Below are 230,686 nucleotides of genomic sequence, written 5' to 3' on the forward strand. Positions count from 1 at the left end.
CGACCGGGAACGCCCCCGGGGTTCCCCGATCTACCGATCTCCGGCCGATGTTCTCCCGCCCCGCTCCAGCACCCGCACCGGATCGCCGACCCGGATGGTCCCGCGCGTGAGCGGAACGAGGTTCTGCCCGAAGACGAGACTCCCGCCGAATCTGCGATGCCGGGCCAGTGTGTACAGCGGCTCCCGGCCGCGCGCGGCGGTGCCCTGGTCGGTGGTGGTCACCACACAGCGCCCGCAGGTGCGCGCAACCCGGAAGACGACCTCGCCGACGGAGAGGCGCGCCCATTCGTCCTCCGCCCACGCCTCGGTGCCACCGACCACGACACTGGGCCGGAAACGGTTCATGGGCAGCGGCCCCTCGGCGGCGTGCCGGCCCTCGGCTATCAGGGAGTTGAGGGCGTCGAGCGAGGCCGACGTGGTGACGAGCAGGGGATAGCCGTCCGCGAAGCTGACCGTCTCGCCCGGCAGCGCGTAGTCCGGGTCGACGGGCCGGCGGGTGGCCGGGTCGTCCAGATGCACCAGGCGCACGTCCCGGTCGAGATAGGCGCTGCACCAGGCGTGCGCCGCCGCCGCGGCCGGCACCGCCTCTATTTTCTGCCCGAAGATGTTCACCGGCACGGTGCCCGAGGGCTCCGGCACCTCGATGGTGATCGCCGATCGCCCGGCCGCCGACAGACGCAGACCGCCGCCGGCCAGAGGCTCGGCGGCGGCCAGGGCGAGACGTGGCTGCTCCCGCTGGGTGACGACCTTCCCCCCGGCGTCGATCAGTGCCCAGCGCCGGTCTCCGGCCAGCCCCCAGGGCTCCACCACGGCCGCGTCGGCCGCGAGGCCCTGGAACGCCTTGACCGGGTAGAGATGGATCGACTGCACTGCGGCGAATTCCATGTCGCCATCGTGCCAGGTGCCACCGACAGCGGGGGCGCTTCGATCAGTAACCCCGCTGCTGAGGGTTGTTGTACGGGTCCTGGTACGGCGCCTGCACGGGCCGGGGCGCGGCCGGGCGCATCGCCTCGTAGCCGGTGCCGGGCTGCATCGGGCGCTGCTGCGGGGCACCCGGGCCGGGGTAGCCGCGCGGGGCGCTCGCCTGCTGCGGGATGTACGCCGTGGGCGCCTGCTGGAACGGGGCGGGCTGTGGCTGCTGGGGATAGCCGTAGCCGGGAGCCTGGGGCTGCGGGGAGGGCGCGGCCGGCAGGGCGGGGAGGGCCGACGGCAGGGCGGGCAGGTGGCTGCCCATGTCGTAGGCGGCGGGGACCCGGATCGGGGCGATCTGCGGGGTTCCCCGCTCGGCCACGAGGGAGTCGTAGATCGGAGTGTCCCGGAAGGAGGCGGAGTAATAGCCGCCGCCATAGGTGGAGCGGGGGGAGGTCATGGCACATAAGTTAAGCCCACGATGTGCTGGTTGGGGAGACCGATAAGAGGGTTGTTTTCCGTGTCGGCGGTGACCGGGGATGCTCAATCAGAGCGAACTTGTCGAAAAAGGGCAGCGGTTCACGTATAGATCATGTAAGGAACGGGCTTCTGGGCCGGGTTACCGGCGGTCGACCGGCGATCTTCCTGCGTCTTTGCCCGCGCGGCCCAGGGGAGTTCGGCGGGGCCGGGCATAGCTTGGGCATGCGGGGATGATCCGGACGTCCGTGGACACCGTGGACGGGAGCGAGGGGGTCGACATGACGATGGCGAAGGGTTCGAACACACCGGTTCCGGCCACCGCGCTGCGGGTCGAGCTGGGGCGGCGCCAGGGGCCCGGAGTGCCCGACGCGGACGCCTCCGCGCTGCTGCTCGCCGCGGGGAAGGTCCGCACCGACGCGGACTTCGTCTTCTACAACCAGCCCGCCCATCCCTCGGGCGCGGTGCGGCATGAGGGCAAGCGGACCGAGGGCGCGCTCGTCGTGGACACCCTGACCGTGGACCTGGCGCGGGTGGAGGGCGCGATCGAGCGGATCGTCCTCGCCGCCTCGGCGGACGGCGGCACGTTCGGACAGGTCCCGGACCTGTACATCGAGGTGACCGACCCCGCATCCGGCCAGGTCGTCGCCCGCTTCGACAGCCCGGGCGCGACCGTGGAGACCGCCTTCCTGCTCGGCGAGTTCTACCGCCGCCAGGGCGGCTGGCGGTTCCGCGCCGTCGGCCAGGGCTACGACAGCGGACTCGAGGGCCTCGCCACGGAGTTCGGCATCACCGTGGACGAGCCGCAGCACGCGGCACCCTCACCCGCACCGGCCCCGCCGACGGTCGTACCACCCTCACCCGCGCCGGCCCCACTGCCGGACGTACCACCCCCACCCGCCCCGGCCTCCCTCGCCGACGCGCCGCCCCCGCCCGCCTGGGCCCGTGTGACCGACGTGCCGCCGCCCCCGGCGCCCGCCGCACCCCCGGTCCGCCTCGCGAAAGTCACCCTCACCAAGGCCGCCCCCTCCGTCTCGCTGGCGAAGCAGGGCGGTACCTCGGGCGTCCTGCGGGTGAACCTCAACTGGCAGATGCGCAAACAGCTTTCGGGCTGGGGCGCGCGCTGGGGCGGCGGCGGGTCCGCGGACCTCGACCTCGACCTGTGCGCCCTGTACGAACTCGCCGACGGCCGCAAGGGCGTCGTCCAGGCGCTCGGCAACTCCTTCGGATCGCTGCACCGGCCGCCGTACATCCATCTCGACGGCGACGACCGCACCGGCGCCGCGGCGAGCGGCGAGAACCTCACCGTCAACCTCGACCACCTGGCGGACCTGCGCCGCGTCCTCGTCTTCGTCACCGTCTACGAGGGCGCGTCCTCCTTCGCCGGACTGCACGCCACCGTCACCCTCCAGCCGCAGTACGGCGCCCCCGTCGACTTCGCGCTGGACGAGTGCACGGCCCCCTCCACGGTGTGCGCGCTCGCCCTGATCACCAACACGGGCGGCGATCTCGTCGTCCGGCGCGAGGCCCGCTACCTCGTACCGGAGCGCGGGGTGAGCCCGCAGCGGACCGTGGACCGCGCCTACGGCTGGGGCATGAACTGGACGCCCGGCCGCAAATGACTCAGCCCTCGTCGGGAACCGCGTCGGGACGGGCGTACGTACGGCCCTTCCAGGCGGCCCCGCGCCCCCGGTAGTGCTGCACCGCCGAGTCGACCGTCATCAGCAGATACAGGAACGCGGTGTACGGCAGCAGCGGGGCGAGCCACAGCGGCTGCCGGTAGTAGCGCAGCATCGGCAGGTAGGTGCCCGCCATCACCGCCCACGCCAGCGCGCCGACGCCGGCCACCGGCCCGCTGCCCGCCGCCGCGCCCGCGAGCACGGCCACCGGCGGCACCAGGTACACCAGCGCGAGCCCGGCCACCGTGCCGAGCAGCAGCGGCGGGCTGTGCCGCAGCTGGGCGTAGGCGCTGCGCGAGACCATCCGCCACAGGTCGCCCAGCCGCGGGTAGGGCCGCACGCTGTCCACCCGGTCGGCGAGGCCCAGCCAGACCCGCCCGCCCGCGCCCTTGACCGCGCGGGCGAGGGCGACGTCGTCGATGACCGCGTGCCGGATGGCGTCCGGGATCCGCGCCTTCTCCGCCATGCCGGCGCGCAGCAGGACACAGCCGCCCGCCGCGGCCGCCGTGCGCGACCCCGGCCGGCCGATCCACCGGAAGGGATACAGCTGCGCGAAGAAGTACACGAACGCCGGGACCACCAGCCGCTCCCAGCGGCTCTCCACCCGCAGCCGCGCCATCTGCGAGACCACGTCGAAGCCGCCGCCATGGGCCGCCGCCACCAGTTCCCGCAGGCTGTCCGGGGCGTGCGCGATGTCCGCGTCCGTCAGCAGCAGGTACTCCGGCTCGCGCGCGCGGGCCAGCGCGATGCCGTGCCGCACCGCCCACAGCTTGCCCGTCCAGCCCGGGGGCGGCTCGCCGGGCGAGCCCACGGTGAGCGGCAGCCCACCGTGCCGCTCCGACAGCGCGCGGGCCAGCTCCCCGGTGCCGTCCGTGCTGCCGTCGTCCACCAGGAAGACCTCGGCCCGCCCCGGATAGTCCTGCGCGAGCAGCGAGGGCAGGCTCGCGGGCAGTACGGCGGCCTCGTCGCGGGCCGGTACGACCACGCAGACCGACGGCCACACCTCCGGGTCCCGGCGCAGCGGCAACCGGACGTCCGTGCGCCAGAAGAAGCCCTGGCACAGCAGCAGCCAGCACCAGGCGGCCAGCGAGACGACGGTGATCCACAGGAAGGCGCTCACGGGCGCAGTCTGCCCCACCCGGGCCGTTCACATGAGCGGATCGTCTATCGTGGCCGGGTGAAGATCGCGCTCATGGACTCCGGAATCGGTTTGCTCGCGGCCACGGCCGCGGTACGACGCCTACGGCCCGACGCGGATCTCGTTCTCTCCCTGGACCCCGACGGCATGCCCTGGGGACCCCGCACCCCCGAGGACCTCACCCGGCGCGCGCTGGACGTCGCCGAGGCCGCCGCGGCCCGCCGTCCCGACGCGCTGATCGTCGGCTGCAACACGGCCAGCGTGCACGCCCTGCCCCCGCTGCGCGCCCGCCTGGAGCCCGGCATCCCGGTGATCGGCACCGTCCCGGCGATCAAGCCGGCCGCGGCCGGCGGCGGCCCCTTCGCGATCTGGGCGACCCCCGCCACCACCGGCAGTGCCTACCAGCGCGGCCTCATCGCGGACTTCGCCGACGGCGTGCCGGTGACCGAGGTGCCCTGCTGGGGTCTCGCCGAGGCCATCGAACACGCGGACGAGGCGGCGATCGAGACGGCCGTCGCCGCGGCCGCCGCGCTGACACCGGCGGAGGTGACGACCGTCGTCCTCGGCTGCACCCACTACGAGCTGGTCGCCGAGCGCATCCGGGCCGCCGTGCAGCGCCCCGGCGCGGCCCCGCTGGTCCTGCACGGCTCGGCCGGTGCGGTGGCCGCGCAGGCACTGCGCCGACTGGGCGAACTTCCCGCCTCCGGGGCGCCCGCCGAGGGCGGCCTCACGGTGCTGCTCAGCGGCCGCGAGGGCGAGCTGCCCGCGGCGGCGCTGCACTACGCCGAGGGACGGCTGCTGCCCGCGGTGGAACCCTTCGCCGACCGCCGCTGACCCTGCCCGCTCACCCGTTCCGCCTCCGTCGTCCAGGGCCGCACGGGGCGGGCACGGGCCGGGAGGCGGTACCCGCGCGGGGAATCCTGAGTAACCTCGTAGTCATGAGGGACCAGCCCCATACCGAGGACGACGCCACCCCCGAGATCTGGACCGGACGCGCCACCAACCGGGTGCAGTGGCTGCTGGCGCTGGCCGGGGCGGCCTGCCTGGCCCTGGGGATCAAGCTGGCCGTGGACTCCGCGTGGACGTCCGGGATCACCGCGCTGACGATGTCCGTGGTCGGCTGCATCGCGGCCGGGCTGCTGGTCATCTTCGGCACCCTCGCCTTCGTCCATGTCGACCTCAGACTCGACCGGGAGTGCGTCGAGGTGCGCTGCGGCCACATCGGAGTGCCGCGCCGCCGCATCCCGCTCTCCCATGTGGCGGGCGCCGACTTCACCGCCCTGGTGACCCCGCGGCAATGGGGCGGCTGGGGCTACCGCTGGCGCCCCGAGAAGGGCACCGCGGTCGTCGTACGCCGGGGCGAGGGCATCGTGCTCAGCCTGTGGGACGGACACACCTTCACCATCACCGTGGACAACGCGGAATCAGCGGTACGAGTGATCAGGGCACGGCTGCGCTCGATCACCCCGGGGTCGGCCGCGTAGCGGATCCCGGGCGGGTCCCGATAGCTTGCCCGCCATGACCGAACCCGCACCCGTCGCCTGGCCGCCCGCCCCGATCAGGACCGAGCGGCTCGTGCTGCGCGAGCCCAAGGCCCGGGACCGGGCGGCGTTCATCGACCTGTCCGCCTCGCCGGAGGTGGGCACCTACGTCGGTGGCGCCCGGCCCCGCGCGGAACTCGAACGCGTGGTGCCCGAGGTGCCCGGGCGGCGGCCCGGCCTCTTCGTGGTCGAGCTCGACGGGACGATGATCGGCTTCGTCCAGCTGCTCGACCGGCGCGCCCCGGAGCGCCCCGGCCATGTCCGCCCCGAGGGCGGGGAGGCGGAGCTGGGCTATATGTTCCTGCCGCACGCGTGGGGACACGGCTACGCGGCCGAGGCGTGCGCGGCGGCGCTCGACTGGTTCGCGGACGCGCTGCCCGGCGAGCCCGTGGTGCTCACCACCCAGACCGCCAACGCCCGCTCCATGCGACTCGCGGCGAAGCTCGGATTCACCGAGGTGGAGCGGTTCGAGGACTACGGCGCCGAGCAGTGGTTCGGGGTCTGGTCCCCGCTCGCCGCACAGCCGGGTTGAGGCGGTGAGCGCCCGCCGACCGTGGCTGTCGACGCCGAGGTCAGCGGCCGTACACTCACCCGGGTGACCGTCACCGCAACTTCCGTGGACCAGCCGGACCGGCTCCGGACGTCCCCCGCGCCCGGCGCATGGCGTCGCCGGCTGCTGCGCCTGGTCCCGGCCCTCGCCTCCGCCCTGTGCGGAGTGCTGCTCTACGTCAGCTTCCCTCCACGCCCCCTGTGGTGGCTGGCGCTCCCCGCGTTCGCCGGGTTCGGCTGGGTGCTGCGGGGGCGCGGCTGGAAGGCGGCCCTCGGGCTCGGCTATCTCTTCGGCCTCGGCTTCCTGCTGCCCCTGCTGGTGTGGACCGGCGTGGAGGTCGGCTACCTGCCGTGGCTGGCCCTGGTCGCGGTGGAGGCCGTGTTCGTCGCCCTGGTCGGTGTGGGTGTCGCCGCCGTGTCCCGGCTGCCCGGCTGGCCGGTGTGGGCCGCGGCGATCTGGATCACCGGCGAGGCCGTACGGGCGCGGACGCCCTTCGGGGGCTTCCCCTGGGGGAAGATCGCGTTCGGACAGGCGGACGGCGTCTTCCTGCCGCTCGCCGCGGTCGGCGGCACCCCCGTCCTGGGCTTCGCGGTCGTGCTGTGCGGCTTCGGCCTGTACGAGGCGGCCCGCCTTCTGGCCGAACGGCGCCGCTCGCGCACCGTGCGCCGGGCCGCGGCCGCCGCCGCGCTGCTCAGCGTGGCGGTGCCGGTGGCCGGTGCGTTCGCCGCGCGCGGCCTGGTCAGCGACAAGGCCGAGGACGGCACCAGGACGGTCGCCCTGATCCAGGGCAATGTGCCGCGCGAGGGCCTGGAATTCAGCGCCCAGCGCCGCGCGGTGCTGGACCGCCATGTGAAGGAGACCCTCAAGCTCGCCGCCGACGTCAAGGCGGGCAAGGTCCCGAGGCCCGACTTCGTGCTCTGGCCGGAGAACTCCTCCGACCTCGACCCCTACAACGACCCGGACGCCGCCGCCGTCATCGACGAGGCGTCGGCGGCCATCGGGGTGCCCATCTCGGTCGGCGCCGTCGTGGACAAGGACGGCAAGCAGCTCAACGAGCAGATCCTGTGGGACCCGGCCAAGGGCCCGACGCAGACGTACGACAAACGGCAGATCCAGCCGTTCGGCGAGTACATGCCGCTGCGCGGGTTCGTCGGGGCCATCAACAAGGACTGGACCACGATGCTCCGCCAGGACTTCAGCCGGGGCACCAAGCCGGGCGTGTTCGACATGGACGGCGCCAAGGTCGGGCTCGCCACCTGCTACGAGGCCGCCTTCGACTGGGACGTGCGGGACACCGTGACGCACGGCGCCGAGATGATCTCCGTACCGAGCAACAACGCGACCTTCGACCGCAGCGAGATGACCTACCAGCAGCTCGCCATGTCCCGGATCCGCGCCGTCGAGCACAGCCGCACCGTGACCGTCCCGGTGACCAGCGGCGTCAGCGCGATCATCATGCCGGACGGGAAGATCACCCAGCGGACCGGCATGTTCGTGCCCGCCTACCTGGAGCAGAAGGTGCCGCTGCGCACCTCCACCACGCCCGCGACCGACCTCGGCATCCTGCCCGAGATGGCGCTCGTGCTCGTCGCCGTGGGCGGCATCGGCTGGGCGATCGGGAGCGGGCTGCGGGCGCGCCGCGCGGGCGAGGCGTAGCACCCGGGCGACGCGGGGCTCAGGGGCGCGCGACGCCCGGTTAGGGTCGGTCCCATGGCTACTCCTGACTTCATCCGCACCCTGCGGGCCTCGGCCGGCCACCAGCTGCTCTGGCTGCCCGGGGTCACGGCGATCGTCTTCGACGACGCGGGCAGGGTGCTCCTCGGCCGGCGCACCGACACCCGTAAATGGTCGGTGATCGGCGGCATCCCGGAGCCGGGCGAGCAGCCCGCGGACTGCGCGGTGCGGGAGGTCTTCGAGGAGACGGGCGTACGGTGCCTGCCCGAGCGGGTCGTCCTGGTCCAGGCGCTCCAGCCGGTCACGTACGGCAACGGGGACGTCTGCCAGTACATGGACATCACCTTCCGCTGCCGGGCCGTGGGCGGCGAGGCCCGGGTCAACGACGACGAGTCGCTGGACGTCGGCTGGTTCGCGGTGGACGCGCTGCCCGCTCTGAACGAGTTCGCGCTCTCCCGGATCAAGCAGGCCATGGCCGAGGAGCCCACCTGGTTCGAACCGGCCACGCTCGGCTGACCCCGGCACGCTCGGCCACCCGGCCACGCTCGGCTGACCCCGGCACGCAGGGCACAGCACCCGTGGCCGGCACGCTCCCCGCCGGGGCCGGTGACCTTGGTTAGGGTCGGCCCATGACCTCCCGCATCCAGCCCCTCGCCCTCGATCTCGCCGGCCGCACCGCCCTCGTCACCGGTGCCGCGAGCGGAATCGGCCGTGCCTGCGCGCTGCGCCTGGCGGCGGCCGGGGCCCGGGTGAGAGCCGTCGACCGGGACGCGCCGGGGCTCGCCGGACTCGCCGAGGAGGCGCGGGACCTCGCGGGCGCCGTCGTCCCGCACGTCCTCGACCTCACCGACCTGGACGCGGCCGAGGCGGCGGCAGCCGGCACCGATGTGCTGGTCAACAACGCGGGGCTGCAACTGGTGCGCCCCATCGAGGAGTTCCCGCCGGACGTCTTCCACACGGTGCTGACCGTGATGCTGGAGGCGCCCTTCCGCCTGGTGCGTGGCGCCCTGCCGCACATGTACGGGCAGGGCTGGGGCCGGATCGTCAATGTGTCCTCCGTGCACGGGCTGCGCGCCTCCGCGTTCAAGTCCGCGTACGTCGCCGCCAAGCACGGTCTGGAGGGCCTGTCCAAGACGGCCGCGCTGGAGGGCGCCGCGCACGGCGTCACCTCCAACTGCGTGAACCCTGCCTACGTCCGCACCCCCTTGGTGGAGAAGCAGATCGCCGACCAGGCGGCGGCCCACGGCATCCCCGAGGAGCGGGTGCTTGCCGAGGTGCTGCTGAAGGACAGCGCGCTGCGGCGCCTGCTCGAACCGGAGGAGGTCGCCGAGGCCGTGGCCTATCTGTGCAGTCCTTAGGCGTCCTTCGTCACCGGTACGTCCCTGGTCCTGGACGGCGGCTGGACCGCCCACTGAGCCTGCTCACGCGCCGGTCAGCTCACGCCCCGTGACCACCTCGGAGTCGATCCGCACGAGCACGTCATCGCCCACCGGCATCCAGGAGTCCGGGCCGTCGAGGAGTTCCTGGCCGTCGGGGACCGGCAGCAGCATGGCGCGGCCGGTGACGACCACGCTCCAGCCGGAGCGGGTGGCCGCGTCGAACTCGTCCGCCTCGAAGGCGACGACGGCACCGTCGATGGCGCGCACGAGGTCCGCGCCCGCCGAGGTGCGCAGCAGCACGGAGGAGTCCGCGGCGAGGCAGAAATTGACGGGGAGGACGGCGGGGAGCGCCTGCTTGGTGTACACGACCCGGCCGACCGGCACCCCGGCCAGCAGGCGCAGACAGGTCCCCCGGTCGAGCGCGCGAAAGCCGTCGTTCTGGAGCACCGGTCCATCGTGCCCGCGCGGACCCGGCCGGGATAGGGCCGGTCGGCCCTCGTCCGTGCCTGGGGGGCCTCCCTCGGCATCTGGATGGCCTCCCTCGCCGCCGAGGCTCCGTGCACCGGATGCCTCGGCACCACCCGGCCGGGCCCGCGCGGCCATGGCTGACACCAGCGCGGCCCGCTGCACACGGAACGAGCCGCGCGGGTCGGCCAGGGCGGCGAGTGCATTCGGGTGGGGCGCGTTGGGTTTGCGGGAAGCGCCGGTGCTGGGGGCGGAAGTGACGTACGGCCCTGAGACTTTGCGGAGGCGGCGAGCGCGTGACTCACCTTGCTCTATCGGCCGTTCACAAGGTCTCGCCGCCCCGCCAGGGCGGCGGGGTCGCCGTCCTGCGGGTGCCGTGTGTGCGGTGGGCGACGCGGTCGGTGCGGCTGCGCAGACGGTCCTGGAGGCGGTCGGCGAGTTCGCGGGCGCTGTGCTCACGGGCGTGGACGACGACGAGGTAGTGACCCACCCGGATCTCGGCACCGGCGGTCCAGGGCTGTCCGACATGGTGGGCGGCCGCCCTGCTGACCCGGATCTCGCCGCTCACGGGCGGCAGACCCGGCCGGCCGAGCACGGCGTCCATCTTCTCCCGGAGATAGGCGAGGTCCTCCTCGGGCATCTCGCCCTCCACCCGTACGCGGACGGCGACGGCAGTCTCGGGGGCGCGGACGCCGGTGTCCCTTGCAGTCATGTGCTCCACTCCTTCTGATCGTTGCGTGCTGATCGTTCGGTGCAGCGCACCCAGCGTCTCCCGCGCACCGCCCCCGCCCCAGGGCCGCCCGACCCGGGGACCCGGGCCGGTGGTCCCGGCCGCCGGACCCACATTCCGGAACCGGCCGACTTCCCTCGAATCCGCATGACGTGGCGCCCGTGCCTGTGTGAGCCCTGGACGCGCCCCCGCGTACGCGAGCAGACTGCGGTCTCCCCGAGGAAGGCAGGTCGGTCGCCATGCTGTTGCGTCTGCCCACGTCCGTGTCCGAAGCGCAGGAGTGCCTGGCGGAGGGGGCGGTCCCGGTCGGCGGGGCGACACTGGTGTGGGCCACGTGGCAGCGCGAGGGATTTCCCGAACTGGCCATGTCGCTAAGGCAGTTGCCGCAGGCCAATGCCATCGGCGCCGAGCGGCTGGGCGCCGCCGTGCTGCTCGGGCAGATAGACGGCCGGGTGCCGGACGTGCTGCGCCGCGCGGCCGGCACGGTGGGCACCGGGGCGGTACGCCGCGCGGCGACGGTGGGCGGCAACCTGGTGGGCAGCGCGCTGCGTTGTCTGCTCCCGGCCGCCCTGGTCCTCGACGCACGGGCCACGGTGCTGGAGTCCGACGGCGTCCGTGAGACGGACCTGGCCGAAGTCGTCGCGAAACGGCCCCTGTTGCTCAGCCTGCGCTGGTCCGCCCCGCTCGCCTGCGCCTACCGCAAGCTCCCCGCCGACGCGGGCGCCCCGCCGCCCCTCGTGGTGGCCTCGGCCCTGCACGCGGGGGACGGCGCGGCTGACGATGCGGGCGCCGCCGCGGGGTACGGCGTCCGGGTCGCCGTACGGGACGGTTACGAGGTGTTCGAGGGCGCCGCCGTGACCGGCGCCGACCCCGAGGAGACCCTGGAGTCCCTGCGCGCCACCGTCCTCGGCGATCTGCCCGCCGCCGCGTGGACGGTCGTACGGTCTCAGGTGCTCGACCTGCTGGCGCGCGAGCGCTGACCCGCGGGGCCGTCCGGTCCGTCGACCAGGGCGGCCACCAGACGGGTCATCGCGGGCCGGGGGTCGGGTGTGCCGGGCCAACTGGTCATCAGGAGGTGGTGCGCGGTACCGACGATCGCGAGCGCCGCGGTGCCCGGATCGACGGACCCCGCCACCCTGCCGAGCTCCTGTTCGGCCTCCAGATAGCCGGTGACGGCCTCCTGGATCGCGGCGAACCCCGGCGCCCCGCCCTCCAGCGCCTCACGGATGAGGACCGCGGCGCCGGGGCGCGTCATGGCCAGGCCCGACAGGGCCGGACCACCCGAGTCGAACAGCGCGCGCACGACCGCGTCCAGGTTCCGCACCACCGTGCCCTGCCCGGCGAGCCCCGTCAGCGCCCCCGCCTTCGTCGCCGTCCGCGCGAACCGGTCCAGGCACAGCTCGGCCACGAACTCGTCGAGCCCCGCGAAGTGAGTGTGCAGCAGCCCCTTGGCACAGCCCGCCTCGGTGGTGACGGCACGGCTGGTGAGCGCGCCGGGACCGTCCCGTTCGACGACGCGCTCGGCCGCCGCGAACAGCCGCTCGCGCACATCCGGCGTCGCCACTCCACGCGGTGACATGGGCCTCTCTTCCGTTCCGCCGTCCTCGCCCGCAAGGGGCGCAGCACCCCGGATGGTAACGGGGATTGCGGGTATGGGCAGACGCCCATACAGTTTGGGCACACGCCCATTCTTCGCTGCCCACCGCAGGAGGCCCCCGTGCCGGACATCGTCAACACCGAGCAGGCGCAGGCATGGAACGGCCCGGAAGGCACCCACTGGGCGCGCCACCAGGACCGCTGGAACGCTGTCAACGAGGGTTTCAACGAGCCGCTGCTCGAAGCCGCCGCGATCGCCGGGGCGCACCGCGTCCTCGACCTCGGCTGCGGCTCCGGGCAGACCACCCGGCTCGCCGCGCTGCGCGCACCCCGGGGCGGCGCGCTGGGCCTCGACCTGTCCGGGCCGATGCTGGCCGAGGCGCGGGCCCGCGCGGAGCGGGAGGGCATCGCCAACGTGACCTTCGCACAGGGCGACGCACAGGTGCACCCGTTCGAGCCGGGCGCTTTCGATGTGGCCGTCAGCCGTTTCGGGGTGATGTTCTTCGCCGACCCCGTGGCGGCGTTCGGCAACATCGGCCGGGCGCTGCGGCCCGGCGGACGCCTGGCGTTCGTCTGCCCGGCCGACGCCGCGCTCAACGGCGGGGTGGCGGCGCTGGCCTCCCTGCGCGACATCCTGCCGTTCGGCGACCTCGGCAGGCCGGGGCTCCCCGGCATGTTCTCCCTGGCCGCCCCGGACCGCGTCCGCGACGTGCTCACCGCGGCCGGCTTCACCGGCGTCACGATCGACGAGGTGCGGGCGGACGGGATCTGGGGTGACGGAGCCGAGGACGCCGCGGACTTCCTGCTCGGCACCGGCCCCGGGGGCCATCTGATGCGGCAGGCCGACACGGCGACCCGCGCCGAGGCCCGCCGCACCCTGACGGACCGGCTGCGCCCCCATGAGACGGAGGACGGCACGGTCCGGCTCCCCAGCACGTCCTGGCTGGTCACGGCGGTGCGCCCGGCCGTGCCGGCGGAGCGGCCCTGACATCCGCCGTCGGAGGGCGTCCCGGTCAGTCCCCGTGGACGGTGAGCCGGTAGCCCTCGGGGCCGGTGAAGGAGAACGACGGACCGAACGGGGTCGCCTGGAGCGGGGTGACGCCTTCCGTGCCCGCCGCGACGAGCTGCTCGCGCAGGGCCGGGGCGTCGGTGGTGCGCAGCCACAGGGCGACACCGAGGCCGGGCTGTCCTGCGCCGTCCAGATCGACGCCGGGCAGCGGCTCGCGGACGGCGAACGGGATCGGGCCGGTGGCGAAGACGGCCGCGTTCGCCGGTCCGCCCGGCGCCCGCCGCAGTCCGAGCCGCTCCTCGAAGAACGCGGCCGCGGCCGGTACGTCCCTCACCTGGAGGGCGATGAAATCAGGGCCTTCGACGGTGGCGGTCATGGTGACTCCAAGGGTGGTCTGTCGATGCGCATATGTCAGAACTTTGACATAGCGACAGTAGACCCCGGCCTCCGGCATGTCAAAATACTGACATGAAAGATCGAGCCCCCGTCCCCTCGCCCCATCCCGCGCAGGACGTCACCGAGCACGTGGGATACCGCCTGAAGAAGGCCTCGGCCGCGCTGCGCGGCGCCATGGACAAGGCGCTGCGCGAGCACGGCCTCACCGTCCCGCAGTACTCCTGCCTGGAACTCCTCGACGAACGGCCCGGCCTGTCCAACGCCGACCTCGCGCGCGGCACCTTCGTCACCCGGCAGTCGGCCAATGTCGTCCTGCGCGGCCTGAAGGAGGCCGGTCTGATCACCCAGGCGACCAGCACCGACCACGGCCGGGCGCTGCCCGTCCACCTCACCCCCGCCGGGCTGGAGCGGCTGCACGCCGCGCGCGGCGCCGTGTACGCCATCGAGGAACGCATGATCGAGAACATCCCCGCGCGTCGGCTGACGGCACTGCTGGCCGACCTCGACACGATGACCGGAAACCTGGAGGCGTGACCGGCCTGCCGTGACGGCGATTCAGGTGCTGGAGGCGTCGGCCGTCCCATAAGCGGCGCGCCAGGCGGCCGGGGGTGTGCCGGTCTGGCGGCGGAAGAACGTGCTGAAGTTGCCCGCGTCGCAAAAGCCGAGGCGCCGGGCGCAGCCGGTGACCGGCAGGTCGGTGTGTGCGAGGAGTCGCTTGGCCTCCAGCAGGACGCGCTGGTCGAGGAAGGCCTTGGCACCCGTGCCGGCGCCGGCCCGGGTCGCCCGGGTGAGGGTGCGTACGTCGTAGCCCAGGGCCCCGGCGTAGTCGGCCACGTGGTGCCACTCGGTGAAATGCTCCTCCACGGCGGCCCGGTAGGCGCGGAAGACGTCCGCGGACCGGTCGCCGGGCGGGAGCGCGTCGGGGCGGGCGGGCGCGTCGGGAAGTGTCCGCAGGAGCAGTGCCGCCAGCAGGTGGGAGAGCAGCGCGGGAGATCCCAGGCGCGGGTCGCGCGCGCTCGCCTCGTGCTCGCGGCGGAGGTGTTCGGCTGCGAACAGGGCCAGCGGAAGCCGCCGTTCGTCCAGCTGCCAGCACGCCGGGGCGGTGGCCTCCGCCGCGGTGAATCCGGCGAGGAACCCGGGCCGGAAGAGGATCAGCGGGCCGTCGCAGGAATCGATGTCGCTCCAGCGGTGCACCATGCCGGGCCGGATCCACACGACGCCGCCCTCCGTCAGCCGGTAGCCGCGGAAGTCGGCCTCGTGGCCGCCGGTGCCGGAGGCGATCAGGGCGAGGACATGGAAGTCGGGGCGCTGGGGGAGCACGCGCAGCCGCCGGGTGTCCATGCGGCGCAGGGCGGCGAAGTCGAGGACCTCCACACCGTGGGCCGAGCCGACGGCGGGGAGATAGCGCAGCTGTCGTACGGCATCGTGTCCGTTTTCCACAAGCACCGTGCTCCTTTCCACCGGGAAGCGAATCCCACCGGCCGTACGGTCGAGGTACGCCTGACAGGCAGTTCAGATTACTTGTTCGGGCCTCGGCCGCAGCGCTGCGGCCGGCTCAAGCAGGCGGGTGAGAGGGAGGACGACGATGGAAAGCACAAGGCCGGTGGCGGTGCCGGGCGGATCTGTTGAGGTACGGATCGGGGGCGGGGGCCGTACCGGGCCGACGCTGGTGTTCGTGCACTACTGGGGCGGCTCCGCGGGGACCTGGGACGAGGTGATCGGCCGCCTTCCACCCGGGCAGCCGACCGTCCGTTTCGACCAGCGTGGCTGGGGCGCGGCGCGGGAACTGCCCGGGCCGTACCACCTGGACCGGCTCGCCGACGATCTCGCGTGCGTGCTGGACGCGTGCGTGCCGGGGCCGTTCGTCCTGGTCGGGCATTCGATGGGCGGCAAGGTGAGCCAGCTCCTCGCCGCCCGCGGGCCCGCCGGTCTGCGGGGCGTGGTCCTCGTCGCGCCCGCACCGCCCGAGCCACCGGCCACGGTGACCGAGGAGTACCGGCGGGTGCTCTCGCATGCGTACGACTCACCCGAGTCCGTACGGCACGCCCTCGACCGTGTCCTGACCGCCACGCCGCTGCCCGAGACGGTGCTGGCCACCGCGGTGCGCGACAGCCTCGCCGCCGGAGGCGAGGCGCGGCGGGAGTGGCCGTCGCACGGCATCGCGCGGGACATCACCGGCGCCGTGCGCGACATCGCGGTCCCGGTGACCGTGCTGGCCGGTGCGCGCGACGTGGTGGAACCGCCGGACGTCCTGCGCGCGCACCTTTTGCCGTACATCCCGCACGCGGTCCTCACCACCGTGCCCGCCGCCGGCCATCTGCTCCCCCTGGAGGCCCCCGGCGCCGTCGCGGCCGCCCTCGGCGAGTTTCTGGCGCGCCTGCGGTGAAGCACCCGGGGTGGCTATGAACCCAGCGGCAGCACCCGGGCGATGAGGAGGGCGACGTCGTCGTGGCCGGCCGGGTGGCGCAGTTCGCGCAGCAGGCGGTCGCAGGTGTCCTCCGGGGAGGGGGAGGGCGCGGAGAGCAGGCGGAGCAGTTCGTCCAGGCGGGCGTCGATCGGGTCGTCCCGGGTCTCCACCAGCCCGTCGGTGTAGAGCACCAGTTGATCGCCGGGCCGCAGTGCGAGCGTGGTGGACTCGAAGGGCACACCGCCGACGCCCAGCGGGGTGCCGGTCGGCAGGTCGAGGAGCCGGGGCGGGCCGTCGGAGGGGATCAGGACCGGCGGCAGATGCCCGGCCGACGCCGCCTCCAGGCGGGCCAGCCGGGGATCGTGCACGGCGTAGACGCAGGTGGCGATGTACGGGTCGAGGCCGAGGGTGATCCGGTCGAGGTGGGTGAGGACGCGCGCCGGGTCGAGATCGAGGTCGGCCAGCGTGGAGGTGGCGGTGCGCAGCCGGCCCATGGTGGCCGCAGCCGCGATCCCGCTGCCCATGACGTCGCCCACCGCGAGGGCGGTACGGTCGCCGTCCAGCGGGATGACGTCGTACCAGTCGCCGCCGACCTCGCCGATCGCCTGCGCGGGCCGGTAGCGGGCGGCGATCTCCAGGCCCGGGTGGTGCGGCGAGAGCCGGGGCAGCAGGCTGCGCTGAAGGGCTTCCGCGGTGCTGCGGGTGTGCTGGTGCAGCACGGCGTTGTCGATGCTCAGGGCGGCGCGCGAGGCGAGTTCGCAGGCCAGCTCCAGATCGTCGGCGTCGAAGGGCGCGGGATTGCGGGCCCGGGCCAGGCCCATCACCCCGATGCACTGGCCGCGGGCGATCAGTGGGATGGCCATGTCGGTGTGCACCCCGGCCCGGGCCAGCAGCCGGGCGGCCTCGGCGTCGGCGGCCACGCGGCCGACCTCGCCGCTGTCCAGATGGGTGATCAGCACGGGACGCCCGGTGCGCACGCTCTGGGCCGCGGGATGGCCGGCGTGGTAGACGGTGAGCCGTCCGGGCGGCACCAGCGCTCCGGCCGCGTCGGTCGGGTAGGCGGTCTTCACCGCCAGCGCGCGGAACAGCGGGGGGCCCTCACCCGGATCCGTACGGCCCATGCGCAGCATGCTGTCCAGCAGATCCACCGCGGCCATGTCGGCGAGGTCCGGCACCAGGACGTCGGCCAGTTCCTGAGCCGTGCGCTCCACCTCCAGGGTGGTGCCGATGCGCGCCGAGCCGCGGGCGATCAGCCGCACCCGCCGCTGGGCCCGCTCGGCCTCCTGGGCGGCGCGATAGCGGTCGGTGACCTCCACCGCCACCTTGGCGACGCCCAGCGTGTGCCCCTGGTGGTCCTCCAGCCGGTACAGCGATGTCATCCAGGCGTGATCGCTGCCCGGGTCGGCGGCGGTACGGCCCACCACCTCCTGGTTCACCAGGGGGACACCGGTGTCCAGCACCCGGCGCATGGAATCTTCGAGCGCCTGGAACGCCGTGTCGGGGAACAGCTCCCCGAGGCGCCGGCCCACATGGTCGGTCTCGGACAGTCCGTGCATGGCCGCGAGGGCGGGGTTGACGGCCACGTACCGCAGCTCGGTGTCCAGGACGGCCAGCCCGATCGGGGCCTGCGTGACCAGCCGGGCGGACAGGGCGGCGTCGCGCTCCACCCGGCGCAGGGTGGAACGGTCGGTGGCCAGCCCCAGCGCGTAGTGATCGCCGAGATGGTCGGTCAGCCGCATGTTGCGGAACTCGACGGTCCTGGTGCCGCCGTCCTTGCGCCGCACCGGGAACGCCCCGGCCCAGCCCCGGCCGGTCTCCATCACCTCGGCGAACAGCTCGATCGCCGCGTCCCGGTTCTCGGGGCTCAGCAGCAGAGGCGCCGCGTACTGCCCGACCGCCTCCGCACGGTCGTATCCGAACAGCTCCTCGGCCTGCGGGCTCCACATGTCGATCCGGCCGTCGGCCTCCAGGAGTACGGCGGCCACGCCCAGGAGGTCGAAGAGGCCGGTCGGCTGCTCGGTCCCGGGTTCCGTGGCGCGGTCCGCCCGGGGCGGGACGGCCTGGTCCGGTGCCGCGGTGTGCTCAGGCCGGGGCCGCACGGGCCGGTCCTGGTCGTCCTCGGGGGCCGTGGCGTGGCCGGCGCGGGGGTCCGTGACCGGGTCGACCGGGTCGACCCGGTCCGTCCGAGGGCGTGCGGACCGCTCGGCCCGGGGCTCCGCGGCCGGGTCCGGCCGGGGCTCTGCGGCACGGTCCGGCCCCGGCTCCGCCCGCGCCGTCTCGGGCTGGTCCGGGTCCGGGTGCCGCGTCCCTCCGCTCATCCCACTCGCTCCTTCCGCCGCCCCGCCGGGCCGACGCCGTTGTGTCCGGCCCTCGGCGGCCGCGGGGCACGCACCGTGGTGAGCGCCGTACGCGGGGGAGAGCCGGGCCTCACCTCACGCCTACCCCTGGACGGGCGATCCGCAGCGACCCGTAGGGGTCAGTCCGGGGGAACCGGTCCGGGACCGGCCCGTCCCCTTCGGGGTTCGCCGGCCGTGTCCCCGGTGCCGTCGGGCCTGTTTCCGGTGGTCGCGGCGCCGTCCTCGGTGTCCTCGGGTCCGCTCTCGGCACCACCCGGTCGGCCCACACCCTCCCCGTCCCCGTCCGTCCCGAGTTCCTCGGCCCCGCGCGCGATCCTGGACAGATCGGCCATGAGGGAGTCCAGCCAGGACACGGTGGCGTAGTAGAGCCGGGGCGCGCCCGGCGGCTCCGCGTCGGCGTCCGCCAGGGACCGGGCGAGCCGGGGCACCGGGCCCGTCGGGGTGTCGCCGCCGGGGTCCAGGGCCGCGGAGACCAGCAGCATGCGCCCGGCCACCCGGTCCCCGAGGCCGCTGACCTTGGTGGCGGTGGAGCCGAGGCCGGTGCACGGCGGCTCCAGCAGCCGTTCCGAACCCCACAGGGTGTGATGCCCGGCCATCAGGGCCGCCTGCCAGTCCACCGTGGGCAGCACCGGCCCGCGCCCCCGGCCGCCGAACGGCGTCGGCTCGCTCTGGAACTGCCCGTACGCGGACTCCGCCAGGATCACGGCGTGCTGGAGCGAGCGGTGCCCCGGCATCCCCGCCGGTACGGCCGCCCGCCGCAGCGGCCCCGCCAGGGCCACTGAGGCACTGGTCGCCACCACGATCTCGGCCGCCCTGCGCAGCAGCTCCGCCGTCGCGTACCGCAGCTCGTCATGGGCGCCGCGCGGCCAGGCCAGCAGCCCGAACACCGCGCCGATCGCGCTGCCGACCAGCACATCGAGCAGCCGCACCTCCGCCAGCCGCCAGGTCGGCGGCGCCAGCTGGGCGAAGACCAGGGCCACCAGCACGGTGAACAGACCCTGCGCCCAGCCGACCCCCTTGACCGGCCCGACCGTGAAGGCGAACAGCATCCACAGGGGGAGGAGCACGGCGTAGACATTGGTGTGGGTGCTGACCAGGGCCAGCGTGCCGCCGGTCACCAGGGCGCCGGCCAGGGTGCCGGCGAGCGCGGACCTGATGGTGCTCCAGGTCTCGTCCATGGTGGTGCGGGTCAGGGTCAGGGTCGCCAGCGTCGCCCAGAAGCCGTGCGGGAGCGTGTCCACGCCCGCCACCAGCCGCGCCGCCGTCAGCGCCAGGGCGATGCGCACCGCGTTCTGGAAGAACACCGAGCGCCGTTCGGCATGTCCGCGCACCCGGTGCCACCACAGCGCGGGGCCCCGGGTGGCGGCGTACCAGAAGCGCTCTGGCGGCCCGCTCACCGAGGCCCGCCGGCCGTGCACCGCGAGATCGGCCGCCGCCCCCATCGCCAGCGCGGCGTCGGCGACCTCCAGTACGGCCGCGTGCCGCCGCAGCACGTCCGGCGCCGGTGTCCCCCCTTCCCCCGGATGGGCCGCGGACCGGGCGGACAGCACGGCACGGACCGCGGCCAGCTCCTGGTAGGCGGCCAGGGGCGAGGCGCCCTCGCGCAGACAGCTCGCGGTGGCGGTGGCCAGCCGCGCGGCCGCGTCGAGTACGGCGGTGACGAGGGCGTCGGGCGGGCTACAGGGCGCGGCCGGCGGCCGGACATCGCCGTCGGGCGTGGTCAGCGGCCGGACGCCGCCCCCCGACATGGCCGACAGCCGGGGCAGCCTGCTCAGCAGCGCTCGGGTCGCCAGGCCCGTGTGGGACAGGGCGCGGTCCCGTACGCCCGGGCCCGCCGGACGGTCCGCCTCGGGCACCGTCAGGGAGCGCAGCCGGTGTCCCGCCTCCCGGGCGGTACGGATCTCGGCCCGGGAGAGGGTGTAGGGCGGGGCGGCGAGCAGGGTGGTGCAGCGGGCCGCGACGGCGGCCGCGTGGGCGGCGCGCGCCCGGTACGGCGGCGGGGTCCGTTCGGGGAAGAGCAGGGCCTCGGCGAGGACGAGCAGGGCCATGCCGGTGGTCGTACCGAGCAGCCGGTCGCCGAGCTGGCCGGGGTCGTAGGGCGGGAACGACGGCAGGATGTACAGGAGTTGCAGCCCCGGCGCGGCCCCGGCCGGGCGCGGGCCGCCCACGGCGGAGAAGGCCAGCGCGAAGCCGACGACCAGCATGCCGACGACGGCGCTCCAGGTCCGCACCGACAGATACGTCCCGACGACCACCAGCAGCCAGCCCACCGGGATCAGCCGCAGTACCACCACGGCGCGCTGCCGCCCGGTGCCCGGGATCCTGGAGAGGCCGCCCAGCGCCACCGCGGCGAACAGGGCGTACGTGGCGGCGACGGGGCGGTCCAGGCCGTAGCGGAAGAGAGAGAAACCGCCCGCGGCGACCAGCGTCACCTGGACCGCCCGGCGCCCCGGGGCGGCGTACGGCGCGGGGATCCGGCCGGCGGGAACACCAGACACCCCTCCAGGCTCACGCATCACCGCGCGCCCGGCACCTGCGGACAGGCACCGGGCGCGCGTTCGGGGGACCCGTGCGGGCCGTTGCCCGGGTACGGGACGACCCCTGCGGGGCGTGCTGCTCAGCCGAGGGCGAGATCGTCGGCGTACACACTGCCCTGGCCGTACCACCCATGGACGTACACCGTGACGGTGCCGCTGCTGCCGGTGGTGAAGGAGACCTTCAGCTGGTTCCAGATCGAACTGTTCGACCAGGTGCTGGCGGTGGCGCCGCCGCTGACGCCGAGGTAGGCGTAGGGGCCCTGGACCCAGCCGGTGAGCGTGTAGCTGTGGTTGGGGGACAGGGTGACGGTCTGGTCGCACTCGCCGGTGCCCCCGGAGTCGGGGGTGACCTGGAGGGCGTGGCCGCCCGAGTGGACGGGGGTGGAGACCAGGGTGCTGCCGCCGGTGCAGGTCCAGGGGCCGAGGCTCCCGCTCTCGAACCCGGCGTTGGTCAGCGAGCCCCCGCCGCCACCGCCCCCGCTGCCGGTGACGGTGAGCGTGTAGGTGGCGCTGTGGGTGCCGCCGGTGCCCTTGCCGGTGACCGTGATCGGGTAGCTGCCCGCGGCCACGGACGACCCGACGGCCGCCGTCAGGGTCGAGGAGCCGCCGGAGGTCACCGACGCCGGGCTGAAGGAGACGGTGACGCCGGAGGGCGCGCCGGAGGCGGTGAGGGCCACGGACTCGGCGCTGCCCGAGGTGGTGGCGGTGGCGACGCTCGCGGTCGCGGAGCCGCCCTGGGCGACCGAGGCGGAACCGGGGGAGAGGGACAGTGAGAAGTCACTGCTCGTACCGCCGCCACCGCCCCCGCCGCCCGAACTGCCCTCGTACGGCACGAAGGCGTCCGTGAACGCCAGGCTGCTCTGGCTGATCTCGCTGCACGTGGGCAGGGAGTTGGCGCTGCCGCCGCACGGCTGGTCCCGGTTGACCGACCAGAAGGCGAGCCGCCCCACGCCGTTCTGCGCGGCGAAGCTCTCGACCGTCTGGGCGTCGGCCAGGGTGAACGTGGAGCCGTCGTCGTTCTTGCCGATCATCGGGGTGATGCCGAGATTGGCGTAGCCGTACCCCGGGTCGACGGACTGCATCTGCGCCAGTGTGGCCTTGGCCGCGTCGATCGCGCCCTGGCCCATCTCGGCGCCCGTACCGGCGTAGTAGTCCATGGTCATGATGTTGACCACGTCTATCTTGACGCCCGCGTTCTTGGCGGCCTTGAGGATGTTGACGCCGTCATTGGTCAGCCCGCTCGTCAACACCGGCAGGGTGATGGAGAACTGGAGGTTCGGGTTGGCCGCCTTGAGGTCCTTCATCGCCTGCATCTGGCGGGCCGCGGCGGCGGTGTCCGCGACGGCGGCGCCCTCGACGTCGAAGTCCAGCTGGGTGACGCCGTAGTCGTCGATGAGGGCCTGGTACCCGGCGTCGATGCTGCTCTGGGTGGTGCAGGTCCAGGCGAGCGGCAGGCCGCTGGCGCCGCCCGAGGAGATGATCACCGAGGCGCCCTCGGACCTGGCCCTGGCGATCTCGGGGTCGGTGTAGGAGTCGTTGCCGATGGGGAGCGTGTCGCCCCAGACCTGGTTGCAGCCCTCGCCGAGGACGAAGGCGGCCGTGTAGGCCTTGAGGTGGTGCCCGGTGATGGCGGTGTCGAGCAGGCCCTCCTGGCCGTTCGACATGTCGACGTAGGGAGCGACGGAGTAGACGCTGTTTCCCGCGGCGCCGCTCGTCGCCGCGTTGCTCGCGGGGGCGAGGGCGACGGAAGCGCCGGTGGCCGCGAGCGCGAACGCGCAGGCGGAGGCGGCGAGTCCGCCCAGTCTTGCCAGGTGCATGACAGTGTGCCCCTCTCGGGGATGCCCCTAGGTCATGGGGTGGTGGGGTGGTGGTGCCGTGCACGGCGGGGATGTTGGTACATACCAAACCGCCGCCGCATCCCTCCGTCAAGAGGACTAGACCAACTTTGAACCTGTGAACCTGGCGGCCTCCGGCCGGGGTTGAGCCGTGCCGCACCCCCGCGCCCCCTGTCGGGAACCCGTTGCCGGAAGCGACCGGAATTCGCTGCCCGACAACTGTTATCCGGGCCGCTTCGAACGGTCTCCCAGTCATCGGGAACAATCGTTCGGCGTCGAGGACGGGAAACATCTGATGAGCACACGGCACACGGATGCGGTGGAGACGGCGGCCCTGGTGATCGCGGCCCGCGAGGGCGACGCGGCGGCCCAGGACGCCCTGATCAGCGCCTATCTGCCGCTGGTCTACAACATCGTGGGGCGGGCGCTGAACGGCTCGGTGGACGTCGATGACGTGGTGCAGGAGACCATGCTGCGCGCCCTCGACGGCCTGGACGGGCTGCGTGCCCCCGAGCGTTTCCGCTCCTGGCTCGTCGCGATCGCGATGAACCAGGTCCGTAGCCACTGGCAGGACCGGCAGTCCGCGCCCGCCACCGTGGAGGAGGCGTACGACCTGGCCGACCCGGGCGCCGACTTCGTGGACCTGACGGTGGTGCAGCTCCAGCTGTCGGGCCAGCGCCAGGAGACCGCGCACGCCACACGCTGGCTGGAGCCCGACGACCGGGGGCTGCTGTCGCTGTGGTGGCTGGAGTGCGCGGGCGAGCTGACCCGCGCCGAGGTCGCCGCCGCCCTGGAGCTGACGCCGGAGCACACCGCGGTCCGCGTGCAGCGGATGAAGGCCCAGCTGGAGGCGGCCCGGGTGGTGGTAAGGGCGCTCGACGCGCGGCCCCGCTGCGAGGAGCTGCGCGGCGTGCTGGCCGCCTGGGACGGCAAGCCCTCGGCGCTGTGGCGCAAGCGCATCGCCCGGCACGCCCGCGGCTGCTCGCGCTGCTCCGGGCTGTGGAGCGGACTGATGCCCGCGGAGGGGCTGCTGGCCGGACTCGCGCTGGTCGCCGCGGCGCCCGGGCTGTTCGCCGCGCTGCGCTCCGCGTCCGCCTTCGCCGGGATGGCGCCGGTCGCGGCGGACTTCCCGTTCGACGCCTCGACCGGGACCGGCGGTCCGGGCTCGGGCGGAGGCTCGGCTTCGGGCTCAGGCTCGGTTTCCGGTTCCGGAGGCGGGCGGCGGGTCGCGCGGGGCCGTTCGGGCGGGCACGGCGGCGGACGCGGCGGCACGCGCGGCGCGACCCGGCGCCGCAGGCGCATGCGGCGCCGGGTCGTCGGTGGCGTCGTCGTGGCCTGTGTCGCGGGCGGCGGCCTCTGGTACTTCGGCATGGACAGCGGGTCCGGCGGCGGTGACACCGCCGCCGAGCGGAGCGCGAACGCCTCCGTGGCGGACCTCTCCGCGCCCAGCGCCGTACCCACCTCGGCATCGCCCTCGCCGTCCGCCTCGAAGTCCGAGAAGCCGAAGAAGCCGAAGAAGAAGCCCACCAGGAGCCCGAGTCCGAGCCCGACGAGAAAGAGCACGCCGACGCCGCGCCCGACCACTCCGCAGGCCCCGGTGCGCACCACCGCGCCCGCGCCGGCCGGTGACACGGTCAGCCAGGTGATCGCACTGGTCAACAAGGAGCGTGCGAGCGCCGGTTGCTCCGCGCTGACGGCGGATCCGCAGCTCCAGCAGGCGGCGCAGGCGCACTCCGACGACATGGCCGCGCGGAACTTCTTCGACCACGTCAACCCGGACGGCGTGGACCCCGGGCAGCGCATCACCGCCGCGGGTTACCGGTGGTCGACGTACGGCGAGAACATAGCCATGGGCCAGCAGACCCCGGCCTCCGTGATGGACTCCTGGATGCACAGTTCCGGGCACCGCGCCAACATCCTCAACTGCGCCTTCAAGAACATCGGCGTCGGTGTGCACAAGGGCCCGGGCGGCCCCTGGTGGACGCAGGACTTCGGCGCGAAGATGTGACCCGGCCCGGCTGACACCCCCTGGGCGGGGGGGGGGCCGCCCAGGGTGTCAACTCGAAACCGCGGCAAGGCCGTTGGGGGGAGCTGGTCACGGCTCGCGGTCGCGGGTCGGTTCGGCGGCCGGTCAACTCGCTTCGCCGTACGGCCCGTTCACCGGCACCCCGCCCGCCCTCACGCCCCCTCCCGGCCGCCGATCTCCCGCAGCATCCCGAACGCCCGCCGCAGCGGCGCCGGTTCCGGGTCTTCGACGCCCGCCGCGCGGTTCGCCCGCCGGGTGCGCAGCACCGCACGCACCGCGGAGAGGGCGGCGCCCGCGATCACGGCCGCCCGCAGATCGGCGTCGGGTGTGTCCCGCGGCAGCCTCTCCCGCACCAGCACCGCGAGCCGCTCCTCGAAGTCGGCGAAGGCCTGCACGAGCCGGGCCGTGACCACGTTCTCCACGTCCCCGAGCGGCCGGGTCAGGGCGGTCAGCGTGGACGCCGAGAACGGCTTGGCCGCCTCCAGCAGCGCGGCGCACACCGCGTCCAGCGGCTCCTCGTCCGCCGGCCGCGCGGCCAGCGCCCGCTCCACGTACGCGAAGATCTGCACGCCGTCCGGCAGCAGCACCTCTTCCTTGCTCTCGAAGTAGCGGAAGAACGTGCGCACGGAGACGTTCGCGTACGCGGCGATGTCCGCGACCGTGGTGCTCTCGAACCCCCGCTCCCTGAACAGTCGCGCGGCCCCTTCCAGCAGCAGGCGGCGCGTCTCCTCCTTCTTGCGTTCGCGCAGTCCGGCGGGGGTGGTCTCACTGGCCATGGCCGAAGCCTCCCGTCCTGGTGTCGCGACTGTCAATCGGCACGCGTGCCACCTTCGTGCCACCTCCGTGTCCCCTCACGGCGCCATCGCGTCCGCAAACCTTCCATAAATTGTCACGGATGCCAATTGTCATGCGTGACATTTTCTCCCTAGAGTTCGTGTCAGTCGTGACACTTTTCCCGGACAGCTTTGGAGACCCCCGGTGCCCCGAACCACCTCACACCCCTCGGCGCCCCCCGAACCGGACCCGGCCGCCCCTGAGCGCGCCCCGGGCCCCGCCGACCGCGGTCCCCTCGGCCGCCTGGGCGGCCGCTGCGCCCGGCACCCCCTGACCGTCATCGCCGTCTGGCTGCTGATCCTCGTCGCCGCCCTCACTGGCCGGCACCTCGTCGGACCCGTCTTCAGCGACCAGGTCAGCCTGCCCGGCACCGCCTCCCACACCGGCGCCGACCTGCTCGCCCGCTCCCTGCCGCAGGCGGGCCGGCCCAGCGGCAAGATCGTCTTCCACACCGAGGCTGGCACCGTGGCCGACCGGCGCTCCGGGCTCGACCGCACCCTGGCCGCGCTGCGCGGACTGCCTCATGTCACGGCCGTCGGGGCGCCCGTGACCAGCACGGACGGGCGCACCGCCCAGACCACCGTCACCTTCGACGAGCAGCTGAAGAACCTCGGCCACGGCTACACCGCCCGGCTCGACACGGCGACCGCACCCGCCCGCGCGGCGGGCCTCGGCGTCGCCTACGGCGGCGATCTCGACCAGGTCGTACGGCAGCCCGCGAACGACAAGCTCAGCGAGGGCGTCGGCGTCGTCACCGCCCTCGTCATCCTGCTGCTCGCCTTCGGCAGCGTCCTGGCCGCGCTGCTGCCCCTGGCCACGGCGCTGATCGGCGTCGGCGTCGGGCTCGGTGTGGTCGGCGTCGTCGCCGGTGTCGTCTCCTTCGCGACCTCCGCGATGACCCTCGCGGGCATGATCGGCCTCGGCGTGGGCATCGACTACGCCCTGTTCCTGACCACCCGCTTCCGGCAGGACCTGATCGACGGCCACGACCCCGTGACCGCCGCCGCCCGCACGGCCCGCACCAGCGGCCGCGCGGTGCTGATCGCCGCCCTCACCGTCGCCGTCGCCATGCTCAGCCTCTACGCGTGCGGGCTGAGCTTCATCGGCCGGATCGGGCTCGCGGCCACCCTCGCCGTCGTCGTCACCGCGGCCGCGGCCCTCACCCTGGTCCCGGCCGCCCTGGGCCTGATCGGCACCCGGATCGACCGGGTCCGGCTGCGCCGCCGCCCCGTCGCCGAGGGCACCGGCGCACGCCCCGGCGGCAACCGCTACGCCGCGCTCGTCGCCCGCCGCCCCTGGCTCTTCCTCGCCGCGGGCACCGCCATCCTCGCCGTCTGCGCCGCGCCGGCGCTCTCGCTGCGCCTCGGCCATGTGGACGCGGGCGCGGACCGGCCCGGCAGCAGCACCCGTACGGCCTACGACTGGATCGCGGCCGCCGACGGACCGGGCTTCGGCAAGGGTGCGAACGGCCCGGTCGTCACCGTGATCGACCTGAGCCGGGCGCACACCCCCGCCGACCGGATCACCACCGAGGTGACCGACGCCCTCAGGGCCACCCCCGGGGTCGCCGCCTTCACCCCCGTACGGGCCAGCCCCGACGGCAGCATCCTCGTCACCACGCTCACCCCGGCCACCGGCCCCCAGGACGCCGCCACCGGCACCCTGCTCGACACCCTCTCCGACCGGACCCTGCCCGTGGCCCTGCACGGCACCGGCGCCCGCGCCTATCTCACCGGCACCGTGGCCGGACAGGCCGACTTCCGCGCCACCATCGGCGAGCGGCTGCCGCTCGTCATCGGGATCGTGCTGCTCCTCGCCTTCCTGCTGCTCCTGGTCGTCTTCCGCAGTCTGGTGATCCCGCTGAAGGCCGTCGTCCTGAACCTGCTCACCACGGCCGCGTCCTACGGCGTCCTCGTCGCCGTCTTCCAGTGGGGCTGGGGCGACGCGCTGCTCGGTCTTTCGGAACCGGTGCCCATCGAGTCGTACGTCCCCATGATGATGTTCGCGATCGTGTTCGGGCTGTCCATGGACTACGAGATCTTCCTGCTGTCGCGGATCGCCGAGGCCTGGCACCGCACCGGAGACAACCGGCTCGCCGTGGGCGAGGGGCTGTCCGCCACCGCCCGGGTGATCTCCGCCGCGGCCCTGATCATGACCGCGGTGTTCCTGTCCTTCACCGCCTCGCCGACCGTGGTCGTCAAGATGCTGGCGCTGGGCCTCGCGATCAGCGTGATCGTGGACGCCACGGTGGTCCGGCTGGTCCTGGTGCCGTCCGCGATGTTCCTCATGGGCCGCGCCAACTGGTGGATACCGCGCCGCCTCGACGGACTGCTGCCCCGGGTGTGCGCCTGACCGCGCCGCCCGCGCGCGAAGCCGGTGGCCCTTCGCCCCTTACGCGCGGGCGGTATTACGCTGGATGACCGTGCCCCCGGCACGTCAACAGGGGTGCGGGGCCGGACGAAACAGGGAGCGACCGATGACAGCGGGAACCGAGCGAGCCGTACTGGCGGGCGGTTGTTTCTGGGGCATGCAGGATCTGGTCCGCAAGCAGCCCGGCGTGGTCGCCACCCGCGTCGGCTACAGCGGCGGCGACACCCCGAACGCCACCTACCGCGACCACGGCGACCACGCCGAGGCCATCGAGATCCTGTACGACCCCGCGGTCACCAGTTACCGGGACGTCCTGGAGTTCTTCTTCCAGATCCACGACCCGACCACCCGGGACCGCCAGGGCAACGACATCGGGCGCAGCTACCGCTCCGCGATCTTCTACGACGGCGAGGAGCAGCACCGCGTCGCCGTCGACACCATCGCGGACGTCGAGGCCAGCGGCCTGTGGCCCGGCAAGGTGGTCACCGAGCTGGCGCCGGTCGGCGACTTCTGGGAGGCCGAGCCCGAGCACCAGGACTACCTGGAGCGCTACCCGAACGGCTACACCTGCCACTTCCCGCGCCCGAACTGGAAGCTGCCGCGCCGCGCCTCGTCCACCACGGACTGAGCCGCCCCGCACCGGACACCACCCTCTCGTGTGGCGCTCCTCCCCCCAGGGGTGATCCTGGGGGGAGGAGCGGAGCGCGCTGTCCGCGACCCGACGACGATGGTGGTGACCACCATGGGCGTGCCGGACGAGACCGGAGCGGACCCCCTCGGGACCGCCGATCCCTGTGGGGACCCGTTCCTGCGGACACGGTTCGCGATCCCCACCCTCCCGGTGACCTATCTGCGCCGCGACCGGCTGCTCGGGCATCTGGACCTGGCTCCGCGCACCCCGCTGACCGTGGTCGGCGGTGCGGCCGGGGCGGGCAAGACCCTGCTGGTCGCCGACTGGGCCGCGACCCGGCGGACCCCGGTCGCCTGGCTCACCGCGCAGATGGCCGACAAGGGCCGCGGCACGTTCTGGGCCTACCTCCTCCAGGCCCTGCGGCTGGCCGGGGTGACCCTCTCCGCCGAGGTGGGCCTGCCCGCCGAGGCGGGCCGCGTGGACGACGCGCTGCTCACCCGGCTCGCGGCGGAACTCAGCGCCCGCGAGGCACCGGTGACCGCGGTCATCGACGAGTACGACCGGGTCACCGACCCGGAGATCGCCGACCAGCTGGAGTTCGTGCTCCGGCACGCGGACACCGGCGTACGACTGGTCCTCGTCACCCGCACCGAGCCGCTGCTGCCGCTGCACCGCTACCGGGCGGCCGGGGCCGTCACCGAGATCCGCAACGACGAACTGGCCTTCACCCCCGAGGAGGCCGGCGACCTGCTGGCCCTGCACGGCATACGGCTGCCGCCCGACGAGATCGGCGCGCTGCTGGCCCGCACCCGGGGCTGGGCGGCGGGACTGCGGCTCAGCGCCCTGGCCGCGCAGGGAGAGCGCGACCCGCGGTCGTATCTGAAGGAGTTCGAGGCCGACCGCACCACCATCGGCGACTATCTGATCGCCGAGGTGCTGAGGCGGCAGCGCGCCGAGACCCAGGACCTGCTGCTGCGGATCAGCGTCCTCGACCGGTTCTGCCCCGCCCTCGCCGACGCGCTCACCGGGCGCGCCGACGCCGAGCTGATCCTCACCGCGCTGCACCGCGAGAACGCCTTCGTGGAGGACCTCGGGCACTCCTGGTTCCGGCTGCACCCGCTGTTCCGGGAGATCCTGCGCGCCCATCTGCGGGCCCGCCACCCCGGCCTGGAGACCGAGCTGCACCGCCGGGCGGCGGCCTGGCTGCGGCGCCACGGACCGCTCGTCGAGACCCTGGAGCACGCCGCCGCAGCCGGCGACTGGGCGGCCGCCGCCGGAGCCCTCGTCGGCGACCTCGCCCTCGGCGAACTGCTCACAGGACCGCGCGCCGAGCCCCTGGCCGCGCTCTTCGCCGCCATGGGCCCCGAGCCGCGGACCCCGGCCACCGACCTCGTCCGCGCCGCCCGCGCACTCTCCCTCGGCGACCTCGACCGGGGCCTGCCGCATCTGGAACGTGCCACGCGGGAGCTGGAAGACGCCACGAACCGGCCGGTCCAGGAGCCGAACGGGCTCACCCGCGCGCCGCACCAGGAGCAGTCCGAACCGGCCGAGACCGCCGCCGCCCGGCTCGGCTGCGCCCTCCTGCATGTCCTCGCCGCCCGGCTGACCGGCTCTCCCGCGCGCGCCGAGGCCGCCGCCCACCGTGCCGAGGAGCTGAAGCAGGAGGTCCCCGGCCGACTCCTGGACCGGCACCCCGAGCTGACCGCCCTGCTGCGCGCCCACCTCGGCGCGGCCCGGCTGTGGGCCGGACGGTTCACGCAGGCGCGCGCGGCCCTGACCGCGGTGACGGACCACGGCCGTACGACGCCGGCGGCAGCGGCGCAGGTACGGGCCCCGGAGCCGGCGTCCCCGGTCAAGACGCGCAGCCCGGTGGCACCGGAGCGCCCCTCGACGGCTCAGGTCCGCGAGGAGTGCCTCGCCCATCTCGCCCTGCTCGACCACCTCGACGGCCACCCCGGCCGCGCCGAACGCAAGGCCCTCGCCGCGCTCGCCGCCGCCGACCACACGGACCCCTCCGTGCTCCCCGGGATCGGCCCGGCCACCCTCGTCCTGGCCGCCGTCGCCACGGACCGCGACGAACTGGACCGGGCCGAGGCACTTGTGGACGCGCCGCTCGACGCGGCCGACGTCCGGCCCCCGGCGCGCGACCCGGTGGCCCAGGCGCTGCACGCCCTGGTCACCGCACGCCTCCTGCTCGCCCGGGGCGACACCGAGGGCGCTCTGGAGGCGGCCGACCGGACCGTCGTCGCAGATGAGCCGTCCCCCTGGGCCGAGGCGCACGCGGCGCTGGTGGCCGCGGGGGCCCATCTCGCCGACGGGCGGCCCGAGCTGGCCGTCAAGCTGCTGACAGAGCTGCCGGGCGAGGACCCGCTGTGCCTGGTGGGCGCGGCCCAGGCGGAGCTGGCGGCGGGCCGCCCCGGGCACGCCCTCGACCTGCTCGACCGGATACGCCCGGGGCACACTCCCGGCCCCCTGATCGCCGTACGGTCGGCCCTGGTCGAGGCGGAGCTCGCCGGGGTCGAGGGCGACCGGGAGGCCCGGCGCCGGCTGGTGGCGCAGGCGCTGCGCGAGGCCCGGCGGGACCGGCTGCGGCGCCCCTTCAAGGAGGCGGGACCCTGGCTGCGGCCGCTGCTGGCCACCCCGGCGCTGCGCCCGCTCGCCGAGGGCTGGCTGCTGCCCGGCGCCGGCTCCCCGGACGGCACCCCGGCCGTGCCCGAACCGCCGCCGATGATCGAGGAGTTGAGCGGCCGGGAACGCGATGTGCTGGTCCGGCTCGCCGAGATGATGTCCACCGAGGAGATCGCCGCCGACCTCTTCGTCTCCGTCAACACGGTCAAGACCCATCTCAAGAGCGCCTACCGCAAGCTGGGCGTGAACCGGAGGCACGACGCCGTGCACCGCGCCCGCGAACTGGGCCTGCTGTGACCGCGCGGGCCCACATCACCTGCGACGGGTGAGGCCCGGCGCCGTACCGGGGCGCAGGATCGCAGGAAGAGGGCCGGGTACGCCCGTCCGCGGCACGCGGGGAAGGCACCTCATGCGCTACGAGATTCGCGTCGACGGCGAGCTGACGGAGACGCTGGCCAAGGCGTTCCCCGAGCTGGACCACGTGGTGGTGTCCGGCCACACCATCCTGTTCGGCCGCGTCCTGGACGAGACGCAGCTGTACGGCCTGCTCGCCCGCTGCCAGTCCCTCGGCCTGCGCGTCCTGGAGATGCGCCAGGCCCCGCAGTGAGCCCCCGGACCTCCTCAGCCCTCAGACCCCTGGCCCCCTAGGGCTCCCGCCCCTTCCTGCGCAGCCCCGCGTTCACCGCCGCCGCGAGCAGCCGTACGGCCACCCCCACCAGCAGCAGTCCGCAGGCCATCTGGCACATCACCGCCACCCGGCCCGCCTCCGAGCGCGCGGTGATGTCGCCGTACCCCACGGTGGTGAACGTGGTCAGCGTGAAGTACAGGGCGTCGGTCCGGGTCAGCGGCTCGGAGAAGGAACCGGGGGTGTCGTGCTCGATGATGTGGTAAACGCTGGCGAAGACGACCAGATAGAGGCCCACCGTGGCGACCAGCGCCTCCACCGCCTTCAGCCGGGGGTACCGCGCGTTCATGATCATCCAGGCCTCCCAGCCGAAGACCACCGCGACCGCGAGCAGCCCGCACAGCAGCAGAAGGGCCGTCGCCAGGGTGGTGCGGGCGTCCAGCGGCACCAGGTAGTAGGCGGCGATCAGGGCGGTCAGGATGGCCACCGTCCGCGCGAACGACGCGGCCGCGGCCCGGCGTTCCGACCCGCTGTACAGGGAGCGCCGGGCGTCCTTCGACGGGACGCGCCTCGCTGGATCGGTCATCGCGTGTCTCTTCCGCCGCTGCTCCGCAGACGGGCCCGCCTGCGCCCGCTACCCACCTCAGCGCCCCTGCCCCCGTACGGGATCACCCGCCAGGGGTGATCCCGTACGGGCCGTCAGGGGCCACGCTGTCCTGGTGAGGTCCCCGCACAAGGCCCCGTCGGCCGGCCGGGAGCGGCCTCGGGCACGGGACGGAGGAGCCATGACCTCCCTCGCGCGACCCGGGTCCGTACGGCCCGCACGGCCCGTCCCCCGGCCGGAGCACGATCCCGACGGGGCCGCACCTCGGCGACGACCGCGCACCGGAGCCCCCCGGGCCCCGGAGCCGGCCGCCGTTCACCCGCGCAGGGTGAGGCGTCCTTCTCCCGCCGAAGCGCAGCCTGAGGACGATGGACGACCGACCACCGGGCGCGGACCCGGGACGGAGGGAACGACATGAGCGTCCAGACCTACCTCGCTTATGACTATCCGGCGCTGAGCGTCTTCTGGTCCATGCTGGTGTTCTTCCTGTGGATCATGTGGTTCGTGCTGCTCTTCCGGGTGGTCATGGACATCTTCCGCGACGACTCCATGGGCGGCGTGGCCAAGGCCGCCTGGCTGGTGTGCGTCGTCGTCCTGCCGTTCCTCGGCGTCTTCGTCTATCTGATCGCCCGCGGCAAGGGCATGGGCCGCCGCGAGGTCGAGCAGGCCCGCGCCCAGCAGCGCGCGTTCGACAGCTATATCCGCGAGACCGCCCGGGGCGGCACCTCCAGCGCCGACGAACTCACCCGGCTGTCCGAGATGAAGGCCCGCGGAGACATCACCGAGGACGAGTTCCGCAAGGCGAAGGACATGGTGTTCGCCGCCCACGGACCGGCCACGGGCACATCGGCGGGCGCGTCCGGAGGCACGGGGCCGGAATCCACCGGATCCGGCCGCTCGGGAACCGTCTCCTCCACCTCCCCGCACTGAACCGCCCCGCACCGACCTACCGCACACCGGAGAGAATCGAGGTGGCACGATGACCGCACCCCACGCACACCACAACACCGGCCCCGGCAGCGGCCCTGGCGCCGGCACCACGCGCGAGCCCACCACCAAGGAACTGTGGGCCACCGGGCTGACCGCGTTCGCCGCGGTGATGCTGCTGCTCACCGGCGTCCTGGACATCTTCCGCGGCATCATGGGGATCGCCCGGGACGACGTCTTCCTCGCCACCCGCAGCTACGTCTTCCAGTTCAGCCTCACCGGTTGGGGCTGGGTGCACCTCGTCCTGGGTGCCGTCGCCGTCATCGTCGGCCTGGGACTCATGAAGGTGTCGACCTGGGCGCGGGCGGCCGGCGTGGTGATCGCCGCGCTGATCATCATCGCCAACTTCCTGTCCCTGCCGTACTACCCGGTCTGGTCGATCGTGATGATCGCCCTCGCCGCGTTCACCATCTGGGCGCTGTGCGTGGTGCGCAAGGAAGGCAACCAGGGCCTGTTCGACTGAACCGCGCGCCGTACAGTCGGCGCCGCGGTGGAACAACCCGGCCTGCGGTGGGACGGCGTGACCCTCCGGGCGACGCTCGCGCCCCGGTTCGCGAAGGAACGCGACCGGCTCGCGGACGCCGCCCGCGAGCGTGTCAGGCGGACCGTGTCCGAGGCTCCGAGCGCACCGCTCGGGTCACGCCGTAGGGGGTGTACCTCCGGGAGCGGGATCCGGTGCGCCCGGCAGCGCCAGATGGGCGAGGTCGGCCGGGCGCGGCGAGGTCATCGGCCACAGCGGGGCGGCCCGGCCGTCGGCGAGCGCGGCCGGCGCGTCGGTGAGGTTCATCCGCTCACGCAACCGGCCGTAGAAGTCCGTCGGACCCAGCCGCACCGCCTTCAGCCGCCGGGGTGCCGCGTACACGCCGATCCAGTCGCCGGGGCTCAGTACCCCGCGCAACTGGCCGTCGATGCTGACCGCGGCCTGGCCCGAGCGTTCCAGCACCCGCAGCGCGACGGGCTCGTCCGGGGCGGCCACGACCGAGCGGTTGAACACCATGTGCGGGGCCACCGGCGTGAACACCAGCGCCTCCGCGCGCGGCGAGACCACCGGCCCCCCGGCGGCGAAGCTGTAGGCCGTGGAGCCGGTGGGCGTGGCGACCAGCAGCGCGTCCGCCGAGTAGCAGGCCAGCAGCCGGCCGGCCAGATACACCGCGACCGACACCTGCCGGTCCCGGGCCAGCTTCTCCAGGACGACGTCGTTGAGCGCGGTGACGTTCAGCGCGACTCCCCAGTCGCCGCCCGCCGCGCAGTCCACGCGCACCCGGGGCGGCGGCAGCATCGGCCCGCGCCCGTACTGCATCAGCGCCTCCATCTGCGCGGGCACCTCAAGGCGGCACGACGCCCGCATGGTGAGCAGCATCCGGCTCTCCACGGTGATCCGCTCCTCGCGCACGGCGTCCAGCGCCGCCCGTACGGCCGGGGCCGGCACCTCGGTCAGAAAGCCCACCCGTCCGAGGTCCACGCCGAGCACCAGGGCGTCGTTCTCCGCCGCGAGCCGGGCGCCGCGCAGGAAGGTGCCGTCACCGCCGAGCGTGACGATCAGGTCCGGGTCGCCCGCCGCGTCGACCTCCGCGCGGGCGCTGTGCCGCGCGCCCTCCTGCCATACGTCGATGTCGGTGCACTCCACCGCGTGCTCCGCGCACCAGTCGCGCACCGCCCCCGCGGCCGCCTGCGCCTCGGCGCGCCCGCCGTGCACGACCAGGCCGACACGGTTCACCGTCATACCCGCACCACCCGCCTCCGAGCCGGCCTCTGCCGTGCGCCATCCTCGCCGGGGACGGCACCGGGCCCGTGCACGCCACGCCGCCGGTCGGCATCGGAGTGCGTACCCCCCGTCGACCGGGGCCGCGTCGATCCGGGGCCGTCCCGATCCGGGTCCGCGTCGGTCCAGGGGCCGCACCGCGGCGGTTTCACCCGTCCGCCCCCTCATGACACCCCCGCCGGGCGGGTACTCGGGGCGTGCCCACAGACGTACGCACGGCGGGGGAGGCCCCCGATGAGCGAATACACCACCCCTTCCCAGGCCGAGGGCGAGCGGGAGCCGGAGGACATGGGGGCGGCGCAGCCGACCCGCACCACTCCGTCCCAGGCGGAAGGGCCCGCCGAGGAGAACCCCGAGCAGGACGTCGAGGAGGGCCGCGACTGACGAGGATCCCGAGTGCCTTGCGTTGCGGCCCCCGCGGTGCCGACCTAGCGTGATCTCGACACGTCAGACAGGTAGGCCGTGATGACGCATCCGCGCGACCCCCTCGGCATCACCGACAACAGGGCCGCCGCCCGCCCGATCCAGCTGGAGACGCACGGGCTCGACGTGATCGGGGACGCGGACCGCAGGGGTACCCCGCGCATGCTGTTCTGGCCCTGGTTCGGGGCGAACGTCTCCGTGCTCGGGCTCAGTTACGGCGCCTTCGCGTTCGGCTTCGGCATCTCCTTCTGGCAGGCCCTCGTCGCGGGCACCATCGGCATCGTCGTCTCGTTCCTGCTGTGCGGCTTCGTCTCGGTCGCCGGCAAGCGCGGCTCGGCGCCCACGATGGTGCTCAGCCGCGCCGCCTACGGGGTGCGCGGCAACCGGCTGCCGTCGGTGGTCTCCTGGATGCTCACCGTCGGCTGGGAGACCGCCCTCATCTCGCTCGCCACGCTGGCCACCGCGACCGTCTTCACCAGCCTCGGCTGGGGCGGCGGCACCGAGACCAAGGTGGTCGCCCTGATGGTGGTGGCCGCGCTGACCGTCGTCGCCGGGGTCATCGGCTTCGACCTGATCATGCGGCTCCAGACGGTCATCACCGTGGTCACCGGCGTACTGACCCTCGTCTACGTCGGCCTCGTCGCCCACCAGGTCGACTGGGACGCCGTCAAGGCGGTGCCGGGCGGATCCGCGCAGCAGATGATCGGCGCGCTGGTGTTCATGATGGCGGGCTTCGGCCTCGGCTGGATCAACGCCGCCGCCGACTACTCCCGCTATCTGCCGCGCGACTCCTCGGGCCGGGGCGTGATCGGCTGGACCACCTTCGGGGGCTCGCTCGCGCCCGTGCTGCTGCTGGTCTTCGGCGTACTGCTGGCCGGGTCCTCGCCGCAGCTGAGCCGGTCCATCGCCGACGACCCGATCGGCGCCCTGACCACCATCCTGCCCACCTGGTTCCTGGTGCCGTTCGCCGTGGTCGCCGTGCTCAGCCTGGTCGGCGGCGCCGTCCTCGACATCTACTCCTCCGGCCTCGCCCTGCTCTCCGCCGGACTGCGCGTGCCCCGCTATCTGGCCGCGCTCTGGGACGGCTGTCTGATGATCGCCGGCTCGATCTACATCGTCTTCTTCGCCGGCGGCTTCCTCGGCCAGTTCATGGGCTTCCTCACCACGCTCGGGGTGCCCGTCGCCGCCTGGTCCGGCGTCATGCTGGCCGACCTCGCGCTGCGCCGCCGCAACTACGACGACGGCGACCTGTTCCGCCCGTACGGCCGCTACGGCGACGTCCCGCTGGTGCCCCCGCTGCTCACCCTCGCGGCCACGGCCGTGGGCTGGGGCCTGGTCACCAACACCGCCGCGCACTGGCTGGGCTGGCAGGGCTACCTCCTCGGACCGCTGGGCCTCGGCGGCCGTACCGGCGCGTGGGCGTACGCCAACCTGGGCGTCGTGGTCGCCCTCGTCATCTCCTTCCTCGGCACCCTGCTGCTCAGCAGGCGCCGGGTGCGCGCCCAGGAGGCCCTGGCCCCGAGCCCGGCGCCGGGCGAGGAGGTCCTCAGGGCCTGAGCACCGCCTCGCGTCCCGTGCGCCGGACCGCCACCATTTCGCACACTTGCCCGAGTCCGGGCCCCGCCCCGCGCCTCTTGCGGTTCGCACGCATGCCTCGGGCCCGCACCGGGTACGCGAGGCGGGAGCCCGCCCGGGCAGCCGTCCGGGTGGCCCGTACGACCACCGCTACCTGGGGATCTGCCATGGAGACACCCGCACACGACGCCCTTCCGACGCCCGCCCAGCAGGCGCTGGACGACCTGGTCGCCAATGCCGAGGACCAGAGGGCCCTGGACACCCTCGCCCACAGCGACGTGCTCGTCCCCGTGCCGGACGACGCGATCGACGGCGAGGGCGCCGACGCCACGACGGTGGCTCTGCCCATCCTGGAACAGCCCGGGGGAGACCCGGTCGTCCCCGTCTTCACCACGGAGAACGAGATGGCCGAACTCCTGCCCTTCGTCTCCCGCTACCGCCTCATCCCGCTGGGCGCGCTCGCCTCGCAGTGGCCGGACGAGGAGATCTCCCTGGCGATAGACGGCAGCTCGGAGCACGCGCTCACGCTGACGTCCCAGGGGGTGCGGACGCTGCTGGCCCGCTGAGGGCGCCTCCCCGGAGGGCGGGGGAGCGCGGCAGGCCGCCGCGGACCGGCGGGCGGCCGCGCCCGAAGTCGATCACCATCCCCCGCGCGCGCCAAAATACGGTCATGGAATACATCGCCGGCACCGCGGGCGCCCTGCTGCTCCTCGCCGTGCTGAGCAGCATCCTGCGCACCCTCGTCGTCCCGAGGGGCCTCTACTCCACGCTGGTCTTCCGCCTGTGGTGGCTGCTGCGCAGGCTCCTGCGGCTGACCACTTTGCGCGGTGACTACGAGGCCATCGACCGCGCCCAGACCTGGCTGGCGCCCCTCATGCTGATCGGCATGCTCGCCAGCTGGCTCATCGGCGCCCTGCTCGGCTTCGGGCTGCTGCTGTTCGCGCTGTCCTCACTGACCTGGACGACCGCGTTCCGCGAGGCCGGCTCCAGCCTGTTCACGCTCGGCTTCGCCAGCGGCGCCCGGTGGAAGCTGTCGGTCCTCGACTTCTTCGCGGCGGCCACCGGGCCGGTCCTGATCGCGCTCCAGATCGCCTACCTGCCCACGCTCTACGCCGCCTACAACCGCCGCGAGGTCGAGGTGACCCTCCTCCAGGCGAGGGCGGGCGAGCCCTCCTGGGGCCCGGAGATCCTGGCCAGGCAGTGGCTGGTCGACACCGAGACCGCGCTGCCTGAGCTGTACCGGGCGTGGGAACGGCTGGCCTCGGACATGGGCGAGAGCCACTCCACCTACCCGGTGCTGCTGACGTTCCGCTCCCCGCGCCCGTACCGCAGCTGGCTGGTGGGACTGGTCGCCGTGATGGACGCGGCGGCGCTCCAGCTCGCCCTGGATCCGAAGTCAGCGCCGCCGGAGGCCCGCCTGGTACTGCGGGCCGGGTTCAGCGCGCTGCGCGACATCGCCCGCGCGGTGCGGGCCCCCTTCGAGGAGGACCCCGCGCCGAACGCGCCCATCCGGCTCACCTACGCCGAGTTCGACGCGGCCGTGGCGATGCTGGACTCGACCGGCTTCCGCGCCGAGCGCACCCCCGAGGAGGCATGGCCCCACTTCCGGGGCTGGCGGGTCAACTACGAGGCCGTCGCCTATGAACTGTGCCGCCGCTGCGACGCCGTACCGTCCCTGTGGACCGGCCCCCGCGACTTCCCGACGACCCCGATCCCGCCGCGCCGCCCGATGGACCGCCGCCCGGACGACCCACCGGAGGGCGTCTGACCTCCACGAGCGGCACCAGACCCCGCGAGCCCGGCATGATCCAAACGAGCGCGGCCCTAGGCCTGTCTGACAATTCCCGTCTGCCGCGCGACGCCATGCACGCACTCTCGCGGCACCGGGCGCAGACCCGAGTACGTCCAGTACGAGGGCCTACGCCCGGCACCCCGAGAGCACGCACCTGACGCCGCGCGGCCGCCCTCCGGGCGACGACGGGAATGGTCAGACAGGCCCTAGCCCTCCGGCTCGGCCAGCATCCGCCCGAGGACGGCCCGTTGCACCGGCAGTACCTCGGTGTGCAGGGCGCGGCCCTTGGCGGTGAGGGCGACCCAGACGCCCCGGCGGTCCTCGGCGCACACCGAGCGTTCCACCAGGCCGTCCTTCTCCAGCCGGCCGATCAGCCGGGACAGAGCGCTCTGGCTGAGATGCACCCGGCCGACCAGGTTCTGCACCCGGCAGTGGTCGCCCTCGCGGGGCGATTCGGCGGCCAGGATGTCCAGCACCTCGAAGTCGCTGGCGCCCAGCCCGTAGGGGTGCAGCGCACGGTCGATCTCGCACATCGTGCGCGCGTGCACGGCGAGGATGTCCCGCCAGCGTTCCTCGAGCCGGGCATCGGCCGATTTCACTGCCATACCGGCACCGTAGCACCGATCCAGCCACTCGTTGAGTGTGCAACTACTTTTCGGTGGCGGGATCCTGGAGCAGCCCCACCATGTTGCCGTCCGCGTCCTTCACGGAGGCCACGAGACGTCCGTTGCCGACGTCCCGGGCGTCCTGGACGAGCTCCGCGCCCGCCGCCACCAGCGCCGCCAGCCGCTCCCGCAGATCGGTGACATGCCAGAACGGCACCGGCCCGGTCAGGCCCTGCGCGTGCCCGTTCGGGTCGAGACCGACGTCCTGACCCCCGGCCTTGAACCCGATGTAGTAGGGCTCGTCGGCGTACGGCTCGACGCCCAGCAGCGCGGCGAACAGGGCCTTGGCCCGCTCCGGGTCCTTGACGGGGTAGATGATCGTCTGCACACCGGCGGTCATATGGCTCACTCCTTGCGAGTCAAAGGGTCAGGGGTACGAGGCCCGACGGGCCCCCCTTCGGTGCTCCCACGCTAGGCCGGGCAGGCCCACCACGGCTTCTCGAATCCTGACCGGTTCCGCCCCCGGCCCCGTTCGGCCACGGCTGCCGTGCGTCGTCCTCTCCGTCAGAAGAAGAGTGGGTGAACGCTTCGGCGGACGGACCACCGCATGGCCGGGCCGTCGCGGATCCGGCGGTAATGTGGTGCCCGGCCGTGATCACCCACCGGGGGTCGGCCGAGCAGGAGACGTAAGAACGATGACAACCCCCGAAGCCGACACCCTTCGCGCCCGCCTCGCACCGCACCGGCGGATGCGGTGGCGTGCCCAGGGCCCCGTCGTCGCGGTGGTCGCGGTCGGCGGCGCCCTCGGTGCCTGCGCCCGCTACGGACTCAGCCTCGCCTGGCCCACCGCACCCGACGGCTTCCCCTGGGCGACCTTCTGGACCAACCTCATCGGCTGCGCCGTGATGGGCGTGTTCATGGTGTTCATCACCGAGGTGTGGGCCGCCCACCGCCTCGTCCGCCCCTTCTTCGGCACCGGTGTCCTCGGCGGCTTCACCACCTTCTCCACCTACACCGTCGACATCCGCCGCCTGGTCGAGGCCGGCCGCCCCGGGATCGGCCTCGTCTATCTGGTGGCGACGCCCTGCGCGGCCCTCGCGGCGGTGTGGCTCGCCGCGGCCACCGTCCGCCGGGTGCTGACCAGGAGGGAACAGGCATGACCTCGCTCACCGGCCGCGCGCTGCGGCTGACCGTGTACATCGGCGAGGACGACACCTGGCACCACAAGCCCCTCTACAGCGAGATCGTGCACCGCGCGCACGCCGCGGGGCTCGCGGGCGCCAGCGTCTTCCGGGGCATCGAGGGCTACGGCGCCTCCTCCCGTATCCACACCTCCCGACTGCTCTCGCTCAGCGAGGACCTGCCGGTCGCGGTGGTCGTCGTGGACACCGAGGAGCGCGTCCGGGCCTTCCTGCCCCAGCTGGAGGAACTGGTCCGCGAGGGCCTGGTCACGCTGGACGAGTGCGAGGTCGTACGGTACGTCGGCCGGGCGCCAGGGCCGGACCCCGCCACGGCCGGCCCGGAAGCTGAGGAACCGTTGTGAACTGGCTGCTCGTCGTGGCCGGAGCCGTGGTCGGCGCGCCCGCGCGCTACCTCACCGACCGCGCCGTGCAGTCCCGGCACGACTCGGTCTTCCCCTGGGGCACCTTCGTGGTGAACGTCGTCGGCAGCCTGATCCTCGGGCTCGTCACCGGCGCCGTCGCCACCGGGGCCGCGGGACCCCGGCTGCAACTCCTGCTCGGTACCGGTCTGTGCGGGGCGCTGACCACGTACTCGACCTTCTCCTACGAGACCCTGCGGCTGACCGAGGCCGGCTCCGGCCTCTACGCTTCGGTGAACGTCGTCGCCGGCGTGGCGGCCGGGCTGGCCGCGGCCTTCGCCGGGTACTGGCTCGCCGGCGCTGTGTAGCCCGGCGCTCGGCACCCCGCGCAGCAAGTACCGTCTACAACACTGTCGACCTACTCTCCTCAGAACTGGATCCCATGAGCGCCATCTCTGTCGGTCAGGCCGTCGTCCTCGGAGTCGTCGAGGGGGTGACCGAGTTCCTCCCCGTGTCCTCCACCGGCCACCTCAAGATCGCCGAGGGGCTCATGAGCATCCCCGTCGACGACAAGTCCGTCGTCGGGTTCTCCGCCGTCATCCAGGTCGGCGCCATCGCCGCCGTGCTCGTGTACTTCTTCAAGGACATCAAGCGGATCGTTTCCGCCTGGTTCCGCGGTCTGACCAACCGCGAGGAGCGCTACCACCACGACTACAAGTTCGCCTGGTGGGTGATCGCCGCGACGATCCCGATCGTCCTGGTGGGCCTTGCCGCGAAGCCGCTGATCGACGGGCCGCTGGCCTCGCTGTGGGTGGTGGCCGGTTCGCTGATCGTCGGCTCCGCTGTGATGTGGTGCGCGGACCAGATGGGCCGCCACAAGCGCGGTGAGGACGACACGTCCTTCAAGGACGCGATGTGGGTCGGCTGCTCCCAGATCCTCGCCCTGCTCTTCCCCGGCTTCTCCCGCTCCGGCGCCACCATGTCCACCGCGCTCATCCTGGACCTGGACCGCGTCGCCGCGACCCGTCTCTCCTTCTTCCTCGGCATCCCCGCGCTGACCGGCGCCGGCATCTATGAGCTGAAGGACGCGCTGGGCGCGGGCGTGGGCGCCGCCCCGCTGGCCGTCGGCACCCTCGTCTCCTTCGTCGTGGCCTACGCCTCGATCGCCTGGCTGCTGAAGTTCGTCGCCAAGCACTCCTTCAACGCCTTCGTGATCTACCGCATCATCATCGGGCTGGGCCTCATCGGCCTGCTCACCACCGGTGCGCTCAACGCCTGAGCCTCGATCTCCCGACCACCCCACGGGGTGCGGCGGCCCGAAGACGGGCGCCGCACCCCGTGCGCGTTTCGCGGCCCTTTCGGCGGCCCGGGCGCGGGTGTGAACCGGCCGCCTTGACAGAGCGGGCGGGCAGCGCGCAGGATCGGCTCGTGAACCTGTCAGACAGCCAGACAGGTGGTCTCGGTCCGCGGCGTGTGAGCGCGATGGAAGCGGTCCTCGGTCACCTCCGCGGCGCCATCGAGCGCGGCGACTACGCCATCGGCGACAAGCTGCCCTCCGAGGCCGAGCTGGGCCGCACCCTGGAGGTGTCCCGGCCCGTGCTGCGCGAGGCGCTGCGCGCGCTCCAGGCGATGGGCCTCACGGTCTCCCGGACCGGCAAGGGCACCTTCGTCGTCGCCAACGCCGTGGAAGACCCCACCTTCGGCGACTACGCGGCCAGCGATCTGCTGGAGGTCCGCCGGCACATCGAGATCCCGGTCGCCGGCTACGCGGCCCTGCGCCGCACCCCCGACCACCTGGACCGGCTGGCCCATCTGCTGGACCGCATGGAACGGGAGACGGACACCACCGCCTGGGTCGCGATGGACACCCTCTTCCACCTCACCGTCGCCGAGGCCGCCCAGAACCCGGTCTTCCGCCGCGTCATCGAGGAGATCCGCGACGCCCTGGCGCGCCAGTCGGCCTTCCTCAACGAGCTGGGCGGCCGCCGTGAGCAGTCCAACCGCGAGCACCGCGCCATCGTCGAGGCGCTCGTCGACGGCGCCGAGCAGGACGCCCTCGCGGCCATGAGCCACCACCTGGACCGCGTCGAACGCAGCCTCACCGACATCGTGCGCCCCAGACGGCCCGACCCGGCCGCGAGCGGCGCGCCCGAGGCATGAGCGCCGCCCACCCCTGACCCCTCCGACCCCCGAACACCCCGACGCCGGCACCGGACGCACCACCGTGCCCCCGCCGCCGGTCGCCACAGCACCGGGCGCGGTCCGTACGACGGCCGTGCCCAACCCCCGTGCGATCCGCACCCCGCGCCCCCCGACCGGCGTGCCGCCGCGAGACCCGTGAACCGGCCGCCCCGACTCCTTGATGCAGGCAGAAATGGACATGAGCTTCCCCGCCGACGCGCCCGTCGTCCGCGCACCCGGCCACGCCCCCGTCGCCCACCTCGTCCGCGGCGGTGTGGTCGAGGGCATCCACTACGGCTCCGTCGTCGTCCTCGGCGCCGACGGCACCGTCGACCACCAGGTCGGCGACATCGAGGCCGCCTTCTACCCGCGTTCGGCCGTCAAACCCCTCCAGGCCGTCGCCATGGTGCGGGCCGGGCTGCCGCTGGACGGCGAACTGCTGTCCCTGGCCGCCGCCAGCCACTCCGGCGAGGAGCGCCACCTCGCCGGTACCCGGCGCATCCTCGAACTGGGCGGACTCGCCGAGGACGATCTGCGCAACGTCCCCGACCTGCCCTTCGACCCCGCCGTCCGGGACACCTGGGTGCGGGCCGGACGGACGCCCTCCCGGCTCGCCCAGAACTGCTCAGGCAAGCACGCGGCGATGCTGTGGACCGCGCGCCTCAACGACTGGTCCCTGCCGGACTACCTGGACCCCGCGCACCCCTTGCAGCAGACCGTCCGGGAGACCGTCGAGGACCTCACCGGACAGCGGGTCGCGCACACCAGTGTGGACGGCTGCGGCGCGCCCCTGTTCGCCATCTCCCTGCACGGGCTCGCCCGCGCGCTGTCCCGGATCACCTCGGCGGCGCCCGGCACGGCGGAGGCCAAGGTCGCCGACGCGATGCGCGGCCACGCGGAGATGGCGTCCGGCGCGAGCCGCGACGTGGCCGCGCTGATGCGGGCCGTGCCAGGACTGCTCGCCAAGGACGGCTTCGAGGGCGTCCAGGTCGCCGCGCTGCCGGACGGGCGGGCGGTGGCCGTGAAGATAGCGGACGGGGCGGACCGCGCGCGGATACCGGTCGCGGCGCGGGCACTGGAGCGGGCCGGGGTGGACCCGGCCCTGCTGACCGCTTTCGCGGGGCAGGCGCTGCTCGGCGGTGGGGTCCCGGTGGGGGCCGTACAGGTGGTGGGCGAGCTCGATTCCGCCTGAGATCACCCCTCGCCGACGTTTCCCCTCCCGAAACCCAGAAAGCGGATCACCCCTCATGACCACCACCCGGCGCGAACACGACCTCCTCGGCGATCGGGACGTGCCCGCCGACGCCTACTGGGGCATCCACACCCTGCGGGCTACCGAGAACTTCCCCATCACCGGCATGCCGATCTCGGCGTACCCGCATCTGATCGACGCCCTGGCCGCGGTGAAGGAGGCCGCCGCGCTCGCCAACGAGGAACTCGGCCTGCTGGCACCCGAGAAGGCCCGCGCGATCGTCACCGCCTGCCAGGAGATCCGGCGCGGCGAGCTGCACGAGCAGTTCGTCGTGGACGTCATCCAGGGCGGGGCCGGCACCTCGACCAACATGAACGCCAACGAGGTCGTCGCGAACCGGGCGTTGGAGCTGCTCGGCCGCGCCAGGGGCGAGTACACGTATGTACACCCCAACGAGGACGTCAACCTGAGTCAGTCGACCAATGACGTCTACCCGACCGCCGTCAAGATAGCGACGGTCTTCGCGGTCCGTGGACTGCTCAAGGCGATGGCGGTGCTCCAGGACTCCTTCGCGGGCAAGTCCGTCCAGTTCCGTGACGTGCTCAAGATGGGCCGCACCCAGTTGCAGGACGCGGTACCGATGACGCTCGGTCAGGAGTTCTCCGCGTTCGCCGTGATGATCGAGGAGGACCGCAGCCGGCTCGCCGAGGCCGTCGAGCTGATCCATGAGATCAACCTGGGCGCCACGGCGATCGGTACCGGGATCAACGCTCCGTCCGGGTACGCCGAGGCCGCCCGCCGGCATCTGTCCGCGATCACCGGGCTGCCGCTGGTCACCGCCGCCAACCTGGTCGAGGCCACCCAGGACTGCGGGGCCTTCGTGCAGATGTCCGGGGTGCTCAAGCGGATCGCGGTCAAGCTCTCCAAGAGCTGCAACGACCTGCGGCTGCTGTCCTCCGGTCCGCGCGCCGGGCTCGGGGAGATCAACCTGCCGCCGGTGCAGGCCGGTTCGTCGATCATGCCGGGCAAGGTCAACCCGGTCATCCCCGAGGTGGTCAACCAGGTCGCCTTCGAGGTCATCGGCAACGACGTCGCCATCACCATGGCCGCCGAGGCCGGACAGCTCCAGCTCAACGCCTTCGAGCCGATCATCCTGCACTCCCTGTCGGAGTCCGTCACCCATCTGGAGCGGGCCTGCCTGACGCTGGCCGAGCGCTGCGTCGACGGCATCACCGCCAACACCGAGCGGCTGCGCGCGAGCGTGGAGAACTCCATCGGACTGGTCACCGCGCTCAACCCGCACATCGGCTACACGGCGGCCACCGAGATCGCCAAGGAAGCCCTCGCCACCGGGCGCGGGGTCGCCGAACTGGTCCTGGAGAAGGGCCTGCTGCCCGCCGGGACGCTGGCCGCGCTGCTGCGCCCCGAGATCATCGCGGGCAGTGGGGCGCCGGCCGCCTGACCTGCGGTTACGAGAGCCAGCGGGGCGGGGGTGAGTGGGCTGCGGGAACGGTACGGAGGCACAATGGTGATCATGACAACGACGTCGTCCCCCACCTTCCTGCCGGTCCTGGAGCGCATAGCCGAGGAGCTGGAGCACACACCGGGCCGCGGCCGCGCCGCCGACTACATCCCGGCGCTGGCCGCGTGCGACCCCCGCACCTTCGGTATGGCCGTCGCCGAGCTGGAGGGCACGGTGTACGGGGTGGGGGAGTGGCGGCAGCCGTTCTCCGCGCAGTCCATCACCAAGGTGTTCACCCTCGCCCTGGACCTGGCGCGTGAGGGCGACGAGCTGTGGGAGCACGTGGGCCGCGAGCCCTCCGGCAACCCGTTCAACTCCCTGGTCCAGCTGGAGTACGAGAACGGCATCCCGCGCAACCCGTTCATCAACGCGGGCGCGCTCGTCGTCACCGACCGCCTCCAGACCCGTACCGGGGACGCGGCCGGAGAACTGCTCGGCTTCCTGCGCGCCGAGAGCGGAAACCCCGCGCTGGACTTCGACCAGGAGGTCGCCGCCTCCGAGACCGCGCACGGTGACCGCAATGCCGCGCTGGCCCATTTCATGGCGTCCTACGGCAACATCGACAACGAGGTGCCGGTCCTGCTCGACCAGTACTTCCGGCAGTGCTCCATCGCCGCCTCCTGCGCCGACCTCGCCCTCGCCACCGGCTTCCTCGCCCGGCACGGCATCCGCGCCGACGGCAGCCGACTGCTCAGCCGCAGCCAGGCCAAGCAGGTCAACGCGGTGATGCTGACCTGCGGCACGTACGACGCCGCGGGCGACTTCGCCTACCGGGTCGGCCTGCCCGGCAAGAGCGGTGTCGGCGGTGGCATCATCGCCGTCGTCCCGGGCCGCTGCACGCTGTGCGTCTGGAGCCCCGGCCTGGACGAACGCGGCAACTCCGTGGCCGGCGTGGCCGCCTTGGACCGCTTCACCACCCTGACCGGCCTGTCCGTCTTCTGACCACACGGGCAACGGAATCCGCCGGGGTGTCGGCGGCGGCGCCATCGGGAACCGGCCCCGGGAGCCACCAAACACCCGTTGCGCAATCCGCCGGGGCCTCGACGGCGGAGGCCAAGGGGCATTGGCCCCGGAGTTCCCCTGGGCACCGGCCGCGGAAGCCATCGGGCGCCAGCCTCGCAACCCTTCGGGCGCCGGCCCTGGATTTCCCTCGGCACCGACGGTGGAAGGCACCGGGTGCGGGCTTCGGAACCTGATGGGGCATCGGCCTTGGCACCGCGGAAGCCGTCGGGTGTCGGCGTCGGAGACTCCCGAGGACCGGCCCTGAAATTCGCCGGGCGCCGGTCCTGGAACCTCTCGGTCACCTGCCGCAGATTTTGCCGGGCACTGGCCTGGAAGCCCCTGGGTACCGGGTGCGGTGGCCATGAGGTGCTGGCCCGGGGACCTGATGGGCATCGGCCTTGGAATCCGGCCCTGGTACCGGTTGCGGGTGCCGTCGGGTGCCGGCGTCGGAATCCCGCCCCCGGTACCGACCGCGGAAGCCGTCGGGCGTCAGACTCGGAGACTTCCGGCCACCGGCCCTGGAATCTCCCGACACCCGCCGCGGATTCGGCCGGACACCGCCTCGGCCCCCGAACACCGGCCCGCGCCTCCCACCACTCCTGCGCCACCCCGATCCGCCCCCGTCCACCACGCCCCGGCCACACCTCTGTCCCCGTTCGGACGGGCTGTCGTCGTTTCGTGGACATTCGGCGTTGCCACGCTGAGCCAGTGTTGGCCATGGCATTTCCCTTCGATCTGCGGCGGTGTCGGCTGCTCGGGCTGGTCGGTACCGCCTTTCTCGCGCTCGGCGGGGAGAGCGCCGGTGCGCTGCCCGTGGCGGATCCGCCGGCGCCCGCCTCGGCCCAGGAGGCGACAGGGCTGGTCGCGGTGTACTTCGGCGTCGTGCTGCTGATCGCCGCCTGGGCGCTGCTCGGCCGTCTGGTGCGGGGGCCGCGGCCGCCCGCGCCGCGCGCCCTGCTGCTCGTACTGGCCGTCTGGGCCGCCCCACTGGTGCTCGCACCGCCGCTGTTCAGCCGGGACGTCTACAGCTATCTCGCGCAGGGTGCCATGGCCGACGCGCACATGGACGTCTACACCCAGGGCCCCGCGGCCCTCGGCGGTCCGCTCGCCGACCAGGTGGCCCCCATGTGGCAGCACACCGGAGCGCCGTACGGCCCCGCCTTCCTGGGTCTCGCCTCCGCGCTGTCCGGCCTCACCCGGGGCGAGCTGCCCGCGGGCCTGATCGGCATGCGCCTGCTCGCCCTCCTCGGGGTGGCCCTGATGGCGTTCGCGCTGCCCCGGCTCGCCCGGCACAGCGGCGCCGACCCGGCCGCCGCGCTCTGGCTCGGCGCCCTCAATCCACTGGTGCTGCTGCACCTGGTCGCGGGCGCCCACAACGACGCGCTGATGCTCGGACTGCTCGGGCTCGGCCTGGTCGCCGCCCGGGGCCGCAGACCCGTTCTGGGCGCCGTACTCGTCACCCTCGCCGCCCTGGTCAAGGCGCCCGCCGCGCTCGGTCTGCTCGCCGTGGTGGCGTTCCAGGCCCGCGCCGGGCGCCGCCCGCTGCCCGCCGCCCTGACCACCGCCGCCGTCTCCGCCGCGACCACGGTCGCCGCCACCGTGACGGCCGGCACCGGCTACGGCTGGATCGGCGCCCTCGGCACCCCCGTCTCCCCGCAGAACTGGGCTCTGACCAGCCTGCTCGGCCGGGCCACCGGTGATCTGCTCGTCCGGCTCGGCAGCGGCCTGGCCCCGCTGGCGATCCCCGGCTGGCATCTGCTCGGCCTCCTCACCACCGCCGTCGCCATCCTCCTCATATGGCTGCGACTGCGCCTCAAACCGGTGTACGCGCTCGGCCTGAGCCTGCTCGTCGTCGCCGTGTTCGGCCCGGCGATCCGCCCCTGGTACGTGCTGTGGGGCCTGTTCCTGATCGCCGCCGCAGCGCCCAGCACGTCGGTACGGCACCGGGTCGCCGCCCTCGCCGGAGTGCTCGCCCTCGCCGTGCTGCCCAGCGGCGGCCCCGCCGACGCGGGCCAGCTGGTGCTCGCCGTCTGCGGCGGGCTGCTCGGCGTCGTCGTCCTGTGGCAGGCCCACCAGGCGGCCCAGGCGCCCGCCGTGTCCCCGGCCCCGGGGCGCGCCGCATGACGGGCCCGCGCACCGAGCGGGGCAGGCTGCTGCTGGTCCTCGCCCTCGCCGCCGCCGTGACCGCGTTCACCGCGACCGTGCCGCTGCTGCGCGGCTTCTTCGACCTGCGCGTCTACTACGGCACCGTGCACAGCTGGGTCGACCACGGCGGCCTGATCTACGACTACCGGGTGCCGGGCACGCAGTACGGCTTCACCTATCCGCCGTTCGCCGCGGTCCTGATGCTGCCCCTGGCCCTGCTGGGCCGCACCACCGCGATCGTCGCCTCCCTGGTGGTGAACGCGGCCGCCCTCGGTGTGGTCCTGCGCGTCCTGGCAGGCGACGACTGGCGGCGCCACGGCTGGTACCGCTGGTCGCTGGCCCTGTGCGCGCTCGCGTTGTTCGAACCCCTGCGGGACACCTTCAGCTTCGGCCAGGTCAACGTCGTCCTCCTGGCCCTCGTCCTCACCGACGCCCGGCTGCTGTCGAGCGGCCGGGGCCGCTGGGCGGGCGCCGGGATCGGGCTCGCGGCGGCCGTCAAGCTGACGCCGGCCCTGTTCATCGGGCTGCTGCTGCTCGCCGGGCGCCGCCGGGCCGCCGCGCAGGCGACCGCCGTGGCCGTGGCCGTGACCGGACTCGCCGCCCTGGTGGACCCGGCCGCCTCCCGGTTCTACTGGACCCGGGCGCTGTGGGACACCAGCCGGGTGGGCAGGCTGGACTACGTCTCCAACCAGTCGCTCCAGGGCGTGCTGGCCCGGCTCGGCGAGACCGGCCGCCCGCTGTGGGCGCTCGCGGTGCTGGGCACCCTGTGCGTCTGGGCGTGGCGCGGCCGCCGGGCGGCGCTGGCCGGTGACTGGACCGCGGCCTTCGCCCTCACCGGGGCGGCCGCCTGCCTGGTCAGCCCGATCACCTGGGTGCATCACCTGGTGTGGCTGCTGCCCTCCTTCGCGGTCCTGCTGCGCGCCGGGCACCGGCGCCTGGCGGGCGCGCTGTACGCGGTGCTGTGCACCAGCGTGGTCTGGCTGTGGTTCGACGACGCCTCCGGCCTCGACGGCTTCCTCGGCAGCAACCTCTACACCTGGATCACCCTGGGCCTGCTGCTCGGTCTGCCGATCGGTCAGCCGCGCGCCGCCCTGCCCCTGCCCTTGGCCCTGACCTTGGCCCGCAGCGCCAGTGCCATCGCGGCCGCGCCCAGCCCGGCGAGTCCCGCCCCGACGGCGGTGCCGGACCAGTCGTCGTCGTCCGGCGCCCCGGACGTGGCCGCCGCCACCGGCGCGGCCGAAGCGGTCGGCCGGGGCTTGGGACGCAGCCCGTCCAGCGAGCCCACCGGATCCACCTGACCGTCCGCCGCGAAGCCCCAGTCGAGCAACCGGCGCGCCTCCTCGTACACCTCGAAGCCGTCGCCGGCCTGAGGGTTCATCACGGTCACCTCCAGGGTGCGCCCGCCCCGCCGGGCGGCGGCCACCAGGGTGTTGCCCGCGTTGGTGGTGTAGCCGTTCTTGACACCGATCAGGCCCGGGTAGGGCGCCACGCCGTCGGCGCCGGTGAGCAGCCGGTTGGTGTTCTCGATGGCGAACGGCGCACCGTCGCCGGGGAACTCGGCCTGCGCGGTGGAGCAGTACGTGGCGAAGTCGGGGTTGCGCAGGCCCTCGCGGCCGAACACGGCCAGATCGTAGGCGGAGGACACCTGACCGGGGGTGTCGTAACCGTCCGGGGACAGCACATGCGTGTCCAGGGCGCCCAGGGCGCGGGCGTTGGTCTGCATCCGCTTGGCGGTGGTCTCCCAGCCGCCGTTGAGGGAGGCGAGCACATGCACCGCGTCGTTGCCCGAGCTGAGGAAGACCCCCCGCCACAGGTCCGCCACCCGGTAGCTGTGGCCCTCCTCGACCCCGACCAGGCTGCTGCCCTCGGCGACGTCGGCCAACTCCTGGTAGCGCACGGTGTGCTGCATCCCGCTGGGCAGCTTCGGCAGCACGGTGAGGGCGAACAGCGTCTTCAGGGTGCTGGCCGGCGGCAGCGGCCGGTGCGCCTCGCTCGCGGCCAGCACCTGCCCGCTGCCCGCGTCGGCCACCAGCCAGGACAGCGCGGAGACGTCCGGCAGCTCGGGGGCGCTCCCGCGCGGGCGTACCTGTGTGCCCGAGCGGTAGAGCAGGGCCGGGGCCGGGATGGCCGCCCGGGGCGCGGGCGGCGCGGGCTCGCCGTTGCGGGGCAGCGCGGCGCTCCGGTGCCGCGCGGCGGCCGGGGCGGCGCCGGCCAGGGCCGGGGTGAACGCCAGCAGGCCCGCCACACACAGGGAACAGGCGGGCACGACCGCCCGATATCTGAATCTGGTGATCATATGCTCAACGTACGAATGGGAGTGATGTGCGCGCGTCGGCCGCGCCGTCCGGCCCAACGGAGCAACCCGGATGCCAGCGGAGCAACCCGGTTGCCGTACCCGGTCAGCTCGCGGGCAGGGTCGGCAGGACCTGCCGCAGGAAGGCCGCGTTGCCGGGGGTGCGCCGCATCCGCTCCAGCAGCGCCTCCAGGCCCGCCGGGGCGCCCTCGCGTGAGCGCAGGGCGCGGCGCAGCCCGTGGACGGCGCCCAACTCGGCCGGGGTGAGCAGCAGTTCCTCGCGCCGGGTGCCGGAGCCTTCGAGGTCCACGGCGGGGAAGACGCGCCGTCCGGCCAGTTCCCGGTCGAGCCGCAGCTCCATGTTGCCCGTGCTCTTCAGCTCCTCGAAGAAGTAGCCGTCGGCACGGGAGCCCGTGTCCACCAGGGCGGTGGCCAGGATGGTGAGCGAGCCGCCCTCCTCGGCCTCGCGGGCGGCGCCGAAGAACCGCTTGGGGCCGATCAGCGCGCCCGCGTCGACACCGCCGCTGAGGGTTCGGCCGCTCGCGCCGGAGGCGTTGTTGTGCGCCCGGCACAGCCGGGTCAGCGAGTCCAGCAGCACGACGACGTCCTCGCCCGCCTCGACCAGCCGCTTGGCCCGCTCGACGACGAGGTCGGCGAGGGCGATGTGCTCCTTGGCGGTGCGGTCGAAGGTGGAGGCGTACACCTCGCCATGCACCGTTCGGCGCATCTCGGTGACCTCCTCGGGGCGCTCGTCCAGCAGCAGCACCATCAGCCGGCACTCGGGGTGGTTCCCGGCGACGGCCGCGGCCAGCTGCCGCAGCAGGACCGTCTTGCCGCTCTTCGGCGGCGCCACGAGGAGGCCGCGCTGGCCCTTGCCGACCGGCGTGAACAGATCGGCGACCCGGCCGGCGAGCCCCGCGTCCGGGTGTTCCAGGCGCAGTCGGCGGCGCGGGTGCAGCGGGGTGAGGTCGCGGAAGTTCCGGCGGGCGGCGAGGTCGCCGGGTGCGCGACCCCCGACCCGGGCGACCTCGGTCAGCGCGCGCTGCGGGCCCCGGGCGCCCTCGACCAGGTCGCCCTTGCGCAGCCCGTACCTGCGGATCAGTGCGGCCGGAACCTGCGGGTCGGCGGGGGTGGGAAGGAGATCGGCGGCCCGCAGATGCCCCTTCCCGTGCGTGTCGATGTCGAGTACGCCGGTGACGAGCCGAGCGGCAGGGACCCGGAGCTCGACCGGAGGGTGTTCGAGTGTGGTGGTCATGGCGGGGTGTCCTTTCGCGGACGAGGAAAGTGGGGAGAAGCGCGTGGGAAGGGGGAAAGGCCGCGAACGGGAGGCGGATACGACCTGCCTCGGGCGGCGGGAACACACCCCGGACATGACGGCGAAAGCCCTGGTCACGAGGTGGTGCGAAGAAGAAGCCCGGGGCCGTGGAAACGGCTCGGCCGAGGGGCTGGAGAGAAGACGGCGACATCGGTGCCGGTACGAGGGGCACGCACATGCGCTGTTCGCACTATACCGGTGTGCTCGGTGGCGTCAACAGATCGGTGCGCGGGGGTATTCCCGGGGACGGATCCGCAGGCCGGGTAACAGGGCGGGGGCGGCCCCGTGCGGACCGCCCCCGCCCGGCGTCAGGAACGTGCCTGCCGTCAGGAACCCGCCTGCGCCTCCTCGGCGATCTGTTCGAACCGTGCTCCCATCGCCTCGGCGAGGGCGTGCGCGCCCGACAGCGGGCGGACCATGACCATGAGGTCGTCGATCAGCCCCTCCTCGTTGACGTGCAGGAAGTCGCAGCCGGACAGCTCGCGGCCGCCCACCCGGGCGGTGAAGACCAGCGCGTGGTCGGGGGAGTCGGGGGCGCCGAACTCGCGGACGTACCGGAAGTCCTCGAAGACCTGGGAGACCGCGCGCAGGATCGCGGCGGTGATGGCCTTGCCCGTATACGGTTTGAAGACGACGGGACTGGTGAAGACGACGTCCTCGGCCAGCAGCGCCGCCACGGCGTCCAGGTCCCCGGCCTCGACTGCCGAACGGAACGCGTGCATGGGATCACCCCTGTAGGTTGGGTCGGTGCGGATGAAACTGATCAATGGGTACGAGAGTTGACGGGTTGACGGACATGTTCGGACCCGAAGGCCCCTCGCTGCGCGAACTCGCCGTCCAGGCGCTGTCCTCCGTCGAGCACGGATACGACCTGCTCGCGCCGAAGTTCGACCACACGCCCTTTCGCACCCCCGGCCGGGTGCTCGACGCCGTGGCGCGGGCGCTCGACCCACTGGGACCGTTCGACGACGGCCTCGACCTGTGCTGCGGGACCGGCGCCGGTGTCCGGGTGCTGGCCGGGCTGTGCCGCCGTAGCGCCGTGGGCGTCGACTTCAGCGCCGGGATGCTGGAGGTCGCCCGGCGCCGGGTCCGCCCCGAGGACAGGCCCGCGATCGGCTGGGTGCGCGGCGACGCACGGGCGCTGCCGTTCACCGCCGCCTTCGATCTCGTCGTCAGCTTCGGGGCGTTCGGCCACTTCCTGCCCCGCGAGCTGCCCGGCCTGTTCGCCCAGGTCCACTCGGCGCTGCGGCCCGGCGGCAGCTTCGCCTTCCCGCTGGGCGCCCCCACCCCGGCGCACCACCGCGCGTTCTGGGCACTGCTCGGCTTCGACGCGGTGATGCGGGTGCGCAACGCCCTGTGGCGGCCGCCGTTCGTCATGTACTACCGGACGTTCCGACTGGGCACGGTGCTGGCGGAGTTGGCGCGCGCCGGGTTCACGACCGAGCTGCGCGCCCTGCCCGAGTTCGGGCGGCGCGACGACGGGAGCCCCCGTGCCCGGCTGGTGGTGGCCACCAAGTCCGCTGTGGAGCAGGGTGGTTGAGAGCGGTCCGCCGATCACAGGGCGCCGTACAGGGCGTCGATCAGGGCCATCTTCCGGGGGTCGTCCATGATGCGCGGGCCCATCCGGTTCATGACATAGCCCAGCGACACCCCCGCCTCCGGATCGGCGAGCCCGCACGAACCGCCGAACCCGTCATGCCCGAACGCCCGCGGATTGGGCCCGTACGCGCCCCGCGGTCCGCTGAGCCACAGCCCGAGCCCCGCCTCGCTCTCGCCGCCCAGGCCCGCCCCGAGGACCAGGTCGACACAGCTGCCCTGCCCCTCGCGCACCCGCTCCGCCGCCTCGGGCGACAGGATCTGCCGCCCGCCGAAGGAGCCGCGCCCGGCGAAGACGCCGTACAGCGCCGCGACCGCCCGCGCGGTACCGTGCCCGTTGCCCGCCGGGACCTCCGCCGCCCGCCACGCGGGTGTGTTCGCGTGGGCCGCGCCGATCGCCGGGTTGGCCATCGCCGCGAGCGTCAGCCGGGTCAAGTGACGGAAGGCGGGGGAGCGTTCGTCGTCCGAGCCGGCCGGGCTGTGCGTCAGCTCGGCGGCCCGACCGTACTCCTCGACCGGCAGGCCCACACTGAAGTCGATGCCGAGCGGCCCGGTCACCTCCCGCTCCAGGAAGGCCCCCGGCTTCAGCCCGGTGATCCGCCGTACGACCTCGCCGACCAGGAAGCCGTACGTCACCGCGTGGTACCCGGAGCGGGTGCCCGGCTCCCACCAGGGCTCCGTGGCCGCGAGCCGCGCGGTGGTCAACTCCCAGTCGTACAGGTCCTGGAGGCTTTGCGGCTCGCGCAGTCCGCACAGCCCGGCGCGGTGCGACAGCAGATGCCGTACCAGCACCTTCTCCTTGCCGGCCGCCGCGAACTTTGGCCAGTACCGGGCCACCGGCGCGTCCAGGTCGAGCAGCCCCCGGTCGGCCAGCAGATGCGCGCACAGCGCCACCGGGCCCTTGGTGGTCGACCACACGTTCACCAGGGTGTCCCGCTCCCAGGCCCGGGTGCGGGCCGCGTCCGCCCAGCCGCCCCACAGGTCCACCACGGTCTCCCCGTCGAGGGTGACCGCCACGGCCGCGCCGAGTTCGCGCCGGGTGCGGAAGTTCTCCTCGAACGCCTCGCGCACGGCCGTGAACCGGGGATCGCAGAAGCCGTGGACCCCGGCGGCCCGCGGAGCCGACGGGGTCTGCTGGGCGTCGTGCGTGGCTGACATGGGCCCTCCGTGGTCGCGGGAACGCCCGGCCCGTGTCGGCCCCGGACCGGGCACCCCGAACATACCGACCGGTCGGGCATCGAGGAAGAGGTGATCTGGAGAGGCCCTAGGCGTACGACCGCAGCCAGCGCAGCTTCACCGCGTCATGGAAGGGGCCGCCGCCCTCGTGGTCGTTGAACTCGTACACCTCGATCGTCTTGTCCGGGTGCGCCCAGGAGTTGAACGCCGCGAACACGGTCGACGGCGGGCAGGTCTCGTCCTCCAGGGCCGTCGAGAACAGGGCCGGTGCCCGGCCGCGGGCGGCGAAGTGCACGCCGTCGAAGTAGGAGAGGGTGCGCAGCGCCTGCGCCGTCCGGCCCCGGTGGGTCTTCAGGAACAGGCCGACCTCGCGGTAGGGGTGGCGGTCCGTCAGGGTGATCGCGCGCGGGAAGTCGCACAGGAACGGCACGTCCGGCGCCACCGCGGCCAGATCGGGGACCAGCGCGCCGACCGCGAGGGTGATGCCGCCGCCCTGGCTGTGGCCGAGCGCCACCGTGCGCGCCGCGTCGGTCAGCGGATGGGCGCGGGCCGCCTCGATCGCACGTACCGCGTCCGTGAACACCCGCCGGTAGTAGTGGTTCTCGGGCGCGTCGATGCCCCGGGTGAGAAAGCCGGGGTGGGCGGGGCCGGAGCCCACCGGGTCCGGGGTGCCGCCCCCGCCGCCCCAGACGCTGCCCTGCCCCCGGGTGTCCATCACGAAGTGCGCCCGCCCGGTCGACGCCCACAGCAGATCCTCGTGCGCCAGCCCGCGCCCGCCGCCGTACCCGATGAACTGCACGACCAGCGGCAGGGGTTCGCGCGCCCCGGCCGGCAGCCGCAGCCAGCCCTTGACCGGGTGCCCGCCGAACCCGGCGAACGTCACGTCGTACACCTCGACCGTGGCCAGTCCGGATTCCACCGGCTCGAAGCGGACGGCGAGTTCATGCGCGCGTGCCTCGCGCAGGGTGGCGTCCCAGAAGGCGTCGAAGTCCTCGGGTTCGGTGGACTCGCTCCGGTGGGCACGGAGTTCGGACAGGGGCAGGTCGAACAGGGCCATCGGCCACCGCCTTCGCCGGGGGAGAGGGGAGCCCACCGTACGAGGAGGGCGCCCCGGCCGACCATGGCTCGGCACGCGGTCGTTCAGGCCCTGGGCTGGGTCCACCTCGGTCCCGTGCGGGCCCACGCCCGCTCCCACTCGGCGAGCCGGTGGCGCAGCGCGATCCGGCGGGCGAGGGTGTGCCCGAGGAACACCACGCCCCCGGCACAGGCCGCCGCGCACACCCCGATGGTCACCGCGTGCTGGAGGACGTCCGCACCGGACGACGGCGCGGTGACGACCTGCCCCCGGGTGTCGACCCAGACCGGGACCGTGTCCCCGGTCCGTGCCCCGGCCGGCACCCGCGCCCAGGCCGTCCGGGTTCCGTGGCCGGGCTCGGTCCAGTGGACCTCGGCGCGGTGCAGATGCCCGCGCTCGACCTGGACGCCCGGCGGACCGCCGGACACCGTGGCCGGCACCCGGTGGCGCGCGGCCCGCTGCGCCGCCGCGGTCGCCGCGTCCCGGTTCTGGGTGTGCAGCCCCGCGGCCACCCCGACCAGGGGCGCCACCACGAACAGCAGCACGGCGACGACCAGCACCGTCCACGCCTCGACGACATCACAGCGGCGCCGCAGCGGATTGCGCCGCCAGCGCCAGCCACGCACACGCACCCGGGTCCGCATGTCCGCCTCCTCGCCGAAGCCGACCGGCCGCCCGCCCGCGCCGCCACCCGCTCCGGTGTGCGCGCACGAGCGTCCTCACCCGTCTCGTACCCCGTGCGGCGCACCCGGCCCACCCGGTGAACCGCGAGTTCAGGCCCACTTGAGGCACGTTCGAGCCACGTGCCCCGCGAACGCGCCGGTGCCGCGCCTCAGCCGAAGCGTTCGATGCGGATCCGGTCCGCCGGCTGACCGGCGCGGACCAGCAGCCGCGAGACGTGCTCGGCGAACCCGTTGGACCCGCACACATACGCCTCCCACCCGCCGGGCGGCCGCTCGGCCAGCAGCGGCGCCAGATGCGCGGCCGTCACCCGGCCCACCGGCACCCCGGCGGGGGCGCTGCGGGTGAACACCGGGGTCGTCTCCGCGCCCAGCTCGGCCGCGTAGATCAGTTCCTCGGGGCTGCGCGCGGACACCAGCATCCGCAGCGGCACTTCGAGGCCGCGCGCCCGGTGGTGCCGGATCATCGACATCAGCGGTACCACCCCGGAGCCGGCGCCGAGCAGCAGCGCGGGCCGGTCGCCGGGCCAGGCGAAGAAGCCGCTGAGCGGGCCGCGTACGTCGATCGTGTCACCGGGCCTGGCCACGGTGTGGAACCAGCCGGACACCTCGCCGTCCGGCACCCGGTCCAGGGTCAGCTCGATATGCCCGCTGTCGTCGGGCGCGGAGGCGATCGAGTAGTGGCGCTGCGCCGTGTAGCCGTCCCCGGCGGTCAGCCGCAGCATCAGGTGCTGGCCGGGCAGATGTCCCGCCCACCGGGGCACCGCGAGCCGGAAGGTGGCCGCGTGCGGGGTCTCGCGGCGGATCTCCGTCAGGGTGGCCGTCTGCCACGTCGACTCGGCCTGCTCGCTCACGGCGATCCGGCCGGGCACCGCGAACCGGGGCGTGCCACCGGGCATGGTCGTCGTCTCAGTCACCGGCGTACCGCTGCTCTTCCCAGGGGTTGCCGCGCGCGTGGTAGCCGTTGCCCTCCCAGAAGCCCGGCTCGTCATGGTCGAGGAGCGTGATGCCCGCGATCCACTTGGCGCTCTTCCAGAAGTACAGATGGGGCACCACCAGGCGTGCCGGGCCGCCGTGCTCGGCCGGCAGCGGCTCGCCGCCGTACTCCCAGACGATCCAGGCGCGACCGCCGGTGAGGTCGGCCAGCGGCAGGTTCGCGGTGTAGCCGGTGTGGGAGCGGGCGACCGCGTGGGTGGCGGCCGCCGCGGGCCGCACCACGTCGAGGAAGGCGTCCAGCGAGACCCCGCCGAACCGCACCCCGAACTTCGACCACCCGGTGACACAGTGGATGTCGCCCTCGTACGCCGAGGCGGGCAGCGCGTGCGCCGTGTCCCAGTCCCAGGTGTACGGCCGCTCGACCAGCCCGTCGACGCGGAAGGACCAGTCGGCGGGTGCGAGGTCGGGGGTGACCTCGGCGGACAGGACGGGCCAGTCCTCGCGCGCGTCGTACTGACCGGGCGGCAGCCCCGGGTTGTGCTCGCGCGCGCGGCCCGTGAAGCCTCGCGTGACGTTCATCCTTCAACCGTACGCTGTCCCGGCGGATGCTCCGTGCCTGGTCACCGCTCCGGAGCCCGGTCGCGGCTCGGATCGTTGCGGTCGTATGAACAGCGCGGGGGAGCGGGAATACCGGGTGCGGGTCGCTCCTTGGCGATCGGTACCGGCCGTGGTGCGCCGGGGACAGTGCGAGAGAAGCGAGGGATGAGAATGCGCAAGGCGTACGGCTTCGGCACGGTGATCGAGGTGGCCGCGTGAGCGTCATCGGTCCCCGGTCCCCCGCGCACGTCCTCGACAACCCCGCCCTCGCCTCCCTCACCGGCCCGCACGCCCACTTCGCCGAGCGGCGCGGCCGGGTGCTGCGCTACCCGGTCGACGTCTCCCCGTGGCTGGCGCTGCCCGACGAGCCGGAGGCCCGGGACTGGGCGGACCTCGCCGCGCTGGCCGGAGCCGGTGCGGAGGTCCCCCTGAACGACTACTGCGGGGACGTCCCGGAGGACTGGGAGATCACCTTCCACGTGGGCGGCGTCCAGCTCGTGGATGACGGTCTGGCCGCGGCGCCGGACGCGGAGGCGGTCCGCCTCGGCCCGGCCGATGTGCCCGAGATGCTGGACCTGGTGGGGCGCACCCAGCCGGGGCCGTTCCTGCCGCGCACCGTGGAGATGGGCACCTATCTCGGCATCCGCCGCGAGGGCGCGCTGGTCGCCATGGCGGGGGAGCGGCTGCGACCGCCGGGCTGGACCGAGATCAGCGCGGTCTGCACCGACCCCGCGGCACGCGGCCAGGGCCTGGCCGGCAGGCTGATCCTCGCCGTCGCGCACGGCATCCGGGAGCGCGGCGACACCCCGTTCCTGCACACCAGCGCCAGGAACACCAACGCCATCCGGCTGTACGAGTCCCTGGGCTTCCGGCTGCGCAGGACCACGTCCTTCCTGGCGGCGAAGGCCCCGGAGCGGCTGACGGACGGGCGGGCCGCGGTGCCGGTGGGGTGATCGTCGGATCGCTCAGTCGGCGCCGATGCCCTCGGCCCCCGCGTTGTAGCGCTCCAGATAGGCAGCGAACCGCACCAGGTCGTCCTCGGGCCACTCGGCGAGCCGCTCCCGGAAGGCGGCGCGGCGGCGCCGGGTGACCTGGGCGAGGATCTCCTGTCCCGCCTCGGTCAGCTGGAGCACCTGGACCCGCTGGTCCTCCGGGTCCGGGCGGCGCTCGATCAGGCCCGCCCGCTCCAGCGCGGCGACCTGGCGGCTCACCGTGGACTTGTCCAGGGCGTAGTGCGCCGCGAGATCGGTGGCCCGGCAGCCCCCGCTCTCCTCCAGATGGCCGAGCAGGGTGTACGACACCAGGGACAGCTCGGGGTGCATACGGCCCGCCGAGGCGCGGGCCCGGCGGGCGAAGACCGTCATCTCGCGCTGGATCGTCTCGACGGCCGACTCGGCTGTGCGCACGGGACCTCCCTCCTCCGGCGTTCCGCGGTGGTCCGCATTCCGGTTGCAGAGTACAACTCGCGACGTCAGGGGCTGAACCCGGCCAGGTCCGGTGGGGTATGGTGACCGTCCGGTCGCGGAGGTCCGCGGCCCCGAGTGCGAGGAGGTGAGACCCATATCCGCTGTGTCAGCCGGGGTGCTCTCTCCTTGTGACGGCGCGGTGCACCGGCAGCGGTGACCGCGGGAGCGCCCTGTGGTCTCGCGCTCCCGAAAGGCATCCGTCCTCACATGCCCACTCCCTCTTCCCTTTCCCCCGCGGCCGTCGTCTCCGCGTTGCGTGCCGCCGGGTGCGTGTTCGCCGAGGACGAGGCGGAGTTGATACTCGCCACCGCCCGTGACGCCGCCGAACTCGCCTCGATGGTGGACCGCCGCACGGCCGGTCTCCCGCTCGAACACGTCCTCGGCTGGGCCGAGTTCTACGGGCTGCGGATCGACGTCGAGCCCGGGGTGTTCGTCCCCCGCCGCCGTACCGAGTTCCTGGTGGACCGGGCGCTGGCCGAAGTCCCGGACGCCTCCGTCGTGGTGGACCTGTGCTGCGGCTCCGGCGCGCTCGGCGCGGCCCTCGCCGCCGCGCTGGACGGCGCGCGGGTGCACGCCGCCGACATCGACCCGGCCGCCGTCCACTGCGCCCGCCGCAATCTCGCCCCCTACGGCGGCCACGCCCACCAGGGCGATCTGTACACCGCCCTGCCCACCGCCCTGCGCGGCCGTATCGGTCTCCTGACGGCCAACGTGCCCTACGTCCCCACCCCGGACCTCCCGCTGCTCCCCGCCGAGGCCCGCGACCACGAGCCGACCACCGCCCTCGACGGCGGTCCCGACGGCCTCGCCGTCCTGCGCCGCGTCGCCGCCGAGGCCACCGACTGGCTGGCCCCCGGCGGCCGGCTGCTGTCCGAGACCAGCGAACGCCAGGCCCCGGCCGCGGTCGCCGCCTTCACCGAGGCGGGCCTGAAGGCACGTGTGGCGGTCTCGCAGGAATGGTCGGCGCATGTGGTGATCGGCGTGCGGGACGAAGCCCCGTGATCATCATCCCTATGATCAGCGCATGATCGAGGGAACGCTTGTACGACTTCGGGCGCCGCGCGCCGAGGATCTGGACGTCCAGCTGCGCTGGCGCAACGACCCCGAGGTGGTGCACTGGGCCACCGGGGGCGACCCGCACTTCGGGCCCATCACCCGGGAGACCCTGGAGCGCTTCCATGACGCCCAGCTCCGTCAGGACCCGCGCGTCGACGGCACGTTCATCGTGGAGGACCTGGCCGACGGCCGGCCGATCGGGATGGTCGACTACCGCGACGTCCACCCGTTCGCCGGCCGGGTCACGGTCGGCATCACCATCGGGGAGCGCGACCACTGGGGCGGCGGTTACGGCTCCGAGGCGCTGCGGCTGCTGCTGGGGCACCTCTTCGGCGCCTGCGGGTTCCGGCGCGTCGAGCTGGACACCTGGAGCGGCAACGAACGCGCGATCCGCGCCTTCCGCAAGGCCGGGTTCGTCGAGGAGGGGCGCCGCCGCTCCGGTGTGCGGGTGGGGCAACGCTGGTACGACAGCGTGCTGTTCGGGATGCTGAGCGAGGAGTGGGAGCGGCTCAGCGACGCGACGGCGGGGTGACAGAGGGGGATTGACGCGCCGTCAGCATTCCTTCGCCCGTGCGATGAGCAGGGCCACGTCGTCGTGGTTGTCCGGGTGGTGGAGCGTGCGCAGGAGGAGGTCGCAGGTCTCCTCCAGGGGGCGGGTGGGGTCGGTCAGCAGGGACAGCATGAGGTCCAGGCGTTCGTCCAGGGTGTGGCGGCGGGTCTCGACCAGGCCGTCGGTGTAGAGGACCAGTTCGTCGCCGGGGGCGAAGTCGACGGTGACCGTGGAGAAGGAGACACCGCCGACGCCGAGCGGGACACCGGTGGGCAGGTCGAGGAGTTCCGGGGGGTGGCCGGGGCGGACGCGGGCCGGGGGCAGATGGCCGGCGTTGGCGATACGGCACTGCCGCAGCCGCGGGTCGTGGACGGCGTACACACAGGTCGCGATGGAGTGGTCCAGGGCCGAGGTGGTCTTGTCCAGGTGGGCCAGGAGCACCGCGGGGTCCAGACCGAGCGCGGTCAGGGTGGTGGTCGCGGTGCGCAGCCGCCCCATCGTCGCGGCCGCCCCGATCCCGCTGCCCATGACATCGCCGACCACCAGCGCGGTCCGCCCGCCCTCCAGCGGGATGACGTCGAACCAGTCCCCGCCGACCTCGCTGGTGGCCCCCGCCGGCTGATAGCGCGAGGCCACTTCGAGCCCGGTGGTCACCGGCGGACTGCTCGGCAGCAGGCTGCGCTGGAGGGTCAGTGCCGTGTTGCGGGCGTTCTGGTACCAGCGGGCGTTGTCGATCTGCACCGCCGCGCGCGCCGCGAGCTCCCGGGCGAGCAGCACGTCGTCCGCGTCGAACGGCCGCGCGTTGACGGTCCGTTTGAGGTCGAGCGCGCCCAGCACCTCGCCGCGCGCGATGAGCGGCACCGCGAGATACGAGTGCAGCCCCGCCCGCCCCAGCAGTACGGCCGCCTCCGGGGAGCGGGCGATGCGCGGCAGGTCCTCGTCCTTCACCCGTGGCACCAGCACCGCCTCACCGGTGCGCACGCACTCGGTGACCAGGCGGTCGGGGGCGTACCGGGCGATCCTGCCGGGCGTGTCCGCGGCCCGTACGGCGTCCGAGCCGTCCTCGGGGCGCAGCGCGAGGGCCCGGAGCACCGCCGTATCCGCGGGGCCGAGGGTGCTGGGCAGGCCCTCCACCACTGCTTCCAGCAGGTCCACGGCGGCCACATCGGCCAGCTCCGGCACCGCGACCTCGGCCAACTCCCAGGCCGTACGGTCCAGTTCGAGCGTCGTACCGATCCGGGCCCCGGCGTCGGCGATCACCGCGAGCCGGCGCCGGGCCGCCTCCGCCTCCAGGGCGGCCCGGTGCTGCTCGGTGATGTCGGCCACCGAGCAGGCCACGCCCAGCACATGGCCCGCCGCGTCGTCCAGCCGGTACAGCGAGACCGCCCAGGTGTGGTCGGCGTCCGGGTCCGCGGGGGTACGGCCGACGAGGATGTGGTCGATCAGGGGCGTGCCCGTCTCCAGCACCCGGCGGGCGCCGGCCTCCATGCCGGTGACGTCCAGCTCGGGCACCACCTCGGCCATGCGGCGCCCCAGGTGCTCGGCGGCCGGCCGCCCGTTGATCCGCTCCAGGGCGGGGTTGAGCGACACGTACCGCAGCTCCGTGTCGAAGACGGCGAGTCCCTCTGGGGACTGCATCACCATCCGCTCGGACAGCGCCACGTCCTGTTCGAGGCGCCGTACGGTCGAGCGGTCGGCGGCCAGCCCGAGGGCGTACACCTTGCCGCGGGCGTCCAGCAGCCGCATGTTGCGGAACTCCACCAGACGGGTGCTGCCGTCCTTGTGCCGGATCGGGAAGCCGCCGGCCCAGCTCTGCCCGGTGGTCATGACATCGGCGAAGAGCTTGCCGACCAGTTGCATGTGCCGCTCGTCCACCATCAGCCGGGCGGCGTACTGGCCGAGCGCCTCCGCCGCCGTGTAGCCGAACAACTCCTCGGCCTGGGGGCTCCACAGCGCGATCCGGCCGTCGGTGTCCAGGACCACCGAGGCCACCGCGAGCACATCGAGGAGGCCGCCCGGCGGCACGGGCCCGCGGGCCCGCTCGCCGCCCTGTGGCGCCGGAGCCCCGGCTGCACTCATGCCACGCACCGCCTTCGCCCGTCCGGACGGCACGCCGTCCCCCGTGCCGGTTCCCCACGTCCTGTCGCGCTCACATCCGACTCTCCGACGCCGTCGCCGTCAACCTCCACCATCCCTCAACCCGGCGCCGGGCGTCCGCCCGAACCGGCGGCAGGCGGGGCGCCGCGACCGCCCGCGCGGACCGTACCGCGCGGTCGGGGGCGCCGGGAGAGTTCATGTCCATGTTGCTGCATTGGCCTGTACATGACGATCACGCCACGCCAGACTGTGCGCCGTTCGAGTGTCCCCACCGCCCGTTCGAGGAGTTGGTCATGCCCGCGTCCGCCCGGTTACGCCGCAACGGAGCCCTCGCCGCACTCGTCACCTTCGCCGCCGCCCTGTCCCTCGCCGTGCCGACGCCCGCCTCCGCCGCCGGTACCTGGACGGAGACCGGCTCGGACCGCGCCGATCCGCTGACCGAGAGCCAGGGGCTGGCCTCGATCGAGGTCCCGGCGGGCAGTCCCAACCGCTACACCGGCATCGGCACCATCCCGCTGAGTGACTCCGTCCGGGGCTGGAACCATGTCGGCGACCCCGACGCGTCGTACGAGGGCTACTACATCGAGCCCTACCAGGAGGACTCGGGCAACGCGAAGATGTACCGCGTGCAGGCGCCCGACGGTTCATGGTCGGAGTACGTGCACCAGCTGAGCCCCGGTGAGGCCCTGAACAACTCCTGGGACGCGATCACCCCGGACGGGCAGTGGATGCTGTCCGGCGAGTGGGGCACGATGAACCGGCTGCTGGTCTTCCCGACGCCGGGCGAGAACCGCAGCACCTCGCCCTCGGCGAACCTCCCGCAGGCCGCCACGGTCCACCTGGACCACGCCGTCAGCGACGTACAGGGCTGCGACTTCTCCGGCCCCACCACCCTGCTCTGCTCCTCCGACGACTCCGACGGGAGCCTGTTCGGCATCACCAAGCCGCTGCTCCAGATCGATCTGTCGGCCCCGCCGAACGGCTCCGCCGATGTCACCGGGCATGTCACGGCCCTGCGCCAGCTGCCGCTGCGCAGCGCGTGCTCCGGCACCTTCGAGGCGGAGGGTATCGACTACGACCGCCGCAGCGGCACCCTCCGCGTGATCGTGGTGTCGCCGGGCTTCTGTGTGCTCACCGACAGCAAGACGTACAAGTTCTCCCTGGGCTGATCCCGCGCAGCGCGTGCGGGCGGAAGGGAGCGGTGTTTTCCTGGGCGGGGGATGGACGCGGCGCGGCGGGGTACCCCGGGCGGCGCAGAGAGGCCGCGAAAGGAGCGATCAATGGCGAACGAGGACCGGTCGCATCCGGAAACCGTGATGGTGGAGATCAGCGGATGCTCCAAGGACGACGCGCGTCTCGTCTTCGAGGCGCTGAGCGCGTGCTTCGCATCCGACCGGGGCGCGGACGAGGTGCCCCAGCAGCTCCACGAAACCCGCCCGATGGTGTGGCTCGGCAGCTACGAGGTCGGGGAGACCCGGCGTCAGGAGTGCCCGCCGGTCCACCTCGGCTCGTCCGTCCAGGCGGACGTCCAGGGCGGCTACTGGGCTGTGGACCGCTTCCGCCGCACCCTGGACACCATGTTCACCGTCCAGGAGACCAGCACGGCCTCCGGCGACCAGGAACGCGATCTGCATCTGCGCCTGGAGAGCCTCTGATCCGACGCAGGCAGGCCCCCACGACGCCCCGGCCGGTCCCGTACCGGCCGGGGCGTACTGCTTCGGGCCGGCGGACGCGGAGGGAGGGCGGCGCCGGACACATTGTTCTGCAACTAGTTGCATAAACGAGGGTGGGTGCTCTACAACAAGATGCGACCGCATCTGTGCACGGAGGGCCTGACATGAGCCGCTACCCCCACCTGCTGACCCCGCTCGACCTGGGATTCACCACGCTGCCCAACCGGGTGCTCATGGGATCCATGCATGTGGGCCTGGAGGAGGCCGAGCGCGGCTTCGAACGGATGGCGGCCTTCTACGCCGCCCGGGCGCGCGGCGGCGTCGGACTCATCGTGACCGGGGGCATCGCGCCGAACGAGGAGGGCCGGCCGTACGAGGGCGGGGCCATGCTCACCACCGAGGCGGAGGCCGAGCGGCACCGGGTCGTCACCGAGGCCGTGCACGGCGCGGGCGGCCGCATCGCGATGCAGATCCTGCACTTCGGCCGGTACGCCTACCACCAGGAGCTGGTCGCCCCGAGCCCCCTCCAGGCGCCGATCAGCCCCTTCGTGCCCCGCGAACTCTCCGACGCCGATGTCGAGCGGACCGTCGAGGACTATGTGCGCGCCGCCCGTCTCGCCCGCCACGCCGGATACGACGGCGTCGAGATCATGGGTTCCGAGGGCTATCTGATCAACGAGTTCATCGCCGCCCGTACCAACCACCGCACCGACCGCTGGGGCGGCTCCTACGAGAACCGGATGCGCTTCCCGGTCGAGATCGTGCGCCGGGTCCGCGAGGCCGTGGGCGAGGACTTCATCATCGTCTACCGGCTGTCCATGCTGGACCTCGTCCCCGGCGGCTCCTCGCACGCCGAGGTCGTCACCCTCGCCAAGGCCGTCGAGGCGGCGGGCGCCACGATCATCAACACCGGCATCGGCTGGCACGAGGCCCGCATCCCCACCATCGCCACGTCGGTGCCGCGCGGCGCCTACACCTGGGTCACCAAGAAGCTGATGGGCCAGGTGACGATCCCCCTGGTGACCACCAACCGCATCAACACCCCCGATCTCGCCGAGGAGTTGCTGGCCGGCGGCTGTGCCGACATGGTCTCCATGGCCCGGCCGATGCTCGCCGACCCCGACTTCGTCGCCAAGGCCGCCGCCGGCACCCCCGAGGCCATCAACACCTGCATCGGCTGCAACCAGGCCTGCCTGGACCACACCTTCGGCGGCAAGCTCACCTCCTGCCTGGTCAACCCGCGCGCCTGCCACGAGACCGAGCTGGTGCTCGCCCCGACCCGCACGAAGAAGCGCGTCGCCGTGGTCGGCGCCGGACCCGCCGGACTCGCCTGCGCCGTCAGCGCCGCCGAACGCGGCCACGAGGTCACCCTGTTCGACGCCGCGAGCGAGATCGGCGGGCAGCTCAACGTCGCCCGCAAGGTCCCCGGCAAGCAGGAGTTCGACGAGACGCTGCGCTACTTCCGCCATCAGCTCGACACCCACGGGGTCGCCGTACGACTCGGCACCTGGGTCGGCGCCGAGGATCTGGCCGGCTACGACGAGGTGGTCGTCGCCACCGGTGTCACCCCGCGCACCCCCGACATCCCGGGCGTCGACCACCCCCGGGTGCTCGGCTACCTCGATGTGCTGCGCGACGGCGCCCCCGTGGGCGAGCGGGTGGCCGTCCTCGGCGCCGGAGGTATCGGCTTCGATGTCGCCGAGTTCCTCACCGACGGCGGCGACAAGGCGAGCGAGAACCCGGAGACGTACTTCCGCAACTGGGGCGTCGACATGGAGTACACCGCGCCCGGCGGGCTCACCGAGCCGCGCCGCCCGGCCCCGCCGCGCCAGGTCCATCTGCTCCAGCGCAAGACCACCAAGGTCGGCGCCGGGCTCGGCAAGACCACCGGCTGGATCCACCGCACCGAGCTGAAGCACCGCGGCGTCACCATGGTCCCGGGCGTGCGCTACGACCGGATCGACGACGCGGGGCTGCACATCACCGTCGGCGAGCAGAGCACGGTCCTGGAGGTCGACACGGTCGTCCTGTGCACCGGTCAGGAGCCGCGCCGCGAGCTGTACGAGGCGCTGGTCGCCGCAGGGCGCAGCGTCCATCTGATCGGCGGCGCGGACGTGGCGGCCGAGCTGGACGCCAAGCGCGCCATCAAGCAGGGCACCGAGGTGGCGGCGGCGCTGTAGGCCCCCGCGGGGGATCCCTAGGATGAGCCCATGTCACTCCCGCACGCGATCCTCACCGCCCTGCTGGAAAAGCCGTCGTCGGGGCTGGAGCTGACCCGCCGGTTCGACAAGTCGATCGGCTACTTCTGGTCCGCGACGCATCAGCAGATCTATCGCGAGCTGGGGAAGCTGGAGGGCGAGGGGCTGATCCGGGCGCTGCCGAACGCGCAGCCGTCCCGCGGGCAGAAGAAGAGTTACGAGGTCCTGCCCGCGGGCCGAGCCGAACTGGCCCGCTGGGCGGCCGCCGGGCAGGACCCCAAGCCGCTGCGGGACACGCTTCTGCTGCGGCTGCGCGCCTCGGCGGTGGTCGGCACGGCCGGTCTCGAAGCGGAGCTGCGCCGCCATCTGGAGCTGCATCAGCGGCAGTTGGCCGAGTACGAGGGGATCGAGAAGCGCGACTTCCCGCCCGGCCGGGACGCCCCCGAGGACCGGCTGCGCCACCTGGTGCTGCGGGCCGGCATCGATCTGGAGACCTTCTGGACCCAGTGGCTCACCCACGCCCTCACCGAGTTCGCAGACCTACCGGCCCCCCAGGCCGACTCCGGACAGTCCGAAGCGACGCCGCCCGGGGCCGGGCAGTCCTAGACGGCGCCGCCCGAGGAGACACCGGTCACAGCCGTGGGGCCCGGAGGCGGGCGGGCCGGAGCCGAGCCGCCGAAAGCAGTGCCGCCCCGGGCTGCGGGGCCCGGAGTCGTGCGGCCCGGAAGCGCCTGGCCTGAAGCCGGGCCGTTCGGCGTCGGGCGGTGGCAAGTGGCGCGGCGTGACGCCGCATCGGCCGGAGCCGAGCCGCCTGAAGCCGCACCGGTCGGAGTCGTGCGGACCGGAGACGGATCGCCGGAACCCGAGCCGACCGGAGCGGTGCCGCCCGAACGCGAGCGGGTCTGGGGGCGGGGCCGCGCGGAGTCGGGTTCGGCGAGATTCCGCCGGTCGGGGCCCGGCGCCCCCGGAGGGGTTCAGTGGCGGGACGGCTTCGTGCGGCGGCGCAGGCACCAGGCGGCTGTGACGGCACCCGCGCCCACCAGCGCCGCGCCGGCGCCGAGTGTCAGTGGGCCGTAGTCGCGGACGGCGCCGCCGAGCCCGCCGTTCACGCCCCGGTTCGGCGCCGGTCTGGTCGTCGACGTGGTCGTACCCGGCCTGGAGGTCGCCGCGAGGGTCGGCGAGGAACCGGCGGACACGATCACCGACTGGCTGCCCGCCGTGCTGCCGCTGGAGCAGACCACCACCACGGTGTACGTCCCCGGGCTCACCTTGGACCAGGCCGCGGACTGGCTGATCGTGGTGCCCGACAGGGCCACCTGGCGGCCCTGCGCGAAGTTCGCCTGGCTGCTGGTGAGCAGGGCCGCGGTGCCCCAGCTGCCGTTGATCTGGGTGCATGCGCTGGTGACCACGGAGACGCTGGATCCCGTGGTGCTGACGGAGATGCCGGAGACCGCGGCCGAGGGCGCCGCGAGCACGGCCGGGAGCACGGCGGCGGCCGCCAGGGTCGGAGCGAAGCGGAGCATGGATATGGAGTTGCGCATCGGGGCCTCCGGCGGCACGGCCGGCGGTACGTCCCATGCGCCGCCCAGGGTCGGGGAACATCCGTGCTGCCTGGTCAGCAGCCAACGCGGCCCCGGCGCCCCCCGCACCCCGGCGGCACCCGGCCGGGTGACGGCACCCCACGCCCGGCGCAGGCCGCGCCCCGCCGGGATGCGCCGGACGGTGACCTGTGGTCAGGGGCGCGCGGGTCAGCGCCCCGTCGTCACCGTGCGCTCCGCCGACCAGCCGCCCCAGGTGCCGTCCGGCAGCCGGGCCCGCAGCCGCACCCGGTGCTCCTCCTGGGCCGTACGGCCCAGGTAGAAGCTGTAGCGGGCCCGGCCGCGCGGCGGGGTGCCGCCCCACTCCAGCGAGGTCGTGGTGGCGTCGTCCAGCCGGATCGAGTACTCGGTGATCACCCCGTCGGTGTCCGGCGGGTCCCAGGCCAGGTCGAGATAGTAGGCGCCGTCCGTGCGATGGGTCGCGGCGGTGAAGCCGGTCGGCGCGGTGGCCCGGCCGTCGTCGGTGCCCGGCGTGGTCAGGCGCACCGGAGCGCCGGCGGGGGAGAGGTTGTCGGCCGCGTCCCGGGCCCGCACCGTGAACACATACCGGGTGCCGGGGCGCAGCCCGGTGACCACGGTCGAGGTCTGCGCCCCGCCGACGCTGTGGATCCGCACGCCGCCCTGCTCGATGTCGTACGACACCACGCCCCGGTCGTCCCGTGCGGCGCCCCACGCCAGTTGGACCTCGCGGCTGCCGACGGGGTGTCCGGTGAGGATGCCGGGGCGGGTCGGCGGCGAGCGGTCGGCCGCGACCCGGGCGGGGGTGCGGGCCCGTACCGTCCGGCTCGGCGGTCCCAGGCGCCCGGCCTGGTCCCGGGCGCGCACGGTGAAGGAGTAGGTGGTGGAGGGGCTGAGCCCGATGACGTCCACCATGCGCTCGGCGCCGGGCACTTCGGCCGCCTTGGCGCCGCCCCGGTAGACCTCGTAGGAGCGGATGCCCTGGCCCTCGTCGGGCACCGCGTTCCACATCACATGCACGGTGGTGGCGCTGCCGGCCTGGGCGGTGACCCCGGTGGGGGCGCCCGGCATCCGGCCCTCGTCGCCGTCGTCGGCACGGCTCGGACCGCAGGACGCGAGGAGCAGCAGGGCCCCGGCGACCAGCACGAGCGGAAGGGGAACGCGTCGCACGGTTCTGCCTCCACGGCTGTTCGGCATTCGATGACGAGTTCGACATCGACGGGTCCCGGCAATGGTCCGGACCAATATGGCCCGGCCGGTGCGCCCACGGCAAGGGGCCGTTGCGGAGCGCGCCCGGAAGTTACGTATGCTGAACCTCCCTACGGCTGAACTACCCTCGAGAGCAGGGGAGTTCATGCCCTGGCGCGGAAACGCTGTCGTCGCCGGATCCGCGCCGGCGCGGGCGGCCGGGGGGTCTGGACCGAGGCCGGTCCGGGTCCCCGGCCCCTGTTGCCCACGCACACCCTCTTCCGTTTATGCGCTTTGTGCACCAAATGCCGAAAATATTCCCTCATGGGTTGTCAGAAGCGTGCTCCATCCGGTCGCTTCGGGGTGGCCCCGGCGGACGGCTGTCCGGGCCGCGGATCACAGTGGCCTGGACATGTCCCCGAGGAGAGGGTTCCTCATCGTGCGTGTGCGTGTCCCGACGTTGACGCTGGCCGCGGCCGGCGTCGCCCTGATCGCCCCCGCCACGCTGCCCGGCGCCGCCGCGGCCCTTCCGCCCGAGGCGCGGACCGCGGCCCATGGCGAGGGCGCCGGTGCCGATCCGGGCTCCGGACGCGGCGCCGGCCCGGCGCCCGCCGCCGGCAGAGACGTTCCTGCGGTGGCGCGCCCCGAACGGGGCGCCACCACCCCGAGCCGGGGCAGGACCACCACCGCCCCGCCCCGCACGGCGGCCGGGACCGCCCAGGACCGTGCCGAGGGCGCCGTGACCGCCGCCGATCTGCTGGCCAAGGTGGGCACCTGTGCCGAGATCTCCAGCGGCCGCTACCGCACCGACGCGAACAGCCCCGCGACCGTGCCCGTCTGCGGCGCCCGGGGTGCCGTCTTCTGGAAGGCCGACCTCGACATCGACTGCGACGGCCAGGCGACGGTCCACTGCAACGGCCAGGCCGACCCGCTGTACTCGCCCAGCACCGCCTATGTGCAGTCCGACGGGCAGCCGCTGAACGCGGAGACCCTGCCCTATATCGTCGTACCGGCCGCGAGCAGCCGCTGGAGCCCCGGCGCGAGCGGGGTACGGGGCGGCTCCGTCGCCGCCGTCGTCTACCAGGACCGGGTGCAGTACGCGGTCGTCGGCGACACCGGCCCGAGCGACCTCATCGGCGAGGCCTCCTACGCCACCGCGCGGGGCCTCGGCATCAGCTCCGGCCCCAGCGACGGCGGGGTGCCCTCCGGGGTCACCTACATCGTCTTCAAGGACTCCGTGGCGGACCCCATCGAGGACCACCAGGCGGCTGTGTCGACGGGGGAGCGGCTGGCCCGGCAGTTCGTGGCCGACAACTGACCAGCCGCATCGGCGTCCTGACGAACCATCACACCTTGCGGTAGTCGTACGCCTCCGTGGCGGCGGCCTCCACCGCGGCCAGGTCGGCGCCCGTGGAGGCCGTCACCACCGCGGCCACCGCCCCTTCCAGGAAGGGCGCGTCCACCAGCCGGGTGTCCTCGGGCAGTTCGTCCTCGGCGAGCAGCGCCTTCACCGTCAGTACGGCGCTGCCGAGATCGGTGAGGACCGCCACCCCGGCACCCCGGTCGACGGAGGCCGCCGCGGCGGAGATCAGCTCGGCGCTGGTGCCGAGCCCGCCGCCCTCCGTACCGCCGGCGGGGGCCACCGGCACCGCGGCGGCGCCGCCCGCGAGCCCCTTGGCCAGGGCCACGACCGAGGCGGCCACCTCCGCGCTGTGCGACACCAGTACGATCCCGACCAGCTTCGCCTCGCTCACGTCAGCCCTCCGCCGTCTCGGCCAGCGCGGCCATCAGCAGCGCCGACGACGTGGCCCCCGGGTCCTGGTGCCCGATGCTGCGCTCGCCCAGGTAGCTCGCCCGGCCCTTGTGGGCCAGCAGCGGGACGGTCGCCTCCGCGCCCTGCTCGGCGGCGGCCCGGGCGGCGGCGAAACCGTCGCCGAGCGCGTCGACGGCCGGCAGCAGGGCATCGACCATCGTCTTGTCGCCCGCGGCCGCCCCGCCGAGCTTCATCACCCCCTGCACCCCCGTCCGCAGCGCCTCGGCCAACTGATCCTCGGTGACCTCCGGGTCCTCCCCGAGCGCCTTGCCGGTGCGGCGCAGCAACGTGCCGTACAGCGGCCCCGAGGCGCCGCCGACCGTCGAGATCAGCAGGCGCCCGGCGAGCATCAGCACGGCGCCCGGGGTGCCCGGCGTCTCCTTGTCCAGCTCCGCCTGCACGGCCGTGAACCCGCGCCGCATGTTGCTGCCGTGATCGGCGTCCCCGATGGCCGCGTCGAGGGCGGTGAGCCGTTCCGCCTCGCGGTCGACGGACGCGGCGGTCGCCGTCATCCAACGGCGGAAGAAGTCGGCGTCGAGCACTGGACCTCCAAGCATAGTAAGGGCGTTGAGACGTGTACCGCCGTATCACATCCCCCAGCGCAATGCCGGGGTGCGCACCGGCGCGTCCCACAACCCGAGCATCTCCTCGTCGACCTGGCACAGCGTCACCGAGGCGCCGGCCATGTCCAGGGACGTGACGTAGTTGCCGACCAGGGTGCGGACCACGGCGACCCCGCGCTCGGCCAGCACCCGCTGCACCTCGGCGTTGAAGCCGTACAGCTCCAGCAGCGGAGTGGCGCCCATGCCGTTGACCAGCAGGAGCACCGGATTGTGCGGGGGCATGTCCTCCAGGATCGCGTGCACCGCGAAGTCCGCTATCTCCCCGGAGGTCATCATCGGCCGCCGCTCCCGGCCCGGCTCGCCGTGGATGCCGATGCCCAACTCCAGCTCCCCGTCGGGGAGATCGAAGGTGGGGCTGCCCTTCGCCGGGGTGGTGACGGCGCTCAGCGCCACGCCGAAGCTGCGGGAGTTCTCGTTGACCCGGCGGGCCATCGCCTCCACCTGCTCCAGCGGCCGGCCCTCGGCCGCGGCGGCGCCCGCGATCTTCTCCACGAACAGCGTCGCGCCGGTGCCGCGCCGGCCGGCCGTGAAGAGGCTGTCGGTGACCGCCACGTCATCGTTCACCAGCACCTTGGCGACCTGTATGCCCTCGTCCTCGGCCAGCTCCGCCGCCATGTCGAAGTTGAGCACGTCACCCGTGTAGTTCTTCACCACGAACAGCACCCCGGCGCCGCTGTCCACGGCGGCCGCCGCGCGCACCATCTGGTCCGGCACCGGTGAGGTGAACACCTCACCCGGACAGGCGGCGGAGAGCATGCCGGGACCGACGAACCCGCCGTGCAGCGGCTCATGCCCCGACCCGCCACCGGAGACCAGGGCGACCTGTCCGTGCACCGGGGCGTCCCGGCGGACGATCACCCGGTTCTCCACGTCCACCGTCAGATCCGGATGCGCGGCGGCCATCCCGCGCAGCGCGTCCGCCACGACGGTCTCCGGCACGTTGATCAACATCTTCATGCCCGTCTCCCAGAAAGCTCAGCAGGTGGTCCCTGACCGGCGTTCTCCCTGCTCAGGCCGGGTGGGACCAGATAGGTGGTCGGAGCCTTGCACCTCAGTATCGACCTTGTGGCCGTGAAGGTCATGTGCGCTGCGGCATTCTGCCCGGCCGCGCACCGCCCGAACCGGCCCCGGCGGGGCGTGTCGTGGCGCGGAACGGGCGCGCTCACCGCGCGTCACCGCCCCCCGGCCGGGGCAGCTCGACCACGACGAACGCCTGCCGGCGCGCGGCCCCCGAGTCCGGGCCCGAGGGCGCCCCGGGGGGCGGTGCGTTGCCCTCGGAACGGGTGGTGACCTCGATGTCCGCCAGGAGCGTGACGGTCTCCCCGTCGACCTGGAGCCGCGCCAGATGGACCGCGAGCGCCGAGCGGAACACCTCCGCCACCCCGTCCGCGCGCGCCTGCCCCCGCCGCAGCGCCTCACCGAAGTGGGGAAGGCCGCCGCGCATCCCGTTGGCGTGGCCGACGACCACCACCCGGGGCGGCGGGAAACCCGCACGCGTGTTCGCCACCGACGCCCACGCCACCTCGGCGGCCAGCCGGTGCACCGTCTCCCGCTGCCCTCCCGTCAGCTCCGCCGAGCCGCCCGCGAACTCGACCCCGCCGATGGTGAGGCGTTCGCTGCGGTACGACGACGGGGGCGCCGAGGCCGGCTGGGGGGCCGGGGCGGGCGCCGGGGCCGTGGCCGGGTGGTGCGGTCGTGCCGACGGAGAGTCCGTCGGCTGAGGCGGTTGCTCCGCGGTCCGGTGCTGCGTCTGGGGCGCCCGGGGTGCTCGGGGTGCCGCCTCGGACGAGGGCGGGGTCGTGGTGGTGCCGGCGGTGGTGTCCTCCGGCCGGGGATCGCGCACCGCGACCGTGGTCCGGCGGCCCTGTTCCCGGTCGCCGCCCGGCGTGGGGTGCTCGGTGGAGACCGCGACCGGGAAGTCGGCCGCGGTCAGCCGCCGCTGCGCGATGCCGTGCTGGTAGTTGATGAGATACCGGTCGAGCCGGTCCCGCAGCTCCCCGTGCACGGCCTCGGCCCGCTGCCGCGCGGCCTCGGGCAGGACTCCGCCGAGCGTGGGACGGCGGGCGTTGCCGCGCCCGGTCACGGTGATCCGGGGCAGCGGCAGACCGTTGTGGTGGTTCCACAGCCCGGTCCGGGTCGCCAGCTCGGCCACGTAGTTGAGCTTGCGGCCCTCCTCCCTGCTGATCTGCCGCGAGCCCTCACGGAACCCGATGTCCACCTGCGGAAGCCGGTGGCCGTGCACGATGACGGAGGTCAGCGGGTTGGCCTCGGCCGACGGCTCGTTCGTCAGCAGGTCCGCGCTGACCTCGTGCATGGACTCGCCGGGCCGCTGGGAGAACATCCGGAAGTGCCACAGGTCGCTGCCCTTGGCCAGCTCCGACGCCTGCTTCATGCGCGCCTCGGCCACCTTGACCGCCTTCTCGTACGCGGCGTCGGCGGCCACAGCCTCGGGGCTGCCCTCGGTGGTCGCGTTCCGGGCCTCCCGCGCGTCCACCGCCCTGGCGAGCGCGTCCGCGAGGGCCAGATGCCGCTCCAGCCGCTTGACCTGTGCCTCGTCGGCGGCGCTCCGGCGCGCGCTCTCCAGCTCCCCGCCGATGGCCTCGTGCAGCTTGTGGAAGCCGTCCGGGGTGGCGTGCCGCAGGTTGCGGGCCACGGCCGACTTCACGATCGAGGCGACATGGGCGCGGCGGGCGAAGTTCTCCAGCGTGATCTGGTGCCTGCCGTCCTCGCTGCCGAGCACCACGGCGGCGAAGTGGTAGCCGAAGTGGCTGTGGTCCTGCTCGCCGGGCTTGGCGTAGTTGTGCGCCAGGCTCGGCAGGCCGTCCGCGTCGAGGGCGTTGATCGAGTGCACCAGATACGCCTCGCCGACCTTCGCCCAGGCGTGCTCGTTGATGCCGATCTCGCGCGCCGCGTCCGACAGGTTGTCGCGGCGCGGATTGTCCAGCGGGTCGTAACTCAGCGCGCTGCCGTAGGACTTGCCCGGCGTGGGGCCGTCGCTCTCGGCGATGAACCGGTCGTCCCGGCGCACCTGCTGGGCCGCCCATGCCGGATCCAGCGCCTCGGGCCGCTGACCGTCGGCCACCAGGGTGAGGGACTCGGCGAGGTGGTGGATGCCGGTGACCTCGGTACGGCCCAGGGCGTTGATCGGTGCCTTGGCGAGCCCGGTGCCGTCGGGGCCCCGGAAGATCACGTGCGAGGCGGCGACATTGCCGGAGACCATCTGGGCGAAGTCCCGGCAGATCTCCTCCTCCGACTTCCCGGACCGGGTGAGGAACTGCGGGACGACCCGCACCAGTTCGCGATGGCCGCCGTGGCCGTCGCCGACCCGCAGCTTCATCCCGTCGGGCTTCAGCCGCACCAGGCTGCCCGCGAGGGCGAGTTGGTGGTTGGCCGACTCGATCGCCTTCGGGGAGGCGAACACCTGCTGCCCGTAACCGCCTTGGCGGTGCGCCAGCGAGAGGTCACCCGACACATGGAGCGGCGGATGCTCGCTCACCGGGGTCTGCCGGTGGCCCTGCGTCGGCACGATCAGCCGCGGCACGTCACCGGAGCCCCGGTCGTAGTCGAAGCCGGTCTGCTGCATGCCGGTCGGCTCTTCGAACAGCGTCGTGCCGGGTTCGGCGCCGGTCACCTCGTAGTCGCTGGTCGTCAGCGGGCGGGCGCGCAGCCGGTCCAGCAGGTTCGCCGGGGTCAGGGGCGAGGTGTGCTCGCCCGGGTGCGGAAGCAGCTTGGCCGCGTAGTCGGGGCCGCCCGGGTCGGGCTCCGGGGTGGCGGAGTCGAACAGGTCAAGCGGTCCGCGCGCGCTGCCCAGATGCAGCGACCAGCCGCCGTCGCCGCCGCGCAGATCGAGGCGTTCGGCGCCGGTGCGCCAGTCGAGCGTGGGACGCACCTCGGCGCCGGTCGACCACACCGCCGTACCGGCCCGGTCCGCCACGAGCTGCGCGAGCCCCTGGTCCTGCGCGTGCGAGACCAGCAGCAGGATGTCCTGGTCGGGACCGCGCAGCGGGTCGCGGGCGACGAGCTCGGCGAACTCCGCAGGGCCGGACACCTGGATCGTCCGGCCGTCCACCCGCACGGACAGGCCGTCCCGCGGCGAGCCCAGGGCGGTGACCACGTACGGCTCCCGCCAGGGCGCCGCGTGCTCGGCGGCCGTCCCGTCCGGGCCGGACACCGTGTAGCTCGTCAGGTCCGGGGGCACCGCCCGCGCCCCCGTCCAGTCCCGGCCGGTGACCTGTCCCGAGGCGTCGACCAGCGCGGTGTGGTGGTCGAGTGCGCCGTGCTCGGTGGCCAGGTAGTGCGCGCCGAGCGCGGCGGCGTCCCGCGTCGCCTCGGGTCCGGCGTGCGCGGTGAGGGCCAGCAGATACCGGTAGTCGCCCGCGCTCGGCGGCCCGTCCAGATGGAGGACCTGTTCGGTCAGCAGCTCCAGATGCGGCCGGTGCTCCGCGTCCGGCGCGGGGTGTGCCAGTTCCATCGACTGGAGGGTGAGCAGGGCGTCATGGGCGCGGTCGTACGACTCCTGGTCGAGCGTCTCGCCGTACAGCCCGTCCAGCCACTCGTACTCGCGCCGGCGCTCCAGCGTGTACTCCTGGAGGATGTCCGACCAGTCGAGATCCTCCTCGTCGCGGTGCTCCCCGGAGTCCTCGGACCGCGGCATGCGCGGGTCCTGGGCGGTGTGCTCCTCCCCGGAGCCCCGGTCGGGGTCGGTCACCGGATCGACCCAGACATGCCGCCGGGTCACGGGCTCGGCGTCCGTACGGGCCTGCTGCCAGCGCGGGTCCCGCTCCGGCGCGGCGCTGTGCGGCTGTTCGCCGCCGGTGTGCACGACGGACTCGGGTACGTCGCCGACGAGCGCCCCGAGCAGCTGGAGGTGGCGGCCGCGCAGCCCGCCCTGAGCGAGGCCGTGCGGCGCGGGCTGGTGGAAGTCGCCGAGCAGACTGCCTGCCACCTGTGCCCGGCCCGGGCCCTCGCCGTCCTCGCGGTACTCGTCGCGCAGCCCGAGCTGGTGGCCCAGCTCATGGGCGTAGGCGACCGGTTCGGCGTCCGGCCACCAGGTGCGCTGGTCCATCGGACGGTCGTGGTCCGCGAGGTCGACCACCAGGTGGGGGTCGGAGTCCGCCGGCACCCGCTCCACCGTCACATGCAGCAGGCTTCCGTCGGGGAGGCGGTGGCCGGGGCGGTTGTAGAACTCCTCGGCGCCTTGCTGGAGCCGGTGCCAGGCGGTGTCCGGGTCATGGCCCGAGCCGTCCCGGAAGGCGACGCGCACGGTCAGATCGGTGACCAAGGTGTCGCCGACGCGGAACGCGCGGGCGTCGAAGGCGGAGCGGACCACGAAGCGGGGCGCCCGGTCGAGGGGGCGGCGCGGGGCGGTGGTCGTGGACGCGGTTGCCGTGGGCGCTTTCGGGGCCTTCGGCGCGGCCTCGTCGGTCAGCGGCGGCTTGGCCTTCGGCGGCACGGTCGTGGTGTTCCGGTCGGCGGTGCGCGTCGGGACGCGGCTGGCGTCGTAGTGGTTGTGGCCGTTGTAGTACACGTCGACCGTACGGCCGCCGCCCTGCGGCCCGACCGCGCTCAGCTGGGCCGTGCCGCCGCCCTCGGTCGGCTGGAAGGTGCGCAGCCGGATGCCGAGGGTGTGGGCGACGAGTCCGGGGAACATCTCGCCCGCGTCGGTGTTCCACGCGTCGTTGCCCGGCACCCAGTTCTGCACGGCCCGGATGAGCACCTGGTGTTCGGCCGAGGTGAGCGGCTGGCGCAGCGCGGTGTCCACGACGGCGCCGACCAGGCGGTCATGGCTGTCGAGGTAGTCCAGGCTCAACGGGCCGGAACGGGCGGTGATGTACGCGAACTGGGCATGCGGGGCGAGGGCGGTGTCACCCAGCTCCCAGCGGCCCTGCTCGCCCGTCGTCTCGGGCACCTCGGCGGCGGCGCGGTCGGCGGCGTCCTGCGGGGAGAGTTGATGGGGTGGAACCGTCAACTCCTGGGCGCGCGCATCGACATAGAGGGTGCGCAGCGCCTGCGGGCTGAGCCAGTCGTGCGAGACGACGTGGTGCACGCCGGCGTCGTGCAGCCGCTGCTGCAACTGCTCGAAGGACTCGCCCTGGAGCGTCTGCCGCAGTTGGCTCTCCTGGCTGCGGCGGTACAACTGCGTGACGTCGAACGGCAGATCCTGTGGACGGGAGGACCGCACCCGGTCCAGCACCATCTGGTGCAGATTGCGGGCGGCCCGGCCCAGCGGGCTGTCGGCGCCGACGCGGCCACGCTGGGTGCGGATCTGGTGGACGAGGGCCTCGTGCTGGGTGCGCGCGTGATCGGTCGTACCGCCGTGCAAAGCGCTCGGCCAGTGCTCGGGCGGGGTGCTCGAGAGGACGGAGTACAGCAGGCAGCGACCGTCACCGGGGACGGGGACACGGGGCTGGGGCGGCGCTTCGGAGGTGTGGTCCTCGGCGGTGTGGTCCAGCTGGGTGTGCTCCTGCCGGCTGTGTTCCTGCTCGGTGTGGTCCTTCGGCGTGGGGGGCTTGAGGGGCTGGGCCGTCTCGTCGGTGGACTTGGGGCCCTCGGACTTCTCCGTGGCGAGCGTGGCGGACTCGTGCGTATCGGCCGGCTTGTGCGTCGTGTCCTGCTGCCCGGTCGCCTCGGGCGCCTTCACCGGCTCGGTCTTGGTGGTCGTGGTCGCGTCGGTGGCCTTCGTGTCGTCCTTGGACGTGGCGGTGTCCTTCGACGCGTTGGCGTCCGTGGACGTCGTGGTGTCCGTGGACGTGTCCGTGGCCGTCGTCGTGGTCGCGTCCTCGGTCTTCTTCGCCGTCCAGTAGTAGACGTGTCCGTCCGTGTGCGCCGTGTTCCCGTACGTGCCGCTCTCGTCGTACTTCTGTGTGCTCAGCCGGACCGGCTGGCGCATCAGCACCTGGGCACCCTTGACCGTGGCCTTGCCCGGTTCGGTGGCGGTCTTGCCGTGCGGCAGGACCGGGGGCGCGAGGGTGCGGTTCGGGACGCCCGGGGCGCGGGTCACCGGGGAAGCGCTCTCGAAGGTCTGGTCGCGGTCCAGCTTCAGGGCGTTGGTGGGGATCGGGACGATCACGCTCGGGTTCTTGGTGGTCACGGGCACGGCCAGCGGCGTCAGGCTCGCGTTGAGGCCGTTGCTCGCGGTCGCGGCCGACTCGTGCTCGGTGGACACGGTGATCTCGTCGCTGCCGTCGTCCCGGGTGGAGATCTCCACCGCGTCCCCGGTCGGCTCGAGCCGCACTTCGACACCGGTCCTGCCGTCGCTGCCGAGCGGCACCGTGCGATAGCCGCTCCCGGGGTCCTTCAGCTGGTGGAAGACCGTGGGCAGGGTGCCCGAGCCCAGGGCCCGGCGCAGTGAGAACTGCTGCTCCAGCGGCAGGCGTTGCTCGCTGACCAGAGGGTGGGAGGCGTCGAGACGGGGATCGGACACGAAGGAGCCGAGCAGCTTGGTCGCCGCCTCGGGCGTCATCGCCCCGGCCCAGTGGCCGATCGTGGTCGCGGCGGAGCCCAGGCCCCAGGAGAGGGCCGCACCCGTCTTGCCCAGCACCCCGTCGCCCCACGGCCGGGGCGTGCTGAGCACCGTCTGCGCCTGGTCGTACAGCCCGCTGTGGTTGTCGAAGCCCACCAGGTCGTGGGCGGACTCCAGTGATGCCTGCCAGCGCTCCCGGTCCGCCTTGGGGACGACGGGCCGCAGCTCGACGGTGGCGCCGCCGTCGAGGACCTGCTGCTCCTTCGGCGGCTGCTGTTGCTGCTGTTCCTCCGGGTGGGCGGCCGCCTGTTCGGCGGTCTCCGTCAGGGACTTGGGTACATCGACGTGCACCCGCCAGGTCGGCTCCACGGGGCGCGGCTTGACGAGGTTCACGAAGCGCCCGTACTCGGTACGCCGGGTCACGGTGACCTCGAAGCGCATACGGTTGCCGAACCGCACCGTGTCGCCGAACTTCGACGTCTTGTGCTCGACCTTGGTGGTGACCCCGGTCTCGGCGCTCTTGCTCCGGCTGCCCTCTGCGCCCCCGGACGGCGCCCAAGCCGCGCTGCCCAGGCCGGACTTGTTCTCCTCGGCCTTGACGGCGGCGGCGTCCTCGCCGGGCTTGGGCTTGACCACCGGGGCGTAGGAGATACGGAAGTTGCCGTCGGCGCCCAGCGACCAGTTGTGGCCCGCGCTGCCCTTGACGGTCTCGGTGAGGCCGACCTTGCGGGTGGTGTCCCCGGTGGAGTGGTCGCCCTCGTCGGTCCACTCGTCCCGCGGGACGCCCCGCACCAGGACCTCGGTGATCACCCGCTGGGTGCGGGACTCCTGTACGTGGTAGTCGAGGATGCCCCGGCCCACCAGGTCCTCGTAGTTGGCCGACAGGTTCTCCGGCGAGAAGGTGTCGGCGAACGGCAGCGCGCTCTCGGGCACGTCGGACACCTGGTCGAGGCCGCGGATCTGCCGGTCGATCTCGCCGAGGATCTCGTCGGAGCGGGGGATCTCGGCGGTGGCGCCGCCCAGCAACCCCTTGGTCAGCAGCGGGGCTTGGCGGGTCCCGGTGGTGTCCGGTGCCTTCGAGGCGTCCGCGCCGAGCCGCCGTACGTCGTCGTCGGAGAGCAGCACCAGCACCCGGTGCTTGCTCTGCTGCGGATCCCCGAGGGTGATCTTCCCCTTGGCGTCGGTGACCCGGCCCTGGACGGTGACGTCGGCGTCGGCCTCGTACAGGTGCCAGGTGCCCTTGTAGGCGGCCTTGCGCGAGGTCGTCATCTTCTGCTTGATGTTCTCGCCGCTGTTCTGCCCGGCGCCGCCCTTGCCCTTGAAGCCACCGCGCACCTGGAGGGAGGCGTCGGGGCTGTCCTTGAACGGGAAGCGGCCGGCGTCGAAGCCCAGGCCCGCCTTGAACGCCCGGGTGTTCTTGTCGGCGACCGCCGTGGACACGCTGGACTTGGTCTCGATCTCCAGCTTGCCCTCGCCGGGCAGCGTCTCGCGGAAGTGGAGATTGCTCAGCCTGGTGCGCGTCGACAGCCCGACGGTGTCGCGGTTGCGGCCCGAACCGACCTGCTCGTCACCGCTGTTGGCCCAGCCGCTGTGCGAGGCGGAGACCAGGGACCGCAGATGGTCCACGTCGGTGAGCCCGTCCAGAGCGTCCTTCAGCTCGGGCACCCGGGTGTGCTCCTGCGACGTCCCGGCCTTCTTCTGGAAGGCGCTGTTCAGGGACTGCTCGGCCGTGGTCCGGAAGCCGTCGGACGCGGTGACATGGCGGATCGCGTGCCGCTGAGGCAGCACCTCCACCTTGGGGATGGAGGCGGGGGGCGGGTTGTCGCTCGCCTTCGCCTCACGCGCGACCTCGACGGTGAGATGACCGCCGGGCCGTACCTGCTTGATGTGCTGCATGTGCGGGGACGGCGCGATCGTGGACAGATGCGTGGTCGGCCGCTTCGGGTCCTCCACACCGACCATGACGTGGTACGTCACCGAGTGGGCGTAGGTGTCGGTGTCCGCCTCCAGGGAGAACTGCCGTTTCACCTCCGTCTCGGCGCCCATGGTGAGCCCGTGCGAGGGGTTGTGGGCGGTGATGTCGAGGCTGCCGATGGTGAAGCCCCGGGTGACATCCGGGTGGTCGAGCGAACTGCGCACGTTTCCGGCGAGGTTGACGACGTGCTTGGTGCTGCGGGTGACGGACTTGTCGGCCCCGGTGGTCCGGGTGGTCACCGCCTTCGTGGTCGACTTCCCGGAGCCCAGATGGTCGCCCTTGCCGGGCTCGGCCTTGATGAGGATCTCATGCGTGGTGCCCGAACGCCCTGGCAGATGAGGGCTCTTGAGGGTGATCCGGTAGCTGCCGTCCAGCAGCTTGGAGCCGTCGCCGCGCAACCGGGAGGGCGCGAGCTGCTGCCGCAGCGCGCGCAGGTTCTCCCACGCCTCGGGGGTGACGCGGGGGTGGCCCGCGGCGTCGCTGGGGGGACGGATCGCCTCCGGGGGCGGCAGTACACCGGGATGGTCCTGGTGCATCTCCCGCACGATGTGGTCCTCCAGCTCCGTGGAGCCGGGGACGTCGAGGATCGTGGTGCGCGGGGCGGCGACCGGGTCGGTGAGCCGGGCGGGCTCCAGCTGCGGATGGTCACCGGTGACCTTGGGCAGCTCGTGCGGGACGGCGCGCAGCACCTCGCCGTTCTGCGGATCGATGGTGAGGACGACATCGCCGGGCGCGGGCGTCGGCTGCTTCACGGACGGCGGCGGGCTGTGGTCGCCGATCTTCGTGGTGGTGGTTGAGCGCAGCCCGTCGGGCCCCGGCCCGAAGTGGTGCCGGATGAGCTGGACCCGCAGCCGCACCTTCGTGGCGACCAGGTCGGCCTTGCCGGTGTGTTCACGGCTGGCCTCGGTGCCGATGGTGTTCTTGCCCTTGACGCCGTGGGCGAGGTTGCCGGAGCCGGTGTAGCCGGCCGTGCCGGTCAGCCAGGTGGACTCCTTGCTGCCGTCCGTCGCCTTCCACACCTCCCCCGCGGCACCGCCGCTGAGCCCCAGTGACCAGGAGCTGTTCTCGGTACGGCTCTGACCGTGCTCGCCCGAGGACTTCGCACCCAGCGTCGCCTTGTCGTCCACGGTGTGCAGGGCCCGGGAGTCGTCCGGCTCGACCGTCAGCAGCAGATGGGCCTTGCCGCCGTCGCTCAGGGTCAGCGGCTTCGACAGCAGGCCGGCGCCCGAGGCGTGCTCGAACTCGTTGATGACATTGGACGGTTGGAAGAAGTCCTCGATGTCCTGGTGCGCGGTGCCGTCGGGGCGCGCCTCGCGCGGCAGTGCCTCGTAGACGGCGTCCCGGGCCGTGTCGAGGCCGGTGACGGACACCGGATGCCCGGAGGCGGGCCGGGCGGCGTGGTTCTTGGTCTGGTCGGACTCCCAGCCCTGCCAGGCTTGCGGCCGGTCCTTGTCCAGTTCCTGCGGCCGGGGCACATCGGCGCGGACCTGCCCCTTGATCTCGCCGTCGGCGCCGGGGGCGCCGAGCCGGGTGCCCTCGTGGTCCGTGACCTTCACCTGGTAGGTGAAGTCGGAGGTGTAGCTGTCGGTCTTGCCGGTGAAGGCGAACTGGTTCGCCGTCTGCGCGGAGGACTTGACCGTGGTCTCGCGCCCGTGCGTGGCGCCGCCCAGCTTGCCGGACGGCGTGACCAGGGCGGACAGCTGGGGGTTGACGGGCCGTACGACGGTCGGCCCGAATTCGAGGCCGGCCTCGGAGGAGGTCATCTCCGTCTTGCGCGGGGCGGTCTCGTGCGTCGACTCCACGGGCACGTCGAAGCCGTCCCCGTCGTTGTCCTTCGCCGCGTCCTTCGTCGGGTCCAGCTGCCAGGCGGAGGCGGTCGCCTTCACCTCGACCTCGTACGGCTTCCCGTCCACCCGCACGGTGAAGCGCCAGCCGCCGTTGACCATCTGCCCGTGCTGCTTGCGGAAGTTGGCGGGATCCAGGGCCGCGTCCAGGCGCTGGGTGACCGAGGTGTCCTTGGAGTGGCCGCCGAGCAGGGTCTCTACCCGGGTGCGCACGGCGTTCGGACCCGGGTCCTCGGTGATCTTCTTCCCCGCGAGGCCCTGGATGTGCCGCCCGTCCAGGACGGCGTCCGGCTGCTTCTCCTCGGGTTTCGGCTCCTCGGTCTTGGGCTGCTCCTGCGCCTTCTCCGTCCAGGTGAGCTCGGCGTTCTCCTGACCGGGGCGGAAACGGAGCAACGGCTCGCCGTCCGGGCCGTGATGGGCGCCGACGATCTTGTCGAAGACGGTCTTGCTGAAGGGGGAGGGCGGGTCCCAGAACATATGGGCGCCGTGCATCACGGCGATGTCCTTGGCCTGCATCTCCTTGATCAGCGCCTCATGCTCCTTGGGCGGGATGCGGGTGCCGCCCGGGGTGGAGATGTCGAACAGGTCGTGGTCCCCGGTGATGGGCCGCCGGGCACCGTCCTCGCCGACCCCGTGCACCACGCCGTCGACCACCACGAACTTGTTCTTCTTCGCCAACAGCTCCATCTTGGCGTTGAGTTCGCGGTATTCGGTGGAGCGCTGGTTGTAGCGGGAGAGGACCTTGTCCCAGTCGCCGTCGGGCACGGTGGCCCGGTCCGGGGTCTTGGGCTTGAAGTAGCCGACGAGTCCGATGTTCTTGGGGTCGGCGCCGAGGTGGACGTCCGCCTCGCTGATCGTCTTCGCCTTGATGTCCTGCGGTTTGGCCATGGCTCCGGCGTCGAGCCACTTCGGCGCGGTGGAGTTGGTGGGGCGGACGTCGATGACGAGGTTCTTCTCGCGGGCGATCTGCCGGAAGCCCTTGAAGTTCTTCTCCGGGATGCCGTAAGTGTGCCGTGCCGTATAGGAGTTGACCTCGCCCTTCTTGAGCGGCTCGGTCCAGGTGAGTTCGGCGTGCTTGTTCTCGGGCCGGAAACGCAGCAGCGGTTCGCCGTCGGGACCCTGGTGCGAGCCCACGATCTTGTCGAAGACGGTCTTGCTGAAGGGGGAGGGCGGGTCCCAGAACATATGGGCGCCGTGCATCACGGCGATGTCCTTGGCCTGCATCTCCTTGATCAGTTCGTCGTGCTGGGGATGCGGGATGCGGGTGCCGCCCGGGGTGGAGATGTCGAACAGGTCGTGGTCGCCGGTGATGGGCCGCTGCCTGCCCTCGCCGTCGATGCCGTAGACCACGCCGTCCTTGACGGCGAACTTGTGCTCCGCCTCGTACACCGCCATCTTGGCGTTGAGTTCGCGGTATTCGGTGGAGCGCTGGTTGTAGCGGGAGAGGACCTTGTCCCAGTCGCCGTCGGGCACGGTGGCCCGGTCCGGGGTCTTGGGCTTGAAGTAGCCGACGAGTCCGATGTTCTTGGGATCGGCGCCGAGGTGGACGTCGGCCTCGTTGATGGTCTTCGCCTTGATGGCCTGGGGCTTGGCCATGGCTCCGGCGTCGAGCCACTTCGGTGCGGTCGGGTTGGTGGGGCGGACGTCGATGACGAGGTTCTTCTCGCGGGCGATCTGCCGGAAGCCCTTGAAGTTCTTCTCCGGCATGCCGTACGTCTCCCGCGCGGTGTGCGCGTCGACCTCGCCCGGCTTGGGCTCGGGCTGCCGGGTCGGGTCAGACACCGGGTCCACCCAGGCGTGCTGCCGGGGAACAGCCGGCGCCTCGGCCCGCGCCTGCTGCCAGGCCGTACCGTCCCCGGTGTCCTCGTGCCGGGGGTGCTGCCCCCCGCCCTGCTGGGCGAGCAGGTCGTCATGGCCCGTCGTCAGGGCCCCCAGGAGCTGGATATGGCGGTCGCGCAGCCCGCCGTGCGCAAGCCCGTCGTGCTCCGGGGCCCGGTGGACGTCGCCCGGCAGGCTGCCGAGGATGTGCGGGCGCTGCGGCGCGGTCTCGTCGGCGTACTCGTCGCGCAGCCCCAGCTGGTGGGAGATCTCGTGCGCGTACTCGACGGGCCGGGCGCCCGGCGCCCAGGAGCGCTGGTCCATGTCATGGCCCGCGCCCACCAGGTCGACGGTCAGATGAGGCTTGTCGTCGGGGCCGACGCGCTCCAGGGTGACATGCAGACGGTCGCCGTTGGGCAGCGTGTACCGCGGGTCGTTGAAGTAGCGCCGCACGCCCTCCTGCGCCCGGCTCCAGGTGTCGTCGGCGTCATGCGTGCCCGAACCGTCCTCCCGCAGCGCCACCCGCACGGTGAGATCGGTGTACGACGTCTCGCCCACGGTGAAGCGCCGCTGGTCGAAGCCGGAGCGCACCACATAGCGCGGGGTGCGGTCGAGCCGCATCCGGGGCGGCGGCCCCGAGGGACCGTTGACGGCGGCCTGCCGGCGCAGGTCGTCCAAGCCCTCGGCGCTGGGGGCGGGCTGCCGGGAGGGGTGGTTCAAGTCCTCCTGCGGCGGCTCCTTGTGCGCCTGGAGCCGCTGGTCCTCCTGCGACTGGTGGCGGTGCTGCTCGTGCGGCTGCTGATGGGGCTGATGTGCGGGCGACCGCTGCGGCTCGGGGGCGGGCATCGCCTGACGAGCCGTCCGGTGAACGGCGGAACTGGTGGTGTCGGTGGTGTCGGTGCTCGGGGTGTGATCCGTGGGGACCCTGAGGGCGTCGCCGTCGTCCGACGCGGGAGTGGTGTCCTCGGTGGTCCTCGTGTGCTCGTCGGTCCCGGTGGTGATCCGGTCGAGGTGGCCGGGGGACTCGGGGGTGACGGTCGGCCGGGTCAGCTCCTGCCGCAGCGCGCTCGTGCGTTCGTCGTACGTCAGATGGGTGGACAACTCCGTGCGGATGTCCTCGATCCGGCGTGACGTGTCCTCCGGGGCGCCCTCGCGGACACCGAGCAGCTGCTCGGTGTGCTGCTCCCGCAACTGCTCCAGCCGGTCGCCGAGTTCGCGCACCTCGTCCTGGCGGTCCAGCTCGCGCTGACGCAGATGCTGGTCGAGCTTGTCGAGGGCCGCCCTGGCCTCGGCCTCGGTCGCCGCCTCCTGGGCGCGGTGGCGCAGCTCGGCGGCGCGGGGATCGTCCTCGCCGTTGTGCAGGGCTTCGAGGCGCTCGCGCAGCTCGCGCTCGGAGGGGCGGTGGGGGGTGTCCGACTTCAGCCGGTCCAGGCGCTGTTGGAGCCGCTGGTCCGCCCGGTACTCGTGGAGGGCGCGCAGCGCCTGGTCGGCCTCCTGCGGGGTGGCCGCGCGGTCCACCTGCTCGCGCAGCTCGCGCTCGTGCTCGTCCGCGCCGTCGTTGAGGGCGTCCAGGCGCCGGCGGAGATCGGCGTCGCTGCCCGGCGTCGGGGGCCGGTCGGGCGTCGGCTCGTCCGACTTGAGGTGATCGAGGCGCTGTTGCAGCCGCTGGTCCTCGCGGTGCTGCTCCAGCTCGTGCAGGGCCTGGTTCGCCTCGTCCGGGGTGCGGGCGTTGTCGAGGCGTTCGTGGAGGGCGGTGGTCTCGGGGTCGGGGGTGGACCGCAACTGGACCAGCCGGTCGTGCAGTTCGGCGTCCCGACGCGTCGAGTCCAGCTGTTCGCGCAGCCGGTCGGCGGTGGGCCGGTCGGTGGTCAGGGCGAGCCGCTGCCGCAGGTCCTCGACGTCCCGGTGGAAGGGGCGCGGGGCGTCGTCGCCGGTCAGCGCCGCGGCGGGGACATGGCTCTCGACGTACGACGAGTACTCGTTGAGCCTGCTGTCCAGCAGCTCGGAGTCCCCGGAGCGATGGGCCTGTTCGACCGCGTCGACCTTGCTCTGCCATTCCTCCCTGGACCCGGTGAAGTCGGTCAGCCGGTCGAAGCCGCCCTGCGCGTGCGCGTGGAAGGCGTCGTAGCGCTGATGGGCGGCCCGCGTCTCGACATGGGCGCGGAAGTCCGACAGATGCTCCCCGGCGCGCTGCCAGTCGCCGGACGCGGCGGCCTTGTGCACGGCACCGGTGTACGCCGAGCGGTCGGCCTCGGACATCCCGGCGGCCCGCGCGGCACGGTCCAGGTCCGACACCCGCTGCCGGATGCCGGCGTCGGGCGCGACGGGCCGGGCCGTCGGGGGCGCCGGCGCCTGGTGGAGCGGGTTCGGGTCATGGGTGGGCACGACGACGGAGTCGAGCTGGTGCAGCTGCTCGGTGACATGCGCGTCGGGGGCCGTGGACTCGGTGTCCACGTGCGGGGTCGTACCGGGCTCGTGCCGGGGGACGTCAGGGAAGGAGGGCGTGTGCTCGGTCGTCGGGGACGGGTGCGGTCCGGTGGTCGTGGGGGACTGGTGCTGCTCGGTGGTGGTCGGCGAAGCGGTCGGGGAGTGGTTCTGCCCGCCGGTGGTCGGTGTCTGGTGCTCTCCGCCGGTCGTGGGAGACCCGTTCTGCCCGCCGGTCGTCGGGGCCTGGTTCTGGCCGGTGGGCGACTGGGCGCGGGGTGCCCGGGGGGCGACCTCGTCCTGGCCGAAGTCCGTCGTGGGGGAGCGGTGGGAGGTGGTGGAGCTGGTCGAGCGGGTGGGGCCGGTCGAGTTGGTGGAGCCGGTGGTCCGGGTGGCGCCGGTCGACGTGGTGGAGCCCGTTGAATGAGTGGATTCGGCGGACTCGGTGGACTCGGTGGATTCCGTGGAGACGTGCGGGGTCGTGGCCGTCTTCTGGGTGGCGCCGGTGCCCTGGCCCTCGGACTCGGTGACCGTGGCATGCGGGGAGGTGTGCGCCGTACTGTCGCCGCTCTCCTCTCCGCTACGACTGCCACCCGTGGCCGGCGACTTGACGGAACCGGTGCCGCCCCCCGTGCCCGCGCCCTTGTCGCCGAGGCCCTTGGTGTCGAAGTCCTCCATGCCGGGCGCATGCGGCCCTTCGCCGTCGAAGGGGAGCTTCGGCAGGTGCAGGTCGGGCTCGGACGGGAGATGGATGTCGGGCGTGTGGACCTCGGTGTGCTCGCCCCCGCCGAACCTGCGCTTGCCCCCGCCGCCGCCCATCGCGCCGATGATGCCCGAGGTCAGCGCGGAGCCCATGTCGTTCTCGCCGCCGAAGATCTCGGACATCACCTCGGTGGTGACGATGCTGGACGCTCCGCCGATGAGGCCCTTGCCGATCAGCGAGGACGCGAACTTCGGCGCGAAGGCCGAGCCCGCCCCGGAGAAGATCCCGCCGATCGCGCCGCCGATCGCGCCGCCCTCCAGGGCCTGGAGCGTGGCGGCGGTGTCCCACTTGGTGCGGTCGCCCTTGAGGAACTGGATCCCCTGGATCACCGCGTCCATGCCCACCATGAACCCGACACCGGTGGCGATCGAGATCAGCAGCCGCTTCAGCAGCATCTTGACGATCGCCCGCACACCGGTGACCAGGACCGGGATCGCCTCCGGCGCCCAGAAGGCGAGTTCGGCGATCTCCACCGCCAGCCACACCAGCTGGGCGATGATCATGTACTTGGCGTACTCGACCTGCAACCCCGTGTTCCGGCCCAGCTCGCCCAACTGCCCGGCCGCTTCGGCCATGTCGGGGATGTTGGACTTCAACTGCTGGGTGAAGGCGGTGAACTCGTCGGCGACCTGGCCGCCGACACTGTGCAGCACACCGCTGGTCGCCGGGTCGATCTCCCGGCTGATGGCGGTCAGTTGGCGCGCGGCGTCGTCCCACGCCGCGCCCAGGCTGCGCAGTTTGTCCTCGTCACCCTTGGGCCAGTCCTGTCCGACGGCCAGCTTGGCGACCCAGTCCAGTTCCGGGGGCAGTTCGATGCTCATGACTTGGTGTTCTTCACCCGTGTCTCGGTGGGCTGGACCTCGGTGGTGTGCAACCGCCGGGTCGCCTCGACGTTCTGGTCCTCCATGCGTTCGAGATTGACGGCCATCGTGCGGATGCCGTCGTGCATGCTGTCGACCAGCTGGCCCATCTGCCCGGTGCTGTCGATGATCTGCTTGTGGGGCGTGGCGTACTGCTCGTAGAACTGCCGCCCGGTCGCGTCCTCGCCCCAGCACTCGCCCAGCTCGGAAAGCCGTCCCTCCAGGCTCTTGCCGATGTCCCGGAACCGCGCCGCGAGCTGCTGCACATACGGCAGCTGGTTGCGCAGCCCGGCGGTGTCGACGTAGAACTCGCCGTCAGCCATGCGTTCCTCCCTTGATCCCGTGGTCGTGATGGGGTGCGGTGTCCGGCGTCATCGGCCGCCACCGCGTCGTACGTCCGGCCGTCCCCCGGCGATGTACTCGCGCACCTCGTCGGGCATGGCCGGTTCCTCCGCGAGCAGTTCGGTGGCGTCGACCTTGCCCTCGATCAGGTCGGTGAGCCGCACCCCGGCCGGGAGCCCGTGCGAGCCGACCTCCGCGACGGCCTCCAGCGCGTTGGCGCGGGCCTGGCGGATGGTGGACAGCAGGGCCTCGGAGAGTTCCTTCGGCGCCATCCGGTGATAGGCGCCGGTGGGGAACTCGATCGCGGTGACCTCGCCCTGCGCGTTCACGGTCGCCTTGACGGTCTGCCGGGGCGCGGTCGCCGTACCGGTCACCTCGTTGATCCGGCGCCGCGTCTCGATGGCCTCCGTGCGCTGCTTGCGGTACAGCGCCAGCAGGTCTTCTATCTCCTGGTCGTAGGGGCTGCTCATCCGAGTCTCCTTGCGTCGTGCGACGGTGCGGCGTGCGATGGCGCGGCGGCGGGGCGGCACCGGGTGGCGGGGGCGGTCACAGCACCGCGCCCGAGCCGTCGGAGGCCGCCGTGCCCCAGGTGTCGCCCTCCTGGACCAGCAGGTCCGCGATGCCCCGGGACGGCTGCGCCGGCTCCTCCTCGGCCTCCGTCTCGCCCAACGCCGGGTCCTGCGGGGGCAGTTCCGCGGTGAGTTCCGAGGGGTCGCCGGCGAACGAGCGCAGCCGTACGGCCGGGACGACCATCTCGCCGGGACCGGTGGGCCCGGACCGGTTGGGGCGCCAGGTGGAGAGCCGGGGGCCGTCCGCCTCCTCCGCCGTGGCACCGGCCCCGCCTGACCAGGTGCTCGTGTCCTCCGTCGCGTAGCCGGGCGCGAGGACCTCCTCCTCGTCCTCGGTCGGCACGGACCACAGCAGCGGCACGAACGAGGCGCCCGCGCTGTCCCACGCCGCCGTGTCCTCCGCATCGGTCTCGGCGGCGGGCGCCAACGCCATGTGGCCGTCGGGGAGTTCGGGCTGGTCCGGTTCGCCGGGGCGGCCCTCGCCGGGCTGTTGCGCGGTGTCGTCGCCGCCCACCGGCAGTACGACCAGCGCCGCCGCGTCGCCCTCGTGCCGACGCCGGTGCCGTCGTTCGGCGGACTCCTCCGCCGCTCCCGCCGTACCTGCGCCGAGGCCGGACCCGGCCACCGCCGCTGCGGTCGCTCCCGCCGCCGCCCCGAGCAGCGCGGCGGGCAACGTGCCCTCGCCCACGCCCTCGTGGGCCGCCACCTCAGGACGCTCGCCGTCGGCCTCCGCCTGCGGCGTCCACGCCTCCGCATCGGGAGTCAGCAGGCCGGAGGCATCCGACCGCTCGTCCCGCGCCCCGGTGGCGGGGGCGCCCGCGCCGGGCATCATGCCGGGCATCGCGGGCGCAGCCTCGCCCGCCAGGGCGGCACCCGCCTCGGCGGCCTCGGCCTCGCTCGCGACAGCGGCACCGGTCTCCTCGTCGTCCGCGAGGGGCGCCATGGGAGCCGCCGTGGGCCGCGGCGCGATGGGCAGCCCGTCCGAGCCGATCATCACCCCCTCGGTGGGCTTGGGCAGGGCGAGCCCCTCGCCACCCGCTCCGGCGCCCCCGGTGATCTCCTCGGGCACCCCGGGCTCACCGGTCCACGGCTCGCCCTCGGGATCCAGCAGCCCCGAGGCGTCGCTCGGGTCGGTCGTGCCCTGCGCGGCCGGGCCGCCCCCGCCCATGCCGGGCATCATGGGCATGCCGTTCATACCGCCCATGCCCAGGGCCGAGCCCTCGGCCTCCTCGGCGGCGAGCGCGCCCGGCAGGGCCTCCGCCTCCTCGTCCAGCGGCAGCCCCAGCCCCTCGCCGCCCGCGCCGGCGCCCCTGCCGCCGATCTCTACGCCCACCTCGGGGTCGCCGACCCAGGGCTTGGCCTCGCTGTCGAGCAGGCCGCTGGAGTCGCTGCGATCGGGGGCGCCGGTCTGTGGCATGCCGCCCGCGCCCATGCCGGGCATCATGGGCATGCCGCCCGCGCCCATGCCGGTGAGACCCTCCTCGGTGGAAGGCCCGCCGGGGTAGCCCGCGGCCTCCGCCTCGTCCAGCGGCAGCCCGAGGCCGTCGCCGCCCGCGTCGGCGCCCCTGCCGCCGATCTCGTCGGCCACGCTCGGGTCGCCGCTCCAGGGCTTGGCCTCGCTGTCGAGCAGGCCGCTGGAGTCGCTGCGATCGGGGGCGCCGGTCTGTGGCATACCGCCCGCGCCCATGCCCGGCATCATCGGCATGCCGCCCGCGCCCATGCCGGTGAGACCCTCCTCGGTGGAGAGCCCGCCGGGGTAGCCCGCGGCCTCCGCCTCGTCCAGCGGCAGCCCGAGGCCGTCGCCGCCCGCGTCGGCGCCCCTGCCGCCGATCTCGTCGGCCACGCTCGGGTCACCGCTCCAGGGCTTGGCCTCGCTGTCGAGCAGGCCGCTGGAGTCGCTGCGATCGGGGGCGCCGGTCTGTGGCATACCGCCCGCGCCCATGCCCGGCATCATCGGCATCCCGCCCGTGCCGAGGCCCTGTTCGCCCTCCGACAGGCCGTCGAGGGCCGGCGACTCCAGCGCGTTGTCCAGGAGCGACGGCGACGCGAGCCCCTCCGGCAGCCCGGACTCCGTGTCGAGGCCGCCCGGGAACTGCTCGGGGGCGACATCGCCGAGCCCTTCCCCCGCGTTCAGGCCACCGGTGCCACCGACCCCCGTGTCGCCGGGGAAGTCCTCAGGAAGCCCACCGGTGTCCGACCAACTGGCCGGATCCTCGGCGAGGTTGTCGGCCAGGGTGGGGAACTTTCCGTCGCCGGTACCGGTGTTCAGGCCGCCCGGGAAGGAGGTGGGCGAGAACGTCGGAAGACCGTCGTCCAGATTGGAACCGCCGGGGAACGCCGCCGGGTTGAGCGCCTTGTCCAGGGCGTTCGGGTCCAGGGTGTCGTTGCCGAGCGCGTCCTTCGGAAGCCCGTCCAGACCGGGCGCGTCGCCGCCCACACCGGTGCCGCCGGAGTACGGCGAGGGCGTGGCGAGCGCGCTCATCGGGTCCACGCCGGGCATTTCCGGGTCCGGGAGGCCCGAGGTGTCGGGCGCCGAGAACGCCTGCGGATCCGGCGCGTTGACATCGGGCAGGTTCGGGCCGGTCAGATCGGGTTCGGGGACGTCCGGGACGTTGTCCGGCACATCCGGGCTGTCCGTGGGGCTGGTCACGGGCGGCGGGGTGTGCACCGAGTCGATGGTGACCTGGTACTCGCCCGCCAGGCTCTTGAGGACCGCCCGCATGTCGCTGGTCATCATCTCGACCAGCTGCGGCTTCTCGTGGATCGGGATCAGGCCGTTGCTCATCGGCTTGACGCCCATCTTCACGGCCTGGTCGGCGTACCAGGCGTCGATGTCGGCGATCTTGACCTGGGCGTTGTACAGATTGACCGAGTTGTTGGCGAGCTGCTGCGGCACCGAGTTGCCCGCCTCACCGCCGGAGAGCACGTCCGCGGTCGCCTTCACCTGGCGCGAGAAGGTGTTGATCATGTCGCAGAAGGCGTCCGCCGCGGCCCCCTTCCACGGGCCGTTCTCTCCGGCCAGCGCGTTCGCCTGGTCGGCGAGGCTCTTGGCGATGCCGGCGAGCACCACCTCGGCGTTCAGGAAGTGGCCCGCCGCGTCCATCAGGGACTGGGGGTCGGAGATGCCCTTGGCGCGCTCCTGGTTGGCGTCGGAGCCGGTGCCGGCGGACATGCCATTGATGGCCGCCATGATCTGCTTCCAGTCCCACGAGTTGTAGTCGTCGATCGACCCCGGATCGTTCCCGGGATCGGCGAAGATGCCGTCACCGCTGTCGCTGAACCCGCCGGTGTTGTAGTCCGGGCTGCCCATCTTTGCCCCAGTCTCCCGCTCGCGCCCCTGTCAGGGTCCCCGCCGCCCCCGGTCACCGTCGTACGGCACCGGGGGCGGCGGGGACCACCCGTCAACTTGCTCCGCCGCCGGACCCGCCGGCGTCGGTCACCAGGCTGGTGAAGTCGCTGCTCGTGCTCTGCATGGCGTTCTGCAGATCCGTCGCCTTCATCCGCCCGGCGTCTTCCAGAGTGGTGTAGTGCTGCGCCAACTGCTTGACGCCGTCGCGCAGATCACCCAGGCCCTGGGCCAGGTCCTGGAACACCTTGATGTACGACTCCTTGAGTCCGGAGTCGGCGTTCGGACCGTTGACCTTCGTCCGGATCTGGTTCGCGTGATAGAACGCGCCCGGCTCGGCCTGCACCTTCCCCAGCTCGGTCGCGGCGTCCCGCGTGGGCTGGATCAGCTTGTCGATGTTGTCGGCGAACAACAGCATCGACGGGGTGTCCACACTGGTACCGCTGCCCGGATTACCCGAACCGCCCGGTACGTTGGGCGGGTTGAAGGTGGTGGACGCGGTCACGGTGCCGTGCCCGGATTCGAGCGTCGTCCCGCCGTCGTAGTGCTGCGGGTCCGGAGTCGGCGTCGACGACTGCGGGTCCGGGATCGGCAAGGGTTGGTCAGCCATCGGTCACCCCCAGAGACGAACGCCCTGGCGCTCGCCACTGGAGTAGTACTCGTTGATCTCACCGAGCATCTGCGTGGCGGAGGCGGCCTTCTGGGTCATGTCCGCGGCGGCCGCGTCCCACTGCGCCTTGACCTGCTGGTAGGTCTGCTGGGCGTCGCTGGTCCACTCGCTGAGGTGCATCTTCGCCGCGTTGTCCAGCTCGGTGAGAGTCTGGTTGATGCGCTGCGTGATGGAGTTCATCTCGCCGACGATGTAGTCGACCTGCTCCATCTGGACGGTGTACGTGGTCATCTGCTGTCCGGCTCCTTGGGAACGGATGCGAGTACGAAGGTGTGGGTCGGTCGGGGACCGGTCAGGACGGGAAGCCGGGCAGACCTACGCTGCCCGAGCCGATCTGCTGCGCGACCTGCTGCGCCTGCTGCTGGGTGTTCTCGTGGGTGTTGGCGTAGATGTGGGTGTTCTGCGCCAGCTTCTCCAGCATGGTGCGCAGCGCCTGGTTGACCTTGTCGAAGTCGGTCAGCCAGTCCTGCATGGCCGTGTGGTAGATGTTCGCGGCCTCGCCGCTCCAGCTCGCCCGCAGGCCCTCGATCTGGCCGTCCATCTGGGCGTAGGAGCCGGTCGTCTCGTCCAGGGCGGTCTGGAAGCTGCCCTGGGCGGCGGTCATTCCCTGTAGTTCGACTGACGTCAGTGCCATCGTTTGGTCCTCTCTCGAACTGCGGCGTCGGCCTTGGCCGTTGACAGCGATGTCACACCCACGGGGGGTGCGTGCCGGCGCCGGATGGTGGGGGGTTGACCCGCCGTCCGCCGTCGCGCACGAGGTCGTGCGCGACGCCGGGGGCGGACGTCTCTCATGTCTGCACCAGGGGCCTCGCCTGCGGCGGCGGCTCCGTGGTGCCCGGCAGACCGCCCCCCGCGTGCGGGGCGCTCGCCGGCTGCGGCGCCGGTGCGGAGTGGGGCGGGTGCGCGCCGTGCGCCCGTGGCGGCGGATCGGCGGGTACGGCTGCCCGCGTGGCCCCGGGCGGTACGGCTGCCCGTGCGGCCTCGGGCGCCTGCGTGCCGTTCGCCGAAGGCGCCGGCCCTGCCGCCTCGGAGCCCGCCGTGCCCCCCGATCCCGCCGCGCCCGCGGAGCCGGGCGCCGGTGTCGCGTCGGGTGCCGCAGGGCCGGGCAGATCTGTCGCGCAGACGGTACGGGTGCGGGCGGACGCGGCGAGCCGTTCCGCCAGCCGGTGCGCCTCCCAGGCGCCGCCGGGCGGCGGCGCGGCACGGAAGGCGGCGGCCAGCATCTCGGCGGCGTCGTCGACCAGTTGGAAGCCGAAGGCCCACAGCCGGCGTCGTACCAGCTCGATGGCCTGCTCCACGGTATACGGGTCGAGGCGCAGATACTCGGCGAACTCCCCGGCGATATCGGCCCGTTCACCCACCAGCGCACGCAGTTCGGCGGGCGAGCCGCACAGCGCGAGCACCGTGTCGCAGGGCGTACCGGCCAGCCGGGCCAGTCCGTCAAGGACCGCCGCGCGCTCGGCGGGCGAACGGCGGCCGAGGGCCTCGTCGAGGCGCAGCACCAGCATCCCGCCCTCCGCCTCCTCCAGGGCCGCCGCCAGCCGGTGGGCGGGCTGCTTCGGGAAGCGTGCCGGGAGCGCGGAGAGCCGTACCTCGTGCACGGTGCCCGAGCTGAGCAGGCGTGCCTCCGTCAGACAGCGTGCGTACGCCCGGGCCAGCGCCCGCCGGCCACTGCCCTGCGGCCCCTCCAGCACGATGTTGGCCTGCGCGGACACCGCCCGCCCGGGCTCCCGCGGGGCACCGGCGAGCGCCGCGACGCGGGTGGCCAGGGCGGCGCGCGCCGTGTCGAGGCCGGTCATCGCGGCCAACTTCCGCAGGCCCGCCGGTTGTTGGGCTGCGGCGGCGGGGGTCGCGGACGGGGCGGGCGCCGGACTCGCGGGCTGGCTGCGGGCGCCTCGGTCGGCCTGCCGCTCGGCCCGGCCGCTCGCCGGGGCCGCCGGGCCGCTCTGCGCCTCCGCCGCGCTGCCCGGCACCGTGATGACGTCCGCGCCGTCCAGGCGGGACAACTCCGTGTCGTCGCCCGGGGATTGGGCGGCGAGCCGGGACGCCTGCCGACTGATCATCTCTTCGAAGACCTGGCGGGCGACGCGTCCGTTGCCGAAGGTGGCGCCCTTCGGCACGTCCTGGAAGTAGCGGTCCAGGGCCTCCAGCGCCGAGCCCGACAGCTCGTAGTAGTGCTTGGCGCACAGGCCCCGCACGATGGTGACCAGTTCCTCGGCGCTGTAGTTGGGGAACTCCACGGTGCGGGCGAAGCGGGAGGCCATGCCCGGGTTGGAGGCGAGGAACTGCTCCATCTGCGCGGAGTACCCGGCGACGATCACCACGACCTCGTCGCGATGGTCCTCCATCAGCTTCATCAGCGTGTCGACGGCCTCCTGCCCGAAGTCGGGACCGTTGCCGCGGGACTGATTGGTGAGCGTGTACGCCTCGTCGATGAACAGCACACCGCCGAGGGCCTTGTTGAAGACCTCCGTGGTCTTGATGGCCGTACCGCCGATGATCTGCGCCACCAGGTCGGCGCGGGCCACCTCGACGATATGGCCCTGGCTGAGGATGCCCAGTTCCGCGAGGACCGCGCCGTAGAGCCGGGCCACCGTGGTCTTGCCGGTGCCGGGCGGCCCCGCGAAGACCAGGTGCCGGCTCATGGGCGGCATCGGCAGGCCCATCTCCTGGCGGCGCTGCGCCATCTTGTTGAGGTTGATCAGCCCGGTGACCTCCAGCTTCACGCTCTCCAGGCCGACCAGTCCCTCCAGCTCCGCGAGGGGTCCGGTGCCGGTGTGCGCGGCCGCCCGGGTCGCCGCCTCGCCGTCCGGCGCGCCGGAGTCGCCGGTGCCGGAGGCGCCGGTCGTACGGCCGCCCGGGTCGCCGCCGGTGTCGACCCGCTCCACCGAGACCTGGCCCGTCTTGAGCCGGCGCACCGGGACGCCGCCGTTGTCGCGGACCTCGCAGTCGTGCACCCGCACCGGTTCATCGGTGTTGCAGCGCACGCCGTCGCCGCCGTTGTCGAAGACGGTGCAGTTGGTCAGCTCGGCCCGCGAGGACGCCTGCACATTCACCCCGTGACCGCGCGCGCCGTTGACCCGGCAGCCGACCGCGGTCAGGGCGCCGCCCGCGCTGATCCGGATGCCGTCGCCGTCCGCCCCGGTGAACTCGCTGTCCTGGGCGTTCAGTTCGGCCTCGGCCCCGACGAGCGTCGAGCAGCCGGTGAACGCCGAGCCGGTCACCTCGGCGCGGGCGCCCGAGGCGAGGGCGAGGCCCGTACCGCCGCCGGAGCGCAGCCGCAGCGCGGACAGCGTCGCCGAGGCGCCCTCGGACAGCTCGACGCCCGTCACCAACTCGGCGTCGCGCACGGTCAGTTGCGTCTTGGCCCCGACACCGCGCAACGCGGTACCGCCCGCGTCGGCCGTCAACCGGTCCAGCACCAGTGCACCGTCCGCCACATGCACGGCCGCCGTGCCCGCGCCCTCGACGGTCAGCCCCGCGCCCTCGGCATGCCCGCCCGCCTCCACCAGCAGACCGGTCGGGGTGCCGGTGATCCGGCAGTCCTCAAGGCGGGGCCGCGCACCGGCCGAGACATGGATGCCCTCCCGCCGGGCCCCGGCGACCAGGCACTCGCGCAGCACCGGCGCGCTGCCCTCGCCGACCCGGATCGCCTGACCGCCGGAACCGGTGAACGAGCAGCGGTTCAGGACGACTTCTGCCGCGCTGGTCAGATACGCGTCAAGCGCCGCGCTGCCGCTCACCTCGACACCGGTCAGTGTGGCGCGCGCGTTCTGCTCCACGGCGAGCGCGGGCTTGCCGCTGCCGCTGATCCGGGTGGCCTCCACCACCGCCGTGGCCTGTCCGTTGACGCAGACACCGTTGCCCCGGGCCCGGTCGAGCCGGCAGTCGCGCAGGGTCAGCCGGCCGTGCTCGGCCACCACGACCGCCGACGAGCCGACCTCCTGGATATGCGTGCCCTCCACGGCGTTGGCGCCGCCGGAGGTGACCACGATGCCGGCGCCCTGCGCGTTGGTGACCTGGCAGTCCCGCAGCGCGACCACACCGTCCTGCCAGGCCAGCACGGCCGCCCACGCCTCACCGGAGATCCGGCAGCCGTCCAGCGCGGCCTGCCCCCGGCGTACGTCGAGCACCGGGGCCTCGCGGTCGGTGCCGGACAGCTGGAGGCCGGTGAGCCGGACCGCCTCCGCGTCCAGGACGAGGGTGCTGCCCGAGGTGGCCGCGATCTCCACCGTGCCACCGGCGCCCTCGGCGGCCAGCGTCACCGCGCGGTTGACGTACAGGCTCTCTTCGTAACGCCCCGGCGCGACGGTGATCAGCGCGCCGTCGGTGGCGTCCGCCAGGGCGTCGGCGATGGCGCGGTAGGCCCCGGGGCGGTCCGGGGACACCAGTAGCACGGGCCGGGTCACAGTTTCGCTCCCTCGTCAGGCGCGCTCAAGGCGCCGCTGTTGCCGTCACCGGTGCCGCGCGGGCGCTGCCGCGGAGGCGCCCCGCCGATCAGACCCGGGGGCGTCCCGAGGCCGTCCGGGTCGCCCCGCTCGTCCCGGCCCGCCGCGTCGTCGGCGCGCAACGCGGCGGCCGCGCGGTCGAGTCCGTCCAGGGCGATCTCGTCCAACGGCACCCGCTGGACGTCCACCTTGCCGTCGGAGGCGATCTCCGACGGCGACAACTCCCTTAGCAGCACCGGGCCTTCGCCCTCCGCTGGGCGCAGCACCTTGAACGTGGTGCCTGGCAGGAACACGACGCGGTCCGGCTCGGCGGGGTCGATCAGATTGGTACGGCGGGCGGTGATCGACCAGATGAGGAAGTCGGTGGCGTCGTGCGGGCCTGGGCGCGGGGCGCCGTACGCCGTGCAGAACGCCCACTCCGTCACCAGCCGGCCCTCCCGGAACCACGCCCGTTCCGCGGCGCTCGCCCGGGTCCGCAGCAGCGCGGCGCCCCGGTACGAGGGCAGCCTGCGCAGCCCGGCCGCCACACAGCGGGCCAACGGCACATGCGGACCGACCGCCGCGGCGCGCACGGCCGCGTTGACCTGTGCGCCGTCCCCGGACAGGAACAGCCGTACGGCCACCAGGTCGGTGAGCGCGTCCGCCGCCTCGCCGCGGGCGCCGCCGCGCAGTCCCGGCGACTCCGACATCACCCGGGACACCGTGCCCGCGACCGCGTTGTACTGCGTGCTCAGCGTCCGCCGCACCCAGTCCCGCTCCTTCTCGGTACCGCGCTCGGGCGGTACGGCACAGGCGGACGCCTTGGGAGTGGGCTGCACACGGACACCGGGTACGGCCGCGGGGGCGGCCGCCGGGGGCTCGGGACCCTCGGGGGCACCGGGAGCGGGAGCAGACGGCGTCGGCCCGTCGGCCCGGCCGGTGTCGGCGGCCGCCACCGGAGCGGCGGCCGGGGAGTCGGACTCCAGCCGGATCAACGGCGCGGGCCGCGCGGCGGGCGCGGGTGCCGTCGGCACGGGGGGCGCCGGGGGAGCGGCGGGCGCCGTCGGCGACACCGTGGGCTGCGGCTGCGGCTGCGGCTTCTCGGTGGCAGGGGCGGGCGGCACCGACGGACCGGCGCCGGAGGAAACGGGCGTGTGCGGAACCGACTTCGCCCCCTCCGGCTCCGGACCGGCACCTCGCTCCGGCGCGGCCTCCTGCTCCGCCTCCGGCGCGGACGGTCGCGCGGGTACGTCGGTCCGCGCCGGGCGGTCCGTCTCCGGGCCGTCGGGATCGCCCACCGGGCGCGGGTTCGCCCTCGGCGGCTCGCCGGGGTTACCCGACGCACCCGGATTCCCCGGCTCGGACACGGCCGGAAGGTCGGGCAGCGGAAGACGCGCGGGCGTTGCGGGACGAGAGGGCGCGGGCGCCGGAGGCACGGGCCCCTGGGCCGCGGGCGCCGCAGGAACCGGACCCGGGGCCGGAACCGGCCCCTGGCCCGCGGGCGTCGGCGCCGGACCGTCGGTGCGCGGCGCGTCGGGTATCGGCTCCGGCCCGGGGCGCGGGTCCTCCCGCACCGGCTCGGGCACGGGGCCCCCGGCCGCCGTGGCCGACGACGCGGTGGTGACGGTCTCCGGGCGCCCGGCCGTGGCCGCGTCCGCGGGCTCGCCGGTCACCTGGACGTCGTCGCCCGATTCGACCCGCGGCAGACCGGACGCCGGCACCTCGGACTCGATCCTGGCCGTGGGGGGTGCCACCACGGGCAGTTCCGCCGGTGCCGCGTTACCGCGTACCCGGACGGTCGTCTCGTCGAGGTCCAGATGCGCGAGCGCCGAAGCCCCGCCCGGCGCACCACCTCGTACAACTCCAGCTTCCGCCAACGGAGTTGCCGCCGCGGTCTCCGTACCCCAGGGCGTCGCCTCCGCGGCCCGGGGCTGCCCCCGGAAGGCGGTGGGGGCGATCGCCCGGGGGCCCGTCGCCGTGGCGTCCGGTGCCGACCACAGGTCGGTGTCGTCCGAGGTCACCCTCACCTGGCCCGGCTCGTCGGCCGGGGCGATCGTGAAGCCCTCGCGGCGCTCGGGGTCCAGCCGCCACAGCATGTCCTCGGCGAGCGAGCGCATACGGTCGGCCGCGCCGGGCGTGCTGCGGTCGTAGAGGATGGCGGCGTAGCCGGGCGCGGCCGGTATCCGGCGTACCGCGTCACCGTCCGCCGGCTCGGCCAGCGGGCGCATCCACAGCCCGCTCTGCACCACTTCGAGCACCGCGTCGGCGGCGTACTCGTACACGCCGGCGGTGATCTCCGGCACGCCGAACAGGGGCCGGCGCAGCCCGAAGAGGGCGGGCGGGGCAGGGACGGTCCCGGTGCGCGGGAAGTACATCAGCTCGCTGACGAAGGGGTGGTGGCCGAGCGTGCCGTCCGCCCGTACCGCCGCCACCTCGGGCGAGGCGAGTCCGGCGCGCGACTCGACGGGCACGCCCGCGTACAGCACCACCTGCTGGCCGAGCGCGTCGGCGAGTTCCTGGCCCAGCGCCTCGGCGCCCTCGGGCAGCGCGACGGGACCGAGGTGCAGGAAGCGCACCCAGGAGCGGGCGGACGGCAGCACCGTCTCCCACAGCCGGGTCACGTCCCCCAGGGTCACCGGCGGACCGCCGGGGCTGCCGAGGACCACGGTGAGGATGTCGGGATGGCTCGGCAGCCGGTCCACCAGGCGCCGGCCGCTCTCGGCGGCGGGATGGTCGTGCGGGCTGCGCACCCACACCCCGCAGGGCGCCGGCTCGGCGACGCCGTGGCCGCTGGTCGTCCAGGGGCGGTCGAAGGTGGAGAACTCCCAGCGCGGCTTGGGGAATCGGCGCGAGTCGCGCTCCGCCGACCGGCCGGGCCGGAACCGCAGCCAGCCCGCGCCGTGGTCGCTCGGGATGAACAGGCCGCCGCCGTCGGTCGGCAGCACCGCGCCGTCCGGGGCGAGCACCAGCCGGTCGAGCCGGTCCGCGATCCGCTGTGCGGCGCGCCGCGCCTCCTGGGGCGTGCCACGGCCGAAGACCAGGCGCAGGCTCTCGCCCCGGCCCGCCAGCAGCCGTGCCACCGCGTCCGCCGAGCCCTCCAGCGAGCCGTAGGGGAGATCCACCACGGCCAGGGTGTGCTGCGGGTCGGCGGCGAGCCCCGCGGCGAACGCGGCGGCCTGCGGGTCGGGTTCGCCCTTGGGGTGCACCAGCAGTGCCCGGCCCTCGGCCCGGCACTGCAACGCCGTCCCGCCCGCCCGTGCGGTGCCCAGTCCTCTGCGCATCCGCTCACCCCACCCGTGCGGCGGAGCCGGTCGGGGACGGATCGGCGGACACCGCGGGGACCGGGGCCTTGCCCGAGGTCCGGCCGACGCCCGAAGTGCCCTGCGGCTGACCGGAGTCGGCCGGGGAAGAAGCCGTCGCCCCGTCCTGTCCCGCCTTCACCGTCAGCGCCGCCACCGAGCGGTCGAGGACCGGTCCGTGCGGCAGCGCCACCAGCAGGCTCTCCGGCAGCGCGGTCGCGGTGCCGCCGCCGATGCCGAGGGACTGCGCGGCGGAGGAGCCCAGCGGATAGACGATGCCCTGGTCGGTGATCAGGAAGGTGTGCGGGTTCGCCACCTGCGCGGCCACCTCCCGCTGGTCCAGGGCGTACACACCGTGCGACGGCGGCACCAGCACCCGCTGGTTCCCCGTCGCGGCGGCGCCGCTCTCCACGACCACGGCCGCGCTGAGCCGGGCGCCCTGCGTGCTCTCGCGCAGGCACACCGCCTGCCCGGAGGTGTCGACCGCCGGAGCGCCGAGCACATCCGGCACCCCGCTGTCCAGGGAGTGGTGGGCGGAGACCCGGGCGGAGGCGATGTCGGTCACCGAGACCTGGCGGGTGGCCGGCGCGCCGGGCCGGGCCGCCAGCAACGCGGCCTCGGTGGCGCTGACTTGGGCCACCCCGCCGGCAGTCATGACGTACGTGTGCTCTGCGCCCGCCGCGCTCATGGTGAACAACTGGCCCACGGCGGTGGGCCGTCCGGCGATCTGCCCGGCCGCCTCGCCCATCCGGTCGAGCTTCGCGGGGGCGAGCGCGGCCCCGGTCGGTACGGCGGCCAGCCATGCGGCGGACGCGGCCACCGGCCGGTCGCCGTCGAGGCCGAGCGCGATCAGCGCGGACTGCGCGGGCACCGGGTACTTGGTGCCCCGCCACAGCACGAACCGCTGACCGCTCGGGGACTTCAGCAGCAGCTGCCGCCCGGCGGGGAAGGCGCCCGCGTGCGTGCCCGGCGCGAAGTCGACCACATGGCCGGACGGCAGATCCGGGCGCAGGCAGTCGGTCCAGGACCCGGCCAGCAAAGTGGCCGGGGTGGGCAGCGAGTCGGGCGCGCCGTCGATACCGATCGGCGCGCCGTGCGGTACGTCGCTCAGCGCCTTGGCCGCCACGGTGCGTACGGCGGCGCCCTTGCCGGTCAGCAGCAGCGCGGAGGCGTAGTTGCGCACCGGGCGCAGCCTGCCGTCGAGGAAGAGATAGCGGGTGCCGGTCTCCTTCTCCACGACGATCGAGCCGGGCTCGCGCCAGGCCGCCGTGGTCACAGGTGACAGCTTGCCGTAGACCAGGAAGCCCAGGGAGAGCAGGACGACGAGTCCCGCGCCGAAGAAACTGCCCAGCGCGGCCCGCTTGGTGGGGCTGTCACCGCGGCCGGGGTCGCCAGTGACGAGGGCGGTCGCGAGGCGGCCCATGGCGAACTGGTACGCCTGCATGTGATCGCGTCGGGTCTGCACGCTGCGGCTCCTCTCAGCTCGTCAGGGCGCGGAAGTAGGCGTACGCGTGCAGGACTTGGAGCAGCAGTGGCAGCAGCGCGATGGCGGTGACCGTCTCCAGCAGGTCGCCGCTGTGCCCCCACACCGGCAGCAGCCGGCCGGTCGGCAGCCGCCACGCGGCCACCAGCAGGGCGAGGACCGCGGCGAGCAGCAGGGCCACCACGATCACCCGGGCGCCGTCGCCCGCCGCGGCGAACCGGGTGAGTGCCACCGTGACCAGACCGGCGGCACCGGCGAGCACGGTCGGCACCCGCTGCGCGGACCGGTTCAGGCCGCGGGCCCGCAGCAGTACCGCGCCCGCGAAGACCAGCGGCAGCAGCCAGCCGATCCAGCCGCCCTCGCGGGTCATGTACCAGAACCCGGCCGCGTAGACGAGCGCGGAGGACACGCTGAGGGTGTCCAGGAAGGAGCTGGCCGCCTTGACCCTGCGCTCCACCCGCTCCTGCGGCTCGGGGTCGATGTCCTCCTGCAACTCGGCCGCGTTGTGCGGGAGTCGGGGCACCCGCAGCCGGGCGGTGCGCAGCGCGAGCCGGGGCCCGAAGTGGCCGAGCACGAACATGGCGACCGCGACCACGGCGACCGCCTGACCGCCGTGCCAGTGGGTGGCGCGCATCAGTCCGGTCCCCATGGCGGCGGCGAGCGCGGTGCCCAGCGCGGTGCCGGGGACCACCAGCGGCAGCGGGCGCAGTGCCAGCAGCGCGACGGCCACCACCACGACACCGCCCGCCGCGGCCAGCATCCCGGGCAGCCCCGGCGCGAACCCGCCGTGCGGGCCCTCGCGGAAGGTCAGCCCGGCCAGCGCGCCGAACGCGAGCGCGCCGAGGCCGGCGACCAGCACACTGCCCTTGTCGGCGGAGAGCCGGTCGGCGGTCACACAGCCGGCGGCCAGCAGTACGGCGATCACCCCGGCGCCCACCGAGGCCGCGAGCCCCGGACCGAACCCCAGCAGCGCCCACGCCACGGCGGGCAGCGCCAGCACCGCCAGGGTGAGCGCCAGGCCCCGGGTCAGCGCCGGGCGCCAGCCGCCTGGCAACGCTGTCACGACATGTGCGACCCCGTCGGAGACATCGTCGAAGTGCAGGGCGGGCAACGGCTCGTCGGCGGGCCGCAGATGGAGCACCTCGCCATGGCGCAGCTGCACGGTGGCGGGGGTGGCGTCGGCGTCGAACGGGTCCTCGCCGAGCCGCTGGAGCACCCAGGGCGTGCCCCGGTCGGCCGTCTCCTTCGTCACATGGCGCACCAGTACGGGCAGCAGCGCGGAGACCGGTGTGGTGAGCGGGATCGCCAGGTCGGCCTGGCCGGTGGGGCCCACCACCGTGACCCGGCAGACCTCCGAGGCGGGTGCGGTGACCGCGGGGGCTGTGGTCATCGGACTGCTCCTGGGGAGGGGGAGGGAGAAGTGGGGAGGATGCTCATGCCGCTCATGCCGCTCGTGCCGCTCATGACGACACCAGCCCGGTCTGCACGAGGCGTACCGAACGCCGGGTGACCAGCTGGGCCCGGCCCGCGGGCAGCGTGCGCGGCTTGGCCTCGCCGAGGAACTTGCCCTCCTCCTTGGGGTAGGAGAAGAGCAGGCCGGGGTTGCCCAGCTCCCACAGCCGGCGCAGCACCGGGTCCATCATGGCGCGGATCGATCCCGAGGTGCTGCGGGCGACGACCAGGTGCATGCCGATGTGCAGGCCCTGCGCGAGCAGCGGCACCAGGGGCGCCATCGGGGAGGGCGCGCCCGGTGCCCCGGAGAACAGGTCGTAGTCGTCGATGAGGACGAACAGCAGCGGCCCCTCCCACCAGTCGCGGCGGGCGAGCTGCTCGGGGCTGATGTCCGGGCCCGGCACCCGCTTGCCCACCGACACCGAGGCGCTGGTGGCCAGTTGGGCGAGGGCGTCGCTGTCCACGACGTACCCGACCCGGTACGCCTCGGGCACCGAGTTGAGGAGGCCGCGCCCCGGGTCGGCGACCATGATGCGCGCCTCCTCGGGGGTGTAACGGGCGGTGATGGCGCGGATCATCAGGCGCAGCGCGTTGGTCTTGCCGGTCTCGCCGTCGCCGAACACCATCAGGTGCGGGTTGGTGGTGAAGTCGTGCCAGACCGGTTCGAGGCGCTGCTCGTCCCAGCCGAGACAGACCTTGAAGTCACCCTCGGAAACCGGCAGTTCGGTCACCGGAAGGCGGGTCGGCAGCAGCCGGACACCGGGGGCGGGGCGGCCCGTCCAGAAGGTGTCGATCTCCGCCACGGCCGACTTGGTGGCGGTCGTGAGATCGCCGGTCTCGCCCGAGCCGTCCAGCCGGGGCAGCGCGGACAGGAAGTGGTGGGTGCCCGCGGTCAGACCGCGGCCGGGCTGGTGCGGTACGGCCGCCGCGATCCGGGAGCCGACCTCGGACTCCATCGAATCGCCCAGCCGCAGCTCGAACTTGGTGCCCAGCAGGTCGCGCAGCCGGGGCCGGAACTCCGACCAGCGCACGGCGGAACCGATCACATGCAGGCCGAACGACAGTCCGCGCGCGGCCATCTCGATGACCCGGGGCTCCAGCTCCTCGTAGTCCTGGCGCAGCGTGCCCCAGCCGTCGACCACCAGGAACACATCGCCGTAGGGGTCGTCGATCTCGCCCGTGGCCCGCAGCCCGCGGTAGGCCGCCATCGACTCCAGGCCCCGCGAGGTGAACTCCTCCTCGCGCTTCTCCAGCAGCTGGCTCAGCTCGGCGACCGTGCGCAGGACGCGGTCGCGTTCGAGGCGGGTGGCGACCGAGCCGACATGCGGCAGTCCGGCCGTGGAGACCAGACCGCCACCGCCGAAGTCCAGGCAGTAGAACTGGACTTCCTCGGGGGTGTGGGTCAGCGCCAGGGACAGCATCAGGGTGCGCAGCAGGGTCGACTTGCCGGTCTGCGGGGCGCCCGCCACCCCGATGTGGCCGTCGGCGCCGGAGAGATCGGCGACCAGCAGCTCCCGCAGCTGCTCGAAGGGCCGGTCCACGATGCCGAGCGGCACCCGCAGCGAACTGAGCGAGGGATGGTCCGCCGCGCTCATGCCGCGCACCGGGTCCGGCACGATGCCCGGCAGCAGCTGGTCCAGGCTGGGGGACTCGGTCAGTGGCGGCAGCCACACCTGTCGGGCCGGCGGCCCGCTCTCCGCCAGGCGCCCGATCAGCACCTCCAAGAGACTCTCCTCGTTCTGCTCACCGCCCGACGCCTGTGCGGCGGCCTTGCGTTCGGCGGCTGCCGACGCCTCCCGGGCGGCCTCCAGCGCCTGCTGCTCGGCGATCCGCTCGGACATCAGCGTGCCCTGCCGTTCCAGCCCGAACAGGGTGATCTCCTGTCCGGCGGCGGCCAGTTGCGCGGAGTGCTCGGCGTCGCCCACCGGCTCCGGCGCGGCACCGGAGACGTAAGCGGCCTTGAAGCGGACCAGGTTGGTGGTGTCCACCTTCAGATAGCCGTTGCCCGGCGCCGACGGCAGCTCATAGGCGTGCGAGACGCCGATGACGCTGCGCGACTCCATCGCGGAGAACGTCCGCAGGGCGATCCGGTACGACAGATGCCCCTCGACCTTGTGGATACGGCTCTCGTCCAGCCGCTGGGAGGCCAGCAGCAGATGCACCCCGAGGCTGCGCCCGAGACGGCCGATGGAGACGAACAGGTCCACGAACTCCGGCTTGCTGGCAAGCAGTTCGGAGAACTCGTCCACGATGATCAGCAGCGAGGGCAGCGGCGTCAGGTTCACCCCGGCGCCCCGCGCCTTCTCGTAGTCGAACAGCGAGGAGTACCCGGACTCGCGCAGCAGCTCCTGGCGGCGGATCATCTCGCCGTTGATGGAGTCCCGCATCCGGTCCACGAGATGGATCTCGTCGGCCAGGTTGGTGATGACCGCCGAGGTGTGCGGCAGCCGGTCCATGCCGAGGAAGGTCGCGCCGCCCTTGAAGTCGACCAGCACCAGGTTGAGGATCTCCGAGGAGTGCGTGGCGACCAGGCCCATCACCAGGGTGCGCAGCAGCTCGCTCTTGCCCGAGCCGGTGGCACCGATGAGCAGGCCGTGCGGGCCCATGCCGCCCTGCGCCGACTCCTTGATGTCCAGCTCGACGACCTCGCTCTCCTCCGTGACGCCCAACGGCACCAGGAGACGGGCGGACTGGGCGGCCCGGGGGCGCCACTTGGCGGCCACGTCGAAGCCGCGCGGGTCCCGGATGCCCAGCAGCGCGGTGAGGTCGAAGTCCGACTCCAGCGGCCGGTCCACCAGGTCCACGCTGCCGCTGGTGCGCATCGGCGCCAGCAGCCGGGCCAGGGTGTCCGCCTCGGTGCGGCTCAGCGCGTCGGCCTCGGCGCTCACCGTGTCGTCACCGGCCGGGAATTCGACGCAGGTGCCCCGGGTGGTCAGCCGCAGCACCTTCGGGCCGCCGGTCATCGCGCCCGTCGCGTCCAGCAGTACGACATTGCGCAGCCCGCCGTGCGTCAGCCGCGATGTCTCGGGCAGCCGCACGCCCTGCGCCACGACCACCACGAACGGCTCGGCCACGCTCGGCGAGGCGTCCGGGTCGTGGTCCGGCCGGTCCCGCACCTCGGTGCCGAGCAGGTCCATCAGCGCCTCGTGGTCCTCGGCGGCGAGCCGCACCTGACCGGCGTCGTCCTCCTCGTGCGGATGCGCGTTGTGCGGCAGCCACTTGAGCCAGTCCCACTCGGCCCGCGCCGACGCCCCGCCCAGCAGCGCGATCCGCAGCTCGTCGGGGGAGTGGAACGCGGCGAGCTGCGCGACCATCGCCCGCAGCAGCCCGAGCGCGGGCTCCGGCTCACCGGCCAACTCCACGCTGGTGAACCGCCGTAGCGCGACCGGGATCGGCAGCCGGGGCACCGTCTGATGCGCCTTGGTGAACCGGCGCAGCGAGATCGCGGTCAGCGGCTCCAGGTCCTCCACCGGCTTGGTCTGCGGCGGCAGGAACTCCAACGCGGCGCGGCGTACGCCCTGTCCGATGCGGACCCGGCCGAAGTCCTCGTGCGCCGGGCGGCGTTCCCACAGCCGGTTGCCCATCACCAGCGCCCACAGCTGCCCCGGCTCGGGGTTGTCCCAGAGCAGGGCGGCCCGCTGCTGCTCGGCGGCCTGCCGGGCCTGTCGGCGCTTCTGCGCGAGATAGCGCAGATAGTCACGCCGCTCGGCCCGCATCCTGCGCCGACGCTCGGCACCGGCCCGGCCGATCTGGGTCAGCGTCATGCTGACCATGGCGACGCCCATCATCCCGGACATCATGTACGTCGTCGGTCCGGCGCTGCGCATGGAGAACATCAGCACCATGGCGCCGCTGCCCAGCGCCATGGGCAGATACATCAGCGCCGATCCGAAATCGGCGCTCGCCGGCTCCCCCAGAACCGGCGGCTCCGCCAGCTCGACCTGTCCCTCGGGGAGCTGCGGACCCTCGGCGCGCGGTGAACGTTTGGCCACCACGGTGCTCAATGACAGGGACCTTTCTCAAACGCTCACGCGGGCATGGCTGGTCAACCACTTGCGCGTGGGTGCGGGTTGATGCTTGGTGATGTGGAGGGAAGTGATCCACTACTGGGCAGATGATAAGCACGGGAAGGCTGAGACGGGTGAACACATCTCGACCCTCGGCCGCCAACTCGGAAATTTTGCTTGGCGTTTGAAATAGATGATTGGCTCGTTTCGCGACACCTAACGCTCACTTCCTTGAGATCCAGGGGTTGTTGATGATCGCTTGAGGTTCATTCGCGCGCGGCCGCAGGAAAGTGAATCTCTGGTTACGGAGGCATGGACACACGGTGCGATCGCCGCATCCGTCGCTGTACGCGACGTATCGGACACGCGTCGTGGTACCGCTTCGGCGCCTGCGCGCGGGGAACTCGGGGAGACGGATGCGGCCGACCGCGGAGGAGGTGCCGTCGCCGTGGACGACTGGGACATGTGGGACAGGCGCGAGAGGACCCGGCTGTCACCGCGCGAGCGGCTGGCGCTGCTGGAGATCGAGGCGCATCTTCGGGAGGACCGGGGCTTCGCCCGTCGGATGGGCGGCGGCGCCCACCGGGAACGGCGGGATGGGGCACACCGGCGGATCTGGCTGCCGACGGGCGTACTGCTGCTGGCCCTCGCCTCCGCGTTCTGCGCGGTCATGGGCATCCGGACCGGGGACCCCGGGCTGCTGTGGTGCTTCGCGGTGCTGTGGCCGCTCACCCTCTTCCAGGCGTTCCGGCTGCTGTGCCGGCTGGCCCGCCGACGGGGGCGGGCGGGGGTGCGGGCGGGCTCCTGGCGCTGAGCCTCGCGACGGTGGCCTCATGGCCGGGGCCGCACGAGACCGCGCTGGGACGCGCGGTGCCCGCCACCCTGGCGGACGAGGGTCGCCGCACCCCTGACGGCCGTATCCGCCGTCCCTCCGCCGCGTCCGGTTTGAGAGCGGGGCGTCCGCCGTGCATGGTGGGTGGTCCAAGGTCAGGTTCATGGTCAGGAAATGGCCGCACCGGCCCCTACCCGACCTGCCCGGGTGATGTCATGAATGCCTTCTCGCCGCGGCCGGCCGCACCGGCCCCCCTGCTGATCGAGTCCTCCGTCGTGGAGGGCCTGCCCGCCGAGGGCGCGCTGCTGCTGCGCATGTCCGGCACCCTGGACGCGCACGGCGCCCACGCCTGGTCGCAGGAGCTGCGCGGTCATCTGGAGCAGGCGGACCGCGCCGGGCTGCGGCCCGTCCTCGACATGGCCCACGTACAGCTCGGCGGCGCCGCGGTGCTGCGCACCCTCAGCGAGACCACGCGGGTCCGCGCCGGACGCCCCGATCTGATCATCGTGCGCGCCCGGCCGGGCGTCCGCGAGGCCGTGCACCTGGCCCGCCTGAACGGCGTCCAGCTGTACGCCACCCTGGACGAGGCCGTACGCGAACTGGCCCGCGCCGCCGCCGAGGTGGAGGAGCTGCCCGCCTGGCGCTCACCGATGGCCGATCCGCTGCGGCCGTCGTACCAGGACCTGCACCAGGAGGTCCGCGCCCTGCGCGCCCGGGTCCGCACCGCCCCGGTGATCGGCATGGCCCAGGGCGTGCTCATGGCCCGCTACGCCCTGCCCGAGACCGGTGGCGCCTTCCGGGTGCTGCGGGAGACCTCCCAGCGGTTCAATGTGCCGCTGCGGGTGCTCGCCTCCGCCGTCGTGGTGGCCCGGCCGCCCGACGGCGCGATCTGGTTCCCGGGCCGCCGCCCGCTGCCCGTGCCCCCGCTGCGCATCCTGGCCCGCACCGACCGCGACCCCCGCTACCGCGGGCAGATGATCGACGCCGTACTCCGCGAGGCGCTCGCCATCGCCCACGCCCCGGCCGGGCACGTCCTGTCCGTCGACCCCGCCGTGAACGCGCTCGCCCTGGAGGCCCGGCACGGCGGCACGGACTCCTACCTCGACCACCTGGGCCGCGGCCGCGACGACGGTACGGCCGAGGCGGTCGCCCGTACCCGCGGGCGGCGCGTGAGCATGCCCGACGTGGCCACGGACGCGCTGCTCTCCGAGGACAGCAGGCGCGCCCTGCTCGCCAGCGGCGCGCGGGCCCTGCAATGCGTCCCGGTGCTGTCCTCCGCCGGCTGCTGCGCCGGTCTGATCACCGTGCACTGGCCGCAGGCCGGACACCGGCCGACCTCCACCCGGGCCGAGGCCCTCGGTCTGCTCGCCGCCGACACGGCCGCCTGGCTGGCCTGGTACCACCGCACGGTCCTCCTCGACGCCCTCGAACATCTGCATCGCCGGCTGACCCGCAGGCCCTGAGGCTTGCAGCGAACCCGGACATGCGAAACGCGGCCCGCGCCGGGTCGCTTTAAGGCGCCCCGCCTGGGGCGGGGACGCGTACGGCGGCCCGGCGCGGGCCGCGGTCACCGATCGTCAGTGAGCGCCGAGCCCCCCGCCTCCGAAGGACCCGCTGGACCCGCTGCTCCAGCGTGGACGCTTCTGGTCCTCGCTGGTCTTGGAGTCCATGTTGCTCAGCTCGTAGGGGGTCAGCGGACGGCCGCCCTTGGGTGTCTTGGGAACCTCCTGGTAGTCCCGGTTCTCCCGGATCTCGTGCACCGCGCCCTCCGGCGGCAGCTTGGGCTGCTCCTCGGGACGTGGGCGAGCGGGCTCGCGGGACTTGACGCGGGAGGTCAGCCAGAAGCCGCCGGCGAGCAGTGCCAGCAGCCCGACGGCCACGACGAAGAGTACGAGGCTCATCAGGCCGCTCGTCGCGGCCAGCTGCATCGATGCGGTGTTCATAGGACAGGGATACCCCTCCTATAACCGTATGAATCGAACAAATGAAATAAAGGAGACCTTGGTGGCGTACGGGCGGGGTTTGTCGCGGATCCTCGGGGCAACCCGCACCCTGTGACCCAGCAGGCTTCCCCGCAGCAGCTCTACCGGTTCCTGGAGGACCGCTTCAGCTGCGCCCAGGCGTGCACGGAGTGTGCCCGCGCCTGCTCGGTACGGGTCAGCCTGCTCGATCCGGGCGGCCCGGACTGCCAGGAGCGGGTGCGCCGGCTGGGGATCATGTGCGCGGAGGTGTGCGACGCCACCTGCCGACTGCTCTGCGAGGAGAGCCGGCGGGACGAGGAGGGGCTGTGCGGCCGGGTGGACTGGTGCCGCCGTACCTGCCTCGAATGCGCCCGCGCCTTCGGGGAGTACCCCGGCGCCGAGTCCGCCGCGACGGCCTGCCGGGCCTGTGCCGACGCCTGCGTCGACTTCCTGGAGACGCTCGCCTGACGCTTCCCAATTTCTGGAACACGTTCTACGGTGTGCGCCGTCAGGACCGCCCTTGGGGAGCCTGGAGGCGCCGTGCACCTCGACCACACGCCCGAGCAGCAGCGACTGCGCGCCGAACTGCGCGCCTACTTCGCCCGCCTGGTCCCGGACAACGCCTACGCCCGGTACGCCGACCCGGCCGCCCGCAAACGCTTCTACCGCGACACGATCCGCACCCTCGGCGCCGACGGCTGGCTCGGCGTCGGCTGGCCCGAGGAGTACGGCGGGCGGGGCCTGTCGGCCATGGAGCAGTTCATCTTCTTCGACGAGGCCGCGCAGGCCGGCGTACCGCTGCCGCTGATGGCGCTGAACACGGTCGGGCCGACCCTCATGAAGTTCGGCACCGAGGAGCAGAAGGCGTACTTCCTCCCACGCGTCCTGTCCGGCGAGATCGACTTCGCGATCGGCTACAGCGAGCCCGAGGCGGGCACCGATCTCGCCGCGCTGCGGACCAGGGCCGTACGCGACGGGGACACATACCTCGTCAACGGGCAGAAGATCTGGACGACGAACGGCGACACCGCGGACTGGGTGTGGCTCGCCGTGCGCACCGACCCGGACGCCCCGCCGCACCGGGGCATCACCATGCTGCTGGTGCCGACCTCCGACCCCGGCTACTCCTGCACCGTCATCAACACTTTGGCCTCCCACGACACCACGGCCGGCTACTACGAGAACGTCCGCGTCCCCGTCTCCCGCCGTGTCGGCGCCGAGAACCAGGGCTGGCGGCTGATCACCAACCAGCTCAACCATGAACGCGTCACCCTCGCGGCACACGGCACGATGGCCGTCCGCGCCCTGCACGACGTCCAGCACTGGGCCGCCCGCACCGAACTCGCCGACGGCCGGCGGGTGCTCGACCTCGGCTGGGTGCGCCGGCTGCTCGCCCGCACCCACACCCGTCTCGAGGCCCTCAAGCTCCTCAACTGGCAGATGGTCACCGCCGTCGAGGACGGCACCCTCACCCCGCAGGACGCCTCCGCCGTCAAGGTCTACGGCTCCGAGGCCCGCCGCGACGCCTACGCCGCCCTCATGGAGATCACCGCCGCCGCCGGCCCCCTCAAAGAGGGCTCGGCGGGCGCCGTCCTCCACGGCGAACTCGAACGCGGCTACCGCTCAGCCGTCATCTTCACCTTCGGCGGCGGCAACAACGAGATCCAGCGCGAGATCATCTCCTGGATCGGGTTGGGGATGCCGAGGGTGCGGCGCTGAACGCGTGTGAGTGAGCTTTTTGATCGGCACAAACCACTCGGACTTCCGGAGGCGAGGCGCTCCCCGCGACCGGCTTTGTCACCCGCTCCGATGCACGGGTCCTCATCCGTCACCTTCCGTCGCCACGGCGGCCCGCACCCGCTGGTCCTCGCGAGCGGAGCCGACGTCCCGCTCCAGGGGGGTGCGGCTCACGGCCGTCGCGAGGTCCTCCAAGGCCCGCTTCTCCAGTTCCGCCTCGCGCCGCACGACCGGGCCCCCGTTGCCTGCGGCGTCCCCCCATGCGTGGAGCGCCTCCTCCACGCGTCCCCAGTCCGGGTTCCTGTGCTCGCGCACGGCGGCTGCCGCCTTCGCGGTGTCCGTCTCCACGGCGTCGGCGAACCGCTCCGCCTCGGGGACGACACGGCCGCCGGGCCGCGGGACGTGGCTCTCCATGAGCATCGCCGCGCGGCCGAACCCCTTGAGCGCCTCCTGCGCCTCCCGCGCCTCGCGCGACGTCAGACCGCGGGGGCGGACCGGTTCCTGCCTTGCCCGGTCGTATGCCTCCTGCCAGGCGGCACGTGCCTCCCTGCTCTCCAGCAGTGCCCTGCGCATGTCGGCGTGATGCTCCCGGGTCGGTTCGGCGTAGTCGCGGAGCACCGCGGCCGCATAGCGGCCGTTGGCGGCGAGCCAGTCCGCGAGCCGCCCCCGCAGCCGGGGTGTCTCCCAGGCGGGGAACACCACGTACGCCAGCATGGCCAGGGCCCCGCCGAGCAGGGTGAGCACCACCCGCTCCGGGACCGTCTGCTCCCACGCCTGGCCGCCCATGCCGAGCAGGAAGACGACGTACGCGGCGGTGAAGCACTGGGAGTATGCGTAGCCGGTACGGCTCAACGTGTACGACAGGCCCGCCGCGACCACCGCCAGCGCGCCGGACACATGGGCGTCCGGGCCCAGGGCCCGCACCGTGCCGGTGGCGAGCGCGACCCCCGCCAGGGTCCCGGCGAGACGGGCCACCGCACGCGCGTACGTCCGGTGGAAGTCCGGCCGCATCACCATCAACGAGGCGAGGGGCGCCCAGTAGCCGTGGCCCAGGGGGAGCCGGGCGGCGACCAGATAGCCGAGCGTGGCCACCGCCGCCAGGCGGACGGCGTGCCGGAACACGGGCGAGTCCCGGCGGAACTCACGGCGGACCGCCCGAACGACGACCGGGACCAGCCGGTGCATGGTCGGGCGCACCAGGAACTGGGCGCCGGCGAGGCCGGGCGGCGTGGGCGTCCGCCCGCGGGCACAGCCGCTCCCGGCGATCTCCAACGCCTCGCCGAGCAGTTCCACGAGCCGCTCGGCGGCTTGCCGCGCGGGGCCCTTCAGCACCTCGTGCTCCTCGTCGACACGCAGGACGTCCGTGCTCTCGGGCCGCACCTCGGCGGGAGTGCCGCGTCGGATCGAACGGGCGGCCGCGTCCAGGACGTCTGCGGCCGCGTCGAGCAACTCCCGCGCTCGGTCCCGCCCGGGTCCCTCCGCCGGGGCGCCCACGTCCGGGTCGGCAAGCGCCGCGATCACCGGCCGAATGCGCTCGGCGAGTCCCCGGGGACCGTGCAGGACGGCGGGCCGGGTGCGGGCCTGTGACGGCGTCACGGCAGCCGCGTCCCGGGCCGTCATCAACGGCTCCGGGTCGAACGGAGCGGTCGGGTCGTGCCGCAGCCGGCGGGCGTAGTCCGCCACGGCGGCCAGACCGTCGGCGAGCGCGTCACGATGCGCTCCCCAGCGCCGGATCGGGAACAGCAAGATCAACACGGCCTGCGTCACGCCTCCGAGTGCGATGACCCCGGCGTGCTCCAGGGCTCGCCCGATGCTCGTGGGCAAGGTGATGGTCACCAGCATGCTGCCCACGGTCGTCGCCGCGATGATCCCAGCGGTCGATCCGACGGCCCACGCCATGCCCGCGGCGAAGGCCCATACGGCCAGCAGCGGCAGGAACGTCACGAGCCGCCCCGCCGCCAGGTAGCCCACGAAGGTGCTGAGCGCCAGACCCGCGCCCGCGCCGAGCGCGACCACCTTGCGCGGACGCCAGCTGCGCTGGAAGGTTGCTCCACCCGCGGAGTAGGCACCGAGGGCGGCCGACGCGGCGTACGCGGGGGAGACCAGCCACAGCGCCGGCCCGACGACGATCGCCACCCCGGCGGCCGCGCGCAGCGCGAGCAGGGGCTCCAGCCGCGTCTCCTCGATCGTGAGGCCGGCTCGCACGACTTCCCGGAAAGCCCGCGCCCAGGTCACGGGTGTCCGCCCGGCCGGAACGCCCTGCCGGGTCGCGTAGGCCTGATCGAGGTGCGGCGACCGTCGAGCAAGGAAGCCTCCCATACGGCCTGCCGGCCGGCTGGTGGCCGCAGCCGCTGGAGGGGGTGCGGCCACCGCGGACACCGCTGAGCGTCCGCCGTCCGTGTTCCGGGCCGGAGCGCGGCCCTGGGTCTCTTACCGCTTATGGCCGTTGCCGTGTCCGTCAGGATGCAGGACCACCTTGGTCCAGCCGTCGTCACGGGCGTCGAAGTGCTCGTAGGCGGTGGGGGCCTCGTCCAGGCCGAGTTCGTGGGAGACGACGAAACCCGGCTCGGCCTTCCCGCCGGCGATCAGATCCCGCAGCGCGCGGTTGTACCTCTTCACCGGCGCCTGCCCGGTCCCCATGTGCTGGCCCTTGAACCACATCATGCCGAAGTCGATCGGGACCTTGCCCTGCGCTTCCAGCTCGCCCTGGGCCTCGGCGCCGCCGGGGTCCTGGGGCAGGAACACGCCCACCACGCCGATGTCGCCCGTGAACCTGACCGAGTCGATCAGTTCGTTGAGCGTGAGGCTGGCGTCCTCGTGTCCCTGGGGGTCGTGCGCCTGGTAGCCGACGCATTCGCAGCCGTTGTCGGCACCCAGACCGAGGGTGGCCTCCTTGACGACCTCCGCCGGGTTCTGCTCGGCGGTGTTGATCGGGATGGCCCCGATCTCCTCCGCCTTGCGCAGCCGGTCGGGATGGTGGTCGGCCGTCCAGACGCGCCCGGCGCCCTTGAGAAGGGCGGAGTAGGTCGCCATCAGTCCGACGGGACCGGCCCCGAAGACGATCGTCTGGTCACCCGGCTTGACGTGGGCCATCTCGGTGGCGTGGTACCCGGTCGGGAAGATGTCGGCGAGCATCACGTAGTCGGTCTGCCGCTCGGCGGCATCCTCGCCCAGACGCAGCGCGTTGAAGTCGCCGTAGGGCACGCGCAGCAGCTCCGCCTGGCCGCCCTGGTAGGGGCCCATGTCGGCGAATCCGTAGGCGGCCCCCGCAAGGGCCGGTTCCGGCTGCATGGTCAGGCAGTAGTTGGTCAGACCCCGCTCGCACTGCTTGCAGAAGCCACAGGCGATGTTGAAGGGCAGGACCACGTACTCGCCCACCTGGACCTTGCGGACGGCCGAGCCGACCTCCACGACCTGGCCCATGTTCTCGTGTCCCAGGGTGCGGCCGGACTCGAACGAGGTGCGGCCCTCGTACATGTGCAGGTCCGAACCGCAGATGTTGGTGGCGGTGATCTTGACGATGATGTCGCAGGGGTGTTCGATCTTCGCGTCCGGTACGTCCTTCACTGTGACCGTTCGCGGACCTTCGTATACCGCTGCTTTCATGATGGCTTCCCTCGATGTCGCGGTACGGCGGTGATGGGAAGGCGCAGAGAGCCTGACTCTCGGAAGTGCTGCGGCGGGGCCCTGGGCTCCGGCACGCCTGTGGGGCCGTTCACCTGGATCAGATGGAACGGTCGTTTCGCCGCCGGCCCCGCCAGGCGGAGCTTCGCCGCTCCGGCGGCATGCCGTGCACGGGTCCCCGTCGGTCCCCGGGGCGAAACAACCACGCACCGACCGATCAGCGCAATCTCCGGACCCGGACGACCACGAACCGACGGCACATCTTGGACCCGGGTCATCAACTAGTCACCGCGGTCGTCCTGCAACAGGCTGCGACGCTCCTGCTCGCGCTTGGAGTAGGCCGCTGCCCGGATCGCCTCGTCGCTCTCCAGGCCCGATCCCAGCGCGCCGCCCACCGTGGCGACCGAAGCGACGAACCAGGACAGCGTCCAGTACTCCGTGCCGTGCAGCGGAGTCCGTGTCGTGGAAGCGAACAGCCGGTCGTTGAGGATGAACAGCGCCCACACCAGGTTGATGGCCACCAAACCCGCGTAGCAGACGAGCACCCCGATGCCCAGGGTCACGACCGTCGAGGCGTTGTAGAGTGCCGCCCTCTTCCGCGCCTCCGGCGAAACCTCATCCGTTCGATGCCACAGGTTCGCGTCCACGATCAGCCAGCCGATCATCAGCGCGACAGATCCGACCGTGGCGATCACCAGGCGTGGCGTGCTCAGGGAGGTGGCCAGGCTCCAGATGGTGGAGTTCACGGTGGCGACCGCTCCCGTGGCGAGTGCGGCCGCCAGGGCTTTCGACAAGCCCGGCACCAAACGCCACGGCCGGTTGGCGCGGACCATACCGAGGAGCACCCTCAAGTAACCGCGCGGCCCAGTGACGACGTACCGCAGGTCGGCGATCTCCTCCTCACCGACCTGGCCCGGATGGATGGGCGCGAGACGACTGACAAAGGGCCCCCGCAGCGGGTGACTTCCCGGCGGCCCCTCAGGCCCGGTGGCCCGCGGACCCGCCAAGCTGAGCACGGCTTCTTCCACGGCCTGCCGGGCCCTTGTCTGGAGCCGGAAGCCCCCCAGGCTGGGAAGAGACAGCAGCGCCAGGCCGTGTTCGTGACTCAGATCCACCGCGAGCTTGCGCCCATGCGAGTGCAGCGGAAGGTCGGTGAGAGCCACGACGATGTCCCACCTCTCCGAACTTCCGCGGTCCATGATCCGGCGCATCAAGGTGGACGGGTCCTCGGCCTCCGCGGTGAATGGCTCACTGACCACCTCGACATCGAACCGGCGTCCCTGGCCCGACCTGTCGGCCAGCCGACCAGGAAGCATCTGGGTCATGCGCCGCGCGATCTCCGTCGGCGCATCCGGATCGGCAAGGAGAGCCACGACCGTAACGTCCTGAGAGGACACCCGCATGACTCCCTCTCGTCGGCTGCCCCGCGATCGCGAGTGCCCACAGGATGCCCCCGCCGTGGCGTCGACGCCGCGTGACACGCTGGCCCCCGCCGGCAGGCGCGGGCGGTACGGTCAGATCTCCTCGCGCTCCCCGTGCCGAACGATCGTGACGGCGTCTGTCGCGCGGTTCGCGGCGCGATCAGGTAATCAGGAACGGTGAACGAGGACGCGACCGACCCCTTCGTGCATGTCCGGGGCGCCGGTGAGAACAACCTGCGGAACATCGATGTCGACGTTCCGCGGGACGCGATGGTCGCCTTCACCGGCGTGTCCGGTTCGGGCAAGTCCTCGCTCGCGTTCGGCACGCTCTACGCGGAGGCCCAACGACGTTACTTCGAGTCCGTGGCACCGTACGCCCGAAGGCTGTTGCAACAGGTCGGCGCACCGCACGTGCAGGAAATCACGGGGCTGCCACCGGCCGTGGCCCTGCAACAGCGACGCGGGTCGCCCAGCTCGCGCTCGACGGTCGGCACCCTCACCACGCTGTCCAATCTGCTGCGCATCCTGTACTCCCGCGCAGGCACCTATCCGCCCCGGGCCGCACGGCTGGAAGCCGAGTCGTTCTCACCCAACACCGCGGCCGGCGCCTGCCCGGAGTGTCACGGACTGGGGGTCGTGCACGACGTCGCCGAGGACCTGCTCGTCCCGGACCCCGCGCTGAGCATCCGCGAGGGGGCGATCGCCGCATGGCCGGGCGCCTGGCAGGGCGCCAACCTGCGCAGTGTCGTGAGCGGCCTGGGGATCGACATCGACCGACCGTGGCGCAGGCTCAGGAAAAAGGACCGGGACTGGCTGCTGTACACGGACGAGCAGCCCTCCGTGTACATCGAACCGGAGGAGGACCGCGTCGACTACGGCTACCAGGGCAAGTTCTGGAGCGCCCGCAAGCACGTCATGCACGTCCTCGCCGACTCCAAGAGCGAGAAGATGCGCGAGCGGGCGCTCCGGTTCGTCAGGAGTGTGCCCTGCCCCGCCTGCCACGGCAGCGGGCTGCGGCCCGAGGCGCTCGCCGTGACCTTCGCCGGACGTTCCATCGCCGAGATCAACACGATGCCGCTCACCGAGGTCGTGGCGCTGCTGCGGCCCGTCGCGGGGCGGTCCGAGGCCGACGCCACCACGTCGACCGCACGATCCGGCGAGACGACCGAGGTCGCGGTCCGGATCTGCGGCGATCTGGTCGCGCGGATCGACGTACTGCTCGACCTGGGCCTCGGATATCTCAGCCTGGGGCGCCGCTCGACGACCCTGTCGCCCGGCGAGGCGCAGCGCCTGCGGATCGCCACCCAGCTGCGCTCGGGGCTGTTCGGCGTCGTCTACGTACTCGACGAACCCTCCGCGGGCCTGCACCCGGCTGACGCGGAACCACTGCTGGAGGTGCTGGACCGCCTCAAGGCGGCGGGCAACTCGCTGTTCGTCGTGGAGCACGACATGGACGTCGTACGGCGGGCGGACTGGGTGGTCGACATCGGCCCCGGTGCGGGCGAGGGCGGCGGACGCGTGCTGTACAGCGGCCCGGTCGCCGGTCTCGAGCGGGTCGGGGAGTCGGCCACGAGCCAGTACCTGTTCGGGCGGGCCCAGCCGCTCGATCACCGCCCGCGCACCCCGCACGGCTGGCTGCACCTGCGCGGAGTCTCCCGCCACAACCTGCACGACGTGTCCGTCGACGTACCGCTGTGCGTACTGACGGCGGTGACGGGCGTGTCCGGTTCCGGGAAGTCGACGCTGGTGACGCAGGTGCTCGCCGAGGTCGTCCGCGGCCACCTCGGACTCGTACCCGAGGAGCCCGACGAGGCGCGGTTGGAGGTCGACGTCCGGGACGCGTCGGGGGTCGAGTCGTTCGACCGGCTGGTGCGGGTCGACCAACGGCCCATCGGCCGAACGCCCCGGTCCAACCTGGCCACGTACACCGGGATGTTCGACGCGGTGCGCAAGCTGTATGCCGCGACGGACGAAGCCAGAGCGCGGGGCTACTCGGCTGGACGGTTCTCCTTCAACGTGCCCGAAGGGCGGTGCGAGACCTGCCAGGGCGAAGGATTCGTCGCGGTGGAACTGCTGTTCCTGCCCGGCACCTATGCGCCGTGCCCGACCTGCGAAGGCGCCCGGTACAACGCCGAAACGCTGGAAGTCACCTACCGCGGCAAGAACATCGCGGACGTACTGGCGCTGTCCGTCGACGCCGCCGCGAAGTTCCTGTCCGCCGTCCCCGCCGCCTCCCGCAGTCTGGAGACGTTGCGCGAGGTGGGACTGGGGTACCTGCGGCTGGGTCAGCCCGCCACGGAGCTCAGCGGGGGTGAGGCGCAACGCATCAAACTGGCCACCGAACTCCAGCGAGCCCGGCGCGGGCACGCGCTCTACCTGCTTGACGAGCCGACGGCGGGGCTGCACCCCTCGGACATCGCGCTGCTGCTGCGGCAGCTGCACCGGCTCGTCGACGCCGGTAACACGGTGGTCCTCGTCGAGCACGACCTGGACACGATCGCCACCGCCGACTGGGTCATCGACCTCGGTCCTGGCGGCGGCGACGCGGGCGGGCGGGTGGTCGCGAAGGGCCCGCCGGCCAAGGTGGCGAGGGCCCGCCGAAGCGCCACCGCGCCCTATCTCGCGGCCCGGCTCGCCCGCTCCTGACGACAGCGCGAGAGGCTGGGTAACCGGTCAGCCGGCTTCGGGGCGCGGGGATGCGCGCCACCCTGCCGGACTCCTTCAGAGCATCTCCAGGGGCGTGGGCCCGTCGGGCGGTGAGAACGCCTCGCCGAGAGCGTCGAGCGCCTCGGTCGGAAGGTGGAGGTCCAGCGCGCCGCGGTTCTCCCGAACGTGGCCGGGTGATCCGGAACGCGGGATCGCGGCCACCCCCTGTTCCAGCACCCAGGCGAGTGCCACCTGGGCCGGCGTGGCTCCGAGGGCCCGCGCCACGGCACCCAGAGCACCGCCCTTCAACAGCCGCCCCTGCTCGATCGGGGAGTAGGCCATGACCGTCACTCCGGCCTCGCGGCACCAGGGGAGAAGATCCCACTCGATGCCGCGCCGGGAGAGGTTGTACAGCACCTGGTCGACGGCCGCGGCGTCGCCACCGGGGAGGGCGGTCAGTTCGGCCATGTCGGTGACGTCCAGATTGCTCACGCCCCAGTAACGGATCTTGTCCGCCTCCATCAGGTCGGCGAATCCCGCGAGGGTCTCCTCAAGAGGCCACCGTCCCCGCCAGTGCAGCAGGTAGAGGTCCAGCCGTTCCGTGCGGAGCCGCCGCAGGCTGCCCTCGCAGGCGGCGACGGTGCCTTCCCGGTCGGCGTGGCCGGGCAGCACCTTGCTGACGAGGAAGACCTCTTCCCGGCGTCCCCGGAGGGCCTCCCCGATGAGTTCCTCGGCCGCGCCGTCGCCGTACATCTCCGCCGTGTCGACGACGGTCATGCCCAGGTCCACACCCAGCCGCAGCGCGGCGATCTCCCGTTCACGCCGCGCCGGGTCCTCGCCCAGGTACCAGGTGCCCTGCCCGAGCGCCGCGATCTCCTCACCGGAGCGGAGCGCGATCGTTCTGGCCGATTCAGCGGACATTTCGGGCCTCCCGTCCGACGCGGATCCGCGTCACGCGTGCCCGCACCGGGTGCCCAGGCCCGTGCCTCCCAGACAACCGGTGCCGCATGCGCCGCGGGGAGGTCAGGAGGGGCGAGCGGACCGCGCCGAGGACTTGCCGGGACCGGCCGCGCGGTCGCGCAACGCGACGGCGACCGACACAACGGCGCCGCAGGAGAGGACCGCCGCGAAGCCGATCATCGCGGTCTGCACGGCGAAGTGCCGCAGGGCGATGCTGAACAGCACCGAGGGCAGACCCATTCCCAGGTACGCGACGACGAAGAACACGGCGAGGACCCCCGCGCGTGAGGCGGGTTCGGCCACGGAAACGGCACGTTCGACGCCTCCCTTGAACAGCAGCCCGGAGCCGGCTCCCGACAGGGACACGGCGACCAGGTAGAGCCAGAGCGCCGGGTGGTAGAGGGCGACGGCGCACAGGACCAGGCCGACCGGGAAGGCCACTGCTCCCACGGTCAGGAGCCGGGGCAGCCGGAGGCGGCCCAGCACCAGCTGGGCGGCCGCCGCAGAACCGAACATGAGGAAGGCCGCCAGACCGACCACGAGGTGCGAGTCGGTGTGCAGGGTGCCGTGGAGCACCCTCGCCCCGAGGGAGGAGATCAAGCCGAGGATCGCGAAGGCGAAGGCGCCCAGTGCGCCGGCCGCGCCGAACGCCCGCCGGCCGCCGGGGCGCAGGACGAACCTGCTGGGCGGTTGAGCCGCGGGCAATTCCAGGTCCACGGTCTCCGGGGTGCACAGCACCAGCGTCAGGCACACCGCCATGGCGAGCGTGAAGATCGCCTGAGTGGTGATCAGGGGCGTGGGAAGCCACTCGGCGGCGACTGCGGCGACCAGGGGCCCTGAGGCCAGGCCGCCGAGGTTGGCGGCGGTGGCCACGATGCCGGGCAGTGCCGAACCCGTCCGTTCCGGACGGGCCTCCTGGTACAGGTCGTGCAGGTACGTCGTCGCGGTCGAGGCCATCAGCCCCAGTCCCACACCGTTCAGGATCCTGCCCGCGATCAGCCCCGGCAGGTCCTGCCACACGATCAGTACGACCGACGCGACGATGCCGACCAGCAGCGCCGGGACGATGATGCGTCGCCGGCCGAACCGGTCCGACAGGTGGCCCAGTCCGAGGAAGGCGGCCGCCGCGCCCACGACCATCGAGGCGTACGCCACCGTGACCGTGGTCGCGCCGAAGTGGTCCCGGGCCTCGTACAGCGGCCACAGCGGGGTCGGCGCGGTGCCGAAGGCCATGAGCACGGCGAAGGCCACCGCCACGAACCAGAAGCCGGTCGCGTGCGAGGCACGGCGCCCGGCGGGGGCGCGGGGTGGCAGGTCGGCGGGAGCGGGTGCTGGGATCCGGTGGGTCGGGTCGCCGGGAGCGTCGGTTGTGGGACGGCTCAGCGGCATCGGTACGGCAGGCAGGGGTACCCCTCCTCGGGCGGAAATGGATGACGTTCTCCATCCTCCTCACCAGGCATGATCAATGCCAACGAATGTTTTTGCTGGGTTCGAGCAATGCGAGTGATACTTCCCCTGTGGAGCTACGTCAGCTGGAGCACTTCATCGCGGTCGCCGAGGAGCTGAGTTTCACGCGTGCCGCCCGTCGGCTGCACGTGGTGCAGTCAGGGGTGTCCGCCGCGATCCGCTCGCTGGAGCGCGAGCTCGGCTGCGCGCTGTTCGAGCGCACCTCCCAGCAGGTCCGGCTCACCGGGGCGGGCGCCGCGCTGCTGCCGGAGGCTCGGGCCACCTTGAACGCCGCCCAGGCCGCCCAGGACGTCGTGCGTGCCGCACAGGACACGCTGCGCGGCACGGTGAACGTGGGCGCCATGGCCTCGGTCGAGGTGGTGGACCTGCCCGCGCTCCTCGGACAACTGCACGCGCGGCACCCTGCGATCGACGTCCGGCTGCGGCTGGCGACGACCGGCTCCGCGGGACTGGCGCACGCGCTGCTCAGCGGGGACCTTGACGTGGCTTTCCTGTCGCTGCCCGACCGCAAGCCCGCCGGGATCGAGGCACGGGAGCTGACCACCGTGCCGCTCGTTCTGGTGGTGAGCGCCACCCATCCGCTCGCCCGACAGGGAAAGGTGGCACTTGCGGACCTCGCGGGGGAGCCCTTCGTGGACTTCCCGCCGGGCTACGGCAACCGCGAGGTGGTCGACCGGGCGTTCGCGGCGGCGGGCGTCGTACGCCGGGTGGCACTGGAAGTGCCCGACATCGACATGGGGGCGGCACTGGTCCGGCACGGTCTCGGCATCGCCTTCCTGCCCGCGTTCGCCGTTGCCCGCACCCCCGGCCTGCACGTCCTGGACGTCGACGACGCCGCGCTCCGTTGGAGCATGCATCTCGGCACCTCGTCGACCCGGCGGCCCAGCTCGGCTCTGCGGGCGCTGCTCGACCTGGTCGACCTCCACGTCCTCGCCCTGTGACGTCCGGCCCCCCCCCGCGTTCGCCCCGTTCCGGCCACGCGGGCGGCGTCGGATGCGCCAAGGCCCCGTCTGCGTCTCAGTGAGGCATCAGCCGGGTCCGCCCAGCACGATCTTCCACACTCGGGTCGCCACCTGGAGGTTCAGCCGGTCCTCGACGTTCGCGAGGTCGTGGCCGCTGATGTCGCGGATGCGCTGGAGCCGATAGCGCACCGTGCTGCGGTGGATCGCGAGGGATTCCGCGGTCTCGTCGTAGTTGCCGCCGCAGTCGAAGTACCGGGTCAGGGTCTCCACCATGGTCGCGTGGTGCCGGGAGTCGTAGTCGATGAGCTCCCCGAGCCACTCCTGGACGAACGTCTCCAGTTCCCGGTGACCGCTGCCGGGCCCCAGGACGCGGTAGAGACCGAGCTCGTCGAAGAACGACGTGCCGTAGTGCTCGGGGGAGTGGCGGCGCACGTCCAGAGCGCGCCGCGCCTCCTGGTAGTGGTGGGGGATGTCGTCCACGGAGTCGCAGGGGGCGCTCACCCCGATCGTCCCGGACCGTGTCCCGTTCTCCCGGGCGAGCGCCTCGTACAACGCGCGGGCGTGCGGCCTGTCGCCGGTGATGAGGACGACCTGGTCGGAGCGGCGGGTCAGCAGCGAGCGCATGCCCACCGCGGCGGCCGCCCGACCCACGGTCCGTGCGAAGGAATCGTCCGCGGTGCGGTTCGTCCACTGCACCACGACGATGTAGTGGCTGCCGTGCAGGTCGTGTCCGACTACCGCTGACCGGGCGTACGCGCTCGGGTCGTCCGTTCCTGCCAGGAGGTCGTCGGCCAGCTCGCGGTGCAGCCTCAGCTCCACTTCGGCCAGATCGCGCAGATGCGTCAGCTCCCGGGCGAGCGACGTGGCGGCGAGACCGAGCGCGAGGACGGTGTGCTCGTCGGCCTCGCCCCGGGTATCGACCAGCGCCAGCACGCCCAGGATCTCGCCGTGCGGGCGGACGAGGGTGAGCAGCCGGTCCCTTATCCGCACCGGCCCGGCCTCTTTGGCGACGGTGTGCAGCATGTCTTCCTGCCGCACGGGATCCGGCTCGGGATAGGGAACGGGGCGGCCGGGGCCGGTCCAGGACCGCAGCCGACCGAAGCGGTCCTCGACCAGCGCGGGAAGTCCGGTGAGCCCGTGCAGCGCGCGGGTGACGGCTTCCTCGCCGCCCTCCGAGGCCGCGACGTCCGCCATGAGAGCGTGGACGGCTCGCTCGTAGCCCAGCTCAGCCACCACAGAGATCAGCTGCCGCTGGAGGGCTGTGCGTTCCTCCCTCAGCCGGTGCAGTTCCAGCGCGTCCTCGCATTGGCGGCGGTGTGCGGAGGCGGCTGACAGCGCGGCGGCGGTGTGCCGGACGAGCATGGCGAGCAGGGATCGCTCGACCCTGGTGGGCCGGGAGGGGGACGTGACCACGAGGTAGCCGTGGAACACCCCAGGTCCGCGCAGCCCCAGGGCCCGGCCCCAGGGCCTGCCGGCCAGAGTCACGTCGCCGTCCTGGCCGGCCAGCTCCCGCACCCTCCGGCCCATGGCCAAGGCATGCGTCCGCCCGTTCCGCGGGCTGGGGACCAGGTCCCCGCCCACCTTGAGGTATCCGGCCTCGGCGCTGTAGCGCCCCGCGGCGACTATGTGATCCATGGCCAGGCGCAGGATCTCGCCGTCGTCCGGAGCGTCGAACTGGGCGCGGGAGAGCGCGACCAGTTCGTGGAGGGCATGGGCGGCCGGGGTGCGAGCGGGCGGACGGGGCCGCCCGGGCGCGGCCGTGGGATGCCGCAGGGCGCTGCTCCGCGGAAGGCTGCCCTTCCGGTCGGAGCAGCGGTGGTACCGCCTGTACGCCCGACTGCCGACCATGGGATCACTCCGTCCTTCGGAGGTGAGCGGCCTTCGCGTACCCGCTTCCGGGCCGGCTACCCGAGACGTGAGGTTCTTTCTCTCGTACTCGTGGGGTGACCGGACCCGTGCATTCCTGACTCGCCAGGTGCAGGCGCGGAGCCGCCCGGTTCGCCACCCTGGGGATTGCCCGAGACCCTCCGTGCGCACCGGTGGGATACCGACGGGGTCCCACCTCCATCTGAACGAACGTGATCCGGAGAGTCGACGCGGGCGCTGCACCGGGAGGAGTTCCTCATGGCCAAGGCAGTGGGCATCGACCTGGGCACCACCAACTCGGTGATCGCCGTGTGGGAGGGCGGCGAGCCGTCCGTCGTGCCCAACAGCGAGGGCAACCGCACGACACCGTCCGTGGTGGCCTTCACCGACACCGGGGAACGTCTGGTGGGCCAGCTGGCCAGGCGCCAGGCGATCCTCAACCCCAAGGGCACCATCTACTCGGCCAAGCGGTTCATCGGCCGGCACTTCGACGAGATCTCCGACGAGGCCAGGGCGGTGGCGTACGACGTCGTCGAGGGCGACGGCGGGGCGGCTCGCTTCAAGGTCCGCGACAAGCTGTACGCGCCTGAGGAGATCAGCGCACAGGTGCTGCGCAAACTCGCTGACGACGCGTCCAAGCAGCTGGGGGAGCGGGTCACGGAGGCGGTCATCACGGTGCCCGCCTACTTCAACGACGCTCAGCGCACCGCCACCAAGGACGCCGGGCGGATCGCCGGCCTGGAGGTGCTGCGGATCATCAACGAGCCGACGGCGGCCGCCCTCGCGTACGGCATGGACAAGAAGGAGCACGAGACCGTCCTCGTCTTCGACCTGGGCGGCGGCACCTTCGACGTGAGCATCCTCGACGTCGGCGACGGCGTGGTGGAGGTGCGCTCCACCGCCGGGGACAGCCACCTGGGCGGCGACGACTTCGACCGGCGTCTGGTGGACTACCTCGCGGACGACTTCCAGAAGGAGAACGGCATCGACCTGCGCAAGGACCCGCAGGCGCTGCAACGGCTGTTCGAGGCGGCGGAGAAGGCCAAGACCGAACTCAGTTCTGTGACGCAGACGCAGGTCAGCCTGCCGTTCATCACCGCCGACGCCTCGGGCCCCAAGCACCTCACGGACTCGATCATGCGGTCCACTTTCGAGCAGATCACCGGCGACCTGGTGGAGCGTTGCCTCGGACCGGTGCAGCAAGCGATGGCCGACGCGAAGGTCGGCGAGAGCGACATCGACGAGGTCATTCTCGTCGGCGGTTCCACCCGCATCCCCGCCGTCCAGAGTCTGGTCCGCCGGCTGACCGGCGGCAAGGATCCCAACATGAGCGTCAACCCCGACGAGGTCGTGGCCCTGGGCGCCGCGATCCAGGCCGGGGTGCTCAAGGGCGAGGTCAAGGACGTCCTGCTGCTCGATGTCACACCCCTGTCGCTTGGCGTGGAGACGCGCGGCGGAGTGATGACGAAGATCATCGAGCGAAACACCACCATTCCCGTGCGCCGCAGCGAGACCTTCTCCACCGCCGAGGACAACCAGCCGGCCGTCGATGTGGTGGTCCTCCAGGGTGAGCGCGAGCGGGCCGCCGACAACCGCGTGCTGGGCCGCTTCCAGCTCACCGACATCCGACCGGCGCCGCGGGGCGAACCACAGGTCGAGGTCACCTTCGACATCGACGCCAACGGCATCCTCAACGTCAAGGCCCGCGACCGGGACACCGGCAAGGAACAGGGCATCACCATCAGCGAGAGCTCCAACCTGGACCGCGGCGAGGTCGAACGCATGGTTCAGGAGGCCGAGCGCAACCAGGGCCAGGACCAGGCACTCCGCGAGGCCGTGGACGCCCGCAACGAACTCGACGCCGTCGCGTACCAGGTCGAGAAGCGCCTCGCCGAACTGGGCGACGCGGCGCCCGCGCACGAGAAGGCACGCGCCGAGATGCTCGTGTCCGACGCCCGGGCGGCGGTCAAGGAGGAGGCGGGCGTGGAGCGCGTGCGGCCGCTGACCTCCGAACTCCAGCAGGTGCTCGCCGGGCTGGCGGCCCATCAGGGCGGCGCCACGGGCGACGGCCCCGGCGAGGACGCCGCCACCGGCGGCCCCACGAGTGACGGTGGCGGTGACGATGATGTCATCGACGCCGAGTTCGACAAGGGCTGAGGCGCGACATGCCCACCCACCCCCAGGAACCCGACCGGGCCGCGTCGGATTCGGGCGCACGGGTCCCGGAAGGCGCCGGACCTGCTCCTCGCGGGGACTTGCCCCCATCGGGCCCGCCCCGGCCCGAAGCGGCGAACGGCGAACCGGGGCCCGATGCCGCCGGCCCCGCGCCTGCCGAGGACGAGTACACGACGGCGATCCAGGAACTGGAGGACCGCTGGCGGCGCGCGCTCGCCGACCTCGACAACCTTCGCAAGCGTCACGCCAGGGAGCTGGAGCGCGAACGGGCGGTCGAGCGGTCCCGGACGGCCGCCGCCTTCCTGCCCGTCCTCGACAACCTCGAACTCGCCCTGACCCATGCCGGCGCCGATCCGGGTGCGATCGTGGAGGGCGTCCGGGCCGTACGCGACCAGGCGGTGAACGTCCTCGAACTGCTCGGCTACCCGCGGCACGCGGAGAGCGGAGTGGCCTTCGACCCGGCCCGGCACGAGGTGGTCGGTGTCGTCCAGGACCCCGACGCCCCACCGGGCACGGTCGTCGAGGTGCTGCGCCCCGGCTACGGGGACGGCGAGCGGCAGCTCAGGCCGGCCGCCGTGACCGTCGCCAAGCGGGAGTGACCGGCGATGGCACGGGACTTCTACGAGGTGCTGGGCGTGTCGCGGACCGCGAGCCAGGACGAGATCCAGCAGGCATATCGCAAACTCGCCCGTAAGTACCACCCCGACGTCAACAAGGATCCCGGGGCGGAGGAACGCTTCAAGGACCTCAACGAGGCGCACAGCGTCCTGTCCGATCCCAGGACCCGCGCCCGCTACGACCGCTTCGGCGAGGACTTCCGCAAGATCCCCGAGGACTTCGACGAACGGGTCGCGGCCGGAGCGGGCGGCGGCTTCCGCGGTCGCAGGACCGCAGGCGCGGGCGGCCCTCGCGTCCGGTACACCACCGGCTTCGGCGACGGCTTCGGAGCGGAGGGCATCGACATCGAGGACCTGCTCGGTTCCATGTTCGGAGCCGGCGCCGCCCGAGCCGGCGTCCCCGGAGCGGACCAGGAGGCCGAACTGCCGCTCACTGTCGAGGAGGCGTACCGAGGCGGCCGTCGCACCGTCACACTCGCCGGCCCCACCGGGCAGCCGCGCCGATACGAGGTCGACGTGCCGCCGGGCGTCACCGACGGGCAGCGCATCCGGCTGGCGGGTGAGGGTGGCAAGGGCAGTGGTGACGCGGCCGCGGGCGACCTGTACCTGCGGGTGCGTGTCCAGCCCCACCCCCGGTTCCGGCTGGACGGCCGTGACGTGCACGTACAGGTCCCGGTCGCCCCGTGGGAGGCGGCCCTGGGCGCGACCGTGCCGGTGCCCACGCCCGGCGGCGGCACGGCGAAGGTCACGGTGCCCGCGGGTTCGTCCAGCGGCCGGCGGCTGCGGCTGCGCGGTGAGGGCATGCCGAACCCACGGGGCGCGAACGGCGACCTGTACGCCGAACTCCGCGTCGTGGTGCCGCCCGCCCTCGGCGACCGCGAGCGCGAACTGTTCGAGGAGCTCGCCGCCACTTCCTCGTTCGACCCCAGGAGGACGCGATGAACGACCGACCCGCGGGAGCTGGAGGCATCGGCCGGGCCGGCGTGAGCGCCCGTCCGGTACGAACGGGCGCCGGCATCACCGCCTCGACGGCCGTCCGGTACGCGCTCGTGCCCGTCCCCAAGCTCTCCCTGGCCGCCGTGGCCCTTCGCTCGGGCCTCCACCCCGATCTGATCCGCCGGTTCGTCGCCCTCGGCCTGGTCGACGCCGAACGCGACTCCGCCGGGCGGCTGGTGTTCGACCCCACGGCCCCGGCGGTTCTGGCCCGTGTCCAGCGGCTGCGCACCGGACTCTGCCTCAACTACGCATCCATCGGCCTGGTGCTCGACCTGCTCGACCGCATCAGCATGCTCGAAGCCGCGCTGCGCCGCGCCGGTACGAGGAGTGAAACACCCCCATGGACATGAACCGTCTCACCCAGAAGTCCCAGGAAGCCCTCCAGGAGGCCCAGAGCGCGGCCGTCGGCATGGGGCAGACCGAGGTCGACGGGGAACATCTGCTGCTCGCGCTTCTCGATCAGGAAAACGGTCTGATCCCGCGGTTGCTGCAACAGGCCGGCACCGAGCCGAAGGAGCTGCGCGCGGCCGTGCGCGAGGAACTTTCCCGCCGCCCGAAGGTCACCGGTCCCGGCGCGGCACCCGGCCAGGTCTTCGTCACTCAGCGCCTGTCCCGCCTGCTCGACGCCGCCGAGCGGGAGGCCAAACGCCTCAAGGACGAGTACGTGTCCGTGGAGCACCTCCTGCTCGCCCTGGCCGAGGAGGGGTCGGCGACCGCCGCCGGACGCCTGCTCAAGGAGCACGGTGTGACCCGGGATTCGTTCCTGAGCGCCCTCACCCGGGTCCGCGGCAACCAGCGCGTCACCTCCGCCAACCCCGAAGTGGCCTATGAGGCTCTGGAGAAGTACGGCCGCGACCTGGTCCTCGAGGCTCGATCCGGGCGGCTGGACCCGGTCATCGGCCGTGATGCGGAGATCCGCCGCGTCACCCAGATCCTCAGCCGCAAGACCAAGAACAACCCCGTCCTCATCGGCGATCCCGGCGTCGGCAAGACCGCCATCGTCGAGGGCCTGGCCCAGCGCATCGTTCGCGGCGACGTCCCCGAGGGCCTGCGCGACAAGACGGTGTTCGCTCTCGACATGGGCTCTCTGGTCGCCGGCGCCAAGTACCGCGGCGAGTTCGAGGAACGCCTCAAGGCCGTGCTGTCCGAGGTGAAGGCCGCCCAGGGGCGCATCCTGCTCTTCGTCGACGAACTCCACACCGTCGTCGGCGCGGGCGCCGCCGAAGGTGCCATGGACGCGGGCAACATGCTCAAGCCGATGCTCGCCCGCGGTGAACTGCACATGATCGGCGCCACCACCCTCGACGAGTACCGCAAGCACATCGAGAAGGACGCCGCCCTCGAACGCCGCTTCCAGCAGGTGCTGGTCGACGAGCCGAGCGTGGAGGACACCATCTCCATCCTGCGCGGACTGCGCGAACGTCTGGAGGTTTTCCACGGCGTGAAGATCCAGGACACCGCACTGGTCTCCGCGGCCACCCTCAGCCACCGCTACATCACCGACCGGTTCCTCCCCGACAAGGCCATCGACCTCGTCGACGAGGCGTGCGCCCGGCTGCGTACCGAGATCGACTCGATGCCCGCCGAACTCGACGAGATCACCCGCCGTGTCACCCGCCTGGAGATCGAGGAGGCGGCCCTGTCCAAGGAGACCGACACCGCCAGCAAAGCCCGTCTGGAGGAACTGCGCAGGGAACTGGCCGACCTGCGCGGCGAGGCCGACGCCAAACACGCCCAGTGGGAGGCGGAACGGCAGGCCATCCGCCGGGTGCAGGAACTACGCCAGGAACTGGAACAGGTCCGTCACGAGGCGGAGGAGGCCGAACGCGCCTACGACCTCAACCGCGCCGCCGAACTCCGCTACGGCCGCCTCCAGGACCTGGAGCGCCGACTGAAGGCCGAGGAGGAGCAACTGGCCGCAAAGCAGGGGCAGAACCGGCTGCTGCGCGAGGTCGTCACCGAGGAGGAGATCGCCGAGATCGTCGCCGCCTGGACCGGCATCCCCGTCGCCCGTCTCCACGAGGGCGAACGCGAGAAGCTGCTGCGCCTCGACGAGATCCTGCGCGAGCGCGTCATCGGCCAGGACGAGGCCGTCAAACTCGTCGCCGACGCCATCATCCGCGCCCGCTCCGGCATCCGCGACCCGCGCCGCCCCATCGGCTCGTTCATCTTCCTCGGCCCCACCGGCGTCGGGAAGACCGAGCTGGCCAAGACCCTCGCGGCGGCCCTGTTCGACTCCGAGGAGAACATGGTCCGCCTCGATATGAGTGAGTACCAGGAGCGGCACACCGTCAGCCGGCTCATGGGCGCACCACCCGGATACGTCGGCTATGAGGAAGGCGGTCAGCTCACCGAGGCGGTACGCCGCAAGCCGTACTCGGTGGTGCTGTTCGACGAGATCGAGAAGGCGCACACCGATGTCTTCAACACCCTGCTCCAAGTCCTCGACGACGGCCGCATCACCGACTCCCAGGGCCGTACCGTCGACTTCCGCAACACCGTGATCATCATGACCTCAAACATCGGCTCCGAGTACCTCCTCGACGGCGCCACCGCAGAGGGCGAGATCAAGCCCGACGCCCGCGCCTTGGTGATGGGCGAGCTGCGCGGGCACTTCCGCCCGGAGTTCCTCAACCGCGTCGACGACATCGTGCTGTTCAAGCCGCTCGGTGAGCGGCAGATCGAGCGGATCGTGGAGCTGCAGTTCGACGAGCTGCGCCGCCGACTCGCCGAACGCCGCATCAGCGTGGAACTCACCGAAACAGCCCGGGAGTTGATCGCCCACCAGGGCTACGACCCGGTGTACGGTGCCCGGCCGCTGCGCCGCTACATCTCCCACGAGGTCGAGACGATGGTCGGGCGCGCCCTGCTGCGCGGTGACGTCCAGGACGGCGCGACGGTCCGTGTCGACGCCGAACACGGAGAGCTGGTGGTCACCTACGACCAGCCCGAGGACCTCAAGGGAGCGCGGGCGGCATGAGCACGATGCAGACGACGACCGTCAGATGTCCCCACTGCGGGCGCACCAACCGGGTGCCCGCGGCCGCGGAAGGCCGGCCTAGGTGCGGCCACTGCAAGCAGCCCCTACCGTGGATGGTGGACGCGGGCGACGACGACTTCACCGAGGTCGCCGAGCGGGCCGACGTTCCCGTCGTGGTCGACCTGTGGGCCACCTGGTGCGGCCCCTGCCGCATGGTCAGCCCCGCACTGGAGAAGGTCGCCACCGATCTCGCCGGCCGAATCAAACTCGTCAAGGTCGACGTCGACAAGAACCCGCGGCTGTCGCGGCGTTTCGAGGTCCAGGCCGTACCGACACTACTGATCCTCGACCGGGGCGAGACAGTCGCCCGGCAGGCGGGGGCGGCGCCCGCTCCCGCTCTGCGCCAGTGGGTGGAACAGTCGATCACTGCCCGGAAAGGGTGATCCGGATGACCCTGCACGCAGACCCCCACCTCGCGCTTGTCCGGCCGGTCCAGCCGCTGACCCCGGAAGGGTGTCAGGAGTGTCTGATACTCGGCTCCCCGTGGGTCCACCTGAGGCTCTGCCTGACCTGCGGACACGTAGGCTGCTGCGACTCCTCGCCGAACAAGCACGCGCGCAAGCACGCGGCTGCCGTCGCCCATCCGATCGTGCAGTCCTTCCAGCCCGGCGAGGAATGGCGCTGGTGCTACGTTCACGAGGCGTTCGTCTGATGTCCGGCCACCAGTCGCCGCCGGGTGGAGAACCGGTGCAGGTGAAAGCGGACGAGGCCGCTTTCGGGGAGACGCCGGACATCTACGGCGCGTATCCGCGCCTCACGGAGGACCAGATGGCACGTCTGGCGGAGCACGGGCAACGCCGGACCGTGGCTCCGAACGACGTGCTGATCCGGGAGGGGGAGCGCTGCGAGACGGTCTTCGTCGTCCTCAGCGGCACCGTCGCCGTCGTCGAGGATTACGGCACTCCCGAGGAGCACGTACTGCGCGTGCACGGCCCCGGTCGCTTCATCGGCGAACTCGGCCTGCTGTACGGACAAGTGGCCTTCTACACCGCTGTCGTCAGAGAGCCCGGCGAGGTCCTCGTCGTCTCCTTGGACCAGTTGCGCCACCTGGTGTCCCAGGATTCCACCATCGGGGACGTCGTGTTGCGCGCCTGTCTGTGCCGTCGCGCGCTGCTCGTCGGACACGGCGCCGGCTTCCGCGTCATCGGCTCGCGCTACTCGCCCGACACCAGACGGCTGCGCGAGTTCGCCGTCCGCAACCGCCTGCCGCACCGCTGGATCGACCTGGAGACCGACGAGGAGGCCGAGGAACTGCTGCGCCGCTTCGGCGTAGGCCCGGAGGAGACACCACTGGTCATCTGGCGGGACACCACCCTGTTGCGCAACCCCAGCAACGCGGAACTGGCCCGGCTCATCGGCCTGCCGTCACTGCTCGCCGGAAACGGTCACGGCGACGTCCTCATCGTTGGCTCCGGGCCCGCCGGCCTCGCCGCCGCGGTGTACGCCGCCTCCGAGGGCCTGAGCACCACCGTGGTGGAGGCGATGGCCACCGGCGGCCAGGCCGGCACGTCGTCCCGCATCGAGAATCTGCTGGGCTTCCCATCCGGCATCTCCGGCGCCGAACTCACCGAACGCGCCGTGCTCCAGGCCGAGAAGTTCGGCGCCCGGATCAGCCTTCCGCTGGAGGCGACCGCTCTCCATCCCAAGGACGAGGACCACTACGTGGTGGCGTTCGCCGACGGCAGCGAGATCGCCGCCCGCGCCGTCGTCCTGGCCATGGGCGCCCGCTACCGCCGACTCCAGGTACCCGGCATCGAACGCCTGGAGGGAACGAGCGTGCACTACTCGGCGACCGTCTACGAGGCCCAGCAGTGCCGCACCGACCCGGTGGCCGTCGTCGGTGGAGGCAACTCGGCCGGCCAGGCGGTGCTGTTCCTCGCCGGGTACGCGCCGAAGGTGCACCTGCTGATCCGAGGAGCCAGCCTTGAGGCCCATATGTCCCGCTACCTGGTCGACCAGGTCGAGCGCCATCCGCGGGTGGAGGTCATGCTGCACACCGAGGTCACCGAGGTCATCGGCCAGGAAGTGCTGGAAGAGCTCGACGTGCTCGACAACCGCACGGGCGGGCACCGCCGGCTCGGGGTACGGAGCCTGTTCGTCTTCACCGGAGCCGACCCTCACACCGAGTGGCTCGCCGGCATGATCGCCCTCGACTCGCGGGGTTTCGTCCTCACCGGGCCGGAGGCCCAGGAAGCCTGCGGCCACCCCGAGGTGTGGCAGGGTCGCGGGCGCTCGAGCATGACCCTGGAGGCGAGCCTGCCCGGTGTCTTCGCGGTAGGGGACGTCCGCAGCGGCTCGGTGAAGCGGGTGGCCTCCGCGGCCGGTGAGGGCGCGATGGCCATCCACTTCGTGCACCGCCACCTGGGCCACGCGGCCGCACCCGGCACCACGGGCACGTCCGCTGTCGCGGGTCACTCGGACGTCTCCCCACGCATACGCCACAAGGAGTCCGCATGGCTCGCATGACGAACGGCGCCCCCCTCGTGACCAGCGCTGCACCAAAGCGCCCGGTCACACGCGAGACCCGGCCGTAAGCCCGTCCGCTCTCCCAGTAGCGCTCCAGCGGAGGTGGATCCTTCACACCGACACCTCGTTCGTCCTGATGGACAGACTCGCCGTTCAGCCGGCGCGGCCGGCCCACGTCCTCGGCGGTGTCGGCGCGGACGGCGGCGCGCCAGTACTCGACGGCGCTCTCCATCTGGTCGAGGCTCGCGCCGTCGAACAGGTGACGCAGCCGTGGGTCCGGACGGCCGAGGGTGGCGAGACTGCTCGCCACGACGAGCAGCCTCCTGCCCGGGCGCAGCACCGGGCCGAAGCGGCGCAGGGCCGTGTGCGTGGCGGTGTTGGAGACGTCGAGGACGGCGCCGACACCTTGGTCGGCGCGGCGTGGCCGAGGGTGTGCCCGTGACAAGGGCGACTCGGGAAACGTCCACACCTGTCACGGTGGGAATCGGAACACCATGCGCCCAACCAAGGCGCGGCATGGGCAGTATGTGCGATTTTCTTGGCACATATGTGCGCTGTCCGGGTCAGTCGGCCGCGAGGTGTGCGCGTTTTGTCCCACCCGCGCTTCTACGCTTCGCCACGGTCCACCGTCCGCAGCGGCCCGGAGAGGCCGAGAGAGGACTCACCCCATGTCAGCTCCCGTGGTCGTCATCACCGGCGCGCTCAGCGGAATCGGGCGCGCCACCGCGCTGGCCTACGCCCGGCAGGGCGCCGACGTCGTGGTCTCGGGCCGGCACCCGGACCCCGGCAAGGAACTCACCGGGGAACTCGAAGGGCTGGGCGGCCGGGCCTTGTTCGTCCAGGCGGATGTGCGTCTGGAGGAGGACGTCAGCGACCTCGTCGACCAGGCCGTCGACCGCTTCGGCCGGATCGACGTCGCCCTCAACAACGCCGGCACCGAGGGACGGTCCGCCCCGATCGCCGCCGTCACGGACGACGACTACGCGGCCACCTTCGACACCAACGTCAAGGGCACCCTGCTGAGCCTGAAGCACGAGTTCCGCGCCATGCGGGAGCACGGCGGCGGCAGCATCGTCAATGTCAGCAGCGTGTACGGCCGGATGGGCTACCCGGAGGCCGCCGTGTACGCCGGCAGCAAGCACGCCGTCATCGGCATCACCAAGGCGGCCGCCCTCGAAGGCGCCGCGCACGGCATCCGGGTGAACGCCGTCGCCCCCGGATTCACCCGGACCGGGATGTACGAGCGGGTCACCGGGGACGACCGGACGCGCGAGGCGGTCAACTCCGTGCTGCCCCTGCACCGGCCGGGCGCCCCGGAGGAGGTGGCCGACGCCGTGATCTTCCTCGGTTCCGCCCGGGCGTCGTACATCACCGGCCAGACCCTCACCCTGGACGGGGGCCTGATGGCGGGCGGGCCGCTCTTCCCCGGCCCCGGCGCCTGACCCGCCCTTCGGCCCGCCAGTCGCCCCCTGTCGATCCCAGTCGATTCACCGACTCACCGGTTCAGTCGGTGGCCGTCCCGCGCGACCTCAGTTCCGCGCCCCGGCGGCGTACCGCGCCCGGGGTGCGCAGTTCGTGGGTGAGGAGGCGGGCGGCGAGGCCCTCGCGGTCCTCGGGGGCGAGGGCGGTCACCGCGGCGATCAGCTTCTCCGCCGTCGCCTCGTCCACGGTGGCCGGGAGAGGGTTGTCCTGGCCCAGCAGGCGGGCCGTCTCCGGGTCCAGCGGGGGCACGTCCCCGGTGGGCGGGGCGAGCGGCGCCCGGCGCAGGGGCTCGGCGGCCTCCTCCGGCAACAGCTCGGCGTAGCGCGGGAGTTCGGCGTCCGAGGCGATCAGCAGCAGATGCTTGGCGATGAGGGCGGCTTCGGGGAAGGGGGTGCGTACGGCGAGCGGTGCCAGGGTCTCGGGGGACAGACCGAGGACGCAGCCCGCGTGCAGCAGCACCTCACGGACCCGGGTCGCGGCGGGTGCCTCGGGCAGCAGGGCGCCGGTGCGGGTGAGGAACCCGGCGACGGTCTTCTCCGCGGCTGTGCCGTCGAGCTGCTCGGTGCCCTGGTAGTAGCGCGTCAAGTAGGCGTACCACCAGGCGAGTTGAACCTCGTACAGCTCGGCGACCACCGACTCGTACGCCTCCTGCGGCAGCAGCTCGCGCAGGGCCGGGACCAACTCGCGATAGACGAGTCGGATCCAGGTGTGCGGGGAGCGCTGGATGCCCCAGCACTCGCCGTGCGCGTAGTCCCCGATCAGCTCGGCGACGCTCAGCTCGCCGGCGGCGAACTCGGAGCGCACCCCGGTGCCGGTGGTCTCGAAGCGGTAGAAGTGGTCGGCGGACTCCGGGGGCCGGGGCGTGGGCAGCGCCTGGTCGATCAGATGCTCCAACTCCGAGTAGCGGGAGTGGAGTTGTTCGAGGTCGAGGGGCAGGCGCGGGAAGAGCGGGTCGGTGAACTGCCGCTTGAACTTGGCGATCTCCTCCGACAGCGCCTGGTAGAGGAAGACCTTGTCGAAGCGGTGGCTGAACGACAGCCCGATGTACGGGAAGACGGTGCAGCTGCGGCACTCCGAGCGGTGGCCGACCTCCTCGTCGCGCACCCGCAGGAACTCGGGGTCCTCGACCAGTTCGCGCAACGGGCGGTCCCAGGCGACCGAGTTGTCGAAGGCGTGGTAGCAGGGCAGGACCAGGCGCCCGTCGGGGCCGACGGTCAGGATCCGCTTGTTGGCGTAGCAGTCGGTGGGCGCGGTCGGGTCCAGGGTCTCCATGTACTTGCGGAAGTGCAGGTTGACCAGTGCGTACGGCTGATGCAGCAGCCGTATCAGCTGCTCGGCGATCGGACCGCCGGTCGGTTCCGACTCGTCCATCCGTCCGGCGCGGCCCGCCGTGGCGTCCGCGAGCGGCTTGCCGTTCTGCTCGATCAGCTTCAGCTTGCGGGCGGTCCGGTTGGTGTCGCGGACGGTGTCCTGCTCGTCGAAGTACTCGAACATCCCGGAGAAGTAGACGGTGGTCCGGTTCTCGTGCGCGAAGCGCAGCAGGTCCGGTATCTCGTCGACGTTCTCCCGGGTCACCACGCAGATCAGCTTGAGGTTGCCGCTGCCGGTGGCGACGACCTTCTGGATGACGTCGAGGGCCCGGTCCAGGGTGGGTACGCCCCGGATCTGCCGGTAGCGGTCGGGCCGCAGGGTGTCCAGGGAGACGTTCATGGTGTCGACGTAGGGCACGATCGCCTCGATGTGCTGGGCGAAGCGGATGCCGTTGCTGGTGATCTCCACGGCCATGCCGAGCGACTTGGCATGCTGCACGATGCCGTCGATGTGCGGGTGCAGCACCGGCTCGCCGCCGGTGAAGTCGACGTAGCGCACCCCGAGTTCGTACAGCTCGTCCAGGATCTGGCGGCCCCGCTCCAGGGTGAGTTCCTCGTAGCCCTTGAACTTGTCGTCCTGCCAGACGTTGCAGTAGCCGCAGAGCGAGTTGCAGCGGAAGGTGATGTAGAAGCGGGCCGAGGTCAGTCGGCCCCGGTCGGTGGTGGTGCTCGCGGTCACGGTCGGTACTCCGTCGGTCGGCAGGGCGGGGGAGAGTGGATGAGAGGTCCCCGGTGGGGGAGGCGGCGGCTGGGGGCCGGTTCGTCAGGGCAGGGGGGTGCCCCGCGCCGTGATCCACAGCTCGTACCACTCCTCGTGCGTGAGGTCCGGTGCGCGCAGGGCCGCGTCCCGGCAGGCGCGGATCCGGTCGGGGCGGCTGGTGCCGATCACCGGGACGATGCCGGCGGGGTGGCGGGCCAGCCACCACAGCAGGACCGTCTCGGGCGTGGTGTCCTTGCCCCGGGCCAGCCGGCGCAGCAGCTCGGCGGTGGGGGAGTCGGCGTCCCCGGTGTAGCGGCCACGGGCCAGGGCGCCCCACGCCTGGAGCTGGATCCCCCGGTCGACGCACGCTTCGAGGGTCCCCTCGGGGAAACCGTTGGACGTGGCCGCCGAGGTGTTGAGCAGCACCCCCGCCTCGACCCAGTCGCGCCGGGCCAGGCTCATCTCCAGCTGGTTCGCCACCAGCGGAAGTTCCAGCCGTGACTGGAGCTGCCCGATCTGCGCGGCGCTCATGTTGGAGACGCCGAAGCGGCGCACCAGCCCCTGCCGGTGCAGCTCGCGCAGGGCGGCGGCGATCTCGTCGGGGCCGGTCAGCGGGTCGGGGCGGTGCAGCAGCAGGGTGTCGATCACCTCGGTGCGCAGCCGGGCGAGGCTCTCCTCGACCCGGTGGAGGATCGAGTCCCCGCGCAGGTCGTAGCGGCCCGGCCGGTCGCCCTCGGCGAGCCGGATCCCGCACTTGGTCTGCACGGTGATCCGCTCCCGCAGTCCCGGCGTCCGGGCCAGGACCTCGCCGAACACGGACTCCGACGTGCCGAACCGGTAGATGTCCGCGAGGTCGAAGACGGTGATCCCGCACTCCAGCGCGGTCTCCACGGCGGCCTGCGCCCGGTCGACGTCCTCGGCGGTGTACGGCGTGCGGTCCCAGCCGCCGCCGAGCCCCATGCAGCCGTAGATCAGCCGCGCCTCGGGAGCGCGGGCGGCGGGATCGGTGGATACGGTCGTCAACGGGCCGCCTCCTTCAGGGCGTCGGCGAGCAGTTCGGCGGCGGCGAGCACCGGGAGCTGGGTGTTGGCCGCGGGGGCGGAGGGGAGCACGGAGGCGTCGGCGACGCACAGATTGGGCACGCCGTGCACCCGGCCCGTGCCGTCGGTGACCGCCAGCGGATCGGCCGCGGGGCCCATGGCGCAGGTGCCGACGGGGTGCCAGTAGGTGCCGAGCCGGCCCCGCAGTTCGGCGTCGGTCAGCTCGGACGCAGGGGCACCGGAGGCGGCGCCGGCCAGCGGGGCGAGCACCGAGGTGGCGGCGAGCCGTTCGACGATCTCCAGGCCCTCCCGCAGCACCGCCGCGTCCCGGCCGTCCGGGTCGGTGAGGAACCCGGGGTCGATGTCGAGGGGTTCGGCGGGGTCGGCCGAGCGCAGCCGGACCCGGCCCCGGGAGGCGGGCTTCATCAGGAACGCGGAGATCCCGGCCTCGTACTCGCCCGGCGGCAGGCTGCCGAAGAGCGGGTCACCGGCGGAGGGCAGGATGTGCAGGTCCCAGCCGTCCGTCGGGCAGTGCGTGCTGGCCGCCCGGATCAGCATCCGGCTGACGTACAGCTCGCCCTCCTTCTCCCGCGCGGCCAGTGCCGCGTTGAGGTCCGGGGTCGGGGCCAGGGGGACGAACACACCGGGCTGGTCGGACAGGTTGGCGCCGACGCCCGGCAGGTCCACCTCGGCCCGCAGGCCCCGCGCGCGCAGCTCGTCCGCGGGGCCGATGCCGCTGCGCAGCAGCAGCCCGGGCGAGCCGAAGGTGCCGCAGGCGAGGACGTAGGTGTCGGCGGTCAGCGTCTCGCGCCGTCCGTCCCTGATGACCTCTGCGCCGACGACCCGGCCGCCGTCGAGCACCAGCCGGTCCGCCGTCGCCTCGCCGAGGACGCTGAGGTTGGCGCGGGTGCGGGCCGGCCCGAGATAGCCGAAGGCCGCGTTCCAGCGCAGCCCGTCGAGCGCGTTGAGCAGCGGGGTACCGCAGCCGGGGGAGCCCGGGGCGCCCATGTCCACGTCCGGGTAACCGAGTTCACGGGCGCCGGCGAGCGCAGCGCGTGCCCAGACGCTGAACTCCCGCTCGGGCACGGGCCGTAGCCGCATGGCGGTGACGGCCCGCTCCCGGTACGGCGCCATGGCGGCGGCCGACCAGCGGGGGCCGCCGGCCCGGGTCCACTCGGTGTGGTCGGCGGCCGAACCCCAGGTGTGCCAGCAGCCGTTGACGCAGGAGGAGCCGCCGAGGACCCGGGCGCGCAGCCGGTGCACGGCGACCCCGCGCTCCCACATGTGGTCGCGGGGCAGGGCGTGCGCGTCACGCAGCGAGCGCGGCCAGGTGTCCGGGTCGGCGCCGTGGTCGGGTCCGGCCTCCACCAGGCACACCGTGCGGGCGGGGTCCTCGCTGAGCCGCGCGGCGAGCACACAGCCCGCCACCCCGCCGCCGAGCACCAGCACGTCGTGGTGGCCCATGACAGGGCTCATCCGCTCACCTTGGCGGCCTGCTCGTCGGCGTCCGACTCGGTGACCCGGGCGAGGAGTTGGTCCCGCGAGATGGCGTCGGCGCGCGTCGAGGGCACGGTGCAGGCGTGGGCGCCCGCGATCGCGCCGTAGCGGGCGCAGCGCAGCGGGTCCAGGCCGTCCAGCCAGCCCAGCAGGAAGGCGGCGGCGAAGGCGTCGCCCGCGCCGTTGGAGTCCACGACGGGCGACGGCGGGGCAATGGCGGGCACATGGGTCAGCTCGCCGTCGACCAGCAGGTAGGCGCCCTCGGCACCCGCGGTGGCCACGACGATCCGGGCCCGGCCGCGCGCCGCGATGTCCCGCATGGTGTGTTCCGGGTCGGCCAGCGCCGTGGTGGACAGGAAGACCAGGTCGGCGGCGAGCGCGAAGGGCTCGTGGTACGGGTTGACGCCGTCCCAGTTGTGGAGGTCCGTCGAGACGGTCAGCCCGGCTTCGCGCAGCACCGGCAGGGCGTACGAGCAGGGGTGGGTGATGACCACATGCGCGTGCCGGCTGCTCGCGGCGAGGGCGCGCAGGGTGTCCTCGGGCAGCCGGTCGGACTCCTGGCTGCGGGTGTCGTCGTACAGGGACAGCCGGCGCCCGTCCGGGCCGACCAGGTTGACCGCGCGCTTGGTGCCGGCGGCCGAGGGCACATCGGTGAGCGGGATGCCCCGGTCCCGGTGCAGCGCGCGCACCAGATCGCCCTCCGGGTCGGCGCCGACCAGGTCGATGTGGTGGGCGCGCAGACCCAGGGCGCTGACCCCGAGCGCGACGAAGTCGCCGCTCTGCCCGGCGCGGGTCACGATGCCCGGCCGGATCATGTAGCTGTCGGCGTAGGGGACCGGCAGTTCCGGCACATGGACGACGGTGTCCACGCCCGCGCCGCCCAGGACGAGGACGTCGGTCTCGGTGGTCATGGCAGTCGGCTCGATTCTCTCGCGTCGCTCGGGTTGGTGAGTCAAGCAGTCACCCACCCGGCTGGCAAGAACTTGCAGCAATTTTCAGCAAGTTGCACCAGTGGATGGGTCCCCGCGCAGGCATGCGTTCAGGGGAACAGGCGTTCAAGGACGGCCGCGACGCCGTCCTCCTCGTTGCCGGGCGCGATCTCGTCGGCGTGGCGCTTGAGTTCGGGGTGGGCGTTGCCCATCGCGACGCCGTGCCCGGCCCAGGCGAGCATCGGGATGTCGTTGGGCATGTCCCCGAACGCGACCGTGCCCGCGGCGTCGAAACCCAGCCGGTGCCCGGCCGCAGCGAGACCGCTCGCCTTGTCCACCCCGTCGGGCAGCAGCTCCACCATGCCCTCACCGGAATGGGTGACCCCGATCAGCCCGGCGCACGCGGAGAGCGCCAGCGCGGCGAGGGAGTCGTCGTCCAGCGTCCGGCTGCGGATGAGGACCTTCTCCACGGGCCGCGCCCACAGCCCCGCCGCGTCCTCGACCAGCCGCCAGCCGTGCCGCACCCGCTCGCCGAAACCCGGCGTGACCAGGAACTCCCCGGCGAGCCCCGCGGTCACCACGCCGAGCGCGAGGGGGCCCGCCGCCTCGGTGATCCGCGCCACCAGCGCCCGTACGACGTCCCGGTCGAGGGTCGCCGAGGACAGCAGCCGGTCGGCGCCGACGTCGTACAGCTGCGCCCCCTGCCCGCAGATCGCGAGCCCCCGGTAGCCGAGCGGGGCCAGCAGGCTCCGGCAGCCCGCGGCCGGCCGGCCGGTCACCACCAGGTGCCGGGCGCCGCGGGTGGCGGCCAGGGCGAGCGCGGCCCTGGTGCGCGGGGAGACGGTGAGGTCGCCGCGCAGCAGGGTGCCGTCGAGGTCGGTGGCGACGACCGTGTACCGGGGCGTCATCCCGCCCCGCCCCGGTGCAGATCCAGCAGGGTGTACGCGGCCAGGGTCGCCGCGTCCGTGATCCGCCCGGAGCGGACGAGGTCGCGCCACTCGGTCGGAGCCGCCCGGCACTGGCGCATGTCCGCCTCGGTGGCCTCGCGTTCGGGCGGGCCCTGCGTCAACTCCTCGGCGAGGAACACGTTGCAGCCCTGGCTGGCATAGCCGTAGGCGACATGCACCATGCCCAGGTACGTCATCCGGGCGGCCCGCAGCCCGGTCTCCTCGCGCAGCTCGGCGCGGGCCAGTTCGAGCGGTGGCGCGCCCGCGTGTCCGGCGGGCCAGGAGCCCTGCGGGAACTCCCAGTAGCGGCCCGCGACGGGGTAGCGGTACTGCTCGACCAGATGCAGGGCGCCGTCCTCGTCCCGGGGGATCACCAGGGCGTAGTCCGGCTTGTCCACGACGCCGTACACGCCCTCGCTGCCGTCGGGGCGCCGGATGTCGTCCTCCCGGACGCTCATCCACGCGTTGCGGTAGACCTCGCGGGAACTGACGGTACGGATCACGGCGCGGCCTCCAGCAGGGCGCGGACGCCCTCGGCGACACCGCGCACCCGCAGCCCGTGCCGGCGCAGCACCTCGTCCAGGAGGGTGCTGGTCAGACAGGTGTGGGCGGGCCGGCTCGCGTACCGCCCCGCGGCCCGGGGCACCGGGGCCACCCGTGTCCTGGGCACGCCCAGACCGTCGGCGATCGCCGCCGCCCACTCGGCCCGCGAGACCCGGTCTGGGCCGCCGAGATGCAGCAACCCGGGTGCTCCGGGCTCCAGTACGGCGGCGGTCACCGCGGCCACGTCCTCCACCAGCACCGGCGTGGTCCACTGGTCGTGGGGCGCCTCCACCTGCTCGCCCGCGCGCAGCCGGTGGGCGCAGGCGGCGAAGAAGTTCAGCCACTTGGCACAGTCCGCGGGCTCCCAGCCGTAGACCAGGCTGACCCGCAGCACGGTGGCGTCGGGAGCCGCGCCCACGATCCGCTCGGCGGCCAGTTTGGCCCGCCCGTAGGCGTTCGCGGGAGCCGTCGAGGTGGCCTCGTCGTTGTCGGGGCCGCTGCCGTCGAAGACGTTGTCCGTGGAGATCAGCACGGTACGACGGCCCCGCGCGGCCGCGGTCAGATGGCGGGCCGCGGCACTGTGCAGCGCGATCGCGCGCTCGGGGTCGGCCTCGCACCAGGTCACATCGGAGGGGCCGTGCACCAGCACCAGCCGGTCCGGCCGCACCGACTCGACCACCTGTGCGCAGGCGTCCGCGTCGGTGGCGTCGAGCCGCACCCAGGGCGCGGTGTCCTCGGCGGGCGGGGTGCGGGAGGCGAGCACGGGGGTGCCGCCCTGTGCGGCCAGCCGCGCGGCCACGGCGCGGCCGACGAAGCCGCTGCCGACGATCAGTGTGGTCGTGCTCATACGGCCGGCACCGCCCCGAGTCCCGCGCCCCGTGCCGCCAGCAGCCGCCCGGCGCCGATCAGGCCGTGGTCGTCGTCCGGGGCGCCGAGCGTCACCATGCGCCGGACGCCGTCGGCGTCCAGGCCGAAGCAGCCGAGCCGCTCCAACTCCTCGCTGAGCAGCTGGACATAGCGGGATCCGACGGCGAGCGCGAAGCCGCCCATCAGGATGTAGCGGCGGATGCCGATGGAGGTGAACACGGAGATGATCGCGGAGGCGAGATAGGGCAGGACCGAGCGCAGGACACCGGTCGCGAACGGGTCCCCGGACCGGATCGCGGCGACCAGCGCCGGGTTGTCCAGCCGGTCCGGATCGGGCGCGACGGCGCCCAGGGCCGAGCGGGCGTAGCCGAGGGGGTCGGCGTGGGCGGCGCGACGCGCGGCGGCGAGGGTGCCGCGCCCGGAGGCGATGCCGCCGAGGTGGCCCCGGCCGCCGCAGTCGCAGCGGGGCGCGCCGGGGGAGGGATCGCAGGGCCAGTGGCCGAGTTCGCCGCCGTGGCCCTCCGCGTCGAGCAGCACCTCGCCCGCCCGGTACACCTTGCTGCCGATCCCGGAACTCACCGTGATCAGGCAGAACGGCGGCTCGTCGGGGCCGTGCACATAGCGCCAGGCGGCGGCCGTCAGATCGTTGACGACGACCACCGGCAGGCCCAGGCGGTCCTCCAGCGACTGCCGCACGGCCAGCGGCTCGCCGGGCCCGCCCCAGATGGTGGGCGCGGCCAGCGCCCGGCCGTCGGCGGTGACGGGACCGGCGAAGGCCACGGCCAGCGCGCCGCTGCCGTGCCGCCGCACCGCCTCGGCGCACCGCGCGGCGAGCTGTTCGCGCACACGTTCCTGGAGGACCGCGACGGGCGCGCCAGGGTGCCGGTCGAGGCCCTCGGTGGGGGTGCGGCGCACATCGGACAGGGTGCCGGTGGTGAGGTCGTAGCGGGCGGTGCGCAGGGTGGTGCCGCCCAGATCGACCACCGTGCAGACGGGTTCAGACATGGGCTCCTCCTCGGGGGGAGGCGGGCGCGACGGACTGCACCGTGCCGTCCTCCAGGACGATCGCGGAATCGATGTCGGCGCCCTCCGGCACCTCGGCGCCCGGCAGCAGCACACTGCGCCGCACCCGCGCCCCGGCGCCGATCCTGGCACCGGGGAAGGCGACGCTGTGCTCCAGCAGCCCGCCGTTGACGAGATCGGCCGGAACCAGACTGCGGGTCACCCCGGGGGCCGAGCCGACGACCGAGCGCGGCACCTCGGGCCTTATCGTGCACGGAAGTTGACTGAGCGTCAGCGACGGCCGCTCGGCGACCAGCGCCAGATGGGCCCGGTGGTAGCGGTCGACGGTGCCGATGTCCTCCCAGTGCCCCGGCACCTCGTGGCCGAGGATCAGCTCGCCGCCCGCCAGCATCGCCGGGATGACGTCCCGGCTGATGTCGTGCTGCCAGTCGGTGCCGTCCAGCCGCTCCAGATAATGGTGCAGCCGGGCGGCGTCGAAGACGCAGAACGCCGCGAACACCAGATCGCTGGTCGGCTCGGCGGGCTTCTCCACGAACGCCGTCAGCCGCCCGGCCGGATCGAAGTCGACCATCCCGAACAGATGGACGTAGCGGCGTTCGATCCGCTGATAGGCGAGGGTGAGCGCGGCGCCGGAGCGCCGGTGGGCGGCGATCAGCGGCCCGTAGTCGAAGCGGTACACATGGTCCGCGTGCAGCACCAGCACCTCGGAGACGTCCGGTCCGAACAGGTACGGCGCCTTGCGGATCAGCGCGTCGGCGGTGCCCCGCTCGGGGGTGCCGCCGGGCGGCGGGGGCAGATAGCCGGTGCCCTCGCGGTAGGCGCGGTCGTACGGCCCGAAGTGCACCCGGAACCCGGGCCGCCACCACGTGCGGTACAGGTCGTCCATCAACTGCCGCTCCTCGTACTGGGACAGCAGCAGCACCTCGCCGAGCCCGGACGCCTCGGCGTTGGCGAGCGAGAAGTCGATCAGCCGGCCGGCTCCCCCGAACGGCACCAGCGGCTTGAGCCGGCCGTGTCCCAGCGGACCCATCCGGCGGCCCTCGCCCCCCGCGAGCAGCGCGGCGCGCACCCCGTCAGCCACGGCGCACCACGTCCCAGGCGGAGCGCCCGTCGGCCAGGGTCAGCAGCAGGTTCAATTCCCCTCCGGTGTACGGCAGTTCGTGCAGTCCTATGGTGAACTCGCCCGGCCCGGTCGCCACCGCCCGGTGCACCACCGTGCCCCGGCGCCCCGCACCGGCCGGCTCGGCCCACAGGACCGCCTCGACGCGGGCGGCATGCGGCAGCCGGTAGACCAGTCGGCCGTCCGCGAGCGAGTGGCGGGCGTCCAGCCGGGCCCGCAGCTCCGGGTCGTCACCGGCGGCGCGAGCACAGCGGGCGAAGTCGGCGCGCGCCCAGGCCGCGTCGAACAGGGCGCGGCGCGCCTCGGCGTCCAGCGGGCGGCAGCGGGCGAAGGCGTCGGCGTCCCCGAACCGGACGGCGGCCTCGGCGATCGCGTCCGCCTGTGTGCCGTACGCCTCCTCGGGCAGCAGATCGAACCAGCCGTGCTTCAGCAGGAGTCGCACCTCCCGCGCGGGTCGCTTCCCCTCCCACAGCGGTGTGAAGGCGTCCAGATGCTGCCGGGCGGTGTTCGCCCAGGTGAACTGCCGTGCGTCGGCCATGGAGTTGGCCCGCAGCCGCGCGTACTCCTCGGGTCGCTCGCGCAGCAGGGCGGCGGCCTCCTGGATACGGCGGGCCAGCGCGTCGGCGAGCAGCGAATCGTCCTCGGCGAAGGAGCGGTTGACGGCGAAGCCGGTCGCGCCGGGGGTGCCCAGCGGGTCGGCGACATGGCCGAAGTGGGCCATGCCCAGCTGGGCCGTGGCGATCGGGACGGCGCCGACGGCCATCGCCTCGCCCTGCGCGATCAGAAAGGTGTCCATCTCGAACTTGGACGGGAAGAGACAGAAGTCCGAGGAGGCCGCGTACGCCATGATCCGTTCCTCGGCGACCCGTTCGCACTCCAGGTGGATCCGGTCCTTGTGGCGCTCGACCACCTCGCGGATGTACGGATCCCCGATCCCGTCGTCGCTGAGGCAGCGCAGCACGAAGTTGGCCGCCAGACCCTCGGTGAGGACCCGGTCGACCGCGCGGAACAGCTCCAACTGCCCCTTGTGGTTCAGCGCGTAGCGGGCGTTGTGGAAGAACGTGGGCAGCGCCGGGTCCAGACCGAGGGCGCCGAGGACGGCCGCGCGGTCCACGGCGGGCCGCTCCGGCGCGGTCCAGCGGGCGCCGATCGCACAGCCCCCGACGAAGCTCTTGTGCGCGTTGCGGCGCACCGTCTCGTACCCGGGCAGCTCACGGAACGGCTCCTCGAAGGGGGTCCCGGCGAAATCGGTGTAGAACTCCAGATGCCCCGGCGAGAGGAAGTCCACCAGGTCGGCGTGGTCGGCGACCAGGTCGTAGACGCCGATGTGCCCGGGGCCGTACTCGTAGTGCAGATGGGTGCGTTGCTGGTAGGCGCTGCGCACGGAGACGGGGGAGGGCCGCTCGGCGGGCAGCGCGACCGGCGCGTCCAGGAACTCCAGGAGCCGTTCGACCTCCGGCCGGTACACCTTCTTGGTGATCGGCATATTGCTCTGCACGGTCCCGACGACCAGCTTCGAGGGGTCGGCGCGGAAGGCCGCCGGCATCAGATAGTGGTAGTACGGCTCATGGGCGTGCACGAGCGCCTTCTCGTCCCCGAACCGGGCGCGCACGAAGCGGATCGTGTCGACCTGGTAGGCGAGCGACTTGAAGAAGACCAGGTCGTGGCCCTTGCTGTCGTACGGCGGGTAGAAGCGGTCGGGGAGCGCGTCCAGCAACTCGTTGGACAGGAAGTACAGATCGACGCCGTCCAGCCGCAGCCGGTGCGCGGTGGTGGTCAGCGGGATGCCCACCTCGGCCGGGAAGCGCTCGCCCCAGATGTCCGGGTCGAGGACGAGCGGCAGCTCGTAGGTGTCCTCGTGGTCGAGGGTCTCCAGGTCGTAGGAGGCCCGCAGTTCGGCCAGCCGGCCGTGGGCCGGGGTGACGACCGAGACACGGTGGCCCGCTTCGGCCAGCGAGGTGGAGAGGTTCCAGAGGTAGACGGATATCCCGCCCTGGAGGAAGCGGTGGTCGAAGCCCCCGCACTCGAAGTAGGTCTCGATGACGTGCACGGGTGTCCTCATCCGCCGGCCGGGAGACCGGAGGCCTCCACGGCGTGCCGCAGGTTGATCGCCGCGTGGTAGGCGCGGTCGTGGGCGTAGGCGTAGTCCAGCTCATGGATCAGCCGACGCAGCCGCAGCAGCCGCCAGGCCGGGTGCGTGTCCCGGTCCGGGCCCGCGTCGGCCAGCAGGTTCCCGGCCCGCGCGGCCCACAGCCCCGCCGCCCGCCGCAGCCGGGCGAGACCGGCCAGCCGCTCCTCGGTCCAGCCGGGCGTGTCGGGGCGGGCGCCCGCCGCCTGGAGCAGCGCGGTACGGCAGGTGTCCTCCGGGTCCATGCCGAGGACGCCGGCCGCGTGGTCGGAGAACTCGTCGGCCGTGAAGATCTCCAGCCCCCGGGTGAGGGCGGCCAGATCCTGCCACGGTGACTGCGCGGTGGCCGGGTCGGCCGGGTCGGCGCGCGGGGTCGACAGATCGATCACACACAACTCCCAGCCGCCGTCGGCGCGTTCGCCGCGCAGCACATGGGACAGATGCAGATCGCCGTGGCAGGGACCGGCGGGCCAGGGCCGCGCCGGGAGCCCGGCCGTGCGGGTCAGCTCACGCGACAGACCGGTCGCCGCCGCCTCGCGCACGGTGACCGGGTAGCGGGTGTCGGCGAGGATCTGCGGGGTGAGCCGGGCGAGCCGCTCGGCGGTCTCGTCGAGCACCGCCTCGGCCGGGAACTCCGGGTGCGGGCCCAGCCGTTCGGCCAGCTCCCGGTGGAAGTCGCGCAGGAAGTGCCCGGTCTCCCGCAGCGGCGCGACCAGCTCCCGCTGGGAGGCGTCGACGGCCGCGCCCGGCTCCACGCCGTCCGCGAGCAGCGGCCACAGCGCCCGGATCCCCGCCCGCAGGGGCACATTGAGGCCCTCGCCCTCGGCGAACCGGTACAGCACCCCGAGCGGTTCCCGCGCCCCGGTCGCGGCGTCCACGTACGTGTAGTCGCCGACCGGCTGCTGGGTGCGCCCGCCGTCCGCCATCAGGCGTAGCAGCTCGGCCTCCCGGTTGCCGGTGCCGATCCGCCGGTAGCTCTTGTGGGTGTGCGCGATGCCGCCCAGGTCGATCAGGGACAGCGCGTTGGAGCACCAGCCCGGGTCGAAGGGCAGCGGGCCCCGGTAGGCGGCGGGCGCGCCCCGGAACTCGATCACCTGGCCGCGCAGGGTCGGCAGCCGCAGTCCCGTGCGCAACGCGTCCACCACGGCGCGGTCGAACGCCGTTGTACCGGCGGCCGCTTGCCCGGGGTCCGCGTCGAGGACCGGGACGAACCAGCGGGTGGCGCCCGCCCCGACCAGCAGCAGCCGGACCTCGCCGAGCACCGCCTGGTCGTACAGCTCGAAGGGGCCGCGGCGCCCGGCCTCGTCCATCCAGGGGGCCGCGCGCAGCAGGCCGGCGGTCGCGGGCGCGGGGGCGCCGGGCAACAGGGTGTCCAAGGGTCAGCTCCCGGTCATCTCGTAACGGTCCACGCCCCGGTGCCAGACGACCAGGGCGAGCGTCACCGCCCCCGCCGTCACCACGAACAGCCAGGGCAGCGTCCCGGTGCGCCCGAAGAGCAGATAGGTCGCGGGGACGTAGGCGGTGAAGGCGTAGGGCAGCAGCCAGGTCAGCAGCCACCGCAGGGAGGGGTGGTACAGATCGAGGGGGTAGCCGGAGAAGTCGCCCAGCTGGTTGGCCGCGTACAGGGCCGGGAAGCTGTTGGTCGTCCAGAACGCCAGGGACGCGAACAGCGTCTTGATCGAGGCGAGGACCAGCGTCCCGCACAGCACGAGCAGCGGCAGCAGCAGCCACTGCGCGGCACTGAGGCGCAGATCGAGCCGGTCGGCCGCGTACCAGGTCAGGGCGGCGCCGGTGAGCAGCTCCCCGAAGCCGTCCGGGTACAGGAACCGCTCGGACAGCAGCGAGAACAGCGGATGCACCGGACGGATCAGATAGCGGAAGAAGTCGCCGTTCTGCACCAGCTTGCGGGCCATCACCCACAGCTGGTCGGTGAACATCCGGTCCAGGCCGCGCGGCAGCAGCGAGAAGCCGAGCAGGAACAGCACCTCGTGGTAGTCCCAGCCGGCGATCCGGGGGGTCTGCCGGAACACCATGCCGACCACGGCCACCTGGCACACCACCCGCAGCACCAGACCGCCCGCGCCGAGCAGGAAGTCCATCCGGTACTCGGTCAGCCGGTGCACGCTGACGGCACTGAGGTGCCAGGTCAGCCGGGCGTAGCGGGCGGCCGTCGAGAAGGGACCGGGTGCGGTCATCCGCCCAGCACCTCCACCCGTCGTACGGCACCGCGCCAGGCCAGCGCGGCCAGCGCGCACAGCGCCAGCGCCCAGCCGAGCTGCACCGCGAGGATCCCGGCCGCGCCCGCCGCCCCGTCGTAGCGGCCGAGCAGCAGCCGCAGCGGGCCGTCGACCATGCCCTGGAACGGCAGCACCCGGGCCACCGCCGCGAGCGGCCCCGGCATCAGCGCGAGCGGCACCACCTGCCCGGCGAAGAACGCGACCACACTGTCCTTGACCACGCGCACCCCCCAGATGTTGGTGGTCACGAACCCGGCGAGCCCGACCAGCAGATTCACCCCGAAGCCGATGACCAGGGACAGCGCGGCGGAGAACGCGAAGAGCAGGATGCCGCCCCAGGTCGGGGTGGTCAGCGGCAGCAGCAGCGCGTACAGCGCGACCACGGGTACGGCGACCAGCGTGGCGTTGGTGAGCGAGACCGGCAGCCCGGTGGCGAACCGGGACAGCGGATAGCTGACCGGGCGCAGCAGCGAGACGGCGATGTCCCCGCGCTGGACCTCCCCTGACACCTCCTCGTCCACCCGGCTGGCCTGCATCAGGCCGAGCACCTGGGCGAGCAGCACGTACGTCGTCAGGCGCGGCAGGTCGTAGCCGCCGGGCAGCCCGCCCGGCCGGCCCCCGTACACCGCGCGCCACAGGAAGACCTGGACGCCGACGGCGGTGGTGGCGGTCAGGGCGTTGATCAGGAAGGTGGAGCGGTACTGGAGCAGCGACTGGAGGCTGGAGGCCGCGAACGGGGTGTAGCGGCGCAGGGCGGCGGCGTTCACGCGGCCGCCCGGCCGGCGTAGATGCGCCGCAGCACCATCTCCACGTCGGGTTCGGGGGCGACGCAGTCGGTGACGTCGAAGTGGTCGAGCAGGAAGCCCATCACCTGGCGGGCGGTCCAACGGGCCACCGGATACTCGACCTTGACCCGCCCGTCCTCGGTCAGCGTCGCCGACGCGCCGTCAAGTCCCTTCTCGATCAGACCGATCGCCTCGTCGGCGGCGCCGAGGTGCTCGAAGACCACCGCCCTGGTGTCGGCGGTGCGCAGCAGTTCGTGCATGGTCCCGCGGTGCACGACCTCGCCGTGGTTGACGACCAGCACCCGGTCGCAGATGGCGGTGATGTCGCCCATGTCGTGGCTGGTGAGCAGCACGGTGGTGCCGAGTTCGGCGTTGACATGGTTGACCAGCCTGCGCACGGCCTCCTTGAGCACCAGGTCGAGGCCGACCGTCGGCTCGTCCAGGAACACCACCTTGGGGTCGTGCACCAGGCTCGCCGCGACCTCGGCCCGCATCCGCTGGCCCAGACTGAGCTGCCGCACCGGGGTGTTGCCGAGTGCGTCGAGGTCCAGCAGCTCCTGGAAGAGGGCCATGTTGCGGCGGTAGACGGCGTCCGGGATCTCATGGATCCGGCGCAGGATGCGGAACGAGTCCGGCACCGGGAGGTCCCACCACAGCTGGCTGCGCTGCCCGAACACCACCCCGATGTTGGCCGCGTTGCGCCGCCGTTCCCGGTACGGCTCCAGGCCCGCGACCAGGGCCCGGCCCGAGGTCGGGGTCATGATCCCGGTGAGCATCTTCACCGTGGTCGACTTGCCCGCGCCGTTCGCCCCGATGTACGCGGCCTTCGTCCCGGCCGGGATCTCGAAGGACACCCCGGCAACGGCCCGCACCAGCCGGTGCTCCCGGCTGAACAGCGTGCTCAGGCTGCCCATCAGACCGGGCCCCCGCTCGGCGACCTTGAACTCCTTGACCAGGTTCTCCGCGACGATCACCGGGTGTCCCCCGTGGCCCGCTCCAGGGCGCGGTCGAGCAGCGTCACGCCCTCTTCGAGGAGCGCGCGGTCGATGGTGAACGGCGGTGCCAGGCGCAGCACATGGCCGCCGATCGCGGTACGCAGCCCGAGGTCCAGCGCATGCCGGTACACGGCCTGGGCGATCTCGGGCGCGGGCCGCCGGCTCGTACGGTCGCGCACGAACTCCAGCCCGTGCAGCAGCCCGAGCCCGCGCACCTCACCCAACACCTCGTACTTGGCGTGCAGTTCGGCCAGCCGCTCGTCCAGTACGGCACCCAGCTCGGTCACCCGGGCGAGCAGCGTGTCCCGCCGTACGACCTCCAGGGTGGCCTTCGCCGCGGCGATGCCCAGCGGATTGTTCGCGTACGTCGACGCGGTGGACCCGGCGCGGCCCGCCTCGGGATGCCGCAGCACCGCGGACCGGCCGGCCAGCGCGGCGAACGGGAAGCCCGAGGCCAGGCCCTTGGCGAGGGTCACGAGATCGGGCTCGACGCCGAACCGCTCACTGGCCAGGAAGGCGCCGGTGCGGCCGCCGCCGGTGAGCACCTCGTCGGCGACGAGCAGCACTCCGTTCTCCCGGCAGCTGTCGGCGATCTGCTCCCAGTATCCGGGCGGCGGCACGATCACCCCGGCCGCGCCGAGGACCGGTTCGAAGACCAGCGCGGAGATGTTCGGCTTCTCCGCGATGTGCCGGCGCACCAGCGAGGCGCAGCGCACCCCGCAGGAGGGGTACTCCAGCTCCAGCGGGCAGCGGTAGCAGTAAGGGGAGTAGCCCAGCACGCTGTTGCCCGAGAACGACTGGTGGCCGATGTCCCAGTGGACCAGCATCCTGGCCCCCTGGGTCTTGCCGTGGAAGCCGTAGCGCAACGCCCCGATCCGGTTGCGGCCCGGCTCGGCGACGGCCGCCACGGCCCGCAGCGCGGCCTCCACCACCTCGGCGCCGGTGGAGAAGAAGGCGTAGGTGTCCAGCTCCTTGGGCAGCAGCTCGGCGAGCAGTTCGCACAGGGCGGCGCGGTCGGCGGTGGCGAAGTCGTGCACGTTCCACAACCGCCCGGCCTGCTCGGTGAGCGCGGCGACGACCTCGGGATGGCAGTGGCCCAGCGACTGGGTGAGGGTGCCGGCCGCGAGGTCGATGTACTGGTTGCCGTCCAGATCGGTCAGGACCGCGCCGCGGCCCTCCACGAAGACCCGGCGGCCCAGCGCGGACTCCTCCGAGGCACCCGGCGCCAGATGCGCGGACTCCCGCTCCAGTAGCTCCCGTTGGCGCGGGCCGGTCATCCGGCACCGCCCAGCGGGCCGACCTCGAAGACCAGCAGGGTGATGTCCTCGTCGCCGTCGTTGGCCAACCCGTGCTCGCCGTAGGGGCGGTTGGGGACCAGGTCGCCCGCGCGCACCGTGAACTCCTCGCCGTCCAGCGTCATCCGGCCCCGGCCGGACAGGATCACGTACGTCTCCTCGTCGTCCGCGTGCCGGTGCAGCCCGATGGAGGTGCCCGGCGGCAGCACGACCAGGTCGATGAACGCGATCGGCGCCCTGGCCCCGGCGCCCAGATAGGCCCGGTGGGCGCGGATCGTGCCGGTGCCGCCGTGGTCGCCGGTCACCTCACGCAGCAGGCCCTCGTACAGGTTGGTGACGCGGGTGCGGACGGGTTCGGGCATCGGGGCTCCCGGCTCCGGCAGGGCAGGACTCATCGCGGTACGGCTCCAAGGCGCTTGCGGGGAAGGGTGGTTCGCGGCGGACGCGTCAGCACGCGGCCGTGAGCGGAGCGGCGCCGGAGGCGTCCTGGGCACGGGCGGCCAGGGTGTCCAGCGCCTCCTGGAGCGCGGCGCCGGGGATGTCGTCCAAGTCGTCCACGAAGACCGCCGAGCCGATCCCGTCCGGCACCACGAGGTGCAGCCGGCGGCCCCGGCGCTCCCAGGACGCCTTCAGGGCCCGGTCCATCAGCTCGGGCGTGCAGGTCTCCGGGTCGAACACGGGCAGCCCGAGCGCGTCGATCAGCGCGACGATCCGCTCGCAGTCCCCGGCGTCCAACAGGCCCAGTACACGGGCGAGTTCACTGGAGAGGGCCATGTCGATCGCGACGGACTCGCCGTGCGCGATCCGGTACGCGCTGGCCGTCTCCATCACGGGTCCGAAGGTGTGCCCGAAGTCCACGAGCCGGGCCAGGTCGTGCTCGCGCAGATTCGGGCACAGCTCCTCCATCATGAGCCGCATCGAGGTGCGCAGCACATAGTCCTCGACGCCGCGCCGCCCGAGCCCCTCCTCGGCGAGTGATGCCGGGGTGGCGTACGGCCGCTGGAAGACCTGGGGGCACTCCTCCAGGGCCTGGAACAGCCGGGCGTCCTTGATGATCGCCATCTTGGCCGTCTCGCCGAGCCCGCAGCGGATGTCGCGGGGGGCCAACGACCGCAGGAACGCTGGGTCGTTGAGGGAGGCGTGCGGCGGGTGGTAGGCGCCGAGCATGTTCTTGGTGCCCAGGGCGTTGATGCCGGTCTTGACGCCGACGCCCACGTCGATCTGGCCGACCAGGGTGGTGTTGACCTTCACATAGCGCACGCCCCGGCAGTAGATCGCCGCCGCGAACCCGACCAGGTCGCAGGTGACGCCCCCGCCGACGGCGAGCATCACACCGCCCCGGTCCAGGCCGGTCGACTTGGCAAGCGCGCAGATCTCCTCGACGGTCTCCATGCGCTTGCGGTCCTCGCCGCCGGCCAGGACGTGCACGCTCCAGGTGCCCGGGGTGAACCGCGCGTCCAGGTAGGCGCGCAGCTGCCGTCCGTACAGCCGGTCGACGGTCGGCCCGGTGAAGGCCACCACCCGGCGCCCCTCGCAAGCCTCGGCGAGCAGCGGGTTGGCGGGGGAGAGCACCTCGCGGGTGAGATCGACGCGGTACGAGGTCCCGTCCGGGGCGCGGAGGGTGAACCCGTTGTCATCGCCTCGGACCCCGGATTCGGCGGCGGATGTCTGCGCCGTCACGACACTCCTCGAGTCGGCCGGATTCACCACCGGCTGGCCGTCAACTGCGATCAACAGGGCTTGAGTTAAACAGGTGATCAAGCACGTCTGCAAGAAGTTTATGAAACTTGCTGCTGATTCTTGCAAGCGGAGGCGGTGATACGGGCGGACAGGGGCGGCCCCGGCCTCTCCGAGCGGCGAACGGTACGGCGTCGGCGAACCCGGGCCGAACGCCGCGTCGTCGAACGCTGCGTCAATGCCCGCCTGGTGCGCCTCGACCCGCGGGGGATCCCGGCGAACCGCCAAGATCCCCCGGCGACCCTCTGGCCCGCCGGATCACCCCGTGTTACGAAGGACCATGTCCGTGAACCAGGGAACCCGCGCGTACGACGCCGTCATCGTCGGGGCAGGCCACAACGGTCTGGTCGCCGCCGCCTATCTGGCCCGGGCCGGGCGCTCCGTGCTGGTGCTGGAGCGGCTCGGTCACACCGGTGGGGCCGCCGTGTCCAGTACACCGTTCGCCGGGGTGGAAGCCAGGCTGTCGCGGTACTCCTACCTGGTCAGCCTGCTGCCGCAGAAGATCGTGGCCGACCTCGGCCTCGACTTCCGGCTGCGCTCGCGCACCATCTCCTCGTACACCCCCGTGGAACGCGCGGGCCGCCCCACCGGACTCCTCGTCGGCGGCGGCGAGGCACGCACCCGCGACGCGTTCGCCCGGCTGACCGGCGGTGCGCGCGAGTACGCCTCCTGGCAGCGTTTCTACGGCATGACCGGCCGCGTCGCCGAACGCGTCTTCCCGACCCTCACCGAACCGCTGCCCACCCGGGACGAGCTGCGCCGCCGTATCGACGACGAGAGCGCCTGGCGAACTCTGTTCGAGGAGCCGATCGGGGCCGCGGTCGAGGAGTACTTCGAGGACGACCTGGTCCGGGGTGTGGTCCTCACCGACGCTCTGATCGGCACCTTCGCCGACGCCCATGACCCCTCGCTGGCCCAGAACCGCTGCTTCCTCTACCACGTGATCGGCGGCGGCACCGGCGCCTGGGACGTGCCCGTGGGCGGCATGGGCGCCCTCACCGACGCCCTCGCGGCGGCGGCCCGTGCGGCGGGCGCGGAGATCGTGACCGGACACGAGGCGGTCCGTATCACCGGTGACGAACACGGCGCCGAGGTCACCTATCGCACCGCCGACGGCGAGGGCGTCGCCGCCGCCCGCCACGTCCTGGTCAACGCCGCACCGCAGGAGCTGGCCGCCCTCACCGGGGACACGCCCCCGGAACCCGCCGAGGGCGCCCAGCTCAAGGTGAACATGCTGCTCACCCGGCTGCCGAAGCTCCGCGACCCCGACGTCGACCCGCGCGAGGCGTTCGCCGGCACCTTCCACATCGCCGAGGGATACGCCCAGTTGGCCACCGCCCACGCCGAGGCCGCCGCGGGCCGGCTGCCCGCCGCGCCGCCCTCCGAGATCTACTGCCACTCGCTCACCGACCCCACCATCCTCGGCCCCGAACTCGCCGGACGCGGCTACCAGACCCTCACCCTCTTCGGCCTGCACACCCCCGCCCGGCTCTTCGACGGGGACAACGACGGCGTCCGCGAGGAACTGCTGGACGCCACCCTCTCCGAGCTGGACGCCCATCTCGCCGAGCCCCTCGCCGACTGCCTGGCCACCGACGCCGACGGCCGCCCCTGCATCGAGGCGAAGACCCCGCTCGACCTGGAACGGGACCTGCGGCTGCCCGGCGGCAACATCTTCCATCGCGCCCTGTCCTGGCCCTACTCCGAGACCGACACCGGCCGTTGGGGCGTGGAGACCCCGCACCCGCGCGTCCTGCTGTGCGGGGCGGGAGCGGTACGCGGGGGAGGGGTGAGCGGCGTACCCGGACACAACGCGGCGATGGCGGTGCTGGAACAAGGAGCCTAGAGAACAGAACTGACGGTACGTCAGAAAAGGTCTTCCGTCATACGGGCCGGTGCGGCATCCTGCGCCCATGCAGACGGAGCTGAGCGACCAACTGGGCATCGAGCACGCCGTCTTCGGCTTCACGCCGTTCCCCGCCGTCGCCGCGGCCATCAGCCGCGCCGGCGGCTTCGGCGTGCTCGGCGCCGTCCGCTACACCGCCCCCGACGACCTCCGACGCGACCTCGACTGGCTCGACGCGCACACCGAAGGCCGCCCCTACGGACTGGACGTCGTCATGCCCGCCCGCAAGGTCGAGGGCGTCACCGAGGCCGACGTCGAGGCGATGATCCCCGAGGAGCACCGGCGGTTCGTGCGCGACACCCTCGCCGCGCACGGGGTCCCCGCACTGCCCGACGGCGAGGCGGCCGGCTGGCGGATCACCGGCTGGATGGAACAGGTCGCCCGGAACCAGCTGGACGTCGCCTTCGACTACCCGATCCGGCTGCTCGCGGGCGCCCTCGGCTCCCCACCCGCCGACGTCGTCACCCGCGCCCGTGAGCGGGGCGTGCCCGTGGCCGCGCTCGCGGGCAGCGCCCGGCACGCCCGCAAGCACCGGGACGCGGGCATCGACATCGTGGTGGCCCAGGGCTACGAGGCCGGCGGGCACACCGGGGAGATCGCCACCATGGTGCTCACCCCCGAGGTGGTGGAGGCCGTCGCCCCGCTGCCCGTGCTGGCCGCGGGCGGCATCGGCAGTGGGGCGCAGATCGCCGCCGCCCTCGCCCTCGGCGCCCAGGGCGTCTGGCTCGGCTCCCTCTGGCTGACCACCACCGAGGCCGAGCTGCACTCGCCCGCCCTGACCCGCAAACTGCTCGCCGCCGGCTCCGGGGACACCGTCCGCTCCCGCGCCCTCACCGGAAAACCCGCCCGCCAGCTGCGCACCGCCTGGACCGACGCCTGGGACGACCCAGCGGGCCCCGGCCCGCTGCCCATGCCGCTCCAGGGACTGCTGGTCGCCGAGGCGGTCTCCCGTATCCAGAGGCACGAGGTCGAACCGCTGCTCGGCACGCCCGTCGGGCAGATCGTCGGCCGGATGACCGAAGAACGCCGCGTCCAGGACGTCCTGGACGACCTCACCCGCGGCTTCGAGCGGGCCGTGGACCGGATCAACCGCATCGCGCGAAGGAGCGGCACATCATGAGCGCACCGGTGACGCCCCCCACCGGCTTCTGGGCCCAGGCCGCCCAGGACCCCGCCCGCACCGTCCTGATCGCCCCCGACGGCGAGGAGTGGACCGCGGGCCGCCTCGCCACCGCCGCCAACCGGCTGGTCCACGGACTGCGCGCGGCGGGCCTGGAACGCGGCGACGCCTTCGCCGTCGTCCTCCCCAACGGCGTCGAGTTCCTCACCGCCTATCTCGCCGCCACCCAGGCCGGGTTGTACCTCGTCCCGGTCAACCACCACCTGGTCGGCCCCGAGATCGCCTGGATCGTCGCCGACTCCGGCGCCAAGGTACTCATCGCGCACGAGCGTTACGCCTGCACCGCACGCGCCGCCGCCGACGAGGCCGGGCTCCCGGACGCGGCACGGTACGCGGTCGGCACCGCCCCGGGCTTTCGGCCGTACGCCCGACTCCTCGAAGGGCAACCGGAGTCGGCGCCCACCGGACGCGAACTCGGCTGGGTCATGAACTACACCTCCGGTACGACCGGACGCCCGCGCGGCATCCGCCGCCCGCTGCCCGGCAAGCCCCCCGAGGAGGCGTACCTGGGCGGCTTCCTCGGCATCTTCGGCATCACGCCGTACGACGGCCATGTGCACCTGGTCTGCTCACCGCTCTACCACACGGCCGTCCTCCAGTTCGCGGGCGCCTCCCTGCACATCGGCCACCAGCTGGTGGTGATGGACGGATGGACCCCGGAGGAGATGCTGCGTCTGATCGAAACCCACCGCTGCACCCACACCCATATGGTTCCGACCCAGTTCCACCGGCTGCTGGCCCTCCCCGAGGAGACCAGGGCCCGCTACGACGTCTCCACCATGCGGCACGCCATCCATGGCGCCGCGCCCTGCCCGGAGCACGTCAAGCGGGCCATGATCGACTGGTGGGGGACCTGCGTGGAGGAGTACTACGCGGCCAGCGAGGGCGGCGGTGCCTTCGCCACCGCCGAGGACTGGCTGAAGAAGCCCGGCACGGTCGGCAGGGCCTGGCCGATCAGCGAACTCGCGGTCCTCGACGACGACGGCAACCGGCTGCCGCCCGGTCGACTGGGCACCGTGTACATGAAGATGAACACCGGTGGCTTCGCCTATCACAAGGACGAGGACAAGACCCGCAGCAACCGGGTCGGCGACTTCTTCACCGTCGGCGACCTCGGCCACCTGGACGAGGACGGCTGTCTGTTCCTCCGGGACCGCAAGATCGACATGATCATCTCCGGCGGGGTCAACATCTACCCGGCCGAGATCGAGTCCGTGCTGCTCGCCCATCCCGCCGTCGCCGACGCCGCCGCCTTCGGGATCCCGCACGACGACTGGGGCGAGGAGGTCAAGGCCGTCGTGGAACCGGCCCCCGGGCACGCGGCGGGGCCCGAGCTGGCCGCGTCGATCCTCGACCACTGCGCGGACCGGCTCGCCCGGTTCAAGCGGCCCCGCAGCGTCGACTTCGTCGCCGAACTGCCCCGCGACCCCAACGGCAAGCTCTACAAACGACGGCTGCGCGACCCCTACTGGCAGGGCCGCACCCGCCCGGTCTGATCCGGCGCCCTCCCCACGGCGGCGCGCGCCCGGTCGCAGTCCGGTCCGGCCACAGCCCTTGACCTGCGCGTCCGGCGGCCGCAGGATCTGCGGTCATGAGCAAGGCACAGGGCGGCACGGCCGGCGGACACAGCGGCAGCACGGTCGACGCGATGCTGCGGCGCAGCGCCCGCCGCACCCCCACGCGGATCGCGGTGGAGTACGGCGAGCGCTCCTGGACGTACGGCGAACTGGACGACGCGGTCTCCCGCGCGGCCGCCCTGCTGCTCGCCGAGGGCCTCGCCCCCGGCGACCGGGTCGGCGCCTTCGGCCACAACTCGGACGCCTATCTGATCGCCTTCCTCGGCTGCGCTCGCGCGGGCCTGGTCCATGTCCCGGTCAACCACCACCTCACCGGCGACGACCTGGCCTATCTCGTCGGGCAGTCCGGCAGCACCCTGGTGCTCACCGACCCCGACCTCGCGGACCGGCTCCCGGACGGGGTGCGGTCGCTGCCGCTGCGGGACACCGGGGACGCGCTCCTGGCACGGCTCGCGGACACCGCGCCGTACGACGGCCCGGGACCGGGCTCGGAGGATCTGGCGCAACTGCTCTACACCTCCGGTACGACCGCGCTGCCCAAGGGCGCGATGATGACCCACCGGGCCCTGGTGCACGAGTACCTGAGCGCGATCACCGCCCTGGACCTGCGCGCGGAGGACCGCCCCGCGCACGCGCTGCCGCTGTACCACTCGGCGCAGCTGCATGTCTTCCTGCTGCCCTACCTCGCGGTCGGCGCCACCAGCGTCATCCTGGACGCGCCGGACGGGGACCTGCTGTTCGACCTGATCGAGGCGGGCCGCGTGGACAGCGTGTTCGCCCCGCCCACCGTATGGATCGCCCTGGCGAACCGGTCCGACTTCGCCACCCGCGACCTCGACGGGCTCCGCAAGGCGTACTACGGCGCCTCCATCATGCCGGTGCCGGTCCTGGAGCGGCTGCGCGAGCGCCTGCCGGACCTCGCCCTCTACAACTGCTTCGGGCAGAGCGAGATCGGCCCCCTCGCCGCGGTCCTCGGACCGGCCGAGCACGAGGAGCGCCCCGCCTCCTGCGGGCGGCCCGTGCTGTTCGTGGAGGCCAGGGTCGTGGACCCGGAGGGCCGGGAGGTGCCCGACGGCACGACCGGCGAGATCGTCTACCGCTCGCCCCAGCTGTGCGAGGGCTACTGGGACAAGCCCGAGGAGACCGCGGAGGCGTTCCGCGACGGCTGGTTCCACTCCGGCGACCTCGCGGTGCGGGACGCCGAGGGCTGCTTCACGATCGTGGACCGGGTGAAGGACGTCATCAACTCCGGTGGTGTGCTGGTCGCTTCACGGCAGGTCGAGGACGCCCTCTACACCCATGAGGCGGTCGCCGAGGCCGCCGTGGTCGGCTTGCCCGACACCCGCTGGATCGAGGCCGTCACGGCGATCGTCGTACGGCGCGCCGAGGTGACCGAGGCGCAACTCGTCGCGCACGTACGGGAGAAGCTGCCGTCCTTCAAGGCGCCCAAGCGGGTGCTGTTCGTGGACGCGCTGCCGCGCAACGCCAGCGGGAAGATCCTCAAGCGCGAACTGCGGGACCGCTTCACGCAGGGGTGAGGTCATCGCCCGCGGTGCGTCGGGCGATGATGTGCGGCGCCTTCGCCGCTCATCCCTGCCCGGTGTCGCGCGGGCGCAGATCCACGATCCGGCGGATCTTGCCGACCGAGCGCTCCAGCGACTCCGGCTCCACGATCTCCACGTCCACCGACACCCCGATGCCGTTCTTCACCGCGGTCACGATGGACCGGGCCGCCGCCTCCCGTACCTCCGAAGTGGCACCGGCGCGCGCCTCGGCGCGCACGGTGAGCGAGTCCATCCGGCCCGTACGGGTCAGCCGCAGCTGGAAGTGCGGGGCCACCCCCGGCGTACGCAGCACGATCTCCTCGATCTGGGTGGGGAACAGATTCACCCCGCGCAGGATCACCAGATCGTCGCTGCGACCGGAGATCTTCTCCATCCGCCGGAACACCCGCGCCGTGCCGGGCAGCAGCCGGGAAAGATCCCGGGTCCGGTACCGGATGATCGGCATGGCCTCCTTGGTCAGCGAGGTGAACACCAGCTCGCCCCGCTCGCCCTCCGGCAGCACCTCGCCGGTGACGGGATCGATCACCTCCGGATAGAAGTGGTCCTCCCAGACGGTCAGCCCGTCCTTGGTCTCCACGCACTCCTGCGCCACCCCGGGACCGACCACCTCCGACAGCCCGTAGATGTCCACGGCGTCGATCGCGAACCGCTCCTCGATCTCCCGCCGCATCTGCTCGGTCCACGGCTCGGCCCCGAAGATCCCGACCCGCAGCGAGGTCGTACGGGGGTCCACGCCCTGCCGCTCGAACTCGTCCAGCAGCGTCAGCATGTACGAGGGCGTCACCATGATCACGGCCGGTTCCAGGTCCTGGATCAGCTGGACCTGCCGCGCCGTCATGCCACCGGAGGCGGGGACGACCGTACAGCCGAGCCGTTCCGCCCCGTAGTGGGCGCCGAGCCCGCCGGTGAACAGCCCGTACCCGTAGGCCACATGCACCACGTCACCGGGGCGCCCGCCTGCCGCCCGGATGGAGCGCGCCACCATGTCGGCCCACATGGACAGATCGTTCTCGGTGTAGCCGACCACCGTGGGGCGACCGGTGGTGCCGCTGGAGGCGTGCAGCCGGCGGATCCGCTCCCTGGGCACCGCGAACATCCCGAAGGGGTAGTTCTCCCGCAGGTCCGCCTTGGTGGTGCAGGGAAAACGGGCGAGATCCTCCAGCGAACGGCAGTCCTCCGGGCGTATCCCCGCCTTGTCGAAGGACTCCCGGTAGAACGGCACCTGCTCATAGGCGTGCCGCAGCGAGGCGCGCAGCCGCTCCAGCTGGAGCGTCCGCAGTTCCTCGAGGCCGAGCCGTTCGCCCGCGTCCAGCAGCTCCCGCGCGTCCGCCATCGGCACGTCTCCTCACCAAGTCGGTCTGGATCACGACAATCCGGACGACCGATCATTCGGTCGAACTGTTCGGGGTCAGTAATTCAGGCCGAAGGGGTTTCAGACAAGGGGGCGGCGGAGATTTGTCGTGCCGCCTGCGGAAATACCTTGCGGCCGGGCGCGCCGGGCCGACAGCATCATGGCCATGCCGACCTTCACCACGGCCGACGGCACCCGCCTCGCCCACCATCCGCGGGGCACGGGCGAACCCCTCGCGGTCCTGCCCGGCGGCCCCCTGCGCGCCTCCGCCTACCTGGGGGACCTGGGCGGGCTCACCGCGCACCGCCGCCTGGCCCTGCTGGACCTGCGGGGCACCGGTGACTCGGCGGCTCCGGCCGACCCGGCGACGTACCGCTGCGACCGTATGACCGAGGACGTGGAGGCCTGGCGCGAGCACCTCGGTCTGGACCGTTTCGACCTGCTCGCCCACTCCGCGGGCGCGGCCCTGGCCATGCTCTACGCGGCCTGCCACCCGCACCGGATCAGGCGCCTTCTGCTGATCACCCCGAACCCGTCCGCCCTCGGCCTGCGCGCCACCCCCGAGGACCGGCTCGCCGCGGCCGCGGCCCGGGCGCACGAGCCGTGGTTCCCCGAGGCGTACCCCGCCTTCCGGGCCTGGCTCGCGGGCGAGGCGGACTTCGACGATGTGTTCCTGCCCTTCTTCTACGGCCGCTGGGACGACACCGCACGGGCGCACGCCGACGCGGAGTTGGACCAGACCAACGAGGAGGCAGCCGACCGGTACTTCGCCGAGGGCGCCTTCACCCCGGACGCGACCCGCGCCGCCCTCGCGGCCCTGAAGGCCCCGGTCCTCGTGTACGCGGGTGCACTGGACGGCGGGCCGCGCCCGGACCTCGCCCGCCGGACAGCCGCGTGCTTCCCGAACGCCGAGGTCGTCGTCCAGCCGGGCGCCGGGCACTATCCATGGCTGGACGATCCGGCGGAGTTCAGGGGGCGGATCGCCGGGTTCCTCGACGGGTGAGAGGCGGGCGGTGGGCCGGTTGAGCCGGGCCCCGGCTCCGGCTCGTCCTGCTGTCCGAGCCGAACATCTCAAGATTGATAGGCTCCGGACATGAGCGACTCCTCCGACGGCCAGAACCCGGTCCCCGGGCTGCCACTGCACGACCTGGCGGGCTTCGCCCACCGTTGGGTCGAGGGGGACGGCGTCCGGCTCCACGTCGTGGAAGGTGACCGGTCGGCGGGACCCACCGTCGTCCTGCTCGCCGGATTCCCGCAGACCTGGTGGGCCTGGCGCACGGTGATGCCCGCCCTCGCCGAGCGCTTCCATGTGATCGCGGTCGACCTCCCGGGGCAGGGCCACTCCGAGCGGCCGCACGGCAGTTACGACACGCACACGGTCGCCGCGCATGTCCAGGCGGCACTGCGTGCGCTCGACGTCCCGACGTACTGGCTCGTCGCCCATGACGTCGGGGCCTGGGTCGCCTTCTCGCTGGCCCTGAAGTACGAGGAGCACCTGCACGGCGTCGCGCTGCTCGACGCCGGCATCCCCGGCATCACCCTCCCGGAATCCGTCCCGCTCGATCCCGAACGAGCCTGGAAGACCTGGCACTTCGCGTTCCACCTGGTACCCGGACTGCCCGAGACGCTCCTCACCGGTCGCGAGCGCGACTACGTGGACTGGTTCCTGCGGGCCAAGACGCTGTCCCCGGACACCTTCGACGGCGCCGAGGTCGACCAGTACGCCGCCGCCATCGCGGCCGAGGGCGGGCTTCGCGCCTCGCTCGCCTACTACCGTGACGCCCCGAGGTCGGCGCGTGAGAACCGTGACGCTCTTGAGCGGGGACGTCTGACCGTCCCGGTCCTCGGCATCTCCAGCTCCCACGGCTCGATCCCGGACATGGCCGCCTCCCTCGGCCCCTGGGCGGAGAACACGACCGGTGTCGTCATCCCGGGGGCCGGCCACTTCATTCCCGACGAGCAGCCCGGCGCGGTCGTTCAAGCGCTGACCGCTTTCCTCGATCAGGAGCGCGCCGGACAGTCCGCCGTCGCCACCTCCCGCGCCCACCGGTAGTCCGCCTTGCCGCTCGGCGAGCGGTGGATCGTGTCGGTGAGGACGAGCTGGCGGGGGATCTTGTAGCCGGCCAGCCGGGTACGGCAATGGGTGCGCAGCTCGGACAGGGAGAGGCGGGGCGCGCCCGCGCGGAGCTGCACCACCGCCGCCACATGGTTGCCCCAGACGGCGTCCGGCACCCCGGCGACCAGCGCGTCGTACACGTCCGGATGCGCCTTGAGGGCCTGTTCGACCTCCTCCGGGTAGACCTTCTCGCCACCGGTGTTGATGCACTGGGAGCCCCGGCCGAGCACGGTGAGGACGCCGTCCGCGTCGACGGTGGCCATGTCGCCGAGCAGCACCCAGCGCACCCCGTCCCGTTCGAAGAAGGTCTCGGCGGTCTTGCGGGGGTCGTTGTAGTAGCCGAGCGGGACATGCCCGCACTGCGCGACCCGGCCGGTCTCACCCGGGGCGACCGGCTCATGGGTCACCGGATCGACCACCCGGGTGCGGGAGTTGACCCGCAGCCGGAAGCCGCGCTCGGGCCCCGAGTCCGCCGTCGCCGTGCCGTTGAAGCCGGACTCGGAGGAACCGAAGTTGTTCAGCAGCATGGCATTGGGGACGAGTGCGGCGAACTGCCGGCGCACCGTCTCCGACATGATCGCGCCGGACGAGGAGACGCTGAACAGCGCCGAACAGTCGGTGCCCCTCATGGGCCCGTTCAGCGCGTCGATCAGCGGGCGCAGCATCGCGTCGCCGACCAGGGACATGCTGGTGACCTTCTCCCGCTCGACCGTGCGCAGCACCTCCTCGGGCACGAACCTGCGGTGCAGCACCACGCGTTGGCCGAAGTTGAAGCCGATGAAGGCGGTGAGCGTCGAGGTGCCGTGCATCAGCGGGGGAGTGGGGAAGAAGGTGATGCCGGAGCCGCCCGCGGCGACCCGCTCGGCCAGCTCCTCGGGCGCCTTCACCGGCTCACCTGTCGGCGCGCCCCCGCCGAGCCCCGCGAAGAACAGATCCTCCTGACGCCACATCACACCCTTGGGCATGCCGGTCGTGCCACCGGTGTAGATGATGAACTGGTCGTCCCCGGAACGGGCCGGGAAGCCCCGCTCCGGCGAACCCGACGCCTCGGCGCGCGCGAAGTCCCCCGCCGTACCGATCCCCGCCGGGCCAGGCCCGACCCGCAGCAGCTGCCGCAGCCCCGGCGCGCGCGGCGCCGCCGCCCCCACCCGGTCCTCGAACTCCGCGTCGTAGACCAGCGCCACCAGATCCGCGTCCCGGTAGAGGTACACCAACTCCTCTTCGACATAGCGATAGTTGACGTTCACCGGGACGATCCGCGCCTTCAGGCAGGCCAGTACCGTCTGCACGTACTCGACACCGTTGTACAGATGCAGGCCCAGATGCTCCCCGGGGTGGATCCCGCTGCCTGCGAGATGATGGGCGAGGCGATTGGCCGCCGCGTCCAACTCGGCGTACGTCAGCCGGCGTTCCGCACCGGTGCCGGGATGGTCGAGATACACGAGCGCCTCGCGGTCCGGCACCACGTCGACCACCGACTCGAACAGGTCGGCAAGGTTGTACTCCACCGCTCCTCCTGACCCCGTCGGTCCGTCCGGCCCTCAGCAGAGCAAAGCCCGCCGCAACTGGGAAGGCCCCGGAACAAAAGAATCTGACTGAGCGTCAGGAAACTCTTGAAGTGCCCGCCCGTCTCCTGCAACCTGTTCTCGTTCTCACCGAACCGAGGGGAGAGGCCCATGGGCGGGACGGAACACCTCACCGTGCGACGCGAGGGCGCCACCCTGGTGCTCACGCTCGACCGGCCCGAAGCCAGGAACGCGCTGTCGCTGCCGATGCTCGTCGGCCTCCACGACGGCTGGCTGGAAGCCGACGCGGACGACACGGTCCGCTCGATCGTGCTCACCGGGGCCGGCGGCTCCTTCTGCTCCGGCATGGACCTGAAGGCGCTGGCCGGCGACGGCATGCGCGGCCAGGCGCACCATGACCGGCTCAAGGACGACCCCGACCTGCACTGGAAGGCGATGCTGCGCCATCACCGCCCCCGCAAACCGGTGATCGCCGCCGTCGAGGGCCACTGCGTCGCGGGCGGCACCGAGATCCTCCAGGGCACCGACATCCGGGTCGCGGGCGAGTCCGCCACCTTCGGCCTGTTCGAGGTCCGGCGCGGACTCTTCCCGATCGGCGGCTCCACCGTCCGCCTGCCACGCCAGATCCCGCGCACCCACGCCCTGGAGATGCTGCTCACCGGCCGCCCCTACAGCGCCCGTGAGGCCGCGGACATCGGCCTGATCGGCCATGTCGTGCCCGACGGCACCGCCCTCGGCAAGGCGCTGGAGATCGCCGAACTGATCAACGCGTGCGGCCCGCTCGCCGTCGAGGCCGTGAAGGCGTCCGTGTACGAGTGTGCCGAGATGACCGAGACCGAGGGCCTCGCCGCCGAACTCGCCCGCGGCCGGCCGGTCTTCGCCACCGCCGACGCCAAGGAAGGCGCCCGCGCCTTCGCGGAGAAACGGCCCCCCGACTTCCAGCGCGCCTGATCCGAGGAGCCCCCGATGCCCGACGTCCGCAAAGCGCCCCTCGTCGTCGAATTCCCCTTCACCCGCTCCCTCGGCCCCGTCCAGCGCGCCTTCCTCACCGGACTGCGCGAACGCGTCGTCCTCGGTGTGCGCACCACCGCCGGACGCGTCCTCGTGCCGCCCGCCGAGTACGACCCCGACACCGCCGAGGAACTCCACGACCTGGTGCCCGTCGCCGCCACCGGCACCGTCACCACCTGGGCCTGGAACCACGCCCCCCGCCCCGGCCAGCCCCTCACCGGCCCCTTCGCCTGGGCCCTGGTCCGCCTCGACGGCGCCGACACCGCCCTGCTCGGCGCCCTCGACGCCCCCGGCCCCGACGCCGTACGCACCGGCATGCGGGTACGCGTCCGCTGGGCCACCGAACGCACCGGCGCCATCACCGACATCGCCTGCTTCGAGCCGTACGACGGCCCCCCGGAACAACCCGCCCCGCACACGGGCGAGTTCGAGAACCCGGTCACCGGCATCGTCGCCCACGCCCGGCTCGACTACACCTACACACCCGGCCGCGCCCAGTCCGACCACCTCGACGCGCTGGCCGAGCGGAAAGTCGTCGGCGAACGCTGCCCCCGCTGCCACAAGGTCTACGTCCCACCCCGCGGCGCCTGCCCCACCTGCGGCATCGCCACCACCGAACACGTCGAGGTGGGCCCGCGCGGCACCGTCACCACCTTCTGCGTCGTCAACATCAAGGCACGCAACCTCGACATCGACGTGCCCTACGTCTACGCGCACATCGCCCTCGACGGCGCCGACCTCGCCCTGCACGCCCGGATCGGCGGCATCCCCTACGACCGGGTGCGCATGGGCCTGCGGGTGGAACCGGTGTGGACCGAGGGCGCCCCGCACCCCGACCACTACCGCCCCACCGGCGAACCCGACGCCGACTACGACACCTACAAGGAGCTGCTGTGACCCGGCAGATCGCGGTCGTCGCCTTCGCGCAGAGCGATCACCGGCGCACCACGGACGAACTGTCCGAGGTCGAGATGCTGATGCCGGTCCTGCACGAGGTCCTCGCGCGCACCGGCCTGAGGACCGCCGACATCGGCTTCACCTGCTCCGGCTCCAGCGACTACCTCGCCGGGCGCGCCTTCTCCTTCACCATGACCCTCGACGGCGTGGGCGCCTGGCCGCCGATCTCCGAGTCCCATGTCGAGATGGACGGCGCCTTCGCCCTGTACGAGGCGTGGTCCAAGCTGCTCACCGGGGACGCCGACACCGCCCTCGTCTACGCCTACGGCAAGTCCTCGCCCGGCTCGCTGCGCGATGTGCTCACCCGGCAGCTCGACCCCTACTACCTCGCCCCCCTGTGGCCCGACTCCGTGGCCCTCGCCGCGCTCCAGGCGCAGGCCCTGATCGACGCCGGGGACACCGACGAACCCGCGCTCGCCGCCATCGGCGCCCGCAGCCGCGCAGCCGCCACCGCCAACCCGCACGCCCAGCTGCGCGGCCCGGTACCACAGGGCGATCACCTCGTACGGCCCCTGCGCACCGGCGACTGCCCGCCCATCGGCGACGGCGCCGCCGCCGTGATCCTCGCCGCCGGCGACCGGGCCCGGCAGCTGTGCGCACGGCCCGCCTGGATCCGGGGCCTGGACCACCGCATCGAGCCCCACTCCCTCGGCGCCCGCGACCTCACCGACTCACCCTCCGCACGGCTCGCCGCCGAGCAGGCCGGCGCCTTCGAACGGCCCGTGGACACCGCCGAGTTGCACGCCCCCTTCAGCTCCCAGGAGGTGGTCCTGCGCAAGGCGCTGCGCCTCGGCGAGGAGGTGGTCGTCAACCCCTCCGGCGGGGCCCTCGCCGCCAACCCCGTCATGGCCGCCGGACTCATCCGCATCGGTGAGGCCGCCGCCCGCATCCACCGGGGCGCCTGTGACCGTGCCCTCGCGCACGCCACTTCCGGCCCCTGCCTCCAGCAGAACCTGGTCGCCGTACTCGAAGGGGATCCGCGATGAGCAAGGAGCCCGTGGCCGTCGTCGGCATCGGCCAGAGCAAGCACGCGGCCGCCCGACGCGATGTCTCGCTCGCCGGGCTCGTCCGCGAGGCGGCCCAACGCGCTGTGGACGACGCCGAGTTGAGCTGGGCCGACATCGACGCCGTGGTCATCGGCAAGGCGCCCGACTTCTTCGAGGGCGTGATGATGCCCGAGCTGTACCTCGCCGACGCCCTCGGCGCCGTCGGGAAACCCGTGCTGCGCGTGCACACCGCGGGCTCCGTCGGCGGCTCCACCGCGCTGGTCGCCGCGAACCTCGTGGCCGCCCGGCTGCACGGCACCGTCCTCACCGTCGCCTTCGAGAAGCAGTCCGAGTCCAACGCCATGTGGGGACTGTCCCTGCCCATCCCCTTCCAGCAGCCCCTGCTCGCAGGGGCGGGCGGCTTCTTCGCCCCGCATGTGCGCGCCTATATGCGGCGCAGCGGCGCCCCCGACACCGTCGGCGCGCTGGTCGCCCACAAGGACCGGCGCAACGCCCTCAAGAACCCGTACGCCCACCTGCACGAACACGACATCACCCTGGAGAAGGTGATGGCGGCGCCGATGCTCTGGGACCCCGTCCGCTACTCCGAGACCTGCCCCTCCTCCGACGGCGCCTGCGCCATGGTGCTCACCGACCGCGCCGGAGCCGCCCGCGCGCCCCGGCCGCCCGCCTGGCTGCTCGGCGGCGCCATGCGCAGCGAACCCACCCTGTTCGCGGGCAAGGACTTCGTCTCCCCGCGGGCCGGCCGGGACTGCGCCGCCGACGTCTACCGGCAGGCCGGGATCACCGACCCGCGCCGGGACATCGACGCCGTCGAGATGTACGTACCGTTCTCCTGGTACGAGCCCATGTGGCTGGAGAACCTGGGCTTCGCCGAGGAGGGCGAGGGCTGGAAGCTCACCGAGGCCGGGGTGACCGCGCTCGACGGCGACCTCCCCGTCAACATGTCGGGCGGGGTGCTGTCCACCAACCCCATCGGCGCCTCCGGCATGCTCCGCTTCGCCGAGGCCGCCCTCCAGGTGCGCGGCCAGGCCGGCGAGCACCAGGTGCCGGGGGCCAGGAAGGTGCTCGGGCACGCGTACGGCGGCGGATCGCAGTTCTTCGCCATGTGGCTGGTCGGCGCCGAACCGCCGGAGCGCTGAACGTCCTCCCCACGTGGGCTGTTGGGCACCGGGAGCGGTCGCTAGGCTGACCCGCGGACGACGACACCGGGAGGAGCACGGACGTGGCCGAGAGCACCACCCAGCACATGCCGCTCAAGGGATGGGACAAGCCGGACCTGGACCTCAGCGAGGCCGAGTGGCGGTCCAGCAGCCGAGGCAAGGGCGATGTCCAGATCGCCTTCGTCGAGGGCTTCATCGCGATGCGCAACAGCGAGCGGCCGGAGAGCCCCTCCCTGATCTTCACCCCCGCGGAGTGGGGCGCCTTCGTCTCCGGCGCGCGGGAAGGGGAGTTCGACCTCACCTGAGGACGGGCCGGACCGCGGGCCTGATCTGAACCGGGTGTGTTGCGCGCCGATTTCCGGACACGCGACCTACAGCGCCCTGCCGGGGCCGATGCCTGATGGAGGCTGGCCCCAGCAAGGGAGAAGGTCGTGTTCCGGAGGTGAGGAAGCATGAGCGCTGCGCCGGTCATCGCCGCGGTGGACGGTTCCGAGGACAGTCTGCGCGCGATGGAGTGGGCGGCGGATGCCGCCCGTCGCCGTGCGGCACCGCTGCGGGTGGTCCATGTCCGCCAGTACGCCGCCTGGGGGCAGACCGACGTCCTGGTGGCCGGACCGCCCGAGGAGGAGGGCGACCCCGTCCTCGACGAGGTGCGCGCCCGGCTGGCGGAGCACGCGTCCGAGACCGTGGAGTACATCGCGCTGGAGGGGGCGCCCGGCGCGGTGCTGCCCGAACTGGGCGTCGACGCCCAGCTGATGGTGCTCGGCTCCCGGGGGCGGGGCGGCTTCGCCAGTCTGCTGCTCGGCTCCAACAGCCTCGCCGCCGCGCGGGACGCCGAGTGCCCGGTGGTCGTCGTACCCCCGCCCGACCGGGAGGTGCACGGCGAGGGACCGGCCGAGCCCGGACCCCGGGTGGTGGTCGGCGTGAACGTCGACAGCCCCGACGAGGCCACGCTCTCCTTCGCCTTCACCGAGGCGGCCCTGCGCGGTGCCCGGGTCCAGGCGATCGCCGCCTACCCGTGGCCCCTACAGACCTGGTCGGCGCCGGGCCAGCTGGTGCCCCCGATGCCCGACGAGGCGGCCATCGCGAACGAGACCCGGGCGCTCGCCGAGGGCTTCCTCGCCCCGCACCGCGAACGCCACCCGAGCGTCCGCGCCGACTCGGAGGCCCTGCCGGGCGACGCGGCGGGCAACCTCGTGGCCGCCTCCCGCGACGCCGAACTGGTCGTCGTCGGCCGCCATCGCCGTCGCCTGCTGGCCCCGGCCCGCATGATGGGCTCCGTCACCCAGGCCGTCCTGCTGCACGCGGCCGCCCCGGTCGCGGTCCTTCCGCCGACGCCGGGGGAGGGGTGAGCGGAGGAGGTGAGGGCGCCGGCGCAGACGCGCCGGTCCGCCGTGGCAGCGCGGGTCGCCCGTGCGGCGCTGGTGCGCGCGGATGGTGGGCCGCGCCGCACTGCTCGCCGTCAGGGGCCCGGGTCGCCGTTCGGGTGCGTGGGGGCGGTGGGGCGCGGGGTGGGCCGCCGGACGTGCGGCGTGCGGTCCGCGTCCGGTGCCGGTGGGTGCGGTGCCTGGTGAGCGCGGGTGGCGGGCCGCGCGGCGCCGCGGCAAGAGCCGTTCTGTTTGTCGACAGGGACTCGTGTCGCCGTTCGGGTGCGTGTGTGGGGGCGGTGGGTGGGTCGCGGGGGTGGCTGCCGGACGGGCGGCGCGCGGTTCGCGTCCCGTGCCGGGGCGCGTGCTCCGGAGTGTGCCGGTCGGTGCGATGGTGGTGAGCGCGGGCCACGGGCCGTGCGGGACGCCAGGAAGGCGCCGCGCGGTTCGCCGGTCCGCCCCGTACGGCGTGCGCCGGTTCGACCCCGGCCCCCACGTCCCAGCGAGCTGGCGCACCCCGGCGCACCACGCCACCGCGCCGTCCCCGCCCCATACAAACGGCGCAGGCAAACTGCGCACCCCCGCCCCGCACCCGCCCCGCAACACCGCAAGCCCCGCGCAGCCGCACGCCCCCGCGCGGCCCTCTCCATCGGCCGCTCCGTGCCCCGTCTCCCAACCCTCCCCGCTATGCCTCCGCCCGCTCCACCACCGGGTGCCCGCAGGTCACTCAGTGCTGCCGGGACACGTACCATGGCGGCATGTCGTTCCTCCGCCGCCGCAGCGCCACTCCCGCCGGACCCGACTTCGACGTGCTGGCCATGGACCCGGGCGACTGGCCGGGCAATCTCGGTGCGGGTCTGCTGCCCGCGCCCGACGGCACCTGCCAGGGTGTCTTCCTGCGCTACGACCTCTTCGGCGGCCGCGGCCCCGCGATGATCATCGGCAATCTGCCGCAGGGCTCCCCGGCCCGCGAGGTGGCCGAGGATGAGATCCCCTTCGAGGTGGGCCAGCTGCTGCTGGCGCTGGAGAACGACGAGGAGGTCACCGTCGTCGGCACCGAGGACACCCCGGTGCTCCAGGGCGACAACCTCCTCATCGTGCGCCGGCTGAAGCTCTCCGAAGGCCGGATCTCCTGTGTGCAGTTCGACCGCAGCGACGGCGTCCTCGTGACCATCGCCGCCTGGGACCGGCCCATCACCGACGACCTGTACGCCCTGCTGAAGCCGCTCCCGGCGGAGCTTTTCCAGCAGGGCTGAGGCCCGGCAGCGGTCAGCTCGCCGAGTTCTCCACGGTCACGTCGGCCGCGCGGACGAACTCGACCCGGTGGCCGTACTGGATCTCGTAGTACAGATCGTTGCCCCGCACCACCTGGTGCGAGTCCGGGGTGAAGGTGACCGAGTAGTAGTACTCGCCCGGCATCTCGTCACCGACCACGTACTTCTGCCCGGCCGGGACGGTGTACGGCAGCGCCACCACCGACTGGGCGGGCACCCCCGCCGGATAGGCGGACTTCTCCGGGTAGGCGCGGCCGTACACCGGGATGCTGGCCAGACCCTCCTTCGGGGTGACGACCATCCCCTTGGCGGAGACGGCCGTCGGCTGCTTCGCCGGGTTCTGGAACCACGCCTTCTGGCCGAGGTACCAGATGGCCGTCCAGTCGCCCCAGTGATCGGCGACCGCGTACTGCTGGCCGGTGGAGACCCGCGAGGACACGTCGTTGACATCGATCGTGGGCGTCTTACCGAGCCCGATGTCCTTGATCAGCGGCGCGTTCACATCGTGGTCCGAGTACAGCCGGACCTCGCTGGAAGCGTGCGCCGCGCAGGGCTCGCCCGCCGTGGCGCAGCCCGTGTAGGCCGGCTGGTTGGCGGCGAAGTCCGGCCGGATGGTCACCAGCCCGCCCTGCCTGCCCGCGGTCTTCTTGAACGGGTGGCCGAGCAGCTGGAAGTAGTGCGCCCAGTCCCAGTACGGCCCCGGGTCGGTGTGCATCCCGGAGATGGTGGACGCGGTCGGTCCTGGCACATTGTCGTGGCCCAGGATGTGCTGCCGGTCCAGCGGAATGCCGTACCGCGCGGACAGGTACTTCACCAGCCGCGCCGAGGACCGGTACATCGCCTCGGTGAACCAGGCGTCCGGGTCGCTCAGGAAGCCCTCGTGCTCGATGCCGATCGAGCGCGCGTTGACGTCCCAGTTGCCCGCGTGCCAGGCCACGTCCTTCGCCTTGACGTGCTGGGCGATCAGTCCGTCGGTGGAGCGGATGGTGTAGTTCCAGGACACATAGGTCGGGTCCTGGATCAGGTTCAGGACCCCGTCCCAGGCGCCCTCGGTGTCATGGATGACGATGTACTTGATCGCCTGCGAAGCGGGCCGGTCGCCGAGGTCGTGGTTGCCGTAGTCGTCGTCGCCGAACTGCGCGTACGCCGCCGGGAGCCACTCGCAGGACACCGACTTCGGGCACTCCGCCCCGTCGTCCTTGACGGTGCGCAGTCCGGTCCGCGACAGCTGCGCGGTGTCCGGCGTGAGACCGGGCTCGGCGGCCAGGGCGACCCGCTGACCGGCGTCCGTGGTGCGCCGCTCACCCGTGTGCAGCACGTCGTACACATCATCGGCGTACGACGCCGCGGTCGCCGTGTCGTCGGCGCCGGAGAAGCGGGCCACCGCGCCGTACCAGTCGGCAGGGTCGGCACTCAGCGGCTCGCCCAGCCGCCGCTGCGCGGCGGCCAGCAGGGCGGCGCCGCCGGAGATGTTCGCCGCCGGGTCGGTGCGCAGCTTCGCGGCCGGGATACCGGTCAGCTTCGCCGCCTGGGGCAGGGTCTGCAGCCGGGCCGGCAGCGCCGAGTCGGCCGGCACCTTCGCCTCGGGGTGCAGGGCGGGGCGGGAGCTGTCGCCGCGGGCGTCCTCGGTGCCGTCGGCGAAGTGCTCCGTGGCGGCGATCGCGGTACGGGCGTCCGTGAGATGCATCGGGCCGTAGCCGCCGGAGACGCTGGGCGCGCCGCCGTGGTAGTCCCAGCGGGACTGGAGGTAGGAGACGGCCAGCAGCACACTCTGCGGCACGTGGTACTCGGCGGACGCGGAGGCGAACGCCGACTGGAGCCGGTCGGGGGAGGAGTCCGGGGCGCTCTGGGCGGGGGCCGCGCCGAACAGCGGCAGCAGCAGGGCCGCCGCGGCGAGCGGTACGGCGGCCCGCCTCAGATGTCTGTGGCCGGGCGTGGACGGGGAATCAGGGGCGGAACCTCGCAATGCGGCCTCCTGTGACGGGCGGGCGTGGCGGGGCGTGCGGCGCCGAACTGGGTCAGTGGTATCGGCTGGCCGACGATCCGTCAATGATGCAATCGCCAAGGAGATTTCCCACGTCACGACGGGTTTCGGCGAGTTTCGCGACGGCGGTGGGCGGGCCTGCGGGGCGTCAGTGGCGTAGACCAATGGGTCGCGTCGCTGGTCGCGGCCGTACGGACCTCGCGCGGTGCCGGCCCTGCGGCGCCAGGCGCTCGCCGCCGTACGGCCGAAACGATTCCCCCGCGCGGTGGAGTCCGTGCGCACGAAGGCCCGCGGTGCGCCGCCACTCCTGGCGCACCGCGGGCCCTCGCCCCTTCAGCGCGTGCCGACCGCCGCACGCACCGCCTTGCGGGCCATCTGGCAGTCGTCGTGCAGCCGCCGCAGCAGCAGCCGCTGCTCCTCGCCGGAGGGCACGGCGCCCGGGTGGGGCAGACCGGGTGCCACCGGGGGCGGGTCCTGCATCGAGCGCTGGACGGCCGTCTCGTACCGCCGGATCTCACGGGTCAGCAGCAGCATCAGATTCACCAGGAAGGCGTCCCGGGAGGCCGGGCCCGCCGACTGGGCGATCTGGCTGATCTGCCGCCGCGCCCCCGGAGCCTGACCGAGCACCAGCCACAGCGTGGCCAGGTCATGGCCCGGCAGATACCAGCCGGCGTGCTCCCAGTCCACCAGCACCGGGCCCGCCGGGGACACCAGGATGTTCGACAGCAGGGCGTCGCCGTGGCAGAACTGGAGCATGGCGCCCCGGCCCACCTCCTGCGCGATGCCGTGCAGCAGCTTCTGGAGGTCGCCGAGGTCCCGGTCGGTGAGCAGCCCCAACTCGTGGTAGCGGGACATCTGTTCGACATAGTCCAGGGGCATGTCGAACAGACCGGCGGGCGGCCGCCAGGCGTTCACCCGGCAGATCGCGCCCAGCGCCGCGCGGATGTCGGCGCGGGGCGGCGCCTCCATCGGATGCCGCTGAAGTGCCGCCACCCGGCCGGGCATCCGCTCGATCACCAGGGTGCAGTTGTCCGGATCCGCCGCGATCAGCCGGGGCGCCCTCACCGGGGGCCGATGCCGGACGAACGAGCGGTATACGGCTATTTCGTGGCGGCTCCGCTCCGCCCATGCCGGCGCGTGGTCCAGCAGGCACTTGGCGACGGCCGTGCTGCGCCCGGTGGTGCCCACGAACAGCACGGAGCGCGCGCTGCGCCGCAGCACCTGGACCGGTGCGAACTCCGGGCAGATCCGCTGCACCGCGGCGATCGCGGTGCGCAGCGGGGCGCCCTGGGGGCCGGAGAGGTCCAGTCTCCCGCTGAGCGGCGGGACGGGCTGTCCCGGAACCCGCCGGGGGCGGGGCGCGCCCAGCACGGAGCCGCCCGGACGCACCGCCGGGTCGAGATACGGTCCGCCGCCCGCCGGGCGGGGGCGCAACGGCCGAAGCGGGGCGGACACGGAGGACGATGCCGCGTACATGGGAGATACAGATCCCTTCGTTGCCTGCGGTGCCTGCCTGTGAAGTCCTTGCGTCAACCCGGCCCGGTCCCCGGGTACACCCTGGGGAATGTCCCCGGGGGGACCGGGTCGGGGTGGCGCTTTCCTACCTGACACCCGATGGCCCCTGGCACACCATCTGGCGCACCCTGGCGAACCCTGGCGAATAGTCGCCCGGCAACTCGCACCCGGCTACTGTCAACTCAGCCGAGAACCTGGGGGCTTGACGTGAGCGGACGACCCAACACCCGCCTTTCCGATCTGTTCGGCCTGGCCGGCTGGTCGAAGGGGGAACTCGCGAGACTGGTCAACAGGCAGGCGGCGGCCATGGGCCACCCCCAACTGGCGACCGACACCTCCCGGGTCCGGCGCTGGATCGACATGGGAGAGATCCCGCGCGATCCCGTGCCACGGGTGCTGGCGGCTCTGTTCACCGAGCGTCTCGGCCGTGTCGTGACCATCGAGGACCTCGGTCTGGTGCGCCACGGGCGGGCAGGGAAACGGCAGGGCGACGGGATCGAGGAACATCCCGACGGAGTGCCGTGGGCGCCCGAGCGGACCGCCGCGGTCCTCACCGAATTCACGGGAATGGACCTCATGCTCAACCGACGCGGCTTGGTGGGCGCGGGTGCCGCGCTCGCCGCGGGATCCACACTCAGCAGCGCCATGCACGACTGGCTGCACACCGACCCGGTCCTCAGTGCGGACGGCCCCGCTCTGGACGACCCCCTGCACGCCGACCCCGCCGGTCTCGACCGCTACGAGGCCGCCCCCATCGGCTCGGAGGAGGTCGCGGAGCTGGAGCGCTCCGTCGAGGTCTTCCGGGCCTGGGACGCGGCCCGCGGCGGCGGCCTCCAGCGCAAGGCGGTGGTGGGCCAGCTCAACGAGGTGGGCGGCATGCTCGCCTATCGCCATCCCCCCCACCTCCAGCGGCGCCTGTGGGGCGTCGCCGCCAATCTGGCCGTCCTCGCGGGCTGGATGTCCCATGACGTCGGCCTGGAGCCCACGGCGCAGAAGTACTTCGTGATCGCCGCGCACGCCGCCCGGGAGGGCGGTGACCGGCCGCGCGCCGGGGAGGCGCTGTCCCGGGCGGCCCGCCAGATGGTCCATCTGGGGCGGCCCGGGGAGGCGCTGGACCTGATGAAGCTCGCCCAGTCCGGCGGCGGCGAGCGCCTCCAGCCGCGCACCAAGGCGATGTTCCACACCATCGAGGCCTGGGCGCAGGCGGCGATGGGCAAGGGCCAGGCGATGCGCCGCACCCTCGGACAGGCCGAGGACCTGTTCGTGGCCGACCGGGGGGACGGCGAACCCCTCGACTGGATGCAGACCTTCAAGGCCGAGGACCTGTACGGCATGCAGGCTCTGGCCTATCGCACGCTGGCCGAGTTCGACCCGGACGCGGCCGTGCACGCCCAGCACTTCGCGGACCGGGCTCTGGCACTGCGTGTCGACGGCCGGGAGCGCTCGAAGATCTTCGACCATCTCTCCATGGCGTCGGCCTGCTTCATCGCCGACGACCCCGAACAGGCCGACCGCTACGCACGGCTCGCCCTGATGTCGATGGGCGCGAACTCCTCGCGCCGCACCTGGGACCGGCTGCGCCAGATGTACCGGTTCACCGCGGAGTACGCGGGATACCCGAAGATCCATGAACTGCGGGAGGAGATCAGGCTCGCCCTGCCCAAGCCGAGGAGCAAGGGCGCGAACAGCGCGCAGGCGTAGGGGTCCGCGCGCCGCGTTCCCCATACCGGTCGGTTGATCTGACGTCCGGTCATACCCACGGGCGTCGGCTCAGGCGGTGACCCTGGCGACGAGCACACACGCGTCGTCCAGCCGCCCGGCCCCGCCGAACTCCTCCACGAGCGCCCGCACGCAGTCCTGTGCGCTCCGGGCGTCGTCGAATCGTGGAGCGAGGCCCAGCAACCGGTCCACGGCCGCCGTCCGGCTGTGCCCGGGCACCAGCCCCTCGGTGTGCAGCAGGAGCAGGTCGCCCGGTACGAGGTTCACCTCGGCCTGCCCGTAGCCGGCGCCCGAGGTGGCACCGAGCAGCACACCCGCGGGGGCGTCGAGCGCGCACCCCGTCCCGTCGCGGAACAGCAGCGGGGCGGGGTGTCCCGCCTGCCCCCAGACCAGGGTCCGGGTGGCGGGCCGGTAGCGGGCGCAGACGGCGCTGCCGAGGGCCGGCTGCACCGTGGCGTCGAGTAACTGATTCAGCAGGGAGAGGAGTTGGCCGGGCTGGGTGCCGGCCATGGCCATGCCGCGCACCGCGCCGAGCAGGGTCGCCATGCCGGAGGCGACGGCCACCCCGTGCCCGGTGAGGTCGCCGACGCTGAGCAGCGTCTCGCCGTCGGCCAGCTCCAGGGCGTCGTACCAGTCCCCGCCGATCGGTGCACCGCCGTCCGCGGGCAGCCGGTGCGCGGCGAGGTCCAGGGTCCGCGGACCCTGGTGCGGGGGGCGCAGGGAGCCGCGCCAGGGCGGCAGCACGGCCTCCTGGAGTTCGGTGGCGACCCGGTGCTCGGTCTGCTCCCGCTGGCGGTGCCGGTGCAGCGAGTCATGCGTCTCGCGCACCGTGCGCCGGCTGCGGCGCAGCGTGCTGACATCGCGCAGCACGGCCCACATCGAGACGGTGCCGCCGTCGGCGCCGAGTACCGGCTCGCCCATCATGTGCACGCTGCGCACGGAGCCGTCGGGGCGGCGCACCCGGAACTCGCCGTCGATCGGGCGGCCGTCGATCAGGCAGTCCGTGACCATCGCGGTCAGCTTCGGACGGTCCTCCTCCACGACCAGCGAGGGCAGTTCGTCCAGGGTGAGGGCGGGCAGGGCGGGATCGCGGCCGAGGATCCGGTACAGCTCCCCAGACCAGGACGCCTCGTCGGTGAGCAGGTTCCACTCCGCGCTGCCGACCCGGCTGAGCAGCGCGCCGCGCGGGGCGCCGACCGGAGCGCCGGCCGGGGCCGGGCGGACGGCGGGCGCCCCGGGGGGCTCCGGGGGCTCGGCGGCCGGGGGCAGGGGCGCGGGTCCGTTGCGCAATTGAGCCAGGTGGGCGTCTAAATCGTCCAGTTGGTGCAGCGCCAGGTCGTACAGGGCGCGCTGCCAGCGTTCCTCGGGGTCCATGTCGTCGCAGCGGACGTCCCGCCGTACCGCGTCCACGTCGCCCTTGAGCCGCCGCGCCTGCGTGATCAACGCCTCGACCGGGTCGTGCCCGGGCGGCTGGGCGGCTGGGCGGTCCGCGGAGACCGATGACGGCATTTCGCACTCCGAACGAAAAGGGGACGGCAGGGCCGGGCGGGACGGGGAGCGTAACGACTCTCGCACAGCGCGGGACGCCCCGTAAGGGATTTGGCAAGACACGATACGGTGGTGCTTCTGGCATATGCCAGAGTCTTCCCGTACCGATCCCCGAGTGCCCCCTGAACGCCCGGTGGGCGATCAAGTCGTAGACGACCTACGGGAGTTGACGGATCCGGCGATCCTTCGTCAAGGCCCCCGGACCAGGCAGTCAACCGCCTGTTCGACGGCCCTGTGTTCCCCGTCGTTCGGGAGCGGCCTGTACCCATCGAACTCTGACCGGATTTGGCGGCATGCGAAGGGCCTCTCCCGACTCCATAAAGGCATGGAGACCACCATCGAACTGCCCGCCCTCGCCCGGCTCGTGACCGCCGAGGACCAGGAGATCCCGCTCACGGCCACCCTGCGCTACACCACCGGCGACCCGCTCGCCGTCTTCGTGGACTTCCCGGCCGAGGCGGCGCTGGAGGGCGAGGACGTCAGCTGGACCTTCGCGCGCTCCCTGCTCGACCAGGGACTGCGCACCCCGGCCGGACACGGCGATGTGCAGATCTGGCCCTACGGCCGCACCCGGACCGTCCTCGAGTTCCACTCGCCCTTCGGTCTCGCCCTGCTCCAGTTCCCCACCTCCACCCTGCGCCGCTTTCTGCTGCGCAGTTACGAGGTGGTCGCGGCCGGTCAGGAGGACATGGCGACGGTGGTGGAGCGTGGGCTGAACGCGCTGTTCGGAGGGGTGTGAGGCGTCCGCCGGAGTTGTCCCGATGGGCCCCGGCCGGTTTTGAATATTGTTCACCTTTACCTCACCGCACGGGTATGGACCCCGACGACCGGCGCGGGCACCCTGGCCCGCGGTGTGCCGCAGGGGCACTCCCGTGACCGAGGACGGACGAATGACACCGATCAGCCGAAGGGGCTTCGTGGGGCTGGGCGCATCCGTGGCGGCGGGAGTGGCGCTGGGCGCCACCACGCGCACCACCGCGGCGGCCGCCACCACGGCGACCGGCACGATCAAGGACGTCAAGCATGTGGTGATCCTGATGCAGGAGAACCGCAGCTTCGACCACTACTTCGGCCGTCTCAAGGGCGTGCGCGGCTTCGACGACCGCAGCGGCATCACCCTCAGCGGCAACTACTCCGTCTTCAACCAGCCGAACCTGCTCTCCCGGCAGTACCCGTGGAAGCTCAGCTCCACCCCGTCGGTGCCCGGCAAGGACGGCGAGACCCTCGCGCAGTGCAACGGCGACCTGCCGCACTCCTGGTCCTCGCAGCACTCCGCCTGGAACAAGGGCCGCCTGGACAACTGGGTCCTGGGCGTCGGCAACGTCCGCTCGCTCGGCTACCTGGACCGCTCCGACATCCCCTTCCACTACGCGCTCGCCGACAACTACACCATCTGCGACGCCTACTTCTGCTCCACGCTGAGCGCCACCGGCCCCAACCGCACCTACCTGTGGAGCGGCAAGGTCGACTCCTCCAGCAACGACGGCGGCGACGAGTCCGGTCTCACCTGGCAGACCTACGCCGAGTCGTTGCAGGCCGCCGGGGTGAGCTGGAAGGTCTACCAGAACGCCGCGGACAACTACGGCGACAACGCCTGCGCGTACTTCAGCAATTTCGCGGGCGCCAAGGCGGGCGACCCGCTGTACGACCGGGGTATGTCCTCGGTGCCGAAGGTGACCGGCTCCACCCCCGACGACATCGCCGCTGCCATCAAGGCCGATGTCCAGGCGGGCACCCTCCCGCAGGTCTCCTGGGTGGTGGCCAACCAGGCGTTCTCCGAGCACCCCTACGCCCCGCCCGGCGACGGCGCCCACTTCGTCAACCTCGTCTACCAGGCCCTCGCCGCCGACGAGGACGTCTTCGACTCCACCGTCATGTTCCTCAACTACGACGAGAACGACGGCTACTTCGACCATGTGCCTCCGCCGTCCCCGCCCGCCGGCACGGCCGGCGAGTTCCTCAACGGGGTGCCGTTCGGCTTCGGTTTCCGCGTGCCGATGATCGTCATCTCGCCCTGGACGCGCGGTGGCTGGGTCTCCTCGGAGGTCTTCGAGCACACCTCGGTGCTGCGCTTCCTCGAGACCTGGACGGCCGCCCTCGGCACGCCCGCGAAGTGCCCCAACATCAGCGACTGGCGGCGCAAGGTGAGCGGCGACCTCACCGGGGTGTTCGACTTCGCCCACCCGGTCAAGGGCGCCGTCGCGCTGCCCGCGACCAGCGTCATCGGCATCGACAACTGCACCCTGCTGCCCAACCCGGTGCCGACCGACAACGCGCTGCCCGCCCAGGAGTCCGGCACCCGCCCGGCCCGCGCGCTGCCGTACCAGCCGGGCGGCTATCTGGACCGCCTGGAGTTCGACGCGGGCGGCAAGACGCTCGCCTGGTTCGTCATGACCAACCAGGGCGGCCCCGCCGCCCGTGCGGCCCACTTCTCCATCCACCCCAACGCCTACCGGGACACCACCCCCTGGCAGTACACGGTGGACGCGGGCGGCACCGCCACCGACTACTTCAACATCGGCTCGGGCTACGGCGACGGCAAGTACGACCTGTCGATGGTCGGCCCCAACCGCTTCCTGCGCCGCTTCCAGGGCGATGCCACCAAGGCGGGCAAGTCCGTCGAGGTGAGCACCCGTTACGCGGTCGAGCCGGGCACCGGGAAGCTGGCCCTCTACTTCAAGATGGCCAACTCCGGTTCGTCGTCGGTGAAGTTCACCATCACCTCCAACCACTACCGCTCCGACGGCCCCTGGACGTACACCGTCGCCGCCGGCGCCTCGACGGAGGACTTCTTCAACGCGGTCGCCTACAACAACGGCTGGTACGACTTCACGATCACCGTGGACTCCGACTCGACCTGGTCGCGCCGGTTCACCGGGCATCTGGAGACGGGCGCCGCCAGCGTCAGCGGCTGACCGCCGCGTACAGGTCCGGGCGCGGGGCGAGTCCGACGGCCACCCGGCCGCCGCCCTCCAGCGCCCGGACCCCCGCCTCGGCTACCACCGAGGCGGCATAGCCGTCCCAGGCGCTCGGCCCGGTCACCCGGCCCGCCCGGACGGCGTCCACCCAGTCCTGGACCTCACGGTCGTAGGCGTCGGCGAACCGCACGAGGTGGTCCGGCGCCACCTCCTGCCGGGCGCCGTCCGCGCGGGTGACCACCAGGGCGTGCTCCTCGCCGATGCGCGCGCTGCCCGCCTCGCACACCGCCTCGCAGCGCACCTGGTAGCCGAAGCCGCAGTTGACGAACACCTCGACGTCCACCAGGGCGCCCCGCTCGGTCTCGAAGAGCACGAACTGCGGGTCGATCAGCCCCTCGGGCGCGCCGCCGGAGGACACCGGGCGCCGTACGGTCACCGCCGTCAGCTCCTCGCCCAGCAGCCAGCGGGCCGCGTCGATCTCATGCGAGACCGAGCTGTTGATCAGCTGGGCGCTGGTGAAGCCGGGCGGCGAGGAGACATTGCGGTGGACGCAGTGCAGCATCAGCGGCCGGCCCAGGCTGCCGCCGTCCAGCAGCGCCTTCAGGCGCCGGTACTCGGCGTCGTACCGGCGCATGAAGCCGATCTGCGCCAGCCGCCGCCCGAGCCGTGCCTCGGCCGCCACGATCCGCAGCGCCCCGGCGGAGTCCGGCACCATCGGTTTCTCGCACAGCACCGGCAGATCGCGGGCGAACGCGGCGAGCAGCGCGGCCTCGTGCGCGGGTCCGGGGGAGGCGATCAGCACGGCGGCCACGCCCGGCGCGTCCAGCGCGGCCTCGAGGTCCGTGTGCACGCGTACGCCGGTGATGCCCGCGCCGGCCGCCCGCGCCCGCTCGATGTCGGGATCGGCGACGGCCGCGACCCGGGCGCCGCTGACCACCCGGTCCAGGCGCCGCACATGATCGGCCCCCATGTTCCCGGCCCCCAGCACCGCCACGCCCAGCGGCTCACCCATGCGCGCGCTCCCTCACGTCGACGATTTCCGCGTAGCGTACGTCGGCGGGGGAGCGCGTACTCGGGGCGCGAGGCGCGGATCAGAAGCGCAGCACCCCCGCGATCCCGTCCTCCTCGCCCAGCGTGCCGTCGGGCACGAAGCGGACCTGGGCGCCGGTCTCCAGGCACTGCTCCACGATCTCGTCCACGATGTCGTCGCGGGCGTCCAGGTCGCCGGGCTCGGCCGGTACCAGATGGTCGCCGTCGTCGCGGACCACCGCCCGGAAGCCGTCCTCCACGGCGAGCAGCCGCACCCGGCCCTCCCGGGCGCTGAGCCACAGCTCGTCCAGGCCCGCCGCGAAGGTGCGGTGGCCGCGCGCCGAGGTCAGTTCCTCGACGACGGAATGGGCGTCCTTGGACTCCTCCGCCTCCAGGACCGGCCTGATGGCCTGCCACACCGCCTCGGGACCGGAGTGGGCGAGCCCGCCGTGCCCCACGTGCACCGCGCCCCTGGCGACCGTGCCGGCCTCGTCCAGCAGGGAGAGCGCCGCGGGTTCGCCGGTGACGTACAGCGGGCGGGGCTGCTCGCGCAGGACCGCGGCCATCGCGGTGTCCGCCTCGCGCAGGAACTGGCGGGTGCCCTCGTCACGGAAGGTGCTCGGCAGATCGCCGATGCGCTCCTGCCGCTCGGCGTCGAAGTTCGGCCTGCTGCGGGTCAGCGGGAAGCCCCCGGCATGCTCCTCCACCACCCGGTCCGGGCCGCCGCTCCACAGGGTGACCTGGTCGGCCGAGACCGACAGCACCCAGAAGGGCCGCTCCGCCGCCTGCGCGGCGACCAGATTGCGGGTCAGGAAGGTGTCCGCGAGCACCACGCGCTCGGGGACGCTGCGGGCCAGCGACCAGACCTGGTGCTCACCCGGCGCGGCGAAGATCACCAGACCGTCCTCGGCATGCGCGAGATCCACCTCGGCGAGCGCCCGGTCGAGCTGGGCGTCGACGTCCGCCCGCCGCTCCCGGGTCACGGCCGGATCGGCCTCCAGGCGCTTGCGGGCCTCGGCCAGCACATTGCGCAGCCGGACCGGATCCTGGTCGCTGCCGGATCCCCTGCGGTGCGTCGGGGTCAGCACCGACACCGCCGGATAGGGCCGCGGACGCCGCAGTTCGGCAAGGGTTGCGGGACTCAGTGCGTGCTCCATGACAGCACCATAGGGCCGATTCACATGTACGGCATTCGGGGTATTCAAGACTTATGTCCGCGTGCCGGGACGCGCCCGCGCGCGCCCCGGTGGCCGCGCCGTCCGGGCGGCAGGTCGGTTTTCGAGCCGGGCGCCACGCGGCGCGCCATCGCTTGGGAAATTTTTTGCCCATGGCCGGTTCCGGGCGGCCGTGGCGCTCCGGCGTCGCGATTCCCCGCCTCGCGAAGGCAAAGCGCGTCCGAAAGCATCGGGCGGCCGGCCCCCGTCGTGTTACGTCCGCGTTGACCGGCGCCGGGCACGGGCGGACGCTCGTCATATAGGTGCTCGATACAACTGGTTCGTCGGCCGGCGCCGCGGCTCCCGCGAAAGCACAGGTGAGCGCGGCACCGGCGGCCGGCCGGAGGCAGGAGGCAGCGCATGTGCGGCATCACCGGATGGGTGTCCTTCGACCGTGACCTCAGCGCCGAGGCCGCCACATTGCATGCGATGACCGAGACGATGGCCTGCCGCGGCCCGGACGACCGCGGCACCTGGACCGAGGGGCCCGCCGCCCTGGGTCACCGCAGGCTCGCCATCATCGATCTGCCCGGCGGCCGCCAGCCGATGTCCCTCGTGACCCCCGAGGGCACGGTCGCGCTGGTCTACTCCGGGGAGACCTACAACTTCACCGAACTGCGCCGCGAACTGACCGACCGCGGCCACCGGTTCACCACCGACTCCGACACCGAGGTGGTCCTGCACGCGTACGTCGAATGGGGCGACGCGTTCGCCGAACGCCTCAACGGCATGTACGCGTTCGCCATCTGGGACGGCCGCCGCGACAAGCTCGTGATGATCCGCGACCGGATGGGCATCAAGCCGTTCTACTACTACCGCACGCCCGACGGCGTCCTGTTCGGCTCCGAACCCAAGGCGATCCTCGCCAACCCGCTGGCCCGCCCCCGGGTGACCCTCGACGGACTGCGCGAACTGCTCGTGATGATCAAGACCCCGGGGCACGCCGTCTGGGACGGCATGCGCGAGGTGGAGCCCGGCACCGTCGTCACCGTCGACCGCTCCGGACTGTCCACCCGCGTCTACTGGCGTCTTCGGACCCGCCCGCACGAGGACGACCGCGACACCACCATCGCCACCGTGCGCACCCTGCTGGACGACATCGTGCGCCGCCAGCTCGTCGCCGACGTGCCCCGCTGCACCCTGCTCTCCGGCGGCCTCGACTCCTCCGCCATGACCGCGATCGCCGCCCGGCAACTCGCCGAACAGGGCCAGAAGGTGCGCTCCTTCGCCGTCGACTTCGTCGGCCAGACCGAGAACTTCGTCGCCGACGAACTGCGCGGCACCCCCGACACCCCCTTCGTGCACGACGTCGCCCGCAGCTCCGGCACCGACCACCAGGACATCGTGCTCGACGCCGAGGCCCTCGCCGACCCCGCGGTGCGCGAGCAGGTCATCCGGGCCCGGGACCTCCCGGCCGGCTTCGGCGACATGGACGCCTCACTGCTGCTGCTCTTCCGCGCCATCCGGCAGAAATCCACGGTCGCCCTGTCCGGGGAGTCCGCCGACGAGGTCTTCGGCGGCTACCTCCAGTTCTTCGACGAGGACGCCCGCAGCGCCGACACCTTCCCCTGGCTGGTGCGCTTCGGCCGGCACTTCGGCGACGACTCCGATGTGCTGCGCACCGACCTCGTCAAGCAGCTCGACCTGGAGCGGTACACGGCCGACGGCTACCGTACGGCCGTCGCGGGCATCGAACGGCTCGCCGGGGAGAGCGACTTCGAGTTCCGGATGCGGCAGATCTGCCATCTGCACCTGACCCGGTTCGTGCGCATCCTGCTCGACCGCAAGGACCGGATGAGCATGGCCACCGGACTGGAGGTGCGGGTGCCGTTCTGCGACCACCGCCTGGTCGAGTACGTGTTCAACACCCCCTGGGCCCTGAAGTCCTTCGACGGCCGGGAGAAGAGCCTGCTGCGCGAGGCGGCCAAGGACGTCCTGCCGCAGAGCGTGTACGACAGGGTCAAGAGTCCCTACCCCTCCACCCAGGACCCGCGCTACGCCCGCGCCCTCCAGGCCCAGGCCAAGGATCTGCTCGCCCGGCCCTCGCACCGCGTCTTCGACCTGGTGGACCGGGACCGCGTACGCAAGGCCGCCGAACGCGAGGCCCCGGTGTCCGACCAGGCGGCCCGGCGCGGCCTGGAACGCACCCTGGACCTCGCCCAGTGGCTGGACCTGTACGCGCCGGAACTCGTCCTCGGCTGAGCGGCCCTCTCAGCTGGGGCCGGGGCTGCTCACGGTCGGGCTGACCGGGCTCGTCGGCGTGGCGCCGGTCGGGCTCGGGCTGGTCGGCGCCGGGCTCGCCGGGCTGGGGCTGGCCGGGGGCGTCGGGCTCGGCCGGTGCGGGACCCGCCTGGTCGGGCTCGGGCTCGGGCTCGGTGTCGTGCCGGTCGGGCTCGGCGTCGCCTTGGTCGGGGCCGGCTTCGGGCTCGTCCGGGGTGCCGCGCCGAGCCCCAGCGCCCGGTCCGCGGCGGCCGCCGAGGGCTGCCAGGACGTCGTCACCGGCTCCCAGACCGCCACCTTGGATCCGGTGCCGAGCCGGGCGGGGGCGAAGACCCGGCCCCAGCGGCCCGTCCAGTCGCCGACGGTGAGCGACGCCGCCTTGCGGGCCTGCGGGTCCGCCGTGCGGACGATGGTGCGCACATCGGCGTGGACGGTCGCGCCCGCCGCGAGCCGCAGCCGGCCCGTGCCGTCCCCCGACACCGGCAGCGCGGCTCCGTCCAGGCCGCCGAACGTCACCAGCGGCACCCGGTCGATGGCGCAGGTCCGCCCGCTGTGGTTGGTGACGCTGACGCGCACCACGGTGGGCCGGTGCGGCACGGTGGCCGCCCGCAGCGTCAGTTCCCCCTGGACGCAGGGTGCCACCCGTGGGGCCGCCGGGGCCGCCTGTCCCGGCGGCGCGGTCAGCAGCAGGGCCGCCACGGCGGCAGCGGCGGTGGGTACGGCGATGGCGGCGCGCATGCGCATGATGGTGTCCCTCCGGTCGCGGTCACGGACGCCGGTCGGCGGCCGGTGCCTTCATCGGTCGATGCGGTTCGGGAAGACGCTCCACTCCTTCCCGTCCGCCGGGCAGGAGCTGCCGTACGCGGGCAGGGAGCCGTGGAGCAGGAATTCGTCCACCGTGCGGTGCACACACACGGAGGAGCCGTAGCCGGTGTGCCCGTCGCCCTTGTTGTCGAGGACGACGGCCGCGGGGCCGAGCCGCTGCGCGGTGCTGACGGCCCACGGGTACGGCGTCGCCGGGTCGCCGCGCGTGCCCACGAGCAGCATCCGCGGCGTGTCGACGTCCTTTACCCGGGTGCGGATGAAATCGGTGCCCTTGGGGCGGCCGTAGCACATCAGTACCTGGGTGAGCCGGTAGCGGCCGAACACGGGGGAGGCCTCGTCGTACGCGGCCCGCAGCCGCTTCAGGTCTCCGGCGATCCGGGCGGCGGAGGGCCGGTCGGGGTCGTCCGCGCAGTTGATCGCCATCAGGGCGGCCTGGAGGTTGTCGGCCGGCACGTCCTGGGGGTCGACCAGGCCGTCGTGCCGCGCCGGACGGCCCAGGACCGGCCCGGCGCCGCCGGTGGCGAAGCCCATGATCCCCCGGGGATCGCGGTCCTCGGTCAGCGAGCCCAGCGCCCGCTCCAGCGACGGCCACAGGTCCTTGCTGTAGAGGGCCTGCACGATGGCGGCCACCAGGTCCTGCCCGGAGAACGGGTCGCCGCCGTCCGTCGTGACCGGCCGCCGGTCCAGCGAACGCACCAGCCCGGCCACCGCGTCACCGGCCGCGCGCCGGTCCCGCCCGAACGGGCAGCCGGCGTCCCTCGCGCACCAGTCCAGGAAGTCCTCCAGCGCGGTCTGCTGCCCGCGCGCCCCGTCGATGCCCTGTTCGGCGAGCGACTCGGTCAGGGTGTCCACACCGTCCAGCGCCATCCGCCCCACGTTGTGCGGGAACTGCGCCGCGTACACCGAGCCGAGCCGTGTCCCGTAGGAGAAACCGAGGTAGTTGAGCTTTTGCTCGCCGAGGGCCTGGCGGATGACGTCCAGGTCCCGGGCGGCGTTCACCGTCCCTATGTACGGCAGCACGTCACCGGAGCTGCGCGCGCACGCGGCCGCGCTCTGCCGCAACTGCCGCAGCAGCGCCTGGGGATGGGCGAGGTCGGCGTCGGCGCCGGTGACGGCCGCGGTCTGGTCGCCGCCGTCGCCGCAGCTGACGGGGGAGGAGCGGCCCACCCCGCGCGGATCGAAGGTGACCACGTCATAGCCGTTGGTCAGCCCCATGAACTGCTGTCCGTCGTACGCCAGTTCGTTCACGCCCGCGCCACCGGGGCCGCCGAAGTTCAGCAGCACCGAGTGGTGGGGCGTGCCGGTGCCGCGATAGCGCGCCAGCGCGAGGTCGAGCGTGCCGGTGCCGGGGCGGGCGTAGTCGAGCGGAACCGTCACCTTCCCGCACTGCATGTCCCTCGGCATGCCCGGACCGGCGCAGGCGCCCCAGGCCACCTTCTGCCGGTAGAACCGGGACAGGTCGGGGCGGTCCGCCGGTGCCGGTGCCGAGGCCGCGGCCGCGGCCGCGGGCAGGACGGAGCCGAGCAGCGCCAGGGCGAGGACTCCGGTACCCGCACAGCGCCGCACCGCGGACCGCGTGCACAGCTTGGCCAGCATCGATCGCCTCCCGAGGCGCCCGCAGCGGACCGGGACGGCGCCTTTTCGCTCACCATAAGTGGGCCCCGTCCGGCCCGCCTCCGGACGAGCGGAACACCCCCGGGTGCCGTATGCTCCGTGCCCGATTGATGATCATTCATTGGCCTTACAAGCGGTTCATCGATCGTGCCACTCGATGGGGTGAAAGCCCGATGAGCCATAACTCAGCCGGTTCGCCCGCGTTTTACCGGGTGCGGGCGACTGCCCGCGAACTTGTCTGGAAGGCAGGAACCAATGAGACGGGCTACCCGAAACGGTGTGATCGCCGCCGTCGCCGCCTCCGGTGCGATGGCCCTGGCGTGGCCGGTGTCCGCCGCGTTCGCGGCCGACGGCGCGAGTGCCGACGGCGTCGCGGCCGGCTCACCCGGACTGATCTCCGGCAACGGCATCCAGCTGCCGGTGGACGTCCCGGTGAACGTGTGCGGCAACACGGTCGACGTGGTCGGGCTGCTCAACCCGGCCATGGGCAACCGGTGCGCCAATGAGACCGGTGCCGGCCAGGGCGGCTCGACCACCTCCGGCGGGGCCGCGGCCCACGGCGCCGTCCGGCACTCCCCGGGAGTGATCTCAGGAAACGGGATCCAGCTCCCCATCGACCTGCCGGTGAATGTCAGCGGCAACAGCGTCAATGTGGTGGGGCTGCTCAACCCGGCCATGGGCAACACCTCCGTCAACGGCGGCGGCGAGACCCCGGCCCACCCGGTGGCGCCCACCCCGCAGCCGCCGGCCCCCATCAAGTCCCACCCGGCCGTCCCGCACACCCCGCGGCCCGCGCCGGAACCGGTGACCGCCTCGCTGGCCCACACCGGTACGGACATGACGGGCCCCGCGGCGGTCGGCAGCGCGGCGTTGCTGCTCACCGGCACCATCCTCTACCGCCGCTTCCGCCCGACCCGTATGCGCTGACCCCCACCCTGTCCCAGGCCTCCACCGGCCACCGGGCCCCCACCGTCCAGCAGTCGACCGGACGCCGGCCCGGTGGAGCCTCGCGGCGAACGCGCGCACCGCGGCGACACCTTCGCGGCGCCGACACCTTTCACAGCGACGCCCCACCCCCTCGCCCGACCTCCTCGGGCCCGGGAAGTACAGTGGCCCGGTGACGGACAGCATCCGACGGCGGTGGCGCGCCCTGCCCCCCTGGGCCCGGGCCATCCTGGTCGTCGCCATCGGGGGTTTCCTCGAAGGCACCGGCGCGCACGCCGTCGACCTCGCCCGGCACGGACCGCACGCCTACTCCTCCTTCGCGCCCCCGCTCCAGGTCTTCTTCATCGCGCTGACCGTCCTCGACCCCCTGGTCGCGGTCCTGCTGCTGTGCGCACGCGCGGCGGGCGTCCTGCTCGCGGCCGTCGTGATGACCGCGGACGCCCTCGGCAACTGGTACGTCAACTGGTCCTGGCTGCGCGCCGACTGGGCCCGGCTGCTGCACCCGGTGGGGATGCTCCCCATCACCCTCTTCGCCCTGTTCGTCCTTGTCTCGGCGATCCCGCTGGCACGTGTGCTGACCGCACCGCGGCCGGTGCCGGTCGGCTGATCTCCCCGTGGTGCGACGGCCGTTGATCCGCGAGGATGCTGCGGACACGGGCCGTCCGGTACGGCGGCCGGCCCCCGACGCAATGGAGCGCACCGATGACTTCTCCCGCCCCCCAGGACCTCGTCGTCACCCGGGCCGGTCTCGCCGACTGGCCGGTGATCAGCGGGTGGGCGGCGGCGGAGGGCTGGAACCCCGGACTCGCCGACGGACCCGCGTTCTTCGCCCAGGACCCCGAGGGCTTCTTCCTCGGCCGGATCGACGGGGAGCCGGTCTCGGCCGTCTCCGTCGTCAACTACGGCGCCGACTACGCCTTCCTCGGCTGCTACCTCGTCCGCCCCGACCTGCGCGGCCACGGACACGGCCTCACCACCTGGAAGACCGCCCTGGCCCACGCCGGTACCCGCACCATCGGCCTCGACGGGGTCGTCGCGCAGCAGGACAACTACCGCCAGTCAGGCTTCCGACTCGCCTACCGCACGGTCCGGTTCACCGGCACCGCCCCCGAGCCGGACACCCCCGCAGGAGTCCGCCCGGCCGGACCCGCCGACCTCGCCGCGATCACCGCCTACGACAGTGCCTGCTACCCCGCCGAGCGCCCCCGCTTCCTCGCCGAGTGGCTCACCGCCCCGGGCCACCACACCGTCGTACGGCACCAGGACGGGCGACTCACCGGGTACGGCGTGATCCGCCCCGGCCACGAGGGCCTGCGCGTGGGCCCGCTGTTCGCGGACAGTGCCGAGGACGCCCGCGCCCTGTTCGCCGCGCTGGCCCGGGAGGCCGCCGGACGCGAACTCGCCGTCGACGTGCCCGAACCCAACGCCGCCGGGATCGCCCTCGCCGAGGCCGCCGGACTCGCCCCCTCCTTCGAGACGGCCCGCATGTACACCGGCCCGGTCCGCGCCCACGCCCAGGACCGCGTCTTCGGTGTGACCACCCTCGAACTGGGCTGACCGGGTTAATGCGTTGCCGCGCCCCCTCCGGCGTGATCGGGTGGGCGGCCATGGAGAAGAACGAGATCCTCGCCCGGTACGACCGGGACCTGCGTCAGAACGCCGTCCCCGACGGCCCCGGCGCCCGGGTCGAACGCGTCGGGGAGGTGGTGCGGCAACTCGCGGACGCGCACGGCTGGAACGGCGTGCTCTGGACCGGGCTCGACGAGGCGGGCGCGGACGCGGCGATCCAGGAGCAGATCGCCGCCTTCACCGCCCTCGGCCATGACTTCGAGTGGAAGCTCTACAGCCATGACCGGCCCGCCGACCTCGGCGACCGGCTCACCGCGGCCGGATTCCGGGCCGAGCCGGCCGAGACGCTGATGATCGGCGAGATCGACCGGCTCGACCTGGACGCCCGGCTCCCTGAGGGCGTACGGCTGGTGGAGGTCGTGGACGAGGCGGGCGTCGACCTCTTCATCGAGATGCACGAGACTGCGTTCGGCACCGACGGCACCTTGATGCGCCTGCGGCTGCTCGACCAACTGGCCGCCGATCCCGACGCGATGGTCGCCGTCGTCGCGCTGGCCGGGACGGAGACCGTCAGCGCCGCCCGGATGGAACTGGTGCCCGGCACCCCGTTCGCCGGCCTGTGGGGCGGCGGCACCGCCGAGGCTTGGCGGGGCCGGGGCCTGTACCGCGCCCTCGTCGCCCACCGCGCCCGGATCGCCGCCGCCCGCGGCTACCGCTACCTCCAGGTCGACGCCTCGCCCATGAGCCGCCCCATCCTGGAACGGCTCGGCTTCCTGCCGTTGAGCATCACGACCCCGTACCTCTATGAGATCAAGGGAAATTGACGGTACGTCAACGACGTGACCTCGCCCGATCGAGTGCGCTGATCCCCACCGCCGCCAGGGCGATCTGGATGAGCCACTCGATCCAGTCGGGCCCCTTGGTGTCCGCGACCCCGAGCCCCGCCGCGATCGCGGAGCCGATCAGCGCGGCCACGATGCCGACGACAATCGTCCACAGCACCCCGATGTGCTGCCGCCCCGGCACGACCAGCCGGCCCAGCACACCGATGATCAGGCCGATGACGATCGCGCTGATGATGCCTGAAATCTCCATCTCCACCCCTCCGCACCGCGAAAGCCCGTCTTGGGAGAAGGTGCCCGCTGCGGGCGCGGACAGTCCGGCGCGCTTTATTGCCGGGACTTTCTGTTCATCGGCGCTTCATGCCATGTACCTTTCAAGCCATCAACGCGTGTAGAACCCTCAAGCGGGTTCTACGCGCGCAGATTTGGCGCGCCGTAACTCCTTCTCCCCACACCCCACAACGGAGGTTCGCCGGATGCTCGGATCCAAGAGATCCCGACGCAGAGTCACCACCGCACTCGCCGGTCTCGGCCTGCTCCTGACCGGAGCGGCCGTCCAGGTCGGTGCGAGCGCCCCCGCCCAGGCTGCGACCACGCACCGGGTCCTGTTCGACAACGCCCACGCCGAGACGGCCGGCAACGCCGACTGGGTCATCTCCACCAGCCAGCCCGACCCGCTGGGCCAGAACGCCAACCCGCAGTCCGAGACGGACTGGACCGGAGCGCTCTCCTCCTGGGGCGTGGCGTTGCAGAAGACCGGTGACTACAGCCTGAAGACGCTGCCTTCGGGTCAGAGCCTGACCTACGGCGGCTCGTCCGCGCAGGACCTGTCGAACTTCGACACGCTGGTCCTGCCGGAGCCCAACACGCTGTTCACGAGCGCCGAGAAGACGGCGATCATGAACTTCGTGAAGAACGGCGGCGGTCTGTTCATGATCTCCGACCACACCGGTGCCGACCGCAACAACGACGGCAGCGACGCGGTCAAGATCCTCAACGACCTGATGACGAACAACGGTGTCGACAACACCGACCCGTTCGGCTTCTCCATCGACTCGCTGGACATCAGCTCCGGCTACCCGGCCGCGATCAGCGACAGCTCCGACCCGGTGCTGAACGGCTCGTTCGGCAAGGTCACCAAGAGCCTGTTCGCCGACGGTACGACCGCCACCCTCAAGCCCGCCGACAACTCGGCCGTCAAGGGCCTGGTCTATCGCAGCGGTTACTCGGGCAACACCGGTGCCTTCTTCCTCACCAGCACCTTCGGCTCCGGCCGGGTCGCGTTCTGGGGCGACAGCTCCCCGATCGACGACGGCACCGGCAGCCCCGGCAACACCCTGTACGACGGCTGGAACGACACCGGCGCCACCAACGCGGCGCTCGCCCTGAACGCCACCGCCTGGCTCGCCGGTGACGGCGGCACCAGCGGTGGTGGCGGTGGCGGCACCGGCGGCGGTGGCACGGGTGGCGGCGGCACCGGCACCTGCGCCGCGGGCCAGCTGCTCGGCAACAACGGCTTCGAGTCGGGCAACACGACCTGGAGCGCGTCCGGCAAGGTCATCACCAATGCCGCGGGCGAGTCGGCCCACTCGGGTTCGTACTACGCCTGGCTCGACGGCTACGGCACCGCGACCACCGACACGCTGTCCCAGTCGGTGGCCGTCCCGGCGGGCTGCACCTCGGCCAAGCTGAGCTTCTACCTGCACGTCGACACGGCCGAGACCTCGACCACCACCGCCTACGACACCCTCAAGGTGCAGGTGCTGAACGGCTCCGGCACGGTGCTCGGCACCCTGGCGACGTACTCGAACCTCAACGCCGGCTCCGGCTACACCCAGCGCAGCTTCGACCTCAGCAGCTACGCGGGACAGAACATCACCCTTCAGTTCACCGGCACCGAGGGCTCCAAGTACCAGACCTCGTTCGTCGTGGACGACACCGCGCTCAACGTGAGCTGAGCGCATCCGCACGCGAGGGGGTGGGTCCGGCGGGACCCACCCCCCTCGTCATGCCGCCGGCACGGTCCGCTCCGGGGTGTTCCAGCCGGAGACCCGCACCCGCGGGGCCGCGCCGTGCAGATCGGCTGTCCGGTAGACGGCGGTCAGCGTCACCGACTCGCCCGGCCACAGCCCGACCTCGTTGTCCGACCAGCGCACCGGCAGCACCGGCGCCCCGCGTCCGTCGACCAGATGCACATCCGTCAGCAGCGAGGGCGTCCGCCCGTCCGTGGTGTTGCGCAGGGTCACCGTGGTGGTCGAAGTGCCGCCGTCCGACCGGGTGGTGGCCGTCGCCGCGACCGGGACCTGCGCCATCGAGGCAAGTCCGGTGAGGTCGGCGTAGCCGGTCGTCGGGGTGTACCACCAGGTGGTGCGCGGCCAGTCGAGCGTGTCGTGCTCGCCGGAGAGCCAGTACACGTTCCGGCTCACCTCCCGGCCGTCCGCGTCGGTCAGCACCAGCCGCAGCAGATACGTCCGCGACAGCCCGGGCACCGAGTCCGGCAGGGTCAGTGCGTTCGTGTGGGCCCCGTCCCCGGCCACCGAGAGCCCGGCGGCCGTCCCGTCGTAGCGCAGGGTGCCGTCCGGGTCGAAGAGCGTGGCCCGTGCGGACAGGCCCCGCAGCGTCGTGTGCCGGTTGTTCACCACCGTGACCGTGCGGTCGTCGTAGCCGTACTGGACGTGCAGCGGCTCGTTGGCCTTCTTCGCGCCGAAGTAGGCGCCGTTCTGGTCGAGATAGCGGTCCGTCAACTGCCAGTGCAGGGACGTCCAGCCGCTGTTGAACATCCAGTGGATCACCCCGGTCGCGGGCTCCTCGGGGTCCGTCGCGTTGCGGCCGTACGCCTCGAACTGGGCCCGCACGTTCTCGTACTGGGCCAGCTGCGCCTTGCGGACGTAGTCGGCCAGGCCGGTGGGGGCGCCGTAGCGGGCGGCGAGCGCGGCGTCGTAGAGCGAGAGCGTGCCGAAGGTGGCGGACGGCGAGCGGTGGTACTGCTTGGCCCCGGGGTCCCGCCAGAGGCTGTCCAGCTCGGCCGGGGTGAGCATCCGGCGCAGGGTGTCCAGGGTGGGGATGCTCGGGCCCGCGCTGGTCTCGGAGTTGAAGCCGGTGGCCCCGCCCTCGCGCTTGGCGTACCAGTACTCCGGCGGCACCCAGTCGTAGGGCCCGGTCATCTTCATGCCCGAACTGCCCAGCTGGGGCGAGGACTTGTCGGAAGCGGCGGAGACGACCGGGAGGTTCCAGTCGGCGGCCCGCAGCGCGTCCAGGTAGTTCTTCTCGATCGTGGCGTCGGGCGCGAAGTCGCTGCCGACCAGGAAGGAGATCACGCTCGGGTGGTCCCGCAGCCGGGCGGCCTCGGCGGCCATGGACGCCTTCGCCACCGGATAGTCGGCCGGGGTCCACTTCTCCCCGTTCTCCGTGCCGTTGACCTGCCCCTCCCACTTGGTGCAGCACTCCCAGCCCGGCAGCGTGAGCACCCCGTACCGGTCGGCCAGCTCGAAGAACTCGTCCGGCTCCAAGTGGCCTTCCAGGCGAAGGGTGTTCAGGCCGAGGTCGACGGCGTACCGCAGCCGGTCCTCGGCGTAGCCGCGGTCCCAGCGCAGGAACTCGTCCGGCGACCAGCCGCCGCCCTTGATCAGCAGTGGGCGGCCGTTGATCCGGTACTGGCGGGCCCCCGCCGCGTTCAGCGGTGCCTGGACATCACGGATGCCGAAGGACTCGTGCGCGGTGTCGGAGACCGTGCCCGAGACCCGCGCGGTCAGGTCGAGGTCGTACAGCGGCTGTCCGCCCATCCCGGCCGGCCACCACACCTTGGGCGCGGCCAGGCGCAGTCGGGGCACCTCGGCGGGGGAGAAGGTGACGGTCCGTGTCTCATGCGCGGCGAGCCGGAGCGTCCCGCCGAAGCGCGTCGGGCCGATGGCGCCGGTGACCTCGGCGGTGACCGGCGCGTCGGAGTCGTTGCGGGCCCGGGCCCTGACCGTGAGGTCGGCGGTGGCGAGGGACGGCACGGCCAGCTTCGTGACCACGTGCGCGTCGCGCAGCGCCACCGGGCCGCCCCGGCGCACCAGGACGTCCCGGACGATGCCCATGTTCCGGTCGGGCGGCGGCTGAAGCCAGTCCAGCCAGCCGATGGTCAGGTCCTTGCTCGGCTCGTTGGGCCGGATGCGGAAGGCGACCGTGTTGACACCTGGGCGCACCAGGGCGGTGACGTCCAGCTCATGGTGGGTGTAGGCGCCGGTCACGTCCCGCGCGGCGGCCACCTGACGGCCGTTGACGTAGACGTCGGCGGCGGAGACTACCCCGCTGAAGTCGAGCAGGGTGCGCCGCGCGGTGTCGGCGACGGTGAAGTCGGAGCGGTACCACCAGGGCACCTCGAAGTCGGCCTTCGGGATCTTCGCCAGATTGGTGGAGCGGAACGGGTCGTCGTACACCCCGGCGGCCAGCAGCGCGGCCAGCACCGTGGAGCGCGGACCCGCCGGGTACCAGCCGCGTGCCGGGTAGCCGGGGGAGGAGACGGCCGCGGGGGAGTCGCCCACCTTCGCCGTGGACTGGATGGCGAAGGCGGCGAGCGGGGTGGTGGTGCCGGCGGCCGAGGACACGGGCGTGATCCGGGTGGGTGCCTTCAGCTCCGCGACCGGGCGCAGTGGGGGCGCGGGGACATGGGGGTCGGCCCACGCGCCGGTGGTGAGGTAGCCCAGCAGGGCGAGGAGTCCGGTGGCCGTGGCGAGCCGATGTCCGGGGGCGGGGCGAGGGAACACAGACGGTCTCCAGGCTCGTAAAGTTAGGAAACTTTACTAACCGGGCTTAAGCTAGGTCGCCGTCCCAGGACTGTCAACGACCGTCGCCACAGCGCCCGCTGAATATCCGTCAACCGCCTTCACCCGGCGCGCGGATTCTCGTAGGGTCCCCTCCCCGACGCCTCCAGGAGTCCCCATGTCCGGTAGCCCGCCGCCCCCGGGCGGCTTTGTCCGCCGGGTCGGGCTGTTCCAGGCCACGGCCATCAACATGAGCCAGATGTGCGGCATCGGCCCGTTCGTCACCATCCCGCTGATGGTCGCCGCGTTCGGCGGGCCCCAGGCGGTCATCGGCTTCATCGCGGGCGCCATCCTCGCGCTGTGCGACGGGCTGGTCTGGGCCGAGCTGGGCGCCGCGCTGCCCGGCTCCGGCGGCAGTTACGTCTATCTGCGCCAGGCCTTCCGGTACCGCACCGGGGGACTGATGCCGTTCCTGTTCGTGTGGACGGCGATGCTGTTCGTGCCGCTGATCATGTCCACGGGCGTGGTCGGCTTCGTCCAGTACCTCGGCTATCTCGCCCCCGGCCTCGGCGGCCCGGCCGGCGATCTGATCGGCCTCGGCGTCATCGCCCTGGTCGTGCTGCTGCTGTGGCGCGGCATCGAGCACATCGCGCGGATCACGGCCGTGATGTGGACCGTGATGATCGCCTCGGTGATCCTGGTGATCGCCGCCGCCGCGACCGACTTCAGCCCCCATCTCGCCTTCACCTACCCGGCGGGCGCCTTCGACCTGACCGGCGGCCACTTCTGGGCCGGCTTCGCCGCGGGCCTGACCATCGGCGTCTACGACTACCTCGGCTACAACACCACCGCCTACATGGGCGCCGAGATCAAGGACCCCGGCCGCGTCCTGCCGCGCTCCATCGTCTACTCGATCCTCGGCATCATGGCGATCTACCTGCTGCTCCAGATCGGCACGCTCGGCGTGGTCGACTGGCACCGGATGAGCGACCCGGGCGACATCGCGTCCACCTCGGTGGCCTCCGCGGTCCTGGAGCGCACCTGGGGCAGGGGCGCTGCCGACACGGTCACCGTGCTCATCCTGATCACCGCCTTCGCCTCGGTGTTCACCGGACTGCTCGGCGGTTCCCGGGTGCCGTACGACGCCGCGCGCGACCGGGTCTTCTTCCGGCCGTACGCCAGGCTGCACCCCCGGCACCGCTTCCCGACGCTGGGCCTGGCGACCATGGGCGTGATCACCGCGGTCGGTTTCCTGATCGGCCGGCACACCGATCTCGCGACCCTGATCCAGCTGCTCACCACCGTGATGGTGATCGTGCAGGCGCTGGCCCAGATCGTCGCCCTGACGGTACTGCGCTCCCGGCGGCCGGATCTGCGCCGCCCGTACCGCATGTGGCTCTACCCGCTGCCGTCCCTCGTGGCCTTCGTCGGCTGGTGCGTGATCTACGCCTGTGCCGACCGCAACTCACCGGGCCGCCACCCCGTCGAATGGTCCCTGGCCTGGCTGATCCTCGGCTGCGGAGCCTTCCTGGTCTGGGCGCGCCGGGAGAAGGTGTGGCCGTTCGGGCCGAGGGGGACCGAGGAGGAGCGCCCGGCCGGACGGGACGCCGAGACCGTGTGAGCCTCAAGGGGCTATGATCCGATCAGCGTGATGAGCCTCCCCGGCCGGACGAGAGTCCGCCCGGGGAGGCTCTCGTTCATGACCGACTTGAGCGAAAACATGAACGACACGAGGACCGCGGACCTTCGCGTCCGCCTCGCGACCATCGACGACCGGCCCGCCGTGGAGCGGCTGTGGCTGATGTTCCGTCATGACATGTCCGAGTACCAGGGCGGACTGCCCGCGGCCGACGGCACGTTCCGCAGCGAGCGGCTGGAGTCCGCGTTCACCGGCGACGGCTGGGCGCCGTACCTGCTGACCTGCGGGGACCATCTCGTCGGGTTCGCCTTCGTACGGGGACTCGACGGGCCGGTGCGCGTGCTGAACAGCTTCTTCGTGGTGCGGGGCGCCCGGCGCGGGGGAGTGGGACTCAGGGCCGTACAGGAGGTGCTGCGGCGGCATCCGGGGCGGTGGGAGGTGGCCTTTCAGCGGGACAATGCGGGCGGGGCGGCCTTCTGGCACCGGGTCGCGGAGGAGGTCGCGCCGGGTGCGTGGAGCCGTACCGAACGGGCCGTACCGGGGCGGCCGTCGCTGCCCGCCGACCTGTGGCTGAGCTTCACCGTGCGCCGCTGAGCGGGTCCCCGGACGAGAAGGGCGCGGGGCAGGGAAGAGGGCCGGTCCGCTGGGCGCACCGGCCCTCCGTCCTTCTTCCTTCCGTGTTCTTCTTCCCTTTCGCGTTCTCGACGATCCGCTCCTTCCTCGTGCGTTCTCGTCGTGCTTCCTTCCCCGCTAAGGCCTGGGCGTGCTCTTCGTGGCCTTGGTGGCCTTCGCCGACGTCGCGGCGCAGACGATTCCCAGGAGGAGGGCCAGTGCGCCGATCACGATGTTGTTGATGATCACACCGGTGTCCGGGGCGCTCCCCACGATCCACGGGGCGATGATCATCCAGACGCCCAGCGCGCACATCGCCCAACTGAGGCCGTACATCCGCTCGGGGGCCCTGGTGAATCCCAGCGCCAGCAGCCCGATCGCGATACCCATGATCAGGTTGTGGGTCATGAGCGCCGGCTGGCTGGCGGTGTAGTGCAGGATCCAGGGCGACGCCGCGCAGTACAGGCCGAGCAGGAACACCGGCCCGTCCACGAGCGCCACATCACGACCGCCGAGCATGCGGTCGTAGCGTTCCCGCATTTCGGAGACATCGGGGTGGGTCGACATGTCACCCCTGTGCGAGACGTTGGCCATGACTTTGGTCTCCTTCGGATGCGCAGGCCAGACCAATGGTGGATGCGGTGTTCAGCGAGCACCGCGCTACCCATTTTGCGCCTGTTCGCGACTTATGTGTAGCGGAGGAGCCGGTTGTCATGTATGGGGTTGTTCCGCAGGGTTTGGTACAACCTTCAATCGGCCGGACGGGTCTTCGTGGGGGCGAGCGACGCGCCGGCCCTGGATTTCCATGGTGGCCCCGTCCAGGCCCAGTTGGGCGCCGAGAACGGCATCCCGTTCGCCGGGTCGAGATGCGGTTCCCCGAGGGCGTGACCGTGCTGAGCGTCCCGGAGGGCTGCGGGCCCGCGCCCATCACCCTGGGGGCGATCAGTGCGGGAGTCATCGGCGCGGAGGACGAACCGGGCCCGCCCGCATGGGTCGTCGCGGCGGGCGCCGCCGCCCTGGCCGGGGTCATCGGCGGGGTTCTCGCCCTCGTCCGCCGTCGCGCACGCTGACCTCCGAGGCGGTCACGCTCCCCGTGGACCCGGACCGGCCGTACGGCGCCGGCCCGGCGTGGACGGCCGCCGTGGGCGAGCCACGCCCCGTCCGCCCGGACGCGCCCGCACCGGGCCCAGGGGGGGGCGACACGCCGTACCACGGCCCCCGCGGCCGACCGATGGGGCCGCCCCGTCCGCCCGTATGACTACCATCGTGTAGACGGTCCGCACACGGACGACGAGGAGGGTGAGGACATTTCCATGACCGAGGACGCCAGGGACGAACGCCGGCCGGCCGGTGGACTGGAGGCCAGCGTCATGGCCGCGCTCTGGGCCGCCGACGGGCCCCTGACCCCCGGGCAGGTCCAGGCCGGCCTGGGTGCGGACCTGGCGCGTACGACGGTGACGACGATCCTCAGCCGCCTGCACGACAAGGGCGTCGTCGAACGGCAGCGCAGGGGCCGCGGCTTCGTGTACTTCCCCGTCCAGGAGGTCCAGGACGCCCATGGCCTCACCGCCCGGCGGATGCACACCGAGCTGGACCGGGACAGCGACCGCGAGACCGTACTGGCCCGCTTCGTCGCCCAGCTCAACCCCGACGACGAGCGCATCCTGCGGGACCTCCTCGAATCCGACGGCTGATGAGAGCCCCCGGCCGATGACCGCCCTGCTCCTGCTGCCCCTGCTGCTGCCCTGCGCCCTGCCGGTGCTGGCCCGGCGGGCCCTCGCCCGGCTGGCCCCGGCCGCCGCGCTGTGGGCCGTCACGCTCTGCGCCGTGGCCCTCGCCGGCTGCTCACTGGCGGCGCTCGGCGCCTTCGTGCTGATCGGGCTGCTCAGGCTCCCCCTGTTCGCCGCGTTCGGCGAGTTCATCCACCCGCTGCACACCGCCTCCGCCCTGATCGTGGTGCCGGCCGCCGCCACCTCGGTCGGCGTCCTCGCCGTCTGCTGCTGGACCCTCGTCCGCTCGGTGCTGCGCCAGAGCCGGGCCTTCCGGATCGCCCGCACCGAGGCCGGGCGGCGGCCCGCCGCCGGTGATCTGTGCGTGGTGGACTCGCCCCGCCCCGACGCCTACGCGCTGCCCGGCCGCCCGCACCGCATCGTCGTCACCACGGCGATGCTGCGCAGCCTGGACGGGCCCGAGCGGGAGGCGCTGTTCGCGCACGAGCGGGCGCACAACGAGGGCGGCCACCACTACTTCCTCGCCGCGGCCGAACTCGCCGCGCACTGCCACCCCGCGCTGCGACCGGTCCGTACGACCATCCGGCTGGCCGCCGAGCTGGCCGCCGACGAGGCCGCCGCCGCGCGGGTGGGGGACCGGCGGCTGACCGCGCGGGCCATCGCCCGTGCCGCTCTCGCCGGGCACGCCGCCCGCACCCCGCGGCCGGACTTCGCCGCCGCGGCGACCACGGGGCCGGTTCCGCAGCGGGTGCAGGCCCTGCTGGGCGCGCCCGGCAGGCCCCGCGCGGGCCGGGCCGTCGCCGCGCTGCTCATCGCCTGCACCGCCCTGTCCGGGGCGGCCGCGGCGGCCGGGCTGGTGGACTTCCATCACCGGGTGGAGGTCGCGCAGGGCGAGGAAACGCCCTGACGCGGCGAGGCACGGACCTCACGCGGCGAGCCGTGGACCTGACGCGGCGAGGCGTTGACACGACGCGGCGGGGTGCGGGCGCCTGACGCGGCAGGGCCGGATCGCCGCGGTGCGAAACCGGCGAAGCGCCCTTGCGTGAACTCCCCGGACGGCCTTGTCACGACACCCGTCCGACGTCTTCGCGACGCGCGTAGACAACTCCCCGGCAACGCGCGTAGACAAGGATCTGGTTTTACGTATAACCTCACCGGCTAACCAACCCCGTCGGCACCGTCGGCCGTCTGATCGACCCCGGTACAACCCCTGCTGAGGAACGCCCTGCCATGACCGCCCCCCGCATCGACACCGACACCCTCCGCCGCCTCCCCAAGGCCGTGCTGCACGACCACCTCGACGGCGGTCTGCGCCCCGCCACCCTCGTGGAGCTGGCCGCCGAGGTCGGGCACCGGCTGCCCACCACGGACCCGGACGAGCTGGCCGCCTGGTACGTCGAGGCCGCCAACTCCGGTGACCTGGTGCGCTACATCGCCACCTTCGAGCACACCCTCGCCGTGATGCAGACCCGCGAGGGCCTGCTGCGCACCGCCGAGGAGTACGTCCTTGACCTCGCCGCCGACGGCGTGGTCTACGGCGAGGTGCGCTACGCCCCCGAGCTGAACACCCGGGGCGGGCTGAGCCTCGCCGAGGTCGTGGAGAGCGTGCAGGAGGGCCTGGCCGCCGGTATGGCGAAGGCCGCCGCCGCGGGCACCCCGGTGCGCGTCGGCACCCTGCTGTGCGGCATGCGGATGTTCGACCGCGTCGCCGAGGCCGCCGATCTGGCCGTGGCCTACCGGGACGCCGGCGTCGTCGGCTTCGACATCGCCGGTGCCGAGGACGGCTTCCCGCCCGCCGACCACCTGGCCGCCTTCGAGCACCTGCGCCGCGAGAGCGTGCCCTTCACCATCCACGCCGGCGAGGCGTACGGCCTGCCCAGCATCCACCAGGCGGTCCAGGTGTGCGGCGCCCAGCGCATCGGGCACGGCGTGCGGCTGACCGAGGACATCGTGGACGGCAAGCTCGGCCGGCTCGCGTCCTGGGTGCGCGACCGCCGGATCGCCCTGGAGATGTGCCCCACCTCCAACCTCCAGACCGGCTGCGCCACCTCGATCGCCGGGCACCCGATCACCGCGATGAAGGACCTCGGCTTCCGGGTCACCCTGAACACCGACAACCGGCTGGTGTCGGGCACCACGATGACCCGGGAGATGGCGCTGCTGGTCGAGGAGGCCGGCTGGGGCGTCGAGGACCTGCGGACCGTCACGGTGAACGCGCTCAAGAGCGCGTTCATCCCGTTCGACGAGCGCACGGCCCTCATCGAGGACGTGGTGCTGCCCGGCTACGCCGCCGCGCTCTGAACCAGCCCCTTGAGGTAGGCGGCCTGTCCGATGTGCTGGAGATCGTCGGACAGGACGCTCACCAGGCGGGCGCCGAGCGTGACCGGCGGGTCCCAGCGCTCGTCCACGATGCCTTCGAGATCCTTGGCGGCCAGTGAGCGCAGCGCGCCCAGCGTCCGCTCGTGCACCGCGTCGTAGTACCCGCTCAGCAGGTCGGCGCCGGTCACCCGTACCTTCGCGACCTTGGCCGGGGTGTGCCCGTAGCCGGTGTCGGCGCGCGGCAGATCGAGTCCGAACCGCTTCTCCCAGCCGTCGGTGAGCCACACCTGGTCGAGGCCGAAGGCGTCGGCGATGTGGTCGTCCTGCACCCGGGTGAGATGCCAGACCAGCCAGGCGATGGTGTTGGCGCCCGGGGCCGGGCTGTGGTGCAGCTCGTCCGGTCCGAGGCCGTCGACGGTGTCGTGGACTTCTTCCTGGATACGGCCGTAGCCGTCGATGAGGATGTCCTTGGCATGCATACCGTCCACCATCACAGATGGACGGCGCGGTCGCGTCCGCAGTTCAGGACGACCGGTACGGCGCCAGGCCCTCCGCCTCCAGCAGCGCGAGGAGGGCGCGGGCCGCGGGGCTGGTGGAGTGCTCGTGCGGCAGCAGGGCCACCGTCTCGTACTCGGCCTCGCCCGCCCCCTTGAGCGGCAGTGCGGTCAGCGTGGGCCGCTTGTGCCGGAAATGCCGGGGCACGACCGCGATGCCCAGGTTCTCGTCCACCAGGTCGAGCAGCGTGTGGACGTCGTTGACCTCCAGCGCGACCGTGCGCCGTACCCCCGCCGCGGCGAAGGCGGTGTCGGTGGCGCGGCGCGGGCCCCAGTCCGGGTGGAAGTCGACGAAGACCTCACCGGCGAGGTCGTCCGGGCACAGCAGCGTCCCGGTCGCGGCGAGTCGGTGCCGGGGGTGGCACAGCACGGTCATCGGCTCGCTGGTCAGCGACACCGAGCGCAACTGGTCGCCGTCCGCCCGGGTGCGGTACGCGAAGGCCAGGTCCAGGCGCCCCGCCGCGACCTCCTCCGCCAGCGCGCCCGAGCCCGCCTGGCGCAGCCGGATCTCCACGTCCGGGTGCTCGCGCCGGAACGCGGCCAGCAGCCGGGCCACATGCACCCCGGCGATGCACTGCTCGGTGCCCAGCGCCAGCGTGCCGCGCAGCACGCCCTGCACCGCCGCGACCGCCTCGTGCGCCGCGCGCACCTGCGCGAGGATCCGTTCGGCCTCCACCAGCAGCGCGCGTCCCGCCTCGGTCAGCGTGACCCGCCGTGTGGTGCGCACGAACAGCGGCGCCCGCAGCTCCCGTTCCAGCGCCCGGATGGACGCGGACAGGCCCGACTGGGACACCATCAGCCGCTCGGCGGCCCGGGTGAAGTGCTGGTCCTCGGCGACCGCGACGAAGTGCTGGAGATGGCGCAGTTCCATGATTGAGCAGCCTAGCCGCTCAATTCCATCCGATTCTCCCATTGGACCGCAGGGCGCAGCCCGGGGAATCCTGGACCGGAAGATCCGTGCCCACCCCCTGGAGTCGCGTTGTACACCGCATCCCCCGACCGCTACGCCGAGATGCCCTACCGGCGCACCGGACGCAGCGGCCTCAAGCTCCCCGCGCTGTCGCTCGGCCTGTGGCACAACTTCGGACCCGACCGCCCCGAGGAGACCCAGCGGGCCATCCTGCGCCGCGCCCTCGACCTCGGCGTCACCCACTTCGACCTGGCCAACAACTACGGCCCGCCGCCCGGCGCCGCCGAGTCCGCGCTCGGCGCCGCCCTCGCCGCGGACCTCGCGCCCTACCGCGACGAGCTGGTCATCTCCACCAAGGCCGGCTACCTCATGTGGCCCGGTCCGTACGGCGAATGGGGCTCGCGCAAGTACCTGCTCGCCTCGCTCGACCAGAGCCTCGCGCGGATGGGCCTGGAGTACGTCGACATCTTCTACTCGCACCGCCCCGACCCGGACACTCCGCTGGAGGAGACGATGGGCGCCCTGCACACGGCGGTCCAGCAGGGCAAGGCGCTCTACGTCGGCGTCTCCAACTACTCCGCCGAGCAGACCCGGGAGGCCGCCCGCATCCTCGCCGACCTCGGCACCCCGCTCCTCATCCACCAGCCGCGCTACTCGATGCTCGACCGGCGCCCCGAGGACGAGGGCCTGCTCGACACCCTGGACGAACTGCGGGTCGGCTCCATCGTCTACTCCCCGCTGGAGCAGGGCCTGCTCACCGGCCGCTATCTCAAGGGCGTCCCGGAGGGCTCCCGCGCCGCCGGCGACAGCCCCTTCCTCAAGCCCGAGGCGGTCACCGAGGACCTCGTCGGACGGCTGCGCGCGCTCCAGGAGATCGCCGGGTCCCGCGGCCAGAGCCTCGCCCAGCTGGCCCTCGCCTGGGTGCTGCGCGGCGGCAGGGTCACCTCCGCCCTGGTCGGCGCGAGCAGCGCCCGCCAGCTGGAGGACAGCGTCGGCGCCCTGCGCAACCTGGACTTCGACGCGGCGGAACTGAAGCGGATCGACGCGATCGTACGGCCGTAGCACCGCACCCCTCGCGCCGACCCCCGCACGCGGCCCGGCCTCCGCCCCACCCGGGGCGGGGAGGCCGGGCCGCGTGCCGTCACGCACCCGCGGGGACCCGGTCCAGGAACCCCAGGACCTGGCGGATACGGCCCTCGCCGTCCAGCGTGACCACGTCGAACCCGGCGACCGGTGCCGAGCCGTCGGCCTCGTTCACCAGCTCCCAGCCGAAGCGCGCAGTGTCGTGGTGCCCGTCCACCGTGCCGAGCGGACGGAAGACGAACCCCGGGAACTGCTCGTGGGCCGCGGCGATCACGGCCGCCACGCCCTCGTGCCCGCGGACGTCGGCGAGCGGGTCGGTGTAGGAGCCGTCCGCGGCCCAGGCGGCGGCGACCGCCTTGCGCAGCGCCTCCGGCTCGGTGGCGTTCCAGGCCTCGAAGTAACGCGCGGCGGCGGTCTCGTAGCGTTCGGTGTTCACGGACATGGTGAATCAGCCTCCATCGGAGTCGTCTGTGCTGGTCGGACCCCGGATCGGGGTTTCGCCGACCCGGTGGAACCACCATGCCCGAGGGGTGCCCGAGGGGTCGATTACCTCCGGGGTCATGCCCGTGGCGGCCCGCAGGACCCCATCATTTCGACCAAAAAGGGTGGGGAATATGCCAACAGAGTGGCCGGAAAGTCGTGGTGACAGTGTTTCGGCCGTGGCGATACTCGAACAGCGAGGGGCACTTCACCGCACGGAGCCGCACGGAGAGCGAGGTCCGCCCGGCACACCGGACGAGGCGACGGGGGAGTGATACGTGCACGACGAATTCCTGTGCCATGTCACGGCATACGGGGTGTGCGGCGGCCGGCGTATCGGCGTACCGCTCGGCACCTACCGTGCGCCGACCCTGGCACTGGCTCTGTGGTGGCTGCGCGACCGCGCGTCCTGGATCGCCGAGCGGCTCGACCCCACTCCGGAGGCCGCCCCCTTTCCGGCGGGGGCGCTGGTGCCGGTCGCGGAGACGGTCGCCGACGTACCCGCGCTGCTGCGCGCCTGGTGCGCCGACGACGGCCAGCAGGAGCGTGTGGCCGAGGAGCTGGCGGAGGGGCGGCTGGTGCGGATCGCGGCGAACGACGACACCACCGAGTACGAACTGCTCGCCGAGTCCGTCGACGCCCTACGGATGCAGCGCACCGTTCCCGCGCTCGTGGTGCCCATCGGGTGACCGCCGCCCGTGGCGCACCACCGGGGCGAGCAGCGCGCCGAGGAACCCGGCGACCAGCCCCCACAGCGCGCCCAGACCCACCGCCTGCCAGATCCGCGGCCGCAGCAGCAGCTCCCCGGACAGCCCGCCGCCCAGGTCGCCGATGCCGAGCAGGGACAGCCCGTAGTGCGCGGAGATCCGGCACAGCAGACAGATCGCGAGCAGGGTGAGGCCGAGCGCGACGGCGAGCCGCACGGCGTGCAGCCATGGCGGGGTCCGGGGCGGTGAGCGCAGGGCCGCCCGGACGGCGACCCCGAGCAGCAGCACTGCGGCCGCCACCGGCAGCCAGGCCATCCGGCCGTCGTACTCCGTCAGGGTGCGCAGATTGACCTCCGAGACATCGGGGGTGCGCAGCAGCACGTCCAGGATGTGCGGGACCGGCAGCCCGAACGGGCCGTCCACCCGGCCGTTCCAGGTCGCGCCGAGGCCGACGGTCAGCGCGGGCCAGACCAGGTTGGGCAGGCCGAGCAGGATCAGCGCGAACGTCGCCCGCGCATGCCCCCGGGAGGCCGCCGTGACGAGCGCGACCACGAGGCCCACGACGACCGCGGCCAGCAGCAGCTCCACCATCGCGCGGGCGACGGGACGCGCCCGCTCCCGCCACCGCGGCAGCCGCCCCGGCAGCGGCACCCGGCGCGCCGCCAGCAGCGCCACCACCAGCACCCCGGCCAGCCACAGCAGCGCGAACAGCACGGTCGGCGGCACGTCCGCGGCGAACCCGATCCGTGGCTCCGCCTCGAACAGCGAGGTCAGATCGTTGAGCGTGCCGCTGCCCACGTCCACCGCGAACGTCTCCCGGGCCGCGAGAGCGAGCCCGGTCAGCGCCAGCAGCCACAGGACGACGATCCGCGCGGCCCACCGGGCCAGTTCCCCGGCCGAGGCGACCGTGCGGTGCCGCAGCGGGCGCAGAAAGCCCGCGCCGACCACCAGGGCACCGGCCAGCGCCACCGACAGGGGGAGTACGGTGATACCGGCCTCGGTCCTGGCCAGGGCGCCCGCGTCGCCGGCGAGCCGGATGCTGCCGCCGACCGCCGTCACCACGGTCGCCGCCAGCACCCGGGGGAACGCGCCGTCCGGCAGTCCCGCCGCACCCGCCGCCCACAGCCCGGCCGCGGCCACCAGCACCATCACCGCGAGCCCGGTCAGCACCACGGCCAGCGCCTGGGGCCAGCCGTGCCGGGCGGCGGGCCGCGCGGAGACGGTCACAGGGCTCACGCCTGCCACGCTAAGCAGCGGCCGGGCACCCCGCCCGCCGGGTGGTCCGTCCGCGCCGCGGACAGGCCGGGGCAGTGACGCTCGCCACTGTGCGCGGTCGGCGAACGCCTGGACTGCCGTGCGCGGCTCGGGGTAGGAGGACTGGTGCGAATACGGCCGAACGGACCGGGCCCGTGGCCCGCGAGAGAGACAGCATGACCGAGCATCTGGACGGGGCAGTAATACCGACCGGTTTCGACGTACCCGTCGAGCCGCTGAGACGCGCGACGCATTTCACCGGCGAGCCCGGTTGCATCGCCGAGGCGCGGGCCTTCGCGGCCCAGTTCCTGGAACAACTGCGCACCGAGTGGTGCGCGGACATCGGCCGCGGCGCGGACGGAGAGCTGCTCCTGGTGGTGAGCGAGCTGGTCACCAACGCCGACCGGCACAGCGACGGCCCCTACATCCTGGAGCTGGAGGGCACCGACACCGCCGTCACGGTGTCCGTCTGCGACAGCAGTACGGCGCTCCCCCAGCTCTTCCCGAAGAACCCGCAGCGCATCGGGCGGCACGGCCTGGAGATCGTGCACGCGCTGGCCACCGAGGTCGCCGTCGAGCGGATCCCGGTCGGCAAACGGGTGATCGCCCGCTTCATGCTGCGACGCTGAACGCCCGGACCGTCTCGGTGCCGGGCGTTCAGCGTGCGGTTGAACCCTCTTCTTGCCTCGTCCGCCTCGCGGCTCAGGCGCAGCCCAGCTCGCCCAGCATCCCCTGCCGCAGCCGGGTGATGATCCGCTTGATCAGCCGGGAGACATGCATCTGGGAGCAGCCGAGCTGTTCCCCGATCTCAGCCTGGGTGGCCTCCTCCACGAACCGCAGATGGATGATCTGCCGGTCCCGCTCGCTCAGCTCCGCCATCAGCGGCGCCAGCGCGTGGAAGTCCTCCACCAGGCGCAGCCCCTCCTCCTCCACTCCGATGAAGTCGGCGAGCACCGCCTCGCCGTCCTCCGGGCCGTCACCCGTGAGCGCGGCGTCCAGCGAGGAGGAGTTGTAGCCGTTGGCGGCCAGCTGCCCCTCCAGCACCTGCTCCTCGGAGAGGTTCATCAAGGTGGCCAGCTCGGCGACCGTCGGATCCCGGTCCAGGCGGCTGGACAGCTCCTCGCGCGCCTTGGCCAGCTCCACGCGCAGCTCCTGGAGCCGCCGCGGGACGTGCACCGCCCAGGTGGTGTCGCGGAAGAACCGCTTGATCTCACCGACGATGTACGGCAGCGCGAAGGAGGTGAACTCCACCTCCCGGGACAGCTCGAACCGGTCGATGGCCTTGATCAGCCCGATCATGCCGGTCTGGACGATGTCCTCCATGTCGTCGCCGCGGCCCCGGAAACGGCCGGCCGCGAACCGCACCAGCGACATGTTCATCTCGATGAGGGTGTTGCGCGCGTACTGGTACTCGTGGGTCCCCTCCTCCAGCTCGGTCAGCCGGCGGAAGAACTGGCGGGACAGCTGACGCGCGTCCCGCGGGGCCACGGACGTGGGGTCTGCGATGCCGGGCAGAGTCCCCGTGTCCGTCCCGTCCTGCTCGGTCCTCTCGACGACCACTGTCTGCGACCGCATGCCGGCGGTATCCATTACCTCTCCCACGAAAGTCACGGTTCGACGTCTGCCCTTTTCGGCCTCTGCGTCCGGTCCCTGCGCTGTTGTGTTCTCGGCGCGTACCCCGGATCCGGCAGATCATTCCTACCGGATCGGGTCGCTCACGGCGCGGGTACCCCCGGTGACTCGGCGCATGCCCGCCTCGTACAGCACTGGCTGGAAATCGTCGTTCCGGTTAGGCCCGCACACCTGAGTGGCCTCCCTCCGGCCGTGCGACATTTATCCGTGGCTCCGGGAAGAACGCCCGCACACCCCCGGTCGGCGGGTCAGGCCGCACCGATGAGTTTTCGGCCGTGCGCCGGTCTGTACTCCGACCGTGTTTCCCCCATCCAGGAGGTGCTCATGACCACCGAAGGTTTCACCACATGCCTCTGGTTCGACGGCCAGGCGGAGGAGGCCGCGCACTACTACGTGTCGATCTTCAAGAACTCCCGCGTGGAACGGGTCGGCCGCCACACCGACGCGGGGCCCGGCCCGGCGGGCTCCGTGCTGGCCGTCGAGTTCACGGCCAACGGCCAGCGGTTCATGGCGCTCAACGGCGGCCCCCAGTTCACCTTCAACGAGTCGGTCTCCTTCCAGATCTTCTGCTCCGACCAGCGGGAGATCGACCACTACTGGAACCGGCTCACCGAGGACGGCGGCGAGGGCGGCTCGTGCAGCTGGCTCAAGGACAAGTACGGCGTGTCCTGGCAGGTCGTCTACGACCGGCTGCTCGACCTGCTGAACGACCCCGACCCGGAGAAGTCCGCCCGAGTGGCCCGCGCCATGATGAGCATGGGCAAACTGGACGTCGCCGCCCTGGAGAGGGCCTACGCGGGGGACTGACCCGGGGGACGGCCTCACCCGGCCTCGGTGCCTCACCCGGCCTCGGTGAGGATCTCGGCGATCACATGCCGGGAGTTCTCCGCCAGGGCCGGGTTGGTGTCCCAGTAGTACGGCAGCTGGATCAGCGCGACCGACAGCGCCCAGCCCCGCCCCCGCGCCCACTCGGCGTCGTCCGCGCCCGCCGCCTCCCGGAAGACGCCCCGCGCGGAGGCGGGCAGCAGATTCCACGCCGGCATGAGGTCCACCGCCGGATCGCCCACCCCCGCACAGCCGAAGTCGATGACCGCGCCGAGCCGCCCGCCGTCGACCAGCACATTGCCGGGGGACAGATCGCCGTGGGCCCACCGCGGCGGCCCGCCGTGCTCCGGGGCGGAGGCCGCCCGCTCCCACAGCTCCGTGACCGCCCGCGCGTCCACCCGGCCGCCCAGCTCGGCGACCGCCGCGCGGGTGGGCTCGTCCCGCTCGGGCAGGGGACCGCCCCGGTAGCCGGTCGGCGCACCGTCCGCCTCGACGCGCCGCAGCGCCCGTACGAACAGCCCCAACTCCTCGGCCAGCAGCTCCGGTTGCTCCACCGACCCGGCCACCGGATTCGTCCCCGCGAGCCAGCGGTAGACGGACCAGGGCCAGGGGAAGTCCTCGTCCGGCTCACCCGCGCCCACCGGCTCGGGCACGGCCACCGGGAGCCGCGGTCCCAGCAGGGGCAGCCAGCGCCGCTCGTGCGCCAGGTCCGGGACCGCCCCGGGATGCCGGGGGAGCCGTACCACCAGCTCGCCGCCCAGCCGGAACATGGCGTTCTCGGTGCCGGAGGAGGCGAGCCGTCGTACCGGCAGCGCGGACCAGTGCGGAAAACGGCGCGCGATCAGGCGCCGGACCAGCGGGGCGTCGAGATCCAGTTCGTCGGCGTGCATCCTCGATGTGTTCACAGCGGCCATCCGAGCGCGCCGACGCCCTTGCTGTCGAGGGGATTTCAGCGCCCCGGCACCAGCACCGCGGCGCCGTCGAAGCGGCCCGCCTTCAGATCGCGCAGCGCCTTCGGGGCTTGGTCGAGCGGATAGGGGTGGGTGGTGGCGCGGACGCCGCAGCGGGCCGCCAGAGTGAGGAACTCCCGCCCGTCCGCACGGGTGTTGGCGGTGACGCTGCGCAACTCCTTCTCGTAGAACAGGTCCGTCTCGTAGCGCAGCGGCGGTACGTCGCTGAGGTGGATGCCCGCCACCGCCAGCACCCCGCCCCGGTCCAGGGCGCGCAGCGCGACCGGCACCAGATCGCCGACCGGCGCGAAGAGGATCGCCGCGTCCAGCGGCTCCGGCGGTTTCTCGTCCAGGTCCCGCGCGGAGGCCGCGCCCAGCTCCAGGGCGAGCCGCCGCGAGACCTCGTCCCGGGTGATCACATGCACCGTGGCGCCCTCGGCGAGCGCGACCTGCGCGCACAGATGGGCGCTGCCCCCGAAGCCGTACAGGCCAAGGCGCCCGCCCCGCGGCAGCGCGGACCGGCGCAGCGCGCGGAAGCCGATGATCCCGGCGCACAGCAGCGGCGCCGCCGACACATCGTCCAGCGCCTCGGGCAGCCGGTAGGCGAAAGCGGCAGGCACCGTCGTGTACTCAGCGTAGCCGCCGTCCGCGTCCCACCCGGTGTACTGGGAGCGCGGGCACAGATTCTCGGCGCCCCGCGCGCAGTAGGCGCACACCCCGTCGGTGCGGCGCAGCCAGGCCACGCCCACCCGGTCGCCCGGCGCGAAGCCGAACACCTGCGAGCCGAGCCCCGCCACCTCGCCGACCACCTCGTGTCCGGGCGTCACCCCGGCCCGGCGCACCGGCAGCTCGCCCTCGGTGACATGCAGATCGGTCCGGCACACCCCGCACGCCCGCACCCGCACCAGCAGCTCGTCCGGACCCGGTGCGGGCACCGGCCGCTCCACCAGCTCCAGCGGCTCGCCCTCGACCGGCCCCGGCGCCACCACCGACCACGCCCGCATCGTCATCGCCCAAGCCCTTCCGCAGACGGCCCCCGTCCAGTGTCCGACAGCGCCCCGCTCGGCGCGCGGCCCGGCCGGGGGCTGGCTAGCGTGAGCAGGCGGGGGCCCCGACGAGCCCAGGAGGGCGGCGAGCATGGCCGTACATCCCGAGGGAACGCCCTGCTGGGCCGATGCGATGTTCACCGACCTGGAGAGCGCCAAGAAGTTCTACGGCGAGGTCCTCGGCTGGACCTTCGGCGACTCCACGGCGGAGTACGGCCACTACACGCAGGCATCCGTCGACGGCAGGGCCGTCGCCGCCGTCGTCCCGCCGATGCCCGGCCAGGAGGGCCAGTCGCGGTGGTGCCTGTACCTCGCCTCGCCGGACGCCGCCGCCACGGCGGAGAAGATACGGCGGCACGGCGGTGACGTACTGATGGAGCCCATGCGGGTCGGCGACTTCGGCACCATGTGCCTGGCCCGCGAGCCCAGCGGGGCCGTGTTCGGGGTGTGGCAGGCAGGCACCCACGAGGGCTTCGAGGCGACGGCGGTGCCGGGCGCCTACTGCTGGGCCGAGGTGTTCACCCGCGAACCCGAGAGGACGGACGCGTTCTTCCGCGCGGTCTTCCCGTACCGCACCAAGGACATCGTGGACGGCACGGTGGACTTCCGGATCTTCGAGGTGGGGGAGGAGACCGTGCTCGGACGGATGCGGATGACCGACGACTTCCCGCCCGAGGTGCCCTCGTACCTCAATGTCTACTTCACCGTCGCGGACTGCGACGCGGCCGTCGCCGCGGCGGGTCGGCTCGGCGGCACCCTCCGCTTCGGGCCGATGAGCAGCCCCTTCGGCCGGTTCGCGACGATCAGCGATCCCCAGGGCGCCGACTTCTCGGTGATCGACATCACGACCACCGAGGGCGAGCCGCCCCGGATCAAGGACGCCTGAGCGCGGGCCTCGCCGGCCCGGTCGGGGCACCGGCGCCGTCATGGGATGATCGTGCGCATGCGTGAACGAGTGGTGGCCGCGTGCGACGGGGCTTCGAAGGGAAACCCCGGACCGGCCGGATGGGCGTGGGTGGTCTCGGACGAGGACGAGCGGACGCCCGCTCGCTGGGAGGCGGGCCCGCTGGGCCGGGCCACCAACAACGTCGCCGAACTCACCGCCCTGGAGCGGCTGCTGAGCTCCGTCGACCCCGCCGTCGAGCTGGAGATCCGGATGGACTCCCAGTACGCGATGAAGGCCGTCACCACCTGGCTGCCCGGCTGGAAGCGAAACGGCTGGAAGACGTCAGGGGGCAAGCCGGTCGCCAACCAGGAGCTGGTGGTCAGCATCGACGCGCTCCTGGAGGGCCGCTCGGTGGAGTTCCGCTACGTCCCGGCCCACCAGGTCGACGGCGACCCGCTCAACGACTTCGCCGACCGCGCGGCCAGCCAGGCCGCCGTCGTGCAGGAGGCGGCGGGCAGCGAGCTGGGCTCGCCGGTGCCGCCGCCCTCACCCGACACGCCCAAGTCGGGCGCCCCGCGCAAGAAGACGGCCCGCCGCCCCGGGGGCGCGTCCGCCGCGTCCTCCTCGTCGCGCACCATCAAGGCGAAGTTCCCCGGGCGCTGCCTGTGCGGCCGCTCCTACGCGGCGGGCGAGTCCATCGCCAAGAACGCGCAGGGCTGGGGCCACCCGGAGTGCCGCACCGCCGAGGCGTGAGCGGGCCGCCGCCCGAGCGACCCGGCCTCCCGCGGGAGCGGGCGCCGGGTGACAGACTGTCGCCATGGACGAACGTGTAATCGACAGATCGGGTCAGTGGGCGTCGGCGGTCGGACTCGGCACCTGGCAACTGGGCGCGGACTGGGGCGATGTGGCCGAGAAGGACGCACTGGCCGTCCTGGAGGCCGCCGCCGAGTCCGGGGTCACCTTCTTCGACACCGCCGACGTCTACGGCGACGGGCGCAGCGAGCAGACCATCGCCGCCTTCCTGAGCGGCCGCCCCGATCTGCATGTGCTGGTGGCCACCAAGATGGGCCGCCGCGTCGACCAGCTCCCCGAGAACTACGTCCTCGACAACTTCCGCGCCTGGAACGACCGTTCGCGGCGCAATCTCGGCGTCGACCGGATCGACCTGGTGCAGCTGCACTGCCCGCCCACCCCCGTCTACTCCACCGACGCGGTCTACGACGCGCTGGACACCCTGGTCGAGGAGGAGCGCATCGCCGCGTACGGCGTGAGCGTGGAGACCTGCGCGGAGGCGCTGGCCGCGATCGCCCGGCCGCACGTGGCCAGTGTGCAGATCATCCTCAACCCGTTCCGGATGAAGCCGCTGCGCGAGGTGCTGCCCGCCGCCCGCGCGGCCGGTGTCGGCATCATCGCCCGGGTGCCGCTCGCCTCCGGGCTGCTGTCCGGCAAGTACACCAAGGACACCGTCTTCGCCGCGAACGACCACCGCACCTTCAACCGGCACGGCGAGGCGTTCGACCAGGGCGAGACCTTCTCCGGCGTCGACTACGAGACCGGTGTGGAGGCCGCCGCCGAGTTCGCGGCGCTCGCCCCCGAGGGCTACACCCCGGCCCAGCTGGCGCTGCGCTGGATCATCGAGCAGGAGGGCGTCACCACGGTCATCCCCGGCGCCCGCAACCCCGAGCAGGCCCGCGCCAACGCGACCGCCGCGAAGCTGCCGCCGCTGCCGCCCCAGACGCTCACCGCGATCCGGGACCTGTACGAGCGGCGGATCGCGGAGCAGGTCGAGCACCGCTGGTAGCCGCGCGGGCGCACACCGTTTGAAGGCGCGGCCGGGCGGTTACCCGGATCGCATGACCGAGGACGACCGCCGCCGGGGGCGCCATGAGACCGAGGAGGAGCGGGCCGACCGGATGTGGGGTGAACTCATCCAGGAGGTCCGCGTCGCCCAGACGGGCGTGCAGATCCTGTTCGGCTTCCTGCTGACCGTCGTCTTCTACCCGAAGTACGGCCAACTGCCCAACACCGACCAGCACATCTACATCGTCACCGTGGTGCTCGGCGCCTGCACCACCGGCGCCCTGATCGGACCGGTCTCGCTGCACCGCCTGGTCTCCGGGCGCCGGGTCAAACCCCGGGCGGTGCGGCTCGCCGCCCGGCTGACCTTCCTCGGCCTGGTGCTGCTGCTGGCCACCATGACCTCGGCGCTGCTGCTCATCCTGCGGGTGGCCACCCGCGACAGCTATGTCCCCTGGCTGGTCGCGGCCGTCGTCGCCTGGTACCTGGTGTGCTGGTTCGGCCTCCCGCTGTGGGCCAGGCGCCGGCACACCACCGACCCGGAAAACCGGTAACGGCCCGGCGAGCGGGACGCGTAGGGTCCCGCCATGCCCGAGCTGCAACCGCTGCGCCCCGATCACGCCCCCGCGCTGCTCGCCTTCGAGCGGGAGAACCGGGCGTACTTCGCCCGCGCCGTTCCCGACCGGGGCGACGAGTACTTCGCCCGGTTCGCCGAGCGGCACCGGGCGCTGCTCGCCGAACAGGAGGCGGGCGGCTGCCGCTTCCATGTCGTGACCGGCCCGGAGGGGGAGATCCTCGGCCGGATCAACCTCGTGGACATGGCGGACGGCGGCGCCGACCTCGGCTATCGGATCGCCGAGCGCGCCACCGGCCGGGGCCTGGCGACCTGGGCCGTACGGGAGCTGTGCGCACGGGCCGCCGGCACGTACGGGCTGACCTTTCTGAGGGCCGCGAGCAGGGTGGAGAACCTGGCCTCGCGGGCCGTGCTGGCGCGCACCGGCTTCAGCGTGGTCGGCGAGACCCGGCTGTCCGGCCTGCCGGGCCTCACCTACCGCCGCGCGCTGACGGCCGCCCCGTGACGACAGCCGCTCATCCGGTGGCGAGGATGTCCGCCAACAGCTCGTCCACGGGGGCTTGTTCACGGCCCGGCGGCACGATCTCCCGGGTCTCGCGCAGGAACATGGCCACGGCGGGCGCCCAGGCGTGCACCACCGCGCGCTGCCGGCCGCCGTCCGGGCGCGGCTCCCCGAGGAACTCCAGGCGCAGTTCGTGCCACATCCCGGTGTCGGCGGGCCGCAGCCGTACGTCGCCGACGCCGACCGGCCTGTCCAGTCCCTCGGCGAGCATCTCCCGGTCCAGGCGCCACTGGGCCAGCACATGGCCGTCATGGGCGAAGACGATCGTGACGGCGAAAGGGTCGTCGGCGTCGTAACCGAGATGGGCGAGGACCGGGAAGCGGGCGGTGCCGGGGGCGTGGAGCTGCACCACCAGGGTCTTGTGCACGAAGGTGTTCACGCTGGGAACCTCCCGGGACGATCGGCGTATGGGCCTCAGGTACCCCGTTCGCCCCGGTCAAGGCCCTGTCAGCCGAACGCCTCCCGCAGTGCGGGCAGCAGGGTCTTCGCCGACCAGTGAAGGAACTCGGTCTGGGTGTCGCCACCGATCTGCACCAGGGCGAGCTCCTCGAACCCCGCCTGCGCGTACGGTCGTACGGCCTCCACGAAGGCGTCCGGGTCGTCGCCGCACGGAAGGGAGGCGGCCACGTCGTCGGGGGTGACGAATTGGGTCGCGGACTCGAAGGAGTCGGGGTGGGGCAGCTCGGCGTTCACCTTCCAGCCGAGGCCGAACCAGCGGAACTGGGCGTGGGCGCGCTTGACGGCCGTGTCCCGGTCGGGGTCGTAGCTCACCGGCAGCTGGCCGACGCGGGGCTTGCCGCGACCGCCGTGGCGGTCGAACGCCGTGAGCAGTTCGGGCTTCGGCTCGGTCGCGATCAGCAGGTCGCCGCGCTCTCCGGCGAGCCGGCAGGACTGCTCGCCGGAGACCGCGATGCCGATCGGCGGGGGCTGCTCCGGTATGTCCCACAGCTTGGCCGACTCCACCTGGTAGTGCCGGCCGTGGTGGGTGACGTGCTCGCCCCCGAACAGCGCGCGGATGATCTCCACGGCCTCTTCCAGCATCTCGTGGCGCACGTCCACCGGGGGCCAACCGCCGCCCACCACATGCTCGTTCAGATTCTCACCGGCGCCGAGCCCGAGCCGGAACCGGCCCTCGGACAGCAGCTGCACGGTCGCCGCCTTCTGGGCCACGACGGCCGGGTGATAGCGCCGGATGGGACAGGTCACGTAGGTCATCAGCGGGATGCGCGAGGTGGCCTGCGCGGCGGCGCCCAGCACGCTCCACGCGTAGGAGGAGTGCCCCTGCGCACGCAGCCACGGGAAGTAGTGGTCCGAGATCACCGAGAAGTCGAACCCCGCCTCCTCGGCGCCCACCACATGCTCCACCAGTTCCCGGGGCCCGGCCTGCTCGGTCATCATCGTGTATCCGATTCGCACCATAGGTGCCGAGTCCCCGGCTCGCGTCCATGAAAACGAAAAGGGGGCGGCCGGGCTCCGCGGGCAGGTGGGGAACGGCAGGGACCCGGGGGACTCACCCCAGCCCGAAGCGCTCCGCCCAGGCCGTCACCTCGGCCAGCGTCGTGTTGCCGCCGCACACCACGAGGCCCAGATGGGCGCCGGGACCGACGCGGGAGAGGATCTCGCGGGCGGCCGGGAGCAGACAGCCCGCGGCCGGCTCCGCCCAGAGCTTGGCGTGGATGGAGAGGTCCAGGCAGCCCTGGACGGCCTCGTGGTCGGGGACCACCAGGACGTTCTCGACCAGCTTGGCGGCGTGGTCGTAGGTCAGCCGGGACACCGCGGGCGCGCTGAGGGTGGTGACCAGGGAGGACAGCGGGACCGGCACCGGGCCGCCCGCCGTCAGCGCGGCCGACATCGCCTCGGCGCCCGCCGTCTCCACGCCCCACACCCGCACCCCGGGCCGCCGGGCCCGCAGCGCCGCCGCGACGCCCGAGATCAGCCCGCCCCCGCCGATGCTGACGACGACGTCCGTCAGGTCCTCGGCGGCGTCCTCGGCCAGTTCGAGGCCGGCCGTGCCCTGCCCGGCGATCACGGCCGGGTCGTCGAACGGATGGACCAGCGTCAGCCCCTCGTCCGCGAGCCGCATCCCCAGCTCGAAGGCGCCGTCCATGCCGTCGGTCAGCCGCAGCGACGCCCCGGCCTCCTCGGCGAGCGCACGCGAACGCGCGGGCGCGGTGCGGGGCATCACCACGGTCGCCTTCACATCCAGGGCCGCCGCCATCACCGCGAGCGCGATCCCGTGGTTGCCGCCGCTGACCGCGACCACGCCCGCGGCCCGCTCCGCCTCGCTCAGCGACAGCAGCTTCGCCGCCGCCCCGCGCGCCTTGAACGAGCCGGTGCGCTGGAGCAGTTCGAGCTTGACGGTGACCGGGGCGCCGAGCAGCGCGCCGAGCCCGGGGCTCGGCACGGTCGGCGTACGCACCACATGCGGGGCGATCAGCCCGGCCGCGGCTTCGATCTCAAAGATGCCGATCAAGGTGTGCACCCTTCCCGTTCAGTGCTGCTGCGGCTTGTGCTGGGTCAGCTCGCTCGGACGTACGACGACCACGCCCTCGCCCCGCAGCATCAGCTGTACGGCCTCGCCGGAGCCGCCGCGCAGCATCGACCCTATCGACTGCGAGCGGTGCAGCGAGGTCTCCAGCGACTCGCTCCAGCCGACCACCGCGTCCGTGTCGACGTACACCGGCTGCTCCGCCGAGACCGGGATGACCAGCGGATCGCCCTCGCAGACCAGACCGAGCCGGCCGCTGCCGCTGAACACGCTGTTGAACAGGCCGCCCGCGGTGATGCCCGAGCCCTTGACCGTCCGGATCTCGTACGACAGCGACGGGTCGAAGCACAGCACATGCCGGCCGCCCACGGTGAACCGGTCGCCGGGCTCCATCTCCACGACGAAGCAGTTGTGCGCCTCGTGCGCGAGCCAGACCTCGCCCCTCCCGCGCACCGCCATCAGGGGCAGCCCCTCCCCGGTGACCGCGCGCTTGAGCATGCCCCCGACGCCCTGCCCCTTGCGCTCGAACCGCAGCGCACCGCGGTGGGCGACCATCGCGCCCTGCCGGGCGTACATCTCGCCGTCCACCGCGTACCGCAGGCACTTGGCGTTCTCGACGGACATCCCGGGTTCGCCGGCCGCCCGCACCATGTGCCGACTGGAAAAGAGATCACCCTTCATGCGGGCATCCTGACCCCAGGGCACACCTTCTGCCAAGATCAGGACGCCCCCGCTTCTAGCCTTCTAGCCTTCTAGTCCTTGCCCGCGGCCGGGGGCCAGCGCTTGCCCTGTTTGCCGCAGAACGCCGAATCCAGCGCCCCCGCGAGGGTGTCGAGCACCTTGCCGTTGTTGGACGTGGTGGCGACCGCCGTCATGCTCCGGCCGCCGTCCTTCGTCGCGAACGCGTAGGTGTAGTAGCCCTGCACCGTCCCCGTGTGCCCGTACACCGAGATCCCGCAGGACAGATCGCGGCGCCGCAGCCCGAGCCCGTACGCCGTGGTGGCGTTGACCCGGTTCATCTTCTCCATCTCGGCCAGCCGCGCCGCCGACATCAGCCTGCCGCCGAGCAGCGCGCTGTAGAAGGTGTTCAGGTCCTGCGCGCTGGAGATGATCGCGCCCGCGCTCTGCGCCCATGACACCGTCTGCTCGGTGGCGTCCACCAGCGGATCGCCCGCCTTGTCGGGGGTGAGGTAGCCATGCGCGTGGGCGCCGGGGATCGCGGTGTCGGGATGGACGTAGAACGTGTCCTGGAGCTTCAGCGGCCCGAAGATCCGGTTCTGGTACTCGGTCCGCACCGAGTGCCCGGTGATCTTCTCGATGAGCATGCCGGCGACCACGAAGTTGGTGTTCGAGTACGAGTACGCCGCGCCGGGCGCGTTGGTGCGGGGGTGCTTCAGGGACAGCGCCACCAACTCCCGGTACGTGAACACCTTGTCGCGGACCGCCTCGAACCCGGGGACGCTGTCGGCGAACATGTCGTTCGTGAAGTCGTACAGCCCGCTGCGGTGGCTGAGCACCTGGCGCACCGTGATCGCGTCGTCCGGCAGCAGCCCCGGCAGATAGCGGTTCACCGGCGCGTCCAGCTCCAGCCGGTGCTCGTCGACGAGTTGCAGCAGGACGACCGCCGAGAAGGACTTGGTGACGCTGCCGACGCGGAACCGGTCCCCGGCGTCCATGGCCCGCCGGGTGCCGCGGTCGGCGTACCCGTACGTCGTCCGGTACATCGTGCCGTGGTCGTCGACCCGGGCCAGCGCGCCCGGCGCGCCCTGGGCCACCGCCGACCGAAGCACCGCGGTCAGACCCGCCGTGTCGGGCGCCGGAAGCCCCTCCGCCGCGGCCGACTTCACCGCCGGTACCGCGAGCAGCGACAGCGCGACCGCTCCGAGGACCGCGCCCCTGCTCACCGTGGCTGACACCATCGGGCATCCACTCCCATCCGTACGACTGCCGATGCGACATCGGTCACATTCCGGCCTGGGAACCTAGGGGATCGAGGCCACGTCTCCACAGCCGACACACAGTTGGTCATTCCTCGATCACTCTCTGGCGCCGCTTTGCAAAGGATTGCCCTAGAAGATCGCGAAATGGATCATTCCTGGTTTACGTGCACATGACTGATCCGTAAGGGTGAGCCCTCGGGGGCCCGACCAGCCCCCTGGCGCCGAAGGGCGCCATGTCACAGGGCGGTTGACGATCCGCCGCCCTTCACAGAAGGAACCCTGATCAGATTGCGTAAACCGCACATACGCTCAGTCGCGGTCGCGGTCGCGGTGGCGACCGCCGCAACGGGCCTGGCCGGCACGGCCTTCGCGAGCCCCACGACGGGGGAGGCGCGCTCCGTCGCGTCCGTCACCGACTCCGCCGCCGTGGTGACCGCGGCTCGCACCGCGGCCTTCGCGCACGCGTCCGCGACCGGCGTCTCCACGGGCGACGAACTCCGGGCCCAGGACGTCATGCTGGACCCCGAGGGCGCCCGGCACGTCCGCTTCGAGCGCACCCACAACGGCATGCCGGTGCTCGGCGGCGACCTCGTGGTCCACCTCGACCACAAGCTCGCCTACACGGGCGTGACCCGCGCGGCCGGCCAGACCGTCAAGCCGGCCGCCGCCACCAAGGCCAAGCTGACCGCCGGTCAGGCCGCAGCCAAGGCCGCCCGGGCGGCCAAGGGCGAGGCCGGCACCGCCCAGCTCGTCGTGGACGCCCGCGACGGCGCCTCCGCGCTCGCCTACCAGGTGACCGTGACCGACCAGGACGGCACCAACACCGTCGTGGTCGACGCCGTCACCGGCAAGGTGCGCAGCAACACGCCCGACAGCGACCAGTTCCTGTCGCCGAAGCTCGTCAAGACCCTTCAGAAGAGCGGCGTGACGGCCTCCCCGTCCACGGGCGACGCGCATGCCGCCGCCCTGGGCCGCGCCGACGCCCCCACCGGTGTCAAGACGGCCTTCCCGTCCGCCGCGAACGGCACGGGCAAGACCCTCTACGTCGGCAGCGTCGGTCTCACCACCACGCAGACCTCGCGCGGCCACTACCAGCTCGCCGACCCGAGCCGGTACGGCACCGAGGTGCGCGACGCCAAGGGCAAGAGCACGGAGAGCTTCAACGCCGGTACGAAGTTCACCGGCACCAGCAACGTCTGGGGCAACGGCGCGACCTCCAACCGCGCCAGCGCCGCCGCGGACGCCCAGTACGGCATCACCAAGACGCTGGACTTCTACAAGAAGACGTTCGGCCGCAAGGGGATCGCCGACAACAGCAAGGCCGCCCACGGCCTGGTGCACTGGGGCAACAAGGTCGCCAACGCCTTCTGGGACCCGACCTGCAACTGCATGCTGTACGGCGACGGTGACGGCCAGACCTTCAAGAAGCCGCTGGTCGTCCTCGACGTCACCGGTCACGAGCTGACCCACGGCGTGGTGGACTCGACCGCCAAGCTGGAGCCGACCTACGTCGACGAGGACGGCAACCAGTACGGCGAGCCGGGCGCGCTCAACGAGTCGCTGGCGGACATCTTCGGCTCCAACGTCGAGTTCTACGCCAACAACAAGCAGGACACGCCCGACTACCTGATCGGCGAGAAGCTGGGCCTTGCGCAGAAGTTCCTGCGCCGCCTGGACCACCCCTCGCTGGACAAGCTCGAGGGCACGATCGACTACTGGACGCCGGACACCTACTACACCGAGGTGCACGCCGGTTCCGGTGTCTCGTCGCACGCCTACTACCTCCTCGCGGAGGGCAGCGGCAAGAAGACGATCAACGGCGTGGCGTACAACTCGCCGACGTACAACAAGTCCACGGTGAAGGGCATCAGCCGTACCAAGGCCACCGCCATCTTCTACCGTGCGCTGACCCGCTACATGGTGTCCACGACCGACTTCCACGGCGCGCGCCTCGCGACGCTCCAGGCGGCCAAGGACCTGTACGGCGCGAACAGCACCGAGTACAAGACGGTGAACCAGGCGTGGGCGGCGGTCAATGTGACCGCCGCGAACACGCCGGCCGCCAAGCACTGACGGCTTCGCGTACGACCGGATGCCCCGCCTCGCGCGGGGCATCCGCATGTCCGGGCCGGTGCGGGGCAACCGGACCTCCCGACACCGCCGGAGTCACGGACGGTGGCGAGCCGACGAGGGAGGGGAATCGATGACCGCCCACCGAGGTGCGGATCCGGGCCCGCGGCGGGACCATGTCGTGCGTGGGATACGCGGGTACGGCCGCGGGGGTCCGGCCGGGCTCCGATGGGCCGGGCGCCTCGTGAACGGCCGGTGCGGGCGCGGTTGCCGCCTCGCCGCGGCCCTGCTGACGGTCGCCGCCTGCCAGGCCGGGCCCACCCGCGCGGTGCTCCATCCACCCGGCGCCCCGGGCCGGCCCTCCGGCGTGCTGACCTGGGCGGCGAGCGCCGAACGCATGGGTGCGGGCGTCGCGGGCGCGCAGTACCGGATGATCGTGCACACCAGCGTCGGCGGCAGCGCGCCGCGGATCCGCTTCACCAACGCCTTCGGCGACCGCCCGCTGACCCTCGACCATGTCTACGCGGGCCTGCGCGCCCGGGGCGCCGCCCTGCGTCCCGGCGGCAACCACGCCCTGACCTTCGGCGGCGCCCATCGCATCACGGTCCCCGCCGGCTCCGTGGCCTGGAGCGATCCGCTGCCCGGCCGGGTGCCCGCCGGTGCCGACCTCGCGGTGAGCCTGCGCACCCCGGGGGCCGGGGGCCCGGCCAGCGGTCATGAACTGGCCCTACAGACGTCGTACACGGGGCTGGGCGGCGACCTCACCGCCGAGGACGGCGGCGCCCAGTGGGCGCGGACCACCGGCGCCTGGTGGTACGTGGACGCCGTCGCCGTACGCCCCGACCGCCCGGCCACCGGCGCCGTGGCCGCGCTCGGCGACTCCCTCACCGACGGCTGGCAGTCCACCGCCGACCGCAACCGCCGCTGGCCCGACTACCTGGCCCGGCGCCTGCACACGGCCGGCGGCGCCCTTCAGGGCGTGGCCGACGAGGGCATATCCGGCGACAAACTGCTCGCCGACGGCGCCGGGGACGGCGCCGGGCAGAGCATCCTGCACCGCCTGGACCGGGATGTGCTGTCCCAGCCCGGGGTGCGTACCGTCGTCCTCTTCGCGGGCGTCAACGACCTCAAGGCGCACACCGGCGTCACGGCGGCCGAACTCATCGCCGGATACCGGCGGTTGGCGCACCGGGCGCACGCGGCCCACCTGTGCGTGGTGGCCGCCACCATCAGTCCCTTCAAGGGCTGGCCGGAGTGGGACCACGACGCGGAGGCCGTACGCGGCGAGGTCAACCACTACCTCCGCACCCGCCGGGAGTTCGACGCCGTCGCCGACTTCGACCGCACCCTGCGCGACCCCCGCGACCCCGAGCGACTGTGGCCGCGGTACGACGGCGGCGACCATCTGCACCCCGGTGACCGGGGCATGCGGGCCCTCGCCGACAGCCTCGACCTGAAGCGGCTGGACTGCGCGCGCTGAGGCTCAAGTCCCGAGGCTCACCCCAGGGTTCGCGCCCAGTCCTTCGGCACCCGCTCCGCCGGGCCCGGCACCGGCTGATCGGCGGGATGCCCGGCCGGAGGGGCGAGTTCGGGTCCCTCGGGGAACAGTTCCTCGGTCGCGAAGTTCCAGAACCACGCCTCGTCCGGCTCGAAGCTGCGGATCACCGGATGCCCGGTGGCCCGGTAGTGCGCGGTGGCGTGCTTGGCGGGCGAGTCGTCGCAGCAGCCGATGTGCCCGCACTGGGCGCAGCGCCGCAGATGGAACCACCAGCCGCCCGCCGCCTCGCACTCCAGGCAACCGGTGCCGCTCGGCGGGACGTTCGGTTCGATGCCCTCGACGCCGCTCATACGGCCTCCTCCGTTCGTTGTTCGGCCGAGTCGGCCGACTCGGGCTGTTCGGCGGTCAGCGGCAGCAGCACCTGGAAGCGGGTGTCGCCGGGCTCCGAGTCGACCCGCAGCGTGCCGTGGTGCTTGTTGACGACGATCCGCCAGGAGATGTCCAGACCGAGCCCGGTGCCCTCGCCGACCGGCTTGGTGGTGAAGAACGGGTCGAAGATCCGGCCCCTGATCTCCGCCGGGATCCCGGGCCCGGTGTCCCGGAACTCCACCAGCACCCGGTCGTGGTCCCGTGCCGTGCGCACCGTCAGGGTGCCCTCGCCGCCCGAACTCCGCATCGCCGAGACAGCGTTGTCGATGAGGTTGGTCCACACCTGGTTCAGCTCCGCCGGGTAGGCGGGCACCGGCGGGAGCGCCCGGTCGTACTCCCTGACCACCCGGATGCCGGAGCCGAACTTGGCCGACAGCATCAGCAGTGTGCTCTCCAGGAGTTCGTGCACGTCCACCGCGCGGTACGGCGCCCGGTCCAGCTGCGAGTACTGCTTGGCCGCGTCCACCAGATGCGAGATGCGGGTGGTGGAATCCTCGATCTCGGTCATCAACAGCTCGGTCTCGACGGTGTAGTTGAGCCAGCCGATCGCGCCCGGCAGGATCTCCTCGTCCACCGCCGCCGCGACCTGCTCCAGCCAGTCGGCGTCGAGTCCCGCCTGGACGAAGGTCGGTGCCAGCTGCCAGCCGTCCGCGATGCCATGGTCGTCCAGCCAGTCCCCGAGCAGATCCTCCCGGTCGGCGGCCTCCAGCGGACTGAGCGCCGGGGCCTTCGCCACCCGCTCGGCGGTGCGCTCCTGGATCTCGACCAGGCTCGCCAACGCGTCCCGGGAGAACGGCCCTTCGGCGATCACGGCCAGCTTGCGCCGCATCTTCGCCACCCGCTCCCGCAAGGTGGCGGTGGCCCGTACGGCAGCGGCCGCCGGGTTGTTCAGCTCATGGGTGAGCCCCGCCGACAGCGAGCCGAGCGCCAGCAGCCGCTCCCGCTGCCCGATTGCCGCCTGGGTGTTCTTCGAGCCGAAGAACAGGCCCTCCAGCAGATGCACCGCCATCGGGAACCACTCGTGCATCACCTCCGCGAAGAGGTCGGCCGGCAGCACGAAGAACCGTGTCGGCTCCGTGACCCGCAGCGAGTTGGTGTACACCTGCCGCACCCGGTCGCCCAGGTACGCCTGCATCGCGCCGCCGTACACCCCGCGCTGCGAGGTCCGGGCGACCTCCACGTCGTCCCCGCCGACCCGGCGCGACATTACCGCCGTCCCCTCGACCATCACGAAGAAGCAGGTCGCCGGGTCGCCCTCGGTGTACACCGGGCCCGGCGGGAACAGCTCCACCCGGCCCTCGGCGCACAGCCGCCCCAACTGCTCGGGGTCCAGCTTCTCGAAGAGGAACAGCGACCGGATCTCTTTCGGGTTGCACGGCATGATCTGCCCGCTCATGACTGCTCCAGATACCGGTGGACGAGCATGACGGCCATCGCGCCCTCGCCGACGGCGGACGCGACACGCTTCGCGGACTCGGCGCGCGCGTCGCCCGCCACGAACACCCCGGGCACGCTGGTCTCCAGGTGGTACGGCGGCCGGTCCAGCTCCCAGCCGGCCGGTGGTGTGCCGTCGGGGGTCAGATCGGGTCCGGCCAGGATGAAACCGCGCTCGTCGCGCAGCACGCTGTCGCCGAGCCAGTCGGTCAGCGGGGCCGCGCCGATGAACACGAACAGCCACTGGGCGTCGACCCGTTCGGTCTCCCCGGTCCCGGTGTGACGAAGCGTCAGCTGTTCCAGATGACCCGAGCCATGGGCCGCGTCCACCACCGTGCGGCAGCGCACCTCGATGTTCGGCGCCTCGGTGATCTGCTGGATCAGGTAGTACGACATCGACGCCGACAGATCCGCGCCGCGCACCAGCAGCGTCACCGACTTGGCGCCCCGGGCGAGGTACATCGCCGCCTGGCCCGCCGAGTTGGCGCCGCCGACGATGTACACGTCCTGGCCCTGGCAGCCGGCCGCCTCGGTCAGCGCCGAACCGTAGTACACCCCGCAGCCGGTCAGGTCCGTGCACCCCTCGGCCTCAAGTTGCCGGTACTGCACGCCGGTCGCCAGGATCACGCTGTGCGCGGCGATCGCGGTCCCGTCCGCGAACCGTACGACCCGGGCGGCGCCGCCCGTCTCCAGGGCCGTCACCTCGCGCGCGGTCAGGATCTCGGCGCCGAACCGGCCCGCCTGCCGCCGCGCCCGGTCGGTGAGCTGGGCGCCGGAGACACCGTCCGGGAAGCCCAGGTAGTTCTCGATGCGGGAACTCTGTCCGGCCTGGCCGCCGGTCGCCGAGCGCTCCACGAGCACCGTACGCAGCCCCTCCGAGGCCCCGTACACGGCCGCGCCGAGCCCGGCCGGGCCGCCGCCGATCACCACCAGGTCGTAGAAGTCGGCCGTCGGCGTCGTGGCCAGGCCCACCCGCGCGGCCAGTTCGGGCGCCTCGGGTTCGACCAGCGCCGAACCGTCCGGGGTGACCACCACCGGTAGCCGCTGCCCGTCCTGTCCGGCCGCCGCCAGCAGCCGCTGCCCCTCCGGCTCATCCACCGAGTACCAGCGGTAGGGCACCTGGTTGCGGGCCAGGAACTCCCGCACGTCCGAGGAGGGCGCCGACCAGCGGTGCCCCACCACCTTGGTGCTCGGCACCGGCTTGTGATCGCTGGCCCGCCATGCCGTCAGGAGATCGTCCAGCACCGGATAGAGCTTCTCCTCCGGCGGATCCCAGGGCTTGAGCAGATAGTGGTCGAGGTCCACCACGTTGATCGCGTCGATCGCCGCGTTGGTGTCCGCGTACGCGGTCAGCAGCACCCGC

General features: G+C 72.8%; 188 protein-coding genes and 2 pseudogenes (1 of these 190 only partly in view). 95 read left to right on the forward strand and 95 right to left on the reverse strand.

The annotated features are described in order from the left end of the window. Positions 1 to 30: 30 nt before the first annotated feature. Entirely contained in the window at positions 31 to 885 is an 855-nt protein-coding gene (locus HEP81_RS34135; RefSeq protein WP_037655866.1) for an MOSC domain-containing protein, read from the reverse strand. 43 nt (positions 886 to 928) lie between these two features. Beyond that, positions 929 to 1,369: a DUF6643 family protein gene (locus HEP81_RS34140; protein WP_037655864.1), complete on the reverse strand. Its 441-nt coding sequence runs from the start codon at positions 1,367 to 1,369 to the stop codon at positions 929 to 931. Between the two features lie 304 nt (positions 1,370 to 1,673). Here HEP81_RS34140 and HEP81_RS34145 point away from each other — a divergent pair, with 304 nt between their 5' ends. Further along, a complete protein-coding gene (locus tag HEP81_RS34145; RefSeq protein ID WP_037655934.1) occupies positions 1,674 to 3,008 on the forward strand; it encodes a TerD family protein in 1,335 nt (444 codons plus the stop codon). A 1-nt stretch (position 3,009) separates the two neighbouring features. On the opposite strand, the gene HEP81_RS34150 is transcribed toward HEP81_RS34145, so the two are convergent. Beyond that, positions 3,010 to 4,203 carry a glycosyltransferase gene (locus HEP81_RS34150; protein ID WP_106979918.1) on the reverse strand — a complete coding sequence of 398 codons (1,194 nt, stop codon included), beginning with the start codon at positions 4,201 to 4,203 and terminating at the stop codon, positions 3,010 to 3,012. 39 nt (positions 4,204 to 4,242) lie between these two features. Here HEP81_RS34150 and HEP81_RS34155 point away from each other — a divergent pair, with 39 nt between their 5' ends. The 6 genes from HEP81_RS34155 to HEP81_RS34180 all read left to right on the forward strand — a co-directional run bounded on the left by HEP81_RS34155 (position 4,243) and on the right by HEP81_RS34180 (position 9,326). Then, positions 4,243 to 5,037, forward strand: coding sequence for a glutamate racemase (locus HEP81_RS34155; protein WP_051850163.1), 795 nt, complete (start codon positions 4,243 to 4,245; stop codon positions 5,035 to 5,037). 104 nt (positions 5,038 to 5,141) lie between these two features. Continuing rightward, a complete protein-coding gene (locus HEP81_RS34160) occupies positions 5,142 to 5,687 on the forward strand; it encodes a hypothetical protein (RefSeq protein WP_037655859.1) in 546 nt (181 codons plus the stop codon). Between the two features lie 34 nt (positions 5,688 to 5,721). Beyond that, a complete protein-coding gene (locus tag HEP81_RS34165) occupies positions 5,722 to 6,276 on the forward strand; it encodes a GNAT family N-acetyltransferase (protein ID WP_037655856.1) in 555 nt (184 codons plus the stop codon). A gap of 63 nt (positions 6,277 to 6,339) precedes the next feature. Continuing rightward, the gene (lnt, locus tag HEP81_RS34170; RefSeq protein ID WP_037655931.1) at positions 6,340 to 7,950 is read left to right on the forward strand and encodes an apolipoprotein N-acyltransferase; all 1,611 of its coding nucleotides are present in this window, start codon (positions 6,340 to 6,342) and stop codon (positions 7,948 to 7,950) included. A 54-nt stretch (positions 7,951 to 8,004) separates the two neighbouring features. Continuing rightward, positions 8,005 to 8,484, forward strand: a complete 480-nt coding sequence (locus tag HEP81_RS34175) for an NUDIX hydrolase (RefSeq protein ID WP_037655854.1) — start codon at positions 8,005 to 8,007, stop codon at positions 8,482 to 8,484. Between the two features lie 113 nt (positions 8,485 to 8,597). Continuing rightward, positions 8,598 to 9,326: a 3-hydroxybutyrate dehydrogenase gene (locus tag HEP81_RS34180; RefSeq protein WP_051850162.1), complete on the forward strand. Its 729-nt coding sequence runs from the start codon at positions 8,598 to 8,600 to the stop codon at positions 9,324 to 9,326. 63 nt (positions 9,327 to 9,389) lie between these two features. On the opposite strand, the gene HEP81_RS34185 is transcribed toward HEP81_RS34180, so the two are convergent. Together HEP81_RS34185 and HEP81_RS34190 are read right to left on the reverse strand one after the other, a co-directional pair. Further along, entirely contained in the window at positions 9,390 to 9,794 is a 405-nt protein-coding gene (locus HEP81_RS34185) for a pyridoxamine 5'-phosphate oxidase family protein (RefSeq protein WP_037655852.1), read from the reverse strand. Between the two features lie 340 nt (positions 9,795 to 10,134). Then, positions 10,135 to 10,524, reverse strand: a complete 390-nt coding sequence (locus HEP81_RS34190) for a hypothetical protein (RefSeq protein ID WP_037655850.1) — start codon at positions 10,522 to 10,524, stop codon at positions 10,135 to 10,137. Positions 10,525 to 10,781: 257 nt separating this feature from the next. Here HEP81_RS34190 and HEP81_RS34195 point away from each other — a divergent pair, with 257 nt between their 5' ends. Further along, positions 10,782 to 11,522: an FAD binding domain-containing protein gene (locus HEP81_RS34195; protein WP_037655848.1), complete on the forward strand. Its 741-nt coding sequence runs from the start codon at positions 10,782 to 10,784 to the stop codon at positions 11,520 to 11,522. Here the strand turns inward: HEP81_RS34195 and HEP81_RS34200 are convergent. Next, positions 11,489 to 12,121 (reverse strand): TetR/AcrR family transcriptional regulator, encoded by a 633-nt coding sequence (locus HEP81_RS34200; RefSeq protein ID WP_037655846.1) that lies wholly within the window; start codon positions 12,119 to 12,121, stop codon positions 11,489 to 11,491. The genes HEP81_RS34195 and HEP81_RS34200 overlap by 34 nt on opposite strands. Positions 12,122 to 12,259: 138 nt before the next feature. On the opposite strand from HEP81_RS34200, the gene HEP81_RS34205 reads away from it, so the two are divergent. Then, positions 12,260 to 13,126, forward strand: a complete 867-nt coding sequence (locus tag HEP81_RS34205; protein ID WP_037655844.1) for a class I SAM-dependent methyltransferase — start codon at positions 12,260 to 12,262, stop codon at positions 13,124 to 13,126. 25 nt (positions 13,127 to 13,151) lie between these two features. On the opposite strand, the gene HEP81_RS34210 is transcribed toward HEP81_RS34205, so the two are convergent. Continuing rightward, a complete protein-coding gene (locus HEP81_RS34210; protein ID WP_037655841.1) occupies positions 13,152 to 13,523 on the reverse strand; it encodes a VOC family protein in 372 nt (123 codons plus the stop codon). 92 nt (positions 13,524 to 13,615) lie between these two features. Here HEP81_RS34210 and HEP81_RS34215 point away from each other — a divergent pair, with 92 nt between their 5' ends. Continuing rightward, the gene (locus tag HEP81_RS34215) at positions 13,616 to 14,077 is read left to right on the forward strand and encodes a MarR family winged helix-turn-helix transcriptional regulator (protein WP_037655839.1); all 462 of its coding nucleotides are present in this window, start codon (positions 13,616 to 13,618) and stop codon (positions 14,075 to 14,077) included. Positions 14,078 to 14,098: 21 nt separating this feature from the next. Here the strand turns inward: HEP81_RS34215 and HEP81_RS34220 are convergent, their stop codons facing one another. Next, on the reverse strand, positions 14,099 to 14,983 hold the full coding sequence (locus HEP81_RS34220; protein WP_037655838.1) for a helix-turn-helix domain-containing protein: 885 nt from the start codon (positions 14,981 to 14,983) through the stop codon (positions 14,099 to 14,101). Positions 14,984 to 15,128: 145 nt separating this feature from the next. Between HEP81_RS34220 and HEP81_RS34225 the strand changes: the two genes are divergently transcribed. Beyond that, positions 15,129 to 15,929 carry an alpha/beta fold hydrolase gene (locus HEP81_RS34225; protein WP_037655837.1) on the forward strand — a complete coding sequence of 267 codons (801 nt, stop codon included), beginning with the start codon at positions 15,129 to 15,131 and terminating at the stop codon, positions 15,927 to 15,929. A 14-nt stretch (positions 15,930 to 15,943) separates the two neighbouring features. On the opposite strand, the gene HEP81_RS34230 is transcribed toward HEP81_RS34225, so the two are convergent. The 3 genes from HEP81_RS34230 to HEP81_RS34240 form a co-directional block, all read right to left on the reverse strand. Continuing rightward, positions 15,944 to 18,268: a SpoIIE family protein phosphatase gene (locus HEP81_RS34230; RefSeq protein ID WP_157854435.1), complete on the reverse strand. Its 2,325-nt coding sequence runs from the start codon at positions 18,266 to 18,268 to the stop codon at positions 15,944 to 15,946. A gap of 158 nt (positions 18,269 to 18,426) precedes the next feature. After that, entirely contained in the window at positions 18,427 to 20,805 is a 2,379-nt protein-coding gene (locus HEP81_RS34235; protein WP_243279679.1) for an FUSC family protein, read from the reverse strand. Between the two features lie 119 nt (positions 20,806 to 20,924). After that, positions 20,925 to 22,661, reverse strand: a complete 1,737-nt coding sequence (locus tag HEP81_RS34240; protein WP_037655834.1) for a carbohydrate binding domain-containing protein — start codon at positions 22,659 to 22,661, stop codon at positions 20,925 to 20,927. Between the two features lie 313 nt (positions 22,662 to 22,974). On the opposite strand from HEP81_RS34240, the gene HEP81_RS34245 reads away from it, so the two are divergent. Continuing rightward, positions 22,975 to 24,687: a sigma-70 family RNA polymerase sigma factor gene (locus tag HEP81_RS34245; protein ID WP_037655832.1), complete on the forward strand. Its 1,713-nt coding sequence runs from the start codon at positions 22,975 to 22,977 to the stop codon at positions 24,685 to 24,687. Positions 24,688 to 24,857: 170 nt separating this feature from the next. Here the strand turns inward: HEP81_RS34245 and HEP81_RS34250 are convergent, their stop codons facing one another. Further along, positions 24,858 to 25,481 carry a TetR/AcrR family transcriptional regulator gene (locus tag HEP81_RS34250; protein WP_037655830.1) on the reverse strand — a complete coding sequence of 208 codons (624 nt, stop codon included), beginning with the start codon at positions 25,479 to 25,481 and terminating at the stop codon, positions 24,858 to 24,860. A gap of 202 nt (positions 25,482 to 25,683) precedes the next feature. Here HEP81_RS34250 and HEP81_RS34255 point away from each other — a divergent pair, with 202 nt between their 5' ends. The 4 genes from HEP81_RS34255 to HEP81_RS34270 all read left to right on the forward strand — a co-directional run bounded on the left by HEP81_RS34255 (position 25,684) and on the right by HEP81_RS34270 (position 31,775). Then, positions 25,684 to 27,891 carry an MMPL family transporter gene (locus tag HEP81_RS34255; protein WP_078967373.1) on the forward strand — a complete coding sequence of 736 codons (2,208 nt, stop codon included), beginning with the start codon at positions 25,684 to 25,686 and terminating at the stop codon, positions 27,889 to 27,891. Positions 27,892 to 28,015: 124 nt separating this feature from the next. Next, the gene (msrA, locus tag HEP81_RS34260; RefSeq protein ID WP_037655828.1) at positions 28,016 to 28,537 is read left to right on the forward strand and encodes a peptide-methionine (S)-S-oxide reductase MsrA; all 522 of its coding nucleotides are present in this window, start codon (positions 28,016 to 28,018) and stop codon (positions 28,535 to 28,537) included. Positions 28,538 to 28,636: 99 nt separating this feature from the next. Continuing rightward, on the forward strand, positions 28,637 to 31,465 hold the full coding sequence (locus HEP81_RS34265; RefSeq protein WP_172637031.1) for a winged helix-turn-helix domain-containing protein: 2,829 nt from the start codon (positions 28,637 to 28,639) through the stop codon (positions 31,463 to 31,465). 112 nt (positions 31,466 to 31,577) lie between these two features. Continuing rightward, on the forward strand, positions 31,578 to 31,775 hold the full coding sequence (locus HEP81_RS34270) for a hypothetical protein (RefSeq protein ID WP_037655827.1): 198 nt from the start codon (positions 31,578 to 31,580) through the stop codon (positions 31,773 to 31,775). A gap of 37 nt (positions 31,776 to 31,812) precedes the next feature. On the opposite strand, the gene HEP81_RS34275 is transcribed toward HEP81_RS34270, so the two are convergent. Continuing rightward, positions 31,813 to 32,379, reverse strand: a complete 567-nt coding sequence (locus HEP81_RS34275) for a potassium channel family protein (RefSeq protein ID WP_078967372.1) — start codon at positions 32,377 to 32,379, stop codon at positions 31,813 to 31,815. A gap of 432 nt (positions 32,380 to 32,811) precedes the next feature. Between HEP81_RS34275 and HEP81_RS34280 the strand changes: the two genes are divergently transcribed. Beyond that, complete coding sequence (locus tag HEP81_RS34280) at positions 32,812 to 33,327, forward strand: SHOCT domain-containing protein (protein ID WP_037655825.1); 516 nt, start codon at positions 32,812 to 32,814, stop codon at positions 33,325 to 33,327. 49 nt (positions 33,328 to 33,376) lie between these two features. Continuing rightward, on the forward strand, positions 33,377 to 33,847 hold the full coding sequence (locus HEP81_RS34285; RefSeq protein WP_037655823.1) for a DUF7144 family membrane protein: 471 nt from the start codon (positions 33,377 to 33,379) through the stop codon (positions 33,845 to 33,847). 174 nt (positions 33,848 to 34,021) lie between these two features. On the opposite strand, the gene HEP81_RS34290 is transcribed toward HEP81_RS34285, so the two are convergent. Then, positions 34,022 to 35,107, reverse strand: coding sequence for an NAD(+)/NADH kinase (locus HEP81_RS34290; protein WP_037655821.1), 1,086 nt, complete (start codon positions 35,105 to 35,107; stop codon positions 34,022 to 34,024). Positions 35,108 to 35,380: 273 nt separating this feature from the next. Here HEP81_RS34290 and HEP81_RS34295 point away from each other — a divergent pair, with 273 nt between their 5' ends. The 4 genes from HEP81_RS34295 (at position 35,381) to HEP81_RS34310 (ending at position 38,912) form a co-directional block, all read left to right on the forward strand. Continuing rightward, a complete protein-coding gene (locus tag HEP81_RS34295; RefSeq protein ID WP_161250034.1) occupies positions 35,381 to 35,530 on the forward strand; it encodes a hypothetical protein in 150 nt (49 codons plus the stop codon). 81 nt (positions 35,531 to 35,611) lie between these two features. Further along, positions 35,612 to 37,126, forward strand: coding sequence for a purine-cytosine permease family protein (locus HEP81_RS34300; RefSeq protein WP_037655820.1), 1,515 nt, complete (start codon positions 35,612 to 35,614; stop codon positions 37,124 to 37,126). Between the two features lie 185 nt (positions 37,127 to 37,311). Then, positions 37,312 to 37,710, forward strand: a complete 399-nt coding sequence (locus HEP81_RS34305) for an SseB family protein (protein WP_037655818.1) — start codon at positions 37,312 to 37,314, stop codon at positions 37,708 to 37,710. Positions 37,711 to 37,814: 104 nt separating this feature from the next. Beyond that, on the forward strand, positions 37,815 to 38,912 hold the full coding sequence (locus tag HEP81_RS34310) for a hypothetical protein (RefSeq protein ID WP_093680205.1): 1,098 nt from the start codon (positions 37,815 to 37,817) through the stop codon (positions 38,910 to 38,912). Between the two features lie 230 nt (positions 38,913 to 39,142). Here the strand turns inward: HEP81_RS34310 and HEP81_RS34315 are convergent, their stop codons facing one another. After that, positions 39,143 to 39,541, reverse strand: coding sequence for a MarR family winged helix-turn-helix transcriptional regulator (locus tag HEP81_RS34315; protein ID WP_037655817.1), 399 nt, complete (start codon positions 39,539 to 39,541; stop codon positions 39,143 to 39,145). A gap of 43 nt (positions 39,542 to 39,584) precedes the next feature. Further along, positions 39,585 to 39,941: a VOC family protein gene (locus HEP81_RS34320; protein WP_037655816.1), complete on the reverse strand. Its 357-nt coding sequence runs from the start codon at positions 39,939 to 39,941 to the stop codon at positions 39,585 to 39,587. Between the two features lie 295 nt (positions 39,942 to 40,236). Here HEP81_RS34320 and crcB (HEP81_RS34325) point away from each other — a divergent pair, with 295 nt between their 5' ends. The 10 genes and pseudogenes from crcB (HEP81_RS34325) to HEP81_RS42760 all read left to right on the forward strand — a co-directional run. Next, positions 40,237 to 40,701, forward strand: coding sequence for a fluoride efflux transporter CrcB (crcB, locus tag HEP81_RS34325; protein WP_037655815.1), 465 nt, complete (start codon positions 40,237 to 40,239; stop codon positions 40,699 to 40,701). After that, the gene (locus tag HEP81_RS34330; RefSeq protein WP_037655814.1) at positions 40,698 to 41,084 is read left to right on the forward strand and encodes a DUF190 domain-containing protein; all 387 of its coding nucleotides are present in this window, start codon (positions 40,698 to 40,700) and stop codon (positions 41,082 to 41,084) included. Before crcB (HEP81_RS34325) ends, HEP81_RS34330 begins: the two co-directional genes overlap by 4 nt. After that, positions 41,081 to 41,449 (forward strand): fluoride efflux transporter CrcB, encoded by a 369-nt coding sequence (crcB, locus tag HEP81_RS34335; RefSeq protein WP_037655813.1) that lies wholly within the window; start codon positions 41,081 to 41,083, stop codon positions 41,447 to 41,449. The genes HEP81_RS34330 and crcB (HEP81_RS34335) overlap by 4 nt, the downstream gene beginning before the upstream one ends. Positions 41,450 to 41,523: 74 nt before the next feature. Next, positions 41,524 to 42,360: an undecaprenyl-diphosphate phosphatase gene (locus HEP81_RS34340; protein ID WP_037655810.1), complete on the forward strand. Its 837-nt coding sequence runs from the start codon at positions 41,524 to 41,526 to the stop codon at positions 42,358 to 42,360. Positions 42,361 to 42,563: 203 nt separating this feature from the next. Continuing rightward, complete coding sequence (locus HEP81_RS34345) at positions 42,564 to 43,241, forward strand: FadR/GntR family transcriptional regulator (RefSeq protein WP_037655808.1); 678 nt, start codon at positions 42,564 to 42,566, stop codon at positions 43,239 to 43,241. Positions 43,242 to 43,455: 214 nt separating this feature from the next. Further along, positions 43,456 to 44,454, forward strand: coding sequence for an asparaginase (locus tag HEP81_RS34350; protein WP_037655805.1), 999 nt, complete (start codon positions 43,456 to 43,458; stop codon positions 44,452 to 44,454). Positions 44,455 to 44,509: 55 nt separating this feature from the next. Further along, the gene (aspA, locus tag HEP81_RS34355; protein WP_037655803.1) at positions 44,510 to 45,916 is read left to right on the forward strand and encodes an aspartate ammonia-lyase; all 1,407 of its coding nucleotides are present in this window, start codon (positions 44,510 to 44,512) and stop codon (positions 45,914 to 45,916) included. A 63-nt stretch (positions 45,917 to 45,979) separates the two neighbouring features. Further along, on the forward strand, positions 45,980 to 46,918 hold the full coding sequence (locus HEP81_RS34360) for a glutaminase (RefSeq protein ID WP_037655799.1): 939 nt from the start codon (positions 45,980 to 45,982) through the stop codon (positions 46,916 to 46,918). A gap of 777 nt (positions 46,919 to 47,695) precedes the next feature. Beyond that, a complete protein-coding gene (mptB, locus tag HEP81_RS34365; RefSeq protein WP_037655797.1) occupies positions 47,696 to 49,102 on the forward strand; it encodes a polyprenol phosphomannose-dependent alpha 1,6 mannosyltransferase MptB in 1,407 nt (468 codons plus the stop codon). Positions 49,103 to 49,323: 221 nt separating this feature from the next. Continuing rightward, positions 49,324 to 49,926, forward strand: a pseudogene (locus HEP81_RS42760) (glycosyltransferase family 87 protein); the annotation flags it as partial. Positions 49,927 to 50,198: 272 nt separating this feature from the next. Here HEP81_RS42760 and HEP81_RS41775 read toward each other — a convergent pair. From HEP81_RS41775 to HEP81_RS34380, 3 genes are all read right to left on the reverse strand, one after another. After that, entirely contained in the window at positions 50,199 to 51,419 is a 1,221-nt protein-coding gene (locus tag HEP81_RS41775) for a D-alanyl-D-alanine carboxypeptidase family protein (protein ID WP_078967370.1), read from the reverse strand. 103 nt (positions 51,420 to 51,522) lie between these two features. Then, complete coding sequence (gene rho / locus HEP81_RS34375; RefSeq protein ID WP_037655795.1) at positions 51,523 to 52,671, reverse strand: transcription termination factor Rho; 1,149 nt, start codon at positions 52,669 to 52,671, stop codon at positions 51,523 to 51,525. Positions 52,672 to 53,057: 386 nt separating this feature from the next. After that, on the reverse strand, positions 53,058 to 53,453 hold the full coding sequence (locus tag HEP81_RS34380; protein ID WP_037655793.1) for a nuclear transport factor 2 family protein: 396 nt from the start codon (positions 53,451 to 53,453) through the stop codon (positions 53,058 to 53,060). Between the two features lie 74 nt (positions 53,454 to 53,527). Here HEP81_RS34380 and HEP81_RS34385 point away from each other — a divergent pair, with 74 nt between their 5' ends. Then, a complete protein-coding gene (locus HEP81_RS34385) occupies positions 53,528 to 54,271 on the forward strand; it encodes a class I SAM-dependent methyltransferase (protein ID WP_037655921.1) in 744 nt (247 codons plus the stop codon). A 14-nt stretch (positions 54,272 to 54,285) separates the two neighbouring features. Here HEP81_RS34385 and HEP81_RS34390 read toward each other — a convergent pair whose 3' ends face one another. The 5 genes from HEP81_RS34390 to HEP81_RS34410 form a co-directional block, all read right to left on the reverse strand. Continuing rightward, a complete protein-coding gene (locus tag HEP81_RS34390; RefSeq protein ID WP_037655791.1) occupies positions 54,286 to 55,485 on the reverse strand; it encodes an EstA family serine hydrolase in 1,200 nt (399 codons plus the stop codon). Positions 55,486 to 55,591: 106 nt separating this feature from the next. After that, on the reverse strand, positions 55,592 to 56,560 hold the full coding sequence (locus HEP81_RS34395; protein ID WP_037655789.1) for an acetylxylan esterase: 969 nt from the start codon (positions 56,558 to 56,560) through the stop codon (positions 55,592 to 55,594). An 83-nt stretch (positions 56,561 to 56,643) separates the two neighbouring features. Next, the gene (locus HEP81_RS34400) at positions 56,644 to 57,222 is read right to left on the reverse strand and encodes an Rv1733c family protein (RefSeq protein ID WP_037655788.1); all 579 of its coding nucleotides are present in this window, start codon (positions 57,220 to 57,222) and stop codon (positions 56,644 to 56,646) included. Between the two features lie 188 nt (positions 57,223 to 57,410). Next, positions 57,411 to 58,175: a ferredoxin reductase gene (locus tag HEP81_RS34405; protein ID WP_037655787.1), complete on the reverse strand. Its 765-nt coding sequence runs from the start codon at positions 58,173 to 58,175 to the stop codon at positions 57,411 to 57,413. Continuing rightward, entirely contained in the window at positions 58,168 to 58,773 is a 606-nt protein-coding gene (locus HEP81_RS34410; protein ID WP_037655786.1) for a sulfite oxidase-like oxidoreductase, read from the reverse strand. The genes HEP81_RS34405 and HEP81_RS34410 overlap by 8 nt, the downstream gene beginning before the upstream one ends. Positions 58,774 to 59,006: 233 nt before the next feature. Here HEP81_RS34410 and HEP81_RS34415 point away from each other — a divergent pair, with 233 nt between their 5' ends. Continuing rightward, positions 59,007 to 59,744 carry a GNAT family N-acetyltransferase gene (locus tag HEP81_RS34415; RefSeq protein ID WP_037655785.1) on the forward strand — a complete coding sequence of 246 codons (738 nt, stop codon included), beginning with the start codon at positions 59,007 to 59,009 and terminating at the stop codon, positions 59,742 to 59,744. Positions 59,745 to 59,756: 12 nt separating this feature from the next. Here HEP81_RS34415 and HEP81_RS34420 read toward each other — a convergent pair whose 3' ends face one another. Next, complete coding sequence (locus tag HEP81_RS34420; protein ID WP_051850168.1) at positions 59,757 to 60,155, reverse strand: MarR family winged helix-turn-helix transcriptional regulator; 399 nt, start codon at positions 60,153 to 60,155, stop codon at positions 59,757 to 59,759. 309 nt (positions 60,156 to 60,464) lie between these two features. Between HEP81_RS34420 and HEP81_RS34425 the strand changes: the two genes are divergently transcribed. Together HEP81_RS34425 and HEP81_RS34430 are read left to right on the forward strand one after the other, a co-directional pair. Further along, positions 60,465 to 61,259, forward strand: a complete 795-nt coding sequence (locus HEP81_RS34425) for a putative protein N(5)-glutamine methyltransferase (protein ID WP_037655780.1) — start codon at positions 60,465 to 60,467, stop codon at positions 61,257 to 61,259. Positions 61,260 to 61,281: 22 nt separating this feature from the next. Further along, on the forward strand, positions 61,282 to 61,845 hold the full coding sequence (locus HEP81_RS34430) for a GNAT family N-acetyltransferase (RefSeq protein ID WP_037655778.1): 564 nt from the start codon (positions 61,282 to 61,284) through the stop codon (positions 61,843 to 61,845). Between the two features lie 21 nt (positions 61,846 to 61,866). Here HEP81_RS34430 and HEP81_RS34435 read toward each other — a convergent pair whose 3' ends face one another. Beyond that, the gene (locus HEP81_RS34435) at positions 61,867 to 63,942 is read right to left on the reverse strand and encodes a SpoIIE family protein phosphatase (RefSeq protein WP_106979916.1); all 2,076 of its coding nucleotides are present in this window, start codon (positions 63,940 to 63,942) and stop codon (positions 61,867 to 61,869) included. A 311-nt stretch (positions 63,943 to 64,253) separates the two neighbouring features. On the opposite strand from HEP81_RS34435, the gene HEP81_RS34440 reads away from it, so the two are divergent. The 4 genes from HEP81_RS34440 to HEP81_RS34455 all read left to right on the forward strand — a co-directional run bounded on the left by HEP81_RS34440 (position 64,254) and on the right by HEP81_RS34455 (position 68,437). After that, positions 64,254 to 65,129 (forward strand): hypothetical protein, encoded by an 876-nt coding sequence (locus tag HEP81_RS34440; protein ID WP_037655774.1) that lies wholly within the window; start codon positions 64,254 to 64,256, stop codon positions 65,127 to 65,129. A gap of 111 nt (positions 65,130 to 65,240) precedes the next feature. Then, positions 65,241 to 65,615: a hypothetical protein gene (locus HEP81_RS34445; RefSeq protein WP_037655772.1), complete on the forward strand. Its 375-nt coding sequence runs from the start codon at positions 65,241 to 65,243 to the stop codon at positions 65,613 to 65,615. A 182-nt stretch (positions 65,616 to 65,797) separates the two neighbouring features. Further along, the gene (locus HEP81_RS34450; protein WP_037655771.1) at positions 65,798 to 67,813 is read left to right on the forward strand and encodes an NADPH-dependent 2,4-dienoyl-CoA reductase; all 2,016 of its coding nucleotides are present in this window, start codon (positions 65,798 to 65,800) and stop codon (positions 67,811 to 67,813) included. 30 nt (positions 67,814 to 67,843) lie between these two features. After that, positions 67,844 to 68,437 (forward strand): PadR family transcriptional regulator, encoded by a 594-nt coding sequence (locus HEP81_RS34455; RefSeq protein WP_037655769.1) that lies wholly within the window; start codon positions 67,844 to 67,846, stop codon positions 68,435 to 68,437. Between the two features lie 368 nt (positions 68,438 to 68,805). Here HEP81_RS34455 and HEP81_RS34460 read toward each other — a convergent pair whose 3' ends face one another. Beyond that, complete coding sequence (locus HEP81_RS34460) at positions 68,806 to 69,372, reverse strand: hypothetical protein (protein WP_037655767.1); 567 nt, start codon at positions 69,370 to 69,372, stop codon at positions 68,806 to 68,808. 207 nt (positions 69,373 to 69,579) lie between these two features. Then, the gene (locus HEP81_RS34465) at positions 69,580 to 70,557 is read right to left on the reverse strand and encodes a fibronectin type III domain-containing protein (RefSeq protein ID WP_037655766.1); all 978 of its coding nucleotides are present in this window, start codon (positions 70,555 to 70,557) and stop codon (positions 69,580 to 69,582) included. A 463-nt stretch (positions 70,558 to 71,020) separates the two neighbouring features. On the opposite strand from HEP81_RS34465, the gene HEP81_RS34470 reads away from it, so the two are divergent. After that, positions 71,021 to 71,893 carry a glycoside hydrolase family 75 protein gene (locus HEP81_RS34470; protein ID WP_037655919.1) on the forward strand — a complete coding sequence of 291 codons (873 nt, stop codon included), beginning with the start codon at positions 71,021 to 71,023 and terminating at the stop codon, positions 71,891 to 71,893. A 28-nt stretch (positions 71,894 to 71,921) separates the two neighbouring features. Here the strand turns inward: HEP81_RS34470 and HEP81_RS34475 are convergent, their stop codons facing one another. The 15 genes from HEP81_RS34475 to HEP81_RS34545 all read right to left on the reverse strand — a co-directional run bounded on the left by HEP81_RS34475 (position 71,922) and on the right by HEP81_RS34545 (position 109,749). Further along, on the reverse strand, positions 71,922 to 72,329 hold the full coding sequence (locus HEP81_RS34475) for a PTS-dependent dihydroxyacetone kinase phosphotransferase subunit DhaM (protein ID WP_037655765.1): 408 nt from the start codon (positions 72,327 to 72,329) through the stop codon (positions 71,922 to 71,924). A gap of 1 nt (position 72,330) precedes the next feature. After that, entirely contained in the window at positions 72,331 to 72,930 is a 600-nt protein-coding gene (dhaL, locus tag HEP81_RS34480; protein WP_037655764.1) for a dihydroxyacetone kinase subunit DhaL, read from the reverse strand. A gap of 45 nt (positions 72,931 to 72,975) precedes the next feature. Further along, positions 72,976 to 73,968, reverse strand: coding sequence for a dihydroxyacetone kinase subunit DhaK (dhaK, locus tag HEP81_RS34485; protein ID WP_037655763.1), 993 nt, complete (start codon positions 73,966 to 73,968; stop codon positions 72,976 to 72,978). 205 nt (positions 73,969 to 74,173) lie between these two features. Continuing rightward, a complete protein-coding gene (locus HEP81_RS34490) occupies positions 74,174 to 90,118 on the reverse strand; it encodes a WXG100-like domain-containing protein (RefSeq protein ID WP_190276061.1) in 15,945 nt (5,314 codons plus the stop codon). Further along, positions 90,115 to 90,480, reverse strand: coding sequence for a WXG100 family type VII secretion target (locus tag HEP81_RS34495; protein WP_037655758.1), 366 nt, complete (start codon positions 90,478 to 90,480; stop codon positions 90,115 to 90,117). The genes HEP81_RS34490 and HEP81_RS34495 overlap by 4 nt, the downstream gene beginning before the upstream one ends. A 48-nt stretch (positions 90,481 to 90,528) precedes the next feature. Then, the gene (locus tag HEP81_RS34500) at positions 90,529 to 90,969 is read right to left on the reverse strand and encodes a YbaB/EbfC family nucleoid-associated protein (protein WP_037655757.1); all 441 of its coding nucleotides are present in this window, start codon (positions 90,967 to 90,969) and stop codon (positions 90,529 to 90,531) included. A gap of 76 nt (positions 90,970 to 91,045) precedes the next feature. Then, the gene (locus HEP81_RS34505; RefSeq protein WP_190276062.1) at positions 91,046 to 94,378 is read right to left on the reverse strand and encodes a WXG100 family type VII secretion target; all 3,333 of its coding nucleotides are present in this window, start codon (positions 94,376 to 94,378) and stop codon (positions 91,046 to 91,048) included. 91 nt (positions 94,379 to 94,469) lie between these two features. Next, positions 94,470 to 95,024: a hypothetical protein gene (locus HEP81_RS34510; protein ID WP_125211148.1), complete on the reverse strand. Its 555-nt coding sequence runs from the start codon at positions 95,022 to 95,024 to the stop codon at positions 94,470 to 94,472. Between the two features lie 3 nt (positions 95,025 to 95,027). After that, positions 95,028 to 95,315: a WXG100 family type VII secretion target gene (locus tag HEP81_RS34515; RefSeq protein ID WP_037655754.1), complete on the reverse strand. Its 288-nt coding sequence runs from the start codon at positions 95,313 to 95,315 to the stop codon at positions 95,028 to 95,030. 61 nt (positions 95,316 to 95,376) lie between these two features. Continuing rightward, positions 95,377 to 95,718, reverse strand: a complete 342-nt coding sequence (locus tag HEP81_RS34520) for a WXG100 family type VII secretion target (protein ID WP_078967368.1) — start codon at positions 95,716 to 95,718, stop codon at positions 95,377 to 95,379. Positions 95,719 to 95,872: 154 nt separating this feature from the next. Beyond that, positions 95,873 to 99,493: a right-handed parallel beta-helix repeat-containing protein gene (locus tag HEP81_RS42225; protein ID WP_051850157.1), complete on the reverse strand. Its 3,621-nt coding sequence runs from the start codon at positions 99,491 to 99,493 to the stop codon at positions 95,873 to 95,875. Continuing rightward, the gene (locus HEP81_RS42230) at positions 99,490 to 102,792 is read right to left on the reverse strand and encodes a hypothetical protein (RefSeq protein WP_157854431.1); all 3,303 of its coding nucleotides are present in this window, start codon (positions 102,790 to 102,792) and stop codon (positions 99,490 to 99,492) included. Before HEP81_RS42230 ends, HEP81_RS42225 begins: the two co-directional genes overlap by 4 nt. A gap of 4 nt (positions 102,793 to 102,796) precedes the next feature. Beyond that, positions 102,797 to 104,275, reverse strand: coding sequence for a type VII secretion protein EccB (eccB, locus tag HEP81_RS34535; RefSeq protein ID WP_157854429.1), 1,479 nt, complete (start codon positions 104,273 to 104,275; stop codon positions 102,797 to 102,799). 13 nt (positions 104,276 to 104,288) lie between these two features. Then, positions 104,289 to 105,683 (reverse strand): type VII secretion integral membrane protein EccD, encoded by a 1,395-nt coding sequence (gene eccD / locus HEP81_RS34540; RefSeq protein WP_037655749.1) that lies wholly within the window; start codon positions 105,681 to 105,683, stop codon positions 104,289 to 104,291. 70 nt (positions 105,684 to 105,753) lie between these two features. After that, entirely contained in the window at positions 105,754 to 109,749 is a 3,996-nt protein-coding gene (locus HEP81_RS34545; protein ID WP_037655748.1) for a type VII secretion protein EccC, read from the reverse strand. A 451-nt stretch (positions 109,750 to 110,200) separates the two neighbouring features. Between HEP81_RS34545 and HEP81_RS34550 the strand changes: the two genes are divergently transcribed. Both HEP81_RS34550 and HEP81_RS34555 read left to right on the forward strand, forming a co-directional pair. Next, on the forward strand, positions 110,201 to 110,566 hold the full coding sequence (locus HEP81_RS34550) for a DUF3040 domain-containing protein (RefSeq protein ID WP_037655745.1): 366 nt from the start codon (positions 110,201 to 110,203) through the stop codon (positions 110,564 to 110,566). A 233-nt stretch (positions 110,567 to 110,799) separates the two neighbouring features. Further along, entirely contained in the window at positions 110,800 to 112,047 is a 1,248-nt protein-coding gene (locus tag HEP81_RS34555; RefSeq protein WP_243279682.1) for an ANTAR domain-containing protein, read from the forward strand. Between the two features lie 114 nt (positions 112,048 to 112,161). Here HEP81_RS34555 and HEP81_RS34560 read toward each other — a convergent pair whose 3' ends face one another. Beyond that, the gene (locus tag HEP81_RS34560; RefSeq protein ID WP_172427387.1) at positions 112,162 to 112,527 is read right to left on the reverse strand and encodes a DUF6479 family protein; all 366 of its coding nucleotides are present in this window, start codon (positions 112,525 to 112,527) and stop codon (positions 112,162 to 112,164) included. Between the two features lie 111 nt (positions 112,528 to 112,638). Here HEP81_RS34560 and HEP81_RS34565 point away from each other — a divergent pair, with 111 nt between their 5' ends. Together HEP81_RS34565 and HEP81_RS34570 are read left to right on the forward strand one after the other, a co-directional pair. Beyond that, positions 112,639 to 113,013 carry a four-helix bundle copper-binding protein gene (locus HEP81_RS34565; RefSeq protein WP_037655743.1) on the forward strand — a complete coding sequence of 125 codons (375 nt, stop codon included), beginning with the start codon at positions 112,639 to 112,641 and terminating at the stop codon, positions 113,011 to 113,013. A 72-nt stretch (positions 113,014 to 113,085) separates the two neighbouring features. Next, entirely contained in the window at positions 113,086 to 114,264 is a 1,179-nt protein-coding gene (locus HEP81_RS34570) for an acyl-CoA dehydrogenase family protein (protein ID WP_037655742.1), read from the forward strand. A gap of 102 nt (positions 114,265 to 114,366) precedes the next feature. Here the strand turns inward: HEP81_RS34570 and HEP81_RS34575 are convergent, their stop codons facing one another. The 3 genes from HEP81_RS34575 to HEP81_RS34585 form a co-directional block, all read right to left on the reverse strand. After that, a complete protein-coding gene (locus HEP81_RS34575) occupies positions 114,367 to 116,517 on the reverse strand; it encodes an FUSC family protein (protein WP_037655740.1) in 2,151 nt (716 codons plus the stop codon). Positions 116,518 to 116,712: 195 nt separating this feature from the next. Beyond that, on the reverse strand, positions 116,713 to 117,888 hold the full coding sequence (locus HEP81_RS34580; RefSeq protein ID WP_051850154.1) for a glutathione-independent formaldehyde dehydrogenase: 1,176 nt from the start codon (positions 117,886 to 117,888) through the stop codon (positions 116,713 to 116,715). A gap of 299 nt (positions 117,889 to 118,187) precedes the next feature. Beyond that, positions 118,188 to 119,309: a hypothetical protein gene (locus HEP81_RS34585; protein ID WP_172637033.1), complete on the reverse strand. Its 1,122-nt coding sequence runs from the start codon at positions 119,307 to 119,309 to the stop codon at positions 118,188 to 118,190. 195 nt (positions 119,310 to 119,504) lie between these two features. On the opposite strand from HEP81_RS34585, the gene uvrA reads away from it, so the two are divergent. Continuing rightward, positions 119,505 to 121,973, forward strand: a complete 2,469-nt coding sequence (gene uvrA / locus HEP81_RS34590) for an excinuclease ABC subunit UvrA (RefSeq protein ID WP_037655736.1) — start codon at positions 119,505 to 119,507, stop codon at positions 121,971 to 121,973. Between the two features lie 75 nt (positions 121,974 to 122,048). Here the strand turns inward: uvrA and HEP81_RS34595 are convergent, their stop codons facing one another. Further along, positions 122,049 to 122,894, reverse strand: coding sequence for an aldo/keto reductase (locus tag HEP81_RS34595; protein WP_037655733.1), 846 nt, complete (start codon positions 122,892 to 122,894; stop codon positions 122,049 to 122,051). Positions 122,895 to 122,996: 102 nt separating this feature from the next. Then, positions 122,997 to 124,322 (reverse strand): MFS transporter, encoded by a 1,326-nt coding sequence (locus HEP81_RS34600; RefSeq protein WP_243279684.1) that lies wholly within the window; start codon positions 124,320 to 124,322, stop codon positions 122,997 to 122,999. A 128-nt stretch (positions 124,323 to 124,450) separates the two neighbouring features. On the opposite strand from HEP81_RS34600, the gene HEP81_RS34605 reads away from it, so the two are divergent. Then, the gene (locus HEP81_RS34605) at positions 124,451 to 125,341 is read left to right on the forward strand and encodes a LysR family transcriptional regulator (RefSeq protein ID WP_037655732.1); all 891 of its coding nucleotides are present in this window, start codon (positions 124,451 to 124,453) and stop codon (positions 125,339 to 125,341) included. A gap of 87 nt (positions 125,342 to 125,428) precedes the next feature. Here HEP81_RS34605 and HEP81_RS34610 read toward each other — a convergent pair whose 3' ends face one another. Beyond that, positions 125,429 to 127,210, reverse strand: a complete 1,782-nt coding sequence (locus HEP81_RS34610; protein ID WP_078967367.1) for a PucR family transcriptional regulator — start codon at positions 127,208 to 127,210, stop codon at positions 125,429 to 125,431. A gap of 276 nt (positions 127,211 to 127,486) precedes the next feature. On the opposite strand from HEP81_RS34610, the gene dnaK reads away from it, so the two are divergent. Genes dnaK through HEP81_RS34650 form a run of 8 tightly spaced genes read left to right on the forward strand, consistent with a single transcriptional unit; the run spans position 127,487 to position 136,522 of the window. Continuing rightward, positions 127,487 to 129,385 (forward strand): molecular chaperone DnaK, encoded by a 1,899-nt coding sequence (gene dnaK, locus HEP81_RS34615; RefSeq protein WP_037655730.1) that lies wholly within the window; start codon positions 127,487 to 127,489, stop codon positions 129,383 to 129,385. Between the two features lie 8 nt (positions 129,386 to 129,393). Next, the gene (locus HEP81_RS34620) at positions 129,394 to 130,002 is read left to right on the forward strand and encodes a nucleotide exchange factor GrpE (RefSeq protein WP_037655729.1); all 609 of its coding nucleotides are present in this window, start codon (positions 129,394 to 129,396) and stop codon (positions 130,000 to 130,002) included. 6 nt (positions 130,003 to 130,008) lie between these two features. After that, a complete protein-coding gene (locus HEP81_RS34625) occupies positions 130,009 to 130,962 on the forward strand; it encodes a DnaJ C-terminal domain-containing protein (protein WP_037655728.1) in 954 nt (317 codons plus the stop codon). Next, positions 130,959 to 131,366 carry a chaperone modulator CbpM gene (locus HEP81_RS34630; protein ID WP_037655727.1) on the forward strand — a complete coding sequence of 136 codons (408 nt, stop codon included), beginning with the start codon at positions 130,959 to 130,961 and terminating at the stop codon, positions 131,364 to 131,366. The genes HEP81_RS34625 and HEP81_RS34630 overlap by 4 nt, the downstream gene beginning before the upstream one ends. Then, positions 131,357 to 133,996, forward strand: a complete 2,640-nt coding sequence (clpB, locus tag HEP81_RS34635; protein WP_037655726.1) for an ATP-dependent chaperone ClpB — start codon at positions 131,357 to 131,359, stop codon at positions 133,994 to 133,996. Before HEP81_RS34630 ends, clpB begins: the two co-directional genes overlap by 10 nt. After that, on the forward strand, positions 133,993 to 134,439 hold the full coding sequence (gene trxA, locus HEP81_RS34640) for a thioredoxin (protein WP_037655724.1): 447 nt from the start codon (positions 133,993 to 133,995) through the stop codon (positions 134,437 to 134,439). The genes clpB and trxA overlap by 4 nt, the downstream gene beginning before the upstream one ends. Before the next feature lie 5 nt (positions 134,440 to 134,444). Beyond that, positions 134,445 to 134,708, forward strand: a complete 264-nt coding sequence (locus HEP81_RS34645; RefSeq protein WP_037655896.1) for a UBP-type zinc finger domain-containing protein — start codon at positions 134,445 to 134,447, stop codon at positions 134,706 to 134,708. Further along, a complete protein-coding gene (locus HEP81_RS34650) occupies positions 134,708 to 136,522 on the forward strand; it encodes an FAD-dependent oxidoreductase (protein WP_037655722.1) in 1,815 nt (604 codons plus the stop codon). Before HEP81_RS34645 ends, HEP81_RS34650 begins: the two co-directional genes overlap by 1 nt. A gap of 151 nt (positions 136,523 to 136,673) precedes the next feature. On the opposite strand, the pseudogene HEP81_RS41795 reads toward HEP81_RS34650, so the two are convergent. Beyond that, positions 136,674 to 136,940 (reverse strand): annotated as a pseudogene (locus tag HEP81_RS41795) (carbonyl reductase); the annotation flags it as partial. 250 nt (positions 136,941 to 137,190) lie between these two features. Between HEP81_RS41795 and HEP81_RS34655 the strand changes: the two are divergent. Beyond that, a complete protein-coding gene (locus HEP81_RS34655; RefSeq protein WP_037655718.1) occupies positions 137,191 to 137,964 on the forward strand; it encodes an SDR family NAD(P)-dependent oxidoreductase in 774 nt (257 codons plus the stop codon). A 61-nt stretch (positions 137,965 to 138,025) separates the two neighbouring features. On the opposite strand, the gene HEP81_RS34660 is transcribed toward HEP81_RS34655, so the two are convergent. The 17 genes from HEP81_RS34660 to HEP81_RS34740 all read right to left on the reverse strand — a co-directional run bounded on the left by HEP81_RS34660 (position 138,026) and on the right by HEP81_RS34740 (position 157,160). Further along, complete coding sequence (locus HEP81_RS34660; protein WP_037655716.1) at positions 138,026 to 140,053, reverse strand: radical SAM protein; 2,028 nt, start codon at positions 140,051 to 140,053, stop codon at positions 138,026 to 138,028. Between the two features lie 84 nt (positions 140,054 to 140,137). Continuing rightward, a complete protein-coding gene (locus HEP81_RS34665) occupies positions 140,138 to 141,097 on the reverse strand; it encodes an aldo/keto reductase (RefSeq protein WP_243279685.1) in 960 nt (319 codons plus the stop codon). Continuing rightward, positions 141,094 to 142,590, reverse strand: a complete 1,497-nt coding sequence (locus HEP81_RS34670) for a GMC family oxidoreductase (protein WP_078967366.1) — start codon at positions 142,588 to 142,590, stop codon at positions 141,094 to 141,096. The genes HEP81_RS34665 and HEP81_RS34670 overlap by 4 nt, the downstream gene beginning before the upstream one ends. Continuing rightward, positions 142,587 to 143,522 carry an adenosine kinase gene (locus HEP81_RS34675; protein ID WP_037655714.1) on the reverse strand — a complete coding sequence of 312 codons (936 nt, stop codon included), beginning with the start codon at positions 143,520 to 143,522 and terminating at the stop codon, positions 142,587 to 142,589. The genes HEP81_RS34670 and HEP81_RS34675 overlap by 4 nt, the downstream gene beginning before the upstream one ends. A 128-nt stretch (positions 143,523 to 143,650) precedes the next feature. Beyond that, a complete protein-coding gene (locus HEP81_RS34680; RefSeq protein ID WP_037655711.1) occupies positions 143,651 to 144,448 on the reverse strand; it encodes an HAD family hydrolase in 798 nt (265 codons plus the stop codon). Further along, the gene (locus HEP81_RS34685) at positions 144,445 to 144,990 is read right to left on the reverse strand and encodes an NUDIX domain-containing protein (RefSeq protein WP_243279686.1); all 546 of its coding nucleotides are present in this window, start codon (positions 144,988 to 144,990) and stop codon (positions 144,445 to 144,447) included. The genes HEP81_RS34680 and HEP81_RS34685 overlap by 4 nt, the downstream gene beginning before the upstream one ends. Then, positions 144,987 to 145,877: an SDR family oxidoreductase gene (locus HEP81_RS34690; RefSeq protein ID WP_037655710.1), complete on the reverse strand. Its 891-nt coding sequence runs from the start codon at positions 145,875 to 145,877 to the stop codon at positions 144,987 to 144,989. The genes HEP81_RS34685 and HEP81_RS34690 overlap by 4 nt, the downstream gene beginning before the upstream one ends. Continuing rightward, on the reverse strand, positions 145,874 to 146,902 hold the full coding sequence (locus tag HEP81_RS34695) for an ROK family protein (protein ID WP_037655708.1): 1,029 nt from the start codon (positions 146,900 to 146,902) through the stop codon (positions 145,874 to 145,876). The genes HEP81_RS34690 and HEP81_RS34695 overlap by 4 nt, the downstream gene beginning before the upstream one ends. Beyond that, a complete protein-coding gene (locus HEP81_RS34700; RefSeq protein ID WP_037655706.1) occupies positions 146,895 to 148,001 on the reverse strand; it encodes a sugar phosphate nucleotidyltransferase in 1,107 nt (368 codons plus the stop codon). The genes HEP81_RS34695 and HEP81_RS34700 overlap by 8 nt, the downstream gene beginning before the upstream one ends. Beyond that, on the reverse strand, positions 147,994 to 150,090 hold the full coding sequence (locus tag HEP81_RS34705) for a glycogen/starch synthase (RefSeq protein WP_037655704.1): 2,097 nt from the start codon (positions 150,088 to 150,090) through the stop codon (positions 147,994 to 147,996). The genes HEP81_RS34700 and HEP81_RS34705 overlap by 8 nt, the downstream gene beginning before the upstream one ends. Positions 150,091 to 150,098: 8 nt before the next feature. Then, positions 150,099 to 151,544, reverse strand: coding sequence for a hypothetical protein (locus HEP81_RS34710; protein WP_037655703.1), 1,446 nt, complete (start codon positions 151,542 to 151,544; stop codon positions 150,099 to 150,101). 3 nt (positions 151,545 to 151,547) lie between these two features. Beyond that, on the reverse strand, positions 151,548 to 152,363 hold the full coding sequence (locus HEP81_RS34715; RefSeq protein ID WP_037655702.1) for an ABC transporter permease: 816 nt from the start codon (positions 152,361 to 152,363) through the stop codon (positions 151,548 to 151,550). Next, complete coding sequence (locus HEP81_RS34720; RefSeq protein WP_037655701.1) at positions 152,360 to 153,172, reverse strand: ABC transporter permease; 813 nt, start codon at positions 153,170 to 153,172, stop codon at positions 152,360 to 152,362. The genes HEP81_RS34715 and HEP81_RS34720 overlap by 4 nt, the downstream gene beginning before the upstream one ends. Beyond that, positions 153,169 to 154,164: an ABC transporter ATP-binding protein gene (locus HEP81_RS34725; RefSeq protein WP_037655700.1), complete on the reverse strand. Its 996-nt coding sequence runs from the start codon at positions 154,162 to 154,164 to the stop codon at positions 153,169 to 153,171. Before HEP81_RS34725 ends, HEP81_RS34720 begins: the two co-directional genes overlap by 4 nt. Then, entirely contained in the window at positions 154,161 to 155,462 is a 1,302-nt protein-coding gene (locus tag HEP81_RS34730; protein ID WP_037655699.1) for an aspartate aminotransferase family protein, read from the reverse strand. Before HEP81_RS34730 ends, HEP81_RS34725 begins: the two co-directional genes overlap by 4 nt. Then, positions 155,459 to 155,842 carry a cupin domain-containing protein gene (locus tag HEP81_RS34735; protein ID WP_037655698.1) on the reverse strand — a complete coding sequence of 128 codons (384 nt, stop codon included), beginning with the start codon at positions 155,840 to 155,842 and terminating at the stop codon, positions 155,459 to 155,461. The genes HEP81_RS34730 and HEP81_RS34735 overlap by 4 nt, the downstream gene beginning before the upstream one ends. 85 nt (positions 155,843 to 155,927) lie before the next feature. Then, entirely contained in the window at positions 155,928 to 157,160 is a 1,233-nt protein-coding gene (locus HEP81_RS34740; RefSeq protein WP_037655695.1) for a sedoheptulose 7-phosphate cyclase, read from the reverse strand. A 337-nt stretch (positions 157,161 to 157,497) separates the two neighbouring features. Here HEP81_RS34740 and HEP81_RS34745 point away from each other — a divergent pair, with 337 nt between their 5' ends. The 4 genes from HEP81_RS34745 (at position 157,498) to HEP81_RS34760 (ending at position 163,418) form a co-directional block, all read left to right on the forward strand. Next, positions 157,498 to 159,063 carry a phytoene desaturase family protein gene (locus tag HEP81_RS34745; RefSeq protein ID WP_037655693.1) on the forward strand — a complete coding sequence of 522 codons (1,566 nt, stop codon included), beginning with the start codon at positions 157,498 to 157,500 and terminating at the stop codon, positions 159,061 to 159,063. Positions 159,064 to 159,130: 67 nt separating this feature from the next. After that, on the forward strand, positions 159,131 to 160,243 hold the full coding sequence (locus HEP81_RS34750; protein ID WP_037655691.1) for an NAD(P)H-dependent flavin oxidoreductase: 1,113 nt from the start codon (positions 159,131 to 159,133) through the stop codon (positions 160,241 to 160,243). Further along, positions 160,240 to 161,799: an acyl-CoA synthetase gene (locus HEP81_RS34755; RefSeq protein WP_037655689.1), complete on the forward strand. Its 1,560-nt coding sequence runs from the start codon at positions 160,240 to 160,242 to the stop codon at positions 161,797 to 161,799. Before HEP81_RS34750 ends, HEP81_RS34755 begins: the two co-directional genes overlap by 4 nt. A 95-nt stretch (positions 161,800 to 161,894) precedes the next feature. After that, positions 161,895 to 163,418, forward strand: coding sequence for a fatty acyl-CoA synthetase (locus HEP81_RS34760; protein ID WP_037655686.1), 1,524 nt, complete (start codon positions 161,895 to 161,897; stop codon positions 163,416 to 163,418). A 49-nt stretch (positions 163,419 to 163,467) separates the two neighbouring features. Here the strand turns inward: HEP81_RS34760 and paaK are convergent, their stop codons facing one another. Further along, positions 163,468 to 164,778 (reverse strand): phenylacetate--CoA ligase PaaK, encoded by a 1,311-nt coding sequence (gene paaK, locus HEP81_RS34765; RefSeq protein WP_037655684.1) that lies wholly within the window; start codon positions 164,776 to 164,778, stop codon positions 163,468 to 163,470. A gap of 184 nt (positions 164,779 to 164,962) precedes the next feature. Here paaK and HEP81_RS34770 point away from each other — a divergent pair, with 184 nt between their 5' ends. Further along, positions 164,963 to 165,799: an alpha/beta fold hydrolase gene (locus HEP81_RS34770; RefSeq protein ID WP_037655888.1), complete on the forward strand. Its 837-nt coding sequence runs from the start codon at positions 164,963 to 164,965 to the stop codon at positions 165,797 to 165,799. A gap of 90 nt (positions 165,800 to 165,889) precedes the next feature. After that, on the forward strand, positions 165,890 to 166,849 hold the full coding sequence (locus tag HEP81_RS34775) for an alpha/beta fold hydrolase (RefSeq protein ID WP_037655681.1): 960 nt from the start codon (positions 165,890 to 165,892) through the stop codon (positions 166,847 to 166,849). Here HEP81_RS34775 and HEP81_RS34780 read toward each other — a convergent pair. Further along, positions 166,798 to 168,420 carry an acyl-CoA synthetase gene (locus HEP81_RS34780; RefSeq protein WP_037655679.1) on the reverse strand — a complete coding sequence of 541 codons (1,623 nt, stop codon included), beginning with the start codon at positions 168,418 to 168,420 and terminating at the stop codon, positions 166,798 to 166,800. The genes HEP81_RS34775 and HEP81_RS34780 overlap by 52 nt on opposite strands. Positions 168,421 to 168,588: 168 nt before the next feature. Here HEP81_RS34780 and HEP81_RS34785 point away from each other — a divergent pair, with 168 nt between their 5' ends. The 7 genes from HEP81_RS34785 (at position 168,589) to HEP81_RS34815 (ending at position 175,199) form a co-directional block, all read left to right on the forward strand. Beyond that, positions 168,589 to 169,389 carry a crotonase/enoyl-CoA hydratase family protein gene (locus HEP81_RS34785; RefSeq protein WP_037655677.1) on the forward strand — a complete coding sequence of 267 codons (801 nt, stop codon included), beginning with the start codon at positions 168,589 to 168,591 and terminating at the stop codon, positions 169,387 to 169,389. Positions 169,390 to 169,404: 15 nt separating this feature from the next. Next, complete coding sequence (locus HEP81_RS34790) at positions 169,405 to 170,346, forward strand: Zn-ribbon domain-containing OB-fold protein (protein ID WP_037655675.1); 942 nt, start codon at positions 169,405 to 169,407, stop codon at positions 170,344 to 170,346. Continuing rightward, on the forward strand, positions 170,343 to 171,392 hold the full coding sequence (locus tag HEP81_RS34795; protein ID WP_037655674.1) for a thiolase domain-containing protein: 1,050 nt from the start codon (positions 170,343 to 170,345) through the stop codon (positions 171,390 to 171,392). Before HEP81_RS34790 ends, HEP81_RS34795 begins: the two co-directional genes overlap by 4 nt. Then, the gene (locus HEP81_RS34800) at positions 171,389 to 172,555 is read left to right on the forward strand and encodes a thiolase domain-containing protein (protein WP_037655673.1); all 1,167 of its coding nucleotides are present in this window, start codon (positions 171,389 to 171,391) and stop codon (positions 172,553 to 172,555) included. Before HEP81_RS34795 ends, HEP81_RS34800 begins: the two co-directional genes overlap by 4 nt. 83 nt (positions 172,556 to 172,638) lie before the next feature. Beyond that, on the forward strand, positions 172,639 to 172,881 hold the full coding sequence (locus HEP81_RS34805) for a DUF397 domain-containing protein (protein ID WP_037655671.1): 243 nt from the start codon (positions 172,639 to 172,641) through the stop codon (positions 172,879 to 172,881). A gap of 147 nt (positions 172,882 to 173,028) precedes the next feature. After that, positions 173,029 to 173,928: a universal stress protein gene (locus HEP81_RS34810; RefSeq protein ID WP_037655669.1), complete on the forward strand. Its 900-nt coding sequence runs from the start codon at positions 173,029 to 173,031 to the stop codon at positions 173,926 to 173,928. 773 nt (positions 173,929 to 174,701) lie between these two features. After that, a complete protein-coding gene (locus HEP81_RS34815; RefSeq protein ID WP_037655667.1) occupies positions 174,702 to 175,199 on the forward strand; it encodes a glycosyltransferase family protein in 498 nt (165 codons plus the stop codon). Positions 175,200 to 175,212: 13 nt separating this feature from the next. Here the strand turns inward: HEP81_RS34815 and HEP81_RS34820 are convergent, their stop codons facing one another. Then, positions 175,213 to 177,183, reverse strand: coding sequence for an N-acetylmuramoyl-L-alanine amidase (locus tag HEP81_RS34820; RefSeq protein ID WP_037655666.1), 1,971 nt, complete (start codon positions 177,181 to 177,183; stop codon positions 175,213 to 175,215). Positions 177,184 to 177,534: 351 nt separating this feature from the next. Further along, positions 177,535 to 178,677, reverse strand: a complete 1,143-nt coding sequence (locus tag HEP81_RS34825) for an aminoglycoside phosphotransferase family protein (protein WP_037655664.1) — start codon at positions 178,675 to 178,677, stop codon at positions 177,535 to 177,537. A 246-nt stretch (positions 178,678 to 178,923) separates the two neighbouring features. Between HEP81_RS34825 and HEP81_RS34830 the strand changes: the two genes are divergently transcribed. Next, positions 178,924 to 180,417, forward strand: coding sequence for a DNA-binding protein NsdB (locus HEP81_RS34830; protein ID WP_037655663.1), 1,494 nt, complete (start codon positions 178,924 to 178,926; stop codon positions 180,415 to 180,417). Between the two features lie 69 nt (positions 180,418 to 180,486). Here HEP81_RS34830 and HEP81_RS34835 read toward each other — a convergent pair whose 3' ends face one another. Next, a complete protein-coding gene (locus HEP81_RS34835) occupies positions 180,487 to 181,944 on the reverse strand; it encodes a PP2C family protein-serine/threonine phosphatase (RefSeq protein WP_037655661.1) in 1,458 nt (485 codons plus the stop codon). A 364-nt stretch (positions 181,945 to 182,308) separates the two neighbouring features. On the opposite strand from HEP81_RS34835, the gene HEP81_RS34840 reads away from it, so the two are divergent. Then, the gene (locus tag HEP81_RS34840) at positions 182,309 to 182,722 is read left to right on the forward strand and encodes an SsgA family sporulation/cell division regulator (RefSeq protein WP_037655659.1); all 414 of its coding nucleotides are present in this window, start codon (positions 182,309 to 182,311) and stop codon (positions 182,720 to 182,722) included. A gap of 151 nt (positions 182,723 to 182,873) precedes the next feature. After that, positions 182,874 to 184,898 carry a phosphocholine-specific phospholipase C gene (locus HEP81_RS34845; protein WP_037655656.1) on the forward strand — a complete coding sequence of 675 codons (2,025 nt, stop codon included), beginning with the start codon at positions 182,874 to 182,876 and terminating at the stop codon, positions 184,896 to 184,898. On the opposite strand, the gene HEP81_RS34850 is transcribed toward HEP81_RS34845, so the two are convergent. Beyond that, positions 184,888 to 185,913 carry a Gfo/Idh/MocA family protein gene (locus tag HEP81_RS34850; RefSeq protein ID WP_037655653.1) on the reverse strand — a complete coding sequence of 342 codons (1,026 nt, stop codon included), beginning with the start codon at positions 185,911 to 185,913 and terminating at the stop codon, positions 184,888 to 184,890. The genes HEP81_RS34845 and HEP81_RS34850 overlap by 11 nt on opposite strands. Before the next feature lie 79 nt (positions 185,914 to 185,992). Then, positions 185,993 to 187,087 (reverse strand): baeRF3 domain-containing protein, encoded by a 1,095-nt coding sequence (locus HEP81_RS34855; protein WP_037655651.1) that lies wholly within the window; start codon positions 187,085 to 187,087, stop codon positions 185,993 to 185,995. A 417-nt stretch (positions 187,088 to 187,504) separates the two neighbouring features. Between HEP81_RS34855 and asnB the strand changes: the two genes are divergently transcribed. Beyond that, positions 187,505 to 189,346 carry an asparagine synthase (glutamine-hydrolyzing) gene (gene asnB, locus HEP81_RS34860; protein WP_037655648.1) on the forward strand — a complete coding sequence of 614 codons (1,842 nt, stop codon included), beginning with the start codon at positions 187,505 to 187,507 and terminating at the stop codon, positions 189,344 to 189,346. 9 nt (positions 189,347 to 189,355) lie between these two features. On the opposite strand, the gene HEP81_RS34865 is transcribed toward asnB, so the two are convergent. Continuing rightward, the gene (locus tag HEP81_RS34865) at positions 189,356 to 190,102 is read right to left on the reverse strand and encodes a DUF4232 domain-containing protein (protein ID WP_243279687.1); all 747 of its coding nucleotides are present in this window, start codon (positions 190,100 to 190,102) and stop codon (positions 189,356 to 189,358) included. Between the two features lie 57 nt (positions 190,103 to 190,159). Then, a complete protein-coding gene (locus HEP81_RS34870) occupies positions 190,160 to 191,785 on the reverse strand; it encodes an alpha/beta hydrolase (protein WP_037655647.1) in 1,626 nt (541 codons plus the stop codon). Positions 191,786 to 192,082: 297 nt separating this feature from the next. On the opposite strand from HEP81_RS34870, the gene HEP81_RS34875 reads away from it, so the two are divergent. The 4 genes from HEP81_RS34875 (at position 192,083) to HEP81_RS34890 (ending at position 195,141) form a co-directional block, all read left to right on the forward strand. Next, the gene (locus tag HEP81_RS34875) at positions 192,083 to 192,730 is read left to right on the forward strand and encodes a chaplin (RefSeq protein WP_037655646.1); all 648 of its coding nucleotides are present in this window, start codon (positions 192,083 to 192,085) and stop codon (positions 192,728 to 192,730) included. 190 nt (positions 192,731 to 192,920) lie between these two features. Beyond that, the gene (locus HEP81_RS34880; protein ID WP_037655645.1) at positions 192,921 to 193,355 is read left to right on the forward strand and encodes a hypothetical protein; all 435 of its coding nucleotides are present in this window, start codon (positions 192,921 to 192,923) and stop codon (positions 193,353 to 193,355) included. A gap of 95 nt (positions 193,356 to 193,450) precedes the next feature. Then, the gene (locus tag HEP81_RS34885) at positions 193,451 to 194,305 is read left to right on the forward strand and encodes a GNAT family N-acetyltransferase (protein ID WP_037655644.1); all 855 of its coding nucleotides are present in this window, start codon (positions 193,451 to 193,453) and stop codon (positions 194,303 to 194,305) included. A 50-nt stretch (positions 194,306 to 194,355) separates the two neighbouring features. Continuing rightward, entirely contained in the window at positions 194,356 to 195,141 is a 786-nt protein-coding gene (locus tag HEP81_RS34890; protein ID WP_037655885.1) for a GNAT family N-acetyltransferase, read from the forward strand. Between the two features lie 7 nt (positions 195,142 to 195,148). Here HEP81_RS34890 and HEP81_RS34895 read toward each other — a convergent pair whose 3' ends face one another. Next, positions 195,149 to 195,412 (reverse strand): GlsB/YeaQ/YmgE family stress response membrane protein, encoded by a 264-nt coding sequence (locus HEP81_RS34895; protein ID WP_037655643.1) that lies wholly within the window; start codon positions 195,410 to 195,412, stop codon positions 195,149 to 195,151. A gap of 223 nt (positions 195,413 to 195,635) precedes the next feature. On the opposite strand from HEP81_RS34895, the gene HEP81_RS34900 reads away from it, so the two are divergent. Further along, positions 195,636 to 197,117, forward strand: a complete 1,482-nt coding sequence (locus tag HEP81_RS34900; RefSeq protein ID WP_037655642.1) for a M6 family metallopeptidase — start codon at positions 195,636 to 195,638, stop codon at positions 197,115 to 197,117. Positions 197,118 to 197,165: 48 nt separating this feature from the next. Here the strand turns inward: HEP81_RS34900 and HEP81_RS34905 are convergent, their stop codons facing one another. Beyond that, complete coding sequence (locus HEP81_RS34905; protein WP_037655640.1) at positions 197,166 to 199,907, reverse strand: glycoside hydrolase family 2 protein; 2,742 nt, start codon at positions 199,905 to 199,907, stop codon at positions 197,166 to 197,168. Positions 199,908 to 200,082: 175 nt separating this feature from the next. Here HEP81_RS34905 and HEP81_RS34910 point away from each other — a divergent pair, with 175 nt between their 5' ends. After that, positions 200,083 to 201,525 (forward strand): APC family permease, encoded by a 1,443-nt coding sequence (locus HEP81_RS34910; protein ID WP_078967365.1) that lies wholly within the window; start codon positions 200,083 to 200,085, stop codon positions 201,523 to 201,525. 78 nt (positions 201,526 to 201,603) lie between these two features. Continuing rightward, positions 201,604 to 202,137: a GNAT family N-acetyltransferase gene (locus tag HEP81_RS34915; protein ID WP_243279688.1), complete on the forward strand. Its 534-nt coding sequence runs from the start codon at positions 201,604 to 201,606 to the stop codon at positions 202,135 to 202,137. A gap of 156 nt (positions 202,138 to 202,293) precedes the next feature. On the opposite strand, the gene HEP81_RS34920 is transcribed toward HEP81_RS34915, so the two are convergent. Further along, entirely contained in the window at positions 202,294 to 202,749 is a 456-nt protein-coding gene (locus HEP81_RS34920) for an SPW repeat protein (RefSeq protein WP_037655638.1), read from the reverse strand. 290 nt (positions 202,750 to 203,039) lie between these two features. On the opposite strand from HEP81_RS34920, the gene HEP81_RS34925 reads away from it, so the two are divergent. From HEP81_RS34925 to HEP81_RS34940, 4 genes are all read left to right on the forward strand, one after another. Further along, positions 203,040 to 203,225, forward strand: coding sequence for a hypothetical protein (locus tag HEP81_RS34925; protein WP_154823779.1), 186 nt, complete (start codon positions 203,040 to 203,042; stop codon positions 203,223 to 203,225). A 243-nt stretch (positions 203,226 to 203,468) separates the two neighbouring features. Then, positions 203,469 to 203,849 (forward strand): BlaI/MecI/CopY family transcriptional regulator, encoded by a 381-nt coding sequence (locus tag HEP81_RS34930; RefSeq protein WP_037655634.1) that lies wholly within the window; start codon positions 203,469 to 203,471, stop codon positions 203,847 to 203,849. 16 nt (positions 203,850 to 203,865) lie between these two features. Continuing rightward, positions 203,866 to 204,792, forward strand: a complete 927-nt coding sequence (locus HEP81_RS34935; protein ID WP_037655632.1) for a M48 family metalloprotease — start codon at positions 203,866 to 203,868, stop codon at positions 204,790 to 204,792. A gap of 323 nt (positions 204,793 to 205,115) precedes the next feature. Beyond that, the gene (locus HEP81_RS34940) at positions 205,116 to 206,186 is read left to right on the forward strand and encodes an adenosine deaminase (RefSeq protein ID WP_037655630.1); all 1,071 of its coding nucleotides are present in this window, start codon (positions 205,116 to 205,118) and stop codon (positions 206,184 to 206,186) included. On the opposite strand, the gene HEP81_RS34945 is transcribed toward HEP81_RS34940, so the two are convergent. Beyond that, positions 206,168 to 206,683, reverse strand: a complete 516-nt coding sequence (locus HEP81_RS34945) for a mycothiol transferase (protein ID WP_037655879.1) — start codon at positions 206,681 to 206,683, stop codon at positions 206,168 to 206,170. The genes HEP81_RS34940 and HEP81_RS34945 overlap by 19 nt on opposite strands. Before the next feature lie 43 nt (positions 206,684 to 206,726). Then, the gene (locus HEP81_RS34950) at positions 206,727 to 207,629 is read right to left on the reverse strand and encodes a LysR family transcriptional regulator (protein ID WP_037655628.1); all 903 of its coding nucleotides are present in this window, start codon (positions 207,627 to 207,629) and stop codon (positions 206,727 to 206,729) included. A 108-nt stretch (positions 207,630 to 207,737) separates the two neighbouring features. On the opposite strand from HEP81_RS34950, the gene mgrA reads away from it, so the two are divergent. Further along, positions 207,738 to 208,730, forward strand: a complete 993-nt coding sequence (gene mgrA / locus HEP81_RS34955) for an L-glyceraldehyde 3-phosphate reductase (protein WP_037655625.1) — start codon at positions 207,738 to 207,740, stop codon at positions 208,728 to 208,730. A gap of 79 nt (positions 208,731 to 208,809) precedes the next feature. Here mgrA and HEP81_RS34960 read toward each other — a convergent pair whose 3' ends face one another. Next, entirely contained in the window at positions 208,810 to 209,193 is a 384-nt protein-coding gene (locus HEP81_RS34960) for a nuclear transport factor 2 family protein (RefSeq protein WP_037655623.1), read from the reverse strand. Positions 209,194 to 209,509: 316 nt separating this feature from the next. On the opposite strand from HEP81_RS34960, the gene HEP81_RS34965 reads away from it, so the two are divergent. Next, entirely contained in the window at positions 209,510 to 209,920 is a 411-nt protein-coding gene (locus HEP81_RS34965) for a hypothetical protein (RefSeq protein WP_037655621.1), read from the forward strand. Here the strand turns inward: HEP81_RS34965 and HEP81_RS34970 are convergent. Then, a complete protein-coding gene (locus HEP81_RS34970) occupies positions 209,873 to 211,174 on the reverse strand; it encodes a streptophobe family protein (RefSeq protein ID WP_051850152.1) in 1,302 nt (433 codons plus the stop codon). The genes HEP81_RS34965 and HEP81_RS34970 overlap by 48 nt on opposite strands. A 194-nt stretch (positions 211,175 to 211,368) precedes the next feature. Here HEP81_RS34970 and HEP81_RS34975 point away from each other — a divergent pair, with 194 nt between their 5' ends. Continuing rightward, positions 211,369 to 211,821: an ATP-binding protein gene (locus HEP81_RS34975; RefSeq protein WP_037655619.1), complete on the forward strand. Its 453-nt coding sequence runs from the start codon at positions 211,369 to 211,371 to the stop codon at positions 211,819 to 211,821. Between the two features lie 73 nt (positions 211,822 to 211,894). Here the strand turns inward: HEP81_RS34975 and HEP81_RS34980 are convergent, their stop codons facing one another. Continuing rightward, positions 211,895 to 212,782 carry an RNA polymerase sigma factor SigF gene (locus HEP81_RS34980; protein WP_037655617.1) on the reverse strand — a complete coding sequence of 296 codons (888 nt, stop codon included), beginning with the start codon at positions 212,780 to 212,782 and terminating at the stop codon, positions 211,895 to 211,897. A 366-nt stretch (positions 212,783 to 213,148) separates the two neighbouring features. Between HEP81_RS34980 and HEP81_RS34985 the strand changes: the two genes are divergently transcribed. After that, entirely contained in the window at positions 213,149 to 213,631 is a 483-nt protein-coding gene (locus HEP81_RS34985; RefSeq protein WP_037655615.1) for a VOC family protein, read from the forward strand. A 32-nt stretch (positions 213,632 to 213,663) separates the two neighbouring features. Here the strand turns inward: HEP81_RS34985 and HEP81_RS34990 are convergent, their stop codons facing one another. Further along, positions 213,664 to 214,563: an aminoglycoside phosphotransferase family protein gene (locus tag HEP81_RS34990; RefSeq protein ID WP_037655614.1), complete on the reverse strand. Its 900-nt coding sequence runs from the start codon at positions 214,561 to 214,563 to the stop codon at positions 213,664 to 213,666. Between the two features lie 35 nt (positions 214,564 to 214,598). Then, positions 214,599 to 215,603 (reverse strand): zinc-binding alcohol dehydrogenase family protein, encoded by a 1,005-nt coding sequence (locus HEP81_RS34995; protein WP_172624365.1) that lies wholly within the window; start codon positions 215,601 to 215,603, stop codon positions 214,599 to 214,601. 133 nt (positions 215,604 to 215,736) lie between these two features. On the opposite strand from HEP81_RS34995, the gene HEP81_RS35000 reads away from it, so the two are divergent. The 5 genes from HEP81_RS35000 (at position 215,737) to HEP81_RS35020 (ending at position 219,407) form a co-directional block, all read left to right on the forward strand. After that, positions 215,737 to 216,531, forward strand: coding sequence for a VOC family protein (locus HEP81_RS35000; protein ID WP_037655610.1), 795 nt, complete (start codon positions 215,737 to 215,739; stop codon positions 216,529 to 216,531). Positions 216,532 to 216,576: 45 nt separating this feature from the next. Next, positions 216,577 to 217,284 (forward strand): ribonuclease H family protein, encoded by a 708-nt coding sequence (locus HEP81_RS35005; RefSeq protein ID WP_078967364.1) that lies wholly within the window; start codon positions 216,577 to 216,579, stop codon positions 217,282 to 217,284. 64 nt (positions 217,285 to 217,348) lie between these two features. Continuing rightward, entirely contained in the window at positions 217,349 to 218,332 is a 984-nt protein-coding gene (locus HEP81_RS35010; protein WP_037655608.1) for an aldo/keto reductase, read from the forward strand. Positions 218,333 to 218,384: 52 nt separating this feature from the next. Next, positions 218,385 to 218,882, forward strand: coding sequence for a DUF6328 family protein (locus HEP81_RS35015; protein WP_037655607.1), 498 nt, complete (start codon positions 218,385 to 218,387; stop codon positions 218,880 to 218,882). A 33-nt stretch (positions 218,883 to 218,915) separates the two neighbouring features. Further along, complete coding sequence (locus tag HEP81_RS35020) at positions 218,916 to 219,407, forward strand: GNAT family N-acetyltransferase (protein WP_037655606.1); 492 nt, start codon at positions 218,916 to 218,918, stop codon at positions 219,405 to 219,407. Positions 219,408 to 219,417: 10 nt separating this feature from the next. On the opposite strand, the gene HEP81_RS35025 is transcribed toward HEP81_RS35020, so the two are convergent. From HEP81_RS35025 to HEP81_RS35045, 5 genes are all read right to left on the reverse strand, one after another. After that, positions 219,418 to 219,843, reverse strand: a complete 426-nt coding sequence (locus HEP81_RS35025; RefSeq protein WP_037655605.1) for an SsgA family sporulation/cell division regulator — start codon at positions 219,841 to 219,843, stop codon at positions 219,418 to 219,420. Positions 219,844 to 219,911: 68 nt separating this feature from the next. Then, a complete protein-coding gene (locus HEP81_RS35030) occupies positions 219,912 to 220,883 on the reverse strand; it encodes an LLM class F420-dependent oxidoreductase (protein WP_037655604.1) in 972 nt (323 codons plus the stop codon). 91 nt (positions 220,884 to 220,974) lie between these two features. After that, positions 220,975 to 221,937 (reverse strand): pyridoxal-phosphate dependent enzyme, encoded by a 963-nt coding sequence (locus HEP81_RS35035; RefSeq protein ID WP_037655876.1) that lies wholly within the window; start codon positions 221,935 to 221,937, stop codon positions 220,975 to 220,977. Between the two features lie 18 nt (positions 221,938 to 221,955). Continuing rightward, positions 221,956 to 222,633, reverse strand: coding sequence for an AIM24 family protein (locus HEP81_RS35040; protein WP_037655601.1), 678 nt, complete (start codon positions 222,631 to 222,633; stop codon positions 221,956 to 221,958). A 71-nt stretch (positions 222,634 to 222,704) separates the two neighbouring features. Next, a complete protein-coding gene (locus HEP81_RS35045) occupies positions 222,705 to 223,871 on the reverse strand; it encodes a serine hydrolase domain-containing protein (RefSeq protein WP_037655600.1) in 1,167 nt (388 codons plus the stop codon). Between the two features lie 309 nt (positions 223,872 to 224,180). Here HEP81_RS35045 and HEP81_RS35050 point away from each other — a divergent pair, with 309 nt between their 5' ends. Together HEP81_RS35050 and HEP81_RS35055 are read left to right on the forward strand one after the other, a co-directional pair. Further along, positions 224,181 to 225,965: a M4 family metallopeptidase gene (locus HEP81_RS35050; protein WP_037655597.1), complete on the forward strand. Its 1,785-nt coding sequence runs from the start codon at positions 224,181 to 224,183 to the stop codon at positions 225,963 to 225,965. 241 nt (positions 225,966 to 226,206) lie between these two features. Beyond that, positions 226,207 to 227,442 (forward strand): SGNH/GDSL hydrolase family protein, encoded by a 1,236-nt coding sequence (locus HEP81_RS35055; RefSeq protein ID WP_037655875.1) that lies wholly within the window; start codon positions 226,207 to 226,209, stop codon positions 227,440 to 227,442. 17 nt (positions 227,443 to 227,459) lie between these two features. Here the strand turns inward: HEP81_RS35055 and HEP81_RS35060 are convergent, their stop codons facing one another. The 3 genes in view from HEP81_RS35060 to HEP81_RS35070 are tightly spaced (each overlapping or abutting the next) and all read right to left on the reverse strand, a layout consistent with a single transcriptional unit that may run on beyond the window. Next, positions 227,460 to 227,810: a UBP-type zinc finger domain-containing protein gene (locus HEP81_RS35060; RefSeq protein ID WP_190276064.1), complete on the reverse strand. Its 351-nt coding sequence runs from the start codon at positions 227,808 to 227,810 to the stop codon at positions 227,460 to 227,462. Beyond that, complete coding sequence (locus HEP81_RS35065) at positions 227,807 to 229,285, reverse strand: ATP-binding protein (RefSeq protein WP_037655593.1); 1,479 nt, start codon at positions 229,283 to 229,285, stop codon at positions 227,807 to 227,809. The genes HEP81_RS35060 and HEP81_RS35065 overlap by 4 nt, the downstream gene beginning before the upstream one ends. After that, positions 229,282 to 230,686 carry the 3' portion of an FAD-dependent oxidoreductase gene (locus tag HEP81_RS35070; RefSeq protein ID WP_037655592.1) on the reverse strand. The gene runs 272 nt beyond the window's last position, so the window shows 1,405 of its 1,677 coding nt (coding positions 273-1,677); its start codon lies off the right edge, out of view; the stop codon is at positions 229,282 to 229,284. The genes HEP81_RS35065 and HEP81_RS35070 overlap by 4 nt, the downstream gene beginning before the upstream one ends.

It is taken from the genome of Streptomyces griseofuscus, from assembly GCF_014673495.1.
GTDB classification, from domain to species: Bacteria; Actinomycetota; Actinomycetes; order Streptomycetales; family Streptomycetaceae; genus Streptomyces; species Streptomyces murinus.

Coding starts and splice junctions, on each gene's coding strand:
- HEP81_RS34135 (WP_037655866.1), bottom strand. CDS start 885: ATGGAATTCGCCGCAGTGCAGTCGATCCATCTCTACCCGGTCAAGGCG.
- HEP81_RS34140 (WP_037655864.1), bottom strand. CDS start 1,369: ATGACCTCCCCCCGCTCCACCTATGGCGGCGGCTATTACTCCGCCTCC.
- HEP81_RS34145 (WP_037655934.1), top strand. CDS start 1,674: ATGGCGAAGGGTTCGAACACACCGGTTCCGGCCACCGCGCTGCGGGTC.
- HEP81_RS34160 (WP_037655859.1), top strand. CDS start 5,142: ATGAGGGACCAGCCCCATACCGAGGACGACGCCACCCCCGAGATCTGG.
- HEP81_RS34165 (WP_037655856.1), top strand. CDS start 5,722: ATGACCGAACCCGCACCCGTCGCCTGGCCGCCCGCCCCGATCAGGACC.
- HEP81_RS34175 (WP_037655854.1), top strand. CDS start 8,005: ATGGCTACTCCTGACTTCATCCGCACCCTGCGGGCCTCGGCCGGCCAC.
- HEP81_RS34180 (WP_051850162.1), top strand. CDS start 8,598: ATGACCTCCCGCATCCAGCCCCTCGCCCTCGATCTCGCCGGCCGCACC.
- HEP81_RS34190 (WP_037655850.1), bottom strand. CDS start 10,524: ATGACTGCAAGGGACACCGGCGTCCGCGCCCCCGAGACTGCCGTCGCC.
- HEP81_RS34195 (WP_037655848.1), top strand. CDS start 10,782: ATGCTGTTGCGTCTGCCCACGTCCGTGTCCGAAGCGCAGGAGTGCCTG.
- HEP81_RS34200 (WP_037655846.1), bottom strand. CDS start 12,121: ATGTCACCGCGTGGAGTGGCGACGCCGGATGTGCGCGAGCGGCTGTTC.
- HEP81_RS34210 (WP_037655841.1), bottom strand. CDS start 13,523: ATGACCGCCACCGTCGAAGGCCCTGATTTCATCGCCCTCCAGGTGAGG.
- HEP81_RS34215 (WP_037655839.1), top strand. CDS start 13,616: ATGAAAGATCGAGCCCCCGTCCCCTCGCCCCATCCCGCGCAGGACGTC.
- HEP81_RS34225 (WP_037655837.1), top strand. CDS start 15,129: ATGGAAAGCACAAGGCCGGTGGCGGTGCCGGGCGGATCTGTTGAGGTA.
- HEP81_RS34230 (WP_157854435.1), bottom strand. CDS start 18,268: ATGAGCGGAGGGACGCGGCACCCGGACCCGGACCAGCCCGAGACGGCG.
- HEP81_RS34240 (WP_037655834.1), bottom strand. CDS start 22,661: ATGCACCTGGCAAGACTGGGCGGACTCGCCGCCTCCGCCTGCGCGTTC.
- HEP81_RS34245 (WP_037655832.1), top strand. CDS start 22,975: ATGAGCACACGGCACACGGATGCGGTGGAGACGGCGGCCCTGGTGATC.
- HEP81_RS34250 (WP_037655830.1), bottom strand. CDS start 25,481: ATGGCCAGTGAGACCACCCCCGCCGGACTGCGCGAACGCAAGAAGGAG.
- msrA (WP_037655828.1), top strand. CDS start 28,016: ATGACAGCGGGAACCGAGCGAGCCGTACTGGCGGGCGGTTGTTTCTGG.
- HEP81_RS34265 (WP_172637031.1), top strand. CDS start 28,637: ATGGTGGTGACCACCATGGGCGTGCCGGACGAGACCGGAGCGGACCCC.
- HEP81_RS34270 (WP_037655827.1), top strand. CDS start 31,578: ATGCGCTACGAGATTCGCGTCGACGGCGAGCTGACGGAGACGCTGGCC.
- HEP81_RS34275 (WP_078967372.1), bottom strand. CDS start 32,379: ATGACCGATCCAGCGAGGCGCGTCCCGTCGAAGGACGCCCGGCGCTCC.
- HEP81_RS34280 (WP_037655825.1), top strand. CDS start 32,812: ATGAGCGTCCAGACCTACCTCGCTTATGACTATCCGGCGCTGAGCGTC.
- HEP81_RS34285 (WP_037655823.1), top strand. CDS start 33,377: ATGACCGCACCCCACGCACACCACAACACCGGCCCCGGCAGCGGCCCT.
- HEP81_RS34290 (WP_037655821.1), bottom strand. CDS start 35,107: ATGACGGTGAACCGTGTCGGCCTGGTCGTGCACGGCGGGCGCGCCGAG.
- HEP81_RS34295 (WP_161250034.1), top strand. CDS start 35,381: ATGAGCGAATACACCACCCCTTCCCAGGCCGAGGGCGAGCGGGAGCCG.
- HEP81_RS34300 (WP_037655820.1), top strand. CDS start 35,612: ATGACGCATCCGCGCGACCCCCTCGGCATCACCGACAACAGGGCCGCC.
- HEP81_RS34305 (WP_037655818.1), top strand. CDS start 37,312: ATGGAGACACCCGCACACGACGCCCTTCCGACGCCCGCCCAGCAGGCG.
- HEP81_RS34310 (WP_093680205.1), top strand. CDS start 37,815: ATGGAATACATCGCCGGCACCGCGGGCGCCCTGCTGCTCCTCGCCGTG.
- HEP81_RS34315 (WP_037655817.1), bottom strand. CDS start 39,541: ATGGCAGTGAAATCGGCCGATGCCCGGCTCGAGGAACGCTGGCGGGAC.
- HEP81_RS34320 (WP_037655816.1), bottom strand. CDS start 39,941: ATGACCGCCGGTGTGCAGACGATCATCTACCCCGTCAAGGACCCGGAG.
- crcB (WP_037655815.1), top strand. CDS start 40,237: ATGACAACCCCCGAAGCCGACACCCTTCGCGCCCGCCTCGCACCGCAC.
- HEP81_RS34330 (WP_037655814.1), top strand. CDS start 40,698: ATGACCTCGCTCACCGGCCGCGCGCTGCGGCTGACCGTGTACATCGGC.
- HEP81_RS34340 (WP_037655810.1), top strand. CDS start 41,524: ATGAGCGCCATCTCTGTCGGTCAGGCCGTCGTCCTCGGAGTCGTCGAG.
- HEP81_RS34345 (WP_037655808.1), top strand. CDS start 42,564: ATGGAAGCGGTCCTCGGTCACCTCCGCGGCGCCATCGAGCGCGGCGAC.
- HEP81_RS34350 (WP_037655805.1), top strand. CDS start 43,456: ATGGACATGAGCTTCCCCGCCGACGCGCCCGTCGTCCGCGCACCCGGC.
- aspA (WP_037655803.1), top strand. CDS start 44,510: ATGACCACCACCCGGCGCGAACACGACCTCCTCGGCGATCGGGACGTG.
- HEP81_RS34360 (WP_037655799.1), top strand. CDS start 45,980: ATGGTGATCATGACAACGACGTCGTCCCCCACCTTCCTGCCGGTCCTG.
- mptB (WP_037655797.1), top strand. CDS start 47,696: ATGGCATTTCCCTTCGATCTGCGGCGGTGTCGGCTGCTCGGGCTGGTC.
- HEP81_RS41775 (WP_078967370.1), bottom strand. CDS start 51,419: ATGATCACCAGATTCAGATATCGGGCGGTCGTGCCCGCCTGTTCCCTG.
- rho (WP_037655795.1), bottom strand. CDS start 52,671: ATGACCACCACACTCGAACACCCTCCGGTCGAGCTCCGGGTCCCTGCC.
- HEP81_RS34380 (WP_037655793.1), bottom strand. CDS start 53,453: ATGCACGCGTTCCGTTCGGCAGTCGAGGCCGGGGACCTGGACGCCGTG.
- HEP81_RS34385 (WP_037655921.1), top strand. CDS start 53,528: ATGTTCGGACCCGAAGGCCCCTCGCTGCGCGAACTCGCCGTCCAGGCG.
- HEP81_RS34390 (WP_037655791.1), bottom strand. CDS start 55,485: ATGTCAGCCACGCACGACGCCCAGCAGACCCCGTCGGCTCCGCGGGCC.
- HEP81_RS34395 (WP_037655789.1), bottom strand. CDS start 56,560: ATGGCCCTGTTCGACCTGCCCCTGTCCGAACTCCGTGCCCACCGGAGC.
- HEP81_RS34400 (WP_037655788.1), bottom strand. CDS start 57,222: ATGCGGACCCGGGTGCGTGTGCGTGGCTGGCGCTGGCGGCGCAATCCG.
- HEP81_RS34410 (WP_037655786.1), bottom strand. CDS start 58,773: ATGAACGTCACGCGAGGCTTCACGGGCCGCGCGCGCGAGCACAACCCG.
- HEP81_RS34420 (WP_051850168.1), bottom strand. CDS start 60,155: ATGACGGTCTTCGCCCGCCGGGCCCGCGCCTCGGCGGGCCGTATGCAC.
- HEP81_RS34425 (WP_037655780.1), top strand. CDS start 60,465: ATGCCCACTCCCTCTTCCCTTTCCCCCGCGGCCGTCGTCTCCGCGTTG.
- HEP81_RS34430 (WP_037655778.1), top strand. CDS start 61,282: ATGATCGAGGGAACGCTTGTACGACTTCGGGCGCCGCGCGCCGAGGAT.
- HEP81_RS34435 (WP_106979916.1), bottom strand. CDS start 63,942: ATGAGTGCAGCCGGGGCTCCGGCGCCACAGGGCGGCGAGCGGGCCCGC.
- HEP81_RS34440 (WP_037655774.1), top strand. CDS start 64,254: ATGCCCGCGTCCGCCCGGTTACGCCGCAACGGAGCCCTCGCCGCACTC.
- HEP81_RS34445 (WP_037655772.1), top strand. CDS start 65,241: ATGGCGAACGAGGACCGGTCGCATCCGGAAACCGTGATGGTGGAGATC.
- HEP81_RS34450 (WP_037655771.1), top strand. CDS start 65,798: ATGAGCCGCTACCCCCACCTGCTGACCCCGCTCGACCTGGGATTCACC.
- HEP81_RS34455 (WP_037655769.1), top strand. CDS start 67,844: ATGTCACTCCCGCACGCGATCCTCACCGCCCTGCTGGAAAAGCCGTCG.
- HEP81_RS34460 (WP_037655767.1), bottom strand. CDS start 69,372: ATGCGCAACTCCATATCCATGCTCCGCTTCGCTCCGACCCTGGCGGCC.
- dhaK (WP_037655763.1), bottom strand. CDS start 73,968: ATGAAGATGTTGATCAACGTGCCGGAGACCGTCGTGGCGGACGCGCTG.
- HEP81_RS34490 (WP_190276061.1), bottom strand. CDS start 90,118: ATGAGCATCGAACTGCCCCCGGAACTGGACTGGGTCGCCAAGCTGGCC.
- HEP81_RS34495 (WP_037655758.1), bottom strand. CDS start 90,480: ATGGCTGACGGCGAGTTCTACGTCGACACCGCCGGGCTGCGCAACCAG.
- HEP81_RS34500 (WP_037655757.1), bottom strand. CDS start 90,969: ATGAGCAGCCCCTACGACCAGGAGATAGAAGACCTGCTGGCGCTGTAC.
- HEP81_RS34505 (WP_190276062.1), bottom strand. CDS start 94,378: ATGGGCAGCCCGGACTACAACACCGGCGGGTTCAGCGACAGCGGTGAC.
- HEP81_RS34510 (WP_125211148.1), bottom strand. CDS start 95,024: ATGGCTGACCAACCCTTGCCGATCCCGGACCCGCAGTCGTCGACGCCG.
- HEP81_RS34515 (WP_037655754.1), bottom strand. CDS start 95,315: ATGACCACGTACACCGTCCAGATGGAGCAGGTCGACTACATCGTCGGC.
- HEP81_RS34520 (WP_078967368.1), bottom strand. CDS start 95,718: ATGGCACTGACGTCAGTCGAACTACAGGGAATGACCGCCGCCCAGGGC.
- HEP81_RS42230 (WP_157854431.1), bottom strand. CDS start 102,792: ATGCGCAGAGGACTGGGCACCGCACGGGCGGGCGGGACGGCGTTGCAG.
- eccD (WP_037655749.1), bottom strand. CDS start 105,683: ATGACCACAGCCCCCGCGGTCACCGCACCCGCCTCGGAGGTCTGCCGG.
- HEP81_RS34555 (WP_243279682.1), top strand. CDS start 110,800: ATGAATGCCTTCTCGCCGCGGCCGGCCGCACCGGCCCCCCTGCTGATC.
- HEP81_RS34560 (WP_172427387.1), bottom strand. CDS start 112,527: ATGAACACCGCATCGATGCAGCTGGCCGCGACGAGCGGCCTGATGAGC.
- HEP81_RS34580 (WP_051850154.1), bottom strand. CDS start 117,888: ATGAAAGCAGCGGTATACGAAGGTCCGCGAACGGTCACAGTGAAGGAC.
- HEP81_RS34585 (WP_172637033.1), bottom strand. CDS start 119,309: ATGCGGGTGTCCTCTCAGGACGTTACGGTCGTGGCTCTCCTTGCCGAT.
- HEP81_RS34595 (WP_037655733.1), bottom strand. CDS start 122,894: ATGTCCGCTGAATCGGCCAGAACGATCGCGCTCCGCTCCGGTGAGGAG.
- HEP81_RS34600 (WP_243279684.1), bottom strand. CDS start 124,322: ATGCCGCTGAGCCGTCCCACAACCGACGCTCCCGGCGACCCGACCCAC.
- HEP81_RS34610 (WP_078967367.1), bottom strand. CDS start 127,210: ATGGTCGGCAGTCGGGCGTACAGGCGGTACCACCGCTGCTCCGACCGG.
- dnaK (WP_037655730.1), top strand. CDS start 127,487: ATGGCCAAGGCAGTGGGCATCGACCTGGGCACCACCAACTCGGTGATC.
- HEP81_RS34620 (WP_037655729.1), top strand. CDS start 129,394: ATGCCCACCCACCCCCAGGAACCCGACCGGGCCGCGTCGGATTCGGGC.
- HEP81_RS34625 (WP_037655728.1), top strand. CDS start 130,009: ATGGCACGGGACTTCTACGAGGTGCTGGGCGTGTCGCGGACCGCGAGC.
- HEP81_RS34630 (WP_037655727.1), top strand. CDS start 130,959: ATGAACGACCGACCCGCGGGAGCTGGAGGCATCGGCCGGGCCGGCGTG.
- clpB (WP_037655726.1), top strand. CDS start 131,357: ATGGACATGAACCGTCTCACCCAGAAGTCCCAGGAAGCCCTCCAGGAG.
- trxA (WP_037655724.1), top strand. CDS start 133,993: ATGAGCACGATGCAGACGACGACCGTCAGATGTCCCCACTGCGGGCGC.
- HEP81_RS34645 (WP_037655896.1), top strand. CDS start 134,445: ATGACCCTGCACGCAGACCCCCACCTCGCGCTTGTCCGGCCGGTCCAG.
- HEP81_RS34650 (WP_037655722.1), top strand. CDS start 134,708: ATGTCCGGCCACCAGTCGCCGCCGGGTGGAGAACCGGTGCAGGTGAAA.
- HEP81_RS34655 (WP_037655718.1), top strand. CDS start 137,191: ATGTCAGCTCCCGTGGTCGTCATCACCGGCGCGCTCAGCGGAATCGGG.
- HEP81_RS34670 (WP_078967366.1), bottom strand. CDS start 142,590: ATGAGCCCTGTCATGGGCCACCACGACGTGCTGGTGCTCGGCGGCGGG.
- HEP81_RS34675 (WP_037655714.1), bottom strand. CDS start 143,522: ATGACCACCGAGACCGACGTCCTCGTCCTGGGCGGCGCGGGCGTGGAC.
- HEP81_RS34680 (WP_037655711.1), bottom strand. CDS start 144,448: ATGACGCCCCGGTACACGGTCGTCGCCACCGACCTCGACGGCACCCTG.
- HEP81_RS34690 (WP_037655710.1), bottom strand. CDS start 145,877: ATGAGCACGACCACACTGATCGTCGGCAGCGGCTTCGTCGGCCGCGCC.
- HEP81_RS34695 (WP_037655708.1), bottom strand. CDS start 146,902: ATGTCTGAACCCGTCTGCACGGTGGTCGATCTGGGCGGCACCACCCTG.
- HEP81_RS34715 (WP_037655702.1), bottom strand. CDS start 152,363: ATGACCGCACCCGGTCCCTTCTCGACGGCCGCCCGCTACGCCCGGCTG.
- HEP81_RS34730 (WP_037655699.1), bottom strand. CDS start 155,462: ATGACCGGCCCGCGCCAACGGGAGCTACTGGAGCGGGAGTCCGCGCAT.
- HEP81_RS34735 (WP_037655698.1), bottom strand. CDS start 155,842: ATGCCCGAACCCGTCCGCACCCGCGTCACCAACCTGTACGAGGGCCTG.
- HEP81_RS34745 (WP_037655693.1), top strand. CDS start 157,498: ATGTCCGTGAACCAGGGAACCCGCGCGTACGACGCCGTCATCGTCGGG.
- HEP81_RS34750 (WP_037655691.1), top strand. CDS start 159,131: ATGCAGACGGAGCTGAGCGACCAACTGGGCATCGAGCACGCCGTCTTC.
- HEP81_RS34755 (WP_037655689.1), top strand. CDS start 160,240: ATGAGCGCACCGGTGACGCCCCCCACCGGCTTCTGGGCCCAGGCCGCC.
- HEP81_RS34760 (WP_037655686.1), top strand. CDS start 161,895: ATGAGCAAGGCACAGGGCGGCACGGCCGGCGGACACAGCGGCAGCACG.
- paaK (WP_037655684.1), bottom strand. CDS start 164,778: ATGGCGGACGCGCGGGAGCTGCTGGACGCGGGCGAACGGCTCGGCCTC.
- HEP81_RS34770 (WP_037655888.1), top strand. CDS start 164,963: ATGCCGACCTTCACCACGGCCGACGGCACCCGCCTCGCCCACCATCCG.
- HEP81_RS34775 (WP_037655681.1), top strand. CDS start 165,890: ATGAGCGACTCCTCCGACGGCCAGAACCCGGTCCCCGGGCTGCCACTG.
- HEP81_RS34785 (WP_037655677.1), top strand. CDS start 168,589: ATGGGCGGGACGGAACACCTCACCGTGCGACGCGAGGGCGCCACCCTG.
- HEP81_RS34790 (WP_037655675.1), top strand. CDS start 169,405: ATGCCCGACGTCCGCAAAGCGCCCCTCGTCGTCGAATTCCCCTTCACC.
- HEP81_RS34800 (WP_037655673.1), top strand. CDS start 171,389: ATGAGCAAGGAGCCCGTGGCCGTCGTCGGCATCGGCCAGAGCAAGCAC.
- HEP81_RS34810 (WP_037655669.1), top strand. CDS start 173,029: ATGAGCGCTGCGCCGGTCATCGCCGCGGTGGACGGTTCCGAGGACAGT.
- HEP81_RS34815 (WP_037655667.1), top strand. CDS start 174,702: ATGTCGTTCCTCCGCCGCCGCAGCGCCACTCCCGCCGGACCCGACTTC.
- HEP81_RS34825 (WP_037655664.1), bottom strand. CDS start 178,677: ATGTACGCGGCATCGTCCTCCGTGTCCGCCCCGCTTCGGCCGTTGCGC.
- HEP81_RS34835 (WP_037655661.1), bottom strand. CDS start 181,944: ATGCCGTCATCGGTCTCCGCGGACCGCCCAGCCGCCCAGCCGCCCGGG.
- HEP81_RS34840 (WP_037655659.1), top strand. CDS start 182,309: ATGGAGACCACCATCGAACTGCCCGCCCTCGCCCGGCTCGTGACCGCC.
- HEP81_RS34845 (WP_037655656.1), top strand. CDS start 182,874: ATGACACCGATCAGCCGAAGGGGCTTCGTGGGGCTGGGCGCATCCGTG.
- HEP81_RS34850 (WP_037655653.1), bottom strand. CDS start 185,913: ATGGGTGAGCCGCTGGGCGTGGCGGTGCTGGGGGCCGGGAACATGGGG.
- HEP81_RS34855 (WP_037655651.1), bottom strand. CDS start 187,087: ATGGAGCACGCACTGAGTCCCGCAACCCTTGCCGAACTGCGGCGTCCG.
- asnB (WP_037655648.1), top strand. CDS start 187,505: ATGTGCGGCATCACCGGATGGGTGTCCTTCGACCGTGACCTCAGCGCC.
- HEP81_RS34865 (WP_243279687.1), bottom strand. CDS start 190,102: ATGCGCGCCGCCATCGCCGTACCCACCGCCGCTGCCGCCGTGGCGGCC.
- HEP81_RS34870 (WP_037655647.1), bottom strand. CDS start 191,785: ATGCTGGCCAAGCTGTGCACGCGGTCCGCGGTGCGGCGCTGTGCGGGT.
- HEP81_RS34885 (WP_037655644.1), top strand. CDS start 193,451: ATGACTTCTCCCGCCCCCCAGGACCTCGTCGTCACCCGGGCCGGTCTC.
- HEP81_RS34890 (WP_037655885.1), top strand. CDS start 194,356: ATGGAGAAGAACGAGATCCTCGCCCGGTACGACCGGGACCTGCGTCAG.
- HEP81_RS34895 (WP_037655643.1), bottom strand. CDS start 195,412: ATGGAGATTTCAGGCATCATCAGCGCGATCGTCATCGGCCTGATCATC.
- HEP81_RS34900 (WP_037655642.1), top strand. CDS start 195,636: ATGCTCGGATCCAAGAGATCCCGACGCAGAGTCACCACCGCACTCGCC.
- HEP81_RS34910 (WP_078967365.1), top strand. CDS start 200,083: ATGTCCGGTAGCCCGCCGCCCCCGGGCGGCTTTGTCCGCCGGGTCGGG.
- HEP81_RS34915 (WP_243279688.1), top strand. CDS start 201,604: ATGACCGACTTGAGCGAAAACATGAACGACACGAGGACCGCGGACCTT.
- HEP81_RS34920 (WP_037655638.1), bottom strand. CDS start 202,749: ATGGCCAACGTCTCGCACAGGGGTGACATGTCGACCCACCCCGATGTC.
- HEP81_RS34930 (WP_037655634.1), top strand. CDS start 203,469: ATGACCGAGGACGCCAGGGACGAACGCCGGCCGGCCGGTGGACTGGAG.
- HEP81_RS34935 (WP_037655632.1), top strand. CDS start 203,866: ATGACCGCCCTGCTCCTGCTGCCCCTGCTGCTGCCCTGCGCCCTGCCG.
- HEP81_RS34940 (WP_037655630.1), top strand. CDS start 205,116: ATGACCGCCCCCCGCATCGACACCGACACCCTCCGCCGCCTCCCCAAG.
- HEP81_RS34945 (WP_037655879.1), bottom strand. CDS start 206,683: ATGCATGCCAAGGACATCCTCATCGACGGCTACGGCCGTATCCAGGAA.
- HEP81_RS34950 (WP_037655628.1), bottom strand. CDS start 207,629: ATGGAACTGCGCCATCTCCAGCACTTCGTCGCGGTCGCCGAGGACCAG.
- HEP81_RS34960 (WP_037655623.1), bottom strand. CDS start 209,193: ATGTCCGTGAACACCGAACGCTACGAGACCGCCGCCGCGCGTTACTTC.
- HEP81_RS34975 (WP_037655619.1), top strand. CDS start 211,369: ATGACCGAGCATCTGGACGGGGCAGTAATACCGACCGGTTTCGACGTA.
- HEP81_RS34980 (WP_037655617.1), bottom strand. CDS start 212,782: ATGGATACCGCCGGCATGCGGTCGCAGACAGTGGTCGTCGAGAGGACC.
- HEP81_RS34985 (WP_037655615.1), top strand. CDS start 213,149: ATGACCACCGAAGGTTTCACCACATGCCTCTGGTTCGACGGCCAGGCG.
- HEP81_RS34990 (WP_037655614.1), bottom strand. CDS start 214,563: ATGGCCGCTGTGAACACATCGAGGATGCACGCCGACGAACTGGATCTC.
- HEP81_RS34995 (WP_172624365.1), bottom strand. CDS start 215,603: ATGCGGGCGTGGTCGGTGGTGGCGCCGGGGCCGGTCGAGGGCGAGCCG.
- HEP81_RS35000 (WP_037655610.1), top strand. CDS start 215,737: ATGGCCGTACATCCCGAGGGAACGCCCTGCTGGGCCGATGCGATGTTC.
- HEP81_RS35005 (WP_078967364.1), top strand. CDS start 216,577: ATGATCGTGCGCATGCGTGAACGAGTGGTGGCCGCGTGCGACGGGGCT.
- HEP81_RS35010 (WP_037655608.1), top strand. CDS start 217,349: ATGGACGAACGTGTAATCGACAGATCGGGTCAGTGGGCGTCGGCGGTC.
- HEP81_RS35015 (WP_037655607.1), top strand. CDS start 218,385: ATGACCGAGGACGACCGCCGCCGGGGGCGCCATGAGACCGAGGAGGAG.
- HEP81_RS35020 (WP_037655606.1), top strand. CDS start 218,916: ATGCCCGAGCTGCAACCGCTGCGCCCCGATCACGCCCCCGCGCTGCTC.
- HEP81_RS35030 (WP_037655604.1), bottom strand. CDS start 220,883: ATGGTGCGAATCGGATACACGATGATGACCGAGCAGGCCGGGCCCCGG.
- HEP81_RS35040 (WP_037655601.1), bottom strand. CDS start 222,633: ATGAAGGGTGATCTCTTTTCCAGTCGGCACATGGTGCGGGCGGCCGGC.
- HEP81_RS35045 (WP_037655600.1), bottom strand. CDS start 223,871: ATGGTGTCAGCCACGGTGAGCAGGGGCGCGGTCCTCGGAGCGGTCGCG.
- HEP81_RS35060 (WP_190276064.1), bottom strand. CDS start 227,810: ATGAGCGGCGTCGAGGGCATCGAACCGAACGTCCCGCCGAGCGGCACC.
- HEP81_RS35065 (WP_037655593.1), bottom strand. CDS start 229,285: ATGAGCGGGCAGATCATGCCGTGCAACCCGAAAGAGATCCGGTCGCTG.